General features: G+C 63.0%; 199 protein-coding genes, 1 tRNA gene and 3 riboswitches (2 of these 203 only partly in view). Of the genes, 116 read left to right on the forward strand and 84 right to left on the reverse strand.

Annotation, left to right across the window (positions count from 1 at the left end; all coding sequences use genetic code 11):
- The 6 genes from eutC to B9Z01_RS11145 all read right to left on the reverse strand — a co-directional run.
- Positions 1-763, reverse strand: partial view of an ethanolamine ammonia-lyase subunit EutC gene (gene eutC / locus B9Z01_RS11120; RefSeq protein ID WP_085482842.1) — the 5' portion only. The gene continues 35 nt to the left of window position 1, outside the view; the window shows 763 of its 798 coding nt (coding positions 1-763); the start codon lies at positions 761-763; its stop codon lies beyond the left edge, outside the window.
- Entirely contained in the window at positions 760-2,154 is a 1,395-nt protein-coding gene (locus B9Z01_RS11125) for an ethanolamine ammonia-lyase subunit EutB (RefSeq protein WP_085482844.1), read from the reverse strand. The genes eutC and B9Z01_RS11125 overlap by 4 nt, the downstream gene beginning before the upstream one ends.
- Before the next feature lie 534 nt (positions 2,155-2,688).
- Positions 2,689-3,429, reverse strand: a complete 741-nt coding sequence (locus B9Z01_RS11130; RefSeq protein WP_085482846.1) for an SDR family NAD(P)-dependent oxidoreductase — start codon at positions 3,427-3,429, stop codon at positions 2,689-2,691.
- Between the two features lie 225 nt (positions 3,430-3,654).
- On the reverse strand, positions 3,655-4,068 hold the full coding sequence (locus B9Z01_RS11135) for a DUF427 domain-containing protein (RefSeq protein WP_085482848.1): 414 nt from the start codon (positions 4,066-4,068) through the stop codon (positions 3,655-3,657).
- A 244-nt stretch (positions 4,069-4,312) separates the two neighbouring features.
- Positions 4,313-5,059, reverse strand: coding sequence for an SDR family NAD(P)-dependent oxidoreductase (locus B9Z01_RS11140; protein ID WP_085482850.1), 747 nt, complete (start codon positions 5,057-5,059; stop codon positions 4,313-4,315).
- A gap of 31 nt (positions 5,060-5,090) precedes the next feature.
- Positions 5,091-5,837: an SDR family NAD(P)-dependent oxidoreductase gene (locus B9Z01_RS11145; protein ID WP_085482852.1), complete on the reverse strand. Its 747-nt coding sequence runs from the start codon at positions 5,835-5,837 to the stop codon at positions 5,091-5,093.
- A 184-nt stretch (positions 5,838-6,021) separates the two neighbouring features.
- Between B9Z01_RS11145 and B9Z01_RS11150 the strand changes: the two genes are divergently transcribed.
- On the forward strand, positions 6,022-6,912 hold the full coding sequence (locus B9Z01_RS11150; protein ID WP_085482854.1) for a LysR family transcriptional regulator: 891 nt from the start codon (positions 6,022-6,024) through the stop codon (positions 6,910-6,912).
- A gap of 368 nt (positions 6,913-7,280) precedes the next feature.
- On the opposite strand, the gene B9Z01_RS35850 is transcribed toward B9Z01_RS11150, so the two are convergent.
- The 3 genes from B9Z01_RS35850 to B9Z01_RS11170 all read right to left on the reverse strand — a co-directional run bounded on the left by B9Z01_RS35850 (position 7,281) and on the right by B9Z01_RS11170 (position 10,732).
- Positions 7,281-7,574 carry a hypothetical protein gene (locus tag B9Z01_RS35850; protein ID WP_208625955.1) on the reverse strand — a complete coding sequence of 98 codons (294 nt, stop codon included), beginning with the start codon at positions 7,572-7,574 and terminating at the stop codon, positions 7,281-7,283.
- Between the two features lie 396 nt (positions 7,575-7,970).
- Positions 7,971-9,671, reverse strand: coding sequence for a coiled-coil domain-containing protein (locus B9Z01_RS11165; protein WP_085482860.1), 1,701 nt, complete (start codon positions 9,669-9,671; stop codon positions 7,971-7,973).
- A gap of 56 nt (positions 9,672-9,727) precedes the next feature.
- On the reverse strand, positions 9,728-10,732 hold the full coding sequence (locus tag B9Z01_RS11170; RefSeq protein WP_244195986.1) for a dsDNA nuclease domain-containing protein: 1,005 nt from the start codon (positions 10,730-10,732) through the stop codon (positions 9,728-9,730).
- Between the two features lie 512 nt (positions 10,733-11,244).
- Between B9Z01_RS11170 and B9Z01_RS11175 the strand changes: the two genes are divergently transcribed.
- Entirely contained in the window at positions 11,245-12,870 is a 1,626-nt protein-coding gene (locus B9Z01_RS11175; protein ID WP_085482864.1) for a hypothetical protein, read from the forward strand.
- Positions 12,871-12,909: 39 nt separating this feature from the next.
- On the opposite strand, the gene B9Z01_RS11180 is transcribed toward B9Z01_RS11175, so the two are convergent.
- The 8 genes from B9Z01_RS11180 to B9Z01_RS11220 all read right to left on the reverse strand — a co-directional run bounded on the left by B9Z01_RS11180 (position 12,910) and on the right by B9Z01_RS11220 (position 22,473).
- Positions 12,910-14,025: a hypothetical protein gene (locus tag B9Z01_RS11180; protein WP_085482866.1), complete on the reverse strand. Its 1,116-nt coding sequence runs from the start codon at positions 14,023-14,025 to the stop codon at positions 12,910-12,912.
- A gap of 104 nt (positions 14,026-14,129) precedes the next feature.
- A complete protein-coding gene (locus B9Z01_RS11185) occupies positions 14,130-14,612 on the reverse strand; it encodes a S1 family peptidase (protein WP_085482868.1) in 483 nt (160 codons plus the stop codon).
- 246 nt (positions 14,613-14,858) lie between these two features.
- Positions 14,859-15,830, reverse strand: coding sequence for a toll/interleukin-1 receptor domain-containing protein (locus B9Z01_RS11195; RefSeq protein WP_085482872.1), 972 nt, complete (start codon positions 15,828-15,830; stop codon positions 14,859-14,861).
- Between the two features lie 663 nt (positions 15,831-16,493).
- Positions 16,494-16,832, reverse strand: coding sequence for a hypothetical protein (locus B9Z01_RS11200; protein WP_244195987.1), 339 nt, complete (start codon positions 16,830-16,832; stop codon positions 16,494-16,496).
- A gap of 19 nt (positions 16,833-16,851) precedes the next feature.
- Entirely contained in the window at positions 16,852-18,690 is a 1,839-nt protein-coding gene (locus B9Z01_RS11205; RefSeq protein ID WP_085482876.1) for a TniQ family protein, read from the reverse strand.
- Entirely contained in the window at positions 18,687-19,676 is a 990-nt protein-coding gene (locus B9Z01_RS11210) for an ATP-binding protein (protein ID WP_085482878.1), read from the reverse strand. Before B9Z01_RS11210 ends, B9Z01_RS11205 begins: the two co-directional genes overlap by 4 nt.
- Positions 19,673-21,685 carry an integrase gene (locus B9Z01_RS11215; RefSeq protein ID WP_085482880.1) on the reverse strand — a complete coding sequence of 671 codons (2,013 nt, stop codon included), beginning with the start codon at positions 21,683-21,685 and terminating at the stop codon, positions 19,673-19,675. The genes B9Z01_RS11210 and B9Z01_RS11215 overlap by 4 nt, the downstream gene beginning before the upstream one ends.
- On the reverse strand, positions 21,682-22,473 hold the full coding sequence (locus B9Z01_RS11220) for a hypothetical protein (protein WP_085482882.1): 792 nt from the start codon (positions 22,471-22,473) through the stop codon (positions 21,682-21,684). Before B9Z01_RS11220 ends, B9Z01_RS11215 begins: the two co-directional genes overlap by 4 nt.
- 895 nt (positions 22,474-23,368) lie before the next feature.
- Between B9Z01_RS11220 and B9Z01_RS11225 the strand changes: the two genes are divergently transcribed.
- The 3 genes from B9Z01_RS11225 (at position 23,369) to B9Z01_RS11235 (ending at position 29,674) form a co-directional block, all read left to right on the forward strand.
- A complete protein-coding gene (locus B9Z01_RS11225; RefSeq protein WP_085482884.1) occupies positions 23,369-25,207 on the forward strand; it encodes a type I restriction-modification system subunit M in 1,839 nt (612 codons plus the stop codon).
- Positions 25,204-26,475 carry a restriction endonuclease subunit S gene (locus tag B9Z01_RS11230; RefSeq protein ID WP_085482886.1) on the forward strand — a complete coding sequence of 424 codons (1,272 nt, stop codon included), beginning with the start codon at positions 25,204-25,206 and terminating at the stop codon, positions 26,473-26,475. Before B9Z01_RS11225 ends, B9Z01_RS11230 begins: the two co-directional genes overlap by 4 nt.
- Positions 26,476-26,560: 85 nt before the next feature.
- Complete coding sequence (locus tag B9Z01_RS11235) at positions 26,561-29,674, forward strand: type I restriction endonuclease subunit R (protein ID WP_085482888.1); 3,114 nt, start codon at positions 26,561-26,563, stop codon at positions 29,672-29,674.
- 166 nt (positions 29,675-29,840) lie between these two features.
- Here B9Z01_RS11235 and B9Z01_RS11240 read toward each other — a convergent pair whose 3' ends face one another.
- Positions 29,841-31,241, reverse strand: coding sequence for a choice-of-anchor D domain-containing protein (locus B9Z01_RS11240; RefSeq protein WP_085482890.1), 1,401 nt, complete (start codon positions 31,239-31,241; stop codon positions 29,841-29,843).
- Positions 31,242-31,531: 290 nt separating this feature from the next.
- On the opposite strand from B9Z01_RS11240, the gene B9Z01_RS11245 reads away from it, so the two are divergent.
- On the forward strand, positions 31,532-34,678 hold the full coding sequence (locus B9Z01_RS11245; protein ID WP_085482892.1) for an SIR2 family protein: 3,147 nt from the start codon (positions 31,532-31,534) through the stop codon (positions 34,676-34,678).
- A gap of 193 nt (positions 34,679-34,871) precedes the next feature.
- On the opposite strand, the gene gyrB is transcribed toward B9Z01_RS11245, so the two are convergent.
- The 3 genes from gyrB to dnaA form a co-directional block, all read right to left on the reverse strand.
- A complete protein-coding gene (gene gyrB, locus B9Z01_RS11250) occupies positions 34,872-37,343 on the reverse strand; it encodes a DNA topoisomerase (ATP-hydrolyzing) subunit B (protein WP_085482894.1) in 2,472 nt (823 codons plus the stop codon).
- Positions 37,344-37,458: 115 nt separating this feature from the next.
- Entirely contained in the window at positions 37,459-38,562 is a 1,104-nt protein-coding gene (dnaN, locus tag B9Z01_RS11255) for a DNA polymerase III subunit beta (protein WP_085482896.1), read from the reverse strand.
- Between the two features lie 281 nt (positions 38,563-38,843).
- A complete protein-coding gene (gene dnaA, locus B9Z01_RS11260; protein WP_244195988.1) occupies positions 38,844-40,427 on the reverse strand; it encodes a chromosomal replication initiator protein DnaA in 1,584 nt (527 codons plus the stop codon).
- Between the two features lie 383 nt (positions 40,428-40,810).
- On the opposite strand from dnaA, the gene rpmH reads away from it, so the two are divergent.
- From rpmH to yidC, 4 genes are all read left to right on the forward strand, one after another.
- On the forward strand, positions 40,811-40,945 hold the full coding sequence (gene rpmH / locus B9Z01_RS11265) for a 50S ribosomal protein L34 (protein WP_004198824.1): 135 nt from the start codon (positions 40,811-40,813) through the stop codon (positions 40,943-40,945).
- 19 nt (positions 40,946-40,964) lie between these two features.
- Positions 40,965-41,444, forward strand: coding sequence for a ribonuclease P protein component (locus B9Z01_RS11270; RefSeq protein ID WP_085483511.1), 480 nt, complete (start codon positions 40,965-40,967; stop codon positions 41,442-41,444).
- 112 nt (positions 41,445-41,556) lie between these two features.
- Positions 41,557-41,787, forward strand: coding sequence for a membrane protein insertion efficiency factor YidD (yidD, locus tag B9Z01_RS11275; RefSeq protein WP_187632646.1), 231 nt, complete (start codon positions 41,557-41,559; stop codon positions 41,785-41,787).
- 30 nt (positions 41,788-41,817) lie between these two features.
- Positions 41,818-43,476: a membrane protein insertase YidC gene (yidC, locus tag B9Z01_RS11280; RefSeq protein ID WP_085482900.1), complete on the forward strand. Its 1,659-nt coding sequence runs from the start codon at positions 41,818-41,820 to the stop codon at positions 43,474-43,476.
- A 139-nt stretch (positions 43,477-43,615) separates the two neighbouring features.
- Here yidC and B9Z01_RS11285 read toward each other — a convergent pair whose 3' ends face one another.
- Positions 43,616-44,023, reverse strand: a complete 408-nt coding sequence (locus tag B9Z01_RS11285; protein WP_085483515.1) for a transcriptional regulator — start codon at positions 44,021-44,023, stop codon at positions 43,616-43,618.
- 367 nt (positions 44,024-44,390) lie between these two features.
- Between B9Z01_RS11285 and mnmE the strand changes: the two genes are divergently transcribed.
- The 3 genes from mnmE (at position 44,391) to B9Z01_RS35505 (ending at position 47,570) form a co-directional block, all read left to right on the forward strand.
- The gene (gene mnmE / locus B9Z01_RS11290; protein ID WP_085482902.1) at positions 44,391-45,785 is read left to right on the forward strand and encodes a tRNA uridine-5-carboxymethylaminomethyl(34) synthesis GTPase MnmE; all 1,395 of its coding nucleotides are present in this window, start codon (positions 44,391-44,393) and stop codon (positions 45,783-45,785) included.
- Positions 45,786-45,968: 183 nt separating this feature from the next.
- Positions 45,969-47,159, forward strand: coding sequence for a tyrosine-type recombinase/integrase (locus tag B9Z01_RS11295; protein ID WP_085482904.1), 1,191 nt, complete (start codon positions 45,969-45,971; stop codon positions 47,157-47,159).
- A 246-nt stretch (positions 47,160-47,405) separates the two neighbouring features.
- Entirely contained in the window at positions 47,406-47,570 is a 165-nt protein-coding gene (locus B9Z01_RS35505; RefSeq protein ID WP_167387464.1) for a hypothetical protein, read from the forward strand.
- A gap of 99 nt (positions 47,571-47,669) precedes the next feature.
- On the opposite strand, the gene B9Z01_RS11300 is transcribed toward B9Z01_RS35505, so the two are convergent.
- Together B9Z01_RS11300 and B9Z01_RS11305 are read right to left on the reverse strand one after the other, a co-directional pair.
- Entirely contained in the window at positions 47,670-47,993 is a 324-nt protein-coding gene (locus B9Z01_RS11300; RefSeq protein WP_085482906.1) for an ecotin precursor, read from the reverse strand.
- Positions 47,994-48,232: 239 nt separating this feature from the next.
- Positions 48,233-49,078, reverse strand: coding sequence for an SDR family NAD(P)-dependent oxidoreductase (locus tag B9Z01_RS11305; RefSeq protein WP_085482908.1), 846 nt, complete (start codon positions 49,076-49,078; stop codon positions 48,233-48,235).
- A 190-nt stretch (positions 49,079-49,268) separates the two neighbouring features.
- On the opposite strand from B9Z01_RS11305, the gene B9Z01_RS11310 reads away from it, so the two are divergent.
- Together B9Z01_RS11310 and B9Z01_RS11315 are read left to right on the forward strand one after the other, a co-directional pair.
- Entirely contained in the window at positions 49,269-50,204 is a 936-nt protein-coding gene (locus tag B9Z01_RS11310) for a GlxA family transcriptional regulator (protein ID WP_085482910.1), read from the forward strand.
- A 125-nt stretch (positions 50,205-50,329) separates the two neighbouring features.
- Entirely contained in the window at positions 50,330-50,755 is a 426-nt protein-coding gene (locus B9Z01_RS11315) for an HIT family protein (RefSeq protein WP_085482912.1), read from the forward strand.
- A gap of 285 nt (positions 50,756-51,040) precedes the next feature.
- Here B9Z01_RS11315 and B9Z01_RS11320 read toward each other — a convergent pair whose 3' ends face one another.
- Positions 51,041-51,223, reverse strand: a complete 183-nt coding sequence (locus B9Z01_RS11320) for a hypothetical protein (protein ID WP_085482914.1) — start codon at positions 51,221-51,223, stop codon at positions 51,041-51,043.
- Between the two features lie 314 nt (positions 51,224-51,537).
- Between B9Z01_RS11320 and speG the strand changes: the two genes are divergently transcribed.
- Positions 51,538-52,080, forward strand: a complete 543-nt coding sequence (gene speG / locus B9Z01_RS11325; RefSeq protein WP_085482916.1) for a spermidine N1-acetyltransferase — start codon at positions 51,538-51,540, stop codon at positions 52,078-52,080.
- Positions 52,081-52,513: 433 nt separating this feature from the next.
- A complete protein-coding gene (sap1, locus tag B9Z01_RS11330; RefSeq protein ID WP_085482918.1) occupies positions 52,514-52,852 on the forward strand; it encodes a surface attachment protein Sap1 in 339 nt (112 codons plus the stop codon).
- Between the two features lie 252 nt (positions 52,853-53,104).
- Here sap1 and araH read toward each other — a convergent pair whose 3' ends face one another.
- From araH to B9Z01_RS11350, 4 genes are all read right to left on the reverse strand, one after another.
- Complete coding sequence (gene araH, locus B9Z01_RS11335) at positions 53,105-54,109, reverse strand: L-arabinose ABC transporter permease AraH (protein WP_085482920.1); 1,005 nt, start codon at positions 54,107-54,109, stop codon at positions 53,105-53,107.
- 160 nt (positions 54,110-54,269) lie between these two features.
- Positions 54,270-55,838, reverse strand: a complete 1,569-nt coding sequence (gene araG / locus B9Z01_RS11340; RefSeq protein WP_085482922.1) for an L-arabinose ABC transporter ATP-binding protein AraG — start codon at positions 55,836-55,838, stop codon at positions 54,270-54,272.
- A gap of 147 nt (positions 55,839-55,985) precedes the next feature.
- On the reverse strand, positions 55,986-56,990 hold the full coding sequence (locus B9Z01_RS11345) for an arabinose ABC transporter substrate-binding protein (RefSeq protein ID WP_085482924.1): 1,005 nt from the start codon (positions 56,988-56,990) through the stop codon (positions 55,986-55,988).
- Positions 56,991-57,189: 199 nt separating this feature from the next.
- Complete coding sequence (locus B9Z01_RS11350; protein WP_085483517.1) at positions 57,190-58,638, reverse strand: aldehyde dehydrogenase family protein; 1,449 nt, start codon at positions 58,636-58,638, stop codon at positions 57,190-57,192.
- Positions 58,639-58,871: 233 nt separating this feature from the next.
- Here B9Z01_RS11350 and B9Z01_RS11355 point away from each other — a divergent pair, with 233 nt between their 5' ends.
- The gene (locus tag B9Z01_RS11355; RefSeq protein WP_085483519.1) at positions 58,872-59,849 is read left to right on the forward strand and encodes a LysR family transcriptional regulator; all 978 of its coding nucleotides are present in this window, start codon (positions 58,872-58,874) and stop codon (positions 59,847-59,849) included.
- A 142-nt stretch (positions 59,850-59,991) separates the two neighbouring features.
- Complete coding sequence (locus tag B9Z01_RS11360; RefSeq protein ID WP_085483521.1) at positions 59,992-60,546, forward strand: YaeQ family protein; 555 nt, start codon at positions 59,992-59,994, stop codon at positions 60,544-60,546.
- 73 nt (positions 60,547-60,619) lie between these two features.
- Here the strand turns inward: B9Z01_RS11360 and B9Z01_RS11365 are convergent, their stop codons facing one another.
- Positions 60,620-61,045, reverse strand: a complete 426-nt coding sequence (locus B9Z01_RS11365) for a VOC family protein (protein ID WP_085482926.1) — start codon at positions 61,043-61,045, stop codon at positions 60,620-60,622.
- Positions 61,046-61,451: 406 nt separating this feature from the next.
- On the opposite strand from B9Z01_RS11365, the gene ada reads away from it, so the two are divergent.
- The 4 genes from ada (at position 61,452) to B9Z01_RS11385 (ending at position 66,135) form a co-directional block, all read left to right on the forward strand.
- The gene (gene ada, locus B9Z01_RS11370) at positions 61,452-62,666 is read left to right on the forward strand and encodes a bifunctional DNA-binding transcriptional regulator/O6-methylguanine-DNA methyltransferase Ada (protein ID WP_085482928.1); all 1,215 of its coding nucleotides are present in this window, start codon (positions 61,452-61,454) and stop codon (positions 62,664-62,666) included.
- A complete protein-coding gene (locus B9Z01_RS11375; RefSeq protein WP_085482930.1) occupies positions 62,663-63,580 on the forward strand; it encodes a DNA-3-methyladenine glycosylase family protein in 918 nt (305 codons plus the stop codon). Before ada ends, B9Z01_RS11375 begins: the two co-directional genes overlap by 4 nt.
- A 203-nt stretch (positions 63,581-63,783) precedes the next feature.
- Positions 63,784-65,409 (forward strand): glutamate--cysteine ligase, encoded by a 1,626-nt coding sequence (gene gshA, locus B9Z01_RS11380; RefSeq protein WP_085482932.1) that lies wholly within the window; start codon positions 63,784-63,786, stop codon positions 65,407-65,409.
- 186 nt (positions 65,410-65,595) lie between these two features.
- Positions 65,596-66,135 carry a hypothetical protein gene (locus B9Z01_RS11385; protein WP_244195989.1) on the forward strand — a complete coding sequence of 180 codons (540 nt, stop codon included), beginning with the start codon at positions 65,596-65,598 and terminating at the stop codon, positions 66,133-66,135.
- 151 nt (positions 66,136-66,286) lie between these two features.
- On the opposite strand, the gene B9Z01_RS11390 is transcribed toward B9Z01_RS11385, so the two are convergent.
- On the reverse strand, positions 66,287-67,849 hold the full coding sequence (locus tag B9Z01_RS11390) for a DHA2 family efflux MFS transporter permease subunit (RefSeq protein WP_085482934.1): 1,563 nt from the start codon (positions 67,847-67,849) through the stop codon (positions 66,287-66,289).
- A 135-nt stretch (positions 67,850-67,984) separates the two neighbouring features.
- Entirely contained in the window at positions 67,985-68,527 is a 543-nt protein-coding gene (locus B9Z01_RS11395) for a MarR family winged helix-turn-helix transcriptional regulator (protein ID WP_085482936.1), read from the reverse strand.
- Between the two features lie 252 nt (positions 68,528-68,779).
- On the opposite strand from B9Z01_RS11395, the gene B9Z01_RS11400 reads away from it, so the two are divergent.
- Positions 68,780-69,166, forward strand: a complete 387-nt coding sequence (locus B9Z01_RS11400) for a hypothetical protein (RefSeq protein ID WP_085482938.1) — start codon at positions 68,780-68,782, stop codon at positions 69,164-69,166.
- Between the two features lie 263 nt (positions 69,167-69,429).
- Positions 69,430-71,088: an efflux transporter outer membrane subunit gene (locus B9Z01_RS11405; RefSeq protein ID WP_244195990.1), complete on the forward strand. Its 1,659-nt coding sequence runs from the start codon at positions 69,430-69,432 to the stop codon at positions 71,086-71,088.
- Between the two features lie 160 nt (positions 71,089-71,248).
- On the opposite strand, the gene B9Z01_RS11410 is transcribed toward B9Z01_RS11405, so the two are convergent.
- From B9Z01_RS11410 to gspG, 8 genes are all read right to left on the reverse strand, one after another.
- On the reverse strand, positions 71,249-72,028 hold the full coding sequence (locus B9Z01_RS11410; RefSeq protein ID WP_085482940.1) for a type II secretion system protein N: 780 nt from the start codon (positions 72,026-72,028) through the stop codon (positions 71,249-71,251).
- Between the two features lie 28 nt (positions 72,029-72,056).
- On the reverse strand, positions 72,057-72,560 hold the full coding sequence (locus tag B9Z01_RS11415) for a type II secretion system protein M (RefSeq protein ID WP_085482941.1): 504 nt from the start codon (positions 72,558-72,560) through the stop codon (positions 72,057-72,059).
- The gene (gspL, locus tag B9Z01_RS11420) at positions 72,557-73,990 is read right to left on the reverse strand and encodes a type II secretion system protein GspL (protein ID WP_085482943.1); all 1,434 of its coding nucleotides are present in this window, start codon (positions 73,988-73,990) and stop codon (positions 72,557-72,559) included. Before gspL ends, B9Z01_RS11415 begins: the two co-directional genes overlap by 4 nt.
- 28 nt (positions 73,991-74,018) lie before the next feature.
- Positions 74,019-75,197, reverse strand: a complete 1,179-nt coding sequence (gene gspK, locus B9Z01_RS11425; protein WP_143808891.1) for a type II secretion system minor pseudopilin GspK — start codon at positions 75,195-75,197, stop codon at positions 74,019-74,021.
- A 1-nt stretch (position 75,198) separates the two neighbouring features.
- Positions 75,199-75,876 (reverse strand): PulJ/GspJ family protein, encoded by a 678-nt coding sequence (locus tag B9Z01_RS11430; protein ID WP_085482946.1) that lies wholly within the window; start codon positions 75,874-75,876, stop codon positions 75,199-75,201.
- On the reverse strand, positions 75,854-76,258 hold the full coding sequence (gene gspI / locus B9Z01_RS11435) for a type II secretion system minor pseudopilin GspI (protein ID WP_085482948.1): 405 nt from the start codon (positions 76,256-76,258) through the stop codon (positions 75,854-75,856). The genes B9Z01_RS11430 and gspI overlap by 23 nt, the downstream gene beginning before the upstream one ends.
- A gap of 52 nt (positions 76,259-76,310) precedes the next feature.
- The gene (locus B9Z01_RS11440; RefSeq protein ID WP_085482950.1) at positions 76,311-76,796 is read right to left on the reverse strand and encodes a GspH/FimT family pseudopilin; all 486 of its coding nucleotides are present in this window, start codon (positions 76,794-76,796) and stop codon (positions 76,311-76,313) included.
- A 299-nt stretch (positions 76,797-77,095) separates the two neighbouring features.
- Complete coding sequence (gene gspG, locus B9Z01_RS11445) at positions 77,096-77,560, reverse strand: type II secretion system major pseudopilin GspG (RefSeq protein ID WP_085482952.1); 465 nt, start codon at positions 77,558-77,560, stop codon at positions 77,096-77,098.
- 135 nt (positions 77,561-77,695) lie between these two features.
- Between gspG and B9Z01_RS11450 the strand changes: the two genes are divergently transcribed.
- On the forward strand, positions 77,696-78,109 hold the full coding sequence (locus B9Z01_RS11450) for a type II secretion system protein N (protein ID WP_085482954.1): 414 nt from the start codon (positions 77,696-77,698) through the stop codon (positions 78,107-78,109).
- A gap of 19 nt (positions 78,110-78,128) precedes the next feature.
- Here B9Z01_RS11450 and gspF read toward each other — a convergent pair whose 3' ends face one another.
- Genes gspF through gspD form a run of 3 tightly spaced genes read right to left on the reverse strand, consistent with a single transcriptional unit; the run spans position 78,129 to position 83,282 of the window.
- On the reverse strand, positions 78,129-79,346 hold the full coding sequence (gene gspF / locus B9Z01_RS11455) for a type II secretion system inner membrane protein GspF (protein WP_085482956.1): 1,218 nt from the start codon (positions 79,344-79,346) through the stop codon (positions 78,129-78,131).
- Between the two features lie 4 nt (positions 79,347-79,350).
- Positions 79,351-80,871, reverse strand: coding sequence for a type II secretion system ATPase GspE (gspE, locus tag B9Z01_RS11460; RefSeq protein ID WP_085482958.1), 1,521 nt, complete (start codon positions 80,869-80,871; stop codon positions 79,351-79,353).
- Complete coding sequence (gene gspD, locus B9Z01_RS11465) at positions 80,868-83,282, reverse strand: type II secretion system secretin GspD (RefSeq protein WP_085482960.1); 2,415 nt, start codon at positions 83,280-83,282, stop codon at positions 80,868-80,870. The genes gspE and gspD overlap by 4 nt, the downstream gene beginning before the upstream one ends.
- A 499-nt stretch (positions 83,283-83,781) precedes the next feature.
- On the opposite strand from gspD, the gene B9Z01_RS11470 reads away from it, so the two are divergent.
- Entirely contained in the window at positions 83,782-84,228 is a 447-nt protein-coding gene (locus B9Z01_RS11470) for a lytic transglycosylase domain-containing protein (protein ID WP_085482962.1), read from the forward strand.
- Positions 84,229-84,363: 135 nt separating this feature from the next.
- Positions 84,364-85,695, forward strand: coding sequence for a zinc metallochaperone GTPase ZigA (zigA, locus tag B9Z01_RS11475; protein WP_085482963.1), 1,332 nt, complete (start codon positions 84,364-84,366; stop codon positions 85,693-85,695).
- A 72-nt stretch (positions 85,696-85,767) separates the two neighbouring features.
- On the opposite strand, the gene B9Z01_RS11480 is transcribed toward zigA, so the two are convergent.
- Positions 85,768-86,046 (reverse strand): HU family DNA-binding protein, encoded by a 279-nt coding sequence (locus tag B9Z01_RS11480; protein WP_085482965.1) that lies wholly within the window; start codon positions 86,044-86,046, stop codon positions 85,768-85,770.
- A gap of 445 nt (positions 86,047-86,491) precedes the next feature.
- On the opposite strand from B9Z01_RS11480, the gene mnmC reads away from it, so the two are divergent.
- The 7 genes from mnmC (at position 86,492) to B9Z01_RS11515 (ending at position 95,856) form a co-directional block, all read left to right on the forward strand.
- Positions 86,492-88,468, forward strand: coding sequence for a bifunctional tRNA (5-methylaminomethyl-2-thiouridine)(34)-methyltransferase MnmC2/FAD-dependent 5-carboxymethylaminomethyl-2-thiouridine(34) oxidoreductase MnmC1 (gene mnmC, locus B9Z01_RS11485; RefSeq protein WP_085482967.1), 1,977 nt, complete (start codon positions 86,492-86,494; stop codon positions 88,466-88,468).
- Between the two features lie 937 nt (positions 88,469-89,405).
- The gene (locus tag B9Z01_RS11490) at positions 89,406-90,611 is read left to right on the forward strand and encodes a cation:proton antiporter (RefSeq protein ID WP_085482968.1); all 1,206 of its coding nucleotides are present in this window, start codon (positions 89,406-89,408) and stop codon (positions 90,609-90,611) included.
- Positions 90,612-90,715: 104 nt separating this feature from the next.
- Positions 90,716-91,831, forward strand: a complete 1,116-nt coding sequence (locus B9Z01_RS11495) for a YbdK family carboxylate-amine ligase (RefSeq protein WP_085482970.1) — start codon at positions 90,716-90,718, stop codon at positions 91,829-91,831.
- 575 nt (positions 91,832-92,406) lie between these two features.
- A complete protein-coding gene (locus B9Z01_RS11500; protein ID WP_085482972.1) occupies positions 92,407-93,045 on the forward strand; it encodes a MarR family winged helix-turn-helix transcriptional regulator in 639 nt (212 codons plus the stop codon).
- A gap of 156 nt (positions 93,046-93,201) precedes the next feature.
- Positions 93,202-93,915 carry a glutamine amidotransferase gene (locus B9Z01_RS11505; protein WP_085482974.1) on the forward strand — a complete coding sequence of 238 codons (714 nt, stop codon included), beginning with the start codon at positions 93,202-93,204 and terminating at the stop codon, positions 93,913-93,915.
- Positions 93,916-93,988: 73 nt separating this feature from the next.
- Positions 93,989-95,101 carry an NADH:flavin oxidoreductase/NADH oxidase gene (locus B9Z01_RS11510; RefSeq protein WP_085482976.1) on the forward strand — a complete coding sequence of 371 codons (1,113 nt, stop codon included), beginning with the start codon at positions 93,989-93,991 and terminating at the stop codon, positions 95,099-95,101.
- 206 nt (positions 95,102-95,307) lie between these two features.
- Positions 95,308-95,856 carry an SET domain-containing protein gene (locus tag B9Z01_RS11515; protein ID WP_085482978.1) on the forward strand — a complete coding sequence of 183 codons (549 nt, stop codon included), beginning with the start codon at positions 95,308-95,310 and terminating at the stop codon, positions 95,854-95,856.
- A gap of 56 nt (positions 95,857-95,912) precedes the next feature.
- Here the strand turns inward: B9Z01_RS11515 and B9Z01_RS11520 are convergent, their stop codons facing one another.
- Together B9Z01_RS11520 and B9Z01_RS11525 are read right to left on the reverse strand one after the other, a co-directional pair.
- On the reverse strand, positions 95,913-97,418 hold the full coding sequence (locus B9Z01_RS11520; RefSeq protein WP_085482979.1) for a sensor histidine kinase: 1,506 nt from the start codon (positions 97,416-97,418) through the stop codon (positions 95,913-95,915).
- A 59-nt stretch (positions 97,419-97,477) separates the two neighbouring features.
- Complete coding sequence (locus tag B9Z01_RS11525; protein WP_013090980.1) at positions 97,478-98,164, reverse strand: response regulator; 687 nt, start codon at positions 98,162-98,164, stop codon at positions 97,478-97,480.
- Between the two features lie 149 nt (positions 98,165-98,313).
- On the opposite strand from B9Z01_RS11525, the gene B9Z01_RS11530 reads away from it, so the two are divergent.
- Positions 98,314-98,538 (forward strand): DUF3717 domain-containing protein, encoded by a 225-nt coding sequence (locus B9Z01_RS11530; RefSeq protein ID WP_085482981.1) that lies wholly within the window; start codon positions 98,314-98,316, stop codon positions 98,536-98,538.
- Between the two features lie 104 nt (positions 98,539-98,642).
- Here the strand turns inward: B9Z01_RS11530 and B9Z01_RS11535 are convergent, their stop codons facing one another.
- A complete protein-coding gene (locus B9Z01_RS11535) occupies positions 98,643-98,957 on the reverse strand; it encodes a 4a-hydroxytetrahydrobiopterin dehydratase (RefSeq protein WP_275937497.1) in 315 nt (104 codons plus the stop codon).
- 243 nt (positions 98,958-99,200) lie between these two features.
- On the opposite strand from B9Z01_RS11535, the gene B9Z01_RS11540 reads away from it, so the two are divergent.
- Positions 99,201-99,689 (forward strand): Lrp/AsnC family transcriptional regulator, encoded by a 489-nt coding sequence (locus B9Z01_RS11540; protein WP_085482985.1) that lies wholly within the window; start codon positions 99,201-99,203, stop codon positions 99,687-99,689.
- Between the two features lie 119 nt (positions 99,690-99,808).
- Here the strand turns inward: B9Z01_RS11540 and B9Z01_RS11545 are convergent, their stop codons facing one another.
- The gene (locus B9Z01_RS11545) at positions 99,809-100,345 is read right to left on the reverse strand and encodes a class IV adenylate cyclase (RefSeq protein ID WP_085482987.1); all 537 of its coding nucleotides are present in this window, start codon (positions 100,343-100,345) and stop codon (positions 99,809-99,811) included.
- A 388-nt stretch (positions 100,346-100,733) separates the two neighbouring features.
- Positions 100,734-101,633, reverse strand: a complete 900-nt coding sequence (locus tag B9Z01_RS11550) for a LysR family transcriptional regulator (protein ID WP_085482988.1) — start codon at positions 101,631-101,633, stop codon at positions 100,734-100,736.
- A gap of 162 nt (positions 101,634-101,795) precedes the next feature.
- On the opposite strand from B9Z01_RS11550, the gene B9Z01_RS11555 reads away from it, so the two are divergent.
- From B9Z01_RS11555 to B9Z01_RS11685, 26 genes are all read left to right on the forward strand, one after another.
- Positions 101,796-103,349 carry a CoA-acylating methylmalonate-semialdehyde dehydrogenase gene (locus B9Z01_RS11555; protein WP_085482990.1) on the forward strand — a complete coding sequence of 518 codons (1,554 nt, stop codon included), beginning with the start codon at positions 101,796-101,798 and terminating at the stop codon, positions 103,347-103,349.
- Positions 103,350-103,477: 128 nt separating this feature from the next.
- Positions 103,478-105,193, forward strand: coding sequence for a GMC family oxidoreductase (locus tag B9Z01_RS11560; RefSeq protein ID WP_085482992.1), 1,716 nt, complete (start codon positions 103,478-103,480; stop codon positions 105,191-105,193).
- Positions 105,194-105,602: 409 nt separating this feature from the next.
- A complete protein-coding gene (locus tag B9Z01_RS11565; RefSeq protein ID WP_085482994.1) occupies positions 105,603-106,382 on the forward strand; it encodes an ABC transporter ATP-binding protein in 780 nt (259 codons plus the stop codon).
- The gene (locus tag B9Z01_RS11570; protein ID WP_085482996.1) at positions 106,379-107,137 is read left to right on the forward strand and encodes an ABC transporter ATP-binding protein; all 759 of its coding nucleotides are present in this window, start codon (positions 106,379-106,381) and stop codon (positions 107,135-107,137) included. The genes B9Z01_RS11565 and B9Z01_RS11570 overlap by 4 nt, the downstream gene beginning before the upstream one ends.
- A gap of 68 nt (positions 107,138-107,205) precedes the next feature.
- Positions 107,206-108,420 carry an ABC transporter substrate-binding protein gene (locus B9Z01_RS11575; protein WP_085482998.1) on the forward strand — a complete coding sequence of 405 codons (1,215 nt, stop codon included), beginning with the start codon at positions 107,206-107,208 and terminating at the stop codon, positions 108,418-108,420.
- A 148-nt stretch (positions 108,421-108,568) separates the two neighbouring features.
- Complete coding sequence (locus tag B9Z01_RS11580; RefSeq protein ID WP_085483000.1) at positions 108,569-109,453, forward strand: branched-chain amino acid ABC transporter permease; 885 nt, start codon at positions 108,569-108,571, stop codon at positions 109,451-109,453.
- Complete coding sequence (locus B9Z01_RS11585; protein WP_085483524.1) at positions 109,453-110,424, forward strand: branched-chain amino acid ABC transporter permease; 972 nt, start codon at positions 109,453-109,455, stop codon at positions 110,422-110,424. Before B9Z01_RS11580 ends, B9Z01_RS11585 begins: the two co-directional genes overlap by 1 nt.
- Positions 110,425-110,965: 541 nt before the next feature.
- On the forward strand, positions 110,966-112,132 hold the full coding sequence (locus B9Z01_RS11590; RefSeq protein WP_085483002.1) for an ABC transporter substrate-binding protein: 1,167 nt from the start codon (positions 110,966-110,968) through the stop codon (positions 112,130-112,132).
- Positions 112,133-112,522: 390 nt separating this feature from the next.
- Entirely contained in the window at positions 112,523-113,683 is a 1,161-nt protein-coding gene (locus tag B9Z01_RS11595; RefSeq protein WP_085483004.1) for an ABC transporter substrate-binding protein, read from the forward strand.
- A gap of 221 nt (positions 113,684-113,904) precedes the next feature.
- On the forward strand, positions 113,905-114,960 hold the full coding sequence (locus tag B9Z01_RS11605) for a branched-chain amino acid ABC transporter permease (RefSeq protein ID WP_085483008.1): 1,056 nt from the start codon (positions 113,905-113,907) through the stop codon (positions 114,958-114,960).
- A 4-nt stretch (positions 114,961-114,964) separates the two neighbouring features.
- Positions 114,965-116,749: a branched-chain amino acid ABC transporter ATP-binding protein/permease gene (locus B9Z01_RS11610; RefSeq protein WP_085483010.1), complete on the forward strand. Its 1,785-nt coding sequence runs from the start codon at positions 114,965-114,967 to the stop codon at positions 116,747-116,749.
- Positions 116,749-117,522 carry an ABC transporter ATP-binding protein gene (locus tag B9Z01_RS11615; protein ID WP_085483012.1) on the forward strand — a complete coding sequence of 258 codons (774 nt, stop codon included), beginning with the start codon at positions 116,749-116,751 and terminating at the stop codon, positions 117,520-117,522. The genes B9Z01_RS11610 and B9Z01_RS11615 overlap by 1 nt, the downstream gene beginning before the upstream one ends.
- 173 nt (positions 117,523-117,695) lie before the next feature.
- A complete protein-coding gene (gene mnmG, locus B9Z01_RS11620) occupies positions 117,696-119,654 on the forward strand; it encodes a tRNA uridine-5-carboxymethylaminomethyl(34) synthesis enzyme MnmG (RefSeq protein WP_085483014.1) in 1,959 nt (652 codons plus the stop codon).
- Entirely contained in the window at positions 119,651-120,334 is a 684-nt protein-coding gene (gene rsmG, locus B9Z01_RS11625; RefSeq protein WP_085483016.1) for a 16S rRNA (guanine(527)-N(7))-methyltransferase RsmG, read from the forward strand. Before mnmG ends, rsmG begins: the two co-directional genes overlap by 4 nt.
- A 73-nt stretch (positions 120,335-120,407) precedes the next feature.
- On the forward strand, positions 120,408-121,199 hold the full coding sequence (locus B9Z01_RS11630) for a ParA family protein (protein WP_085483018.1): 792 nt from the start codon (positions 120,408-120,410) through the stop codon (positions 121,197-121,199).
- 18 nt (positions 121,200-121,217) lie between these two features.
- Positions 121,218-122,105, forward strand: coding sequence for a ParB/RepB/Spo0J family partition protein (locus B9Z01_RS11635; RefSeq protein WP_085483020.1), 888 nt, complete (start codon positions 121,218-121,220; stop codon positions 122,103-122,105).
- A 672-nt stretch (positions 122,106-122,777) separates the two neighbouring features.
- Complete coding sequence (locus B9Z01_RS11640) at positions 122,778-123,323, forward strand: ATP synthase subunit I (RefSeq protein WP_085483022.1); 546 nt, start codon at positions 122,778-122,780, stop codon at positions 123,321-123,323.
- Positions 123,324-123,488: 165 nt separating this feature from the next.
- Entirely contained in the window at positions 123,489-124,340 is an 852-nt protein-coding gene (gene atpB / locus B9Z01_RS11645) for a F0F1 ATP synthase subunit A (RefSeq protein ID WP_085483024.1), read from the forward strand.
- Between the two features lie 81 nt (positions 124,341-124,421).
- Positions 124,422-124,691, forward strand: a complete 270-nt coding sequence (gene atpE / locus B9Z01_RS11650) for a F0F1 ATP synthase subunit C (protein ID WP_007180033.1) — start codon at positions 124,422-124,424, stop codon at positions 124,689-124,691.
- A gap of 138 nt (positions 124,692-124,829) precedes the next feature.
- Complete coding sequence (locus B9Z01_RS11655) at positions 124,830-125,300, forward strand: F0F1 ATP synthase subunit B (protein WP_085483026.1); 471 nt, start codon at positions 124,830-124,832, stop codon at positions 125,298-125,300.
- Positions 125,301-125,302: 2 nt separating this feature from the next.
- Positions 125,303-125,842, forward strand: coding sequence for a F0F1 ATP synthase subunit delta (locus B9Z01_RS11660; protein WP_085483028.1), 540 nt, complete (start codon positions 125,303-125,305; stop codon positions 125,840-125,842).
- A gap of 56 nt (positions 125,843-125,898) precedes the next feature.
- The gene (atpA, locus tag B9Z01_RS11665; protein WP_085483030.1) at positions 125,899-127,440 is read left to right on the forward strand and encodes a F0F1 ATP synthase subunit alpha; all 1,542 of its coding nucleotides are present in this window, start codon (positions 125,899-125,901) and stop codon (positions 127,438-127,440) included.
- 140 nt (positions 127,441-127,580) lie between these two features.
- Positions 127,581-128,465: a F0F1 ATP synthase subunit gamma gene (gene atpG, locus B9Z01_RS11670; RefSeq protein WP_085483032.1), complete on the forward strand. Its 885-nt coding sequence runs from the start codon at positions 127,581-127,583 to the stop codon at positions 128,463-128,465.
- Positions 128,466-128,570: 105 nt separating this feature from the next.
- Positions 128,571-129,965, forward strand: a complete 1,395-nt coding sequence (gene atpD / locus B9Z01_RS11675; protein WP_085483034.1) for a F0F1 ATP synthase subunit beta — start codon at positions 128,571-128,573, stop codon at positions 129,963-129,965.
- Positions 129,966-130,124: 159 nt separating this feature from the next.
- Complete coding sequence (locus B9Z01_RS11680) at positions 130,125-130,550, forward strand: F0F1 ATP synthase subunit epsilon (RefSeq protein ID WP_011490288.1); 426 nt, start codon at positions 130,125-130,127, stop codon at positions 130,548-130,550.
- 231 nt (positions 130,551-130,781) lie between these two features.
- Complete coding sequence (locus B9Z01_RS11685; RefSeq protein ID WP_085483036.1) at positions 130,782-132,512, forward strand: AMP-binding protein; 1,731 nt, start codon at positions 130,782-130,784, stop codon at positions 132,510-132,512.
- A gap of 829 nt (positions 132,513-133,341) precedes the next feature.
- Here B9Z01_RS11685 and B9Z01_RS11695 read toward each other — a convergent pair.
- A complete protein-coding gene (locus B9Z01_RS11695; RefSeq protein WP_085483040.1) occupies positions 133,342-134,130 on the reverse strand; it encodes a transporter substrate-binding domain-containing protein in 789 nt (262 codons plus the stop codon).
- 276 nt (positions 134,131-134,406) lie between these two features.
- On the opposite strand from B9Z01_RS11695, the gene hemE reads away from it, so the two are divergent.
- The 4 genes from hemE (at position 134,407) to B9Z01_RS11720 (ending at position 140,087) form a co-directional block, all read left to right on the forward strand.
- Complete coding sequence (gene hemE / locus B9Z01_RS11700; protein ID WP_085483041.1) at positions 134,407-135,507, forward strand: uroporphyrinogen decarboxylase; 1,101 nt, start codon at positions 134,407-134,409, stop codon at positions 135,505-135,507.
- 473 nt (positions 135,508-135,980) lie between these two features.
- On the forward strand, positions 135,981-138,224 hold the full coding sequence (locus B9Z01_RS11710; RefSeq protein ID WP_085483044.1) for a primosomal protein N': 2,244 nt from the start codon (positions 135,981-135,983) through the stop codon (positions 138,222-138,224).
- Positions 138,225-138,393: 169 nt separating this feature from the next.
- Complete coding sequence (locus B9Z01_RS11715) at positions 138,394-139,836, forward strand: YeiH family protein (protein ID WP_085483046.1); 1,443 nt, start codon at positions 138,394-138,396, stop codon at positions 139,834-139,836.
- Positions 139,833-140,087 carry a hypothetical protein gene (locus tag B9Z01_RS11720; protein WP_244195991.1) on the forward strand — a complete coding sequence of 85 codons (255 nt, stop codon included), beginning with the start codon at positions 139,833-139,835 and terminating at the stop codon, positions 140,085-140,087. The genes B9Z01_RS11715 and B9Z01_RS11720 overlap by 4 nt, the downstream gene beginning before the upstream one ends.
- Positions 140,088-140,234: 147 nt before the next feature.
- On the opposite strand, the gene B9Z01_RS35510 is transcribed toward B9Z01_RS11720, so the two are convergent.
- A complete protein-coding gene (locus tag B9Z01_RS35510; RefSeq protein WP_167387465.1) occupies positions 140,235-140,405 on the reverse strand; it encodes a hypothetical protein in 171 nt (56 codons plus the stop codon).
- A gap of 325 nt (positions 140,406-140,730) precedes the next feature.
- On the opposite strand from B9Z01_RS35510, the gene putA reads away from it, so the two are divergent.
- Complete coding sequence (putA, locus tag B9Z01_RS11725; RefSeq protein WP_085483048.1) at positions 140,731-144,669, forward strand: trifunctional transcriptional regulator/proline dehydrogenase/L-glutamate gamma-semialdehyde dehydrogenase; 3,939 nt, start codon at positions 140,731-140,733, stop codon at positions 144,667-144,669.
- A gap of 87 nt (positions 144,670-144,756) precedes the next feature.
- Entirely contained in the window at positions 144,757-145,905 is a 1,149-nt protein-coding gene (locus tag B9Z01_RS11730) for a branched-chain amino acid ABC transporter substrate-binding protein (RefSeq protein WP_085483050.1), read from the forward strand.
- A 90-nt stretch (positions 145,906-145,995) separates the two neighbouring features.
- Here B9Z01_RS11730 and B9Z01_RS11735 read toward each other — a convergent pair whose 3' ends face one another.
- The 8 genes from B9Z01_RS11735 to B9Z01_RS11770 all read right to left on the reverse strand — a co-directional run bounded on the left by B9Z01_RS11735 (position 145,996) and on the right by B9Z01_RS11770 (position 157,539).
- Positions 145,996-147,714, reverse strand: a complete 1,719-nt coding sequence (locus B9Z01_RS11735; RefSeq protein WP_085483052.1) for a thiamine pyrophosphate-binding protein — start codon at positions 147,712-147,714, stop codon at positions 145,996-145,998.
- 280 nt (positions 147,715-147,994) lie between these two features.
- Positions 147,995-149,383 carry an L-serine ammonia-lyase gene (locus B9Z01_RS11740; protein ID WP_085483054.1) on the reverse strand — a complete coding sequence of 463 codons (1,389 nt, stop codon included), beginning with the start codon at positions 149,381-149,383 and terminating at the stop codon, positions 147,995-147,997.
- Positions 149,384-149,411: 28 nt separating this feature from the next.
- A complete protein-coding gene (locus B9Z01_RS11745) occupies positions 149,412-150,542 on the reverse strand; it encodes an alginate lyase family protein (RefSeq protein WP_085483056.1) in 1,131 nt (376 codons plus the stop codon).
- A gap of 211 nt (positions 150,543-150,753) precedes the next feature.
- A complete protein-coding gene (gcvP, locus tag B9Z01_RS11750) occupies positions 150,754-153,699 on the reverse strand; it encodes an aminomethyl-transferring glycine dehydrogenase (protein ID WP_085483058.1) in 2,946 nt (981 codons plus the stop codon).
- 82 nt (positions 153,700-153,781) lie between these two features.
- Entirely contained in the window at positions 153,782-154,162 is a 381-nt protein-coding gene (gcvH, locus tag B9Z01_RS11755) for a glycine cleavage system protein GcvH (protein ID WP_085483060.1), read from the reverse strand.
- A gap of 61 nt (positions 154,163-154,223) precedes the next feature.
- Positions 154,224-155,342: a glycine cleavage system aminomethyltransferase GcvT gene (gcvT, locus tag B9Z01_RS11760; protein ID WP_085483062.1), complete on the reverse strand. Its 1,119-nt coding sequence runs from the start codon at positions 155,340-155,342 to the stop codon at positions 154,224-154,226.
- Between the two features lie 80 nt (positions 155,343-155,422).
- Positions 155,423-155,593: riboswitch (glycine riboswitch) on the reverse strand.
- Between the two features lie 21 nt (positions 155,594-155,614).
- Positions 155,615-155,716: riboswitch (glycine riboswitch) on the reverse strand.
- Positions 155,717-155,933: 217 nt separating this feature from the next.
- On the reverse strand, positions 155,934-156,284 hold the full coding sequence (locus B9Z01_RS11765; protein WP_085483064.1) for a hypothetical protein: 351 nt from the start codon (positions 156,282-156,284) through the stop codon (positions 155,934-155,936).
- Between the two features lie 205 nt (positions 156,285-156,489).
- Positions 156,490-157,539, reverse strand: coding sequence for an oxidoreductase (locus B9Z01_RS11770; protein WP_085483066.1), 1,050 nt, complete (start codon positions 157,537-157,539; stop codon positions 156,490-156,492).
- Positions 157,540-157,888: 349 nt separating this feature from the next.
- On the opposite strand from B9Z01_RS11770, the gene B9Z01_RS11775 reads away from it, so the two are divergent.
- Positions 157,889-159,982 (forward strand): UvrD-helicase domain-containing protein, encoded by a 2,094-nt coding sequence (locus tag B9Z01_RS11775; RefSeq protein WP_085483068.1) that lies wholly within the window; start codon positions 157,889-157,891, stop codon positions 159,980-159,982.
- Between the two features lie 245 nt (positions 159,983-160,227).
- Here B9Z01_RS11775 and B9Z01_RS11780 read toward each other — a convergent pair whose 3' ends face one another.
- The gene (locus B9Z01_RS11780) at positions 160,228-161,133 is read right to left on the reverse strand and encodes a c-type cytochrome (RefSeq protein ID WP_085483070.1); all 906 of its coding nucleotides are present in this window, start codon (positions 161,131-161,133) and stop codon (positions 160,228-160,230) included.
- A gap of 287 nt (positions 161,134-161,420) precedes the next feature.
- Between B9Z01_RS11780 and B9Z01_RS11785 the strand changes: the two genes are divergently transcribed.
- The 7 genes from B9Z01_RS11785 to rpsU all read left to right on the forward strand — a co-directional run bounded on the left by B9Z01_RS11785 (position 161,421) and on the right by rpsU (position 168,722).
- Positions 161,421-161,496 (forward strand) — tRNA-Arg (locus tag B9Z01_RS11785).
- A 275-nt stretch (positions 161,497-161,771) separates the two neighbouring features.
- Positions 161,772-161,939, forward strand: a riboswitch (yybP-ykoY riboswitch).
- Between the two features lie 131 nt (positions 161,940-162,070).
- Positions 162,071-163,081 (forward strand): sodium:calcium antiporter, encoded by a 1,011-nt coding sequence (locus B9Z01_RS11790; RefSeq protein ID WP_085483072.1) that lies wholly within the window; start codon positions 162,071-162,073, stop codon positions 163,079-163,081.
- 392 nt (positions 163,082-163,473) lie between these two features.
- Entirely contained in the window at positions 163,474-164,883 is a 1,410-nt protein-coding gene (locus B9Z01_RS11795) for a flagellin N-terminal helical domain-containing protein (protein WP_085483074.1), read from the forward strand.
- Between the two features lie 150 nt (positions 164,884-165,033).
- Positions 165,034-166,584 carry a flagellar filament capping protein FliD gene (gene fliD / locus B9Z01_RS11800; RefSeq protein WP_085483076.1) on the forward strand — a complete coding sequence of 517 codons (1,551 nt, stop codon included), beginning with the start codon at positions 165,034-165,036 and terminating at the stop codon, positions 166,582-166,584.
- 20 nt (positions 166,585-166,604) lie between these two features.
- Entirely contained in the window at positions 166,605-166,904 is a 300-nt protein-coding gene (fliT, locus tag B9Z01_RS11805; RefSeq protein WP_085483078.1) for a flagellar protein FliT, read from the forward strand.
- Positions 166,905-167,141: 237 nt separating this feature from the next.
- Positions 167,142-168,083: an aldo/keto reductase gene (locus tag B9Z01_RS11810; protein ID WP_085483080.1), complete on the forward strand. Its 942-nt coding sequence runs from the start codon at positions 167,142-167,144 to the stop codon at positions 168,081-168,083.
- A 426-nt stretch (positions 168,084-168,509) separates the two neighbouring features.
- Positions 168,510-168,722 (forward strand): 30S ribosomal protein S21, encoded by a 213-nt coding sequence (rpsU, locus tag B9Z01_RS11815; protein WP_006050883.1) that lies wholly within the window; start codon positions 168,510-168,512, stop codon positions 168,720-168,722.
- Positions 168,723-168,928: 206 nt separating this feature from the next.
- Here rpsU and B9Z01_RS11820 read toward each other — a convergent pair whose 3' ends face one another.
- Positions 168,929-169,354 carry a hypothetical protein gene (locus tag B9Z01_RS11820; RefSeq protein ID WP_085483082.1) on the reverse strand — a complete coding sequence of 142 codons (426 nt, stop codon included), beginning with the start codon at positions 169,352-169,354 and terminating at the stop codon, positions 168,929-168,931.
- A gap of 283 nt (positions 169,355-169,637) precedes the next feature.
- Positions 169,638-170,234, reverse strand: a complete 597-nt coding sequence (locus tag B9Z01_RS11825; RefSeq protein ID WP_085483084.1) for a DNA-3-methyladenine glycosylase I — start codon at positions 170,232-170,234, stop codon at positions 169,638-169,640.
- A 140-nt stretch (positions 170,235-170,374) separates the two neighbouring features.
- Here B9Z01_RS11825 and B9Z01_RS11830 point away from each other — a divergent pair, with 140 nt between their 5' ends.
- Positions 170,375-171,256 carry a glucosamine kinase nucleotide-binding domain-containing protein gene (locus B9Z01_RS11830; protein ID WP_085483086.1) on the forward strand — a complete coding sequence of 294 codons (882 nt, stop codon included), beginning with the start codon at positions 170,375-170,377 and terminating at the stop codon, positions 171,254-171,256.
- A 129-nt stretch (positions 171,257-171,385) separates the two neighbouring features.
- Positions 171,386-172,207: a Cof-type HAD-IIB family hydrolase gene (locus B9Z01_RS11835; protein ID WP_085483088.1), complete on the forward strand. Its 822-nt coding sequence runs from the start codon at positions 171,386-171,388 to the stop codon at positions 172,205-172,207.
- 179 nt (positions 172,208-172,386) lie between these two features.
- Here the strand turns inward: B9Z01_RS11835 and B9Z01_RS11840 are convergent, their stop codons facing one another.
- The 3 genes from B9Z01_RS11840 to aqpZ form a co-directional block, all read right to left on the reverse strand.
- Positions 172,387-172,686 carry a hypothetical protein gene (locus B9Z01_RS11840; protein WP_085483090.1) on the reverse strand — a complete coding sequence of 100 codons (300 nt, stop codon included), beginning with the start codon at positions 172,684-172,686 and terminating at the stop codon, positions 172,387-172,389.
- Between the two features lie 294 nt (positions 172,687-172,980).
- The gene (locus B9Z01_RS11845) at positions 172,981-173,703 is read right to left on the reverse strand and encodes a histidine phosphatase family protein (protein ID WP_085483092.1); all 723 of its coding nucleotides are present in this window, start codon (positions 173,701-173,703) and stop codon (positions 172,981-172,983) included.
- A 182-nt stretch (positions 173,704-173,885) separates the two neighbouring features.
- A complete protein-coding gene (gene aqpZ / locus B9Z01_RS11850; protein ID WP_085483094.1) occupies positions 173,886-174,626 on the reverse strand; it encodes an aquaporin Z in 741 nt (246 codons plus the stop codon).
- A gap of 284 nt (positions 174,627-174,910) precedes the next feature.
- Between aqpZ and B9Z01_RS11855 the strand changes: the two genes are divergently transcribed.
- Complete coding sequence (locus tag B9Z01_RS11855; RefSeq protein WP_085483096.1) at positions 174,911-175,213, forward strand: H-NS histone family protein; 303 nt, start codon at positions 174,911-174,913, stop codon at positions 175,211-175,213.
- Positions 175,214-175,524: 311 nt separating this feature from the next.
- Here B9Z01_RS11855 and B9Z01_RS11860 read toward each other — a convergent pair whose 3' ends face one another.
- Positions 175,525-176,589 (reverse strand): glycosyltransferase family 4 protein, encoded by a 1,065-nt coding sequence (locus tag B9Z01_RS11860; RefSeq protein ID WP_085483098.1) that lies wholly within the window; start codon positions 176,587-176,589, stop codon positions 175,525-175,527.
- 554 nt (positions 176,590-177,143) lie between these two features.
- On the opposite strand from B9Z01_RS11860, the gene flhD reads away from it, so the two are divergent.
- The 19 genes from flhD (at position 177,144) to B9Z01_RS11955 (ending at position 198,837) form a co-directional block, all read left to right on the forward strand.
- Positions 177,144-177,464 carry a flagellar transcriptional regulator FlhD gene (flhD, locus tag B9Z01_RS11865; RefSeq protein WP_085483100.1) on the forward strand — a complete coding sequence of 107 codons (321 nt, stop codon included), beginning with the start codon at positions 177,144-177,146 and terminating at the stop codon, positions 177,462-177,464.
- 177 nt (positions 177,465-177,641) lie between these two features.
- On the forward strand, positions 177,642-178,502 hold the full coding sequence (motA, locus tag B9Z01_RS11870) for a flagellar motor stator protein MotA (RefSeq protein WP_085483103.1): 861 nt from the start codon (positions 177,642-177,644) through the stop codon (positions 178,500-178,502).
- A gap of 21 nt (positions 178,503-178,523) precedes the next feature.
- On the forward strand, positions 178,524-179,531 hold the full coding sequence (gene motB / locus B9Z01_RS11875) for a flagellar motor protein MotB (RefSeq protein ID WP_085483105.1): 1,008 nt from the start codon (positions 178,524-178,526) through the stop codon (positions 179,529-179,531).
- A gap of 83 nt (positions 179,532-179,614) precedes the next feature.
- Complete coding sequence (locus tag B9Z01_RS11880) at positions 179,615-179,992, forward strand: response regulator (protein WP_085483528.1); 378 nt, start codon at positions 179,615-179,617, stop codon at positions 179,990-179,992.
- Positions 179,993-180,094: 102 nt separating this feature from the next.
- Positions 180,095-182,458, forward strand: coding sequence for a chemotaxis protein CheA (cheA, locus tag B9Z01_RS11885; RefSeq protein ID WP_085483107.1), 2,364 nt, complete (start codon positions 180,095-180,097; stop codon positions 182,456-182,458).
- A gap of 96 nt (positions 182,459-182,554) precedes the next feature.
- Positions 182,555-183,091 (forward strand): chemotaxis protein CheW, encoded by a 537-nt coding sequence (locus tag B9Z01_RS11890; RefSeq protein ID WP_085483530.1) that lies wholly within the window; start codon positions 182,555-182,557, stop codon positions 183,089-183,091.
- A gap of 62 nt (positions 183,092-183,153) precedes the next feature.
- Positions 183,154-185,076: a methyl-accepting chemotaxis protein gene (locus B9Z01_RS11895; protein ID WP_085483532.1), complete on the forward strand. Its 1,923-nt coding sequence runs from the start codon at positions 183,154-183,156 to the stop codon at positions 185,074-185,076.
- Between the two features lie 47 nt (positions 185,077-185,123).
- Positions 185,124-186,119, forward strand: a complete 996-nt coding sequence (locus B9Z01_RS11900; RefSeq protein ID WP_085483109.1) for a CheR family methyltransferase — start codon at positions 185,124-185,126, stop codon at positions 186,117-186,119.
- Complete coding sequence (gene cheD, locus B9Z01_RS11905; protein WP_085483111.1) at positions 186,116-186,829, forward strand: chemoreceptor glutamine deamidase CheD; 714 nt, start codon at positions 186,116-186,118, stop codon at positions 186,827-186,829. Before B9Z01_RS11900 ends, cheD begins: the two co-directional genes overlap by 4 nt.
- A 5-nt stretch (positions 186,830-186,834) precedes the next feature.
- A complete protein-coding gene (locus B9Z01_RS11910; RefSeq protein ID WP_085483534.1) occupies positions 186,835-187,950 on the forward strand; it encodes a protein-glutamate methylesterase/protein-glutamine glutaminase in 1,116 nt (371 codons plus the stop codon).
- 73 nt (positions 187,951-188,023) lie between these two features.
- Complete coding sequence (cheY, locus tag B9Z01_RS11915; RefSeq protein ID WP_085483113.1) at positions 188,024-188,419, forward strand: chemotaxis response regulator CheY; 396 nt, start codon at positions 188,024-188,026, stop codon at positions 188,417-188,419.
- 1 nt (position 188,420) lies between these two features.
- Positions 188,421-189,131, forward strand: a complete 711-nt coding sequence (cheZ, locus tag B9Z01_RS11920; RefSeq protein ID WP_085483115.1) for a protein phosphatase CheZ — start codon at positions 188,421-188,423, stop codon at positions 189,129-189,131.
- A 420-nt stretch (positions 189,132-189,551) separates the two neighbouring features.
- Positions 189,552-190,121 carry a DUF2844 domain-containing protein gene (locus B9Z01_RS11925; protein ID WP_085483117.1) on the forward strand — a complete coding sequence of 190 codons (570 nt, stop codon included), beginning with the start codon at positions 189,552-189,554 and terminating at the stop codon, positions 190,119-190,121.
- 11 nt (positions 190,122-190,132) lie between these two features.
- Entirely contained in the window at positions 190,133-191,455 is a 1,323-nt protein-coding gene (locus B9Z01_RS11930; protein ID WP_085483119.1) for a DUF3443 domain-containing protein, read from the forward strand.
- A 186-nt stretch (positions 191,456-191,641) separates the two neighbouring features.
- Positions 191,642-192,877, forward strand: coding sequence for a flagellar biosynthesis protein FlhB (flhB, locus tag B9Z01_RS11935; protein WP_085483121.1), 1,236 nt, complete (start codon positions 191,642-191,644; stop codon positions 192,875-192,877).
- Positions 192,874-194,976 (forward strand): flagellar biosynthesis protein FlhA, encoded by a 2,103-nt coding sequence (gene flhA, locus B9Z01_RS11940; protein ID WP_085483123.1) that lies wholly within the window; start codon positions 192,874-192,876, stop codon positions 194,974-194,976. Before flhB ends, flhA begins: the two co-directional genes overlap by 4 nt.
- A 252-nt stretch (positions 194,977-195,228) precedes the next feature.
- Positions 195,229-197,211, forward strand: coding sequence for a flagellar biosynthesis GTPase FlhF (flhF, locus tag B9Z01_RS11945; RefSeq protein ID WP_085483125.1), 1,983 nt, complete (start codon positions 195,229-195,231; stop codon positions 197,209-197,211).
- Positions 197,204-198,073 carry a MinD/ParA family ATP-binding protein gene (locus tag B9Z01_RS11950; RefSeq protein WP_085483127.1) on the forward strand — a complete coding sequence of 290 codons (870 nt, stop codon included), beginning with the start codon at positions 197,204-197,206 and terminating at the stop codon, positions 198,071-198,073. Before flhF ends, B9Z01_RS11950 begins: the two co-directional genes overlap by 8 nt.
- A 29-nt stretch (positions 198,074-198,102) precedes the next feature.
- Entirely contained in the window at positions 198,103-198,837 is a 735-nt protein-coding gene (locus tag B9Z01_RS11955; protein WP_085483129.1) for an RNA polymerase sigma factor FliA, read from the forward strand.
- Positions 198,838-199,114: 277 nt separating this feature from the next.
- Here the strand turns inward: B9Z01_RS11955 and B9Z01_RS11960 are convergent, their stop codons facing one another.
- From B9Z01_RS11960 to flgA, 3 genes are all read right to left on the reverse strand, one after another.
- The gene (locus tag B9Z01_RS11960) at positions 199,115-199,561 is read right to left on the reverse strand and encodes a flagella synthesis protein FlgN (RefSeq protein WP_085483131.1); all 447 of its coding nucleotides are present in this window, start codon (positions 199,559-199,561) and stop codon (positions 199,115-199,117) included.
- Between the two features lie 94 nt (positions 199,562-199,655).
- The gene (gene flgM, locus B9Z01_RS11965) at positions 199,656-200,012 is read right to left on the reverse strand and encodes a flagellar biosynthesis anti-sigma factor FlgM (RefSeq protein WP_085483133.1); all 357 of its coding nucleotides are present in this window, start codon (positions 200,010-200,012) and stop codon (positions 199,656-199,658) included.
- Between the two features lie 225 nt (positions 200,013-200,237).
- The gene (gene flgA / locus B9Z01_RS11970) at positions 200,238-201,704 is read right to left on the reverse strand and encodes a flagellar basal body P-ring formation chaperone FlgA (protein ID WP_085483135.1); all 1,467 of its coding nucleotides are present in this window, start codon (positions 201,702-201,704) and stop codon (positions 200,238-200,240) included.
- A 220-nt stretch (positions 201,705-201,924) separates the two neighbouring features.
- On the opposite strand from flgA, the gene flgB reads away from it, so the two are divergent.
- The 12 genes from flgB (at position 201,925) to flgL (ending at position 214,374) form a co-directional block, all read left to right on the forward strand.
- The gene (gene flgB / locus B9Z01_RS11975; RefSeq protein ID WP_085483137.1) at positions 201,925-202,422 is read left to right on the forward strand and encodes a flagellar basal body rod protein FlgB; all 498 of its coding nucleotides are present in this window, start codon (positions 201,925-201,927) and stop codon (positions 202,420-202,422) included.
- Positions 202,423-202,500: 78 nt separating this feature from the next.
- On the forward strand, positions 202,501-202,926 hold the full coding sequence (gene flgC, locus B9Z01_RS11980) for a flagellar basal body rod protein FlgC (RefSeq protein WP_085483139.1): 426 nt from the start codon (positions 202,501-202,503) through the stop codon (positions 202,924-202,926).
- A gap of 10 nt (positions 202,927-202,936) precedes the next feature.
- A complete protein-coding gene (locus B9Z01_RS11985; protein ID WP_085483141.1) occupies positions 202,937-203,665 on the forward strand; it encodes a flagellar hook assembly protein FlgD in 729 nt (242 codons plus the stop codon).
- 43 nt (positions 203,666-203,708) lie between these two features.
- Positions 203,709-205,220 (forward strand): flagellar hook protein FlgE, encoded by a 1,512-nt coding sequence (locus B9Z01_RS11990; RefSeq protein ID WP_085483143.1) that lies wholly within the window; start codon positions 203,709-203,711, stop codon positions 205,218-205,220.
- A gap of 17 nt (positions 205,221-205,237) precedes the next feature.
- Positions 205,238-205,996 (forward strand): flagellar basal-body rod protein FlgF, encoded by a 759-nt coding sequence (flgF, locus tag B9Z01_RS11995; RefSeq protein ID WP_085483145.1) that lies wholly within the window; start codon positions 205,238-205,240, stop codon positions 205,994-205,996.
- Positions 205,997-206,035: 39 nt separating this feature from the next.
- Positions 206,036-206,824, forward strand: a complete 789-nt coding sequence (gene flgG / locus B9Z01_RS12000; protein ID WP_085483147.1) for a flagellar basal-body rod protein FlgG — start codon at positions 206,036-206,038, stop codon at positions 206,822-206,824.
- 29 nt (positions 206,825-206,853) lie between these two features.
- Positions 206,854-207,552 carry a flagellar basal body L-ring protein FlgH gene (gene flgH, locus B9Z01_RS12005; protein WP_085483149.1) on the forward strand — a complete coding sequence of 233 codons (699 nt, stop codon included), beginning with the start codon at positions 206,854-206,856 and terminating at the stop codon, positions 207,550-207,552.
- 35 nt (positions 207,553-207,587) lie between these two features.
- Positions 207,588-208,817, forward strand: coding sequence for a flagellar basal body P-ring protein FlgI (locus B9Z01_RS12010; protein ID WP_420814663.1), 1,230 nt, complete (start codon positions 207,588-207,590; stop codon positions 208,815-208,817).
- Between the two features lie 12 nt (positions 208,818-208,829).
- A complete protein-coding gene (flgJ, locus tag B9Z01_RS12015; RefSeq protein WP_085483153.1) occupies positions 208,830-209,837 on the forward strand; it encodes a flagellar assembly peptidoglycan hydrolase FlgJ in 1,008 nt (335 codons plus the stop codon).
- A gap of 328 nt (positions 209,838-210,165) precedes the next feature.
- Positions 210,166-210,939 (forward strand): flagellar brake protein, encoded by a 774-nt coding sequence (locus B9Z01_RS12020; protein ID WP_208625976.1) that lies wholly within the window; start codon positions 210,166-210,168, stop codon positions 210,937-210,939.
- Positions 210,940-211,144: 205 nt separating this feature from the next.
- The gene (gene flgK / locus B9Z01_RS12025) at positions 211,145-213,136 is read left to right on the forward strand and encodes a flagellar hook-associated protein FlgK (RefSeq protein ID WP_085483155.1); all 1,992 of its coding nucleotides are present in this window, start codon (positions 211,145-211,147) and stop codon (positions 213,134-213,136) included.
- Positions 213,137-213,147: 11 nt separating this feature from the next.
- The gene (gene flgL, locus B9Z01_RS12030) at positions 213,148-214,374 is read left to right on the forward strand and encodes a flagellar hook-associated protein FlgL (protein WP_085483157.1); all 1,227 of its coding nucleotides are present in this window, start codon (positions 213,148-213,150) and stop codon (positions 214,372-214,374) included.
- A 166-nt stretch (positions 214,375-214,540) separates the two neighbouring features.
- On the opposite strand, the gene B9Z01_RS12035 is transcribed toward flgL, so the two are convergent.
- The 3 genes from B9Z01_RS12035 to B9Z01_RS12045 form a co-directional block, all read right to left on the reverse strand.
- Complete coding sequence (locus B9Z01_RS12035) at positions 214,541-214,948, reverse strand: GFA family protein (protein ID WP_085483159.1); 408 nt, start codon at positions 214,946-214,948, stop codon at positions 214,541-214,543.
- A gap of 600 nt (positions 214,949-215,548) precedes the next feature.
- Positions 215,549-215,959, reverse strand: coding sequence for a hypothetical protein (locus B9Z01_RS12040; RefSeq protein WP_085483161.1), 411 nt, complete (start codon positions 215,957-215,959; stop codon positions 215,549-215,551).
- Positions 215,952-216,644, reverse strand: coding sequence for a M35 family metalloendopeptidase (locus B9Z01_RS12045; protein ID WP_085483163.1), 693 nt, complete (start codon positions 216,642-216,644; stop codon positions 215,952-215,954). Before B9Z01_RS12045 ends, B9Z01_RS12040 begins: the two co-directional genes overlap by 8 nt.
- A gap of 607 nt (positions 216,645-217,251) precedes the next feature.
- On the opposite strand from B9Z01_RS12045, the gene B9Z01_RS36880 reads away from it, so the two are divergent.
- On the forward strand, positions 217,252-217,518 hold the full coding sequence (locus B9Z01_RS36880) for a hypothetical protein (protein ID WP_143808896.1): 267 nt from the start codon (positions 217,252-217,254) through the stop codon (positions 217,516-217,518).
- Positions 217,519-217,571: 53 nt separating this feature from the next.
- On the opposite strand, the gene fliR is transcribed toward B9Z01_RS36880, so the two are convergent.
- The 12 genes from fliR to fliE all read right to left on the reverse strand — a co-directional run bounded on the left by fliR (position 217,572) and on the right by fliE (position 226,302).
- Positions 217,572-218,354, reverse strand: coding sequence for a flagellar biosynthetic protein FliR (gene fliR / locus B9Z01_RS12060; protein WP_085483167.1), 783 nt, complete (start codon positions 218,352-218,354; stop codon positions 217,572-217,574).
- Positions 218,355-218,399: 45 nt separating this feature from the next.
- Positions 218,400-218,669: a flagellar biosynthesis protein FliQ gene (fliQ, locus tag B9Z01_RS12065; RefSeq protein WP_085483169.1), complete on the reverse strand. Its 270-nt coding sequence runs from the start codon at positions 218,667-218,669 to the stop codon at positions 218,400-218,402.
- Positions 218,670-218,721: 52 nt separating this feature from the next.
- Positions 218,722-219,672, reverse strand: coding sequence for a flagellar type III secretion system pore protein FliP (gene fliP, locus B9Z01_RS12070; RefSeq protein WP_275937498.1), 951 nt, complete (start codon positions 219,670-219,672; stop codon positions 218,722-218,724).
- On the reverse strand, positions 219,669-220,250 hold the full coding sequence (fliO, locus tag B9Z01_RS12075; protein ID WP_085483171.1) for a flagellar biosynthetic protein FliO: 582 nt from the start codon (positions 220,248-220,250) through the stop codon (positions 219,669-219,671). Before fliO ends, fliP begins: the two co-directional genes overlap by 4 nt.
- The gene (fliN, locus tag B9Z01_RS12080; RefSeq protein ID WP_085483172.1) at positions 220,247-220,705 is read right to left on the reverse strand and encodes a flagellar motor switch protein FliN; all 459 of its coding nucleotides are present in this window, start codon (positions 220,703-220,705) and stop codon (positions 220,247-220,249) included. Before fliN ends, fliO begins: the two co-directional genes overlap by 4 nt.
- Positions 220,698-221,696, reverse strand: coding sequence for a flagellar motor switch protein FliM (fliM, locus tag B9Z01_RS12085; RefSeq protein ID WP_085483174.1), 999 nt, complete (start codon positions 221,694-221,696; stop codon positions 220,698-220,700). The genes fliN and fliM overlap by 8 nt, the downstream gene beginning before the upstream one ends.
- A gap of 53 nt (positions 221,697-221,749) precedes the next feature.
- Positions 221,750-222,250: a flagellar basal body-associated protein FliL gene (gene fliL / locus B9Z01_RS12090; protein ID WP_085483176.1), complete on the reverse strand. Its 501-nt coding sequence runs from the start codon at positions 222,248-222,250 to the stop codon at positions 221,750-221,752.
- A gap of 762 nt (positions 222,251-223,012) precedes the next feature.
- Positions 223,013-223,309 carry an EscU/YscU/HrcU family type III secretion system export apparatus switch protein gene (locus B9Z01_RS12095; protein WP_085483178.1) on the reverse strand — a complete coding sequence of 99 codons (297 nt, stop codon included), beginning with the start codon at positions 223,307-223,309 and terminating at the stop codon, positions 223,013-223,015.
- Positions 223,306-224,874, reverse strand: coding sequence for a flagellar hook-length control protein FliK (gene fliK / locus B9Z01_RS12100; protein WP_085483180.1), 1,569 nt, complete (start codon positions 224,872-224,874; stop codon positions 223,306-223,308). The genes B9Z01_RS12095 and fliK overlap by 4 nt, the downstream gene beginning before the upstream one ends.
- A gap of 124 nt (positions 224,875-224,998) precedes the next feature.
- Complete coding sequence (locus B9Z01_RS12105; protein WP_085483182.1) at positions 224,999-225,325, reverse strand: flagellar protein FliT; 327 nt, start codon at positions 225,323-225,325, stop codon at positions 224,999-225,001.
- A complete protein-coding gene (gene fliS, locus B9Z01_RS12110; protein WP_085483184.1) occupies positions 225,322-225,756 on the reverse strand; it encodes a flagellar export chaperone FliS in 435 nt (144 codons plus the stop codon). Before fliS ends, B9Z01_RS12105 begins: the two co-directional genes overlap by 4 nt.
- Positions 225,757-225,966: 210 nt before the next feature.
- A complete protein-coding gene (gene fliE, locus B9Z01_RS12115; protein WP_085483186.1) occupies positions 225,967-226,302 on the reverse strand; it encodes a flagellar hook-basal body complex protein FliE in 336 nt (111 codons plus the stop codon).
- A 238-nt stretch (positions 226,303-226,540) separates the two neighbouring features.
- Between fliE and fliF the strand changes: the two genes are divergently transcribed.
- The 4 genes in view from fliF to fliI are tightly spaced (each overlapping or abutting the next) and all read left to right on the forward strand, a layout consistent with a single transcriptional unit that may run on beyond the window.
- Complete coding sequence (gene fliF / locus B9Z01_RS12120) at positions 226,541-228,334, forward strand: flagellar basal-body MS-ring/collar protein FliF (protein WP_085483188.1); 1,794 nt, start codon at positions 226,541-226,543, stop codon at positions 228,332-228,334.
- Positions 228,324-229,319 carry a flagellar motor switch protein FliG gene (gene fliG, locus B9Z01_RS12125; protein WP_085483189.1) on the forward strand — a complete coding sequence of 332 codons (996 nt, stop codon included), beginning with the start codon at positions 228,324-228,326 and terminating at the stop codon, positions 229,317-229,319. Before fliF ends, fliG begins: the two co-directional genes overlap by 11 nt.
- Entirely contained in the window at positions 229,306-229,989 is a 684-nt protein-coding gene (fliH, locus tag B9Z01_RS12130; RefSeq protein ID WP_208625962.1) for a flagellar assembly protein FliH, read from the forward strand. The genes fliG and fliH overlap by 14 nt, the downstream gene beginning before the upstream one ends.
- Positions 229,983-230,686 carry the beginning of a flagellar protein export ATPase FliI gene (gene fliI, locus B9Z01_RS12135; protein WP_085483193.1) on the forward strand. The gene runs 1,003 nt beyond the window's last position, so only the first 704 of its 1,707 coding nucleotides appear in the window; its start codon is at positions 229,983-229,985; its stop codon lies off the right edge, out of view. The genes fliH and fliI overlap by 7 nt, the downstream gene beginning before the upstream one ends.

A 230,686-nucleotide genomic window follows, 5' to 3' on the forward strand; every position in this document is an offset into this window, starting at 1 on the left:
CGGGATGCGTCGGCGCACTCGCCAGCAACTCATCGCTGTCGTCTTTCAAACCGACGCCCGTCAGCCCGAGCTTCCTCGCCTGCATGAGCAGATAGTGCAGCTTATGCGCGGCCTGCGGATAGTCGAGCCCTTCGGGACGCACGTTCGAAATGCAGTTGCGTTGCGCGTCGCTGCAACCCGTTTTCGGCGCATACGTGATGTAGATGCCGAGACTATCCGGCGAACTCAAGCCGGGCCGCTCGCCGATCAACATCACGACGATCTTCGCGCCGAGCCATTCGCCGATCTCGTCGCCGAGCGCGACGCGCGCCTGACGCGCGACCACCACGGGACCGAGACGCCAATCCGCGAGCTTCGGACGCACCGCTTGCAGCAGCGGCACGGCCTGCTTCGACGCTGCGAATGCAGAGAGACCATCGCCGATCACGAACACCACATCGCTCGATTCTTTTGGCATTTGCGCGAGCGCCGCGCGGCTTTCGTCCGATAAACGCCGCCCAAGATCGGGACGCCGCAAGTAATGCTCGCGATCCGGCGCGGCGCTATGCACATCCAGCGTGCTGAATCCGTGTGCTCGCAACTGGGCGTGCAGCGCATCGGCGTCGAGCGGATGATGCACAGCGTCACGCGCCTGCGCATGGGCGAGATTGAACGCGAGCAACGGCGCGGTCGGCAGGCTGTTGCCCGCGCGGCCCAATGCGATACGTGCCTGCGTAAACCGGCGCAGTGCGTTCCACGGATCTTTGTCGAGTGCGTCGCTCATGCGATGCCCATCCAGTCGCGCGCGCCTTCGAGAAGCGGCGGCTGCGCCGATGCGCCGAGCAGCGCGCCGCGTTCGTCGATGATCTGCATCGACTTCAGCCATTCCTCGAATTCCGGCGCGCGCCGCAAACCCAGCACATCGCGCACATACAGCGCGTCGTGGAAAGACGTACTCTGATAGTTGAGCATCACGTCGTCCGCCCCCGGCACACCCATGATGAAATTGATGCCTGCGACGCCGAGCAGCGTCAGCAGATTGTCCATGTCGTCCTGATCCGCTTCGGCGTGGTTCGTGTAGCAGATGTCGCAACCCATCGGCACGCCGAGCAGCTTGCCGCAGAAGTGATCTTCGAGACCCGCGCGCGTGATCTGCTTGCCGTCGTACAGATACTCCGGGCCGATGAAACCCACCACCGTGTTCACGAGAAACGGCTCGAACTTGCGCGCCACCGCATAGGCGCGCGCCTCGCACGTCTGTTGATCGACGCCGAAATGCGCATCCGCCGACAACGCGCTGCCCTGCCCCGTTTCGAAGTACATCAGATTGTTGCCGACGGTGCCGCGTTCGAGCGACAGCCCCGCCTCGTACGCTTCCTGCAGCAGCGCGAGCGAAATGCCGAAGCTCGCGTTCGCCTTCTCGGTGCCCGCGATCGACTGGAACACGAGATCGACCGGTGCGCCTTTTTCGATCGCGGCGATCGTGCTTGTGACGTGCGTGAGCACGCACGATTGCGTGGGTACCTGATAGCGCTCGCGGAATTCGTCGATCATCCGCAACAGCTTCGTGATCGCGGCGAGATTGTCGCTCGCGGGGTTGATGCCGATCAGCGCATCGCCGCAGCCGTACATGAGGCCGTCGAGCATCGAGGCTGCGATGCCTTTGACGTCGTCGGTCGGGTGATTCGGTTGCAGGCGTACCGACATGCGGCCCGGTAAACCGACGGTGTTGCGAAAGCGCGTGACGACCGGACGTTTACGCGCGGCCGCGATGAGGTCCTGGTTGCGCATCAGCTTCGAAACCGCGGCGACCATTTCCGGGGTGAGGCCCTGCGTGACGCGGGTGAGTGCGCCGGTATCGGTTGTGGTGCTCAGCAGCCAGTTGCGGAAGTCGCCTACCGTCAAATGTGAGACTTCGGCGAAGGCTTGCGGCGAGTGATCGTCGATTATCAGGCGCGTGACTTCGTCGGTTTCGTAGGGGATTAGCGGTTCGTCGATGAAAGTGCGCAGCGGCACCTGTGCCAGCGCCATCCTCGCGGCGACCCGTTCTTCTTCGCTCACGGCCGCGATGCCTGCGAGCTGGTCGCCGGAGCGTTGCGGGCTCGCTTTTGCGAGCAGGGTTTTCAGATCGGCGAAGCGGTACGTGCGACTGCCGATCGATTCGGTATAGCTCATGTCTGCGGCTCCATTGCTTCGCGAATGCGGGCAGGAATGGGAACGGCGGTTACATGCTGCATGCTGCGGGTGGTGCACATCACACGATAGCGCCAAATGGCGGTAGCGTCACGTTGTGGGGTTTGAGGCTGTTTGCCGTTGAGGTGAGGCGATTCTGCCGTGTTGTGGTTTGCCCGTTGCTGCGCTGCTGCCGTCGTTATGCGCGTATACGTTGCGCGGCTTCGTGTGTGCTTCTCTGGTTTTTATAATCTTTGTATACGTATACGTAGTAATAGTTAACAAAGGGCGCGTTGGGTTGTGGATAACCCGGAAGTTCGTTTACGGATCAAGGCGCTGCGGAATCGATAACCGTTGGGATCGCAGGCGGACAGGTTAACGGAGCCAAGGAGAATGTTTGATCGGCTCATACACGCTGCGCCTTTATCAAGGTTTCACCCACAACATGTTCGAGGGCTTTCACAAAGGTTGTCCAAAGGGGGATGTGGATAAGTGGACTCGACGGTAGCGCCCGGCACGCGCCATCTCTGCCCAGGCTCAGGCATTCATCCCACCATCCACCGTAAGATTCGCGCCGGTAATGTAAGAGGCTTCCGGGCCGGCGACGAAAGCTACCATTGCAGCGATCTCCTCGACGCGCCCATAGCGGCCTAATACCGTGGCCGCCTTCTGCGGCACAGCCCAATCGCCTGAGGCGGGATTCAGGTCTGTATCGATCGGACCCGGCTGGACGTTGTTCACTGTGATGCCCCGACCTCCCAACTCTCGAGACAGCGCCTGAGTGAACATTCTGACGGCTGCCTTCGTGGCCGCGTAGGGCACCAGCCCGGGCGCAATCGCACGCTCGCCCACCGCCGAACCGATCATGATGATGCGGCCACCATCACCCAGGTGCTTCAGCGCAGCCTTGGTCGTAGCGAACACGCCGCGGATGTTGATGTCGATCACTCGATCCATCTCCTCCAGTGTCGTGTCTTCGAACGGTTTCGGAATGGCCGTGCCGGCATTGTTCACCAGCACATCCAGCCGGCCGAAGGTCGCAAAAGTTTTTTCGACCGCGGCCTCGACGGCTTTGACGTCTGTCGCGTCCGCCTGGATCGCGATAGCCTTTCCGCCATTGAGTTCAATCTCTTTGACTACGGCCGAAGCCGCGCCGGCGTCCTTCGCATATGTAAAGGCCACCCGCGCTCCATCCGCGGCGAGACGCTTCGTGATTGCCGCACCGATGCCGCGTGAACCGCCGGTAACGAGTGCCACTTTTTGAGCTAACTTGGACATGTGATTTCCCAAGGTTTCCGTGAGCGGGGCTAGCCGCGTCACTACTCCAGTTAATGATTGACTGTTTTGCTATCCTGATTATTTTACGAAGCGCTATTGATAGGTAAGCGCAACGGTTCACGCCCTCAGGCTGAGGGCCCTGTGCTGTTCAGGCTTGGCGACACTCAAGTCAATCTCCGTGAAAAGTCGAGTGTCGTGCGTGCGATGGTGAGCGACTCCGGGCGCTCAGTTGTCGGTCGAAGCGGCCGGCAGCTCGTCGATCGCATCCACGCGGTCCGGATAGAACGCGAGATGGTTGCGAATCCGTGCGACGGCCTCGTACGGATCCTCGTAGGTCCAAACGGCGTTGACCGAGCGTTCGCCGCCAGCCGGAATCGAGAAGTACGCGCAATCGCCCTTATAGGGGCAGTAGGTCGCGTGGTCGGTGCGCTCGAGCAACGTCATGTCGACATCCTTTCGCGGGACGTAGACGACTGCCGGGTAATGGGCCTCGCGCAGCGTCAACGCATCCTGAGTATCGGCGATGACCTTTCCGGCCACCGTGACCACCACCCGCGACGGATTGCGTTCGATGGTGATCGGATGGTCCTTGCCCGGAACCTTCACTGACCGGGCGGCGGGAGTGGTGTTGCTGACCATGGGTTTCTCCTTGAGTTGGTGCTTCAGGGGCGTTCGTTCTCGCCAGCCAGTCAGCACCGGTGCAATGCGTTATGCGGCGGCGCCTGCCCGGGCAGATAGCTCGTCGTACCGTCGCTGAAACGCGGTGTGTCCGACTGGAATCGGCATCTTCAACGCGTTCGCGGCGAAATCGGCCGTCACGAGAGCTTACGTTGATTGATCAGGCTTCTCGAAGATACTGCAAACGGGCGCGGATCGCGTTGGTCTAGAGTTTCGAGCCGCCGTCGACACGCAGCGTCTCACCGGTAATCCAGCGCGCTGCGTCCGAGGCGAGAAACGCAACCGCGCCCCCGATGTCATCAGGTTGCGCGACGCGCTTTAACGCCTGCATGCCGAGCGCGGCCTCGCGTCCCGCGTCGGTCTTGGTGAAGTTCGACATGTCGGTTTCGACGACGCCGGGCGCAACCGCATTCACGCGAATCTCGCGTTCACCAAGTGCCGAAGCGAAATGCTTGACGAGCGTTTCGACCGCCCCCTTGGTAGCCGCATAGGCGGGGAACCTGCCGACCGCGGCATGCGCCGCGAGCGACGAGAGCAGGACAACGCTGCTACCTTTGCACATCACGGGCAGTAACTGCTGCACGAGGAAATAAGGCGCACGCACATTCACGGCGAACAGGTCGTCGAAATCTTCGACGGTCGTTTCCTCGATGCTTACAGCCTTTGAAATGCCGGCGTTCGCCACCAGAATGTCCAGACGATGGCCGACGACGGCGCGTACGCGTTTTGCGAGCGTATGCGGGCCGTCTGCGTCGCGCAGATCCGCGGCGATTTTCTGGGCGTTGCCGCCGGCCGCGCGGATTTCGGCGACGACAGCATCCGCCGCCTCTTCCCCGCTGCTGTAGTGAACGAGCACCTGTGCGCCTGCTTTCGCGAGTGCGAGCGCACTGGCGCGGCCGATGCCGCGTGAGGCGCCCGTGACGAGCGCGGTCTTTCCGTCGAGGTGGTTCATGACAGTACTCCTGATCGCTGTGGGTTCGGTATCAGCCCGCCGTTTTGCCGCCGTCGACGGAGATGATCTGGCCCGTCACGAACGACGCAGCATCCGACGCGAGAAACAGGATCGCTTTGGCGACATCGTCAGGCTGGCCGATGCGGCCCAGCGGCACCGTCGAGACAAGCGCCCTCTTGCGCTCCGCCGTGCCGGTGAAGCGGTCGAGCATGCCGGTTTCGGTCGGCCCCGGCGCGACTGCATTGACGCGCACGCCCGACGCGGCGACTTCGAGCGCGGCGGACTTGGTCATGCCTTCGACCGCATGTTTGCTGCCGGCGTAGACCGACGCGTAAGCGACGCCTTTATGGCCATAACTCGATGACACGTTGACGATGCTGCCGTGCCCCTGTGCCTGCATCACGCGTAGTTCGTGCTTCATGCTGAGCAGCGTGCCGAGCACGTTGGTGTCAAAGGTCGCGGCGTAGTTTTCCGCCGTCTGGTCGACGACGGGGCCGGGTTCTCCCTCCGTGCCGGCATTGTTGACGGCAACATCGATGCGGCCGAAGCGGGCGACGGCCTGATCGACGAGGCCGCGAAGATCATCGTCGTCACGGACGTCGGCACGGACAAACACGGCGTCTGCGGAAAGTTCGCGAAGTTCGGCTTCGAGCGCTTTGCCTTCGGCTTCGCGGCGGCCGGAAACGATGAGATGCGCGCCGCTGTCCGCGAAGGCTAGCGCCGTGGCGCGGCCAATGCCTGTAAGCGCACCGGTAATTACAACGACTGGGCTGTCCATTTGACGCTCTCCTGCAATATAGATGAGAGGTATTGGGGCGAGGGCCGGTGCCAGTTCGTTGTGGTTTGCTGGTAGGCTCCGCGCCGCCCCTTGTTCGCTAATCTAGTGGTCGATTGCGAAAAGCAAAAAGACTTTGTAGGCTGGTAGGCATGCCTATGAGGCATAGGATGCGGGCGAGGAGCAAATGGAACTTCGACATCTGCGATATTTCGTTGCCGTCGCGGAGACGGGCAGCCTCACGGTTGCCGCCGAACAGCGTCTGCACACATCGCAGCCATCTCTTAGCCGACAGATTCGCGATCTGGAAGACGAGGTCCGCGCGGAACTGTTCATCCGCAGTGCCCGCGGCGTCGAACTGACAGCATCGGGCAAGGCTTTCCTCGACCATGCGCGGCTGGCGCTCGCGCAGGTCGACGCCGCGACCGAGGCAGCGCGCCGTGCCGCGCTGCCGGCGAAACAGACCTTCGCGCTCGGCTTTCAGACCGGCGAGGAAATAACCTGGCTGCCGCGCGCCATGCGGGTTCTGTGCGATGAATTGCCGAATATCGACGTCACCATATCGAGCAGCTATTCGCCGGACCTCGCGGATGCGCTAGCGCGTGGCCGGCTCGACCTCGCGTTCCTGCGTGCCGAACCGGGATTCGATCTCGACTATCGCGTCGTCAGCAGGGAAAAGCTCATGGTGCTGATGCCGAGCGACCATCGGCTGACCGCACGAACAGCGATCCGCCCGGAGGATCTCGTGGGCGAGACGTTCATCATGGCGTCGAACAAGGCGAGGGTGCTGCACGACGTGATCGAGCGGTATCTGCAACAGAGCGGGCTCGATATCACGCCCGACCACGGTGTGGACAATCTCGCGATGGCGATGTCGCTCGTAGCGTCCACGCGTGGGCTGGCGTTGATGCCGGAGTACGCGAACAATCTGCTGCCATGGTCGGTCGTCAGCCGGCCTCTTGAAGGCGATGCACCGACGGTCGATCTCGTCATTGGCTACAGCAGGTCGAACACGTCTCCAGTCCTGAAGCTCTTTCTTTCGAGAGCGGAAGAACTCTTGGCACCGTTCACTACGTGATCCTCATGAGGACAAGCCTAACGTAGTGCGCTCGTGCCTGGCGAATGGGTATCCTGCGCTGGCCGGGACGCAGGACGTTGTCCGATTGTTATTCGTTAGTGGACAACATGTAGACGGACGCATATTCCGAGAAACTGGCCCTTGCCAGATAAGGCTCTCCGGACGGTGCGAACGCATAACGTGAGAAAAACGGACGCATATGCCGAGAAATTCCAACGAAAGCCCCTCGAATCAACCGCAGCCGGAGTCTTCTCAACGAAGCTCTCCCGTCATCATCAGCCATCGCCTGTCGCCCGATGCCGTGCGAGAAAACTGCCAGAAAACAAAGGGATTCTAGCGGATTTCATGGCGCTGGCACTCTGTCGACGTTACTGAGGCTCGTCGCCATCAGGAACGTCAATATCAATCGGAATCGCAGCATCTGCAGCAATCGAGGTGGCAATGGGCGTATAAATGTCCGCTTCGACATCGCCAAGAACTTTCAGTGAAATAATCAACGCGTATCGAGCTTCCCGGTCGTGTTGACGGGTTTCACTCCAGTCCTTCCACCATCCCCCGACCGGCCAGACAGCAATTTGAGACTTCGATGCGAGTTGAGCTGCTGTCCCGCTCCAGGTGTCCGCGTGTAATGACCCGTGCATACGAAGAGTAGCCCCGTACATCCATTGATTGACGTCCGGGCCTGATAGCGACTCATCGGGCGACGTTCGCTCGAGCTTATTTACTCGTGCCTGAACTGCTCTAGGTCCTCCGATGCGGCCTTGACTGCAAACCGCAGGGCGTAGGATTGGTAGCGGAATTTGCTCTGCCAGCCCCGAGCAGCCGGATTAGGCTCAACGAAATACGAGAGTGTGACCCTCAGTTCGACCTGAGCAGCACCAAGTCTTTCCAGTTCCGCTTGCGGCCAAGGCAAGTCATGCAACTGCATCTCGCTGAGCGTCGTATTACCTGCGCTCTTCTGACCCTTCGTCTTCTTTTGAAATGGCTTAAACGTCCTGCCGGCCGCTACTCCCGCTCGGCAAGGCGTTCAGTGCTTGCCGAGCGTTTTCGTCAACAGTTCACGCAAACCAGTCGTTGAAACGATGCTCGTAACGGTCGAAAGCTTCCTTTGACAAAAGCTGCGCCTCATCCAGCTCGATTACGTGCGAGTCCTGCTCGAGCTGGGACATCGCCTGATGGCGTGTAGCGCAGATGATGAACTGAGTCTGGTCCGTCGCACGTCGTTTCAATTCCGCCGCCACGCCACTGTAGTTCAACACGCCTTGGTCTTGCTGGTTCGGGGTGTCGAGAACAAGCGGTGCAAGAACCTCTGTCTTGTAGTGCTGGATGACTCGATGCAGCGCAAGGTAGTAGACGAGTCGCATCCGGGTGCTGTCAGCGCCGCCGCCTACCGCCACCAACTTTCGGAAGTCCAGCGGCGTTGCCGTCTCAATGTCGAAGCCGGGTTTGATGCGGAGAACGCGGCACAACTCGCGAAGTTCACTGCGGAAATAGCGGTTGATAGTTTCATCGCGGTCTTCATCGACCAGCTCTGCGAGCTCCTGGCGCTGGGTGTACAACCGCTTGTTGTAGTCGCGTTGGCGCTTTCTTGCTTCATTCGTCTCAGACGTTGCTCTTCGGCGCACGGAATCCGTCCCCATCGACTCCAGAATGCTCTTGAGCGTGACGTCCCTATCTAGCCGTTTAAACCGCCGATTCAATTTGGACAAGTCTTCTCGAACAGTGTCCAACCGGCGGAGTGTCGTGTTCACAACCGCTTCGATTTTGGACTGCCGTTCGGTCAATTTCTGGACCTGATGCTCCGCGTCGGCCCGGTCCTGCAGAAGGGAGGCGCGCTCAAGGAGAGTATTGTCGTGCCTCGTTGCGCAAAGGGGGCAAATAAGCACGTCGGATTCCAACTGGTCATTCGCGTAGTCGTAGTCTTTCTCAAGCGCTTCAACAGCTGCCTTCGCTATGCCAATCTGGACCTTTGTAATCTCGAGCTCCTCTTGCTTCGCTCGGAGGACCGCCAACGCTCTTTGCTCTCGTCGCTTGACCGCAACCATCGTCCCCTGGATGTCTGCAATCGCCGAATCGAGCTCTACGTCGGTTGTCGGAAGCTCTTCCTCGGGAGCAAACAAATCCAAGACGTCCACAGCCTTCGTATAGCGGTCAATTAGGTCCGCGTCATCGAGAACGGCCTGTTTGCCCTTCGCAATCTCGGCATCGAGATTGAAATATTCGGCCGAGCGATACCCGACGTGAAACGATAGAACCGTCCCCTTCCAGTTCTCGTATTTGTAAATCTCGAAACTGTTCAGCGGCTCGACCCACCCGCGCATCTGGTCAACGTAGAAAGCCACGAAGTAGTGCTCCGGCGAGGGCACTTCGTGAATCCACGGTTCCTTCCTCCGCGGCAACTTCGCGCCAAACCCGACCAACGAGGCGAACTTCTTCTCGAACTCGTCGCTGCCCACCTCGTAGGACGTCCACAAACCATCGTCCGCTCGTATACGCCACTCATCGCGGTGCCGAGTTACGTAGTGTTCACGCCCGTCGAGCTCGAACTTCAGCAGCGCACGAACATCGAAATTCTTCCAGTCCGTGTCGAATGCCATATCGCACCCTAGTGCCCATAGCGGTAGGCGTGCGAGCGTAGATTTGCCGATAGAGTTATCCGCGCCTGTTATCAGGTTTAAGCCGGCTTCGAACCCGAATCGTCCGGCGAGCTTTTGGGTAGTCGACTGTACGTAGAGGGTCCTGAATATCAATGCGCTCATGGGCTTTCGTACGCAAATTTCTTACGAGCAGTTTGTAGTTGGGTAATCCCATATCACTATGACCTGAGATACTCGATTATGTAGGCGGCGGCGCGGCTCTCCCGGTCTCTGAGATGCTCGGTGACGACAGGCGCGCAGCTGTTGACCAGGCTCTCCAGCGTCTGTCGGCACAGTACCGCTTCGAGCGTCGACAGGTGCTCGCGTATTGAGTCTCGGACTTGCACCTGAACCAGCGCTCCTCCGGCCAGCGTGTTGAGCAAGTAGGTACGAGCGCGCTCCCGAAGCCTTTTTACGTCACGCGTCAGAAATCCCAGCTCGCGGACCTGTGAATCAAAGTCGTTGATGAGTTCGTCGGTAGACACCGTCGACGAGTATTGCGCGAAGAGTGCTTCAACGCGGTCGGCCGTTAGGCCCTTCCGCATGACAAGCTGGTCCCAGTCGGAATAGTCCCAAGCAATCTCGCCCTTGCGCCGTAACTCGTCGGTGAGCACGACATATATCTGAGTGCTGTTGCTGTGCTGGTTTGGATTGCGCTCAGTGAGCAGGTCGGAGATTAGACCTATGACAGCGTGGCGCGTGGAACGCGTGTCGAGCGAGGGTTCGCGGAAATGCAGCTTCTCGAGAGGAACGCTAGCGTTCAGCTCTGTCTGCAAAGACTCGCGGATAACGGTGGCGGTCTTTTCTTCGAGTTCGCTGAAAGGTATCTCTTCCAGGCGAAATCCGGAGGTCTTCAACTTAAGCGAAAAACCACGAGTCGCCACTAAGCCCAATTTTTGAACGCGCTCGGCAATATCCTTCACCGCGATACTGGACAGCATTTTGCCGAGAATAGAGTTCTTGGCTCCCGACCGCTTAATTAAAGCCTGTGAACTGTATCCGCTCTTTCCACCGGCCTTGACCTGACAGAAGATAAAACTGGTTTCCTCTGCATCTAATGATGTCCCGAAAACCACGTCCTCATGTAGCTCGACGAAGACAATGCTCGCCTCACCTCGATGATGGAGTTCAAGGAACTCATGCAGCGCCCAGTCATACTGATAGCTGAATCGGTCCGCGGTCACCGCCCCCGCCGTCTCACGCTGTGGTGAAAAAAGCGGGTTCGGAGATTTAGCTCCCGAAGGAGCCAGCGGGGGTTGCGACCCGGTCGATTTTAGGTCTCTCACGGCTAAGGGTGGCGCTTTTTAGTTGACCCATTATAACCAGCGTATGCAGCATCATCGATACGCATCTCGGATTAGAAGGGCCGCGCCGTGATATTGAATCGCTCATCGCGAGCTGTGCAGAACGCATTCCGTGCGGCTGGGAGGTAACGAAATATGCGATTTGAATCTAAAGTTTCTGGCTGGAGTTCGAAAATGCGTCCCTCGCCGTCCCGCCCAAACGCGCTTTGAAGAGCTGAACAATCTCGCATTTTCGTGACTGTGACAGCGGCGCCAGCCAAGCACGAAATTTTCAAATGTTGTAAGCAACTGTTTTCAAATGGTTTTCTTGCAGACTAAAGTAAAATTTGCGCGACACAGTCACATGGCCTTACATTTATAAATAGCGCTGTGTGACAGGGGACACTCCGAGCATGACCGACGACTTGCACAACTTCTTGGTGAAAGAAGGCCCCCAGCTCAGTGGGAGCGTTGCCCTTGGCCTCGCGAGCTGGCTTGGCATCACACCGGCGGCAGCACGGAAGAAAATCGAGCGCCGAAGCGCGGAGGTACGCGCGCTGACTATCCCCTTCGCGCGTCGCGCAAGATTTCTGTATGCGGCCAGCCAATACGGCAGCGATAGATTTTGGGCCCAGCTAGCTCACGCGTTTGAAGAGGGCAATGGCGCATATTCCCGAGTCATACGAGCGCTTAAAGCGCGCGGCGGGCTGATGCCGATGGTCCATCTCGCTTCGGCCGCCGGCATCTCGGGTGGTCCGCGTCAAATCCCGTTCGAACGTGTCTGGCAGAACCTCGTCGACATCGGCCTCTTTGAGACTATCGAGGTGCCCGGGTTGGGGCAATGTTTCGCCTTCGCCAAGAACGCCCCGTATCTCGATGAACTGCTGCCCCCCATCAGGGCACGGCTGATAGCGGAGACTGTCCTTCTTCAGTCGGTTCAGGAATGGGCGGCAAAGCTTGGGCTCGGGAGCTTCAATAGCTTCAAACTTCGAGGTGGTCTGGCTGCAGCACGGCCTATCGTTTCCGTGTTCGAGTGGGATATGACCGCGCCTTCCTATATAAGCGCGCTGGCCACCTGGAACAAATCCGGCCGCCCCAAGCCCGGATTCATCGTACTCGATGTGTTGCTTAAAGATGAGGTTGACCTTAACGACCTCTCGCCATTCATCTACAAATGCAGGTCGCTGCGGCAGGTGCGCGGGGTTCGAACGATGCAGTTCTTCGTCGCGCATCGCTACACCCTTGAGGCGCTGGATGCAATCCGGCGTGAAGGCGTCGTACCGGCAACAACCGAATCCCTCTTCGGCACCGACGTCGCGCGGGCCTTGATGGAGCTTAGTGCGACGCTGACGCAGGCAGCTACCCAAGCGGTCGAACCTGAGAAGTTCACCCAGTTGTTCGAGAAGCTCGGCAAAATTGAAGGCGCAGCTGGGACTCTTCGCGGAGCGCTCTTCGAATTTGTAATCGCAGATGTGATGAGAAGGACGGTTGCCGGCGCCAACATCACCATGAACAAGATTTACCGACAGGATGGAAAGGACGTTGCGGAAGTCGACGTCAGAGTAGTCGTGCCTGGCCAACAGATTCGGTTTATCGAGTGCAAGGGCCTGCTGCCGGGGCGTCTGCTTTCGGATTCCGACGTCGAGGCGTGGCTGAACAAGCGCATCCCAACCGTTCGAAGCCAAACGCTTGATAACCCGGAATTCAGGAACCTCGCATTGACTTTCGAGCTATGGCTCACCGGGGAGCTGTCACCAGAGGCGGATGCGAAGATTAAAGCGATGCAGGCTAGCGTAGACCCCAAACGGTACGCAATCAAGGTGCTCCTCGCTCCCGAGATTGAAGACACCGTGAGGGATTTACCGGACCTGCGCAAAGTCATCACACAACACTTTCTCCGACATCCGCTTGCGGCTTCCGACGAGGTCATCAATCCGGTCTCGAAGCGACAGATTTCACAGACCGCAGCAATCTTTGCAGACCTCACTCCGAGCGGGTCATCCCCATCTGACATCGAGGCTAATCAGACCGCGGCGTGAGCGGACATCGAGGCGCTCATCCGAATACCGCGCGGCTCCTCACGGTGGCAGCACGCTGGTGAGTGCGTCGTAGAGACCTTGAGCTGTTCTCCTGACATCGCCACGCGACGCATTCGTCATAATTTGCGTGACGGAACTGTAGGGCAAGAACTGCTCCGAAACCATCGTCCTCAGTTCGCCATCCACTAACGTGTGTTCAAGCGCGGCGCCTAGCCATTGCTCAGGTAGCGGATGCAGCGCATTTGGGTTGTGGACGAGAACAGTTCCCTGCCGCCAAGTTTCAACTGGCCATTCGCTATCACCGACTTCGTACACGAATGGACGCGGAAGCGTTGCGTTCGGGTCATGACGGTAGCAGGAGCCCCAACGAAGCATCCGAACACCTCTAGCCCTGTACTGACCTTGGTGTCCCATGCGGTTGAACTTTGCCAACGTGCCCGCGTTGGAGAACAGCACCGCAGAGATATGCTCCGCATCTTCCTGCTGGAAAAATCCAGACGGAATGCGTTTGGCGCCTTCTCTGTGCTCGCCGAGGCTATGGCCTTGAATGACAAGGTTGCCATCCTCGTCATGCCACCAAGTCTGCCCAAGCCCGTAGAGGTATCGCACCAGCGGAACATCCGATGTCATCAGTGCTCCGGCCGTGTGGAAGTCCTGTATCGCAAGTATCAATGGCTTACCGGCGACATACGGTAGCTCCCAATACTTTTTGTTGAGCTTGGTGAACAGTGGGCTTCCGAGCCTGATTGGGATGGTGTGCTCAAGATGCTCGGCGGCTTCCTGCAATGACCTCGCGTCGGGAGCGGCGTCGTAAGGTTGGATACTGCCGTTCCCCCGCGGGTTCGCGGTGACCGCCTCGACAGCTGCGGTTATCTCGTCTTTTGTGACGAGAAAATCTGGCCGGTCGACGCTCCGGTCCAACTCGTGGCCACCATCTGCCAGCATCACCGAAAGAAAAAACTCGAAGGTCCGGGCATCGAGCGCGAAGGTCTGAAACTGCTCCACGAAGTTTCCGTCCGGGTCGACGAACTCACGTTGCAATTCTCGTATGAGCTGTCGGGCCGGAGCGTAACCGGGGAGGTCTCTCAACGCTTTGTATTGCGGATGCAGTTCGTTTTCTGGCCGACCCAAGTCAGCAAACAAGTCGATGGCCATTAAGTACGCTCCCGCTGGTTGCCTCCGGTGCAGGCGAATCGCCAGTCTAGCCCAAACGAGACGCCAATTAACTAAGGTCACCAGACGATGCGAGCCGGCTGCAATCAGTTAGCGACTTGGGACTGCCTGCCCAGAAACGCAAGCGGGTTGAGCCCGATAGCGATGGTGCAACCAGATGGCACGCGTGCTCGGCCATCGGTTCCGTATTCAACCGCGGTCATGGCGCGCTGAGAAAGTATCCCGATGGCCTCGCCCCGCTCATTGAACACTGGGCCGCCGCTGGCGCCGGGATGCATTGCGTTGTCGATATACATGACATCGCATTCGAGGGTTCCGAGACCAGAGACTGTCGTCACTATCCGCCTGAGGTTGCCGATATGCCCTTGCTTGATGAGCGGGCCCGTCATGTCGGCCATGTAGCCCTTGTCCATGGCTGCCTTGAATTCGGCGGCGCCCTTTGCCTCTGGCAAGAGTAGTCGGTCGATGTCGAACGGGAGGCGCAGCTCTTCAGAATAGCCTGCCAGGAATACGCGCTGGCCAAGTCGCGGCGTATCGGGCTCGCACTGCTCCCCCGGAAAGAATCGCAACCTTACGTATTAGCTCGAGAACTATTTCCCAACCGGTCGGTATGCGCGATGAGCGAGACACCCCCGAACCAAGAAGAAGCGCATACGCGCCCTTGTTCGACTGCATTGAGAAATGCCAGCGAGATGACTGGGTCAAGCAATTGCGCCCCCGAACGTGAAGTCGTATTCTGGTCTAGCGTGTACCGCAATATAGCGAGGCTCGTCGCAGCGTCGACTTACGTGACGAGGCACCGCGCCGGTGTCCCTCTAGCCCTGCAACCGCTCAATGAGCCGAGACCAGTAATACTCAGCTGCCCCTTGCGACGAGAGCTGGTGGTCCCGGCTGCCTCCCATCATGCTCATCATCGGCTTGAAGAACAGTTGCTGACTATCAGCGCCGACTGTCAAAGCCTCGTTATAGCTGTTCGAGTGGCTGGAAACCTGGTCGGAGTACGTGATTTCCCCGGTCGACCGCCCGAATGCACCGAGAGCGACGGTGCATTGCGCTACCGCCTTCCCGCCTTTATAAATGCTGGCCGTAAACTTCCGCGAGTCAATGCGCTCAAACCGCCCTTTGAAATCAGGGTGACGCGCTCCGAGTTCCTGAAGGCTACCGTCGAAGAACCGAGCCATGAAATCAAAGGTGCCCGTGATGAATTCATCGCGGTCGAAATCAGAAAACTCCTTTTTGAGCCTCATATTGCTTGACCGGGGAAGCAGCTCTGCTGCTGCGGCAGCTGGGGCGGCTATGCTGGGTGCTTGAGCCGAACGAATCTGCGATTGCGCAGCCGCGTTCTTCGAAACCAGCGAATTGGCAACCTTGCGTATCGCCTTGGCGACATCCGTCAGTGCTTCGTCCTGGTTCGGCCACGACGTGACAGCACGGGCGTCGGTTGGGACGGCCAGTAGCTTGCCAATCGGCGAACTCGTCCAGTCACACGCGCGGAGAATGACCGGGATGACGTGCGCTTCTTTTCGGGCATGGCGCTCCAACGCTGGCTCCATTTCGCGCGAGTAACAGTAGTCGGAATTGATGAAGTCCGAGCTGACGAGCAACAGAACGATGTCAGCGGCCTCCAGTTGCTCACTAATGCTGTCGTCGAGGTTTGAGCCTGCAAGAATGCGCCGGTCGTGCCAAGCGTCGATGAGGCCATCTCGTTTCAGTTGCGCAAGGTGAACTTCGAGGCGGTCGCGCAGTTGCTCGTCGATGTGCGAATAGGAGAAAAACAGAGAGGCCATCTAGGTATCCATGCAGTGGTTGTACAACCAGCGCCAACCGCATGTCGAATATTTCATGCGGCTGTTCGAATTTTGGCACAGACGTAGGCCGGGAGCTAACCACACTCAACGAGACCGTTGCGGTTGTCGAGAATTCCTGCCACGTTGAAGGGGGGCCTCCGCCCTATGGACCGGGTTTGCAATTTATTCGGACGCCATCGATTGACCACGCGTGCTAGCCGACGCCCCAACGCGCAAGACGCAGGTGCTCGGGCGCCGCCGGGAAAGAACTCTCGTATGTGATGCCCTTGGCGCGCGACGCAGCATGATTTTGACTACCCGCCCAACCTGTCTCGATGGCAGTGCAAGAAGTTCATTTGCGGCATCAGGTGAGAGCGTACAAACTGCGTACGCCAGGCGCGCGACGGTCTGTTGCGCTTTGGCACGATGCCCGGTTGCCTGTCGCCTAATGCCGATGTGGTGATAGCGGATACGACCGCTCCGTTCAACCGAGCGGATAGATGTAGCATCCGTGTCGCCCACCAGCGAACGGGCGTTAGCATCGCGGCGCTTTGACGTACGGTTCATAGTTCAGATTCCCCAGGTTATCGCTTTCGCGCGTAGTGACGCTGAATATCCGGCAGGTGGAGTTCGCCACGTCAATCCAGGACCGCCTTCGTGCGCTCACGTGGCATCGTCATCATCCACACCACCAAGAAAGCAGTCAGTGACGTCGATGTAGGACGTCACCTCGTACATTTCGCGCCACCGCATCCAGACATACTCGGCCTGGACCGACCAGCCTTGCTGACCGACAAGCTCATAGATGCGCCCTGTTTGGGTCGTCCCCCGCATACTCGCCGCATCGAATGTCGCTATCGGTGAACTGACGCGGCCCGAGCGGTCAAACATATCAACGCCGACAAAATGCCGGCTTCCGTCTGGCAGCTCGAAGATGCGCCATTGAGATAGCGGAATCCTCGACAATTCGGAAGCGGGGCGTGGTCTCCAGATGGGCATCATGACCTCCAATGCAAAGAAGTTACGCTGCAGGAACGAACAGGTCGTGACCAGCTCTCGCTCCAATCACAGCGAGCCGACCGAGGTCCGCGATACGAACCAGCCCGCCTCGAGTGGCACCGTCAGATAGCCGTTGCGCGCCGACCAGTTCAATGCCGTGCAGCAACCGCGACAACGCGGATGACTTTGTGCCCATCGCACGGGCTAGGTCCGCCAGCGGCACATAGGTCTGTCTGAACGCGAGCAGTTGATTGGGCAACACGACGCGGCAAGGCTGCCCGCGAAGCTGAATCGACTCCGAATCAAGCAGGCCTTCGCCAATCCAGTGTGAGACGGTTTCCCATTTCCATCCCGTGACTTTCGTCAACTGCTGGATGGACATCCCTGACTCGAGCAGCGGCGTGCCGAAGTATTCGGCGACATCCGAACGCCGGAATACCATGTCACCCAATGTCCGGCCGCGCGCGACAGCTCTCACATGACCGGCGGCAATGGCCTGCATCAGGGAGTGAATGGCCTGCTTGTCGCCTAGTCTCCGGCTCGTCAATGCTGACCACGCGAGCTTTGCGTCATCCGCGATAGCTGCTGGTTCCGCCGTATGGTTCACGTGCGTATACAAGTCCAGTACGGACTGGCGCTCGACCTGGCCAGCCTTGAACAGGTCCTCACGCCAGCGCACATCCGACAGGACGACCTTGGCAGCCATCATATTGGCAAGTACCGACTGAGGTATGCCCGCCAGTTCACACGCGTGCTCATCCGAAATCCACTCTGCGCGCCGCTGCTGAATACGCGCTACTTCCGCACGAGGAATTTCGTAAATCTGCCCTCGGGTTCCGAGGCGACGAGTGCGGAAGCTGCACTCACCCATTTCCATCGACTTACGCAGACGGGACGCGCTGACGCCGATGGCCCTGGCTGCATCTGGCAACCGCACATAGTCCGTCGCCTCTTCGGCCATGGATTTCGCCGCATCCATCCCAAGCACACCGTCGAACTTCTCTGCCGCGACTTCAATGACCACCTGAATGAATGGCTCGAGCGCGGTGCCAACACAAAGCAGGCGCAGGCTGGCGTACCAGGGGCCAAGCAACGAGTTGAGCGTGCGGGCATCCTGCTTTCCAGTAGCGATGCGTTGCTCGACATGACTCCGGAATCCGGTCGGCCAGTCTTGCAGGAGCGTCTCCAGGGGCGAGAGGAATTCGACTGCTTCGGTGATAGATTTCGGGAGCGCCGCACCGCGATGTACTGCAGGAGCTGTGGGGTCTGCATGCAGGCACAACGTTCGAACCAGCTTTGCCAGACTGCTGGTGTCGACGTGATGCAAAGCAGGCGCAACACCACCAGACTGTTTGCCCGAGGTACCAATCAGAGTTGAGAGCCAGTGCTGGGCCGGCGTTGAGGCAACTCCCGGAAGTCGACACAGGTCTGCACCGCAATCGCACTGGTCGATGTGGTACCGATGCGGCGAAAGATACTCCCCACATTCGTGGCACTGGTCGACCAGATGGATTCTGTGCTTTGGACAAGCTGTGACGTAGGTGTGCTCCCAGTAGTGCCGCAGATAACGGTCTTCCGCCAGGCAGGCTGGGCACACTGCATCAGCTTGGGCGCGATGCAAGCGTCCCCAGCCACGGCACGTTGCATCCTGATGGCTTGCGAAGTGCGTCCACGCGCTTTCGAGCCCGAGCCGTGATGCAACGAAATCGGCATGGCCGAGCAGCGCGCTGTGATTGCGCTGTACGCCGGCGAGCCCAGCAAGTTCGCGCCAGTTCGACAGGATGTTGTCCGTGACGAGCCGGCGATAGTAGCCGAGTCCGGATTCGTCGTCTTTCGGTGCGTAGGTAACCGCGAGGCTCATTGCACGGCCTCCGGCTGGTTATTGATGATGGGCGCAGCCAGGTCGTTGTCACGCATCACCTGCAAAAATGCCTGATGCAGTGCGGCGGGAGCGATTGCGTTCTCAACCGTATTTGGGTTTTCGAATGCCGGGAAATTGGGAGAACCGGTTGCGGTGACCCCCTTGAGGGCCGCCTGGCAATCGGCAAACGTCAACGTACGTGGGGCCTCGGCAGCCATCCTGTCCGCGAGCTCCTGCATGAATCGACTCACGATGCCAATCAGTCCCCCGCTTAGCAAATAGCACTGGTACGTGAGTGCGGTGGGAGATAACGCAATGGGAAACCCATGGTCAGCGAAGAGATTGGCGAAAGCGGCGACGCAAGAATGAAACGCGCCCATGTCACCGGCGATACGGGAGTCGTAGGGCAGAAGCAGACGCGTTGCGGATGCGCGTAGGCGCAACTGTTCGTTGTTGTCGAACAGGATTTTCAGACGCGGCACGCCAAAGAAGAACAAGGTCAGATTGTGCGAATCGGCCAATGCCTTGAACCAGTCGGCGGCAGCTCGCACCGGGACACGCGAACCTTCTTCTACGAGGTGGCTGGCCTCTTCGAAAATAATCACCCGCGTACCGACCAGCCTCAGCTGCTCGAGCATGCGGGTGCGCATGGCTCCGGGAGTAATACTGCGCTGAACAGGCATGCCAAGTGCAGCAACCACGCTCTTCGGCAATTCCAGCGTTGTGGCCGGAGTCGGAACAGGAACGACGAGTACCGGAACTCGGCGCCGCCCATCAATCTTCGGTTCGTCGAATTCGCGCACCAGCGCATTGACGAGCATGCTCTTGCCCACGCGTGAGGGGCCCATGATTCGTTCGATGCGACTTGCACGGCCAGCGAGCGCATTTTCGACACGCTGCTTGAGCGGCTGAAAATGCTCCATGAAGTGCGGGTGCGGAAGCTCGCAGGTTTCGATGGCGACGAGCAATTTTTGGGCGGGTGTCAAATCAACTCCTCTCCGCTATTGCGGTTCAGGATGGTAAGCGGAGGCATGTCGGCAAATGACGCGGTGGCCGACGGGGCTGCGGATGGCCCGGATTGCGGCGGAGGCGCAAACGGATGCGGTGGCGGCGTTGGCCGCCGGGTCGCGCGCCTGGTGGCCTGAGTTTCTTTGGTGCGAGCCTTGGTTTCCTGGTTTTGCTGACGCCGACTCGGTCGCTTGCGCTTCGGAGCCAGTGCGTCAGACATGACCTCCCGGTGCAGGTCATGGTCGAACTTTTCAGCCTGAGGAGCGAGTTTCAAAACTGCCCTGTGCTTTTTGAATTTTTCCTTGGCTTCTGCAAACGAGTACGCAGGCGTCTCATTTGTCATGAGTTCGTTCTTCAGCTCGACAAGGGGAACGTCATCGCCTTCGTAGATATAGACCTCGCGAAAATCGTCAAGGTTGTACAGCACATGCAGATACTGCTGCTCGCCATACTTTGCAATCAGGCCAGGCAGGTTATCGCCCTTGAAATGGAACCCGTCAATCGTGATGCCTGTCTTGCCATTCGGTTTGCGCTCGGCATGCGAGTAAAGCGCTGCGAGCCATTCGGCTCGCGATGGAGGCAGCGAAATCGCGTAGCATGCGGATTCGAAATACTTCCAGCGCTCGTAGGGAGTATCTCCCTCAAGCGATTCAGAGAGCACCACGTCCCATTGAAGGCGTTCGAGCGGCTTGTGAATCCACTTCTCGTAGTACCAGCGGACAATCCAACGTTCGAGCTCTTCCTTCGTCTTGAAGTGGTCGCCCAGCTTGACCGGGTCGCGTGTTCCGTCCTCATCGTCAAATCTCGTACTGCCGGTGAGCTTGCCGATGACTTCCTTTAGCGAGCGATTCAGGCGCTCAACGAAGGGCTTTTCCTGCCCAGCCCGGCCCCGGCAATACCGGGTCTCCGTTCCGAGTTTCTCAAGGCTATCGATGCGAGCCGATTTGTTTTCCGGACCGTTGTCGAAAACCAGGAGACCGGGCGTCCCGCAGATGTTCATCTCATGGTCGACACCCAGCTCTTTGAGCCGCTTCAGCTTGAGCGGGGCCATGTACATTTCGATGCATGCGAGCGCATCGCGTTCGGTCGGCGACCCTACAACCAGGCGCCAGCCAAGTGGATAGCTCGTCGCACAATCAATGGCATGTATCAGCCAGAGGTCGCTGGTGACCCCATCTTCCGTTTCGACATAGAACGGCAGATGCACGGCATCCTGTTCGACACGCTGGAACGGCAGGTCAGCGATGATGCGCTTCGCTGCGATAGATTTGCCCGCAATCGCGTCTTCGGGAAGCATCCGGTCGTGCTCCGGGTCCGCGGAGAGATAGCGCTGAATGGTTTTCTGGACAAACCTGAGACTGATTGGGCGCGCGACTCTAGGGTGGAGCTCGCCATGCACCCGCATGTTGACTTCGTTCAGAACATCCACAAGCGTCAAACGCGAGTGTGGAACCAGGTAGAGCTGCTCGGCAACGACACAAATCGCGTTGACGACTTCGATGGGGTGCCGCAACGAACGGTTTCCCTGATTTGCCTTACCGCGCAGCATCGGTTCGCCGGTCAGGTCGCGTTCACGATACCGGTACATCGTTGCCTGCCTGGGGAGCGTGCGTGAATTCTTTGAGGCGTTCTTCTGATATTCATCGGCCATCAACTGATAGGCATGCCGAAAGCTGACGCCACGCTGTTTCTGAATCTCCTTGATTCTCCCCATGATTTTGCGGGCGAACTGATTGCTCTCGTGCAGCACGGCATCATCAGGTTGTGCTGCAAGGCTGTAGCGCGGCTTGCCAGCGCGCAGCACAGTTATCTTCCCGTGATAAATTTCGTCGTGAATTTCCGCGATTGGAATGTACCGGTCCTGCCTTTCCGTGGAATCGAATACCTTGATGCATCCGCCGTGCGGATGCGGGTCCAGCACCTCCATGTAAGCATCGTGGTTTCGCGATGGGGCGAGCCGGTCGCGCAGCTGTAACGTGGTAATCATCCGTTCATCCCCCGAGCGGTTTCCATTTCTTCGATGAGGTACAGGTGCGAGAGGTCGCCGTATGCCAGGCTGACTTCGAGCGTTGAACAGATGGTGTGATGCGCGATGTCGGCCGAGATGACGCCGCCGACGAGCAGCACAGGAATCACGCCTGGAAGGAGCTGGACCTCCGCGCACAATGCGCCGACCGATATGGGACCGCTCTCGCAGCGACGCGTGACTCGCGCAACGAGTTCATCGGTCAGCCAGGCATCGAGCCGATGGATGGCCTGCTTCAGGACTCCAGGGTTCATCCGCAGCGGGTTCCTGCCGTTTTTGGGAACGACAACACTGCGCAACGGATAGCCATTGGCCGCCAGAATGGGGCGCGCACGTGCGATTTTGTCCCAGTAGACGTCGTCGCCTTCGTTGCCTTCGCCCTTGACCTCAATGGCTTGATGCAAGCCATCCGTCCAGTCGACGCTGAAGTCCGGCGTGTAGAACTTCGGGCCAGGAATTTCACGATGCTTGTGCCACGCCGTCCGAACCGCGTCCCGCGTGAAAAGCATGCGCTGGTCAATCAGGTCAACGGTAAACGGCTGTGGCTGGAACGCTTTGACTCGCGGGTCGATGATGAGCAGATGCGCAACCAGCCGCTCGTTGTTGAGCTCGACTTTGATGTGCCCGCCAGCTTTTTCGCTGAACAAGCTGTTGCGCGGCTTGCCGTATGTCGGTGCGGTTTCGCGAACGCCGCTGTTGGCGGAATTCAGACGGCCGCGGCGGCCGTAGGTGTAGGCGACGCGACTCATCGTGCGCCTCCTGCCGTCAGATGCCGCCTGGTCCAAGAAATGCGAGGGGTGGTGATGGGCGCAGCCATGCCAACCAGTCGGGCCCGGTTTGGTGATGTGGCGAGGTGATGTCGGTCGTACACGATGCAGTTCAACGAGTGAGTACCTGCAGTGCTAACGACACGATTTTTGGGAAATTTATTGGCCAAATGGCCGGCGCGACAGACGTTACACGAGCAAAGTCTTGCCCTGTCTACGATGTCTAGCGTGAAAATATTTTTCGCGTTACAGGCTTGTGCGACGAACGTTACAGGCCCGTAACGCCGACGTGACAAGCCTGTAGTAGAAACGTTACAGACCCAATATTTACTTGTGTAAAAACAATGTGTTGGGTGGTGTGAGGCTGGGTGACATATGCACGCTGAGCGTGCCTTTCGGCTCGTTTGAAAGGGGAAAGCCGCCGTCAGACGCGACGACACATGAGCGGTGTTCTGGTTCAGGATGCCCGCCCCATGCACACCCAATATGGTGAAGAATACGCAAGCATTTTTCTTCACCGCCCGCAGGACCGGGCCCCGCTGCACAGCATCGAAAGTGACCTGCCTCATCGCCCGCTCCGACGTTTCGTACCCTCTCATAAATAGGGGCATGACCGCATGGGCGGGTCGGCATTACGTTCGCAGGCGCATTCTCAAAACTGCTCGTCGGCATTGCACCGACGCGTGTTTACCGTAGCAAATCGTAGATTTTTTTCAAGTTTGACGGTTAACGTGGAGGTACTTCTCTTTTGTGCTCGCCTGTCGTTTTGCGGTTCGAGTCGTTCTTCGCTGCGCCATAGGTAAAATCAGTCTGACCCGACTCATTGCACTTTATGCAATGGGCGATATACGAATACTTGCCGCACCTACGGACACCAATGAACCATCAGGCGCTGTCATCTTTTATCTGGTCGGTTGCCGACCTGCTTCGTGGCGACTACAAACAGTCTGAGTACGGCAAGGTCATCCTGCCGTTCACCATCTTGCGCCGTCTCGACTGCGTGCTTGAGGCGACGAAGCCGACGGTGCTGTCCGAGGTGGCGTCCATAGGCAAGACCGGCCTGAATCCCGACCCGTTCCTGCGCCGTATCACGGGTCAGTCGGTGTACAACACGTCGCCACTCGACCTGGTGAAGCTGCTCGGCGACCAGGACAACATCCGCAAGAATCTGTACGACTATGTCGCGGCGTTTTCGCCGGAGGTCCGGGACATTTTCGAGCGCTTCGATTTCCACACGCAGATTGAGCGGCTGGCCAAGTCGGACCTGCTGTATCTCGTGACCGAGAAATTCGCGAACATCGACCTGCATCCTGAAGTGGTCGACAACGCGCAGATGGGGCTGGTCTTCGAAGAACTTATTCGCAAATTCGCGGAAATCTCGAACGAAACCGCCGGGGAACACTTCACGCCGCGTGAAGTCATCCGCCTTATGGTCAATCTGCTCTTCATTGAAGATGACGATGTGCTACAGAGCGGGAATGCGGTGGTACGGACTATCTATGACCCGACCGCCGGCACCGGCGGCATGCTGTCCGTCGCGGGCGAATTCCTGCTGGAGCACAACCCGGCGTCGCGCCTGAACATGTTCGGCCAGGAGCTGAATGACGAGTCCTACGCCATCTGCAAGGCGGACATGCTCATCAAGGGGCAGGACATTGGCAACATCGTGGCGGGCAATACGCTGTCCGACGATGGTCATGGCGGCCGCAAGTTCGATTACATGCTGTCGAACCCGCCGTTCGGTGTCGAGTGGAAGAAAGTCGAGAAGGCCGTACGCAAGGAGCATGAGGACAAGGGTTTCGACGGGCGCTTTGGTCCCGGCCTGCCACGTGTGTCGGATGGCTCGATGTTGTTCTTGTTGCACCTTATCTCGAAAATGCGGCTGGCTGCGGATGGCGGCGCCCGCTTCGGCATTGTGTTGAACGGTTCGCCGCTGTTCACCGGTGGTGCGGGTTCCGGCGAGAGTGAAATCCGGCGCTATGTGCTGGAGAACGACCTGGTTGAAGCCATCGTTGGTCTACCGACCGACATGTTCTACAACACGGGCATCGCCACCTACGTCTGGATTCTCTCGAACCGGAAACCGGCGCATCGCAAGGGTCAGGTGCAGCTCATCGATGCCAGCAGCTTCTGGCAGAAGATGCGCAAGTCGCTCGGCAGCAAGCGCAAGGAGATGTCCGACGACCAGATTGCCGACGTGACAAAACTGTTCGGTGAATTCGTCGAGGCTCAACTGGCGACCGTGTTCAATGCCCAGGGCAAGGAGATTGGTCTGCATATCGTGCGCGCCGGTGAGCGTGCTCCTGAGGCACAAGCCGGCCAGACTGTGAAGCTTGCGCCGATTTCTCGCATCTTTAAAAACGAGGATTTTGGATACACGACCATCACGGTCGAACGGCCATTGCGCGATGAACATGGCGAAATCGTGCTGGGTGTGAAGGGTAAGCAGAAGGGCAAGCCGCAGGCTGACAGTGCGCTGCGCGACACCGAGAACGTACCGCTCTCCGACGACATCAAGGCTTACTTCGAGCGCGAGGTACTACCGCATGCATCCGATGCATGGATTGACGAAGAAAAGAGCAAGGTCGGCTACGAGATTCCGTTCAACCGGAATTTCTATGTGTTCGAGCCGCCACGTGACTTGCATACCATCGATGAAGAGCTAAAGACGGTTTCCGCCAACATCATGAAGATGCTTGAGGAGTTGGCGGAATGAGCTTGCCTCAATACACGCGTTACAAAGACAGTGGTGTCCAGTGGCTCGGCAACCTACCAACGCACTGGAAGGTGTGGCCGTTTAAACAGCTTGTGGACATTCAAAATGGGGCGGACCACAAATCTATTGAACAGTCGGAGGGTTTCCCTGTCATTGGGTCCGGAGGACCATTTTCATTTGCATCAGACTATCTGTACGACGGCGAAGCTGTACTGCTGGGTCGTAAGGGTACGATTGACAAGCCGCTCTACGTGACCGGGAAATTTTGGACGGTCGATACGATGTACTGGTCGAAAATCCGGCCAGGTATCTGCGGAAAATTTGCGTACTACACGGCGCTCACCATTCCCTTCGACTACTACTCGACGAATACCGCTCTTCCGAGCATGACAAAAAGTGCATTGAATGCACATTTGATTGCATACCCGCCATCAGAAGAACAAGCAGCTATCGCCGCTTTCCTTGACCACGAAACCGACCAAATCGACGTGCTGATTGCCGAGCAGGAAAAGCTCCTCAGTCTGCTGGCAGAAAAACGTCAGGCGACCATCTCGCATGCTGTCACACGTGGACTCAATCCGGATGTGCCGATGAAGAGTTCGGAGGTGGAGTGGTTGGGAGACGTGCCGGCGCATTGGGAAATTCGACGTCTCAAATCGCTAAGTCACTTGGTAACCAGCGGGCCTCGTGGATGGTCGGAGCGAATTTCCGAAACCGGAAGTATCTTCGTTCAGAGTGGCGATTTGAACGATTCACTAGGTATCGAATTTACGTCGGCCAAGAGGGTCCTTGCGGAAGATGATGCTGAGTCAGCTCGAGCAAAATTGCTCGATGGAGACATCGTCGTATGCATTACTGGGGCAAAGACTGGCAACGTTGCCGTATGTTCTTCTGTTCCAGAGGATTCGTACATCAATCAACATTTGTGTCTTGTCCGTCCGCTGCGCAACATTCTTCCATTGTTTCTCGGGGCGGCACTGAAGAGCACGGTTGGGCAAACTCAGCTTCTTCTTTTTCAATACGGGCTCAAGCAGGGTCTAAGTCTCGACAACGTCAAAGAAGTCCTGGTTGCGCTGCCTCCACTATTGGAGCAAGAGGCCATTTTGAGCTTTCTTTCTGTAGAGACAAAAAAGTTACGCCTGCTCAGCGAAGCCGCCGAGCAGGCCATAATTTTATTGAAAGAGCGCCGCAGCGCCCTGATTTCCGCCGCCGTTACCGGCAAAATCGATGTCCGCGAGCACCATGCAGTACAAGCAGTTGCAGCCTGACTGAAGAGACCTGTCACCGCGACAGCGGCAGGTCTTTCTTCATCCAGCTACAGGTAGGTAAGAACGAGGCAGACCGGGATACAGCATGAGCAACCTGCACCAGGAACACCATTTCGAAACTGCAATCTGTGAGCACCTGGGTGCAAACGGCTGGCTTTATGCGGACGGCGATGCAGCGCAATACGACCGCGCCAGCGCCCTCTATCTGCCCGACCTGCTGGCATGGATTGAAGCAACTCAGCCCAGCGCATGGCAAGCTCTAACCAAGACGCACGGCAATGCACTCGCCACGGTGCTGGCCGAACGTATCCGCAAGAACATGAACGAGCGCGGCACGCTCAACGTCCTGCGTCGCGGTGTCGAAATGCTCGGCCTGAAACAGCCGCTCTCCCTCATCCAGTTCAAACCCGCGCTTGGCCTCAATTCCGAGCTGGAAAAACTCTATGCCGCGAACCGCCTGCGCGTTGTCCGGCAGGTACGCCACTCGTTGAACAATGGTCACGACGCCGTTGACCTGGTCCTGTTCGCCAATGGCATCCCGGTTGCGACGGCCGAGCTGAAATCGGATTTCACGCAGAGCGTCCACGATGCGGTAGCCCAATACCGCTTCGACCGAAATCCTCATCCCAAGGGTGGTCACGCGGAGCCATTGCTTGGCTTCCTCGGTGGCGCACTGGTTCATTTCGCGGTCAGCCAAAGCGAAGTGCAGATGACGACCCGGCTGGCCGGTACCGATACCTACTTCCTGCCGTTCAACCGCGGCAATGACGGCGCCGCAGGTAACGCACCGAATCCGGACGGTTTCGCCACCTCGTATCTGTGGGAAGAAGTCTGGGCCCGCGACAGCTGGCTCGAAATCCTTGGCCGCTATCTCATCGTCAAGCGCGACGACAAGAAACAGCCGAAAAGCGTTATCTTCCCGCGCTACCACCAGCTTGATGCCACCCGGAAGCTGGTCGCTGACGTGTTGCAGAACGGTGCCGGCCAGCGCTACCTGATTCAGCATTCGGCCGGCTCGGGCAAGACGAACTCCATCGCATGGACAGCGCACTTCCTGGCCGACCTCCACGACGCTGAGCACACGAAGTTGTTTGACAGCATCCTGGTCGTGTCCGACCGGAACGTGCTTGATGCCCAGCTGCAGGAAGCGATTTTCGACTTCGAGCGCACCACGGGCGTCGTCGAGACCATCACGAACGAGAGCGGCAGCAAGAGCGCCCAGCTCTCTCAGGCGCTGCAGAACGGCAAGAAAATCATCGTCTGTACCATCCAGACCTTCCCGTTCGCCCTGCAGGCGGTTCAGTCCCTGGCTGCCACGGAGGGCAAGCGGTTCGCGGTTATCGCGGACGAAGCACACAGCTCCCAGACCGGCGAGGCTGCGGCCAAGCTCAAGCAGCTCCTGTCGGCGGAAGAGTGGGCCGAGCTGCAGGACGGCGGCGAGGTGGATACCGAAGCCCTGCTCGCCTCCCAGATGGGTGGTCGCACTGGCAATGCGGGTCTGACCTATGTCGCCTTTACCGCTACCCCGAAGCAGAAGACCCTGGAACTGTTCGGTCGCACGGGACCCGATGGCCTGCCTGAGCCGTTCCACGTGTACAGCATGCGCCAGGCCATCGAGGAAGGCTTCATCCTCGATGTGCTGAAGAATTACACGACCTACAAGCTCGCATTCAAGCTGGCCAACAATGGCCAGGAATACGACGAGAAAGCCGTCGAACGCAGTGAGGCCATGAAAGGCATCATGCAGTGGGTTCGACTCCATCCGTACAACATCACCCAGAAAGTCCGGATTGTTGTCGAACACTACCGCGAGAACGTCCAGCCCCTGCTGAACGGCAAGGCGAAAGCGATGGTTGTGGTCGCCAGCCGCAAGGAAGCCGTGCGGTGGCAGAGGGCTATCCGTGCCTATATCCAGCAGCAGAACTATCCGCTCGGCGTGCTGGTCGCCTTCTCTGGCGAAATCGACGACCCGGAAAGCTATCCGTCGCCGGTCACCGAAACTAGCAAGGACCTGAACCCGGGGCTGAACGGCCGTGACATCCGCGAGGTATTCGCGAAACCGGAATATCACCTGCTGCTCGTTGCGAACAAATTCCAGACCGGCTTTGACCAGCCGTTGTTATGCGGCATGTACGTCGACAAGATGCTCGGCGGAATCCAGGCGGTCCAGACGCTGTCGCGCCTGAACCGTGCCCATCCTGGAAAGGACACGACGTATATCCTCGATTTTATGAACGATGCCGAGGAGGTCCTGAAGGCATTCAAGACCTACTACGAGACGGCGACCCTCGAAGCGAAGACCGACCCGAACCAGGTCTATGACCTGCGTGCCAAGCTGGATGCAAGCGGTCACTACGACGAATTTGAGGTCGACCGGGTCGCGAAGGTCGAGATGGACCCGAAGGGCACGCAACAGCAGCTCAGCGCGGCAATTTCTCCTGTCGCGCAGCGGCTGCTCACTCAATACAAGGTAGCCCAGCAGGCTCGCACGTCAGCGATTGCCCAGAAAAACGCCGATGCCGAGCAGGCGGCGAAAGACACGCTCGATGCCCTGGTGCTATTCAAGGGCGACATGGGTGCGTTCGTTCGCCTGTACGCGTTCCTGTCGCAAATCTTCGACTACGGCAACACCGACATCGAGAAGCGCTTCCTGTTCTACAAGCGGCTAATTCCGCTGCTGGAGTTCGGGCGCGAGCGGGATACGGTTGACCTGTCGAAGGTGGTGCTCACGCACCATAACCTGCGCAATACGGGGCAGCGCGCGCTCGACCTGAAGCAGGGCGATGTGCCGAAGCTGCCGGCAATGGATGAGGTCGGCACCGGTGCCGTGCAGGACAAGGAAAAGGCCCTGCTCGATGAAATCATCCAGAAGGTCAATGGCCTGTTTGACGGCGAGCTGACGGATGACGACCAGCTCGTCTATGTGAACGGTGTCATCAAGGGCAAGCTACTGGAGAACGAGATGCTCGCCCAGCAGGCGGCCAGCAATAGCAAGGAACAGTTCTCAAATTCGCCGGACCTGGTAAAGGCCATCACGGACGCCATCATCGATGCGTTTGATGCGCATACCAAGATGAGCACGCAGGCGCTCGGGTCACAGCGGGTTCAGGATGGCATCAAGGATGTGCTGCTCGGGCCAGCGCAGTTGTATGAGGCGCTGCGTGAACGACATGTCGGTCAACGTGGTGCCGGATTATAACGATAGGTGTCGCGTCGTCATACTTCCACGAAGTCGGCGCGCCAGCTGTCGAACAGACAGAAGCACTGACTTCGCTGGCAACATCCCAGGCAGCTTGCATGCAATTGCTCCCGCCATAGCCACGCGTCAAATGTATAGAGTCGTCAAGCCATGTCGGGCATTGAATTCAGCTGGACCAAAGCAACGCGCCTGGCGCGCTCGGCGTGCCCAGATACATGTGCAAAATGCCGCTGTTATCCAATTCAATAAACGTTGGCTGCGCGGAATGCCCACCCGTGCTGGCTTGCCACTCAATCACGCCACCTGAGCCATATACAATTAAATTGCCGTCAGACTGAACGCCAAGATAGCAGCTTGAGCCTTTTCCATTCGTATCCGTAGCCCAAACGGCGTTACTCAGTACATCTGCCCCTTTGTAGATAACCAGGTTGCAGTCCGACTGCATAATTAGCGAATATTGTTGATTTGCCGAATAAACCGGCGTCGAATTGGCGGCATAGTTACCAGACAGCGCCGTGCTTGATGCTCCCGTGCCTTTTATCGAAACTGCCTGCGTGCCGGCGGAGGAGCCGGATACCGTCACGGTGCCACTATAGGTCTGCGACGCTGTCTGTGACGTACTCGGTGTAAACGTAATGGTCGAAGGGCAAGACCCGCCGGCTGGAATGCTGCCGCATTGTGTCGCGCTAAAGTTTGCCGTAGCGGAAATAGAAGGCGTGCCCGGAGCATTGCCGGTATTGGAGATAGTAAAAATCGATGTAGTACTCGCGCCCACATCCGCCATTGGCATAGCAACACTATTGGTCGACAAAGCGAATGTCGGCGCAAGGCCGGTGCCTGATAAGGTAACCACCTGGGTACCGTTGGACGTCACAACGTTCACTGTCCCGGACTGAGCACCCATCGCCGTCGGAGTAAACGTCACGCTTGAGGTACAGCTCTGATTGGGCGCGAGCGATGCAGGACACGTACTTGAGACGGAGAACGGGCCCGTGCTCGTCATACTCGTCACGCCCAGCGTGTCGCCACCGATATTGGTCAGTGAGAGGGGCTGCGCCGGCGTTTGCGTGCCGACGAGCTCACTACCGAAGGTCAGCGAGGTTACGGACAGAGTGCCGTTACCCGGCAGCTTGGCGATGAACATCTGGTATGCCTGTTCACCCGCCTTTGTCTTATAGGTGGCCATCACCTGGAAACTCGATGTTCCGGCTGCCGTAGGATTACCGGACAGCTTGCCGCTCGAGCTCAACGACAGGCCGGCGGGCAGAGAACCACCCGCGACGGACCATTGCACGCCGCTCGAGCTGAAGTTCGGGTCGCCAAGCACCTGGAGTACTGAGTTGAAATCGAAGCCGGGATACGCGCGACCAATCACGCCCGTCGGCAGCGAATAACCGCTCAGCGTAACCATCACGTTGCCCGCGCTAGCCTTGTGATTAGGCACTGGCACAACGACGTAGTACTGCGAGGCGAACGACGGCACGGCTGCCGCCAGCAGCGCTGCAGCCAAGCAGTATTTCAGACGGGCGAGTTTGAAACGAAACGGGGATTGACGTGGGGATTCCATAACTAGGCGCTCCAAGGGACCCTGAGTATAGGAATCACGGAGCGCATGATTTGATGGGCGAGCGTGAAGCTCAAGAAAAGGCGCTATGACAGAGGGAGATTTCGATGGAAATTTTCCAGGGACTCGGCGAGAAAACCTAAGTAGCAAAGTCTTGAGAGAGGAGTACGCACGGCGGGCGTGTCGGCCAAGGAAATAATCGACAGAAGCAAATCCATCGACGAAATCTGTTTACAATCAGATACATAAATCGCGGCCTCGAGCGCTTTAAGCGTCACTGGAGAGCAAGACGAATGTCGGACGTCGTTGAAGAAGTTCAATCAGCAACATTTCCGCAGATGAGCATCGATGCATTCGTGCGCTCGATAGCCGTAAATCGAAATCGACCTATCTGTCTGTTGCTGGGAGCCGGGGCATCCATCACTTCTGGCATGCCTTCAGCCCAGAGATGCATCTGGGAGTGGAAGCGCGACATATTCGTTACGAAGAATCCGACACTTCGGGATTCCGTGGAAGAACTGTCGCTTCCAGGAACTCGCCGCCTCATCCAAAGCTGGATTGACCAGCAGACGAACTATCCAGTCGAAGGGAGTCCCGAGGAGTACTCGTTTTATGCTGAAGAGTGCTACCCGACGTCCCTTGACCGGCGCGCATTTTTCCAACGGTTTATCGCTGAAGCCAAGCCCCATATCGGTTACAGGCTCACGGCCTTGCTAGCTGAAACCGGGTGCTTTCGTACTATCTGGACCACGAATTTCGATAGTCTTGTATCGCGTGCTTGCACGGCAGCCAACGTTGTTTGTATCGAAGTCGGGCTAGACACAACGCATCGCGCCTCTCGCCCTCAGAACGATAACGAACTACGGCTCGTTTCAATGCATGGCGATTACCGATACGATTCTCTGAAGAATACCGTCGACGAGCTTCAGAAACAGGACGCAGCTCTCCGCGAGGAATTCCTGCACGAGCTCAAGGACTACGACCTTGTAGTCATCGGCTACAGTGGTCGAGACGAATCGCTGATGCAGGTCTTGGCATCGGCATATGCTGACCAATCAAGCGGTCGGCTTTATTGGTGCGGTTACGGCGCTGAGCCAGGAGCCGAGGTTCGCCAACTTATCAAATCTGTCGATTCTTCACGCGAGTCGGCGTTCTATGTCGATACGGCTGGATTCGATGACGTGATTTCTCGATTGGCTTTACGTCGCCTGTCCGGTGAACAATTGGACCGGGCACAGAAGCTTATCGAGGCGACAACGTCGACCGTTGGACAAAAGATGGCGTTCGCCGTGCCGCCACTGCCACCCAGCGCTTTGGTCAAGGGCAACGCTTATCGTCTCAGTTGCCCCAGCAGCGCTCTCAAACTTGACCTTGCGTTGCCTGAACAGGGTAGTTGGCGAGACTGGCTGGCTGAGCGGATGCCACCTGAACTGGGGCCGGCCGTAGTGTTCAAAAAGGGAGCACTCTGCCTAGCAGACGTGGCTACGACGTCTCGTGTTTTTGCGGAGGCACTTCGTGTCCCTCCAACTCGTGTTGAGATTTCTGACGAAAACATCATCTCTGACACCAGAATAGCGTCGCTGTTCTGCCGAGCGCTGGTGACTTCTGCCGCGAAGGCACTAGAAATCCCAACGGACCATCGGCGACGCATCTGGGAGCCCGTTCACTACCAGACGCGAGACCTGGATGGCATCACGTATCGGATACACCGAGCATTGTCTTTGAACATCCTCGGCGTGGATGGGACTCCCCATGTTGTGCTGATGCCTGAAATCGTCGCCACAACGACAGCTGGTGAAATAGCGTCGTTTGAGCCCCAGAAGGCCCTCCGGGTCGCGATTTATGGATTTCAGCACAACGACAAGTTCGATGGTGACCTTTCGTACTGGACTCGCCGGCTAGCCGAGAAGGAACTGGACGTTGATGGAGGCGGCTCGTTCACCATCTCGAAAATTCCTCTATATGCAGGGCTTTCTCAGAAGGGCAAAGCTCAGCTCCCGCCAAAGCTTGCGAGGCACGCTAAGCAGAGCGGCATCATCGTCCCAGATGCTCCGCTCGTCTTTAGCGCAAAAGTCGGGAAGTCCGAGGTTCGCAATGCAAATCCACTTCACGGGCTGGTCGTAAATCGGCCGTGGGACTATTCGCTCACAGCGTCTGGTCTCTGTCCGTCAACTGAAACAGCAGTTGTCTGCCCAGCTGATTTGTCCGTGAAGTTTGAGCGTTTCCTTAAAGGTTTGCAGGAAGTTGCCAAGCCTGAACAAAGCGAACGAGACTATCTGCACGACTTTCCGGGATTTGCTGCAGCCTTCGGGCTGCCACTCCGAGTGCCGGTGAGAGGTGACGCAACTTGGATAACCGTCGACGACGTTGTTTCAACCAACGCGTTGGCTGGAGCTAAGCAACTTGCACACAAGATATGCGAGGCGCTTGACCATTTGCGCCGGGCCCGGCCGAGCGACACAGTCCTTGTATTTGTTCCTCGGAGATGGGAATCCTTCAAGGTGGTTGACACTCCGCACGAGCGATTCAACTTCCACGACTACATCAAAGCATATGCTGCCCGGCACGGTCAAAGTACTCAGTTCGTTCGAGAGGAAACGGTCTTGAACCCATACGCGTGCCGGGTGCGCTGGTGGCTCTCGCTCGCTTTGTATGTAAAGGCGATGCGCACCCCGTGGCGCCTTGACGCGCTAGACGAGAACACCGCGTTCGTCGGAATTGGCTACAGTCTTGACAGCTATGCTGAACGAGGAAACCACGTTCTTCTAGGGTGCAGTCATCTCTATAGCGCACGCGGAGAAGGACTCCAGTTTCGGCTCGGGCGTATCGATAATCCGGTAATGCGCGGCCGCAATCCGTTCATGTCGGAAGATGATGCTCGACGAACAGGAGACACCATCAGGCAACTGTTCTATGACTCGAAGATGCACCTTCCGACCCGTGTTGTTATCCACAAACGTACGCATTTCACCGAGGAAGAACAGCGCGGACTGGTGCAGGGACTCGACGGGGTCAAGAACATCGAACTAATCGAAATCAATGTAGAGGATTCGCTCCGGTATTTGTCGTCCAAGATGAAGGATGGCAAATTTGAAATCGATACCTTTCCGGTGTACCGCGGAACCACCATCGTTGAGAGCGATGACACTGCGCTGCTATGGGTACATGGCGCTACCCCAAACGCACAAAACAAGTTCTGGCGGTATTACCAAGGCAAGCGTCGAATTCCTGCTCCGCTTCGAATCCGTCGATTCCTTGGGCAGTCCGACGTTATGCAATGTGCCACGGAGATTCTCGGCCTGTCCAAGATGAACTGGAACACGCTCGACTACTATTCGCGGATGCCCGCAACATTAGATTCCGCCGGAAGTATTGCGAAGTTCGGAGCTTATCTGGATGGATTCACATCCGCGCCGTATGACTATCGCTTGCTCATTTGAATGCAGGCGACCTGCCAATGATTGTTGCACAGGCTGAAAGAACAACGGCCACCTCGATGAGGCAGCCGTTTGTCCGATTCAGGCAGCTGGTACGATAAACGCATTGGTCCAAGCTATCGAGAAACGCATAACCATAAATTTCTCACGTTATGCGTCCGTTTTTCTCAGGATATGCGTCCGTCTACACAACACCTCAAACATCAATATTCCCCGCCCTAAGCGCATTACTCTCAATAAACGCCCTGCGCGGCTCCACATCATCGCCCATGAGCGTAGTAAAGATGCCATCCGCCGCAATAGCATCCTCGATCTGCACGCGCAGCAGCCGCCGCACAGCCGGATCCATCGTCGTCTCCCAAAGCTGCGCAGGATTCATCTCACCGAGGCCTTTATAGCGCTGCTTGGAAACATTGCGCTCGGCATCGGCAAGCAGCCACTTCATCGCACTCTTGAAGTCGCTGACCGCCATACTCCGTTCACCACGCTTGATCACCGCACCCACGCCAATCAAACCCTTGAACGTATTCGCGGTATTCACAAGCTGCTGGTAATCCGCAGTCAACTGAAACTCTTCATCGAGAACGGAAATCTTCTGATTCCCATGATGCGTCCGCGCGACGCGCAGCGAGCGCAGCTCCCGCACCGGGTCATACATCGTCGTCACGGTCACTTCAGGCTTCAGCGCATCGTCTCGCAGTTTCGCCTCGAGCGCGCGAGCCGAAACCTCGGCCGCCTGCTCGTTGGAGAGATCGATCGCGACACCATCCATCACCGCTTCGAGCGCGCCAGCGTCATACAGCCGGCTGAGTCGATCAACCACCGCCTGCGCCAGCAAATAAGCGCGAGCCAACTCACCCAGCGCATCCCCGGTAATCGGCGTCGCATTTTCCGAAGGCAGCAGTTCAGAGCCCTGCAACGCGAGCCTGAGAATATGCGCATTCACTTCCGACTCGTCCTTCAGATACCGCTCGTCCTTGCCCGCCTTGATCTTGTACAACGGCGGCTGCGCGATATAGATGTACCCGCGCTCGATCATCTCCGGCATCTGCCGGTAGAAGAACGTCAGCAAGAGCGTCCGGATGTGCGCGCCGTCCACGTCAGCATCGGTCATGATGATGATGCGGTGATAACGCAGCTTGTCGAGGTTGTAGTCTTCCTTGCCGATGCCGCAACCCAGTGCGGTAATCAGCGTGACGATCTGTTCCGAAGAAAGCAGCTTGTCATAGCGCGCTTTCTCCACATTGAGCACCTTGCCGCGCAGCGGCAGGATCGCCTGAAACTTGCGGTCGCGCCCCTGCTTCGCCGAGCCGCCCGCCGAGTCACCCTCGACGATATAAATCTCCGACTTCGCCGGATCTTTCTCCTGGCAATCCGCCAGCTTGCCGGGCAAGCCGACGCCGTCGAGCACGCCCTTGCGACGCGTCATCTCGCGCGCCTTGCGCGCCGCATCGCGGGCCCGTGCCGCATCGACGATCTTGCCGCAAATGATCTTCGCGTCGTTCGGCGTTTCCAGCAGGAATTCCTCGAGCGCCTTCGCAACCACGTCCTCCACCGGCGCGCGCACTTCCGACGACACCAGCTTGTCCTTGGTCTGCGCGCTGAACTTCGGCTCGGGCACCTTCACCGACAGCACGCACGAAAGCCCTTCGCGCATGTCGTCACCGGACGTTTCGACCTTCGCTTTCTTCGCGACCTCGTGATCGGCGATGTACTTGTTCAACACGCGCGTCATCGCCGCGCGCAACCCGGTCAGGTGCGTGCCGCCGTCACGCTGCGGAATGTTGTTGGTGAAGCACAGCACGTTTTCGTTGTAGCTGTCGTTCCACTGCATCGCCACTTCCACGCCCACGCCGTCCTTCTCGCCGCTCACGTGGAAAATGGTCGGGTGCAGCACGCTCTTGGTCTTGTTGATGTACTCGACAAAACCCTTCACGCCGCCGACGAACGCGAAATCGTCTTCCTTGCCCGAACGCTGGTCGGTCAGGCGAATCCGCACGCCGTTATTCAGGAACGACAATTCGCGAATGCGCTTGGCCAGAATGTCGTAGTGATACTCGACATTGCCGAAGATCGTCTCGTCGGCCATGAAGTGCACTTCGGTGCCGCGGTTCTCGGTATCGCCAATCACCGGAATCGGCGACACGGCCACCCCGTCGATCTCTTCGATCACGCGGTTCTGCGGCACGCCGCGGTGGAACTCCATGAAGTGCTTCTTGCCGTCGCGGCGCACGGTGAGGCGCAGCCACGCCGAGAGAGCGTTCACGCACGACACGCCCACGCCGTGCAGGCCGCCCGACACCTTGTAGCTGTTCTGGTCGAACTTGCCGCCGGCGTGCAGCTCGGTCATCACGATTTCGGCGGCGCTGCGCTTCGGATCATGCTTGTCGTCCATCTTCAGGCCGGTCGGCACGCCGCGGCCGTTGTCGGTGATCGAAATGGAGTTGTCCGCGTGAATGATCACCTGGATGTCGTTGCAATGCCCGGCGAGTGCTTCGTCGATCGAGTTGTCGAGCACTTCGAACACGAGGTGGTGCAAACCGGTGCCATCCGATGTATCCCCGATGTACATTCCCGGCCGCTTGCGCACGGCCTCCAGACCTTCGAGGATCTGGATGGACGAGGCGCCGTAGCTGTTGTCGGGCTGCGTATTGTTCGTTTCAGTCATGGATTTTTTCCGGTTCTGCGTTACTGCAAAGGTTGCTGCTCTGGACTTTTCAAAACGCCATAAAAACGCCAAAGGGGCGCTGCGCCCCTTGGTGTTCTTCTTGATGTTGGCCGCGTCAGATGCGCATCGGCATCACCACGTATTTGAATTCCTCGTTTTCGGGAATCGTGATCAACGCGCTGGAGCTGGCGTCGCCCAGGCTCACCTGCAGCATGTCGACCTTCAGATTCGCAAGCACGTCGAGCAGGTACGTGACGTTGAACCCGATATCGACGCTATCGCCGTCGTATGCGATTTCCAGTTCTTCCTGTGCCTCTTCCTGATCGGCGTTGGTCGACATGATCTTCAACTGGCCCGGCTCGACGATGCAGCGCACGCCCTTGAATTTGTCCGACGTCAGAATCGCCGCGCGTTGCAGCGAGCGCTGCAGTTCCTCGCGGCCAATCTGGAACTTGTTCTTGTGCGACTTCGGAATCACGCGCTGGAAGTCGGGGAACTTGCCTTCCACGAGCTTCGACACGAGTTCGACCTGGCCGAACGTGAACTTGACCTGCGTTTGCGCGATGTCGATCTTCAGCGTGTCGTCGATATCTTCGAGCAGGCGCTGCAGTTCGAGAATCGTCTTGCGCGGAATGATCACTTCCTGGCGCGCGAACGAGCCTTCGATCTTCATCGACGAAAACGCGAGACGGTGGCCGTCCGTTGCGACTGCCATCAGCTGGTCGCCGTCCACCACGAGCAGCATGCCGTTCAGGTAGTAGCGGATGTCCTGCTGGGCCATCGAGAAATGGACCATGCCGAGCAGCTGGCGGAACGTCTTCTGCGGAACCACGAGGCTCGCGCCGTAGTCTTTAGCCTGAGCGACGGTCGGGAATTCGTCTGCGGCGAGCGTTTGCAGCGCAAAGCGGCTCTTGCCGGATTGCACGGTCAGACGCTTGTCGTTCAGCGTGAGCGTGACCTGGCCGTCGGGCATTGCACGCAGAATGTCGAGGAGCTTGCGCGCTGCCACCGTGGTCGCGACCGAATCGCCGCCTACGCCGAAATCGGCGCGCGTGGTGATCTGCAATTCGAGGTCGGTCGACAGGAACGACACATCCGGGCCGTTCTTGGTGATCAGCAAATTGGCGAGGATCGGCAACGTATGGCGGCGTTCGACGATGCCGCTCACGGTTTGCAGCGGCCTGAGGAGGTTATCGCGTTCGGTCTTGACCAGTTGCATAAGGTTCCTTCGTTGATATGACGACCTGTACGCCTTGCGGGACAAGCGTCTCCAGCGTACAGCCGCAGCTCCCCGCCGGCGCCACGAAAAGCGCCCGTCACGGCGTGAAATCCGCCCGCGGCCGCCGGGCGGTTAAACCTGTATTGTGCCTGAAAACGGAACCGCCTCACTAAAATGGGGGCGAGTTCGGGAATAAACAGGTCGATTTTGCGGAGCGGATTCCGGATGGCTGGCGATTCGTTGCGCAGCGGCTCTACGCGGCCGCTGCGCCGCCGGCGCGTCTAGCCCTTCAGCGTCTGCTCCAGCACGTGCAGCTCGTGGTTCAACTGCGCGTCCTTGCTGCGTTCGTCGGCGATCTTGCGCACCGCGTGCAGCACCGTGGTGTGGTCGCGCCCGCCGAACAGCTCGCCGATTTCCGGCAGGCTCTTCTGTGTCAGCTCCTTGGCCAGATACATCGCGATCTGCCGCGGCCGCGCGATGTTCGCCGGACGCTTCTTCGAATACATGTCCGCGACCTTGATGCTGTAGAAGTCGGCGACCGTTTTCTGGATGTTTTCCACCGAGATCTGCCGGTTCTGCACCGTCAGCAGGTCTTTCAGCGCTTCCTTGGTCAGCTCGATCGTGATTTCGCGGCCGTGGAATTTCGAATACGCGAGGATCTTGCGCAGCGCGCCTTCGAGTTCGCGCACGTTCGAGCGCAGATGCTTCGCGACGAAGAACGCGACGTCCTCGTTAAGGCTCACGAACTCCGATTGCGCCTTGCGCATCAGAATCGCGACGCGCATTTCCAGCTCGGGCGGCTCGATCGCGACGGTGAGACCGGAGTCGAAGCGCGAGATCAGGCGGTCGTCGATGCCCGAAATCTCTTTCGGATACGTGTCGCTCGTGATGATCACCTGCGCCTTGTTCGCGACGAGCGCCTCGAACGCGTAGAAGAACTCCTCCTGCGTACGCGACTTGCCCGAAAAGAACTGGATATCGTCGATCAGCAGCAGGTCGAGCGAATGGTAGTAGCGCTTGAAGTCGTCGAACGCCTTGCGCTGGTACGCCTTCACGACGTCGGACACGTACTGTTCCGCGTGGATGTAGCGGATCCGCGCGCCGGGCTTGTCCATCAGCAACTGGTTGCCGATCGCGTGAATCAGGTGGGTTTTGCCGAGACCCACGCCGCCATACAGGAACAGCGGGTTATACGAAATGCCCGGATTGTCGGCGACCTGAATCGCCGCGGCGCGCGCGAGCTGGTTGGCCTTACCGGTCACGAAGTTGTCGAAGGTCAGGACCGGATTCAGCTTCGAGCGCTCGTACATCGAGTCGTTCTCGCCGTTGCCGCCCGCTCCCGCGCCCTGGCCCGGACGCCACGTACGGCGTGCGGCCGCGGCTTCATGTGCATCGAGGCTCGGCAGATCGAGGTCGGCGGCGTCTTCGGCCGCGTTGCGCGAGTTCGCGTTTTGCGCTGCGGCAACGGCCGCCGCGGCGGAATTGCCGCGCGCCATCTGCGCGGCCTGCACGGCGCCGACGGCCGCGTCCACCGCGGCGACGCCGCCTGCATTGCCGCCCTGCGGCGCGGCCGCGCGCACCGGCGCCGGCGACGCAGCCGCCGGGCCGCGCATGCCAGCTTTCGGGTCCAGCACGAATTGCACATCGACCGGCGCGTGCCAGAAATCGCGGGCCATATCCGCGATGCGGCCGGAGAACTGGCTCTTGACCCAGTCGAGCTTGAAGCGGTTCGGCGCGGCGATGGAAAGCGTGTTCGCAGCGGCGTCGAAGGCGACCGGGGCCAACGGTTTGATCCACGTCACGTACTGCTGGGGCGTAAGCTCTCGCTCCAGCAATGCGGAACAGTGTTGCCAGAATTCGTTCATCGAGTTGCTGTCGTTATGGTGTGCACGGCGGTCGCCGCTGCCCCTGTCGCGCGCGCGCAACAAGGCCCTGAGCAGCCAGGCGTAACAGCCCCAGGCGCTTGTGCCACAAGGGTTTGCGGGGCAAGCGAGCCGGGGCGGCGTGCAGCATTTTTGGGAAGTAAGGCGAGATTCTAACGCCAAAACGGAGCCGCAAGGGAGTTATCCACAGGGACGGATCATTTGGCCGACTGGGCGGTTACTGCGCCTGAATGAGGCTAAACTATTGACGGTCAACGGAAAAGCGGTTTAAATAGCGGGTTCCGCGAAAACCAATTCCAGTAAACCACCGGCCATTGCGCTTTCAGCGATGATCGCGCGGTTTTTTTCGATCAAGTGAGAGCAACATGAAACGTACTTACCAACCTTCCGTTACCCGTCGCAAGCGCACCCACGGCTTTCGCGTTCGCATGAAGACTGCTGGCGGCCGCAAGGTCATCAACGCACGTCGCGCGAAGGGCCGCAAGCGCCTCGCCATCTAAGGCGAGCGGATTGCGCGCTGTGACCGAAACCCGCAGCGAAGCGGGAGCGGCCGGGGCGCAGCAACAGGGCTCGGTTCCGTTGCGAGCGCACGCCGCCTTCCCCAAAGCCGCAAGGCTGCTAAAAACGGATGAATTTTCATCCGTTTTTCGTTTGCGGCCGTGGCGCCGTACCGCACACTTCGTCGTGTACGGCCGGCCCACCGGCAACGAAGCGCGTCTCGGCCTCGTGATCGGCAAGAAGTATGCGCCGCGCGCGGCTACGCGTAATCTGGTACGCCGGATCGCGCGTGAAGCCTTCCGGCTGCGTCGCGCGGAATTCGGCGGTTGGGATGTGCTGCTGCGTCTGCATACGCGTTTCGACAAGAAGGCTTTGCCGAGCGCATCGTCGCCACCGTTGAAGGCGTTGTGCCGCAGCGAAATCGACGCGTTGCTCGACAAGGCAGCGCGCGAAATTACCCGTCGCCAGGCGCCGCCCGCGGAGGCGCCAGGGACGGAATGACGCAGTGAACACCCGCCCCACGGCCGCTGCAACCGGCGTTGCACCGGCAGCTTCGCGGCGCGGGCGTCGCCGGATACTCCACGTTGCGCGGCGCCGTTCGGCCGCACCTGCCATGCAAACGGTACTCATCGCTTTATTGCGTTTTTACAAGCTTGCCGTGAGCCCCATGCTCGGCAACCGGTGCCGTTTTTACCCTTCCTGCTCTGATTACGCGCGCGAGGCAATCCAGTATCATGGCGCCGCGCGCGGGACTTATCTCGCCGTGAGGCGTGTTTGCCGCTGTCACCCGTTTTCCGCGGGCGGCATCGATCTCGTCCCGCCACCCACTTCTGAAAAGCGCTGACGCGCCGTTCCATCGACACTGAGACAACGCATGGATATCAAACGCACCGTCCTATGGGTCATCTTTTTCATGTCAGCTGTCATGCTGTTCGACAACTGGCAACGCGACCACGGACGCCCGTCGATGTTCTTCCCGAGCCCGACGGCGACAAAAACCGCCGAAGGCGCCGCTCCGGGAACCACGACGCCGGGAACCAATCCGGCCGATTTGCCGGCCACCAACGCAGCCACACCGGGCAACGCGCCGGCGGCAGCCCAGTCGCAACTCGTGAAGTTCAGCACCGACGTCTATAGCGGCGAGATCGACACGCGCGGCGGCACGCTGTCGCGCCTCTCGCTCGTCAAGCAGGGCGACAGCAAGGAGCCGGACCTCGTCATCACGCTGTTCGACCGCACGAACAATCACACGTACCTCGCGCGTACGGGGCTGCTCGGCGGCGACTTCCCGAATCACAACGACGTCTTCACGCTGATGCCGAACCAGCCGACCCACCTGGCTGACGGTCAGAACTCGTTCCAGATGAGCTTCGAGTCGCCGGAAAAGGGCGGATTGAGGGTCATCAAGACGTATACGTTCACGCGTGACAGCTATGTGATCGGCGTCGAGACGAAGATCCAGAACGTCGGCACGACGGCCGTGACGCCGCAGATCTACATGGAACTCGTGCGTGACGACCAGCCGGTGGAAACGCCGCGCTTCTCGCACACGTTCATCGGACCGGCGGTCTACACCGACGAGCATCACTTCCAGAAGATGACGTTCAGCGATCTCGACAAGAACAAGCAGGATTACGCGCATTCGGCCGACAACGGCTGGGTTGCGATGGTCCAGCACTACTTCGCGTCGGCCTGGATTCCGCAGCAGGGCACGAAGCGCGAGTTCTACGCCGAGAAGATCGATCCGTCGCTGTATCGCGTCGGCATGAAGGAAGCGCTGCCGACCATCGCGCCGGGCCAGACGGTCAGCGTGTCCGCACGCCTCTTCGCCGGTCCGGAAGAAGAGAAGATGCTCGCAGGCATCGCGCCGGGCCTCGATCTGGTGAAGGACTACGGCTGGGTCACGATCATCGCGAAGCCGCTTTTCTGGCTGCTCTCGAAGATTCATAGCTATGTCGGCAACTGGGGCTGGTCGATCGTGCTGCTCACGGTGCTGATCAAGGCGGTGTTCTTCCCGCTGTCGGCCGCGAGCTACAAGTCGATGGCGCGCATGAAGGCGATCACGCCGCGCATGCAGGCGCTGCGCGAGCGCTTCAAGGGCGATCCGCAGAAGATGAACGCCGCGCTCATGGAGTTGTACAAGACCGAGAAGGTCAATCCGTTCGGCGGCTGTCTGCCGGTCGTGATCCAGATTCCGGTGTTCATCTCGCTGTACTGGGTGCTGCTGTCGTCGGTGGAAATGCGCGGCGCACCGTGGATTTTGTGGATTCACGACCTCTCGCAGCAGGACCCGTACTTCATCCTGCCGGTCCTGATGGCCGTGTCGATGTTCCTGCAAACCAGGCTGAACCCGACGCCGCCGGACCCGGTTCAGGCCAAGATGATGATGTTCATGCCGATCGCGTTCTCGGTCATGTTCTTCTTCTTCCCGGCGGGTCTCGTGCTGTACTACGTCGTGAACAACGTGCTGTCGATCGCGCAGCAGTACTACATCACGCGCATGATGGGCAAGTCGAAGGTGAAGCCCGCCTGATGCCTTGTCTGTGGCGGGCAGCGATGCCCGTCACCGTTACGCGGAAACGGAAAAGCCGCCCGGTGCAAACCGGGCGGCTTTTTCATTGGTTCATCGACATGCACGGGCATTTGAAAAAACGTTGCCGACGGCCGTGCGCCTATTCTTCCTCCGTATCCTCGCCGTAAAAGCGGACGATCATTTCCTCGACCAGGTTCCGGTCTTTCGGCGTCAGCGACGCGATCTTCGAGGCGAGTTCGATCGTCTCCGGCGTAGGCGGATACTTTTCGCCGCGCGCCATCGGTCTTGCATTCGTGCCGGGCGGCGGACCGTAGTGGAGCCAATGCTCCTTGACGTTCAGCCATTCGGCGAGCGTGCGTAACTTGTCCGGCTTCGGAATCGTCGTGCCTGCGAGCCATTTGTGCGCGGTCTGCGGCGTAACGGGCCGCTCGCCGTGATAGCGCAGATTGAATTGCTCGGCGAGTTTGGTCCCACCGCGGATTTTCAGCGGCTCGAGTAGATCCCTCAGCCTCCTGGCGAAGGCGGCTTTTTCTTTATCGGTTGGCATGAGCCGGATTGTGCAATTCAGCATCAAACCAGTTGACAACCGAATAAGCTTTCATATCTCCTATTTGAGATAATTTTAGCTTGTCGGGTGCGCCGGACAAAGCATTCCACGAAATTGGATTTTTTCTATCTTTTTATTGCCCAGCTTGCCTTTGCGAGTGACATCAATCTTAGCCTTTTGAGATTATTCTCAAGTGACGCAGTAGAAGTCGTAGCCTATCTAAGATAAATCCTAATTTTGGGGATCAAGCCGGAGCGGCGCCGCCCACAGCGCAACGCGGCTATCCAATGTACGCGCGTTACAATGCTTCGCGCCGTGCCACCCCACGCCGATTCGCCCTCCTCTTCTGTTTTTCGCCGCCTCTTCCATGCTCACGACCGACTCCGATCCCATCGTCGCCATTGCTACCGCGCCCGGCCGGGGAGGCATCGGCGTCGTTCGGATTTCGTTTGGCCGCGCGGGCGAGACGGCCGCCCAGCCGCTCATGCAGGCGCTCACCGGGCAGACACTCGCGCCGCGCCACGCGAGCTACGTGCCGTTTCTCGACGCGAGCGGCAATCCGCTCGACCGCGGCATCGCGCTGTACTTTCCGGCGCCGCACTCGTACACCGGCGAACACGTGCTCGAACTGCAGGGCCACGGCGGCCCGGTCGTACTGCAACTCGTGCTGCAGCGTTGCATCGACGCTGGTCGCGCGTTCGGCCTGCGGCTCGCCGAGCCGGGCGAGTTCACGCGCCGCGCTTTTCTGAACGACAAGCTCGATCTCGCACAAGCCGAGGCGGTCGCGGATCTGATCGAGGCCAGCACCGAGGCTGCCGCGCGTTCGGCGGGCCGCTCGCTCGACGGCGCGTTTTCGCGCGACATCCACGCACTCGTCGAAGACGTGATTACGCTGCGGATGCTCGTCGAAGCGACGCTGGACTTTCCGGAAGAGGAAATCGATTTTCTCGAAGCCGCCGACGCGCGCGGCAAACTCGAGCGCATTCGCGAGCGTCTCGCGCACGTGCTGAGCGAAGCGCGCCAGGGCGCGTTGCTGCGCGAAGGCTTGTCGGTCGTGCTCGCGGGGCAGCCGAACGTCGGCAAGTCGTCGCTGCTGAACGCGCTGGCCGGTGCGGAGCTGGCGATCGTCACGCCGATCGCCGGCACGACGCGCGACAAGGTCGCCCAGACCATTCAGATCGAAGGCATCCCACTGCACGTGATCGACACGGCCGGCCTGCGCGAAACCGAGGATGAAGTGGAAAAGATCGGCATCGAGCGCACGTGGGGCGAGATCGAGCGCGCCGACGTGGTGCTGCATCTGCTCGATGCGCGCACCGGCATGACGGCCGAGGACGAGACGATCGCCGGGCGCTTCCCGGGCGGTGTGCCGATCGTGCGCGTGCTGAACAAGACCGATCTGACGGGCCTCGCGCCCGCGACGCAAGCGCTCGACGCCGATCTCGAACTCAGCGAGGTGCGCCTGTCGGCGAAACAGGGTGACGGCGTCGCGCTGTTGCGCGACGAATTGCTGCGGATCGCCGGTTGGCAGGCGGGTGCGGAAAGCGTGTACCTCGCGCGCGAGCGGCATCTGATCGCATTGCGCGCAGCCGACGAGCATCTGGCGACGGCCAGCGCGCACGCCGAGCAGAACGCGCAGGCGCTGGACCTGTTCGCCGAGGAGCTGCGGCTCGCGCAGGATCAGTTGAACTCGATTACCGGCGAATTCAGCTCGGACGACCTGCTCGGAGTGATTTTCAGCAGATTCTGTATTGGCAAGTAGAGCCAGCAGTCGAAATTCGCTGAATGCTTCTGACTGAAAAGGTTATACAGCCCTATCCATGTCTCTTCGGTGAGCGGAAAAACAGCTCTGCCTACCCAAAACCGCCCGAACCTTTGGTACACAGCCAGTAAAAGGTTTAAAATCGCCGTTGTCCGTGCATCAACGCACATCCGCGCTCCGAGCATGCCCCGCCTCGCCACGCCCCTCACTGAATCCCAGATTCGCGCGCTCGAACCGCGCGCGACCCGCTACTGCGTCGCCGACGGCAACGGCCTCGTCATCGAGGTCATGACAACCGGCACCAAGGTCTGGCGCTTCCGCTACACGCTCGATGGCAAGCGCCAGCCGCTTGCGACGATAGGCGATTACCGGATGATTTCGCTGCGCGTCGCACGCGCCAAGGCGCAGAAGTACGCGGCACTGGTCGCCCAAGGCGTCTCACCGGTCGCAACCGCACGGCGCGATCGCGGCGCCGAAAGCAAAGCCGACGTGCTGCGCGAAGCCGCCGAGCTTTATCTCGCGACGGCGATGGCGGGCAAATCCGACGAATATCGCCGCACCACGCGGCGCGCGCTCGAAAAGGACGTGTTGCCCACGATCGGCAACAAGCCGATCGGCGCCGTGACCGCCGACGACATCGTGACGATCTGCGAGCAGATCAAAAGTCGCGGCTCGCCGAAAATGGCGCTGCATACGCGCAACGTAATCAAGCGTCTCTATGCGTACCTGATCGCGCGGCAACTCGCGAGCAGCAACCCAGCTGCGGTCGTGCCGGCGCGCTCGATCGCCACGTTCGACACCCGCACGCGCGTGCTGTCCGGCGCCGAGATCGGCGTGATGCTCCATACCATCGACACCTCGAACATCCGCCGGCCGCTGAAGCTCGCACTGCACCTGCTCGTGCTGACGATGGTGCGCAAGTCGGATCTCGTGGAATCGACCTGGGCCGAATTCGATCTCGACAGCGCGCTATGGACGATACCGGCTGCGCGCCTGAACACACGGGCGGACCTCCTCGTGTATCTGCCGCGTCAGGCGGTCGCGATGCTGCGCGAACTGCATCGCGCGCGGGCCAGCCAGAATTTCGTGTTCCCGAGCGTCAGGGGCGACGATCGGCCGATCGCGAAAAGCACGTTGAATCAGGCGGTCAAGGCGTTGGGGCTCGAGGTGGAGCATTTCGTGCTGCATGATTTCCGTCGTACAGCGTCGACGCATCTGCACGGCCTCTCGCCGCAATCAGAAATAGGTAACGATACGGCGCACGACGAAGTGCAGGACGAAGCAAAGCGGCACCGGCAGCAGCTTCAGGGATGGGCAGACTTTGTCGATATCCAGATTGAAGCCGCGCGGCAAACGTGGAGCGAGGAGGTTTGACGGCATTGTCATGAATTTTGGCGGTGCCCGCCGTTTCCCTCGATGCCGGGGAAACGGATGGTACACAGGCAACCACACACCCGACATAACAAGCTGAAAATAAACAAATATTTTCGTCAATATCAGGTTTCTTTGTCTACATTCGGCGCGGCGTAACCGCCTCAAACCACTACTTCATATCGTCGTTCTTTCCCCGCTTCCATCGCCTAAACTGGGAGTTGGATGCAAGCCGATACGGAGGTTCCGATGTCTGAATCGCTGCTCGCCTATCTGATGGGGCCCGCCGTCATGCTGGTGGTCGGCTTCGCCATCTGGATGACGTCCCGCCATCACCGCGACCCATCAAGGCCGCCCAAGCTCGAGCGCTGGCTCGATACGCATTATGCGGAGTGGCTGCATCACAAGCACTGAGCGGTGTGTCAATTGAAGGAAAGGCCGTCGCATCAGGCGACGGCCTTCTTGTCTGCGTGATCGGGATTGCGCGCAATGTTTGCGCGCGTCTTCACGCGATCACCACACCGGTTGCGGCTGCGCATACTCGTATTGTCCGGGTGGCGGCGCACCGCATGCGACATACGCGCGCTGGTACTGGTCGTAGCAATAGCCGGGCGGCGGTCCCGCATAGGCCGGCGCGGGTTGATACGCCGGTTGCGCGTAGACCGGTTGCTGGTAGGCGACCACCGGTGCCGGATTCAGCGCCGAAGTCACCACCGCGCCCAGCACCGCGCCGCCGATCAGCGCGCCCACCACGTCGCCGCCATTCCCATGCGCGGACGCTTGTCCCGCCGCGCACAAACTGCCTGCCATCACCAACGCCACTGCGATCTTTTTCATATGAGCCTCCAGCCGTTCAGGCATGGAGCCCATTGTGATCGGCGCGCGTGGAAATAGATGCTGCAAGTGGTAACGAGACATTAACTATGTAACCGCTGCGACATACGGCGAGCGTGCGGTGCCATCGTGCAGTCCTGCGCTTTGCGCGGGTTTTTGTCTTCTAATCCACGCAAAGCACTCTCCTGATTTCGATGCCGGCCCTCTGCTACGCCGCCGCGGTGCGCGCGCCCTCGCCTTCCTCAGGCCGCCACGGCACGCGTGTAGCGCTCGGCCGGCGCCTTGTGCGACAGATTCGGCTGCAAGTGCTGACGAGCGCTGTTCAAACGTTCCCAATCGGCGGCATCGGGTAATGACGGGATCGTGACCAGTTCACCCTGGTCGAACCCGGCGAGCGCGGCGTCCACCATGTCCTCGGCGCTCATCACGATCTGCGCGGGCAAATGATCGATCGCGACACCCGCGCGGTCCCAGAACGCCGTGCTCGTCGCGCCCGGCAGCACGGCCTGCAACCGCACGCCCTTGCCGCCCACCTCGTGATGCAGCGACTGCGTGAGGTTCAGCACGTAGGCCTTCGTGCCGCTGTAGGTGCCGTTCAGCAATTCCGGCGACAGCGCGACGATCGACGAAATATTGATCAGCGTGCCGTCACCGCGCTCGACGAAGCCCGGCAACACCGCCGCCGTCAGGCGCGTGAGCGCGGTCACGTTCAGGTCGATCATTTTTTCGAGCTGCTCGATGTCCGAGTCGATCAGCGCAGCCGCCGCGCCGACACCCGCGTTGTTGACGAGCATCGTGATGCCGCGATCGGTGCGCAGCCGCTCTTCGAGGCGGCGCACATCGGCCTTGACGGTCAGATCGGCGCTCATCGTTTCCACGCGGCGGCCGGTGCCCTGCGTCAGACGCCCGGCGAGGCTGCGCAGCCGCTCGCCGTCGCGCGCCACCAGCAGCAGGTCGTAGCCGCGCCGCGCAAGGCGGTCCGCATACACCGAGCCGATTCCCGACGACGCGCCCGTCACCACGGCCGTTCCTTTGCTTGCGCCCTCGCCCGCGCCTTCGCGGGTTCCCTTCTCTGCTTGCGTTGTCATCTGAAGCTCTCCTTGCGGGCTCCGCGCATCGCGCGCTCGCCCTTTCCGGTCAATGAGGAAAATCGTCAAATTCGCTGTGAAACTCGCCATCGCACCCCTTTCACGCGGATACGGCGGCGTTGACGAAGCCAGTGTAGGCGCGTAGCCTTTTGTCTCAAATATCATATTTACCTCTTTTCAGGACATCGCCATGAAGCGCGTCGGCGTGGTGGTCTTTCCGGGTTTCCAGATCCTCGACATGGTCGCGGTGTCGGTGTTCGAGGTGGCGAACCAGGACGCCGGCGAGCCCGTCTACGACGTGGAAGTCATCTCCGAGCATGGCGGCATGGTGCGTAGTTCGTCCGGCGTCGAAGTTGCGACGCGAGGGTTCGGCGATCCGGCGTACGACACGGTAGTCGTCACCGGCGCGATGGAGATTGCCCCGTCGTCACCCGGCCTGCTCGCCTTCCTCAACGAGGCGCTCATCGCCTCGCGCCGCACCGCGAGCATCTGCACGGGCGCGTTCGTGCTCGCCGAGGCCGGCATTCTCGACGGCCGTCACGCCACGACTCACTGGGTGCATGCGCGCGATCTGCAGCGGCGCTTTCCGCTCGCGCGGGTCGACGAAGACCGCATTTTTACCGTCGACGGTTCGGTGTGGACGTCGGCCGGCATGAGCGCGTGCATCGACCTGTGCCTCGCGCTCGTGGAGAATGATCTCGGCGTGGCCGCCTCGCGCGCGATCGCGAAGAAACTCGTCGTGTACCACCGGCGCACCGGCGGGCAGTCGCAATATTCGGCCATGCTCGATCTCGAGCCGAAATCCGACCGCATCCAGAATGCGCTGTCGTACGCGAAGAGCCATTTGCGTGAGCCGTTGACGGTCGAGCAGCTCGCCGAGGTCGCGCATCTGAGTCCACGCCAGTTCAGCCGCGCGTTTCGCGACGAGACGCGCCAGTCGCCGGCGAAAGCGATCGAGGCGCTGCGCGTCGAAGCGGCGCGAACGATGCTCGAAACCGGCCGTCATTCGATCGAAACGGTCGCGACCGACACTGGCTTCATCGACACCGAACGGATGCGACGCGCGTTTTTGCGCGCGTTCGGCCAGCCACCGCAAGCGATCCGGCGCGCCGCGCGCGTGGCGTGACGAATCGGGTAGACAATACGGAACAGAATGCGGAAAACGGCGCGCAAGACGGCGCAAAAAGCCGCGCCCATCCGGCGACCATCGACCTTTGAACCGAACCCAGTCCGACGAGGAAAGGAAACGCGATGAGCTACAACGACAGCAACCCGTTCGCAAAAATTCTGCGCGGCGAATTACCTTGCATCAAAGTGGCCGAAAGCGACCGTGCGCTAGCCTTTATGGACCTGATGCCGCAAGCAGACGGCCATCTGCTCGTTGTGCCTAAGGAAGCGGTTGCGGAAATTTTCGATCTGTCGGATGCGTCGCTGATCGCGTCGATGCGCATGACGCAGAAGCTCGCGATTGCCGTGCGCGCGGCCCTGCGGCCCGACGGCGTGTTCATCGGCCAGTTCAACGGCGCGGCGGCCGGACAAACCGTGCCCCACATCCATTTCCATGTGATTCCGCGCTGGGAAGGTCAACCGTTGAAAATGCATGCACGCGAGCCCGCCGATGTGGACACGCTCGAAGCGCTTGCCCAGCGGATTCGCGCGCACTGGCGCGCCGATTGATACCCGATTGATACCGATTGACGCCGGCCGACCTGGCTACCGATGCCGCTGCTATTGCGACTTAGGTCACGCGGCGAGCGTGGTCATGCGCCGTAACATCTGTAAAAGCCGTTGAAACCACCAATTGGCCCGGCGCCGCTAGACTAGTCACTGCCTTGTACCTCGAGGCATTGAGTGTGGATCTCTTTTTTGGCCTGCCCGCAGTGGCAGGCTTTTTTCTGGGCGCCCGGCAACAGCTTCCCGCCGGACTTCAAGCCCGTCTGAGAGTCGATTCACGGCACGGCCTCACACCCGATGATCGCGCGACCGGCGCAACGGATGGCGCCAGTCGATCCGCCTGGGTCGCGCATGCAACGGCCGCCCTTCGTGCAGGTGACGGTGTTCCTGCCACAATTCGTCGGAGAAAAGAAACGCGACGATAAGCAGCGGAACGACCAGAAAGATTCCCAATATCACGTGCTCGTTCACGATAGCCTCCAGCCGAGGAGCATGGTTTCATTGTAGAGCACCACTCGTGCTCATACCGTGCCGCGCCGCTCATAAACGCGCGATGCTGGCGGTCAATAGCGATGCGCCGCCCTGCACTCGCCTGCCCGCGCGGCTTTGCGCCTTTCGCATTCTTTCCTGCACTTTTTGCAATGGCGCGTTGCATGCGCCCGGCGCACCGCGAGAACTCCGTCGTGCCGAGTCCTGACTAACCTGGATCAATACGAAAAAAGACCGCGCAGCACGTACCATGCGTGACGCGGATACTCGAACCGTTGGCTATCAAGGGGAATTCAATGACCATCGAACGCAGCCGTGAACTGAGCTTGCGCCCACTCGAGCGCACCGACCTGCGCTTCGTCCATGAAGTGAACAACGACGCGAAAATCATGCGGTACTGGTTCGAGGAGCCTTACGAAACCTTCTCCGAACTCACCCAGCTCTATGACCAGCACGTGCACGATCTGCGCGAACGGCGCTTCGTCGCGATCGACAACAAGGGCGCGACCGTTGGGCTCGTCGAGCTGATCGAGCTGGACTATATCCATCGGCGCGGCGAGTTTCAGATCATCATCGCGCCGCATGCACAGGGCCGCGGCTATGCGAGCGTCGCGACCCGGCTCGCTATCGACTATGCGTTTTCAGTGCTGAATATGCGCAAGATCTATCTGATCGTCGATACATCGAATACGGCCGCGATTCACGTGTACGAAAAATGCGGTTTCAGGCACGAAGCCGAGTTGATCGAGGAATTTTTCAGCAACGGCCGGTATCACAATGCGCTGCGCATGTGCCTGTTTCAAGCGGATTTCTTCGCCTCCGGCGAGCGGGCGGACTGATTACACCGCTTCGGCGAGGCGCGTCCATCGCTCGCCTGGCATTGTTTATTTTCTGCACATACACCGTTATTTCACGTTTCCGGTTTTGCCTGCTGAATGACTTTGTGTGCGACGCACAAAGGCCGCTCGTTAATTGTATTAAATCACTTAATTGACGCTGCTCGTTTACGTGAATATGGCGCGCAGAGCTTTACCAGTTAAAGCTCTGCGCGCCATGCATCTTTTAGGTATCCGTTTCATGCGGGCTCATTCAAGCGCCTGTTCAAGGTTTAATCGCATGCGACATGAGGTGCGACAATTCGCCACTGTTGCGACCGCACACAAAATGTGCTTGTCCTTCTATTCCGTTCTTCTAAAGTGCAAGTTGCAGGTTCATCGTTAAAGTTAAATACATAGCTAACCTGGGTATTTTGACCTGCACCGGAGGAAAAAAATGAAAACTCGAATTGCCGTTGTTTTCGCCATTGCGGGTTTGGCTGCTGCCAGCGTTCAGGCGCAAGACGTCGTGATCAAGCCGCAGCAAACAATCCAGTTCAAGGCCAATGCCTATGGCTGCGTGTCGAAGGATAAGCTCGACGCGGCGGACCATCATGCGCAAGCCGGCGAACAGCAAAAGATGCAGGAGTTCTTCTCCGGATTTCAGTGCGTATCGACGCCACAAGATTCCAGTTTCCGGGTCGTGCGCGTAGTCGGCCACGACGTCGAATTCGTGAATGCCAGCAATAGCGACACTGAGGGGCTTTGGGCAAACGACCGTTTTATCAAGCAATAAAAGCCGGCACTCCGGCAAGGCGCCGGAATGCGGCTGCGCGTGCGCATTCTCCGGCTTTAAAAGCTGGAAGGGTGGGCTCGTGACCTGAAAGACGGCCCGGCATGGAAATGCCCGGCCGTTTTATTGCGTCTGGATACTCCCGATGCAATAAGAAAATAAAAAAGCCGATGCGGATTATCAAACCGCATCGGCAAGACGCCTTCTCGCAAAGCGCAGGAAACTCCCCTGGAGCTACAGCATCGGCGGCACGCGTCAATGCACGCGTTTGCTGCGACGGAACTGGTCGAACAACACCGCGAGCAGCAGAATCCCGCCGCGAATCAGGTACTGGTAGAAAGTCGGCACGTTCAGGAGGCTCATCGCGTCCTGCACCGAGCCCATGATCAGCACGCCGACCAGCACACCGGAAATGGTCGCGACACCGCCCGTCAGCGATACGCCGCCAAGCACGCACGCCGAAATCACGCCGAGTTCGAGCCCGACCGACGTCTTCGGATCGCCGAGACTCATGCGCGACGCGAGCATCACACCCGCGAAGCCGGTGACGAGCCCTTGCAGCACGAACACCGTGATCTTGATACGCGTTACCGGCAGGCCCGCGAGCACGGCCGCTTCGCTGTTGCCGCCGACGGCCAGCACGTTCTTGCCAAACACGGTTTTCTTCAGCAGGAAACCGAACAGCACGAAGCCGACGATGTTGCTCCAGATCGGATACGAAATACCGAGGAACGAGCCGCCGCCGAGATCGAAGAAACGCTCCTCGGAAATCATCACCGCGTCGCCGTTCGACGTGATGTACGCGAGGCCGCGCACGACCTCCATCATCGCGAGCGTGACGATCAGCGAGTTGATCTTGTAGCGCGCGACGAGCGTGCCGTTGACGAGACCGACCGCGCCGCCCGCGAGCACGCCGGCCGCGATGCCGACGAACACGCTGTGCGTCGCGGTAATCAGCACGGAGGCCACCACGCCCGAAAACGCGACGATCGAGGCGACTGAAAGATCCACCTCGCCGAGCGCAAGCACGAACATCATCGTGACGGAGATCGAGCCGATCAGCGTGACCGAGAGCAGCAGGCCCTGGATGTTGCGCGCGCTCAGAAAGTCGGGAACCGTGAACGACAGCGCCGCGAACAGGATAACGAACACCATCACGATGCCGGATCTGTTGATGAGGTCCCAGGTGCGCGCGGCGCGCCCGGTGAGACCCGCGGCGGCGACGGCTGGAGTCGAGGAGTCGGTTGAAGGTGTATTCATGGTGTCTGTTCCATTTCAATGCCGGTTTTCATGCGGTTTTTCGTGCCGATTTCCGTGCGGTTGCAACGGCGCGCTCCGGTTGCTTCCATCGAGCGGGCGAGCAGGCGAGCGGGACGCGGAGCAGGGCGGCCGGCGATTCTCGCCACGATCGCCCCGGCGTTCAGCGTGGCAACGCGAGCTTGATCAACGCATCGGGCGTGGCCTGCGCCTTCGGCAGATCGCCGACGATGCGTCCTTCCTTCATCACGATCACGCGATCCGTCACGCCGATCACCTCGGCGAGATCGCTCGACACGACGATGACCGTGCGGCCCGCTTCGGCAAGCCCATACAGCAGCCCGTAAATCTCGCTGCGCGCGCCGACGTCGATGCCGCGCGTCGGTTCGTCCATCAGGAACACGTCGATCTCTTCCGCGAGCCAGCGCGACAAGATCACTTTCTGCTGGTTGCCGCCGGAGAGCGTGCCGATCGGCGTGTCGCCGTTGCGCGTCTTGATCGCGAGCTTGCCGATGAACTCGCGCGTGGTCTGCGCCTCCTTGCGGCTGTCGAGCACGTGAAAGCGGCTGAAGTGACGGCGGCAACTGATGTTCAGGTTGTCCGACACCGACGCGATCGACACGATGCCTTCCTGCTTGCGATCCTCGGGACACAGCGCGACGCCGGCGCGCACCGCATCGCGCGGCGTCGCGAACTGCACGCGTTTGCCCTTCAGCGCGATCTCGCCGGCGGCCGGCTTGACCGCGCCGTAAATCAGCTTCATCAACTCGGAGCGGCCCGCGCCCACGAGCCCGAAGAAGCCGACGATCTCGCCCTTGCGCGCCGCGAACGAAGCCGGTTCGCGCAGGCCCGGTCCCAGCAGTTCCTTCACATCGAGCTGCACGTCGCCGAGTTCGCGGCTGCGATAGCCGTACACGTCGGTAATCGAGCGGCCCACCATGCAACTGATCAGACGATCGCGATCGAGTCCCGCGCCAGCTTCGAACGTATCGATGCGGCGGCCGTCGCGAAACACCGTGACGCGGTCGCATAGCTCGTACACCTCGTCCATGCGATGCGTGACGTAGATGATCGCGCGGCCTTCCGCCTTCAACGCGCGGATGATCCGGAACAGTTGCGTCGTTTCGCGCGACGACAGCGAACTGGTCGGTTCGTCGAACGCGATCACGCGCGCGTCGCGCATCAGCGCCTTGCCGATTTCGATCATCTGCCGTTGACCGATCGAGAGATGCTTGACTTGCTGCGACGGATCGATCTTTTCGCCGAGCCGCTCCAGTTCGCGCATCGCGCGCGCGACCAGCGCCTTTTCGTCAAGCACGCCGAAACGATTCGGCAGCGCGCCGAGCATCAGGTTTTCCGCGACGGTCAACTCCGGCACCAGATGCAGTTCCTGATAGATGATCGCGATGCCCGCCGCGATGGCCGCTTTCGTCGTCACGAACTGCTGTTCGACGCCGTCGAGCGACAGCGTGCCCGCGACGGGATGATTCACGCCGGAGAGCACCTTGAGCAGCGTCGATTTGCCCGCACCGTTTTCGCCCATCAGGCCGTGCACTTCGCCGCGCCGTACTTCGAGCGAGACCTGGTCGAGCGCGAGCACGCCCGGAAAGCGCACGGTGATGCCGTCGAGTTGCAGATAAGGGCCGTCGGATGCGGACGCAGACGCGGACAAAGCAGGCGAGGGCGCGCGCGCCGCCGCACTATCGTGGGACCCGGTGGATAAGGACGTCATCGAAAAACCTCGAACGGGTGGAACCTGGGGCGGGCCGCGCTCGCGAGAAACGCGATGCGGCCCGCCACGTGTTGCGAGAAAACCCGCTTATTTACCGGCTCATTTATCGCCGCATTTCCCAGCGCATTTCCGAACTCATTTGCCAAGTCAAATGCCGAGTTCCTTGCGCACGTCCTGCCAGTTGCTTCGCACCATCAGCTTGCCGATGGTCTGCGTGTCGGCGGGCGGCTGCTTGCCGTCCTTGATCCACTCGACGAGGTTTTCCGTGCTCTGCTTGCCGTGGTTCGTCGAGCTCACGGCGATCGTGCCGTAGAAGCCCGTCGGCTCCTTCTTCTGGAACTCGGCGAACGCCTCGCCCGCACCGTTGATGCCGACGCCGATCACGTCCGCCGCCGGAATATGCAGTTGCTCGGTCGCACGCACGCCGCCGAGCACGCTTTCCTCGTTGAGCGCGAAGATCACCCACTTCTTGATGTTCGGATGCTGCGCGAGCACCGGCGACACTGCGTTGAAGCCACCCTCGTCGTCAGTCGTTTTCTGCGGGGCGTCGAACACGTTTTCCTTCCTGAAGCCGCCGGCCAGAAGCGATTGCGTCGCGCCGTCGGTGCGCAGCTTCGCGGTCGGCAGCTCGTAGTCGGTGATGCGCAGCGCGCCGACTTCTTCGGGCTTCCAGCCACGGCGTTTCATTTCGTCGGTGATCGCCTGGCCGACCTGGTTGCCGATCTTGAACGCGGACATGCCGAGGTGCGGCACATTCGCGAGCGGCTTGCCGGTCGAGTCGACCAGTTGATCGTCGACGGTGACGAACTTCATGTTGTAGCGCTTCGCGCGCGCCTGAATCGCGGGCCCGAGGCGCACGTCCGGTGCGCAGATCACGAAACCCTTCGCGCCTTGCGCGCCGAGGTTGTCGATCGCGGCCAGCACTTTTTCGCCGTCCGGCGTGCCGATGTTGACGACCGAGAAGCCGTCCTTCTGACCCAGCGCGGTCGCGGCCTTCTGTTCGTTGATGAACCACGCCTGTTCCGGCATCTTCACGAGGAAGCCGACCTTAAGCGGCTCATCGGCGCGTGCGGACAGCTGCGCGGCAAACGGCGCGGCGAGGGCCGCAGCGGCCATCGCGGTGAGGGTCAAACGGCGAAGCTTGCTGGTCATCTTTTGTCTCCTGAGGTTGAAAAGCTGCATTGATGTCGTGTAGTTGCAGCGGGGCAGCGCGCGGGCGGCCTCAGCCGTCGTGCGAATCCGGGTGAAGCTGCGTTCGGCGCGTGAAACGATGTGCAACAACGATGCGCAGGGCTTTGCGCCGGACGATGCGCGAAACCCGCGGCGAATTCCTTGACGCAACCCATCGCGTTCAGCCCGCCACATAGGCGGTTTTCACCGCCGTCCAGAACGCCGCGTCGGTCGCACCATAGGCGGAGGCCTTGCGGCCGCCGCCGGGGCCGTGATGCTCGACGGCGGTGGTCGGCAGATTGATCGTCACGAGCCCGCTCTGCACGTGGCGGCGAAAGTGCCGCGCGCGGTCGAGCGAGCGCGTGCAGATGCCGGCGCACAGGCCGTAGGCGGTGTCGTTCGCGAGATGCAGCGCATGCTCGTAGTCGTGCGCGCGCAGCACGATGGCGAGCGGACCGAAAATCTCCTCGCGCGCGATGCGGTGTTCCGGTTCGCCGACGAACAGCGCCGGCTCGAAGAAATAGCCTCGCGTCGCGCGCTCCAACGGCTGGCCGCCGCGCAGCAACTGCGCGCCTTCCTGCTCGCCGATGCGCACGTAGTCGAGATTGCGTTCGAGCTGCGCGGCGTTCGCGACCGGACCGATGTCGGTGCCATGCTTGAGCGCGTGATCGACCGTGAGTTTCGCGAGCTTCGCCTGCAGCGCGTCGACGAACGGCCCGAACACCGCGCGCTCGACGATCAGCCGCGCCGCCGCCGTGCCGCGCTGGCCCGCCGCGCTATAGGCACCGGTGAGCGCGGCGTCGACCGCGCCGTCGAGATCGGCATCGGCGAGCACGACGAACGGATTCTTGCCGCCCATCTCGAGTTGCACGCGAGCCTGGCGCGCGGCGGCAGCCTGCAACACGCGCGTGCCGGTTTCGGTCGAGCCAGTGAAGCTGATCGCCGCCACGAGCGGATGCGCGACGATGCGCGCGCCGACCTTGCGGCCGCTGCCCATGACGAGATTGAACACGCCGGCGGGCAACCCCGCGCGGCTGATGATCGAGGCGAGCGCCGCCGCGCAGGCCGGCGCCGATTCGGCTGGCTTGTAGACGACGCAATTGCCGTGCGCAAGCGCGGCGCCGATCTTCGCCGCGGCAATCGCGAGGGGTGCGCTCCACGGCGCGATGATGCCGACCACGCCGAGCGGCTCGCGCGTCACGTCGATTTCGACACCGGCGCGCGCCGACGCAAGCGGTTCGGCGAACGCGCGCAGCGCCTCGGCGGCGAACAGCTTGAAAAGCTGGCCCGCGCGCGTCGCTTCGGCGAGTGCTTCGGGCAGTATCTTGCCGACTTCGCGCGCAAGCAGCCGGGCCAGCTCTTCACGGCGCGCGAGCATTTCGGTGCCGATCGCGTCGAGCGCATCCGCGCGGCGCTGTGCCGACGCGAGCGACCAGTCGCGAAACGCCGCGTGCGCGGCTTCGATCGCGCTGTCGGTCTGGCGCACATCGGCCCGCACGTATTCGCCGACCGGCTCGTCGAGGTCCGACGGATTGAACGACACGCCCGCGGTCGCGCCGGTCTCCCATCCGCCGTTGATGTAGTGGCGAAACGGGCTGGCAACGAGAGGGACGAGCGGATCGCGGTTCATCGACAGAAAGGGCGTCACATGGAAAAAGCGGAAACAGGCGGCGAAAGGAGAGCAAGCTCACAAAGCCCACGAATGGTATGAGCCGTCGCAATAACTTTCCAATCCCTTTTTAGGTCTCTCCGATATCAGTTTCGGTATGGCATGATGAGGCCCTGAGCGCGACGGACGGCCGCCGGAACGATGGCGAGCCGTTCAGAAAAAGCTGCTCGATGAAGACGACGGGAGACAACGCGATGACGCGTAATTATTCGAACTGGTTCGTGCGGGCGCGGCTCAAGACGCGTCAGCTGCTGCTGCTCGCGGCAATGGAAGAGGAGGGCAACGTGCGCCGCGCCGCCGACGTGCTCGGCATGACGCAGCCGGCTGCGTCGCGTCTGCTCAAGGAACTGGAGGACATGCTCGAAGTGAGCCTGTTCGATCGCACGCCGCACGGCATGCACGCGACGCTCTATGGCGAGGTGATGATCCGCCACGCGCGCATGGTGCTGTCGAATCTGAGCCAGGCGCACGACGAAATCTCGGCGCTGCGCTCGGGGCTCGCGGGGCAGGTGCGCATCGGCGTGATCGCCGCGGCCGCCGCGACGATGGTGCCGCGCGCGATTGCCAGCGTGAAGGAACGCTATCCGCAGTTGCAGATCTGGGCCGAGGTCGAGACCTCGGACGTGATGCTGCCGCGGCTCGCCGAAGGCGATCTCGACATCATGATCGGCCGCGTGCTGGAGCGGCAGAACCAGTTCAAGACCGACGTGCGCTACGAACCGCTCGCCGACGAACCGCTATGTGTGGTCGCGCGCCCGGGCCATCCGCTCGAAAATGAAGCCGGTTTGACGCTGCGCGGCATCGTCAACGCGAGTTGGGTATTGCATCCGCCGGGCAGCGTGCTGCGCCATCGCTTCGATCTGATGTTTTCGCAGATCGGGCTCAATCCGCCGCAAAACGTCGTCAATACGAATAATTTTCTGGCGATTTCGAGCCTGCTTCTGCAAAGCGACATGTTGGCGGTTTTGCCTGACGAAGTGGCGCGCCAATACCAACAGTACGGCGTATTGAAGCGTCTGCCGATCGATTTACCGTGCAGGATGGACACATTCGGTATCATCACGCGCCAATCGCACCTGTTGTCTCCGGCCGCCGTGATCGTGCTCGACGCCTTGCGGGATGCGGCTCGCGAAGTTTACGGCCCGGCAGTGGAGCCCGCGGTGGCGCGATAAATGCTCTTCCCGTCGTCATAAGCGCCGGCCGACGGCGCGGGAGGAACACGCAATGTATAGCAAACACGGAAAACGGCAACGCGCCGTCGACGATTCTTTTTCCGTTCGCTCCGGTGGAGCGAACACCTGGTTCAGCAACGGTATGGCTCTCAAATCGACGATTTACAAGGCGGAACTCCAGATCGCGGACATGGACCGGCACTATTACGCCGATCATTCGCTGACGATCGCCCGCCACCCCTCGGAAACCGACGAACGGATGATGGTCCGCGTCGCCGCGTTTGCGTTGTTTGCGCAGGAACGCCTCGAGTTCTGCAAAGGTTTGTCGGATGTGGACGAACCGGACCTGTGGCAGAAGGACCTCACGGGCGCGATCGAAACGTGGATCGAAGCCGGTCAGCCCGACGAGCGGCGCATCGCGAAGGCGAGCGGCCGCGCGAACCACGTGGTCGTGATCGCGTATGGCGGGCGCACGTCGGATATCTGGTGGCAGGGCGTGCGCAACAAGGTCGAGCGTCTGCGTAACGTGACGGTGTGGTCGCTCGGTGAGGGCGTCGCGGCCGCGCTCGGCTCGCTCGCCGAACGGACAATGCGCCTGCAATGCACGGTGCAGGACGGGGAAGCGTGGCTCGGCAGCGCCGAAGCCGATGCGGTGAAGATCAACTGGACGGTGCTGAAGGCGCCCGCCGGCGCCTGAGCCCGGCACCTCGTTTCGAACTGAAGCCTGCCTGGCGAACGGACGTTGCGCCGCGGGCCGGAAACTCCAACGCTCAGATCGACGTGACCCGCGCCGCTTCCGGCGGCCCCTTCAGCTCGACCATATTGCCCTCCGGGTCGAACAGATACAGCGACGGCCCAAAGCCGTCCGCGCCATAACGCACCCCCTGTTCGCCGAGCCGCGCGCCGTGTGCGGCCAGATGCGCTTCGAGCGCCTCAGCATCGAACGATTCGATGCGCAGGCACAGGTGATCCATGTTGCGGCCCGCGCCCGGCGTACCGTTTTCCGCGTGATCGAGCTTCGCGCCGACCTGCTGCAGATCAATCAGCGAACGTCCCGCGCGCAATTGCGTGAGACCCAACTCGCGCTGCTCTTTTTCGAGGCTGCAGCCGAGCACGTCGCAGTAAAAACGCGCGAGGCTTTCGACGTTCGCCGCCCGGATCACGACGTGGTCGATCTCGCGAATGTGGATTTTCATCTCGAACGCCCTCTTGCTGGTTCGGGGAATCGATTAGCGAAGTGTAGGAGAAAGGGCGAGGGGAAAAGAAGAAAGCGAAAGGCAAAAAAAAGCCCGCTCGAGTGGAGCGGGCTGAATCCATATCAGGAGGAGACATGGAGGAGACAGGTACTAATATACACATGGGGTTGGTGCGACGCAATAACTTTTTAAGGGAAAACCCGATATCGTGCCAAATTGTCGCAGTTTGAGGCAAAACACCCAGCCAATGGCGGTTCTACAGAGCAAAACGCGTGTTTCGACCCCGCAAAAGAGAAGAAAAAATACGCCGGAATGACAGAGCAAGAACCGGAGCGTAGTGTGTGGGCATCAGGCCTACATTGATGAGCATCGACATTGCCTGCCCATCCGGGGCCTCAGGACGATCATGAACACCACCCGCCATTACGCCGCTCCCCGCACCGCTGCCGACGACGACGCCAACACCGCCCACTGGCTCACCGACGACGACCGCTGGAGCGCCGTCACCCGCCGCGACCGCGAAGCCGACGGCGCCTTCTTCTACGCGGTCAGGACGACCGGCGTGTTTTGCCGGCCATCGTGCGCATCGCGCCAGCCGCGCCGGGAAAACGTCGCGTTCTTCACCGACGTCGCCGCCGCGCGCGCCGCGGGCTTTCGCGATTGCAAGCGCTGTCAGCCAGGCGGCCTGCCGCGCGAGCTGGACATCGTGAATCGCGCGTGCGCCGCTCTCGACGCCGATCCGCAGGAGCGCCTCACACTCGCGCAACTGAGCGACGCCGTGCACGTGAGTCCGTTTCACCTGCAGCGCCTCTTCAAGCGCGTGGTCGGCGTGTCGCCGCGTCAGTATCAGGCCGCGCAGCGCGGCGCAGCGTTGCGCGACGCGCTCAAGGGCGGGGCGGACGTCACGCGCGCAACGCTCGATGCGGGCTTCGGTTCGCCCTCGCGGATGTACGACAGCGCGCCGGCCGAACTCGGCATGGCGCCGTCCGCTTATCGTCGCAAGGGCGCGGGCCTCACCGTGCGCTACGCGAGCGCACCGACTTCGCTCGGCTTCGTGCTTGTCGCCGCGACCGACAAGGGCATCTGCAAGATCGGTTTCGGCGACGTCCCCACGTTGCTGATCGACGAACTGCGCGGCGAGTTCGCGAACGCCGAACTGCGCGAAGACGCCGAACGGCTCGCGCCGTTCATCGCGCAGATCGACGCTTATCTGCTCGGCAACCGCCAGGACTTCGACCTGCCGCTCGACATCGCCTCGACCGCGTTCAAGCAACGCGTATGGGACGCGCTGCGGCGCATTCCGTACGGCGAGACGCGCAGCTATTCGCAGATCGCCGAGGCTGTCGGCTCACCGCGCGCCGTTCGCGCGGTGGCGAGCGCGTGCGCGACGAATCCGGTCGCCCTCGCGATTCCATGCCATCGCGTCGTGCAAAAGGGCGGGGCGCTCGCCGGATATCGCTGGGGGCTGCCACGCAAGGCGGCCTTGCTCGACAATGAAGCGCAGCACGCCGGCGGCGTAGCGCCCAGCCCGAGCGAAACGGGCCGCGGTAAAGCAGCCCGCGCCGACGCCGGCCCGAAAACTACCAACACGACAACCGCCCGACTGGATCACGCCGCGTGAGTACGCTTAACGACGTCGCAACACTCGAACTTCCCTTCAAACCACCCTTCGACTGGCCGCGCCTGCTGCGCTTTTTCGGCGGTCGCGCAACGCCGGGCGTCGAGGCCGTGGAAGACGGCGCCTATCGTCGCGCGATCGACTGGAACGGCGACGGCGGCACGCTGAACGTGCGTCTGCATCCGCGCAAGCGCTGCATCGTCGCGAGCATCGAAGGACCGGCGAGCCGTCACGCCGAGGCGCTCGCCGCGCCGATCGCGAAGATGTTCGACCTGCACGCCGATCCGAAGAAGATCGGCGCCGGGCTCGCCACCGACCCGTGGCTGGCGCCGCTCGTCGAAGCGGTGCCAGGCCTGCGCGTACCGGGCGCGTGGTCGGGCTTCGAGCTGGTGGTACGCGCGATCGTCGGTCAGCAGGTCAGCGTGAAGGCGGCGACGACGATCATCGGGCGACTCGTGCAACGCGCGGGCGAGCGTATCGACGGACATCCGCACGAGAACACCGCGTGGCGATTTCCGACGCCCGCCGCGCTGGCCGAGGTCGATCTCGCGCAGATCGGCATGCCGGGAAAACGCGTAGCCGCTCTGCAAGGCTTCGCGCGCGCGGTCGCGACCGGCGACGTGCCGCTCGACAGCGACGCCGTCGACGCAATGAGCCTGCGCGCCGCGCTGCTCGCACTCACGGGCATCGGCCCGTGGACCGTCGAGTACGTGGCGATGCGCGCATGGCGCGATCCCGACGCATGGCCCGCGTCGGATCTCGTGCTGATGCAGGCGATCAGCGCACGCGATCCATCGCTCGTGCGGCCCACGCAGCAACGCAACCGCACCGACGCGTGGCGGCCATATCGCGCGTATGCGGCGATGCATCTGTGGAACGAGATCGCGGATCGCGCGGGCGCGGCGCGCGGCGGTTGATGGTCGTCGTGACGTCGTCCTGATGAGAGCGCAGCGCGGAAGCTCAGCAGCGCCAACACCACGCCGAAGCGGCCGCAAGCAGCCGTTCTGGCGAGATGTTAAAGTGCCCGCTACTGAAAATTCCGCCGAACGTTGTCACCACGCCGTATCGCCTGCGAATCATCAGGCGGTGCAACGCGAGCGGCAACGCGCGACTCGCATCAATGCCAAACACGACAACTTCCCGCACAACCGACACGACCGACACGTTTGCGCACCGCCTGTCCCTGCTGATCTCGGGCCCGCAGCGCGATGCGCTCACGCGCGGCCTGCGCGGCATCGAAAGGGAAAGCCTGCGCGTCACGCATGACGGCCAGCTCGCCATGACGCCGCATCCGCGCGCGCTCGGCTCGGCGCTGACGCATCCGTCGCTCACGACGGACTACTCCGAAGCGTTGCTCGAGCTGATCACGCCGGCCGAGCAGGACGTCGCGGATACCCTCGCGCAACTCGACACGCTGCATCGCTTCGTCTATGCCGAACTCGGCGACGAGATCCTGTGGAACAACTCGATGCCGGGCCTGCTGCCCGCCACCGATGAAGGCATTCCCATCGCGAACTACGGCACGTCGAACATCGGCAAGCTCAAATACGTGTATCGCGTCGGCCTCGCACTGCGCTACGGCCGCACGATGCAATGCATCGCGGGCATCCACTACAACTATTCGCTGAACGAAGAAGTATGGCGGCTCCTGCACGCCGATCAGCAATCCGCCGCGAACGCCGTCGATTTCCAGTCCGACCGCTATCTCGCGCTGATCCGCAACTTCCGCCGCACGAACTGGCTGCTGATGTATCTGTTCGGCGCGTCACCGGCGCTCGATCGGCGGTTTCTCCGCGATCGCAAACACACGCTCGACACATTCGACGCCGACACGCTGTATCGCCCCTACGCGACGAGCCTGCGCATGAGCGACCTCGGCTACTCGAACACCGCCGCGCAAGCCGCGCTGCACGCGGACTACGACACGCTGCCGGGCTATCTCGATGCGCTCGCGAAGGCGGTGAGCCAGCCCTATCCGGCCTACGAGCAGATCGGCACGCAACGCGACGGCGAGTGGGTGCAGATCAACACCAACGTGCTGCAGATCGAAAACGAGTTCTATTCGACGATTCGTCCGAAGCGCGTCACATATCCGGGCGAGCGGCCGCTACATGCGCTCGCCGTGCGCGGCGTGCAGTACGTCGAAGTGCGTTGCATGGACATCGATCCGTTCGAGCCGACCGGCATCTCGCTCGAGACGTCGCGCTTTCTCGACGCCTATCTGCTCGTCTGCGCACTCGACGACAGCGCGCCATTGCCGCCGCCTGCATATGCCGAAGCGAACCAGAACTTCGGCCGCGTGACGATGGAAGGCCGCAAGCCCGGCCTCGAACTGGTGCGCGACGGCAACCCGATCTCAATGACCGATTGGGCCAACGAACTGCTCGTCAAGATCGACGCCGCTGCCGCGGCGCTCGACAGCCTGCGCGGCGGCGATGAGCATGCGCGCGCGGTGGCGGTGCAACGTGCGAAGCTCGCGGACGTATCGCTGACGCCGTCGGCGCGCGTGCTGAAAACGATGCGCGACAAGCAGCAGAGTTTTATCGCATTCGGTCTCGAACAGAGCGAAGCGCACGCCGCGTATTTCCGCTCTCGTCCTCTCGATGCCTCGCAGTCCAGGGCGTTCGCCGACCTCGCGGTGCAGTCGCTCGACGAACAGGCGAAGCTCGAACGTGAAGAAGTCGGTTCGTTCGACGCGTTCGTCGCCGCTTATCGCGCCTACACGTTGAATCGCTTCAGCGTCTGAGCGTCGCGCGTATCGCGATGTGTTGAAAGCGGCCGCCAGGCCGTTTTTTTTCGGCGCAAATAACGTGCAGGTAAGCTCTACGCGTCGCGTTGGCGAAGCCTGCATCGCATCGGCAAATTCTCCGCATGCACGGGCGATTCTCCAGCGCCGATGAAACACTGCCCCGGCGTTGCGGTCCAAACTGACATGAGACGCTTCACAGTGGGAGGTATCGACGTGACGAACAAAGGTCTGTTGGCCGCGTTGTGTCTGGCGGCGACGGCGGGGTGTTCGACGCAGGGCCAGGTCGACCCCGACGTCATGCAGATCGCGACCACTCCGTTGACGTGTTCGAGCCAGGCCGAATGCGACCTCTGGTGGCAACGGGCCCAAACGTGGGTGGCGAGTCATTCAACGTACAAAATCGAATCCGCAACCGACTCGCTGATCCAGACTGCCGGCCCCGATGGCGGCAAGCGCGCGCTCGCCTATCAGATCACGCGCACCGCGAATCCTGATGGCACCGCGACGATCGGCTTTTCCGCGCATTGCGACGGGTCGCTCGGCTGCAAACCGAATCCGTGGGAAGCGGGTGCCGATTTCAAGCAATACGTGAGAGGCGCTGGTGCTCGAGCGCCGCAGAGTGGGACGGGGCCCGCACAATCCGGACAGCCTACGGCGACGCAACCGGAAGCGATGCCGGGAAAATTGGCGGCGGCGCCAAATGGCGAGGCAATGTCGCAATAGTGCGTGAATAGCGCGCATAGCAATCGCCGTAGTCGCGGCACGCGATGAGGCGATAGCGACGCTTTACGTCTGACAGGGCGAACGCCGATGCGAACGACGCGTCACGCTTAAAACTCAAACGCGTGCACCGCATCGGCGTTCGCCATTCACTTCAATGTCCTAACGAAGGTCCCGCACCCTTGCGCGGCTTCGTAATCCACACCAGCACGGCCAGCACGAGAAACGCCGCGCAGGAAATGCGGAAGAAGTCGTTGGTCGCCATCATGTACGCCTGCGAGGTCACCACCTGATTCAACTGCGCGGTCACGCTATCGCCGGAAAGCCCGACGCCCGCGAGCGCATTGGTATAGGCGTTGGTATTCGCCGAATACACGTTGACCGTATCGGTGAGCATCGCGTGGTGATAGATCGTGTCGTTTTCCCAGAACGTCGTGCTGATGGCCGTGCCGATCGCGCCCGATAACGTGCGGAAGAAATTGGACAGGCCGGAGGCGCTCGCAAGCCGTTCGTCGGACACGCTGGAAAGCGTGATGGTCGTCATGGGCACGAAGAAGCACGCCACACCGATGCCCTGCACGAGCCGCGGCAGAATCACGTGACCGAACGGCACGTCGAGCGTAAACGTCGAATTCCAGAGCGACACGATCGCGAACACGATGAACGCGAAACTCGCGACCATGCGCAGATTGAGCCGATGCATGTTCTTGCCGATCATCGGCGAGAGGAACAGCGCGAGCAGGCCGACCGGCGCGGTGGCGAGACCCGCGAGCCCGGCCGTGTAGCCCATCACCGTTTGCAGCCACAGCGGGAAGATCACCACCGAGCCGAAAAAGGCCATGAAGCCGAACGAGATGATCACGACGCCAAGCGCGAAGTTGCGGTCCTTGAAGAGCGACAGGTCGACGATCGGCTCCTTCTCCGTCAACTCCCACACGAGCAGGAACGCGATCGACACGAGCGCGATCACCGCGAGCGCCACGATGAACGTCGAGTTGAACCAGTCGCGGTCCTTGCCGAGGTCGAGCATCATCTGCAGACACGACACGCCGCTCACGAGCAGCACAAGGCCGACCACGTCAATGCGCTGCCGCGTGATCTTCGTCTCGCGGCCGCGCAGCAGCAGGTACGCGCAGACTGCCGAGAACAGGCCGATCGGCACGTTGATGTAGAAGATCCACGGCCACGTGAAGTTGTCGGTGATGTAGCCGCCCATCACGGGACCGAAGATCGGCGCGCAGATCACGGTCATCGCCCAGAGGCCCAGCGCGAGCCCGCGCTTCGCGGGCGGATAGGAGCGCATCAGGATGGTCTGCGAGAGCGGCACCATCGGCCCGGACACGAGCCCCTGGACGAGCCGGAACGCGATCAGCGATTCAAAGTTGTGCGCGAAGCCACAGGCTGCCGACGCGAGCGTGAAGAGCAGCACCGACAACGTGAAGAGCCGCACTTCGCCGACGCGCCGCGCAAGCCAGCCGGTCAGCGGCACGGCGATCGCCGAGGCGACCGAATACGACGAGATCACCCAGGTGCCCTGGCTCGTGGCGACGCCGAGACTGCCGGAAATGGTCGGTACCGCGACGTTCGCGATCGAGGTATCCAGCACCTCCATGAAGGTGCCGAGCGCAAGGCCGACCGTCAGCAGGGCGAGTACGCCGCCCTGCAGCGGGGCGGGTTCGGCGGCGGGCGGCGCGGCGCTGGAAGCCGTGGCATCCATAGATTTTTCTCCTCAGTCGGGAAAGCTTGTCGCGGCAGGTTTATCGTGCACCTTGAACGTAGCGCTTCCATGCCGGATCACCCTCTGCCCAGACAGATATCTTAAGACAATGGCGCCTTGAAAAACGCCTCGTTGTTATTCGTCACCGCTCTTCGACGATGACTCTCCAAATGATGCTTCCGGTGCGTCCGGCTGCGCGGTCAGCCCGCACCCCCCGCCGGCGCCACCGTCCAGCCCGTTTGCAATGAAGCGGCTGAGCAGGTGAATCAGCGTTGCATGCTCTTCGACGCTGAAGCCGCGCAGTTGTTCGTTGAGCACCGCGGCGCCCAGACCCGGCAACAGCCGTGCGGCGTCGTGGCCCTGCGGCGTGAGTTCCAGCTTCACCATCCGCCGATCGTCGCTGCTGCGCGTGCGCACGATAAAACCTTTGCTTTCAAGGCGATCCAGCAAGCGCGTCATCGAGCCGCTGTCGTACGACATGGCGCGCGACAGCTCGAACGGCGTGCTCGCGCGCCGCGACGACAGTATCAGGATCACGCCGATCTGCTGCGCGGTCAGCCCGAGCGGCTTGACCGCGCGGTCCGTGCGCTCGACCAGCACGTTGCGCGCTTTCGTCAGGTAGTAGCCAAGACTGGTCGTGAGATCAGTCTCGTCCACGTGGTAAGGGCCATCAGCCATGGTGTATCCGGAACATCGGCAGGCAGAACGGAGTTTAGCTGCCTGAGCAGACAGGTCAATTGCATTACAGGTCGCGCGACCGGCAGAAAAACAACACTCCGGCCGTTCGTGCGGCACAGTATGTTGAAATTTAATTGCATAGTCAATATTATGATAAGCAATGAGTTTCGCGCGATAGCGCCTTCCGAGACCATGTTCTGACCGATCGTCTGCACGTCGCAACCACGCGACGCGCGAAAAAGGATTTTCCCGATGCTGTACCTCAAAAACACGCTTGGCGGCCTGAGCCGCTCACTGACTGATTCCGCGCACAAGAGCTTCCAGGGCCCACACCGCTGGTGGAAACTCGCCTTGTTGGCAGGGTTGATCGTGCTGCCGGGCGGGTCGGTGGGGGTCGCGCTCCTCGCGTGGGTCGAGCATCGGCGGGGAACGAAGCGCGCAAAGAGCAAGACGGCGGGCGCGCAAACAGGAACGATCGCGCTGCCTACGGAAACCTCCACGCCTATGGCGAACACCATCGCCGCTCCTGCGGCAAATGCCACCACGGCTTGCCAGACCCGCGGCGATGCCCCTTGCCGGGCGGCGGCGGGCAAGCTGGCGCGGCAAAGGCAGACCAAGCCGGCGGAACCGCGGAGCTGACGCGCACGGTCGATGCGTGACTTCGGCCGTTTAAAGCACGCGAGCCGCGCGACGCCCGCCACTCCCCGGCCCGCGCCGTAACAACGCGTAACCATCGCGATACGGCCAGTAACACATCTGCGCGCCTGCACACATTAACCTTTCAGCTTTCAGTTTCGCGCGCTTGCGCGGGCTCATACGCTAACATTCCGGCAGACCACGATCTCGCCCGGCCGGTGGCGCCGCTCCCGGCCGCACCGCGGCGTCCAGAAGGAATTCATTGCATGCAGTCTGATCGAATCGCGCGCGCGCGGCCGCTTGCGCCCCGCGCCCTGACCCTTGCCGTAAGCGCGGCCTGCGCGGTGCTCGTCGCCGCCTGCGCGGTGGGTCCCAACTATCAGCGGCCGGCCACCGAAATCCCGGCCTCGTACAAGGAAGCCGCGCCCGGCTGGAAAGTCGCCGAACCCGCCGACCAGCACGATCGCGGCGACTGGTGGGCGATCTACGAAGACCCGCAGCTCAACGAACTCGAAGACAAGCTGAACGCCGCGAACCAGACCATCGCGCAATTCGCCGCGAATTACCGTCAGGCCCGCGCGCTCGTCGGCGAGGCGCGCGCCGCGTATTTCCCGACCATCGGTGCGTCGGCGGGCGCAACGCGCTCGGGCAACGGCGTGTCGTCCGGCGGCAATTCGACTACCGCGACGAGTCGCTCCGGCGTCAACAACAGCTTCAACGTGCAACTCGACGCGAGCTGGGAGCCGGACCTGTGGGGCTCGGTCACGCGCACGGTCAACGCGCAGAAAGCCGGCCAGCAGGGCGCCGCCGCCGATCTCGCGAACGCTCGGCTCTCGGCCCAGGCCACGCTCGCGCAAACGTACTTCTCGCTGCGTGCGCTCGACTCCACGCAACGGCTGCTCGACGACACCGTCGCAGCCTACCAGCGCACCCTGCAGCTCACGCAAAACCAGTACGCGACGGGTGTCGCCGCGCGCTCGGACGTGATCCAGGCACAAACGCAGTTGCAATCGGCGCAGGCCGCGGCAATCGACAACGGCATCCAGCGCGCGCAGGACGAGCACGCGATCGCCGTGCTGATCGGCGTGCCAGCCTCCATGTTCTCGCTGCCGCCGATGCCGCTCACCGCGACGCCGCCCGCCGTGCCCGCGCAGATGCCGTCGGCGCTGCTCGAGCGGCGCCCGGACATCGCCTCGGCGGAGCGCAAGGCCGCCGCGGCGAACGAGCAGATTGGCGTGGCGATCGCCGCGTTTTTCCCGTCGCTCACGCTGTCGGCGAACGGCGGTTTCGAGAACTCGGTGTTCTCGCAACTGCTCACCGCGCCGTCGCGCTTCTGGACGCTCGGCCCGCAACTCGCCGCGACGATCTTCGACGGTGGTCTGCGCAAGGCCCAAACCGACGCCGCGCGCGCCACTTACGATGCGAACGTCGCGACCTATCGCCAGACGGTGCTCGCCGCATTCCAGGACGTCGAGGACAATCTCGCGTCGCTGCGCATCCTCGAACAGGAAATCGTCGTGCAACGGCAGGCGGTCGAATCGGCCCGCCAGGCGCTTGCCATCGTCACGAACGAGTACAAGGCGGGTACGGTCGGCTTCATCAACGTGCTGGCTGCGCAGACCACAGCGTTCACGGCCGAGCAGAAGCTCGAAAGCATCGCGGGGGAGCGAATGGTGTCGTCGGTGGGTCTCGTGAAGGCGCTCGGCGGCGGTTGGGACGCGTCGCAGATGAACCGCGAAACGGGTGATGTGGCCGCGCCGGCCGCGCTGCCGGCATCGGCTCCCGCCGTGACGTCGGCACCTACGGCGGCGACCGCGGCAAACTCTCCGGCCGTGGCCATGGCCACCGCGCCGGTCGCGCATGACGGCATGCAAAACACGGTGCAAAACGGTGCCGCGCGCGAGCCGCAGGTGCAAAGCAAGTAGAGACGCTGCGTCACCCGCGAGTCGACGAGAAGTCGCGGAGCAGAGCCGCAAAACAGCAGAGGCATGGCCGCGAAAAATCCGAAACGCGCCCATGCCTCTTTTTTCATCGAGCTATGCGTGCAGAGCGCACACCGTGGTGCGCCTCGCGCAGCACGCGCCGTCAACGCACGAACGTCAGCGCCACCGTATCCGGTCCGCTCGGCCGCCCCAGCAGATTCAGCAGACCGGCGAGGTTGTCGCGCGCCTCGGGCGCGGCGCTCGCCGTGCCGTGAAACGACGTCGAAGCCGCCGATACCGTGCCGTTGCCGTTCAGCATCAACGGTCCCTTGAGCGTCGTCAGATCGAGCGTCGACGACGCGCCTTGCGCCTGAAAATTGACCCGGTACGAACCGAGCGGCTTCACGAGCGACACCCGCGAACTGACGTCGGCGAGCGTCATGGTCAGTTGACCGAACGATTCACCCTTGAAGCTGCGCCAGTCGGACCACGAAAGCTGCACGTTGCCTTGCAGATCGAGCGTGTTGAACGGCGCGCCGAGCCCGGCAAGCAACGACGCGGGCACCGCGAGCGAGCCCGACGTGACGCTCGCCGTGCGCGGCGTCGCATCGACCGTGATCGGGTCGGGCATGGCCTCGCTGTGCCGCATGATCATGCGCACGCGCCCCGTGAAAAGCGGCCAGAACGCCGTGTGCCATTCGATCCGCCCAGGCAGCAGCGTCGCCGTGCTCATATCGGAGCCGGCAGCCAGCATCAGCGTGGCCGAGCCGTGCCACAGCGAGCCTTCGGCGTCGACGAGATTGACGTGGCCGTGCGTCTGCCGCGAAAACTGCGGCGTGACCCAGGCGGCCGGCAACAATGCAAGCGTCACGGCCGCGACCGACAACACCGCGACCACCAGCCAGGGCAGCGCAACACGCACGCGCCACATCCAGTAATTCATGCGAGATCCTGTAGCGAGCGGCGCTTTTTTATTTTGTGGTCGACGGCTGCAACGACACCGTCAGGTCCACCTGGCCATCGTCCTTGAGCGCGGTGATGTGCGCCTCGGCGACCTGCACCTTGAACTGCTTGCGCACGTCGTCGACCCAGGTCGTCCACGCCGGAAACGACGCGTTCTTCATCTGCACCTGCACCGCGTTGCCGACGAATTGCACCTGCGTCGCGGCAAGGCCATGATCGCCGAGCGACGCGCTTAGCGCGTCCTTCAACGCCGCGCCGGTCGGCGCCACGCCCTGAGCCCCCGCCGAGAGCGAACGCGCCTCGTTCGCCTGCGCGGTCATCTGCGCGAGTTGCCGCTGCAGGCTCGGCAGCGATTCGCGCAGATGCGCGCGGCCTTCCTGTGCCGGCGCCCACAGCACCGACCACGCGACCACCACGGCGAGCGCACCGCCGCCCCACGTCAGCAGCGCTTTTTCGCGATCGGTGCGCTGGCCCCAGAAGCCAGCCCATGCTTGAGCGAGTTCAGCTTTCATTGTCCGTTCCTGATGGTCCACTTGCCGGTACTGCTGTCGATCGCGCCATTCAGGCCGTTGCGCGCGAGGCGCTTCGCAAAGTCGGGGTCGACCTTGATCGCCGGCTTGAAGGTCACGTCGAGCCGCCGCTCGTGATAGTCGAGTGCGGCGATGCCGTTGACCGGCAACGGAGATAGCGAGCGCGCGAGGCCATCGGCGAGCGAGAGGAAATCTTCCTGCGACAACTCACCCGCCGCGACCCGCAACTGCTGCAACTGGCGCGCCATCTGATCGGGTGCGTCGAGCACGGCCGTCGTCTTCGGGAACGTGTTGAGCAGCAACTCCGTCATCTGTGTGTTGATCGCGTCGCGTTGACGCGAGAGCATGAGCCATTGCACATTCGCGCCGATGATCGCAACGACGAGCGCGCCGGCCGCGAGCACGAGCGGCAGGCGCAGCCGCCTGAGCGACGCGCGATCGAGCTGCCACGGCTGCGACGCGAATTCGAACTGGCAGAGGTCGAAGCGGCATTCGAGCGCGCGCCGCGCGAGCTGTTCGAACGGCAGCGGACTCGCGCCGTGGATGTGCGCGGCCAGCCGCGCGGGGCTCGTCGCGGCGAGGCTCGGCTCGTTGCCGGGCACCTCGGTCACCATGTACAGCGACACCGGCACCGCACCGGCGAGCGCGGCAAGCGTCGCGTTCACCGCGTTGGCCGGCGCCGCGAGGCCTTCGCCCTGCGCTCCGCGCGCAATCGCGAGTTCGACGCGCGGCACGCCGCTTTCGACCACGCCTTCGAGCAGCATCGCGGGCGCGGTCTGCGCCACCGCGCCAAGCACGGCGGCCACCATCGGCACGACGGACGGCACATCAGGCGCAACCACGGGCGCGACGCCCGGCAACGAAGTCGCGACGCTCGCCGCGCCCGCCATGACCGGCTCGCGCGCTTCAGCCAGCTTTTCGGCAGTTTCCGCTGACGTCTCCACGACACTCGCCGCCGCTTCGGCAACGGGCGTCTGCGGCAGACAACGCGTGACCGGCACCGCGCGCAGACTGCGATGACCGGCCGCCGTGAACGCCTCGCAGATGAAGCGGAACCAGCCGCGATCGACGATCGCGAGCAGTTGCCGGCCGTCGCCGAGCGCCTGCGGATCGACGGCGATATGGCAGGTTTGCGGATCCTGGATCAGTTGATCCTCGACGATATTGGGCAGCGCCTGACGCAGCTTCGGGCCGCGCAGCGGCGGCAGCGTCGCGGGCATCAGCAGCAGGTCGCGCGCGGCGATCATCAGCACTGCCGAGCGTGCGCGCGGCAGCAGCGCGAGCGCCGAGCGGCCCGCGCGCTGGGTGCGGCCCGTCTTGTCGAGCAGCACGAACGGCAGCTCGGGCAGTTGCCATTCCTGCGATGGCACCGCCGGATCACGCGGCGGCAATAGGACGATCAGCGTGCTCAAAGGCCACTCTCTCCCGGGATTGCGTTGTTCATAGTTGGTCTTGTACCCGCACGATACGCGTAGTGTGGGTCAATGGATCGCGATAGACGAGCGTCGTCCGGTCCACTTCGGCGCGCTCATGCTGCACGCTGCCGTGGACCAGGAAGTAGCTCGAATTGACGTCGAATTCGTTCTGATCGATCGACACCGTTTGCACGCCGGCGGCTGTCAGCGCGAGCTGCACGTCGCCGACGTTGCGGAAAAACACGGTCTGCCGGCGCGCGACGAGCGCCTGCGCCTGCGACACCGTCATGCCCGTCACGACGGCCGCGATCACCTCGGCCGACGCGGTGTTCATGTTGACCGCGGTGACGGTCGGCAGCACGGTAACGAACGGGCGCAGGCGCGCGACGATTTCGGGCGTGTAGCCGGGAATGTCGAGCAGCGAATCGACACTCGTCATCTGCAACGGCGCAACCGCGGGGTTCTCGTCGCCGTCCTCGATGCCGGGCTTGTTCGTGAAGTTGCCGCCGCCCATGCCACCGCTCATGCCGCCCCCGGCGACCGGCGTCGAGCCGCTCATCGACGTGCCGGTCTGGAAGCGCGTCACCGATTGCGAGAGCGCCGCGCGCATCTGCAACGCGGTGGCTTTGGCAAGTTGACCGCTCAGGCCGAGCGAGAGGAGCAGACGCTGATACGCGGCAGTCTGCTCCGCGCTCAATTGCATCACGCCGGGCGCGGGGCTCGCCACCAGGTTGCGCAGATTGAATTTGGCCTGCGCGTCCTCGATCGAACCGGAAAGATAGGTGGCCGCGCCTTGCTGGGCGCGCACCTCGCCGATCTGGCCGAGGAAATCGGACAGGCGCGTTCGCGCGATCGGCACGCCCCACAAGCCGCCCAGATACGTGATGCCCGCTGACGTATCGCCTTCGGAGCGCAGGATCAGGCGCGTCCAGTCGAGCGCGCCGCGCGCGACCCATTGCGCCTGCGAGAGCAGCCGCTGATTTTCGATCCGCCGCACCTGCACCTGCTGGCGCCACAGCATGCCGGAGACGAGGATCGCCGATAGCGCGACGACGAGCAGCGCGCTGATGATCGCCACGCCATGCTGTTTCACGCGCTGCTTCACGCGCCGCGTCCGCCGCTCGCGGCGAACATGCGCGAGGGCGGGAACAGAAGTGCGCGCGCCCGATGAAGACCGCCGACACAATAACGAGGAGAACGTCATCTCATTCTCCGATCAGAAAAACGCGCGTGATGGGCCGCGTGAGCGAAGTCGCGCCGATGCGCACCTCGAGCCCCGTCACCGAACGCGGCATCGGCGCGTTGCCGAGCTGCGGCACCTTCAGATTGTTGACGGCCTCGCTCAGCGCGGTCTGCACGTCGTTCATCTGCGTGGTCCAGCCGAGCTTCGGCACGTACATGCGCGCCGAGATCGAGCCGACGCCGCCCATCAGCGGCACCGCGCTCCAGCCTTCGCCGTCGCCGCCGTTCAGCGCCCGCCGCAATTCGCCGACATTGCCGAGCGGCGGCGACGCATAGCGAACCACGCGTCCATTGGATATCCGATAGCGCACCACCTGCAAACGCGGCGCCGAGCCCGGCAAAACCATGTGCCGCACGATCCGCAGCGTGTTGCCGGACACCGACACGGCCGGCTGGCCGGATTCGTCGTCGCTGGCCGCCTGACGCGCGTCGATGCGCATCTGGTCGAAGAGCTGCGCGAACACGCGCTCGTCTTCCATCGCGTTCGTAATCGTCGTGCGGCCGCGCATGATCTGGTCGAGCCCGCGCCACGACAGCACCGCGATCACCGCGAGGATCGCAATCGCGACCAGCAGTTCGATCAGCGTGAAGCCACGCGCGCCGACGCGGCGGCGGCGCTCAGAGCGAGCGGTTGTTTTCATTCGCGACCACCGTGACCATCTGGGCGAGATTGCCGGAGCGCCCAGGCATCGTCACCATCACTTCGACACGGCGAAACACCGGATTGGGCGTCGTCGTTACATGTTCGGTACAGACCAGTTGCAGATTGCCTTGCGAGCAATCGAAGCTCGTTTCGCCGACGTTCGGCCACGCATGCGTCAGATGCAATTGCGCAAGCGCATTGTCCGCGCTCCAGCCGGCGAGCAGCCGCCGATGCAGATCGGCCTCGCCGCTCGCGAGACTGCCGACCGCGCGCAGCGACGCGGCAAGCGCGATCGCGATGATCGCGAGCGCGACCAGCACTTCGATCATCGTGAAGCCGCGCTGCGTGCGCGGCGAATCCACCCGCGCAATGGAGCGCATCACACGGCGGGGAAGGGCGCAGGCGGTGCTGCTGCAACGGTGCGTTCGCATCTCAGCGCACCTCGTAGCGGCCGTTGCCGGTGCCGACGATCGTTGCCTGTCCGGCCGCCGAAAATAGCGTGACCTGCACCGGCACGTCGATCGCCTCGGTGCCGAACACGATGCGATCGGCCCGCGAATCCGAACCCGGGTAGCTGATCGCGACACCGGTCACGCCGCCTTCCCAATGACGCGGCCCGAGCAGATCGTCGCGCAACGGACGCCAGCCGTCCTGAGTGCGCTGATCGAAACGGAAGCCGCCGTCGAACGGTTGCCATGCAATCGGCCGCGCGCGCACCTGTGCTTCGTCGCCGGCGGATTCGAACAGCAGCGCGAGACGCTGCGCTTCCTCGTTCAGATCGGTGCGCGGATTGCGTGTCATCGTCAATGAGGTTAGCGACACGAGCAAACCAGCGATCACGAGCACGACCATCATTTCGAGCAGCGTGAAGCCGGCCGCACGGCGCCGGCCTGGGCGCATGCGCGTCGCGCGCCTCATGGGCGATTCAGGCGCAACACACGGCAAAACACCCGACGCGACATGCCGCACGGCACGCGCCGACGCTTGCGTGTCAGCACACGCCGCTTGCGGCGGCGAAACCGTACACGGAGTGTCCACATGGGACTTGCAAGCGGACATGCGCATAGTGCCGGCCATCGACGATCAACGGAAAATCAAACAGCAATACATCGGTAAAACACGCGCGCTTCGCCGAGCCGCGAGACGAACGGCAGAGCAGCAGGCAGCGAAGCGGACGCGTGCATGAACATCTGCGGCTTTGCGAGTAACGATGCGCACTATTGCCACGAACCGATGTCGGCATCATTGCCTTCGCCGCCCGGCTTGCCGTCCGCGCCGTAGCTGAACACGTCGATCTCGCCGTGCACGCCCGGATTCAGATACTGATAGGCATTGCCCCACGGATCGTTCGGCAGACGCTCGAGGTAGCCGCCGTCCTTCCAGTTGTTCGGCACCGGATCGGTGCTCGGCTTCTCGATCAGCGCGCGCAGGCCCTGCTCCTGGGTCGGATAACGGCCGTTGTCGAGGCGGTAGAGCTTCAACGCCTGCATCACCGTGCCGATGTCCTGCTTCGCGGCGACGCGCCGCGCTTCGTCCGGACGGCTCATGATCTTCGGCACGATCAGCGCGGCCAGAATGCCGAGAATCGCGATCACGACCATGATTTCGATCAGCGTGAAACCGCGCTGGCGACGGCTGCGCGAACCCGCGTTGTCAGCGCGGCGAATGGTCGACAGTTGCATAGATTGCTACCTCTTTTCAGGTGAAATTATTCGACTCTGGCAGTGATTGAACACGCCGGGTCAGTCATTTTAATGTCATGGAGTTGAAGGGTTTCAACCCACCGCAATTTTCACAATAGTCCGTACAATGTGCGCATGAACGCCATCCAAATCCGCCTCCTGTCGCTCGCGCTGTTTGCCGTGTTCTGCGCGACGCTGACCTACTGGGTCATCACGCTCTCCGCGATGTCCGGCGCGCCGTTGCCCGCCGCCGCAGCGCATGCGCAGGTCTCGACCGACCAGGCCGCCACGCTGTTCGGCGGCCAGCTCACGCGCAACGTCAATCAGGACATCCATCTGTTCGGCATCCTGGCGCTGCGCGAAGGCGCCGCTGCGATCGTCAGCGTCGGCGGCGAACCGCCTCGCGCGGTGTCGCTCGGCAGCACGCTCATGCAAGGCACCAAACTCTCCGAAGTCCGCCCCCGCTCGATCATCATCGACCGCAACGGCTCGCACTCCGAAATCTTCCTGCCCCCCAACGCGGGCGGTCCTACCATTTACGTGCGCTGAATAAGTGCACTGAAGCACGTCACTGCACGAGGTTGTTCAGCTCGATGATCGGCAGCATCACTGCGAGCACGATCACGAGCACCACACCGCCCATCGCCAGAATCAGCAGCGGCTCGAGCAGGCTCGTGAGGAACATCGTGCGCCGTTCGAGTTCGCGCGATTCACCATCGGCCGCGCGATCGAGCATCGTCGTCACGTCGCCGGTCGCTTCGCCCGAACGGATCAGGTGCACGAGCACCGGCGGAAACGTCTTCGTATTGCCGAGCGCGCGCGAGAGCGACGTGCCTTCGCGCACACGCACGATCGCATCGTCGATGTTCTCGCGCATCGCGCTGTTGCTGAGCGTTTCGGCGGCGGCCTGCAGTGCGCGCAGAATCGGCACACCCGCTGCCGTCAGAATGCCGAGCGTGCTCGCAAAGCGCACCGTGTTATAGCCGCGCACGAGCTTGCCGGCGAGCGGCGCGGTCAGGAGCCACCGGTCGAACGCGAGGCGCGGGCCGGGCTGCTTCAGCGTCGAGCGCACCAGATAGACGACCACGAACAGACCGATCAATACCGCCCACCACCAGTGCCGCACGAAGCCGGACAGCGCCATCATCAAGATGGTGAGAAAGGGCAGTTGCTGCTTCGTGCTCGCGAACACGTTCACGACCTGCGGCACCACGTAGCTCAGCAGGAACGTGACGATGCCGAACGCGATGATCGTGACGATGGCCGGATACGTGAACGCAAGGACGATCTTCTGCTTCAACGCGTTGCGCTGCTCGATGTAATCGGCGAGCCGCGACAGCACGAGACCGAGCTTGCCCGTATGTTCGCCGGCCGCGACGAGCGCCCGGTAAATTTCGGGGAAGTCCTTCGGATGCTGCGTGAGCGCATTGGCGAGCGAATGACCGCCGAGCACTTCGGCGCGGATCGACGCCATCAGCTCGCGGATGTAATCGCGCTCCGATTGTTCGGTGAGCACCGCAAGCGCTTCGTCGAGCGGCAAGCCCGCGATCAGCAAACTCGCGAGTTGCCGCGTGAGGATGGCCTGCTCGCGCTGCGACAGACGACGCCCGAGCGCGAGCCGCTGATTGCGCTCGCCGCGCGTGCGCGACGCCGCCGGTTCGACGACGAGCGGCGTAAGCCCTTGCGAGCGCAGGCTCGTGCGCGCGCTGCGCGCGCTGTCCGCGTCGAGCACGCCTTTTTGCGCCTTGCCCGCCGCGTCGATCGCTTCGAAACGAAATGCCGGCATGCGTTTATGCTCCGCCCGTGACGCGAATCACTTCCTCGAGCGACGTGAGCCCGGAAGCGAGCCAGCGCTCCGAATCCTCGCGCAGCGTACGCATGCCTTGCCCGCGGCCGGCTTCGAGAATTTCCGCATCGGCTGCGTTGCGATGAATCAGCGCACGGATCGATTCGTCGATCAACAGCAGTTCGTAGACGCCGCGTCGCCCCGCATAACCGGAATGGCCGCAGCGGTCGCAGCCGACCGGATGCCAGCGCTTGCTGCCGTCCTCCTCGGTGCGCTCTTCACGGCACACCGGGCACAGGCGCCGCACGAGCCGCTGCGCGAGCACGCCGAGCAGCGACGACGCGAGCAGATACGGCTCGACGCCCATGTCGGTGAGACGCGTCACGGCGGAGGCGGCGTCGTTCGTGTGCAGCGTCGCAAGCACGAGGTGGCCGGTCAGCGAAGCCTGCACCGCGATCTGCGCGGTTTCGAGGTCGCGGATTTCGCCGATCATGATGATGTCCGGGTCCTGCCGCAGAATCGAGCGCAACGCGCGCGCGAAACTCATGCCGATCCGCTCGTTGACCTGGGTCTGGCCGATGCCGGAGAGGTCGTATTCGATCGGGTCTTCGACCGTCATGATGTTGGTGGTCGCCGTCTCCAGCCGCGACATCGACGCATACAGCGTCGTGGTCTTGCCGGAGCCGGTCGGGCCGGTCACGAGCACGATGCCGTGCGGCTTGCCGATCAGCTTGTCGAACTGGACGAGCGTATCGGACGCCATGCCGAGCGCTTCGAGATTCAGACGCGATGCGTCTTTTTCGAGCAGACGCAGCACCGCGCGCTCACCGTGACCGGTCGGCAGCGTCGAGACGCGCACGTCGACCGGACGGCCACCGACGCGCAGCGTAATGCGGCCATCCTGCGGCAAACGTTTTTCCGCGATGTCGAGTTGCGCCATGATCTTGATACGCGAAATCAGCGCGCCGTGCAGCGCCTTTTTCGGCCGCACGACGTCGCGCAGCGTGCCGTCGACGCGAAAGCGCACGACCGACGCATTCTCGAACGGCTCGATGTGAATGTCCGATGCCTGTTCGCGCGCCGCTTGCGTGAGGAGCGCGTTGATCATGCGGATGATCGGCGCGTCGTCTTCCGATTCGAGCAGGTCCTCGACCTCGGGAATGTCCTGCATCAGACGCGACAGATCGACTTCGCCTTCCACTTCGCCAACCACCTGCGCGGCGCTGCCGTCCTGTCGCGCGTACGCCTGGTTGATCGCCTGCGCGAGTTCGTCGGCGGGCATGCGCACGATCGACACCGCGCCGAAATTGCGCGCCACTTCAGCGAGCGCGGCCTCGCTCGTGCGCTCACTGATCCAGACTTCGAGGCTGTCGGGGTGCTGATGCGCAACCAGAACCTGGCCGCTGCGTGCAAAACCGTATGGCACGAGCCGGGCGGCGAGCGGCGAGGGCGCCGCACGCTCGCCGGCAGCGTCGCCGTTGTGCGTGCGTTGCGATTGCGCGGCTTGCGTGGGCGTCGGTGTCACGGACGCGCTCCCGGCGACATCGTGCTCGGCACCGCGTCGCTCGCCGGCGGGACGACGGCGGGTTGCGGCATGGTCTGCGGCATCGTTTGCGGCACGGGTTGTGTCGTGGGCTGCGCGGCTTGCGGCACGGGTTGTGCCATGGGCTGCGCGGCTTGCGGCACGGGTTGTTGCGGTGCCTGCTCAGGCACCTGCTGCGGTGCTTGCTGCGGCGTCGCCTGCTGACGGCGCATCTGGTCCAGATTGAACAGGTTCATCGCGGGCACCCCACCCTGGCTCGGGCCGAGCGGCATCGGCGGCACGACCGGATCGTTGCGATCCTTGATCAGATTGTTATCCGACCGGTACGCGCCCGTCACACCCTGGATGTAGTCGTAGCGGTTCGACGTGACGGCCTGCGCGGTGGCGTTGTCGTTGATGATGACAGGGCGCAGGAACACCATCAGGTTGGTCTTGTCGCGCGTTTTCTGCTCGGAACGGAACAGCTGGCCGATCCACGGAATATCGCCGAGCAGCGGCACCTTGCTGTTGCTGACCTGGTAGTTGTCCTGCATCAGGCCGCCGAGCACGATGATCTCGCCGTTATCGCACAGCACGGTCGACTGGATCGAACGTTTCGTGAACTCCGGACCCGACGGGTTCGTCGTCACGTTGTTCGTGCCGTTCACGATCGCCGAGTCTTCGGTGTAGAGCTGCAGCTTGAGGATGCCGCCATCGGTGATCTGCGGTTTCACGTGCAGCGTCAAACCGATGTCGACGCGGTCGTACGTATTGAACGCCGAACTCGTCGTGCTGCTCGTCAGGTTCGAGTACGAACCGGTCTGGATCGGCACGTTCGTACCGACGATGATCTTCGCCTCTTCGTTGTCGAGCGTGATGAGGTTAGGCGTGGACAGCACGTTCGCGTCGGCGGTCTGCGAGAGCGCCTGGAGCAACGCGCCGAGTCCTTGCACGCCGAAAATGTTGCGAATCCAGCCGACGTTCAGACCCTGCTGCAAGGTACCGTTGCCGAGCGCCGACGCGAGGCCGCCGGTCGTGGCCGTCGCGGCCGCGGCCGTCAGGTTGACGATGCTGTTGCTGGAGCCCGTCTGCAGGTTGGTGCCGGCGTACAGCGAACTGTTCGCGACCTGCCACTGAATGCCGAGGTTCGCGTTCGTGTTCGAGTTCAGCTCGACGATCAGCGCCTCGATATAGACCTGCGCGCGGCGCGCGTCGAGCTGGTCGATCACCGCGCGCAGATTGCGGTAGACCGGCTCGGGTGCGGTGATGATCAGCGAGTTGGTCGCGGCATCGGCCGTAATCATGCCGCCACCACTGTTGTCGTCGCCCTTGTCCTTGTCGCTGCTGAGAAAACCGCCGTTGTTGTTGTTCGAACCCGAGGCGCCGCCGCCCATCGGCGAGGAGGACATCGAGCTGCTGCCGAGGCCGCCCGAGGGCAGCGGCGGCGTGCCGGACGTGCCCGTCGAACTGCCGCCCGACATACCGCCGCTGCTGTTCTGGTTGAACGAATTCGCGTCGTTCGAGCTGGCCGACGAGCCGCTGTCGCCCCCGCCGCCCTTGCCGAGCATGCTGCGCAGCGTGCGCGCGAGCTTGGTCGCGTCCGCGTTGCGCAGCGCCACGACGTGCATGTTGCCGGGCATCGTGGTCGGCGTGTCGAGCTGCTTCGCGAGTTCCTTCGCGGCCGCGAGGCGCGCGGTGTTCGACGCGCGGATCAGCAATGAGTTGGTGCGCGGATCCGACGTGATCGACACCTTCAGCGTCGCGTCCGTGCTGCCGATCGAGCCCGGATCGAGCATCTTGTTCATTTGCTGGGCGATGTCGATCGCGTTCGCGTTTTTCAGCTGCACGACCGCGACCGACTGGCCTGCCGCGCTATCGATACCCGCGATGATCTGCGCGATGCGCCGCACGTTGTCGGCGTAATCGGTGACGACGATCGTATTGTTGGCCGGGTAAGCCGCGACGGTATTGTTCGGCGAAATCAGCGGACGCAGCACCGGCAGCAGGTTGTTGGCCGATTCGTTTCTCAGCGTGAAGACCTGCGTGACCACCTGGTCGCCGCGCGCCGTCGGCGCGTTGCCGACGTAAGTCGGCACGCCTTGCAGCTTGGCGTCGGCTTCGGGCACGACCTTCAGCACGCCATGATCCTGCACCAGCGCGAAACCCTGCATGCGCAGGGCCGACTGCAGGGTCTTGAGCGCCTGGTCCTCAGGGACAGCGTTTTCGGAAACGAGGTTCAGCTGCCCCTTCACCCGCGGATCGACGATGATCGTTTTGCCGGTTGCAGCGCCGATCGCCTTCGCGACCTGATCGATGTCAGCGTTCACGAAATTCAGCGTCACCTCTGCCTGTGCTGTCTGCGCGGTGATCAATCCAGCCACCAGCAGCGCCGTTGCCACGCGACGCAAAGCCATACAATTTCTTCTCATGGAATGTGATGTCGATGCCGGCAGCCTTTGCCGCCGACGGTCAAGCGATGTGGACTCAGCGGCAAGCCACCGCCTGATCGGTCTATGAGCCCGCCGCGAAAACGATTTCCGCTTCTGGCACTAATTCACCGATGTCCGAAAAAAACGAACAGTAACAGTTTTTCATGTCGGATTTGAAACAAAACGGACGACCTCATGCGATTCCGTGAAGAGATCGCCGTGTTGTCATCTAATTGAAAGCAAACCGGCATGAGACGCGAGCCGCAGCACGCGGATTTGTGCTGCCTTATGTCGGTTAGCCAACTTGACGCAGGTCGGACTGCCGGTATGATACGAGCCGTTCGACTCGCTGTTATGCGTTTGCTGACGCGGGTTTTCCCCGATGGGCGACAAACGCCCGGCCAGCAGGCCCTCACGGCTGAAGCCGCGGCTGGCAAAACGCCTTACCGATCCTTACTTTTGTTTTATTTGGTCGTCTTGATCGATGAACCGTCCCTTCGTCACCGTCGTCGCCACCTTGACCCTGCTCGCGGCAGCAGGGTCGGCGCGCGCCGACTGTTTCGACGAGGCGGCTAAATACCAAAAGGTCAATCCGTTGATTCTGCGGGCCATTGCCTGGCAGGAATCGCACAACCGGCCGGATGCGCAGCACAAGAACGCGAACGGCTCGACCGACTACGGCGTGATGCAGATCAACTCGATCCATCTGCCCGTGCTCGCTCAATACGGCATCTCGCAGGGCACGCTGATGGAGCCGTGCAAGAACGTCTATATCGCCGCATGGCATCTGCGCCGGCAGATGAACAAGTACGGCAATACCTGGCAGGCGGTCGGCGCGTACCACTCCGAAACGCCGGCGCTGCGCGATAAGTATGCGCAGCAAATCGTCGCGATTCTGCGCAGCTGGAAGCTGATGCCGGCAGCGCGTTAGGCGCCCGTTTGATGCACAATGCGGCTTCATACTGCCGCTACGATCCGCTCACGCCCGCGCAGCGAAACGGCCGCGCCGTTCATGCGAAGCCGCACCCGGCATGCCTTCCCATCTTCCTGTTTTTTCCGTACTGCGATGAACCAGCCGCTATTGCCCGTCACCGTGCTCTCCGGTTTTCTGGGCGCCGGCAAGACCACGCTCCTGAATCACATCCTCGCGAATCGCGCCGGTCTGCGCGTCGCGGTGATCGTCAACGATCTCGCCACCGTCAATATAGATTCCACGCTCGTGCGCCATGCCGCCGAGTTGTCGCATGTCGAGGAGCAACTCGTCGAACTGTCGAACGGCTGCATCTGCTGCACGCTGCGCGACGATCTGCTGAGCGAGATCCGCCGCCTCGCGGGCGAGAAGCGCTTCGACGCGCTGCTGATCGAATCGACCGGCGTCGCCGAGCCGATGCCGATCGCAGAAACCTTTGCTTTCATCGACGATGATGGCGCCTCGCTGTCCGACCTCGCGCGGCTCGACACGATGGTCACGGTCGTCGACGCGTTCAACTTCCTGCGCGACTACGCGTCGGCCGATGCGCTCACCGAACGCGGCATTGCCGTCAGCGAAGAAGACGACCGCACGCTCGTCGAATTGCTGATCGAGCAGATCGAATTCTGCGACGTGCTCGTCGTGAACAAGGCTGACCTCGTCAGCGCGGACGAACTCGCGCGCCTGCAGCGCATCCTCGCGCGGATCAACCCGCGCGCGGCGCAGGTGGTGAGCCGCTTCGGCGACGTGCCGCTCGACCAGGTGTTCAACACCGGCCGTTTCGATTTCGATGAAGCATCGAGCGCGCCGGGCTGGCTTGCGTCGCTCGATCACGAGCATCAGCACGGCGAAGCGGACGAATACGGGATCGGCAATTTCGTCTACCGCGCGCGGCGGCCGTTTCATCCGCAACGGCTCTGGGAGCTGCTGCATCAGGAGTGGAAGGGCGTGCTGCGCAGCAAGGGGTTTTTCTGGCTCGCGACGCGCAACGACATCGCCGGATCGCTGTCGCAGGCGGGCGGCGCTTGCCGGCATGGTCCGGCGGGCATGTGGTGGGCCGCGCAGGATCGCAGCGAATGGCCCGACGGTGACGACGAACTGAGCGCCGAAATCGCCGCCGACTGGTATGGCGATCCCGACGATACGAGCATCGGTGATCGTCGCCAGGAGCTGGTGCTGATCGGCGTCGATATCGATCCGGAGCTCTGGCGCGCGAAGTTCGACGCCTGCCTGCTCACCGACGACGAATATGCGCGCGGGCCCCTGGCGTGGCAACAGTTCGACGATCCGTTTCCGGCATGGGACTTCGACGAACACGATCATGACGACGATCACGGTCACGATCATCACCACGATCACCACGATCACGGTGACGACTGCGAACACTGCGGGCATGGCCACGGCGAGATCGTGCATCGTCACGAGTAAGCCGAGCGGACGAAAAAAAACCCGCCATGGGCGGGTTCCAGCGGGTGTCAACTGCCTGGCAGAGTGATCTGCTTAGCGCTTGTTGACTGCGTCCTTGAACGCTTTGCCTGCGGTGAACTTGACGGTCTTGGCTGCCGGGATCTTGATAGTTTCGCCGGTCTTGGGGTTGCGACCCGTGCGCGCTGCGCGCTTGCCCGAACCAAAACTACCGAAGCCGATCAACTGGACCGCTTCACCCTTCGACACAGCCTTCTTGATCACTTCAAGCAACGTGTCCAGCGTTTCGCCGGTTTGAGCCTTGCTGGCGCCCGTCTGTCCTGCGACAGCGTCGATCAGTTCCTGTTTGTTCATTAAGGTTCCTTTCTGAGTTTAGGTTGATACGAACAGCGCGAACGCGCCGATTATACGTGCGCGCACCGCGCCGTCGAGCAGCTGCGGCCCTGATCCCCGAGAATCTCTCGCACCGGACAAGTGACTGTCCGCTGGCCGTGCTGCCGCGTCCTTCGCGGCGCTTGTTATGATAGCGCAGCGCAAACCCAATCAGGATAAGGGTTTCGAAGAATTGCGCGGTTCTCGGGCCGATCTGGCAAGGAAATCGGATTTTCGCCGTCCATAACCCTCAAACAGGGGCTGAAACCCAGTCCTGACGGGGCCTGGCGTTGGTTTTTGCCAACGCAGCATGCGTGCGTATCCTGGTTTTTTCTGGCTTTTCCGGTGCTTCGCGAGCCGCGTGCGCCGGCTCCAACGACCGGATCGCTCTCTCGAGCGTCCTTTTGAGCGTGTTTTTCCACCGCGCATGACCGATCCGCTGATCCCCGCCGTTCTCGCCTTTCGCGACAACGGCAACCCGTTTTCACCGCTCTACGACGACATCTATCACAGCGCCGTCGGCGCGCTCGAACAGGCTCATCACGTTTTTCTGCGCGGCAATGCGCTGCCCGGGCGATGGCAAGGCCGCCGCACCTTCACCGTGCTCGAGACCGGCTTCGGCATGGGCATCAACTTCCTCGTCACCTGGGCCGCGTGGCGCGCCGATCCGTCACGCTGTGAGCGCCTGCATTTCGTGTCGGTGGAAAAGCACCCGTTCAGCACAGCCGATCTGCGCCGCGTCCATGCGACGACGCTATCCGATCCGCAGATCGCCGGACTCGGCGACACGCTCGCAAACGCATGGCCGATGCTCGTGCCCGGCGCGCACCGGCTCGAATTCGACGAAGGCCGCGTGGTACTCACGCTGATCTTCGCCGACGCGGCCGACAGCCTGCCCACATTGCGTCTGCGTGCCGACGCGTTTTATCTCGATGGCTTCGCCCCGGCGAAGAACCCCGAGCTGTGGAGCCCGGCCATCTTCAAGGCGCTCGCGCGTGTCGCGGGTGAGGGCGCGACGTTCGCTACTTATAGCAGCGCGGGCGACATCAAACGCGCATTGACGCAATGCGGCTTCGAGTATCGCAAGGTCGACGGCTTCGGCTGGAAACGCGCAATGCTGGTCGGCCATTTCGCGCCGCGCTGGCGCGTGCGCCGCCATGAGCCGCCCGCACCGTTCGCGCATGCGCAACGGCATGCGGTCGTGATCGGCGCGGGGCTCGCCGGCTGCGCGGTGATTGAACGGCTTGCGGCGCGCGGCTGGTGCGTCACGTCGCTGGAGCGCCACGCGTCGGTTGCGCAGGATGCATCGGGCAATCCCGCCGGCGTGTTCCACCCGATGATCTCGCGCGACGACAGCGTCGCCTCTCGCGTCACGCGCGCCGGTTTCCTCTATGCGCTCAATCGCTGGGCCGCGCTCGAACACGCCGGTCATCGGCTCGTGCGCGGCGCGCCGGGTCTGCTGCAGATCGCCGGTGACGATGACGAAACCCGCGCAATCGGTGACGCGATCGCGACGTTCCGTTATCCGTCCGACTACGTGACGCCTGTTTCCACTCGCGACGCCGCCGCGCTCGCCGGCATGCCGCTCGCGCGCGGCGGCTGGTTCTTTCCGCAAGGCGGCTGGATCGATCCGGCCTCGCTGTGCGCCGCGCAATTCGCCGCGGCGGGCGAGCGGCTCGAACGGCGCTTCGGCGTCGAAGTCGCACGGCTCGAACGATCCGGCGAGCAGTGGACTGTCTTCGATATCGCGGGCAACGCGGTAGCGCGCGCGCCGGTCGTGATCGTCGCCGGTGCCCACGAAGCCGCGCGAATCGCCGGCTTGCGTCACGCGCCGACCCGCAGCATTCGTGGTCAGTTGACGTTGCTGCCGCCCGGCGCGGTCGCGCCGCTCGCGTTGCCGGTGATCGGCGAAGGCTATGCGGTGCCGCTCACGAACGGTGTCACGCTGACGGGCGCTACCTACGAACTCGACGATCCCGACACGTCGCTGCGCGTGGACGGTCATCGCGAGAACATCGAGCGCGTCGCGCAGATGTTGCCCGCATTCGCCCATGCGATCGATGCCGCCCAGCCGACAGCGGCTGGCGAACTCGCGGGACGTGTCGCGTTCCGCTGCGTCACGAGCGACCGCATGCCGATGATCGGCCAGCTTGCCGACGAAACCACGGCGGCACGCGACGCCGCACGCCTGCGCGGCGCATGGCCGCTCGATCTACCCCGCATGGATGGCCTGTATGGCGCGTTCGCCTATGGATCTCGCGGCCTCGTGTGGGCTGCGCTTGGCGCGGAGCTGATCGCCTCGCAAATCGAAGGCGAGCCGTGGCCGCTCGAACGCGATCTCGCGGAAGACATCGACCCGGCGCGTTTTCTGCTGCGTGCATTGCGGCAGGGAACGGTCGGTTAGTCGATCACGTTAGTTATTGACCACCCGTCCACGCGCTGCGCTGTTTACGTCACCGCAGCGCATCCATACATCCCACGCACGCTGTAAACCGAGTTAACCCGCCATGCGGCTTATCCACCGAAACTTGTGGATAACCGCGCTGTTAACCAGCGCAAGTCGTGTGGAACCGTTGTGGACGTAAACGGGGTAACTCGAGCGCCGCGGAAAAGCGCAAAAAGTTGCCCGCGTATACCTACTGTCACCGCACACGCTGTGCATCCGGTTATGCGGCCGGCAAATTGCTGATTCGTTTCGGTAAACCGGAGTTATCCACAGAAACGGAGGCACCTTGTTAACTGTTACTACGTATACATACGGTAAACCAGTAAACAGCAAAGCCGGGGCTAACGCACCGCTCATCGGCTGGCTCGATTCCGTCAAAACATCGCCGGACTCCACTCGTTCGCTGTCAAAGAGGCACATGAAAAACACCGACACGACGTTCAGGCTCGCAACCCAAACCGCGTGAGTTCAAGGCGGAAACGGTCGCTTTTTCCTGCTATCAGGAAGAAGGCGAACGTTTTTACCGTATTGGCTGCAAGTTGGCGTCTTTTCGGTCGAGACAGAAAAGCTATGGCACAATCGCCGTTCTTTTCCTCGTCGTGCCCCCGCGTCTGGCGGCACGCGTTGCAACGGAACGGTGCCGGTCAAACAGAATCTGATTCAAAGTCGACGGCGTTCTTTCATCGTGCCGGTTGCTGCAACCGCATCCGTGAACGTGCCGGATTCTTTGCGGTTCTTTTGCGGCCGTGGCGCATTCCGATCATCCGATCATTGAAAACTCGCAACGCTGACTTCGCGAAGCGATTGCGATAGCGAGCGTTTACCGCTTGCCCGTTCGCCGGCCTGTGCGCCGGTTCGTGTCGTCTGCCGTTGCTGCCAAGGAGAACCCATCACGATGAATTCGGCGTTTTCGTTTCTTCCAGCGTGGCCGCTTTCACCCGACGCCATCTTCTGGGCGGGTCTTGCATTGCTTGCTGCTGGTTTGTGCGGCGAATTGTGTTATCGCGCGTGGCGTTTACCGCGTATTTCCGGCTATGCCGTGATTGGCCTCGTCGCCGGCGCGGCCGGTTTCGGCGTGATCGATACGGATTCCGCGCGTGCCGCGCGGCCGCTGCTCGATGTCGCGCTCGGCCTGCTGCTGTTCGAACTCGGCAGCCGGCTCGATCTGCGCTGGATTCGCCGCAATCCGTGGCTGATTCTGTCGAGCGTCGCCGAAGCCACGCTGACTTTCGTGCTGGTCCTGCCGGTCCTGCTGTTCCTCAATGTGCCGCTCATGGTGGCGACCGTGCTTGCGGCAATCGCCATGGCGACGTCGCCCGCGATGGTGATCCAGCTAAAAACGGAATTGCGCGCGGAAGGCCAGGTCACGCAGCGTCTTCTGACGTTGACCGCGCTGAACAGCATGTATGCGGTGGTGATCGAGAAGCTCGTGTCGAGCTGGCTGCACCAGGAAGCTTACGGCAACGTTTTCGCGACCATCCTGCAGCCGCTGTATCTGCTCGTCGGCTCGCTCGTGCTCGCCTATCTGCTTGCGCGTACCTGCACGTTTTTCTATCGGCGGATGAACATGCACGACGAGCATTCGTTCGTCGCGCTGTTCGGCCTCGTGCTGCTTGCGATCGCGATCGCGCATCTGTTCAAGCTGTCGACGATTCTCGCGCTGCTCGCCGCGGGCATCATCGTGAAAAATCATGAGGCGCGCCCGCAACTGTGGCCGCAGCATTTCGGCACCGCTGGGTGGCTCTTGACCGTGATCCTCTTCGTGCTGACGTTGACCTCGTTCGAATGGAAGGATATTGCACTTGGCGGCGTCGCGGCGTTGGGTCTGATCGTCGCGCGGCTCGTCGCGAAACTGGTCGGCGTGCTCGCGTTCGCGAAGCCGAGCGGCCTGAACTGGAAGCAGGGGGTGGCGCTCGGCCTCTCGTTGTCGCCAATGTCGGCGCTCGCCTATCTGCTCGTCGACGACACGTACAACCTTTATCCGAATTTCGATCCGCAATTGCGGGCCATCGTGATGTGCTCGATTTTCGTGCTGCAGATTCTCGGGCCGTGGCTCGTGTATCGCAGTCTCGCGCTCGTGGCCGAACGGCGCGAGGAGTAAGCACAAGCGGTAAGCGCAAGCGCGGCATTGCCATACGGCGGCGCCGCGCTCGCGAATCCGTTTTCAACTGATCCGTTTCAAAACGGCCTGACTCAGGGAACGCCATGTCACTCGAACCCTTCATCGATTCGAAACCGTTCACGTTCGGTATCGAACTCGAAATGCAGATCGTCAATACGCATGACTATGATCTGACCAAAGCCGGCACGGATCTGCTGCGCCTCATCAAGGACGAAAAAATCCCCGGCAATATCACGCCGGAAATCACCGAGAGCATGATCGAGCTGTCGACCGGCATCTGCACGTCGCACGAACAGGCCGTCACCGATCTGCGCAAGATTCGCGACACGCTCGTGTCCGCGGCCGATCATCTGAACGTCGGCCTGTGCGGCGGCGGCACGCATGCTTTCCAGCAATGGAGCGAGCGGCAGATCGTCGATACGCCGCGTTTTCAGTATCTTTCCGAACTGTACGGCTATCTCGCCAAGCAGTTCACAGTGTTCGGCCAGCACGTGCATATCGGTTGTCCGGATGCGAACAGCGCGCTTTATCTGCTTCATTCGATGTCGCGCTTCATCCCGCATTTCATTGCGCTGTCGGCTTCGTCTCCATTCGTGCAGGGCGTCGACACCGGTTTTCATTCGGCACGACTGAATTCCGTGTTCGCGTTTCCGTTGTCGGGCCGCGCGCCGTTCGTACTCACGTGGGACAGTTTCGAGGAATATTTCTCGAAAATGGTCCACACCGGCGTGGTCAACAGCATGAAGGACTTTTACTGGGACATCCGCCCGAAGCCGGGCTTCGGCACGATCGAAGTACGCGTGATGGATACGCCGTTTTCGGTGGACCGCGCCGCGGCGATTGCCTGCTACATCCAGACGCTCGCGCGGCATCTGCTGCTCGACAAGCCGATCACGCCGAAGGAAGACGATTACCTCGTCTACACGTTCAACCGCTTCGAAGCGTGCCGTTTTGGGCTTGGCGGCACCTGCATCAACCCGCAAACGGGTGAACGCAAGACGATTTCCGAGGATATCCTCGAAACGCTCGAACAGATCGGGCCGCATGCGCAAGAGTTGGGCTCGACCAATGCGCTCACCGAAATCGGCGCGATCGCGCGCGGGCAGGTCAATGATGCGACCTGGCTGCGCAGCGTATTTACACAGGAAAAGTCCTTGCACGAAGCGGTGCGGCAGCAGTGTCTGCAATGGCGTGCCTAGCCGCGAAGTGTCCGCAAAGTCCGCCTACGCACGCCATGTGCGTGAGGTTTTAGAGAAACCTGCTTCGCGCGGGTTTTTTTTCGTAATGAATTTTTTGAAAATTTTCTGGCGTGCAACCCTTCAGGTTTTTCCAAAGTTTACGTATACATGCGTAGTATTCGTTAACAAGCATTGCCAGAGTCTGTGGACAACTGAATAATTCCTTGTAAAGTCAACATGCTGCGAAAATGATAATCAGGCTCGCAAAACGCGTGTTGGCCGTGCTGGACATAGGACGGGCGGGAAACGGCGAGGCACAGCCAGGAGGGGGATCGAGGTATGCTGCACAGGCTATCCAAACGTTTTCCCCGGGTTATCCACAGAGCGCGTTGGATAAGTTAGCTGTACGATTTGCCGCTCTCGCATAGAATGTCGTTTTTTGCCGCCTGCGGCTTCAACGGCGGTAAATTTTTGAGATAGTAGAACCACCGGTTTCGTCCGCGGTTGGACGAAGCTACCCCACACACGCGACGGGCGCGGTCGGCAAGCAGTTCGCCGGCATCGCACAGAAGCGGTAAATAGACGAATCGAAGATTATGAGCGAAGGCGTATACGGAGAACAGGCAACCGGGCGAGTGACCCACGGCCTCTTGCGATTGAGCACGGCGATGCGAAGCCAGGCTTGGGAATGGGCGGAAGGCGCAGGCCTTACGCCGACCCAGGGTGAAATCCTGGTTTTGTTGATGCAGCGTAAGGGGCCAATGCGTCTCGGCGAAATCGCCCGCGAAACGGCGCTGACCGCCGCGACCACCAGCGATGCGGTCAGCACGCTCGAGACCAAGGGCCTCGTCGAAAAGCGCCGCGCCCTCGACGACGGCCGCGCCCTCGCCGTCCGCCTGACTTCGCGTGGCCGTACGGCCGCGAAGCGGGCCGCGCAGTGGCCCGACTTCCTGAGCAAGGCGGTTGGCACGTTGCGTGAAGACGAGCAGGCCGCGTTCTATCGCACGCTGCTCAAGACCATCTATCAGCTCGAGGCGCACGACACGATTCCGTCGCACCGTATGTGCCTGAGCTGCTCTCATTTCCAGCCGAGCAAGAATCCGAAGAAGACGCCGCATCACTGCGCGCTGCTCGATCTGAACATGAAGGACACCGATCTGCGTCTCGATTGCTCCGTGCACGAAAAAGCGGACCTCGCCACCCAGAAGAAGAACTGGAAGATCTTCGCCCTGTAACGTGGCGTCTTCTGGGGCTTCGGGGTTGATTGGGGCAATCGGCGGCAACCCGCTGCCACGGTCTCGCCGGATCCGGCGGTCGGCATGAGCCGGCTGTCGGCCGGCTGGCACCGCGCAATGGCAAGTCGTTAGTTAACCTGAAGGTGGGGCAGGCCGATGAATCGCGAAGTACTGGCTATTCGTCATGTGCACTTCGAAGATTTGGGCAGTCTCGAGCTGGTGCTCGGCGAGCGCGGGTGCCCGGTCCGTTATCTCGATGTGGGGGTGGCCCGCATCGAGGCGCCGAATCCGGTTGCCGCCTCGTTGATGGTAGTGCTGGGCGGCCCGATCAGCGCCACCGACGACGCGCTTTACCCGACGCTCACGCCACTGCTCGCACTGATCGAAAAGCGCATCGAAGCCGGTCTGCCGACGCTCGGCATCTGCCTGGGCGCGCAGCTGATCGCGCGTGCGCTCGGTGCGCGTGTCTATCCCGCGGGCCATGCCGAACTCGGCTGGACACCGCTCACGCTGACCGATGCCGGCCGCGCTTCGCCGCTGCGTCATCTGGACGGCGCGCATACGTCGATGCTGCATTGGCACGGCGATACCTTCGATCTTCCCGCCAACGCCACGCGTCTCGCGTCGACGCCCGCCTGCGAAAACCAGGCGTTCGCGTGGGGCGATCATGTGCTGGGTTTGCAGTGTCACCCCGAAATTCGCACCGATCGTTTCGAACCGTGGCTGATCGGCAATGCAAGCGAGCTGGCCGGGCATGGCATCGACGCGCGTCAGTTGCGCGCCGACACCGCGAAGTTCGGCCCCGCGCTCGAGGCCGCTGCGTGCCGCATGTTCGGCGAATGGCTCGATCAGGTCGAAACGAAGACCTGAGCGGCACATTCATGCATTAAACCGCTCACGGTGCTATGCTCGATCGCTCTCGGGTTTTCACTAGGCGTAATCCATGAGCGCGCTTTTCTCCCCGCTCACGCTGCGTAGCGTGACGCTTCCCAATCGCATCGTCGTCTCCCCAATGTGCCAGTATTCCGCCGAACGCGGCGAAGCCACGGCATGGCACATGATCCACCTCGGCAGTCTCGCGTTGTCGGGTGCGGCCATGCTGTTCATCGAGGCGACCGCGGTCGAGCCGGATGGCCGCATCACGCCCGCCGATCTCGGCTTGTGGGACGACGCGACCGAAGAGGCGCTCGTGCCGGTGCTGGCCGCGATCCGCAAGCATTCGCACATCAGCGTGACGATGCAGTTGTCGCACGCTGGCCGCAAGGCGTCGAGCCATGTGCCGTGGGAGGGCGGTCAGCTGATCCCGGTGTCGCAAGGCGGCTGGCTGCCGCATGCGCCGTCGGCGTTGCCGCACAAGGCCGGTGAAGAGCCGCCGCTCGCGCTCGACGTCGCCGGGCTGAACCGGATTCGCGAAGCGTTCGCGGCGTCGGCGCGCCGCGCCGCGCGCCTTGGCATCGACGCACTCGAAGTGCATGCGGCGCATGGCTATCTGCTGCATCAATTCCTCTCGCCGGTCGCGAACCAGCGTAACGACGATTACGGTGGCTCGCTCGAAAACCGCATGCGCTTTCCGCTCGAAATCTTCGATATCGTGCGCGCTGCATTTCCGGCAGACAAACCAGTCGGCGTGCGTGTGTCGGCGACCGATTGGGTCGAAGGCGGCTGGACGCTCGAAGACACGATCGCGTTTGCGCACGAGCTGAAAAAGCGCGGCTGCGACTGGATCGACGTGTCGTCGGGCGGGGTGTCGCCGCTGCAGCGAATTCCGCTCGAACCGGGCTATCAGATTCCGTTCGCGAAGGCGGTCAAGCATGCAACCGGTCTCACCACGATCGGCGTCGGTCTCATTACCGATCCGCTGCATGCCGAGCAACTGATCGAGTCGGGCGACGCCGATCTGATCGCGCTGGCTCGCGGCCTGCTGTACAACCCGCGCTGGCCGTGGCACGCGGCGGCGCAGCTCGGCGCCACGGTCGAAGCGCCGCCGCAGTACTGGCGTTCGCAACCGCGCGATCAGAAAGCCTTGTTCGGCGACATATCGTTCGGTCAACGATGAAGCTCGCTGCTCATTAAAACGAACGCGTCCGCCGACGGTTGAACGAAGCCGTCGTCAGCGTGTAGGATGCCGGTTGTGGCGCATGTGCGTCGCAAGTCGACGCGGCGCTCGCAAGGCGCCGCGTTTGCTATCCGCGTCAGAAAAGAAAAACGTATCTCCGACGATTGCCGGACTTCATTCCCCAGTTCTTCACAAGGATTCATTCAATGAATTCACGCAGGATCGCCGTGCGCCGTTCGGGTGTGCACGGCAAAGGCGTGTTTGCACTCGAACCGATTGCGGCCGGCGAGCGGCTGATCGAATACAAGGGCGAGCGGATCTCGTGGAAAGAAGCGCTGCGCCGTCATCCGCACAACCCGGCTGAACCGAATCACACGTTCTATTTCGCGCTGGATAGCGGCAAGGTGATCGACGGCAAGGTGAGCGGCAATAGTGCGCGCTGGATCAATCACTCGTGTGCGCCGAACTGCGAAGCCGAGGAAATCGACGGCCACGTGTACGTGCATGCGCTGCGCGATATCGCGGAAGGCGAGGAAGTGTTTTACGACTACGGTCTCGTGATCGACGCGCGTCAGACGAAGAAGCTCAAGAAGGAATACGAATGCCGCTGCGGCGCGCGCAAGTGCCGCGGCACGATGCTGGCGCCGCCGGAGAAGGAGAAAGGCAAAGGAGGCAGCAAAGCCGCCAGGTCGGATAAGTCCACGGGCAAGTCCGACAAATCCAGCAAGCCGGCGAAGAAATCGAAGAAGAAATAAGCGTGGCGAGATGCGTCCGCCCAAGGTTGTACCGGGCGTTCGCATCCTTCCCACCGCTATATGTCCATCGGCGCCGAGTGCGCCGATTTTTTTGCCGTGCGTGGTGCGTCGGCATTCGTCGCGGCGCCAGGCGCTTCGGTGCGCATCAGCGGAACTCGCGCGATAAAACGTGCACCGCCTTCCGGCGCGTCCTCGTAATGCACGCTGCCGTGATGCAGCACCATGATGTCATGGACGATCGCAAGGCCAAGACCCGCGCCGCTATCCACCCCCGCTTCGCTCTGGCCGTCGCCGCGGAAGAACCGCTTGAACAGATCAGCCTGCTGGGAGCGCGGCACGCCCGGCCCATTGTCTTCGACGATGATCTCCGCCATGCGCACGCCGTCGATCAGCGTCTGCGAAACGGTGACCGTGATGCGTCCGCCGTCGATGCGCGACGGCGGGACATACTTGAGCGCGTTATCGAGCAGATTCGCGATCACTTCGTGCAGCAGCACCGGATTGCCGCGCGCGGTCAATGGATGATCGTTCGAGGGGTCGTCGAGGCGCTGGAAACCGAGGTCGACCTGCACCGCGAGCGCACGCGGCACCCATTCCGCGCCGGTGTCGAACGCGAGCGCGGCCATATCGACATTGACGAAGCGTGCCGCCTGTTCGCCCGGCTCGGCCCGTGCAAGCGACAGCAATTGATTCGACAGCCGTACCGCGCGGTCAGCCGCGGCACGCAATTCGCGCACGGCGGTGAGCGTCTGCTGCGGATCGCGCGCGACGGCTGCCTGTTCCGCGTGCAGCTTCACCGCCGTGAGCGGCGTGCGCAACTGATGCGCGGCGTCGGCGATAAATTTGCGCTGGGCATCGAGCGCGCTTTTCAGACGGTCGAGCAGCGCGTTCAGTGCGCCGGTGAGTGGGCGGATTTCGACCGGCACATAAGTTTCGTCGACCGGCTCGAGCGACGTGTGTGTCTGCCGGTTCAGCGAATCGGCGAGCGCGGTCAGCGGATTGAGCTGCTGGTTGACGACGCGCCACACGATCACCCAGCCGGCCAGTAGCAGCAACAGCAGCGGCATCATGATCGCAACGAGAAACTCGGCGGCGATGCGAAACCGGTGATGCACGGCCTGACCCACTTCGACGACGATCGGATTGCCTTTCGGCTGTTCGACCCGCACCTGCGCGACGCGCACCGTCACGCCTTCGTACTGCGTTTCGAACACGTACGCGTAATGCATGCGGCGCACGCTGGTGCCTTGCAACGGCAGGTTGTGGTCGCCGGCGATTTCGGTGTCGCCGGTGCTGATCCGGTAGACGAGATGCTCGACCGGATCGGAGAACATCGCTTGCGCGAGCGGGGGCACCGTGATCGGCGCTTCCGGTCCGGCAATCTGGATCTGTCTGGAGATCGCGGTGGCGAGGTCGGCGAGCGAACGGTCGACGACGTGCTGCGTGTACTGCCAGGCGAGCCAGTAAGCGATCAGGCCGCTCATTAGCGCGAGCAGCGAAAGGGGAGCAGCGAGGCGCCGCAGCAGCGTGCGGCGCAAACTATTGGCGGCCGGCTGAGGCATGGTCGTACGAGCGGGGGTAGAGCGTCAGGCCGCGACGCAATGCGCGGCCCTTGTGACGATTATGCGGCCTGGCGGATTTCCTGCAACAGGTAACCGAAGCCACGCACGGTGACAATTTCGACACGGCAGTTCTCGAGCTTTTTGCGCACGCGGTGCACGTAGACTTCGATCGCGGTGTCGCCGAGATCGCCGCCGAAGTGCGTGAGGTGATCCTGCAGTTGCGCCTTGCTGACCACACGGCCATGACGCAGCAGCAGCATTTCGAGCACCGCGAATTCACGCGGCGACAGTTCGAGCGGCTTGTCGTCGTTGAAGATGCGGCGATCGACGCCCGACAGGCGCACCCCGCCCAGCGACACTTCCGGGCGCGGCATGTCGCCGTGCGGACCGCTGCGGCGCATCACCGCGCGAATGCGCGCTTCGAGTTCGGCGGGTTCGAACGGCTTCAGCATGTAGTCGTCGGCGCCGGAGTTGAGACCTTGCACGCGGTCGTTCAACTCGTCGCGCGCGGTGAGGATGATGACCGGCGTGTGGCGATTGCTCTGGCGGAAACGCGAGAGCAGCGTCATGCCGTCGATGCCCGGCAGACCGAGGTCGAGAATCACCAGTTCGTGGCGGTTTTGCGTGAGGGCCTGCTCGGCAAAGATGCCGTCGTGGACCATGTCGACGGTGAAGCCGGCTTGTTCGAGACTGCTTTGGATGCCGCGTGCGATGGGGCGGTCATCTTCGATCAGAAGGAGTCGCATGGATTTCGCTCAAGTACAATGGGTTTAGGCGTTTGGGCAAGCGGTTCGCCGGGGCGCCTGCTGCACAGGCAGCGTGCGAAGTGGCGGAAAACTCGCCACGAAGCCGCTGCCGAGCCGACTCGAAGCGCCTTGCTAGCCATCACGAAGTCATGTCCGATATAAGCATTCACGAACTGGAAGCCGCGATCAACTTCTGGCGCGCCCGCTCACCTTCAAGCGGCGACGAACTCGTTCTGTGCAAGGAGGCAAGCGCGCTCTCCAAGCCGTATGCGCTGCTGATTGTACAGCGTCAGCAGTCGCTAACACTGGATCGTTTGGACCCGATTGCAAAGCAGGCATGGGAATCTTACGTTCGACTTAATAATAGCCTGTAGAACTGAAGGTTTGTCTAGGGAATTGCCTGCATTCCCCTTTCATTCTGGCCTAATTGTCCGGTGCGCGACGTATAAACGCGCCCAAAACGCAGCAGTTCTTTGTATTACACGGTAACACTGTCGATAAACCTTGCAAGCCTGATGTCGCGCTCGGTCACGCCATTGACTTCATGCGTGGACAGCGTGATCTCCACCTTGCTGTACACATTGAACCATTCCGGGTGGTGATCCATCTCCTGTGCCTTGATCGCTACGCGCGTCATGAAGCCGAAGGCCTCGTTGAAATCGGCGAATTCGAATGCGCGGCGGATCGCGTCGCGGTCCTCGACAGCTTGCCAGCCTTTGAGCGTAGCCAACTGCTGGGCGCGTTCCGCGGAAGTCAGTTTCTGAATCATGGCGCTACCTCGCTGATCGAGCACGCGCGCCGGTGGGCGTGCGCATTCGTTATTTTTTCATGGATGCGGCGGGGGTGTTGCCAGGTAGTCCGGCGTGCGGGCTTGATCGCGCTCGTGCTTCGACACGATGCTCGCGGCGTGAATCGCGTGAAATGAGGGGTGCGAGTGTAGAGCGGTGAGCGCACAGAAAAAGCGTCTTATGAGTATGAAACAGCATTGATATGCAATAATTCTGCATTGAGTAACGATTTAATGCGGGCTATCGATATGCTGGAACTCGATCACTTCGATCTGGCGCTGCTGGACGTGCTGCAGCGCTTTGGCCGGGCCACGCATCAGCAACTGGCCGACCAGGTGCCGTTGTCGCCCTCGCAGATCGGGCGGCGTTTGCAGCGGCTGGAACAGGTGGGCGTGGTGGATGGCTACCGCGTCGTGTTGCGCCCGGAAAAGCTCGGCCTTGGCGTCACCGCTTTCACGAGCTTGAAATTGAAGCATCACGGCGATTCGATCATCGAACAGTTCCAGCAGCAGATCGACATGCTGCCGGAAGTGCTTGAGTGTCATGCGGTGGTCGGCGATGCCGACTATCTGTTACGCATCGTCGCGCCCGATCTGAACTACCTTTCCACCTTCGTGATGAAGAAGCTGATGCGCGTGCCGGGCGTCGATAGTGTGCGCTCGAATATCGTGCTGACCACGTTCAAGCGCAATGGGCCGTTGCCGCTTGGACATCTCGCGCCGGGGGCGGCGGTCTGATGCTGCTCGGCTCGTTGTGCGCACGGCGGCTTCGCGGCCGTTTCGCCGCGCTCGCCGCTCAAGCGATACGTGAAGACGGCCGCGCGCGGCACGCCGCAGCCCGTGACGCCGCTTGAACTTTATGCGGCCTGCTTCGGCTCGCTCTCCGCGTTCAGCAGATCGACATAAGCGACCGGCACCAGATCCGCTTCCGGCACGCCGAGGCTTTTGAACATCGCCAGCGCTTCCGCGTGGCCGCTTTCTTCGTCGTCGTCCTGCGCGAGCACCACTTCGAGTTCGACAAAATCGCCGAGACCGTCGACGCGGTCCAGATGAATCCGGGTGCGCCCGCTCAGATACACATGCCGCTCTTTCGTGACGATGCCGCGCGTGGTCAGCGCGGTCGCGAGCAGCGAATGCATCGCTTCGGGGTTCGTCACGGGACTGCGCGTGTAGTACGAGGCCTTCGGGCCGTCGCGGTCGTCACGCTGGTAGAAGATCAGCTCGGCGGGCGTGCCGTCGTCGAACTGGCGCAGCTTGAGACGGCCGCGCGGCACGTCGTAGAAAAAGTCCTGCTGGCGGAAGATCAGCGGCGCGTCGGTCGCGAGTTGCGCCGCGCGCTCGCGCAGCTGCTCGAAATGCTGGGCGCGGGCTTTGATTTCGATGTTGCGTGCCATGTCAGGCTCCTGTCGATGGATGGGGTGACCGGCGGCTTCGGGCGTTGCCGCTGTTGCCGGGCGAAGCTGCCGGGAAAGACAAAGTCAGGCGGAACAGAAGAGGGGGCGGGGTCGGTGAGCAGGCAGAAACCTCCAATCTAACAAAAACTGTGTGACGGCGCGGTTTCAGTCGGAGACGGAAGTGGGGCAGCAGCGTTGCGGCCCGGATGCTTCCTCACAGGGAACGCAACGGAACCGCGCTGCGGCGAATTTCGCGTTAACGCGTTTTCGCCGGATTACGCGGCTTGCCGCGCATGCGTGGCATTAGCGCTGCTCATATCGCGATGTGCGGCGCAGTGCCACATTGGCCGACAGGGCTGACAGCTTCAGGCCGCGTTCGCGCCCGAGCTCAATTCGCCCACTGCTGCTCGATCAGCTTCAGCGCGGCCGCAATCGCCGGTTCGTTTCTGCGTTTCTCGAGCGTGACGAAGCTGAGCTGGGTCGGCACGGTGATTCCCTCGACGATCGTCAGCGCGTGCGCATGCGCTTCGGCGATCGCGATGGCGTCGCGAGCGAGCGTGAGGCCGACGCCCGATTTGACCAGATCGAGCATCGACGGCTCCTGGTCCACCTCCGCCACCTTGACCGGCTTCACGCCCGCCTCGGCGAAGCAGCGCGATAACAGCCGATTGTGCGCGGAGGCGGGCGGCGTCCAGATCCACGGCAGCGCGGCCAGCGAGCGCCAGTCGCGCGCACCCTTGACGCGGTCTTTCCAGCCGGCCGGCGCAAGCACGCGATACTGGAAGTGTGTGAGCGTCACCGCGTGAAACGCCGGGCCGTCGCGCGTTTCCTCGTCGGACGGCACGCCGATGTAGTAGCCAACGTCCAGCTCGCCCACGCGAATCTGCTCGAGCACCCATCCCGACATGCCGTGGCGCAACGCCGTTTCGATCTGCGGCCAGGTCTCGACGAGCTGCTTCAGAAAGCCGCCGAGGCGCAGGAATGCGGGATCGAGAATCGTACCGATGCGCAGGCGTCCGCGCACCTCCTGGCGCAGCGACTGCGCGGCGCGCTGCACGTCGGCTGCCGCGCCGAGCGCGCGTTCGGCATGCGGCAAGAGTGCCTGCCCGTCGCGCGTGAGCGTGAGCCCGTGCGAAGTCCGCGTGAATAGCGTCACGCCAAGCGCCTCCTGCAAATGCTTGATTTGCAGGCTGACGGCGGGTTGGGTCAGATGGAGTTGCACCGCGGCACGCGTGAGGTTGCCCTCGCGTGCGACGGTGATGAAAGCCCGGAGCAGAGTCAGATCCATACACTGATATTAGCGCGGCTTATAGCTCAGTTGAGCAATACTCATTGGATTTGTCCCGCGAAAGGGCCGTACGCTTGGCGTTCAAGACGCCCGCACAGGCGCTTCATGCGTGAGGCGCGTGCTCCACGCCGGGCTAAAGGACACCACAGGAAGAGGACAAAGATGAGCGAGACATATCGGAACGAAACCGCGCGGAACGAAACCGTGCGCAGCGCAGCCGGCGCCCGCGCGCTGGCGCATTTCATCAACGGCAAGGTTGTCGACGGCACGAGCGGCCGTTTCGGCGATGTCTTCAATCCGGCGCTCGGCAGCGTGAGCGCACGCGTGCCGCTCGCGAGCGTCGCCGAAGTGGACGCCGCGGTCGCTGCCGCGAAGGCCGCCTTCCCCGCATGGAGCGAAACCGCGCCGATCAAACGGGCGCGCGTGCTCTTCAAGTTCAAGGAATTGCTCGACCGTCACCACGACGAACTCGCGGAACTGATTACGCGCGAGCACGGCAAGGTGTTTTCCGATGCGAAGGGCGAGGTGATGCGCGGCATCGAGATCGTCGAGTTCGCATGCGGCATTCCGAATCTGCTCAAGACCGATTTCACCGATCAGATCGGGGGCGGCATCGACAACTGGAATCTGCGCCAGCCGCTCGGCGTGGTCGCCGGTATCACGCCGTTCAACTTCCCGATGATGGTGCCGTGCTGGATGTTCCCGGTCGCGATCGCGTGCGGCAATACGTTCGTGCTGAAGCCGTCCGAGCGCGATCCGTCGGCGTCGAACCGGCTTGCCGAACTGCTCAAGGAAGCGGGGCTGCCGGACGGCGTATTCAACGTCGTGCATGGAGACAAGGTCGCGGTCGACGCGCTGCTCGTGCATCCCGATGTGAGCGCGCTCTCGTTCGTCGGCTCGACGCCGATCGCCGAGTACATCTATACGGAAGGCACGAAGCACGGCAAGCGCGTGCAGGCGTTGGGCGGCGCAAAGAATCACCTCGTCGTGATGCCCGATGCCGATCTCGACCAGGCCGTCGACGCATTGATCGGCGCCGCGTACGGTTCGGCCGGCGAGCGCTGCATGGCGATTTCGGTGGCGGTCGCGGTGGGACACATCGCCGACGAACTGATCGAGCGTCTGACGCCGCGCGTGAAGAGTCTGAAGATTCTCAACGGCATGGAAGCGGTGGCCGAAATGGGTCCGCTCGTGACGGGCACGCATCGCGACAAGGTGGCAGGCTATATCGACGCCGGCGTTGCGGCGGGCGCGAAGCTCGTCGTCGATGGGCGCGGTCATAAAGTGGCTGGGCACGAGAACGGTTTCTTCCTCGGCGGCAGCCTGTTCGATGATGTGACGACCGACATGAAGATCTACCGCGAGGAGATTTTCGGGCCGGTGCTGTGCGTCGTGCGCGTGCCGGACTTCGCTTCCGCTGTCGAACTGATCAACTCCAATCAGTTTGCGAACGGCGTGTCGCTGTTCACGTCCGATGGCGGCGTTGCGCGCGCGTTCTCGCGCCAGATCGAGATCGGCATGGTGGGTATCAACGTGCCGATTCCGGTGCCGATGGCATGGCATTCGTTCGGCGGCTGGAAGAAGTCGCTGTTCGGCGATCATCACGCGTACGGTGAAGAAGGCGTGCGCTTCTATACACGCTACAAGAGCATCATGCAGCGCTGGCCCGACAGCATCGCGAAGGGCGCTGAATTCACGATGCCGGTCGCGAAGTAGTTCGCCGTTTGACAGGGCATCTGGCGCGCGCCAAAACAAGAATAACGCGTTGCCGCGCACGCGTGGAAAGCGTGGGGAAACTCCTTGCCAGCCACGTGTGCGCAGAAAAATGCTTAGGAGACTGAACGATGAGTCACACCGAAAGTGCGTCCACGGCCGCGCGACGGCTCGAAGGCGAATTCGACTACATCATTGTCGGCGCGGGCACCGCGGGTTGCGTGCTGGCGAACCGGCTCACCGAAGATGCCGATATCAGTGTGTTGCTGCTCGAAGCCGGCGGCAAGGACGATTACCACTGGATCCACGTGCCGGTTGGCTACCTGTACTGCATCGGCAACCCTCGCACGGACTGGCTCTATAAGACACAAGCGGAACCGGGCCTGAATGGCCGCGCGCTGTCGTATCCGCGCGGGCGCGTGTTGGGCGGCAGTTCGTCGATCAACGGCATGATCTACATGCGTGGGCAGCGCGAGGACTACGACGAATGGGCACGCGCCACGAATGATAGTTCGTGGTCGTGGGACTCGGTGCTGCCGGTCTTCAAACGCAGCGAAGATCACTACGGGGGGGCCAACGAATCGCATGGCGCGGGCGGCCCGTGGCGCGTCGAAAAGCAGCGCCTGAAGTGGAAGATTCTCGAAGAGTTCGCGCAAGCCGCGCAGCAAAACGGCATTCCCGCGACCGACGACTTCAATCGTGGCGACAACACCGGCGTCGGTTATTTCGACGTCAATCAGAAGCGCGGCATTCGCTGGAATGCGTCGAAAGCGTTTTTGCGGCCCGCGTTCAAGCGGCCGAATCTCACGGTCATTACCGGCGCGCATACGCAGCGTGTCGTGTTCGAAGGGCGCCGCTGCACGGGTGTCGAATATCGTGGCGGCGATGTCGACTATCTCGCCAAAGCTCGTTGCGAAGTCATCCTTTCCTCGGGCGCGGTCAACTCGCCGCAACTGCTCGAGCTGTCCGGCGTCGGCAACGGCGCGCGGCTGCAGAATCTGGGCATCGAGGTCGTCAAGGATCTGCGCGGCGTCGGCGAAAATCTGCAGGACCATTTGCAGTTGCGCATGGCCTATAAGGTCGAAGGCGTGCGCACGCTCAACACGATGAGCGCGCACTGGTGGGGCAAGCTCATGATCGGCGTGCAGTACGCGCTCTTCCAGAGCGGGCCGATGTCGATGTCGCCGTCGCAACTCGGCGCTTTCGCGAAGTCCGATCCCGACGACCGCTCGCTCACGCGCCCCGATCTCGAGTACCATGTGCAGCCGCTTTCGCTCGATCGCTTCGGCGAACCGCTGCATCGTTTCAATGCATTCACCGCATCGGTGTGTCAGTTGCGTCCCACGTCGCGCGGCAGCATCCATATCGGATCGGCCGATGCATCGGCACCGCCGTTGATCGCGCCGAACTATCTCTCGACCGACTACGACCGCCACGTCGCCGCGAACGCATTGCGTCTCACGCGCCGCATCGCCGCGGCGCCCGCGCTCGCGCGCTACCGGCCGCAGGAGATTCTGCCGGGCATTCAGTACCAAACCGAAGCGCAATTGCAGCAGGCCGCCGGCGCGGTCGGTACGACGATCTTCCATCCAGTCGGCACCTGCCGCATGGGTACGACCGACGATCCCGCCACGGTGGTCGATAACCGGCTACGAGTTATCGGAGTCGAGGGCTTGCGTGTCGTCGATGCGTCGGTGATGCCGAACATCACGTCGGGCAACACGAATTCGCCGACGCTAATGATTGCCGAGCGCGCGAGCGACATGATTCGCGAGGATCGCCGCGCGCGCGTGAGTGGCAGCGTGTCCGCGCAAACGAGTGCGGCCGCGCCGGTGTCCGCTGTGTGACACACGCTGTGTGACAGATCGCGAATCAATAGAAAGACACCAGCAGACATAAGCGGGCGCAAGCACAGGCACAAGCGGCACCGGCGAGGCTCAAACCGGCAGACACGCCCGCGCGCGATACGTCGCATCGGTCATGTTTTCCGCAGTGACGCGCAGTGCGCGTGACGCGAGTGTGCCGCGCGCCTCGCTCACGCACGGCGCGCCGCGTCCACTAAGTGCAAATCCCAATGAATGCGCTGCATCATTGGCGCGACAATGGCAGCCATGCTGCGTGTCGCGCCATGGATTACCGTCCGGATTGGTGCAGCACGCCAACGAGCGGCAAGGGGTGCCGCCGTTCATAAAAAGTCGCGCAGAGCTTCGCGCGGAAAGATCGTAGTGCTTCGCCTAACTCCGTATGGAAGGGAACATGATTCTCGGCGATACGATTCTCGAAACGCGCGGCCTCACCCGCGAGTTCAAAGGCTTTGTCGCCGTGAACGGTGTGAATCTGCGCGTGCGCCGTGGCTCGATCCATGCGCTGATCGGGCCCAATGGGGCAGGCAAGACCACCTGCTTCAATCTGCTCACGAAATTTCTCGAACCCACTGCGGGTCAGATCGTTTTCAACGGGGTCGATATCACGAGCGAGCGTCCCGCGCAGATCGCGCGGCGCGGCATCATCCGTTCGTTCCAGATTTCCGCGGTGTTTCCGCATCTGACAGCGTTGCAGAACGTGCGCATCGGTTTGCAGCGCTCGCTCGGCACCGCGTTTCACTTCTGGAAGAGCGAGCGCACGCTGCGGAGTCTGAACGATCGCGCGATGGATCTGCTCACCCAGGTCGGCCTGACCGATTTCGCCGATGTGTTGACGGTCGAGCTTGCGTACGGCCGCAAGCGCGCGCTCGAAATCGCCACCACGCTTGCGATGGAACCCGAGCTGATGCTGCTCGACGAGCCCACTCAAGGCATGGGTCACGAAGACGTCGACCGCGTGACCGCGCTCATCAAGAAAGTCTCGGCCGGGCGCACGATCCTGATGGTCGAGCACAACATGAACGTGATTGCCGGCATCTCCGACACGATCACCGTGCTGCAACGGGGCGAGGTGCTGGCCGAAGGCAGCTACGCGGAAGTGTCGAAGAATCCGCTCGTGATGCAAGCCTATATGGGCAGTGCCGACGCGGCGCTCGCCGGAGCCCACGCATGAATACGACTGTCGAGCGCGAAGGCCTCGAACTGAGCGACATGAAGAACGGCGCACCCGCGCTGGAGATCGCGGGACTGCAAGCCTGGTACGGGGAATCCCACATCCTGCACGGCGTCGATCTGACGGTCGGCCGCGGCGAAGTCGTCACGCTGCTTGGGCGCAACGGCGCGGGCCGCACCACGACGCTGCGCGCGATCATGGGCCTCACGGGGCGCCGCACGGGTTCGATCCGCATCGACGGACGCGAAACGATCAACCTGCCCACGCATCGCATCGCGCATTGCGGCATCGGTTATTGCCCCGAAGAGCGCGGCATTTTTTCGAGCCTTTCGTGCGAGGAAAATCTGCTGCTGCCGCCCGCCATCGGCGACAAGGCGCACATGATGTCGCTCGAGGAAATCTACGCGATGTTCCCGAATCTGCAAGAGCGCCGCATGAGCCAGGGCACGCGGCTGTCGGGCGGCGAACAGCAGATGCTCGCGGTCGCGCGCATTCTGCGCACCGGCGCGAATCTGCTGCTGCTCGACGAAATCTCGGAAGGGCTCGCGCCCGTGATCGTGCAGGCGCTCGCGCGCATGATCGTCACGCTCAAGGCGCGCGGCTACACGATCGTGATGGTCGAGCAGAACTTCCGTTTTGCCGCGCCGCTTGCCGATCGTTTCTATGTGATGGAGCACGGCACGATCGTCGAGCATTTCGAGGCCAGCGAGCTCGAAGGCAAGATGCCGGTGCTGCACGATTTACTGGGCGTGTAGATAGGCATGCAAACATGCATGCTCCCGATTGCCTCTGATAACCACAAGCGAAGAACCAGGAGACACACATGAAAAAGAACTCACTTGCGCGGCTTGCCTCATTCTGTTTCGCGGTTGCCGCCGGCACCGCGCTAACGTTCGGGGGCGCGCAAGCGGCCGACGACGCCGTGAAGATCGGCTTCATCACCGACATGTCGGGGTTGTACGCGGATATCGACGGGCAGGGCGGTCTCGAGGCGATCCGCATGGCGGTCGCCGACTTCGGCGGCAAGGTCAACGGCAAGCCGATCACGGTGCTGTACGCGGATCACCAGAACAAGGCGGACATCGCCGCGTCGCGCGCGCGTGAATGGTTCGACCGCGATGGCGTCGACATGCTGATCGGGGGCACGAATTCGGCGACCGGGCTGTCGATGAACACCGTCGCGGGCGAGAAGCACAAGGTCTACATCAACGTCGGCGCGGGTGCCGATACGCTGACCAACGAGCAATGCACGCCCTACACGATTCACTATGCGTACGACACGACTGCGCTCGCGAACGGCACGGGCTCTGCGGTGACGAAGCAGGACGGCAAGACGTGGTACTTCCTGACCGCCGACTACGCATTCGGCAAGGCGCTCGAAAAAGCGACCTCGGACGTCGTGAAGGCGAACGGCGGCCAGGTGCTCGGCTCGGTGCGTCATCCGTTGTCGGCGTCGGACTTCTCGTCGTTCCTGTTGCAGGCGCAGGCATCGAAGGCGCAGATTCTCGGCCTCGCGAATGCCGGCGGCGATACGGTCAACGCGATCAAGGCCGCGAAGGAATTCGGCATCCCGAAGACGATGAAGATCGCCGCGCTGCTGATGTTCATCGACGACGTGCACAGCCTCGGTCTGGAGACCACCCAAGGCCTCGTGCTGACCGACAGCTGGTACTGGAACAAGGACGCCGAGACGCGCAAGTGGTCGCAACGCTACTTCGACAAGATGAAGAAGATGCCGTCGAGCCTGCAGGCTGCTGATTACTCGGCGACGATGAACTATCTGAAGGCGGTGCAGGCGGTGGGCACGACCGATCCGGACAAGGTGATGGCGCAGCTTCGCAAGACGAAGATCGACGACTTCTATGCGAAGGGCTACATCCGCCAGGACGGCAGCATGATTCACGACATGTACCTGATGCAGGTGAAGACGCCCGCCGAATCGAAGGAGCCGTGGGACTACTACAAGATCATGGCGACGATTCCGGGCGAGCAGGCCTTCACGACCAAGGCGCAGACCCGTTGCGCGTTGTGGAAGTAAGCGCGCGCGTACGGCGTTTTCGCGAGTCATGGCGGCCAGCCGTTTCACGTGCCGCGCACGGTAGACGCTATTGCCGTCTACCGTGCGCGGCACGGATCGTGCGTGACCGATCTCACCTTGACGATGGCTTGAAGGGCTAAGGGCTTCAATGGACATCTTTGGCGTTCCGCTACCGGCGATGCTGAGCCAGCTTCTGCTCGGGCTCGTGAACGGCTCGTTCTACGCGATACTGAGCCTCGGGCTGGCGGTGATTTTCGGCCTGCTCAACGTGATCAATTTCGCGCATGGCGCGCTGTTCATGCTCGGCGCGATGCTCGCGTGGATGGGGCTGTCGTATTTCAATCTGCCGTACTGGGTGATGCTCGTGCTCGCGCCGCTGATCGTGGGGCTCGTCGGCATCGCGATCGAGCGCTCGATGCTGCGCTGGCTCTACAAGCTCGATCATCTATACGGACTCCTGCTGACTTTCGGGCTCACGCTCGTGATCGAAGGCGTGTTCCATTCGATCTACGGGTCGTCCGGCCAGCCGTACGACGTGCCCTCGGCGCTCTCGGGCGCGACCAATCTCGGTTTCATGTTCCTGCCGAACTATCGCGCGTGGGTCGTCGTCGCGTCGCTCGTCGTGTGTTTCGCTACGTGGTTCGTGATCGAGAAGACGCGGCTTGGCGCGTACCTGCGCGCGGGCACCGAAAACCCGAAGCTCGTCGAGGCGTTCGGTGTCAACGTGCCGCTGATGATTACGCTCACGTACGGCTTCGGCGTCGCGCTCGCGGCGTTTGCCGGCGTGCTCGCCGCGCCGGTCATTCAGGTCTCGCCGCTGATGGGCCAGCCGATGATCATCACCGTGTTCGCGGTGGTCGTGATCGGCGGGATGGGTTCGATCATGGGCTCGATTCTGACCGGCCTCATGCTCGGCGTGATCGAAGGACTCACGCGCGTGTTCTACCCCGAAGCGTCGGCGACCGTCGTCTTCGTGATCATGGCGCTCGTGTTGCTCGTGCGTCCGGCGGGTCTCTTCGGCAGGGAAAAATGATGCAGAGAAAAATTCTCTACGGTCTGCTGCTGATCGTGCTGCTCGCGGTGCCGGTGCTCGGCATCTATCCGCTCTTCGTGATGAAGGTGCTGTGCTTCGCGCTGTTCGCGGCGGCGTTCAATCTGCTGATCGGCTACACGGGGCTCCTCTCGTTCGGGCACGCGATGTTTCTCGCGTCGGCCGGCTACGCGACCGGCTATGCGATGCAGACGCTCGGATTCTCGCCCGAGCTGGGCGTGCTGGCCGGCACCGCGACGGCGACGCTGCTTGGGCTTGTGGTCGGCTTCTTCGCGATTCGCCGGCAAGGCATCTACTTTGCGATGGTGACGCTCGCGCTCGCGCAGATGGTCTACTTCGTGTTTCTGCAGGTGCCGTTCACGCATGGTGAAGATGGTCTGCAAGGCGTGCCGCGCGGCAATCTGTTCGGCGTGCTCAGTCTCTCGTCTGATGTCGCGCTGTATTTCGTCGTGCTGGCGGTGATGGTCGCGGCGTTTCTGCTGATCGTGCGCATCGTGCATTCGCCGTTCGGGCAGGTGCTCGTCGCGATCAAGGAAAATGAGCCGCGTGCGGTGTCGCTTGGCTACGATACCGATCGCTTCAAGCTGCTTGCGTTCATTCTGTCGGCGGGTCTTGCCGGTCTCGCGGGTTCGCTCAAAGTGCTGGTGCAAGGCTTCGAAACGCTGAGCGACGCGTACTGGACCATGTCCGGCCTCGTGATCCTGATGACGCTCGTGGGAGGCATGGGCACGCTGTTCGGACCGTTGCTCGGCGCCGCGCTGATCGTTTCGCTCGAAGACCGTCTCGGCGATATCGGTTCCGCGCTCGCATCGGTGACGGGCATCGACTGGTTCCGTTCGCTCGGCGAGTCGGTGACGATCGTCACGGGTCTGATTTTCATTGCCTGCGTGCTCGCGTTCCGGCGCGGTATCGTCGGCGAGATCGTCGCGCGCGTGCGGCCGCTGCGCGCGTGATGGGGCGTTGCTTGATGCAGTGCGATATGAAAATTGCTTCGGGATCCGATTTAATTCGCGCATGCTGAAGATCCGATGAAATGGACACCTTTACGTGCGAGTTGCATAATGCATAGCCGAAATACACGAACGTGCCCCAATTCGGTGCCGCAGTGCACCACTAGGGTAATTGCTAGTTGTTACCGGAAGGGGGGGCGTTTATTCTTCATGCAGTTCTGATGCACCACGAATTTGCAGGTGGAGAACGAGGAGACAATTGAGGCACTCAGTGCCCAGACGAAAGCGCTGTTGGATTGATATCCAACAGCGCTTTTTATTTGTGCTTTTCAAAAAGCAGTGGCGAATTAATCCGCTAATCCGGCAGCTATTTTTTATTCGCCGTCTGAATTCCTGCACCGCTGTATTTACACATCACAACCCTGCAAAACGCTTGCAGCACGGCGCGGGCGTCCGCTAAACTCGCTATTCACCGACCATGCGGTCGGTATTTAAGTCTGCGGATTTAAATTCAATTGAATAACGGGGTTACTAGAGGAGCAGGATGAAGTCGGCATTGCGTTGGATCAGCGCGGCATTGGTCGCTACCGGGGTATCGGCTGCATGGAGCAACCATGCATTCGCGGACGTGAAAATCGGTGTCACGGTGTCGGCAACGGGGCCGGCCGCATCGCTCGGTATTCCGGAAAAGAACACGATTGCGCTGCTGCCCAAAGAGGTCGCGGGCCAGAAAATCGATTACATCGTGCTCGATGACGCAACCGATTCCACCCAGGCGGTCAAGAACGCCCGCAAGCTTACCAGCGAAGATCACGTCGACGCGCTGATCGGCTCGACCGTCGTGCCGAATTCGCTTGCCATGATCGACGTCGCCGCTGAAACCTCCACGCCGATGATCTCGATGGCCGCGGCCGCAGGTATCGTCGAACCGATGGACGCGAAGCGTGCATGGGTCTTCAAGACGCCACAGAACGACATCCTGATGGCTACCGCGATCGCACAGCATATGGCGAATCACGGCGTGAAGACGGTTGCGTTCATCGGCTTTTCAGACGCATATGGCGAAAGCTGGTTCAAGGAATTCAGCAAGGCCGCCGATCTCGCGAAGATCAAGATCGTCGCGAACGAGCGTTTCGCGCGCAACGACGCATCGGTCACGGGCCAGGTGCTGAAGATGATGTCGCAGAACCCGGATGCGGTGCTGATCGCCGGGGCGGGCACACCGGCTGCGCTGCCGCAGAAAACGCTCAGGGAGCGCGGCTACAAGGGCAAGTACTATCAGACGCACGGCGTCGCGAACAACGACTTCCTGCGCGTGTGCGGCAAGGATTGCGAAGGCACGTGGCTGCCTGCCGGCCCGCTGCTCGTCGCCGATCAGCTGCCCGATTCGAACCCTGTGAAGAAAACCTCGCTTGCATACAAGCACGCGTATGAAGCCGCTTATGGCGCAGGCTCGGTGTCGACGTTCGGCGGTCACGCCTGGGACGCGGGCTTGCTGTTGCAGCATGCGATCCCGCTCGCGCTGAAGAAGGGCCAGCCGGGCACGCCGGCGTTCCGCGAGGCGCTGCGCGCAGCGCTCGAAGGTACGAAGGACATGCCCGCGTCGCACGGCATCTTCAACATGAGCGCGAACGACCACGCTGGTCTCGACCAGCGGGCGCGCGTGATGGTGCAGATCGTCGACGGCAAGTGGAAGCTGGCCGGCGACTGAGCGGAGGCGAGGCGCGACAGGATTCCATCGAAAAAGACGCGTGCGATTGACGCGTCTTTTTTATTGCCTGTGAAGCGGGAAAAGTGTGGTTCCGTTGCTTCAGGACAAACCCGCATTGGGCCCGCGCTCTATTGACCGTCGATGATGCAGAACGCAAACTACTAACATATTAGTGGTTTATGGAAACAGAAGCACGCCGGAGAAAGCGTGACCGTCGTAACAGTAGTCGCCGTGATGGATGAGAGGAGCGGTATCCAACAGAACGAGCAAGGTATTCGCGCCGGGCAGGGAAAACCATGCTTGGCACACCTGAACTCGCTTACTAGATTCAGACACCCGGCCCTCTAAGCCGGTTTACAGATAGCGCTTCAAAGCGTTTGGAGACTCGCAATGAAAAAGACAAGGCAATGGGTTCGCACCGGTATCGCAATGGCGCTGATGTGCGGCGCAGGTGCGGCGTTCGCGCAGGTGAAGATCGGCGTGACGTTGTCCACTACGGGGCCGGCTGCATCGCTCGGGATTCCTGAGAAGAACACGATTGCGTTGCTGCCGAAGGAGATCGGCGGCAAGACCGTGCAGTACATCGTGCTCGACGACGGGTCCGACACCAGCAAGGCCGTGCAGAACACGCACAAGCTGATCGACGAAGACCACGTCGATGCGATCATCGGCTCGACCGTCACGCCGAATGCGCTCGCGATGCTCGATCCCGCCGCCGAAGGCAAGACGCCGGTGATCTCACTCGCGGCGTCGGCGGCAATCATCTCGCCGATGGACGCGAAGCGCGCATGGGCCTTCAAACCGCCGCAGAACGACAGCCTGATGGCCGACGCGATCGCCGATTACATGGCGCGCCACGGCGTGAAAACGGTCGGCTTCATCGGCTTTTCGGATGCCTACGGCGATAGCTGGAACACGACGTTCGACGCCGCGGCCAAAGCGCACAATCTGAAGATCGTCTCCAACGAGCGCTTTAACCGCACCGACGCCTCGGTGACGGGCCAGGTGCTGAAGACGATGGGCACGAATCCCGACGCGGTGCTGATCGCCGGCTCGGGCACGCCCGCGGCGCTGCCGGCCAGGACGCTCAAGGAGCGCGGCTACAAGGGCAAGATCTATCAGACGCACGGCGTCGCGAATAACGACTTCCTGCGCGTGTGCGGCAAGGATTGCGAGGGCGAGCTGCTGCCGGCCGGCCCGATTCTCGTCGTCGATCAGTTGCCGGATTCGAACCCGGTGAAGAAGTCGTCGGAAGCCTACAAGAACGCGTACGAGAAAGCCTATGGCGCGGGCTCGGTGGCGACCTTCGGCGGTCACGCATGGGATGCCGGCCAGATGCTGCAGGCCGCGATTCCGGTCGCACTGAAGACCGCGCAGCCGGGCACGCCCGAGTTCCGCGTAGCGTTGCGCAGCGCGCTTGAAAACATCAAGGAGCTGCCGGTGTCGCACGGCATCATGAACACCACGCCGACCGACCACAACGGCCTCGACAAGCGCGCACGCGTGATCGTGGAGGTTGTCGACGGCAAGTGGAAGCTGCAGAACGACTAAAGACCATAAACAAAGACAACAAGCGGTACGCGCCTCTCGCGCAATCTGCGGTGCATGACGCCGCATTGCCATTGTGTTCGATGACAATGGCAACGACCGCCGCGCCCGGACACGGCGCGGCGGTTGTCTTTTCAGACATTGCAGGTTGATGGACGGCCACCGGCCGCGCCGTCACGACTGTCTCCCGGTTTTTCGATTTCGACGCTTCAGGACGAGGAAGTATGGATCTATCAATTGCGGCGATCCTCGCGCAGGACGGCATCACCACCGGCGCGATCTACGCGCTGCTGGCGCTTGCGCTGGTGCTGGTGTTCTCCGTGACGCGGGTGATCTTCATCCCGCAGGGGGAGTTCGTTTCGTACGGCGCGTTGACGCTCGCCGCACTGCAGACGCAGAAATTTCCGGCCACCTGCTGGCTGCTGATGGCGATGGGCGCCGCGTGCTTCGTCGTCGAGACGGCGGCGGTGTTGCGGCATGCCGAGCGGCGGCGCCATGCGGTGCGCACGCTGCCGGTGCTGGCGGGGAAGTATCTGCTGTTTCCGATTGCGGTGTATGCGCTCACGCGAGGCATTTTCCTGCAACCGCTGCCGATGATCGTGCAGATCGCATTGACGCTGCTGATCGTGATTCCGATGGGACCGTTCGTCTACCGGCTCGCGTATGAGCCGATCGCGGAGGCCACCACGCTGCTGCTGCTGATCGTCGCGGTGGCCGTGCACTTCGCGATGGTCGGCCTCGGGCTCGTGATGTTCGGCGCGGAAGGCTCGCGCACCAATGCATTTTCGGACGCGACGTTCAATGTGGGCAGCCTGTCGATCTCCGGGCAGAGCCTGTGGGTGATCGGCACCGCGGTCGTGCTGATCGGGGCGCTGTATCTGTACTTCGATCGCTCGATCTCGGGCAAGGCCTTGCGCGCAACCTCGGTGAACCGGCTCGGTGCGCGGCTCGTCGGCATCGGCACGACGCAGGCGGGGCGCCTCGCGTTCACGCTCGCGGCGGGGCTCGGCGCGCTGTGCGGCATCCTCGTTGCGCCGCTCACCACGATCTACTACGACTCGGGCTTCCTGATCGGTCTGAAGGGCTTCGTGGGGGCGATTATCGGCGGCCTGGTCAGTTATCCGCTGGCGGCGGCCGGCTCGATCCTGGTCGGTCTGCTGGAGTCGTATTCATCATTCTGGGCGAGTGCCTATAAGGAAGTGATCGTGTTCACGCTGATCATCCCGGTGCTGCTCTGGCGCAGTCTTGCCAGCCCGCATGCCGAAGAGGAAGAGGAGTGACGCGATGAAACGGATCATGCAAAAGAAGTTCTTCTGGCTGTTCCTCGTGGTGCTGTTCGCGTTGCCCGTGCTGCCGCATCCGATCCACGTGCCTGAGTACTGGGTCACGCTGCTGAACTACATCGGCCTGTATTCGATCGTCGCGATCGGCCTCGTGCTGCTGACCGGCATCGGCGGGATGACGAGCTTCGGGCAGGCGGCGTTCGTCGGCATCGGCGCTTACGCGACCGCGTATCTGACGACGAGTTACGGTGTCTCGCCTTGGCTCGCGCTGATCGCGGGTGTGATCGTGACGGCGTTGATCGCGCTGATGCTCGGCCTCGTGACGATGCGGCTGTCCGGCCACTTCCTGCCGCTCGGCACGATCGCGTGGGGGCTTGCGCTGTTCTACCTGTTCGGCAATCTCGACATGCTCGGCAAGTACGACGGCATCAACGGCATTCCGGTGCTCAATGTTTTTGGGATCAACCTCGAGTCCGGCCGCCATATCTACTACCTGATCTGGGTGGTCGTGCTCGGCGCGGTCATCTCTGTTCAGAATCTGCTTAATAGCCGGCCCGGCCGCGCGATTCGCGCGCTGCGGGGCGGCGGCCTGATGGCCGAGGCGATGGGCGTCAATACGGGCTGGATGCGCGTCGTGATCTTCGTCTATGCGGCGGTGCTCGCGTCGGTGTCAGGCTTTCTGTATGCGCATTTGCAGCGCGCGGTGAATCCGACGCCGTTCGGTCTGAATCACGGCATCGAATTCCTGTTCATGGCGGTGGTGGGGGGCGTTTCGCACGTGTGGGGCGCGGTGCTCGGCGCGGCGATCCTGACCGTGCTGCAGGATTATCTGCAAACGCTGCTGCCGAAGCTGCTCGGCGAAAACGGCAACTTCGAAGTGATCGTGTTCGGCATTCTGATGGTGCTGCTTCTGCAATACGCGCGGCAGGGCGTGTGGCCGTTCGTCGCGCGCTTTTTTCCTCGTGGCCCGCGCGCGCATCTCGCGGATCATGCCGAGCCGTTGCCGCAACGCAGCAGGCCGCAGACAGGTGAAAACCTGCTCACGGTGAACAAGGCGCGCAAGCAGTTCGGCGGCCTCGTCGCGGTGAACGACGTGAGCTTCGAGGTGAAGGCGGGACAGATCATCGGATTGATCGGCCCGAACGGCGCCGGCAAGTCGACCACCTTCAACCTCGTGACCGGCGTGCTGCAGGCGACGAGCGGCGAGATCACGTTTCGCGGCGAGCGCATCGATGCGCTCAGTTCACGTGAAATCGTCAAGCGCGGGATCGGCCGCACGTTCCAGCACGTCAAGCTGCTGTCCGGCATGACGGTGCTCGAGAATGTCGCGATCGGCGCGCATCTGCGAGGTCATGCGGGCGTCTGGCGCAGCGTTGTGCGGCTGAATAGTGCGGAAGAAGCACGCCTGATGGCTGAGGCGGCCCGGCAGATTCGCCGGGTCGGGCTCGAACAGCATATGTATGACGAGGCTGGCAGTCTCGCGCTCGGCCAGCAGCGGATTCTCGAGATTGCTCGCGCGCTCTGTTGCGACCCGACACTGCTGTTGCTCGACGAACCGGCTGCCGGTCTGCGTTATCAGGAGAAGCTGCACCTCGCCGATCTGCTGCGCCGTTTGAAGGCTGAAGGGATGAGCGTGCTGCTGGTCGAGCACGACATGGATTTCGTGATGAATCTCACCGATCGCCTCGTGGTGATGGAGTTCGGCACGCGAATCGCGGAAGGTTTGCCGCAGGAGGTGCAGCAGGATCCGGCGGTGCTCGAAGCGTATCTGGGCGGGGTGGAGTGATGGAGAGCGCAATGAATGCAGGAGCGGCCGGCGTGCCGATTCTCGGCGTGGACGGTTTGTCGGTCCGCTACGGCAAGGTCGAGGCGCTGCACAGCGCGGCGATCCAGGTGCGGGCGGGGCAGATCGTTTCGGTGATCGGTCCGAATGGTGCAGGCAAGTCCACGCTGTTGAACGCGATCATGGGCGCATTACCGAGCACCGGTCATGCGAAGGGCGCGATCAACTATCAAGGCGAGGACGTCAGCGCGATACCCGTCGAGAAGCGGGTCGCGCGCGGCATGTGTCTGGTGCCCGAAAAGCGTGAGCTGTTCGCGTCGATGACGGTCGAGGACAACCTTGTGCTCGGTGCCTACCGGCGCAAGCGGGCAGGGGAGCGCAATTTTCTCGATCAGCTCGAACCGGTGTTCGAACTGTTTCCACGGCTGAAGGAGCGTCGCAAGCAGGCGGCTGGCACGTTGTCTGGCGGCGAGCGGCAGATGCTGGCGGTCGGCCGGGCGCTGATGGGCAAGCCCGACCTTCTGATGCTCGACGAGCCGAGCCTCGGTCTCGCGCCGCTGATCGTGAAGGAGATTTTCCACATCATTAGCGCACTGCGACAGACGGGGGTGGCGACGCTGCTGATCGAGCAGAACGCGCGCGCCGCGCTGCAGATCTCCGACTACGGCTATGTGCTCGAAACCGGCGAACTGGCTTTGGAAGGACCCGCAGCGGATCTTGCGCAAAATCCGCGCGTGATCGAAACCTATCTCGGTCTGGCGAAAAAAGTGGCGTAGCTCCGTATTTTTTATCGGCTGCCGTCATTTTTAGCGGTGTGTTTCACGTGAAACACACCGCTTTTTTATTGATTAGCCATTCGGACGAAATTCGGGCCTAAACCGAACCCGTTATAATTCGCCCATACATTTCCTTTGAAGGCTCACGCGACGATCTGGCGTGAGATCTCGCGATGCTTTTTCCCACAGAATTTGACGTAATCGTCGTCGGCGGTGGTCATGCCGGTACTGAGGCCGCTTTGGCGTCGGCGCGCATGGGCAACAAGACGCTGTTGTTGACCCATAACATCGAAACGCTCGGTCAGATGAGCTGCAATCCGTCGATCGGCGGCATTGGCAAGGGCCATCTGGTCAAAGAAGTCGACGCGCTCGGCGGTGCAATGGCGGCCGCAACCGACGAAAGCGGCATCCAGTTTCGGATCCTGAATTCGTCGAAAGGGCCGGCGGTCCGGGCGACGCGTGCTCAGGCAGACCGTGTGCTGTACAAGGCTGCTATCAGGCATCGGTTGGAAAATCAGCCGAACCTGTGGCTGTTCCAGCAGGCTGTCGACGATCTGATGGTGGAAGGCGATCGGGTGGTCGGCGCTGTCACGCAGGTCGGGATTCGTTTCAGGGCGCGCGCAGTCGTGCTGACGGCTGGGACGTTCCTCGACGGCAAGATTCACGTGGGCCTGAACAACTACACCGGTGGCCGTGCGGGCGATCCGGCGGCGGTCTCACTGTCCGCACGGCTCAAGGAACTGAAGCTGCCGCAAGGGCGGCTCAAGACCGGTACGCCGCCCCGCATCGACGGCCGGACGATCGATTTCTCGCAACTCGAAGAGCAGCCGGGCGATCTGGACCCAGTGCCGGTGTTCTCGTTCCTTGGGCGCGTCGATCAGCATCCGCGGCAAGTGCCGTGTTGGGTCACGCATACGAACGCCCGCACGCATGACATCATCCGCAATGGTCTCGACCGGTCGCCGATGTACACCGGCGTGATCGAAGGGGTGGGGCCGCGCTACTGTCCGTCTATCGAAGACAAGATTCACCGCTTTGCGTCGAAAGAATCGCATCAGATTTTCCTGGAACCGGAAGGGCTGACGACCAACGAGTTTTATCCGAACGGGATTTCCACGAGCTTGCCGTTCGACGTACAGCTGGAACTGGTGCGCTCGATGCGCGGGCTGGAGCACGCGCACATTCTGCGGCCCGGCTATGCGATCGAGTACGATTATTTCGATCCGCGTGGGCTGAAGGCGTCGCTGGAAACCAAGGTCATCAACGGGCTGTTCTTTGCCGGGCAGATCAACGGCACGACCGGCTATGAAGAGGCAGCGGCGCAAGGTCTGCTGGCAGGTATCAACGCCGGTTTGCAGGTGCAAGGCAAGGAGGCATGGTGCCCGCGCCGCGATCAGGCTTACCTGGGCGTACTGGTCGATGATCTGGTCACGCGTGGCGTGTCCGAGCCGTACCGGATGTTCACAAGCCGCGCCGAATATCGTCTGAGCCTGCGCGAAGACAACGCCGACATGCGCTTGACCGAAGTCGGCCGCGAGCTTGGCGTGATCGACGACGTTCGTTGGGATGCTTTCAGCCGCAAGCGCGACGCTGTTTCACGTGAAACAGAGCGTCTTCGTACAACGTGGGTCAATCCTAAGACGTTATCCGCCGACGAAGCGACGGCCTTGCTCGGCAAGCCGATCGATCACGAGTACAGCCTCGCGGACCTGCTGCGCCGCCCGGGCGTTAGCTACGACGGTGTCTGCGGCTTGCGTGCCGGCACGTGCGGCGCGCCTGAAGTGCTTGCTGAAGATGAAGTGCTGCTCGCTCAGATCAAGGAACAGATCGAGATCGGCATCAAATACCAAGGCTATATCGACCGCCAGGCCGGTGAGATCGAGCGGAACGAGGCGCACGAAAACACGCGTCTGCCCGAAGGGCTGGACTACGCGGAGGTTCGTGGGCTGTCGTTCGAGGCACGCCAGAAGCTGATGCAGTTCCGGCCGGAGACGATCGGCCAGGCTTCCCGCATCTCGGGCATCACGCCGGCGGCCATCTCGCTGCTCATGGTTCATTTGAAGCGAGGCCTCGGTCGTCGTCCGACGAAACCCGCCGAGTCCGGTACCGACAGCAAGCCGGTGGCGCAATGACGGCAGGGCAGAAGCGTGTCGACCAGCCGGCATTGGCGTCGCTGCTGGCGGACGGCGTTCGTGAGCTGGGCCTCGATCTCGGCGATGCCCAGCAGCGCAAGTTGCTCGATTACGTCGCGCTGCTGGCGAAATGGAACGCGGTCTACAACCTGACGGCGATTCGCGATCCGCGGCAGATGCTGATCCAGCACATCCTCGATTCGCTTTCGATCGTGCCGCACCTCGCGTCGCGCGGCCCGTCTTCGGTGCTCGACGTTGGTTCTGGCGGCGGCCTGCCTGGCATCGTGTTGGCGATCGTGCTGCCCGAATGGACCGTCACCACGAACGATATCGTTCATAAAAAGACGGCTTTCCAGGCGCAGGCCAAGGTAGAGCTCGGCCTCACGAATCTGTCGGTCGTGACGGGCCGGGTCGAGACGTTGCGGCCCGGTGCCGAAGTGCCGGCAAAGTTCGACGTAATTGTCTCGCGTGCATTCGCAGAACTCTCGGATTTCGTTACACTGGCCCGTCATCTGGTTGCGGAGCAGGGCGCGATCTGGGCGATGAAAGGTGTGCGGCCGGATGGCGAAGTTGAACGTTTGCCGGCGGGCGCGCACGTGGAACAGGTCATCCGGCTGAACGTGCCGTTTCTCGACGCCGAACGGCATTTGCTCAAGGTTCGGGTGGGCGCCGAAAGCTGACGGTCCACTTCCACGACAGCCGGCATCCCCAACGATTTTCACTTCATCAAGCAGCAAAAGGGACACACCAACGATGGCAAAAATCTTCTGCGTTGCGAACCAGAAGGGAGGCGTCGGCAAGACGACCACCACAGTCAATCTGGCCGCGAGCCTGGCAGCGCAGGGACAGCGTGTCCTTCTCATCGATCTGGACCCGCAGGGCAACGCCACGATGGGCAGCGGCATCGACAAGGCCGAGTGCGCGAACACCGTGTACGAGGTGCTCGTGGACAATGTGTCCGTGGTCAATGCGCGAGTCCGGCCAGAGGCCGTCGGTTATGACGTACTGCCTGCGAACCGCGAACTCGCGGGCGCCGAGGTGGAACTCGTCAGCATGCAGAACCGTGAGCGTCAACTGAAGGTAGCGCTCGCGGCGATCGAGGGCGAATACGACTTCGTGCTGATTGACTGCCCGCCGGCGCTGTCGCTGCTGACGCTCAACGGCCTGTGCGCCGCGCATGGCGTCGTGATTCCGATGCAATGCGAATACTTCGCGCTCGAAGGTCTGTCCGATCTCGTCAACACGATCAAGCAGGTGCACGCCAATCTGAACCGTGACCTGAAGGTGATCGGCCTGCTGCGTGTGATGTTCGATCCGCGCATCACCTTGCAACAGCAAGTCTCGGATCAGTTGAAAGAGCATTTCGGCGACAAGGTGTTCGACGCGGTGATCCCGCGCAATGTGCGGCTTGCCGAGGCGCCCAGCTACGGGTTGCCCGGCGTGGTGTTCGACAGGGCGTCGCGTGGCGCGCAGGCGTACGTGCAGTTCGGCGCTGAAATGATTGAACGGGTGCGCGCATTGAACGACGCGCCCCAAGCATCCTAAGTGGATCGAGGGAGCACGATGAACGCAGTAGCAAGAAAGAAAGGATTGGGCCGCGGTCTGGAGGCATTGCTCGGCGGCACCGCGGATATCACCGAAGCGGTCGTGATCGACAGCGCGCCGAATGTGCTGCCGCTTGGCAAGATGCAGGCGGGCAAATACCAGCCGCGCACACGGATGGACGAAGGCGCGCTGCAGGAGCTTGCCGCCAGTATTCGTGCCCAAGGGCTGATGCAACCGATTCTCGTGCGCCCGATCTCAGCGGACAGATACGAGATCATTGCCGGCGAGCGGCGTTTTCGCGCCGCGCGCCTCGCGGGGCTCGAAGAGGTGCCGGTACTCGTAAAGGACGTGCCGGACCAGGCGGCCGCCGCGATGGCGCTGATCGAGAACATTCAGCGTGAAGATCTGAATCCGCTCGAAGAGGCTCAGGGCATCCAGCGTCTGCTGGACGAATTCCACTTTACACACGAGCAGGCAGCGGAATCGGTTGGCCGCTCGCGCAGTGCGGTGTCGAACCTGCTGCGTCTGCTCAATCTCGCAGCGCCAGTGCAAACCATGCTGCTTGCCGGCGATCTGGACATGGGGCATGCTCGCGCGCTGCTCGCCGTCGACGCGGCGACGCAAATCACCCTGGCCAATCAGGTCGTCAACAAGCGCCTGTCCGTGCGCGAGACCGAAAAACTGGTCGCCTCGACGACGAAGACGACGCCTGCCGTCAAAGCGCGCGCGAACCCGGATGGCGGTCGCGATACGCGGCGACTTGAAGAGGAGCTGTCGGACTTGTTGTCAGCTACCGTGAAAATCAAGCTCGGCCGACGCGGCCGCGGCCAGGTGCTGGTGGACTTCGGCGATCTGGACGCGTTGGAAGGCATTCTTGTCCGCTTGCGAGGCAATGCCAACGTCTGACCGGCGATGGGTGGAGTAGGGCGCTGAACGGCCTGTGGATAGTGCATTGGTAGTTTAGGTGCATAAGCCGATCGGCGCGCTTCCGACATATTCGGTGGAGCGGGGCGCTGTGGTTTTGAGAGCCCTCGCTCGAGCTTCATCCGGCGGTCGTGTTTTCCTCCGCAGTTCGTGGCCCGTGATTGCCGTGGATTCCTAAGTAATTGGGCGTCGAATAATCAGTAATGCCAGGTTCAGGCAGCCGATTACACTTACGCAACGACGGGGACGACCTTACGGCCCGCTATCATCAGCGAAATTGTTCACCCTCTCAAGGCACGTTTGCGCATAGCTTCTACCGGTGCCGTGCCCGTTCAATCCGTCTCGCCAAAACCGGTATTTGTTGCATTTTCGAGACGTCTGCCACAGCGCCGAAACAGCCTATCGGCTAGCTTCAATCTGCGCGACTCCTGGTAACGGTTTTGTCGTCCCACGCCCGCCTTACATTTGACGTGCTTCGCGTTGCCCGGACGCGTTTTACCGCATCGTGAAGGCGCGTTTCACGCCGTTGCAGGCCGGCCTAAAGTCTTGAATTGCCTGCAACTATCGCTTACAATCGCCCGGATTTAATTGCACGGCAACCCCGTAAGCACGATGTAAGCTTGCGGACTGGAACGAGATTTTCGGAACATTGCGATGGCGGTCAAAACGTCGAATCTGTCGCCGAAGAATGGGCACGACGAACACCGCACTGAACGCTCCGTTTCCGATGCGTCCTCCAGTCGGCAGTTCGACCCGGGCGAAGCGTGGGATGACGCGCAGGAAGATAACAACATCGTTCCGCTCACGCGGGCCGAGGCAGAGAAGCTGTTTGGTCCTGGCGTGGGTCGTCCGTCGCGCGTGACGCCCTTCAGGGTCGTCGCAGCGCAAGTGGTTTTGTCCCTGGTTGCTACGTTGGTGTGGTGGCTGTTTTATAAGCCGCCGGGCGCTGCTGCGCTGTCCGCGTTCCTGGGGGGAGCGATCTGCTGGGTGCCGGGCGCGTTGTTCGCGGCACGTTTGATAAAGCAGCGCGGCGCCGAGACCGTGATGAGCTGGATGATCGGCGAAGCGCTCAAGATGGGGACAACGATTGCGATGTTTGTCGCGATCGCCTTCTGGTATCACGACGTACGCTGGATTCCGCTGCTCGTGACCTACCTCATCGCGCTGAAGACTTACTGGATCGCCTTGGCGTGGCGCTAAGGTAGCAGCACAAAAATAGCGGCAGAAAGAATTTCAGGCCGGTGCGTGGCGCCGGCAACAGGTGTGCGGATATGACAGGCTGCGCACCCGGTGCGTTCTCGCAATAGAGCATTTCGGCGGGAGCGGCCTCAGACGATTTTCGACAATTTGGGTGGCTTTAACGATATGGCAGCTAGCGAAGGCACGCGAGCAATGGACCCGTCCGAGTACATTGCGCATCACTTGCAGAACTTTTCCACCGCACACCAGACGTCGATTTTCGACATCCACGTGTGGAATCTGGACACCCTCTTCTGGTCGATCGTTTGCGGCCTGGTTACCATCCTCGTGCTGCATCTCGCTGCCCGCAAGGCGACGTCCGGCGTGCCGGGCCGTTTCCAGTGCGCGATCGAAATGCTCGTCGAAATGGTCGAGGATCAATCGAAGGCGATGATCCACGGCTCGCGCACCTTCATCGCGCCGCTGGCACTGACCGTGTTCGTCTGGGTCGCGCTGATGAACTCCCTCGACTTCATTCCCGTCGACCTGCCGGGCCGCGTGATCGGCTGGCTGGGTCTGTCCGAAGTCATTCCGCACCACCGCCTCGTGCCGACCGCCGACCTGAACGGCACCCTCGGTATCGCACTCGGCGTGTTCGTGCTGATGATTTACTACAACTTCAAGATCAAGGGCGCCGGCGGCTTCGTGCATGAACTGCTGTCCGCTCCGTTCGGCGCGCATCCGCTCCTGTGGATCCCGAACCTTGCACTGAACATCATCGAGTTCGTCGCGAAGACGGTTTCGCTCGGCATGCGGCTGTTCGGCAACATGTATGCGGGTGAACTGTTGTTCCTGCTGATTGCCCTGCTCGGCAGCATCTGGAGCTTCGGCGCGGACACGACGGTGCTTGGCTTCATCGGCCACGTGATCGCCGGTACCGTATGGTCGATCTTCCACATCCTGATCGTTCTGCTGCAGGCGTTCATTTTCATGATGCTGACGCTGGTGTACATCGGCCAGGCACACGACTCGCACTAACCTGCGTGGTCGGCAAAGAATCGTAGTTTTTTAAATCCCAGTTCCAACCAGTTCTAAAAGACTTTTCACAAAGGAGTGATCATGCAAGCTTTCATCGCCAACATCCAGGGTCTGACCGCCATCGGTATCGGCATCATCATCGGCCTGGGTGCAATCGGCGCCTGTATCGGTATCGGTCTGATGGGCGGCAAGTACATCGAAGCATGTGCTCGTCAGCCGGAACTGATGAACCCGCTGCAAACCAAGATGTTCCTGCTTGCTGGTCTGATCGACGCGGCGTTCCTGATTGGCGTTGGTGTGGCAATGCTGTTTGCGTTCGCGAACCCGCTGCTGTCGAAGCTGGCAGGCTGAGGTTCCTCGGAGGTTTGCGTCTGAGCTATAACTGGTAAAGACGCAGGGCGGAACGGGTACTGGGGCGCTGATCGAAGACAGAATCGATGAGCGCCTTGCCGTTTCACTTTCCGAACAAGCAACATTTAAGGAAACACCGTGAATCTCAACGCAACCCTGTTTGCGCAAATGGTCGTGTTCCTGATCCTCGCGTGGTTCACGATGAAGTTCGTGTGGCCGCCGCTGATCAATGCCCTCGACGAGCGCTCGAAGAAGATCGCTGACGGTCTGTCCGCCGCGGAAAAGGGCAAGCAGGAACTCGACGCCGCTCACAAGCGCGTCGACCAGGAACTCGCCCAGGCTCGCAACGACGGCCAGCAACGCATTGCCGACGCTGAAAAGCGCGCGGTCACAGTCGCTGACGAAATCAAGGCTCAGGCACAGGCTGAAGCCGCTCGCATCATCGCGCAAGCGAAGGCCGACGCGGAGCAGCAAGTCGTGAAGGCGCGCGAAACGCTGCGCGGCGAAGTCGCTGCACTCGCCGTGAAGGGCGCTGAACAGATCCTGAAGCGCGAAGTCGACCAGGCAGCTCATGCTGACCTGCTGAATCAACTGAAAGCCGAGCTCTGATCATGGCCGAACTTGCAACCATCGCCCGTCCGTACGCGGAAGCGCTCTTTGGCGTGGCCGAAGCTGGTGACATCGCCGCCTGGTCCACGCTCGTGCAGGAGCTGGCACAGGTTGCGCGTCTGCCCGAAGTGCTGTCGATCGCCTCGAGCCCGAAAGTGAGCCGCGCCCAGGTTGGCGATCTGCTGCTGGCCGCGGTCAAGTCGCCGCTCAAGGACAACGCGCAAGCGAAGAATCTGGTGCAGATGCTGGTGGACAACCATCGCCTGCAATTGCTGCCGGAAATCGCCTCGCAGTTCGAAGAGTTGAAGAACGCCCGCGAAGGGGCGGCAGATGTGCTGATCGTCAGCGCATTCCCGCTCGAAGGTGCGCAGTTGAACGAACTCGTCGCGAGTCTCGAACGCAAGTTCCAACGCAAGCTGAAGCCGACGGTCGAGGTCGACCCGTCGTTGATCGGCGGCGTGCGCGTGACGGTCGGCGACGAAGTGCTCGATACATCGGTCCGCGCGCGGCTTGCCAGCATGCAGACGGCCCTGACGGCCTGAAGCGCCTCGCGCTTTAGCGGCTGGCACGCAACAGAATTGACTATCAGGAGCGAATAATGCAACTCAATCCCTCTGAGATCAGCGAGCTGATCAAGAGCCGGATCCAGGGCCTTGAAGCGAGCGCAGACGTTCGCAACCAGGGCACCGTGATCTCCGTGACCGACGGTATCGTGCGCATCCACGGCCTGTCGGAAGTGATGCAGGGCGAAATGCTCGAATTCCCGGGCAACACCTTCGGTCTCGCACTGAACCTCGAGCGCGACTCGGTCGGCGCCGTGATTCTGGGTGAGTACGAACACATTTCGGAAGGCGACATCGTCAAGACGACGGGCCGCATTCTCGAAGTGCCGGTGGGTCCGGAACTGCTCGGCCGCGTGGTCGACGCACTCGGCAACCCGATCGACGGCAAGGGCCCGATCAACGCGAAGAAGACCGACGCAATCGAAAAGATTGCCCCGGGCGTGATCTGGCGTAAGTCGGTTTCGGAACCGGTGCAAACCGGTCTGAAGTCGATCGACGCGATGGTGCCGGTTGGCCGCGGTCAGCGTGAGCTGATCATCGGCGACCGCCAGTGCGGCAAGACCGCCGTCGCAGTCGACGCAATCATCAACCAGAAGGGCAAGAACCTCTTCTGTATCTACGTCGCGATCGGCCAGAAGGCTTCGTCGATCATGAACGTGGTGCGCAAGCTGGAAGAAACCGGCGCGCTGGAATACACGATCGTCGTGGCCGCCTCGGCTTCGGAATCGGCTGCGATGCAGTACCTCGCGCCGTACGCCGGCTGCACGATGGGCGAATACTTCCGCGATCGTGGCCAGGACGCGCTGATCGTGTACGACGACTTGACCAAGCAGGCTTGGGCATACCGTCAGATCTCGCTGCTGCTGCGCCGCCCGCCGGGCCGTGAAGCTTACCCGGGTGACGTGTTCTATCTGCACTCGCGTCTGCTCGAGCGTGCTGCTCGTGTCTCGGAAGAGTACGTCGAGAAGTTCACGAACGGCGAAGTGAAGGGCAAGAGCGGTTCGCTGACGGCGCTGCCGGTCATTGAAACGCAGGCAGGCGACGTGACCGCATTCGTTCCGACGAACGTGATCTCGATTACCGACGGCCAGATCTTCCTTGAAACCGACCTCTTCAACGCAGGTATCCGCCCGGCAATTAACGCTGGCGTGTCGGTGTCGCGTGTGGGTGGCGCGGCTCAGACGAAGGTCGTGAAGAAGCTGTCGGGCGGTATCCGTACCGACCTCGCGCAGTACCGTGAACTCGCTGCGTTCGCGCAGTTCGCATCGGACCTCGACGAAGCGACCCGCAAGCAGCTCGAGCGCGGCCGCCGCGTGACGGAACTGCTCAAGCAGCCGCAGTATCAGCCGCTGCAGGTGTGGGAACTGGCTGTGTCGCTGTTCGCGGCGAACAACGGCTACCTCGACGACCTCGAAGTTGCTCAAGTCCTGCCGTTCGAGAAGGGCCTGCGCGACTACCTGAAGTCGAGCCATGCTGACCTGGTCAAGCGCATCGAAGACACCAAGGAACTCTCGAAGGACGACGAAGGCCTGCTGCACACGGCCGTCAAAGACTTCAAGAAGTCCGGCGCTTATTGATCCGCGAGTGATCTGCAAGGCATAAACGGATCTTGAAGCGGCGCGGGCCGCATGCGAATGCCCCCGCGCTGCTTCGACCGCTTTGCATGGGGCTCGGGTAAGCGCTGAAGCGCTAACCCGGGTCGACAAAGGAGCAAGCAATGGCTGGAATGAAGGAAATTCGCGGCAAGATCAAGAGCGTGCAAAACACGCGCAAGATCACGAAAGCGATGGAGATGGTGGCCGCATCGAAGATGCGCCGCGCTCAGGAGCGCATGCGCGCTGCTCGCCCGTATGCCGACAAGGTCCGCGACATCGCTGCGCACATGAGCCGTGCGAACCCCGAGTATCGTCACCCGTTCATGGTGTCGAACGAAGGCGCGAAGGCGACCGGCATCATCCTCGTCACGACCGACAAAGGTCTGTGCGGCGGGATGAACACCAACGTGCTGCGCGCATCGCTGCAGAAGTTCAAGGAACTGGAAGGCCAGGGCAAGACGGTCGAGGCAACCGCGATCGGCACCAAGGGCCTGGGTTTCCTGAACCGTCTGCACGCGAAGGTCGTGTCGAACGTCGTGCATCTGGGCGACACGCCGCATCTGGAAAAGCTGATCGGCGCGGTGAAGGTGCAACTCGACCTGTTCTCGGAAGGCAAGATTTCGGCGGTGTACCTCGCGTACACGCGCTTCGTCAACACGATGAAGCAGGAGCCGGTGATCGAGCAGCTGTTGCCGCTGTCGGCGGAACAGTTCGAGCGCACGGAAGAAGACGGCACCACGCCGAGCACCCAGTGGGACTACATCTACGAGCCGGATGCGCAGGCAGTGGTGGACGAACTGCTGGTGCGTTATGTCGAAGCGCTGGTCTATCAGGCCGTCGCGGAAAACATGGCATCGGAGCAGTCGGCCCGGATGGTCGCCATGAAGGCCGCTTCGGACAATGCGAAGACGGTCATCAACGACCTGCAGCTCGTATACAACAAGAGCCGTCAGGCCGCGATCACGAAAGAACTGTCGGAAATCGTCGGTGGTGCGGCGGCTGTCTGACCTTGATGGTCGGCAAGCCGCACATGTGATGTGCGCCCGCCGCGGCGCACCCACCGAAACTGCGCCTTTGCGCGAGTGAAGAATTGAGTATCTAAAGGAAAAGCGATGAGTACTACTGCTTTGGTAGAAGGCAAGATCGTACAGTGCATCGGCGCGGTGATCGACGTGGAATTTCCGCGTGAATCCATGCCGAAGATTTACGACGCGCTCATTCTCGAAGGTTCGGAACTGACGCTCGAAGTCCAGCAGCAGCTGGGCGACGGCGTGGTCCGCACCATCTGTCTGGGTGCATCGGACGGTCTGCGCCGTGGCACGATCGTGAAGAACACCGGTAAGCCGATCAGCGTGCCGGTCGGCAAGCCGACGCTCGGCCGGATCATGGACGTGCTGGGCCGTCCGATCGACGAAGCCGGTCCGATCTCGAGCGAAACCACGCGCGCGATCCACCAGAAAGCTCCGGCGTTCGACGAACTGTCGCCGTCGACCGAACTGCTCGAAACCGGCATCAAGGTTATCGACCTGATCTGCCCGTTCGCGAAGGGCGGCAAGGTGGGTCTGTTCGGTGGCGCGGGTGTGGGCAAGACCGTGAACATGATGGAGCTCATCAACAACATCGCGAAGGAACACGGTGGTTACTCCGTGTTCGCCGGCGTTGGCGAGCGTACCCGCGAAGGGAACGACTTCTATCATGAAATGAAGGACTCGAACGTTCTCGACAAGGTGGCGCTGGTGTACGGCCAGATGAACGAGCCGCCGGGCAACCGTCTGCGCGTCGCGCTGACCGGCCTGACGATGGCCGAGCACTTCCGTGACGAAGGCCTCGACGTGCTGTTCTTCGTCGACAACATCTACCGTTTCACGCTGGCCGGTACCGAAGTGTCGGCACTGCTCGGCCGTATGCCGTCGGCAGTGGGCTATCAGCCGACGCTGGCTGAAGAAATGGGTAAGCTGCAAGAGCGTATTACGTCGACCAAGACCGGCTCGATCACGTCGGTGCAGGCCGTGTACGTCCCTGCGGACGACTTGACCGACCCGTCGCCGGCTACGACCTTCGGCCACCTTGACGCAACCGTCGTGTTGTCGCGTGACATCGCTTCGCTCGGTATCTACCCGGCAGTCGACCCGCTCGATTCGACCTCGCGTCAGATCGACCCGAACGTGATCGGCGAAGAGCACTACTCGATCACGCGCGGCGTGCAGCAAACGCTGCAGCGCTACAAGGAACTGCGCGACATTATCGCGATTCTGGGCATGGATGAACTGGCGCCGGAAGACAAGCTCGCCGTGGCGCGCGCTCGTAAGATCCAGCGTTTCCTGTCGCAGCCGTTCCACGTCGCTGAAGTGTTCACGGGCTCGCCGGGCAAGTACGTGCCGCTGAAGGAAACGATCCGTGGCTTCAAGATGATCGTTGAAGGCGAATGCGATCACCTGCCGGAGCAGGCGTTTTACATGGTCGGCACGATCGACGAAGCCTTCGAAAAGGCCAAGAAGATCCAGTAAAGGTCGGGTGTAACGAAGCGGGCGCCGCAGTCCGCGCTGACCGGATGCTTTTGCAGCATCCGGTCGCAAACCCGGCGCTTCTTATTACGCTCAACCCGCCTTGCATGGGACGAGGGTAAGCGCTAAAGCGCTCACTCTCGTCGACAGGAGTCGACACTTATGGCAACCATCAAAGTAGACGTCGTCAGCGCGGAAGAGCAGATCTTCTCGGGCCAGGCGAAGTTCGTCGCGCTGCCGGGCGAAGCCGGTGAACTCGGCATTCTGCCGGGCCACACGCCGCTCATCACGCGGATCCGTCCGGGTGCGGTGCGCATCGAAGCTGAAAACGGCGAAGAAGAGTTTGTGTTCGTCGCCGGCGGCATCCTCGAAGTCCAGCCGGGCGCGGTGACGGTTCTCGCCGACACCGCGATTCGCGGCAAGGATCTCGACGAAGCCAAGGCCGAAGATGCGCGCAAGCGCGCGGAAGAAGCGCTGCAGAACACGGGCTCGAACCTCGAATACGCGACCGCGCAAGCGGAACTCGCGTACGCGACGGCTCAGCTTGCTGCGATCCAGCGCCTGCGTAAGCTGCGCGGTCAGCACTAAGGCAATACGTAGTAGAAAAGAGCAGCCCTCGTGGCTGCTTTTTTTTGACATCTAGTTGACGTTTACGGAAAGGTCAGTACGCTCCACGGGATTAGGAAAAGGACGGCCATTCGTCGCAATCCGTGCGATGCGCTGCGGGTAAGACTTGATGCCGGCCGGACATAGGCCGGTGGCACAATCGATTTCAAATGTATTTCAATCGAGCGAGCTTTCGCTCACGGAGACATCACCATGGCAACGCATATGTCGAGCGAAAGTGCGCTCATCGCGCCCAAAGACGGACTGTCGTACGTGCGCGGGTCGAGCGAAATTCCGTTGAGCGAAGCGACTGTCGGCGAATTTATGCGCGAGACCGCAGCGCGCTTTCCCGATCGTCCGGCCGTGGTGTTTCGCGAGCAGCGCATCCGCTGGACGTGGAAGGAGTTCGCGGAAGAAGTGGACGTGCTTGCGTCCGGACTACTCGCCCTCGGCATAGAGAAGGGCGATCGCGTCGGCATCTGGTCGCCGAACCGCGTCGAGTGGCTGCTGACCCAGTTCGCGACCGCGCGCATTGGCGCGATCCTCGTCAACATCAATCCGGCCTATCGGCTCGCGGAACTCGAATACGCGTTGAACAAGGTCGGCTGCAAGGCAATCATCGCGGCCGAGCGTTTCAAGACGTCGATGTATCTCGAGATGCTGCAGGAGCTCGCGCCCGAACTGGCGACGCAGACACCGGGCGAGCTTCACGCCGCGCGGCTGCCCGAGCTGCGCTACGTGATCCGCATGTGCGATACGGAAACGCCGGGCATGCTGAGCTTTTCCGACGTGATCGAGCGTGGGCGGGCCTCGCTCGATGCCGCGCGGTTCGATGCGATCGGCGCCACGCTGTCGTGTCACGAGCCGATCAACATCCAGTTCACGAGCGGCACGACGGGCAATCCGAAGGGCGCGACGCTGACGCACAGCAACGTGGTGAACAACGCGCGCTATATCGCGATGGCGATGCGTCTCACCGAGCAGGACGGCCTGTGCATTCCCGTGCCGCTCTATCACTGCTTCGGGATGGTGCTGGCGGTTCTCGCATGCGTGTCGGTCGGCGCGAACATGGTATTTCCCGGCGAGGGTTTCGACCCGGCCGCGACGCTCGCTGCGACCGCTGAAGAAAAGTGCACCGCGCTGCACGGCGTGCCGACGATGTTCATCGCCGAACTCGATCACCCGGATTTCGCGTCCTACGACTTCTCGCGTCTGCGCACAGGCATCATGGCGGGTTCGCCGTGCCCGATCGAAACGATGAAGAAGGTCGTCTCGAAGATGCATCTGGGCGAGATCACCATCGCATACGGGATGACGGAAACGAGCCCGGTGTCGTTCCAGAGTTCGACGACCGATCCGCTCGACAAGCGCACCACGACGGTGGGCCGTATCCAGCCGCATCTCGAAGTGAAGATCGTCGATCCGCTCGGCAACATCGTGCCGGTCGGCGAAACGGGCGAGCTATGCACGCGCGGCTACTCGGTGATGCTCGGCTATTGGGACGACGACGCGAAGACGCGCGAGAGCATCGTTGACGGCTGGATGCACACCGGCGATCTTGCGACGCTCGATAGCGAGGGCTACTGCAACATCGTCGGCCGCCTGAAGGACATGCTGATCCGCGGTGGAGAAAACATCTATCCGCGCGAGATCGAAGAGTTTCTGTTCCGCCATCCGAAGATCCAGAGCGTGCAGGTGTTCGGCGTGCCCGATGCGAAGTACGGCGAGGAGGTTTGTGCGTGGGTCGTGCTGCGCTCGGGCGAACAGGCGACCGCCGAAGAGATCCAGCAATTCTGCCAGGGGCAGATTGCGCACTACAAGGTGCCGAAATACATCCGTTTCGTCGACGAACTACCGATGACCGTGACCGGCAAGGTGCAGAAATTCATCATGCGCGAACGGATGATCAGCGAATTGAAGCTGAAGGAGGACAAGACGGCATGACGCTGCCGACGCGCTCGCAGCACCGGGATCGGACAAGAACGGGACTGGACGCTGCGGGGAGCATTTGCGCTTTGCGCAAACGTTTGAATGGACGAAAAAAAAGCGGGCCTGGAGCCCGCTAAAAACCACACGCTACGGGGTTAGCGCGAGGAGACCAAAGAAGGGACCGGATATCACGGCGACCCTGCGCCGACTACGGCCCCAACAAGGATGCCCCTTCACAGGGCTTCGGCAAACGCCGACCGGCAAGTGCATCGTATCCGCTCACACCACGCACCCAGCCACATCCGTGTTGAAACCGTTGAGGGCATTGTGGGCGAATTAGCCTATGAACGCCGTAACAAAGTGTTTCAGGTTGTAACGCCCGCCAGATAAGGCGTTGCAGGATTTATTGCCAAAATAAAACGTCTGAAAGGCAATTTTTACCGATGACTGTAACGCAATTTCATACGCATGATTGATGCCATTCGTGACGCATATCTCGACGTAAATCGTTCAGTCGATTCCGCATGAAATCGTTGCATACGCATCCTTTGCACGGCGAGTTCCCCGTGTTACAAGAACTTCGCGATCACCCGAAAATTCCTCTGGCGAAACTAAAGGCGTGTGTTGCGTCGCGATACTTTTATTCCCATTGCCTGGCGTATAAAAAGGGGGCGGATTGAATACTTTCAGATTCCCCCTGTCTGCTGATTCTGGCCGGCGGCGTCGTGGTTGGTTACATGATCGTTCCCCTTCCAAACGACACCTTTCCGTTTCGAGTGGCCGCCTGCATCTCCATCACAAATAGGGGCAGACGGCCAGGAAAACAGCGTCAGAAACAGCGCTCTTACTTCAGCCACTTATCCGAAATGGCCTGATATTCGCCGGTCGCCCGCGCGAGGTGCAGCCACTGGTCGACATACTGCTGGAACGCCACGTCGCCGCGCGGCAGCAGCCATGCCTTTTCGCCGTACTGGAACGGCTTGTCCGGATGCACCGAGCACAGACCCGGATTCAGCTTCTGCTGCAACAGGGTTTCCGACGCATCCGTCACCATCACGTCCGCTTTCCCGGCGAGGATCTGCTTGAAGATCGTCACGTTGTCCGGATAAACGGTCACATTCGCGTGTGGGAAGTACTGCTTCGCGAACTTCTCGTTCGTGCCGCCCGGATTGACGATCACGCGCGTGGCGGGCTGGTCGATCTGCGCGACCGTCTGATACTTGTTCACGTCGTCGCAGCGGACGATCGGCGTCTTGCCGTCGATCATGTACGCCTGCGTGAAGAACGCACGCTTCTGCCGCTCGAGCGTAGGCGACACCCCGCCTATACCGATATCGCACTTCGCGACAAAGTCGTTCATCAGGTTCGACCACGATGTCTTGACGAGCTCGAGCTTCACCCCGAGCGATTTGGCGAGCGACTCCGCCATGTCGATGTCGATGCCCTCGAACTGGCCATCCCCTTTGTAGAACGAGTAAGGCTTGTAGTCGCCGGTCGTGCACGCGCGCAGTGTGCCGCGGCTGATGACTTCGTCGAGGCGGGACGGCGCGGCGGCGGTTTGCGCGCTGGCTGCGCCTACGTGCATCAAAACGCCGGCAAGCGCGCCGAGCATTGCGAGTGCTGCCTTGTTCATCGAGTCTCCTTGTAGTGTGTAATTAGCTGGTAAGGCTGACGGATAGTAGCCCGCCGATGCGAGCTTGAACATCGGCCGTTCAGCCAGGGCCGGCCGAGCCATGAGAGACGGGCGGCCGCGAATCGCACGCCGGTTGCGCCTGAGCCGAGCTTCGGCTGCCAATAAATCGGCTTCACACGCCACGAGCGCAATAGTTATTGGCCCGATCACGCGCAATGCGGCGAGCCTGGTCCGGTAAAATGGGTCTTTGCCCTTAGTCCTTCTGTCGTACGCAACGTGGCCCATCAACTTCTGAACGATACTTTCCTGCGCGCGCTGCTGCGCCAGCCTACCGACTACACGCCGATCTGGCTGATGCGGCAGGCTGGCCGCTATCTGCCGGAATACAACGCCACGCGCAGCCGCGCGGGCAGTTTCCTCGGACTGGCGAAGAACCCGGCCTTCGCGACGGAAGTCACGCTGCAGCCGCTCGAACGCTATCCGCTCGACGCCGCGATCCTGTTCTCCGACATCCTGACCGTGCCCGATGCGATGGGCCTCGGTCTCGAGTTCGTCAACGGCGAGGGGCCGAAATTTGCCCGCCCGGTGCGTACCGAAGACGACGTGGCGCGCCTCGCGGTCCCGGACATCGACGCGGAGCTGCGCTACGTGACCGACGCCGTGCGCGAAATCCGCGTGGCGCTCAACGACGCGCAAGGCCGCCAGCGCGTGCCGCTGATCGGCTTTTCGGGCAGCCCGTGGACGCTCGCGTGCTACATGGTCGAAGGCGGCGGCTCGGCGGATTTCCGCACCGTCAAATCGATGCTCTATGCACGTCCTGACCTGCTGCACCGGATTCTCGACGTCAACGCGCGCTCGGTCGCGGCTTACCTGAACGCGCAGATCGAAGCAGGCGCGCAAGCCGTGATGATTTTCGACACGTGGGGCGGGGCGCTTGCGGATGGCATTTATCAACGTTTTTCGCTGCACTACATCGAGCAGGTGGTAAGCCAGTTGAAGCGCGAACACGACGGCGAGAAGGTCCCGGTGATCGCGTTCACGAAGGGCGGCGGCCTGTGGCTCGACGACATCGCGGCGAGCGGTGTCGACGCGGTCGGGCTCGACTGGACCGTGAATCTGGGTAAGGCGCGTGAGCGCGTGGGCGGCAAGGTTGCGCTTCAGGGCAATATCGACCCGTCCGTGCTGTTTGCGCCACCCGCCGCGATTCGCATGGAGGCGCGCGCGGTGCTCGACAGTTTTGGGAATCATCCGGGGCACGTTTTCAACCTCGGTCACGGCATCTCGCAGTTCACGCCACCCGAGCATGTCGCCGAACTGGTCGACGAAGTGCATCGTCACAGCCGCGCGATTCGAAGCGGCGCGCATGCACCAGCGTGAGGCCGTAATCGTTACCATTTTTGTTGCGGTGCGGCGAAGTGGGCTCTCGGCCTAAGGACAAACGTGCCGTGTAGAGGCCGTCAGATGGCGGTCTTGTGATTGTCAAGACCTGACTTATGCACATCCGTCACGTTGCGGCGCGGTAGAGGCTTTGATCGTGCCCTGCCTCTTGCACTTTGTCGGCACATTTGATCTAAGCCTTGTCTGGCAAGGGTTTGCGGGAATCCAGGCGAAATGTGCGCAGCCCCACAGAAGGCCGTCGCGACGCCGTTTCCGGCCCTTCGGAGCAAAGTTCTTAACAAAGTTATCCACAGGGCAGCGAATCGAGTGCAATTGTTCAGCCGAATCCAAAACTTAGCGGCGAAATTGAAGTTTTACTTTAACTTCGGCGGCGTCTCCTTGTACTCAGTCTGCTTCGCGATTCGGCCTGATGTCGCGCAGGCCTGTGAATTCCTCAGCGCCGCGTGAGTGAAATGTTCGTCCGCGTCGCGCTCGACCATCCACTGCCGACCCTATTCGACTATCGCTGTGACACGCCCGAGGCGGCCGTGCCGGGCACGCTCGTCAGCGTGCCGTTCGGCAAGCGGCACGTGGTGGGGCTCGTCTGCGAGGTCGCTACCCAGAGCGAGGTGCCGGCCGAGCGCTTGCGCGCGGTGAGCGGCGTCTGCACGGCCTGTCCGCCGGTCTCGACGCAATGGTTGGGGCTTGCTGCGTTCGCGGCCGATTACTATCAGCGTGGTCTCGGCGAAGTGGCGTTGCCCGCGCTGCCGCAGGCGCTGCGCGACGCGTCGCGCTGGTCGCGGCTGTTCGCGCCGCAAGAGCGCTATCGCTTGACGCCCGAGGGCCGCGCGGCGCTGCCCGATGCGCTGCCTGTGCGCGCGACGGCGCTGCGAAAGCTCGCGCAGGCGCTCGCTGAAAGCGACTTCCTGCTTGCCGCCGATGCTCGCGCGCTGCATCCGAAGGCTTTGGCCGCGCTGGATACGTGGCAGGCGGCCGGCTGGGTGGCGCTCGACGTGATCGAGGCCGCCGCGATGCCGGCCGCCACCACATTGCCGGGTGCGGATGCACCCGCGCCCACACTTCCCACGCTCACAGACGAACAGGCCAACGCCGTCGAAGCCATTCGCGACGCGGATGGCTTCGCGCCTTTCCTGCTGCACGGCGTGACCGGCAGCGGCAAGACGGAGGTGTATCTGCGCGCGCTCGCCGAAATTCTGGCCGCGAAGCCCGACGCGCAGGCGCTCGTGCTCGTGCCGGAAATCAACCTGACGCCGCAGTTCGAGGCGGCCTTCCGCGCGCGCTTCGCCGCGCTCGACGACACGGCTATCGTCACGCTGCACAGCGGCCTCGCGGAAGGCGAGCGCGCCCGCAACTGGTTCGCCGCGCACACGGGCCGCGCGCGCATCGTGCTCGGCACGCGGCTCGCGGTGCTCGCGTCGCTGCCGCAGCTCGCGATCATCGTCGTCGACGAGGAGCACGATCCGGCCTACAAGCAGCAGGAAGGTTTGCGCTACTCGGCGCGCGATCTGGCGATCTATCGTGCGAAGCAGCTTGGCGTGCCGGTCGTGCTGGGATCGGCGACGCCGTCGCTCGAAAGCTGGTGGCAGGCCGATCAGGGCCGCTACAAGCGGCTCACGCTGTCGCGCCGGGCAGTCGCCGACGCCGTACTGCCGACCGTGCGGCTCATCGATCTCGAAGACGAGCGCCGGCGCGGGCGAGCCTCGGTCGAAGGCCTGTCGGGGCCGCTGATCGCGGCGCTGAAGATGCGGCTCGAGCGCGGCGAGCAAAGCCTCGTGTTCCTGAACCGCCGCGGCTACGCGCCGCAACTCGCGTGCGACGCGTGCGGCTGGGTTGCCGGTTGTCCGCGCTGCAGCGCCTACGTCGTGCTGCACAAGCCCGAGCGCGCGCTGCGCTGCCATCACTGCGGCTGGGAGTCGCGCATTCCGCGCTCGTGCCCGGAGTGCGGCAACGTCGATATCGCGCCGATGGGGCGCGGCACACAGCGGGTCGAGGAAACACTCGCGAGCGCGGTGCCAGGCGCCCGCGTGCTGCGCATCGATGCCGACAGCACGCGCCGCAAAGGCAGTGCGCAAGCGCTTTTCTCCGACGTTCACGCCGGCGAGGTCGATATTCTGGTCGGCACGCAGATGATCGCGAAGGGGCACGATTTCCAGCGCGTCTCGCTGGTCGGGGTGCTGAACGCCGACACCGCGCTTTTTTCGCACGACTTTCGCGCGAGCGAGCGCCTGTTCGCGCAACTGATGCAGGTGAGCGGCCGCGCGGGCCGCGCGGGTCTGCCGGGCGAAGTGCTCGTGCAGACGCGTTATCCGCGTCACGCGCTCTATCACGCGCTGGGCCGCCACGATTACGTGGGCTTTGCCAATGCGACGCTCGCCGAGCGGCGCGACGCCCACCTGCCGCCGTTCGTCTATCAGGCGATGCTGCGCGCCGAGGGCCGCACGCTGGAGGCCGCGCTCGCGTTCCTGCAGCAGGCCGCCGCCGAACTGGTCCACATTCCTGCCGCTGAGCGCGTGACTGTCTACGACGCGGTGCCGCTGACCATCGTCAAGGTGATGCACGTGCACCGCGCGCAACTGCTGATCGAGAGCGCATCGCGCGCCGCGCTGCAGGCTACGCTGCGCGCGTGGCAGCCGCTGCTGCGCGGGCTCAAGGGCGTGCTGCGCTGGAATCTCGAAGTCGATCCGCTCGACATCTGACGCCAGCGGCCAGATCACGCCCGCCATACTTCTTTGCGTCATATCCATAGAGCGAATGATCGTTTCGCTTTGGGACGCCGCTCGCCTATAGTCGCGAAATCGGCGCATCTTCGGGCAAAACAACGATAATTTCGCGCCGATGCCACTCCATTTTCCCGGGGCATCTGCAATGAGCGACACCCATCACACCGCGCCCGCGGGCGCCGCGCCGGCCAACCAGCAAGGTACACAAAGCGCGCAAACCACGACGAAAGGCAGCGGATTTTCCTTGACTGAAGACTGGCTCGCCGCAGGCGTCGGCCTGCTCGTAATCGTGATTGCGTGGGCGCTGTTCGCGTCCGGTGGCAGCATCAAGTGGCTTGCTGTTGCGCCGGCCAAATGGTCGGGCGTCGGCCAGGCCGCACAGGACTTCGTTCGCCATCTGCCGAACTACGTCGCGCTATTCGCAGGCTTTGCGCTGCTATTCGGCGCGAGCATCGCTCTGCTGAAGCAGCGCGTTGGTGCGTTTCTGGCGGCGTTCCTCGTCGTGTTCGTCGCCTCGGCGCTGATTTTGACGCTCGGCGCGTGGGTTGACGCGTCGAAGTACAACCTCGAGCCGCCGCTCGTCGCGCTCGTGCTCGGTCTGCTGGTGTCGAATGTGTTTACTCCGCCCGAATGGCTGAACGCGGGCCTGCGTGTCGAGTTTTATATCAAGGTCGGCATCGTGCTGCTCGGCGCGACGCTGCCGTTCACGCTGCTCGTGTGGGCGGGCCCGGTCGCGGTCGCGCAGGCGAGCATCGTGTCGCTCGTGACGTTTTTCGTGATTTTCCTTGCCGCCCGGGCGTTCGGCCTCGATCGACGCTTCGCCGCCGTGCTCGGCGTGGGTGGCGCCGTGTGCGGCGTGTCGGCCGCGATCGCGATTGCCGGCGCGGTGCGGGCGAAGCGCGAGCAGGCGTCGGTTGCGATCACGCTGGTCGTGCTGTGGGCGATCGTGATGATCTTCGTGCTGCCGTTCGCGTCGCGCTCGCTCGGATTGCCGACGGCCATCGCCGGCGCATGGATCGGCACGTCCGAATTCGCCGATGCCGCTGGCATCGCTGCCGCGCAGGCCTACGGCGACTTCGCGCGGCACGCGGGCGGCGCGATCGCCGGCGCGCCGGACGCGTCGTTGCAGGCATTCACGCTGATGAAAGTCGTCGGCCGCGATATCTGGATCGGCATCTGGGCGTTCGTGCTCGCGATCGTCGCGACGACGCGTTGGGACGCGCAGGAGAGCGGCGTGACGGCTCGCGCCCAGGCTGGCGAAATCTGGGCGCGCTTTCCGAAGTTCGTGATTGGTTTCGTGATCGCGTCGGCGCTCGTCACGTGGATCGCGAGTCACTACTCGCTTGCCGATTACCGCAAGGTCGTCACGCCCGAATTCGTCGCGCCGATCACCGTGCTGCGCACGTGGGCGTTCACGTTCTGCTTCCTCAGCATCGGGCTGACGACGCGTTTCCGCTCGCTCACCGCGACCGGCTTAAAACCGTTCCTCGCGTTCACGGCGGGGGTCGTGGTCAACATCGCGATCGGCTATGCGCTGTCGGCGCACGTGTTCGCCTCGTACTGGAACAGCCTGGGGCAGGGCTCGTGAGCGTTCTCGCGAGCCGCTTCGCCGGCTGGTTTGCCGGCACGGCACACACACGTGACGGCGCGAGCACGCCGTGCTGCGCAGGTTGCCGCCATCGCGACGAGAATCGGGATGCGCTCGAGCGGCGCATTCCGGGGCTCGTCGCCTTCAGTTCAGGGTTTGGCGCGAGCGTCGGGGATAGCCGGCTGTGCCGCCGGCACGATCAGCTCGTGTCGCCGCGTGACGTCTGCGCATGCTTTGAGCCGAAGGCGTAGCCGCCCTCATCGCGCTGGTGCCGCGCTGATCGAGGCGCCTGCCACTAGCGCCCACGTCGCGCGACCGTAGAGGCGCAAATCCACGCACCTACGCACCCACGCACCAGCCTGCGCGCAAGCGGCTCTACGAGAGCCTCGTCCATCATCTCAATCGTTCAGCGCGGTCCGCGTATTGCCCGCCGATGCGCGCGACGCCGCGCGCGTGCGTTCCTCGACCTCTTCGCGTCTGCTCGAGCCGCCGGTCGCGCCTCGAATGAAGAGCACCGCACAGGCCGCACACATCGCCCAGATGCCCAGTACCACCAGCCACTTTTCCATCGCACTACCCTCGAAAACCCCGTTTATCTTTTTTTGCGTGCCCTCGAACCAGAGGTTTGAGACCGCCCGTCGCCGTGCTTCTGTATATCGGCGCGCGAAGTGGTTTGATAAGGCTTATTGAGAAAAGAATCACGCCAGGGAAAATACCGATCGCAACTGCGACCGCCACGCGTTGCGCCATCGGCTGGAAACCCACGCTGCGTAAGGCTTCTCAAGAGGTGCAACCGCCGCATGGATTTGGTTGCACCTTTTTATTGGGAGGCGTACGATTCGCCGAACTTTTAGTCTTTCTCCGGGCAAGCGCCTGGCATCCAAAGAAGGAAACATGGCTAGCACCACCCTTGGCGTCAAGGTCGACGACCTTCTGCGTTCCCGGCTCAAAGATGCCGCGACCCGTCTCGAACGCACTCCACACTGGCTGATCAAACAGGCGATCTTCGCCTACCTCGAAAAGATCGAGCAAGGTCAACTGCCGGCCGAACTCTCGGGTGTGACGGGCTCGGCCGATCTCGCCGACGGCGCCGCGGTCGAGAGCGAGGAAGACGGCGCATCGCACCCGTTCCTCGAATTCGCACAAAACGTGCAACCGCAATCGGTGCTGCGCGCGGCGATCACCGCCGCGTATCGCCGCCCGGAGCCCGAGTGCGTACCGTTCCTGCTCGGCCAGGCGCGGCTGCCCGCCAATCTCGCGGGCGACGTGCAGACGCTGGCCGGCAAGCTGGTCGAAACGCTGCGCTCGAAGAGCCACGGCGGCGGCGTCGAAGGGCTGATCCACGAATTCTCGCTGTCGAGCCAGGAAGGCGTGGCGCTCATGTGCCTCGCCGAAGCGCTGCTGCGCATTCCCGATCGCGCCACGCGCGATGCGCTGATCCGCGACAAGATCAGCAAGGGCGACTGGAAATCGCACATGGGCCAGGCGCCGTCGCTGTTCGTCAATGCCGCGACCTGGGGCCTGATGATTACCGGCAAGCTCGTGACGACGAACAGCGAGGCCGGGCTGTCGTCCGCGCTCACACGCCTGATCGGCCGCGGCGGCGAGCCGCTGATCCGCAAGGGCGTCGACATGGCGATGCGCCTGATGGGCGAGCAGTTCGTGACCGGCGAGAACATTTCCGAAGCGCTCGCGAACAGCCGCAAATACGAAGCGCGCGGCTTCCGCTACTCGTACGACATGCTCGGCGAAGCGGCCACCACCGAGGCCGACGCGCAGCGCTACTACGCGTCGTACGAACAGGCGATCCACGCGATCGGCAAGGCGGCGGGCGGGCGCGGCATCTACGAAGGCCCGGGCATCTCCATCAAGCTCTCGGCGCTGCATCCGCGCTACTCGCGCGCGCAGCAGGAGCGCACGATGAGCGAACTGCTGCCGCGCGTGCGCTCGCTCGCGATCCTCGCGCGCCGCTACGACATCGGCCTGAACATCGACGCCGAGGAAGCCGACCGCCTCGAACTCTCGCTCGATCTGCTCGAAGCGCTGTGCTTCGATCCGGAGCTGGCCGGCTGGAACGGCATCGGCTTCGTCGTGCAGGCGTACCAGAAGCGCTGCCCGTTCGTGATCGACTACCTGATCGATCTGGCGCGCCGCAGCCGTCACCGCATCATGGTGCGTCTCGTGAAGGGCGCGTACTGGGATACGGAAATCAAGCGCGCGCAGCTCGACGGCCTCGAAGGCTACCCGGTCTACACGCGCAAGATCTACACGGACGTGTCGTACCTCGCCTGCGCGAAGAAGCTGCTCGGCGCGCCCGACGCGGTCTATCCGCAGTTCGCCACGCACAATGCGCACACGCTCTCGGCGATCTATCATCTCGCCGGCAACAACTATTACCCCGGCCAGTACGAGTTCCAGTGCCTGCACGGCATGGGCGAGCCGCTGTACGAAGAGGTCACGGGCCCGCTGTCCGCTGGCAAGCTGAACCGCCCATGCCGCGTCTACGCGCCGGTCGGCACGCATGAAACGCTGCTCGCGTATCTCGTGCGCCGTCTGCTCGAAAACGGCGCGAACACGTCGTTCGTGAACCGCATCGCCGATGAATCGGTCGCGATCAAGGACCTGATCGCCGATCCGGTCGAGGAAGCCGCGAAGATCGTGCCGCTCGGCGCGCCGCACGCGAAGATTCCGCTGCCGCGCAATCTGTACGGCGCGGAGCGCCTCAATTCGATGGGCCTCGATCTGTCGAACGAGCACCGGCTTGCGTCGCTGTCGTCGGCGCTGCTCGCGAGCGCGCATCATTCGTGGCGCGCTGCGCCGATGCTCGAAGACAACGGAGTCGCGCTGGGCGCCGCACGCGACGTGCGCAATCCGGCCGACCAGCGCGATCTCGTCGGCACGGTCGTCGAAGCGACTGCCGAGCACGTGAGCGCCGCGCTCGCGCATGCCGTTGCCGCCGCGCCGATCTGGCAGGCGACGCCGGTCGAGGCGCGCGCCGACTGCCTCGCGCGCGCCGCCGATCTGCTCGAAGCGCAGATGCACACGCTCATGGGGCTCGTCGTGCGCGAAGCGGGCAAGTCGCTCGCGAACGCGGTCGCGGAAATCCGCGAGGCGATCGACTTCCTGCGCTACTACTCGACGCAGATCCGCAACGAGTTCTCGAACGACACGCACCGCCCGCTCGGTCCGGTGGTCTGCATCAGCCCGTGGAACTTCCCGCTCGCGATCTTCATGGGCCAGGTGGCCGCCGCGCTCGCGGCCGGCAACACGGTGCTCGCGAAGCCGGCCGAGCAGACGCCGCTGATCGCCGCGCAGGCGGTGCGCATCCTGCGCGAAGCGGGTGTGCCGGCGGGCGCGGTGCAACTGCTGCCGGGCGACGGCGAGACCGTGGGCGCGGCGCTGGTGGCCGATCCGCGCACACGCGCGGTGATGTTCACGGGCTCGACCGAAGTCGCGCGTCTCATCAACAAGACGCTCTCGGGCCGCCTCGATCCGGACGGCAGGCCGATTCCGCTGATCGCCGAAACCGGCGGCCAGAACGCGATGATCGTCGACTCGTCGGCGCTCGCCGAGCAGGTGGTCGCGGACGTGCTGCAATCGTCGTTCGACTCGGCCGGTCAACGGTGTTCGGCGTTGCGCGTTCTTTGTCTGCAGGAAGACGTGGCGGAGCGCACGCTCGAGATGCTGACGGGCGCGATGCGCGAGCTGGCGGTGGGCAATCCGGATCGCCTGTCGATCGACGTCGGCCCGGTGATCGATCTCGACGCGAAACGCGGCATCGACGCGCACATCGCGGCGATGCGCGAGAAAGGCCGCAAGGTCGAGCAATTGCCGCAGCCGGAAGGTGCGGCACAGGGCACCTTCGTGCCGCCGACGCTGATCGAACTCGACAGCATCGACGAACTGAAGCGCGAGGTGTTCGGCCCGGTGCTGCACGTGGTGCGTTATCGCCGCAGCCAGCTCGACAGGCTGCTCGAACAGATCCGCGCGACCGGCTACGGCCTGACGCTCGGCATCCATACGCGGATCGACGAAACGATCGCGCATGTGATCGGCCGCGCGCACGTGGGCAACATCTACGTGAACCGCAACGTGATCGGCGCGGTGGTGGGCGTGCAGCCGTTCGGCGGCGAAGGGCTGTCGGGCACGGGGCCGAAGGCGGGGGGCGCGCTGTATCTGCAGCGTCTGCTCGCGACGCGTCCGGCCGGGCTGCCGAAGTCGCTCGCGCAGGCGCTCGTCGTGGAGGTACCGCAAGCGGGCGAAAACGGCGACAATCCGGCGGCCGCGCTGACCGCGTTGCGCGACTGGCTGATCGAGCAGCGCGAGCCGCAGCTCGCCGCGCGCTGCGACGGTTATCTGTCGCATGTGCCGGCGGGCGCGACCGCGGTGCTGCCGGGGCCGACCGGCGAGCGCAACACGTACACGCTCGGCCCGCGCGGCACGGTGCTGTGCATTGCGTCGACCGCGAGCGGCGCGCGCGTGCAGTTCGCGGCGGCGCTGGCTACGGGAAATCGAGCCTTGTTCGAAGGCGCGGCAGGTGAACAATTGGTGGCGCAGCTGCCTGCGTCGCTGAAGTCGCACGCGAGCGTGAAGAAGAGCGCCGAGGCGGGGTTCGACGCCGTGCTGTTCGAAGGCGACAGCGACGAGCTGCTCGCGCTCGTGAAGGAAGTCGCGAAACGCGCGGGGCCGATCGTCTCGGTGCAGGGCGTCGCGGCCGGCGCGCTCGCGAGCGGCGAAGAGGACTACGCGCTCGAGCGTCTGCTCACGGAGCGCTCGGTCAGCGTGAACACCGCGGCGGCAGGCGGCAATGCAAATTTGATGACGATCGGTTGAGCCAACCTCGGCGATCCCCTCAATAGAACGGAAGCGGCACGGCGACCCCGACACCGCTTCATCCACACCTGGTATCAAGGAGAAGCTATGCAACACAAAATGAAACAGCTGGCAGGCGCAGCTCTGGTTGCCGCAATGTCGCTGGCGGGGACAGCCAACGCTCAATCGGTGGACGATGTGAAGGTCGGCTTCGCCGGTCCGATGACGGGTGCGCAGGCGCACTACGGCAAGGACTTCCAGAACGGCATCGTGCTCGCGGTCGAAGAGTTCAACGCGACCAAGCCGGTGATCGGCGGCAAGCCGGTTCGCATCGTGCTCGATTCGGCCGACGACCAGGCCGATCCGCGCACCGGCACGACCGTCGCGCAGAAGCTCGTGGATGACGGCATCAAGGGCATGCTCGGCCATTTCAACTCGGGCACGACGATTCCGGCTTCGCGTATCTACGCGAACGCGGGCATTCCGCAGATCGCGATGGCAACCGCGCCGGAATACACGCAGCAGGGCTTCAAGACCACCTTCCGCATGATGACGTCCGACACGCAGCAAGGCTCGGTTGCCGGCACGTTCGCGGTGAAGAACCTCGGCATGAAGAAGATCGCGATCGTCGACGACCGCACCGCTTACGGCCAGGGCCTCGCCGATCAGTTCGAGAAGGCCGCGAAGGCTGCGGGTGCGACGATCGTCGATCGTGAATACACGAACGACAAGGCTGTCGACTTCAAGTCGATCCTGACCAAGCTAAAGTCGACGAACCCGGATCTGATCTACTACGGCGGCGCGGATTCGCAAGCGGCACCGATGGTCAAGCAGATGAAGCAACTCGGTGTGAAGGCGCCGCTGATGGGCGGCGAAATGGTTCACACGCCGACCTTCATCAAACTCGCTGGCGACGCGGCGAACGGCACGGTGGCCTCGCTCGCCGGCCTGCCGCTCGAAGAAATGCCGGGCGGCAAGGCGTATGTCGAGCGGTACAAGAAGCGCTTCAACGAAGACGTGCAGACGTACTCGCCGTACGCATACGACGGCGCGATGGCGATGTTCACCGCGATGAAGAACGCGAACTCGACCGATCCGGCCAAGTACCTGCCGGTGCTCGCGAAGACCTCGATGCCGGCTGTCACGGCGAGCAACCTCGCGTATGACGCGCGCGGTGACCTGAAGAACGGCGGCATCACGCTGTACAAGGTCGTCGACGGCAAGTGGACGACGCTGCAAAGCGTGGGCGGTAAGTAAGCGGTTTTTTTGCTGACTGCTGCGCTTCCGCTGCAATGAAAAACCCCGCTTCGGCGGGGTTTTTTATTGGGCCGTCGCCACGTAGCTCCATTACTCCCCGCGCATCTTCTTCCCCTGCTCCCGAATCTGCTCGAGTGTCGCCGAGGGCGTGCTCGCTTCCTGCGGCATGCGGATCTCGATCACCGCTGGCAGTTGCGATGCGATCGCGCGTTGCAACGCGGGCTGAAAATCCTCGGTGCGCTCGACCGTTTCGCCATGCGCGCCGAACGAGCGCGCAAACGCCGCGAAGTCCGGATTCGTCAGGCCCGTGCCATGCACTCGATTCGGATAATGCCGCTCCTGATGCATGCGAATCGTGCCGAAGTGACTGTTGTTCACGACGATGAACAGCACGCGCAGGTCGTACTGCATCGCTGTCGCGAGTTCCTGCGCGGCCATCATGAAGCAGCCGTCGCCGGCGAGCGCGACTACTGCCCGTTGCGGATACAGCGACTTCGCCGCGAGCGCGGCCGGCACACCGTAGCCCATCGCGCCACTCGTTGGGGCGAGCTGCGAGCGGAAGTGTCGATACGAGAAATGCCGATGCAGCCACGTCGCGTAATTGCCGGCGCCGTTCGTCAGGATCGCGTCGTCAGGGAGTTGCGCGCGCAACTGCTGGATCACTTCGCCCATCTGCACGTCGCCGGGGATCGCGCGCGGCTTGCGCCATTCCAGATACGCGCGATGTGCTTCTTCGGCGGCTCCTGCCCATGCGAGCGTGCCCGACGACGGTTTCAGGTCCGCGAGCATCGCCGCCAGCTCGGGCATGCCGGAGACGATCGGCAGATCGGCTGCGTACACGCGACCGAGTTCCTCCGAGCCCTGATGCACGTGCACCAGCGTCTGCTTCGTCTTCGGAATGTCGAGCAGCGTGTAGCCGTTGGTCGTCGCTTCGCCGAGACGGGGTCCGAGCGTCAGCAGCAGGTCGGCGTCGCGGATGCGCTGCGCGAGCGCGGGATTGATGCCGAGGCCGACATCGCCGGCGTAGTTCGGATGGTCGTTATTGAAGGTGTCCTGGAAGCGGAACGCCAGGCCGACCGGTAATTGCCAGGTTTCGATGAAGCGCCGCAGGTCCGCGCATGCAGCAGGCGTCCAGCCACTGCCGCCGGCGATTACCATCGGCCGTTGCGCGCGTTCGAGCAACTCGTGCAGCTTCGCGATCTGCGCGGCCGACGGCGACGCCGCCACGCGTTGATACGCGGGCGCGCCGGGCACTGTATCGCATGAATCGCTCAGCACGTCTTCCGGCAGCGATAGCACGACCGGTCCGGGCCGGCCCGAGGTCGCCGTGTGAAATGCATGGCTCAGATATTCGGGGATGCGCTTCGGGTCGTCGATCTGCGCAACCCACTTCGCCATCTGACCGAACATGCGCCGATAGTCGATCTCCTGGAACGCCTCGCGATCGAGATGCTCGCGCGCGCATTGACCGATCAGCAGGATCATCGGCGTCGAGTCCTGAAACGCGGTGTGCACGCCGATCGATGCATGCGTCGCGCCCGGCCCGCGCGTGACGAGCGCGACGCCCGGGCGGCCGGTCAGCTTGCCCACCGCTTCGGCCATGTTCGCGGCCGCGGCCTCGTGACGGCAGACGATCGTCTTGATGCGCTCGGTCTCGTCGTGCAGCGAATCGAGCACGGCGAGAAAGCTCTCGCCGGGAACGCAGAACACGCGTTCGACACCATGTGTGAGCAACGCATCGACGACGAGACGCGCGCCGGTTGTGCGAGCGATGTGGGAATCGGAAACGGGAGCATTCGGCAGCGACATTGCGAAGAAGCCTCCTGGCAGTGCATGAGTGCGGTGGGATGGAGCCGCATCGACGCGACACGCGATAGCAGCCTGGCGGTCGATAGGCACGCCGACAGCTTACGCCGGGCACACGTGCGCTGTCATGGCGCAGCGCAACTGTCTCGTGCGCGCATACGGATGAACGACCACGCGCGCAGCGTTGCAGCGTCGATGCAGAAACGAAAACGCGGACCACAGGGTCCGCGTTTTTCATGCGAATGGGCAACCGCAACCGCAACCGCGCACTGCGCGTTCGCCCTCAACACTCGACGATATTCACCGCGAGCCCGCCGCGCGAGGTCTCCTTGTACTTGGTCTTCATGTCCGCGCCGGTTTCGCGCATCGTCTTGATGACCGAGTCGAGCGACACGTAGTGGCTGCCGTCGCCGCGCAGCGCCATGCGCGCGGCATTGACGGCCTTCACCGACGCCATCGCATTGCGCTCGATGCACGGAATCTGCACCATGCCGCCGACCGGATCGCAGGTGAGCCCGAGGTTGTGCTCCATACCGATTTCGGCGGCATTCTCGACCTGCTTCGGTGTGCCGCCCATCACCGCCGCGAGCGCGCCGGCCGCCATCGAACAGGCCACACCGACTTCGCCCTGGCAGCCCACTTCCGCGCCGGAAATCGACGCGTTCAGCTTGTAGAGGATGCCGATTGCCGCGGCCGTCATCAGGAAGTCCATCACGCCCTGCTGGTTCGCGTTCGGCATGAAGCGCGTGTAGTAATGCAGCACCGCCGGAATGATGCCGGCCGCGCCGTTGGTCGGCGCGGTGACGACGCGCCCGCCCGCGGCGTTTTCTTCGTTGACGGCGATCGCATAGAGGTTGATCCAGTCGACCATCGACAGCGGATCCTGCAGTGCGCGTTCGGGATTGCCGGTCAGCGCGCGATACAACTGCGGCGCGCGGCGCTTCACCTGGAACGGACCGGGCAAGTGACCATCGGCATCGGGATTGTTGATGCCGCATCCACGTGCGACGCACGCCTGCATCACGTCCCAGATTTTCAGCAAGCCGGCGCGCGTCTCTTCTTCGGTGTGCCAGACGCGTTCGTTTTCCCACATCAGTTGCGCAACGCTCTTGCCGCTCGACGCACAGAGCGCAAGCAATTCGTTAGCGGTGCGGAACGAATGCGGCAATTGATCGACAGCGCTCAAGACCTTCGTGTTCGGCGCACCGGCCGTCACGACGAAACCGCCGCCCACCGACAGATAGGTCGATTCGCGCAGCGTCGCGCCTTGTGCATCGAATGCGTGCAGCTTCAGGCCGTTCGGATGCTCGGCCAGCGCCTGGCGGTAAAACGCAATGTGCTCTTTCTGCACGAATGGCACGTCGTGCTTGCCGAGCAGCGCGAGCTTGCGCGACACGCGCACCGCTTCGAGCCGCTGCGTGATCGTTTCCGGATCGACGGTGTCGGGCGCATCGCCCATCAGACCGAGCATCACGCCGCGATCGGTGCCGTGCCCTTTGCCGGTTGCGCCGAGCGAGCCGTACAGCTCCACTTTCACCGACCTGACGGCGTCGAGCAGCCCATCGCGCTCGAGCCCCTGGACGAACATCAGCGCTGCGCGCATCGGCCCGACGGTATGCGAACTGGACGGACCAATGCCGATTTTGAAGAGATCGAAAACGCTGACTGCCATGTACTGCTCCTGCCGGTAGATTAATAGTTTAGCGCGCCGGCAGCGGCAAGCACACGGCGAGCCACGCGGGCGGCGCCGGTGCGAGCTGCAGCGCGACTGGCGTAAAGCGTCCGTCGAGACGCGCCGCCAGGTGAAACAGTTCCGTCGCGTTCTTCGGATCCCACGGACCCGCGTAGCCGGGCAAGCCGGCCTCGCGACGCTTGGCATCGAACGGGACGCTCGAATACACGAATTCCTCATGCGTCTGCTTGCCGGTTGCGAACGGCACGAGCCAGTTGAGCGCGGCGAGCAGCGTCGCGCCGTTCGCGCCCTTTTCCTGCAGCCAGTTGCGGTTGTGGCGGCGCGCGGCGAGCGCCGCCATCACGAGCGGCTGCAGATCGTAGGTGACGTAGTGCAGCGCGTCGCGCTCGCTGAAGTCGATCGTCGTGCCGTCCGGCGCGATGTTGTCGCCGATGTGCTCGGTGAAGAGCCGCTGCGCGGCGTTGATCATCTTGCGATTGTCGAGCGTGAACGCGGCCATCGCGATCAGCTTGATGCGGTGGCTCTGCCAATTGTTGCGAAACGTGCCCTTGAGCGGCCGCGGCTGCGCGTCGATCTGCGCGATGTAGCCGCTCGCAAGCTTTGTCAGGAACGCCATCGCCGCATTGCGCGTTTTCACGGGCAAGGCGCTCGCGGTCATGTCATACGCGAGGATCAACCCTTCGAAATGCGTCTCGTCGATCGGATTGAAGCTCGGCTGATAGGTCGTGACCCATGCATAGAGCAGACGGTCGACGAGCTTGAGGAAGCGGTCGTCGCTGGTGGCGCGCCACGCGAGCGCGGCGTCGCGCAGCAGGTCGAGATCTTTCTCCGCTTCGACGCTCTGATCGTAGATGCCCTCGTGCGGCAGCGTGCCCTCGGTATGCAGCTTGGGGAGCGCATGCGGCTGCTCGTCGAGATGCGTTTGCACGTTGCTGACGAGTGCCTTGACGCCGGGGTCGGCATTGGTGCGCTCGCTGGTTTGCAGCGCGGGCGCCGCGCAGAAATTCATCGCGGCTTCAGCCTGCCGCATCGGCAACAGCGCGGCGGCGCCCGCCAGCAGCAGTGCGTAAGCGGGCTGCCGCGTGCGGGCGTGCGCTCTTTCGGCCCGGCTTTGCATCGATCGCACCTTTCGCGCCATGCGGAACTCCTCGTTAGGCTGATTCGGTGTGTGATGTTAGCCGTTTGCGGCCATGAGCGACAGAACCCGCATGGACCATCGGTGGACCGCTGGTGGAGCATCGGTGGGCCCCGCACATCGCCCGCGCCGCCCGCTTCGGCGTGCCGCTGCCGTAGCGGGCGGCCGGTAGCGGGCGAAGCGCGTCATGCCCGCCCCCGCGCCCCCGCGCTTCTTACTCGTAGTCCGCGATCGGCACGCACGAGCAGAACAGGTTGCGGTCGCCGTACACGTTGTCCGCGCGGCCGACCGGCGGCCAGTACTTCTTCGCGATCAGCGTCTTCAGCGGATACGCGGCGGTTTCGCGCGCATACGCATGCTTCCAGTCGTCGGCGATCACGACCGCTGCCGTGTGTGGCGCGTGCTTGAGCGGATTGTCCTCGCGGTCCGAACGGCCTTCCTCGACCGCGCGGATTTCCTCGCGGATCGCGATCATCGCTTCGATGAAACGATCGAGTTCTTCCTTCGACTCCGACTCGGTCGGCTCGACCATCAGCGTGCCCGGTACCGGGAAGCTCATCGTCGGCGCGTGGAAGCCGTAGTCGGCGAGGCGCTTGGCAACGTCGTCGACGGTGATGCCGCTCGTGTCCTTGATCGGACGCAGATCGAGAATGCACTCGTGCGCGACGAGGCCGCCGGGGCCCGAGTACAGCACCGGATAGTACGGCGCGAGCTTGTTGGCGACATAGTTCGCGTTGAGGATCGCGGTTTCGGTTGCGGCGGTGAGGTTCTTCGCGCCCATCATCGCGATGTACATCCACGAGATCGGCAGGATCGACGCCGAGCCGTACGGTGCGCCCGACACTGCGCCGATGCCTTGCGGCGCGCGCTCGTAGCCCGACGAGGTCTGGTTCGGCAGGAACTGCGCGAGGTGCGCGCCGACCGCGACCGGGCCGACGCCCGGTCCGCCGCCGCCGTGCGGAATGCAGAACGTCTTGTGCAGGTTCAGGTGCGAGACGTCGCCGCCGAACTGACCCGGCGCGCACAGGCCGACCATCGCGTTCATGTTCGCGCCGTCCACGTAGACCTGGCCGCCGTGCGCATGCACGATCTCGCAGATTTCGCGTACGTTCGCCTCGAACACGCCGTGCGTCGACGGATACGTAATCATGATCGCCGCGAGTTTGTCGGCGTGCTGCGCGGCCTTCTTCCTGAGGTCCTCGATGTCGACGTTGCCTTGCGCATCGCACGCGACCACGACGACCTGCATGCCGGCCATCTGCGCCGACGCCGGGTTCGTGCCGTGCGCCGAAGCGGGAATCAGGCAGACGTTGCGATGCGCTTCGCCGCGCGAAGCGTGATACGCATGGATGATCAACAGACCCGCGTACTCGCCCTGCGAGCCCGCGTTCGGTTGCAGCGACACCGCTGCATAGCCGGTGGCCGCGACCAGCATCTGTTCGAGCTGATCGATCATTTCGCGGTAGCCGACGGTTTGCCCGGCCGGTGCGAACGGATGGATCTGGCCGAACTCGGGCCACGTGACCGGCAGCATTTCCGAGGTCGCGTTCAGCTTCATCGTGCAGGAGCCGAGCGGGATCATCGAGCGGTCGAGCGCGAGGTCTTTGTCCGCGAGGCTGCGCAGATAGCGCAGCATTTCCGTTTCCGAATGATGACGGTTGAACACGTGGTGCGTGAGGTACGCGCTCGTGCGTTCGAGCGCGGCCGGCACCGAGGCGGCCTTCGATGCGCTCAGCGCGGCGTCGAGCGCATCGACTTGCGGCACGTCCTTCGCGTCTGCTACGCCCGCTGCCTGCGCGAACACGGCGAGCAGATCGGCGAGGTCGCCGCGCGTGGTGGTTTCGTCGACCGACACGCCGACTTGCGTGTCGCTCACGCGGCGCAAGTTGATGCGCTTCGCTTGTGCGGCATCGTGCAGCGCTTGCGTGCGTACGCCGCTGTTGAAGGTGAGCGTGTCGAAGAAGGTGTCGTTCGCGAGCGTGTAGCCGAGTTGCTTCGCGCCTTCAGCGAGCAGCGCGGCGACGCGGTTCACGCGCAGCGCGATCGTCTTCAGGCCGCGCGGGCCGTGATACACCGCGTACATGCTCGCCATGATCGCGAGCAGCGCCTGCGCGGTGCACACGTTCGAGGTCGCCTTCTCGCGGCGGATGTGCTGTTCGCGCGTTTGCAGCGCGAGACGCAGCGCGGGGTTGCCTTGCGCGTCGACGGTCACGCCGACGAGACGTCCCGGCATCTGCCGCTTGAATTCGTCGCGCACCGCGAGGTACGCGGCATGCGGGCCGCCGAAGCCGACCGGCACGCCGAAACGCTGCGTGTTGCCGACGGCCACGTCCGCGCCCCATTCGCCCGGCGGCGTGAGCAGCGTGAGCGCAAGCAGATCGGCGGCGGCGACCACATGGCCGCCCGCCGCGTGGATCGCTTCGGTGAGCGCGCGGTAGTCGCGCACGTCGCCGTTCACCCCCGGATATTGCAGCAGTACGCCGAACGCATTCGCGTTCGCTGCTTCAGCGGCCGGACCGACCTTCACTTCGATGCCGACCGGTGTCGCGCGCGTCTTCACGACTTCGATGGTTTGCGGCAGCACGTCGTCGGCGACGAAGAACACGTTCGACTTCGGCTTGCCGACGCGTTGCAGCAGCGTCATCGCTTCGGCGGCGGCGGTTGCTTCGTCGAGCAGCGATGCATTCGAAATCGCGAGGCCGGTCAGGTCGGTGACCATCTGCTGGAAGTTCAGCAGCGCTTCGAGACGGCCTTGCGAAATTTCCGGCTGATACGGCGTGTACGCCGTGTACCACGCCGGATTTTCCAGCACGTTGCGCAGGATTACTGTCGGCGTATGTGCGTTGTAATAGCCCTGCCCGATGTACGAGCGGAACACCTGGTTCTTGTCCGCGAGCTCGCGCAGTGCGGCGAGCGCTTCAGCCTCGCTCTTCGGTTGCGCGAAGGGGCCGAGCGGCAGCGATTCGGTGCGGCGGATCGTCTGCGGGATGACGGCGTCGATCAGCGCGGCGCGCGACGCGAAGCCGAGTGCTTCGAGCATCGCTTGCTGGTCGGCCGCATCCGGGCCGATATGCCGTTCGGCGAAGGCGTCGTGCACTTCGAGCGCGGCGAGCGAGAGAGGAGTGCGATTCATCAGACGATCCGGGTGTTCGAGCTTCATGGGTGTTCCTGGTGGTGCGGCGCGCGTTGTTCGCCACGCGCCGCGCCTGACGGTTAAAACGGAAGGTGAATCAGGCTATGACTCAGGCGCCGATCGACTTCGTGTATGCGTCGGCGTCGATCAGGCGGTCGAGCGCCGCGCCGGCGGCCGGCTTGATCTTGAAGAGCCAGCTGTCGTACGGCGTGCTGTTGACCGAATCGGGCGAGTCGGTGACCGCCGTGTTCGCTTCGATGATCTCGCCCGAGACCGGCGCGTAGATGTCGGAGGCGGCCTTCACCGATTCGATCACAGCGACGGTGTCGCCAGCGTTCACGCTCTTGCCCAGTTCCTGGACTTCGAAGAAGACGATGTCGCCGAGCGCTTCCTGCGCGTGGTCGGTGATGCCGACCGTCAGCGTGCCGTCCGCTTCGGTGCGGACCCATTCGTGCGATTCGGTGTATTTCAGATCGGCCGGGATGCTCATCGGATGCTCCTATGCGGTGTGTTCGGGAATGACTTGGATGTGAGGTGCGTGCGCTGGCTGCCTAAACCGCCAGCACCTTGCCGTTGCGCACGAATGGCAGTTTTACCACGCTTGCGGGGCAGGCTTTGTCGCGAATCTGGACGTGCACGGTGTCGCCCGGCTGCACGCCTTTGGGCACGCGCGCGAAGGCGATCGATTCCTGCATCGTCGGGGAAAAAGTACCGCTGGTGATTTCGCCTTCGCCGTGCGGCGTGACGACTTTCTGATGCGCGCGCAGCACGCCCGCGGCCTTGCCGTTTTCCTTCAGCAGGATCAGGCCGACGAAGGCGGAGCGCGAGCCGTCGGCTTCGAGCTTGCTCTTGCCGACGAAGTCGCGCGGTGCGGCGAGGTCGACCGTCCACGCGAGGCCGGCGTCGAGCGGCGAGACGTTGTCGTCCATATCCTGGCCGTACAGGTTCATGCCGGCTTCGAGGCGCAGCGTGTCGCGCGCGCCGAGACCGGCGGGGCGCACGCCTTGCGCCTGCAGCGCGTTCCACAGGGCTTCGACCTGCGCGGCCGGCACGATGATCTCGAAGCCGTCTTCGCCGGTGTAGCCGGTGCGCGCGATGGTCAGCTCGCCGAACGGCGTGCCTTCGACGCGCGCGGCGTTGAACGGCTTGAGCGCTTCGGTGGCGGCGCGCGCGGCCGGCACGGTCTGCCAGACTTTTTCGCGCGCGTTCGGGCCTTGCACGGCGACGATCGCGCAATCGCGGCGCGGCGTGATGTTGAGGCCGAAGCCGCCTTCGGCGTTGAGTTGGCCGAACCAGGCGACGTCTTTCTCGGCGGTGCTGGCGTTGACGACCACGCGGAAGTGATCCTCGCTGAAGTAATAGACGATCAGGTCGTCGATCACGCCGCCTTGCGGGTTCAGCAGACAGGAATAGAGCGCGCGGCCCGGCGTTTGCAGCTTCGCGACGTTGTTCGCGAGCGCGTATTCGAAGAATGCGCGGACGCGCTCGCCGGTGAAGTCGACCACGCACATGTGCGAGACGTCGAACATGCCGGCGTCGGTGCGCACAGCGCGATGCTCTTCGATCTGCGAGCCGTAGTTGACGGGCATGTCCCAGCCGCCGAAATCGACCATGCGGGCGTTGAGCGCACGGTGAGCGGCGTTGAGCGGGGTGTGTTTGAGTTCGGTCATGGGGCCTCGGGCGTCTCGCGAAACAAAAAGGGCCATGCGGCGCTACGCCTCGCGGCGATGTGCCTGCGAGCGTGGTCCTGCATGCCCCCTCTGTCCTCGATACCTGAGAGATTGCGCGTGTGCGACGTGTTCGATGCTCGCTCGAGCCTGATCCGTCACAGTGAAACGCGCGCCCCTTCGGTGGGCAGCCTGCCTGCTTTGCACGATGCGTGCGATGCGGATGGCTACTGCCGCTCTCCAGAGTGCGAAAAAGCCGCCGGAAGGCGGGTTTTTTCGACGCGGCCGGTCCTTTTGCCTGAGAGTTTGCGGGTGTGCCCCTTCGGCGGCGCGGCCTGCGTTTTTCCGTGGCCAGCGCGCTCTCCCGACGCGTGCGGCGAATTTACGCGACGGGCCGGGGCTTGTCAAATAAAGGCCCGCGACAAGCATGGCGGCGGGCGCGGCGTTTTCGCGGCGTCAAAAAAAGCGCGGGACGTGACGCCCGCGTTTTTGATCGCGTCCACCACTACCGGCCGTGATGGCCGGTAGTGAGCGCTTACTTGACGACTTGCGTGCTGGTCGGCTCGTTGGCTGACTCGCCGCCTATTCGCCGCCTTATTCGCCGATCGCGCGAGCCGCGTTGTCCAGCTCCTGGTTCAGCACGCGCTGCTCGTCGGCGGACAAGCCGCCGCCATGTTGTGCGGCCATATCGTGCGCTTCCTGGCGAACCGTCTCCAGCCGATGATGCAGCGCCGCACCTTGCGGCGGCGGGTAGTAGCCCTGATTCACTCGATTGTCGATGCGGTGCGCGAGATTATCGATTCGGCCGTCGACCTGATGCAGGCGCTGGTCCGCGATCTGCTGCGGGTTGGGACCCGGATGCGGCGCGGGCTGGGGCGCCACCACGCAGGCGGCGAGGGAACTAAGCAGAGCGCACGCGGCAAGGGCACGGATGATACGAGGCATGGATTCTCCGGAAATCGTTGTCGTGATGGGTGCTACCCCGGTAGCAACGGATGATGGCGAATACCCGCTGACTAACCCGCGGGCAAATTTGTAACGTTATGTTCCTTTCTGGGCTGTCAGCGAAGCCCCAGATTGACGGGCCGCGCGGTACGTCGGCCCGTGACGTTTTTGGTACACAGACCGGTGCGCCGCGCGAGCGCGGGCGTCAGCGGACGCGCTCGAAAGGCAGGCGGACACCCTGTTCGGAACTGCGCTCGGCGAGATCGATGATCGTCATCACGTCGACCGCATCCCGGGCGCGAACCGGGAACGCCACGCCGTCCTGGATCGCGTCGGCGAGCGCGATATAGAAGCCCGTGTACTCGCCGTTGCGAGTCGGCAATTCTCGCTCGACTTCCTGATCGCCTTCCAGCACGCGCAGCACGCCGGCGGTGTTGCCGCCGCCGAAGCCTTCGTCGCCGGGGCGCAGACCGGCCTTCAACTGATCTTCCTGGGTATCGAGGCCGTATTTCACATAGCTGCCGCGCGTACCGTGAATCGCGAAGCGCGGCCCGGGCGTGGCCGTCAACGCGCTCGCGTGCAACACGACTTCGAACTCGCCGTAGCCGAGCTGGATATGCACGTAGTCCGGTGCGCTCGCGTCGTCGCGATGCGTGCGCACGGTCGCCGAAACGGTTTGCGGCGCGCCGAACAGGGCGAGCGCCTGGTCGACCAGATGCGGGCCGAGGTCCAGCAGCAGGCCGCCGCCGCGCGTCACGTCTTCACGCCAGCGCTGGCGCACGCCCGGCCGGAAGCGGTCGAAGTGCGATTCGTATTGCGTGATGCGCCCCAGCTCCACGCGCGCGAGCAGGTCGCGCACGGTCAGAAAATCGCCGTCCCAGCGGCGGTTATGGAAGGGCGCGAACAGCTTGCCGCGCGCGAGCGCGATGTTGGCGAGCGTGTGGGCGTCGGCGGCGTTCAGCGTGACCGGCTTGTCGACGACCACATGCTTGCCCGCTTCGAGCGTGCGGCGCGCGAGGTCGAAGTGCGTGTCGTTGGGCGTGGCGATCACGACGCAGTCGATGTCGTCGAGCGCAAGCAGCGCGTCGAGATCGGCGACGATCTTCGCGTGCGGATAGTCGGCCCGGGCGCGTTCGGGATGTCCCGTCGCGATCGCGGCGACGCTGGCGCGCCCGCAATGTTCGATCACCGGCGCGTGAAACGTCGCGCCGGCAAAGCCGTAGCCCATCAATCCAATCTTCAGCGGGGTGGACATGCGTGTCTTCCTGCAAAAACGGCGCGCCGCTTTGCCACCGCGGCGACGGCGCGCACCGTCGTTATTGTGGCATTTGTGGAATGCGCCCAGGGGCGGAGCGGCGGCATGGCCGCGGCGGCTGGTTCGCGGACAGTTCGCCAGGTATTCAACGAGGCAACGAGGGCCGCCATCGGGAGCATCCGGCGAGTGCAACCATGTTAACATCGCTCCTCTCGCGCGAATCGCGCCGCACAGGGCGCCGGTTCCAGGCGCCGGCGCGGCGCCATGCAGCATGCCCCCGGGCCTTCGGCCGGCGTCTCGCGCCGGTGCGATTCCAACCGCCCTCAACCGTATTACCCATCCACAAACGATGTCCGCAGGCCTGAACCCCGCCCAAAGTGAAGCGGTCCGTTATCTCGACGGTCCCTGTCTCGTGCTCGCCGGCGCGGGCAGCGGCAAGACGCGTGTGATTACGCAGAAAATCGCGCACCTGATCGAGGTGAAGGGCTTCGAGCCGCGCCACATCGCCGCCGTCACGTTCACGAACAAGGCCGCGGCGGAAATGCGCGAGCGCGTCGGCAAGCTGCTCGAAGGCAAGACGCTCACCGCGCCAGGCAAGGAAGGCCGCAAGGTGCCCGTCAATCAGTTGACGGTGTGCACTTTCCACTCGCTCGGCGTGCAGATTTTGCGGCAGGAGGCGGAGCACGTCGGCCTCAAGCCGCAGTTCTCGATCATGGATTCCGACGACTGTTTCGGCATGATCCAGGAGCAGGTCGGCTCGACGGACAAGGGCTTCATCCGCAAGATCCAGTCGATCATCTCGCTGTGGAAAAACGGTCTCATCATGCCCGAGCAGGCAATCGCGACCGCCTCGACCGAGGACGAGCAGCAGGCCGCGATCGTCTATCGCAACTACGTGGCGACGCTGCACGCGTACCAGGCGGTCGACTTCGACGATCTGATCCGACTGCCCGCCGAACTCTTCGCGAGCAACGAGCAGGTGCGCGACCGCTGGCAGAACAAGCTGCGCTATCTGCTGATCGACGAGTACCAGGACACCAACGCGTGCCAGTACGAACTGGTCAAACTGTTGGCCGGCAAGCGCGCGGCATTCACGGCGGTCGGCGACGACGACCAGGCGATCTACGGCTGGCGCGGCGCGACGCTCGAAAATCTCGGCCAGCTCGGCAAGGATTTCCCGAACCTGCATCTCATCAAGCTCGAGCAGAATTACCGCTCGACGGTGCGCATCCTGACCGCCGCGAACAACGTGATCGCGAACAACCCGAAGCTGTTCGAGAAAAAGCTGTGGTCGGAGCACGGCATGGGCGACACGATCAGCGTCACGGGGTGCAACGACGAGGAGCACGAGGCCGAGTCGGTGGTGTTTCGCCTCTCCGCGCACAAGTTCGAGCGGCGCACGAATTTCCGCGACTACGCGATCCTCTATCGCGGCAACTTCCAGGCGCGCATCTTCGAGCAGGTGCTGCGCCGCGAACGGATTCCGTACGTGCTCTCGGGCGGCCAGTCGTTTTTCGACAAGGCCGAGATCAAGGACATCTGCGCATACCTGCGCCTGATCGCCAACGCGAACGACGACCCTGCGTTCATCCGCGCGATCACGACGCCGCGCCGCGGCGTCGGCAATACGACTTTGGAGGCGCTCGGCGCGTTCGCGGGCCAGGCGAAGGTCTCGCTGTTCGAGGCGGTCTACATGGGCGGCATCGAGGCGCGCCTGTCACCGCGCCAGATCGAGCCGATGCGCGCGTTCTGCGACTTCATGCAGCGCCTCACCGACCGCGCGGAAAAGGATGCGGCGGGCACGCTGCTCGACGAACTGATGGACGCGATCCACTACGAAGCGTATCTGTACGACGCATTCGACGAACGCCAGGCGCAAGCCAGGTGGCAGAACGTGCTCGAGTTCATGGAATGGCTCAAGCGCAAGGGGACGAAGGCGGAGCCCGAGCACGGCGGCGGCGCAAGCGAAGCGACCGGCTACGACACCGCCGACGGCTTCGGCGACACCGGCAAGAACCTGCTCGGCCTGATCCAGACCGTGGCGCTGATGTCGATGCTCGAAGGCCGCGAGGAAGACCCCGACGCGGTGCGGCTGTCTACCGTGCACGCGTCGAAGGGGCTCGAATATCCGCACGTATTTCTCGTGGGCGTCGAGGAAGGCATCATGCCGCATCGCGGCGGCCCCGACGACGAACCGATCGACGACGCGCGCATCGAGGAAGAACGCCGCCTGATGTACGTCGCCATCACGCGTGCGCAGCGCAGCCTGCATCTGAACTGGTGCAAGAAGCGCAAGCGCGCGCGGGAGACGATTGTCTGCGAGCCGTCGCGCTTCATCGCCGAAATGCTGCTCGACGATGCGCCGCCGCCGACGCCCGAAGAAGCGCCGATGTCGCCGAAGGACCGGCTCGCGAGTCTGAAGGCGTTGTTGCAGAAGGCTTGAGGGACGCTCGCAAAGCTGAGCTGCGCGTCGGCACGCAGCCTCGGCGATTGGACGGTACTTCCGGCGATTGCGCCGGATGCGTGTGAAGCGCCGCGTGTGCGTGTGCCCCTGCCGTTGGCGGCTTTTCCGGGCGGCTCGTGCCGGAACACGTCGCACAAAAAATCCCTGCATCGCGTCGCCGCAGTGCAGGGATTTTTCGTTTCGCCGCCTATGCCGCCGGCGGTTCGTTCGCTTTGCCCGGCGTCTTACTTCACCGCGCTGACCATGTAGTCGACGGCGGCCTTCACGTCCGCATCCGAGGCATTCGAGCCACCCTTCGGCGGCATCGCGCCCTTGCCGTGCAGAGCGTAGTTGTAGACCGTGTCCATCGAATCCTTCAGGCGCGGAGCCCACGCTTCCTTGTCGCCGAATTTCGGTGCATTCAGCACGCCGGCTGCGTGGCAGGCCTGACAAACCGACTGATACAGCGCCTTGCCGGCCTGCGAGGCGTCCGCGCTTTGCGCGCCGCCCGCGGCCGGGGTGGGCGTTTGCGGCACGTTCGCCATTGCCGCCATGGCGGCTGCGGCCTGGGCCGCTCCCGCGTCGGAAGCGCCTGCGGCCGCTGCGCCCGATGCTGCGGCCGCACCGGAAGCCGCTGCCGCACCCGCCGCCGGTTGCGCCGGTTCGGGGAAGCTCGCGCCCGAGTTGTTCGCCATATAGACCACTGCGCGGGCGATTTCGAAGTCGCTGTAATCGTCGGGACTGGTGCCGCCGCGCGGCGGCATCGCGCCTTTGCCGCTCAAGGCGGTGTGCCACAGCGTGTCGAAACCTTGGGCGATGCGCGGTGCCCAGTCGGCGGTATTGGTGAATTTCGGCGCACCTGCCGCACCCGACGCGTGACACGCGGAGCAGACGGCCTTATAGACTTCCTCGCCGGTCTTGTAGACGCGCGGCGCATTGGCGTCGCGGATTTCGACCTGGGCGAGCGGGTGGATGCGGGCGGCGACTTCGGCCTCGGAAAGAGAATCGGTGCCGGCGCCGGTGCGCGTCGAGTTATCGACGTAAACCGCAAGCAAAACGATGATGACGATCGGCACAGCAAACCCTGCGATGACCGCGGCGATGAGCTGTCCAGGGGTTTTGATCGGGGCTCCGTGTGGTGCTTCGCTCATGCTTGTCTCGTCTCCGTGGGTATGTGAGCGGTACAGCGCGACGGCAACTTCTTGTTCTTTATCAGCCACGGACGATTATAGACGCAACATTTCAGCGGCGGCGAGAGGGGCCGAACGGTGTTCAGCAGGCGTTTACCCGCATCGGAGCGACAGCCGGGGCGGCCGGCGGGCGCGCCTCGCGGGGAGTCCGGTGGACGGTTCGGCCGAAACCGGGTATCCTTGCGGACTCTCGCTTTGGCGTCGCATCCGTTCTGGTTGTCACGCTTTCGTGCAGGTCTCGTGGTGAAGCGCCCGTAGCTCAATGGATAGAGTACTGCCCTCCGAAGGCAGGGGTTGCTGGTTCGATCCCAGCCGGGCGCGCCAAGTCAGATCGAAGTTTCAGCGCCAATTCTTCGTCACTCCTCCTTTGTTTCTCCCACAAGCGGCAGCCGCTGCATCGGTTTTCGCGCGCAAGAACAGTTTCCGCACGCAAGAACACGGCATCAAATCAAATTCTCCTACCAGTTTCCCTCGATTCGTCCGTCGAGCAGGCTGCATGAGCGCGCTTTGACGATGTCCCGCGCGAATCTCGCGACGCGCTCGCCGAGCCCGCGGCGCAGTCATAGAAGCTTGTTGAAAGCTTCCCGTGCCATTAGAATCCTCCGGTCACTGGGGAGTAGCCTTCCTTCATCCTTTGAAGGAGAGCGCGTCAACATACTTGGCCTGCGGGTCATGGCGCGTTCGACCGGGTCGGTTTGGCGAGACCATTGACGTACTGCCTCCTTCTGGTCGGACGGGCGGCGGTGCGTCATGGGTTCGTCACATACGTCCGACCGCGGAGTTGCCCTATGAATCACCGTAGTCCACTGTCAGTTCCCCCGCATGCTTTCGCATTGGCCCGCCGTTCCCGTCGTCCGGCGAGCGGCCGTACCGTCTGCGCATGCGCCGGGAGTCGCGCATGACGGGTCTGTTCTTCGAACTCGCGTGCATGCTGGTCGTCATTCTGGTGGCGGCCGAACTCTTCACCAATGCGCTGGAACATCTCGGCGAACGCCTGAAAATCTCCGAAGGCGTGACCGGCTCGCTATTCGCGGCGGTCGGCACCGCGTTGCCCGAAACGCTCGTGCCGCTGCTGGCGATTGCGGGAAGCACGGGCGGCAGCGTAGTCAATCAGGAGATCGGTGTCGGCGCGATTCTCGGTGCGCCGCTGATGCTCTCCACGCTGTCCACCTTTCTGATGACGCTCGCCATTCTTCGCGCGCGCGGCGTCAAAGGCTGGATCGCGCCCGAGCGCACCGGCTTCACGCGCGACCTGAACTATTTCCTGTGCGCGTTCGTGCTCGCGGCCGCGGCGATGTATGTGCCACACGAGCAACTGGTCGTGCGCGCGCTCTTCAGCGTGGCGCTGGTGGGCGTGTACGTCACTTACGTGGTGATGACGTTTCGCGCATCGAGTGGGCTCGTCGACGCGGGGCATGGCACCGAAGCGCCCGCCAGGATGCTGCTCTCGCGCATCGGTGTGCCGGTCAATCTCGCGACCATCGTGCTGCAGCTCGCGCTCGCCGTGGCGCTGCTGGTGTGGGGCGCGGAAGGCTTCATCCATGGCGTGCGGGGCGTGTCGGCAGCGCTCGGCGTGTCGCCGCTGCTGCTGTCGCTGCTGATCATTCCGATCGCCACGGAGTTGCCTGAGAAGGTCAACAGCATTCTGTGGGTGCGGCGCGGCAAGGACACGCTCGCGTTCGGCAACATCACCGGCGCGATGGTGTTTCAGGGGACGCTGTTGCCCGCTATCGGCATTCTGTTGACACCGTGGACGCCGCGCATCGAGGTGGTGACGGGCATCGTGATTACGCTGGCCGCTGCCGCGTGGCTGCGCGTCAACGTGCGCGAGCGGGGTGTGCCGGTGTGGGCGTTGCTCATGTGCGGCGTGTTGTATGCCGTGTATCTGGCGGTGACGTTGACGCGCTAGGAGAGCGGGAAGGTGGGCTGTCCGGCAATGCGTGGCCGCGAACTTCCACGCAACACGGCTGCGCCCGCATCTCTGCCCGAGCGCCTGCAGGCGCCGTTGCCAGCGGGTTCCGGCGCTCGGCCGGGGCGACGTTCTGCGGGGCCTCGATCACGTGTTATCGGCACAATCCTGGCGGACTTGAGGCCTGCACCGGCGCCGCCGCTTGTCGTCCCGGTTTACCGCCGATTCCGCCGGGCGAATCGAGGAATATGCGCGTTGTCTCCATAAAGTTTTTCCTGCAAGGGCCGATACCCCAAACAAGGCGGGCGGCAAACGAACAGCAGTTGCCTCGTCGCTGATGCCTTGGTCTACACGGCATGTAACGGGCTGATGGCCCCAACAGGAGAATTTCCATGCTCGGAATTAACAGCAACATCAACTCGCTGGTCGCGCAACAGAACCTGACCGGCTCGGGTAGCGCTCTGTCGCAAGCGATCACGCGTCTGTCGTCGGGCAAGCGCATCAACAGCGCAGCGGACGACGCAGCAGGTCTCGCAATCTCGAACATCATGCAGACCCAGATCAACGGTCTGAACCAGGGTGTGTCGAACTCGAACGACGGTGTTTCCATCGTCCAAACGGCAAGCTCTGGCTTGTCCTCGCTTACGTCGAGCCTGCAACGTATCCGACAACTGGCGACGCAAGCGGCCAACGGCTCGATGACGGACACGGATCGTGCTGCGCTCCAGCAGGAAGTGAATCAGCAAATTCAAGAAGTGAACCGTATTGCGTCGCAAACGACGTACAACGGCATGAACGTGCTGGACGGCTCGCTTGGCAACGTGTCGTTCCAGGTCGGCGCGAACGTTGGTCAGACGATCAGCCTGAACCTGTCGCAAAACATGAGCGCGGCCAAGATTGGCTCCGGCGTTCCCACGGCAGGCAACACGCTGGCAACGTTCAGCGTTTCGCTAGATAACACTGGCGCCCCCGCCAACTTGCCAGGCGTCACTTCGTTGACGGCCTCGTGGGATGCTTCGGCTAACGCTGGTAAGGGCGGTGTGGCTTACACGGATCAAAACGGTAACGCTGTTACGGATGCCAGCACGATTGCTGCTTTCAACACCGCGGTTGGCAAAGATACAAGTGCGCCCAAAATTCCGGCCTCTGGTACCGATGCACCGGTTACCGAAGCGCTGAGCAATCCGGCTACCATCACGTCGATCAATGTGATTTCCGATGGCAAGGGAGGCTTCACGCTCACCGACCAGAACAACATTGCTCTGAACGCGACCGCCGCTGAAGCCGTTTTCGGCCAAAGTTCGACAACGGCCACGACCAAAGGCACGGTGGCTACCGATCCGATCACGGGCGACACGACGTTGGTCGGTCTTACGGGCAAGCAAATCGCCGGCGACGTCAACGCGGCAGAGTCGGTGGCGACGGGCAGCGCACAAGAAACGGCGGATAACAACATTGGTTCGACAATCGACAAGCTGAACAGCACGACCTCGGTTTCGAGCATTGATATCTCGACGCTCGCCGGTGCATCGCAGGCGATGCTTTCAATCGACAACGCGCTGAACTCTGTCAACAACCTGCAAGCGACGCTCGGCGCGGCACAGAACCGCTTCACCGCGATCAGCACGACGCAGCAAGCTCAGTCGACGGACCTGTCGACGGCCCAGTCGAACATTCAGGACGCCAACTTCGCGCAGGAAACGGCGAACCTGAGCAAGGCGCAGGTGCTGCAGCAAGCCGGTATCTCGGTGCTCGCGCAAGCGAACTCGCAGCCGCAGCAGATCCTGAAGCTCCTGCAGTAACGCGCTCGAGCAACATGTAGCACGCGTTGCGCGCCCCGCCCACCATACTCGGTGTGCGCAACGCAAGCCAACCGGGAGCCTCGCCTCCCGTTTGGCGTTTTTCAGACCTGAACCGATTCACATAGCATCGCCGATGCACGGAGCCTCTTCATGTCCACCGTATCCGGTACCTCGATCGCCAGTTCCGTCGCGGCCAACACCGCCGCAAGCAACGCTGCGCTGCAGCAAGCCGCACAGTCGATCATCAGCGGATCGACCGGCAATTCGTCGATGGACGTGAACTCGCTCGTCACCGCACTCGTCAACAGCAAGATCGCCGGCCAGGCCGCAACGCTTTCCGCGGCGCAAACGAACGACAACACGCAGATCTCCGCATACGGCACGCTCTCCGCCGCGCTCTCGGCGTTGCAGGCTGGACTCTCGTCGCTTTCGAACGGCACGACGGTCAACGCCTTCACGGCGTCCACCAGCGGCTCCGGCATCACGGCCACAGCGGCCAGCGGCGCCGTCGCCGGCACGTATTCGATCGACGTCGCCCAGGTCGCGACCGCGCAGGTGCTGTCGTCGCAAGGCTTCCAGCCTCCGGCGCAGACGCTGGGCACCGGCTCGATGACTCTCAATATCGGCGGCAAATCGAGTACGATCACCGTCGACAACACGAACAATACGGTCGCCGGCATCGCGGCGGCCATCAACGCGGCGAGCGACAACCCTGGCATCTCGGCGACTGTCGTGACGGGTGTCGACGGCGCGCATCTCGTGCTCCACTCGACTACGACCGGTGCCGCAAACGTAATCAGCACGAGCGTCACCGGCTCCGTATCGTCTAGCCTGGGCGTCAGCTCGACGCCCGGCAGCACGCCGGGAACGGACAGCAGCGGCAACTTTAGCAGCGGCGCCAGCACGACCCCAGCGCCTGCCAGCAACAACGGCTGGACCCAGACGACCGCCGCGCAGGATGCCTATTTGACGGTCGACGGAACGGCGATCACCAGTTCGACGAACTCGGTCACCTCCGCCCTTTCGGGTGTCACGCTGAGCCTGAGCGCCGCATCGGTCGACACTACGGGCAAGTCGCCCCAGACGCTTACCATTGCTCAGGACACGTCCTCGCAGTCGAACGCGATCAACCAGTTCGTCACGCTGTACAACACGCTCGTCACGACGATGGGCACGCTGACAGCGTACAGCTCGACCGCGACGTCGCAGGGTGTGCTGCTCGGCGACTCGACGCTGAACATGGTCCAGAACCAGTTGGCCTCGATCGTGGCGACGGGTGTCAAAGGCAACAACACGACGACGAGCCTCGCCTCGATCGGCATCTCGCTGAATGCGGACGGCTCGCTCTCGGTCGACAGCGACACGCTGAACAATGCGCTGCAGAACAATCAGTCGACGGTGGCGACGCTGTTCAATTCCACCAACGGCGTCGCGGAGCAACTGAACAGCAACATCACCAGCTACCTGTCGACCAGCGGCGTCATCGCGATGCGCACCAACGCGCTCAACTCGGACCTGACGAGCCTCTCGACGCAACAGACGTCGCTATCGAACTATCAGATGCAGCTCACCAGCATGTACACCGCGCAGTTCACGGCACTCAATACGCTGATGGCGACGATGAACAACAATTCGCAATATCTGACGCAACTCTTCGGCGGCACGAACAGCGCGGGCGCGCTCGCCACCAACAAGAACTGAGCGGAACAGGACGACACGACATGGAACTCGCGACGCCGATCGAGCGCATCTGGGAACTCACCAAGTCCATCGAGCAGGCTGCGGCCGTCGCCGAATGGGAGCGGGCGGCGCAGCTCGCGAGCGAGCGCTCGCCGCTTCTCATGTCGCTCTCCGCGCAGCAGGCGGGTGCCGCGCTCGATGTGCTCAAGGCGGTTCACGCCATCGACGCGCGGATCGCCGCGGAGGCTCGCCTCGCGCAGACCGAATTGGGCGCCGAATATCGGGCGGCTATGCAGGCGGCCTGCAATGTGAATCAGTATCAGCGCGTCGCGCAATTCTGATGGCGGCCTGAGACTGGCGAGTCGCGCCGGGCTCTGACCCATCTCCATTCATCACGTCCTCGCGGACGCACGCCTCGACCGCTTTGCCCGCCTCGTGCGAGACCGGCTTGTCCGCCGGCGCGGCGTGCGCGGGCGGGCGATGTCTTTGCAAACCTCCCTCAGCTTCCCTCGGCCGATTCACTGCAGGCATCGAAAAGGCGGCGTATTCTGCTTTTTCCGGAAAACCTTGGGGAAATCATGCAAAAGCGCAGAATTGGCCGTTCCGAATTGCAGGTCGTGCCGTTAATGTTCGGCGGCAACGTATTCGGCTGGACCGCTGACGAAGCGACGTCGTTTTCGATTCTCGACGCGTTCGTCGACGCCGGACTCAATTTCATCGACACCGCCGACGTGTATTCCGCGTGGGTGCCCGGCAACCAGGGCGGTGAATCGGAGACGGTCATCGGCAAGTGGTTCCGGCAAAGCGGCAAGCGCGAGCGGATCGTGCTCGCGACCAAGGTGTCCAAGCATCCGCAGCGCAAGGGGCTGTCGGCCGCGAACATTCAGGCAGCGGTGGAAGACTCGCTGCGCCGTCTGCAAACCGATTACATCGACGTCTATTTCTCTCACGACGACGACACCGCGACGCCGCTCGCTGAAACCCTCGGCGCGTACCAGAAGCTGATCGAGGCGGGCAAGGTCCGCGTGATCGGCGCGTCCAACTACAGCGGTGCGCGCGTCGAGGAAGCGCTCGCGGTGTCGCGCCAGCATGGACTGCCCGAATATCAGCTGCTGCAGCCGGAGTACAACCTGTACGACCGCGCCGAATATGAGCGTGACAGCGAGCCGGTGGCGCTTGCCAACCATCTCGGGGTGGTCGTGTATTACAGCCTCGCGAGCGGTTTTCTGTCGGGCAAGTACCGTAGCCAGGCCGATCTGGCCGGCAAGGCGCGTGGCAGCCGGGTCGAGAAATATCTGAACGAACGAGGCTTGCGGATTCTGGGCGCGCTCGACCGCGTCGCCGAACGGCACGGCAGCACGCCCGCCGCGATTGCGCTCGCCTGGCTGATCGCGCGCCCGAGCGTTACAGCCCCAATTGCGAGCGCGACGTCGGTCGAGCAGCTCAAGAGCCTCGCAGCCGCTGTCCAGCTCACGCTGACGGGCGACGACATCCGCGAACTGGACGCAGCGAGCGCCTGATCGTTCGGGCGCAGCGGACCGCGGCGGCGGCGCGCGATTGTTGCGCCGAGGCTCGGGAAAGCCTGGCGCAATCGCTAAACCCCTGGTAGGATGGAGAGTTTCCTGATATGATCGGGAGTGAATTGAGATCTTTGCCTGTTTCGTCAGTGTTTTTTCATTGATGAAAGGTTGGCGAAACGGCAACAGGCGCGGCTTTTGTAATACGTCTGTCCGCGTTCCGCGGTGAACTCCCCACCTCTCTTTTCCGGCCTCCGTGGCCGCTTTGCCTCTCGCTTCATTCGTGGTTTGGCCGAGGTTGCATGTTTGCCTCGCGTTTTCCTGTTACTGGCCATGAATCGAAGCGACCGGAGGGCCGGCGCGTGAGTGGTTACCTGAACGGTTACTACCACGCAATTAAACCCGTATAGTGATTGAGTTAGGAATTACATGACGACGATTCTTCTGAAGGAAAACGAGCCGTTCGAAGTGGCAATTCGCCGCTTTCGTCGCGCAATCGAAAAGAATGGCCTGATCGCTGAACTGCGTGAGCGCCAGTCTTACGAAAAGCCGACCACGGCACGTAAGCGCAAGAAGGCTGCTGCTGTCAAGCGCCTGCACAAGCGTCTGCGCAGCCAGATGCTGCCGAAAAAGCTGCACTAAGCACGCTTTTCCACACGCCGAACGGCGGTGTGAGCTTCGAAAGAAGCCACATCGCCGTTTTGCTTTTGGGGCTCCGGTTTTTGGGGGCTTGCGATAGATGTCCGTTGCCGGCTCCGGTGGATTCGGTCGCCTGGGCTTGTGTTCAGTGCGCTGCCGCTGCGGGCCGTCCGGATTTTCCCGGCCGCAGCCGCCTGCACATCCGCCGCTTATGCAGCGTTCCTCAGCCGCTCGGCGGATAGGCCGAACTGACGGGCAATCGAGCCCAGCCGCTCGCGCCACTCCCACGTACCGAATACATCGTGCACGTTTTGCAGGCAACTGAGCAGATCGATCGTCGCCGGGTCGTAGATGTTGATGCGCGCGCGCAGCAGCGCCTTTTTCAGCGCGGATAGACCGACGTCCATATAAGCGGGCACTTCTACCGGCGGTTTGCCGACGTAGCGCACCGGAATGCCTTCCATCGCGGTCGTATAGTCGCGCGGCTTGATGAAACTGCCGACCGGGCAGCCGCCGCAATAGCCGTGATAAGCACCGCCGCCCCTCGGCAGCAAGGCGGCGCGTTTCTGGCCGAGCAGATGGTTCACCGCCTGATCGAAGATGTCCTGATGCGTCAGGAAGTTAAGCGTTTTCATCGTTGGTCTCCCTGTCTGGGGCGGCGGCTGAAACCGCCGCGGCGCTGATAATCCGCTCATAACCCTATAACGACCGACCTGCGCCGCAATCGCAGCAGGGCTTTACCGGATAAGCGCGCGAACACCACCGCGCCGGCATGGCGGCGCACCTCCAAGGGCCGCCGCACGGCGGTGCGCAGCCAACGCCACGCGGCCGCTCAGACCGGTCGGGAGTTTCCCTGGACGACGCGCGTTTGTTAGACGCGCGGCACTAAGTCCTGAGCGGCCGACGCCAGACCCCGACTCAACCCGCCTTGCGGCTACGCCCCTTCTTGCCAAGCGCCGCGCAGCGCGCGCGGCACATGCAGGTCGTTTCGTGGTCGTTCACCATGCCGACCGCCTGCATGAACGCATAGCAGATCGTCGATCCGACGAACTTGCAGCCGTAGCGTTTCAACGCCTTGCTCAAGGCGTCCGACACTTCCGTCGACGCGGGCGCGTGCTTGTACGACGCCCAATCGTTCTGGATAGGCGTGCCGTCGACGAAGGACCACACGAAGTTCGCGAGCGAGCCGTGCTCGGCCTGGATCTGTTGCACGGCGCGCGCGTTGTGAATCGCCGCCTCGATCTTGCCGCGATGGCGCACGATGCTTTCGTCGGTCACGAGCGCGTCCACGTGTTTCGGCGTGAAGCGCGCGACCTTGTCGATGTCGAAGTCGGCAAAAGCGCGGCGATAGCCGGCCCGTTTGTTGAGGATGGTGGACCATGACAAACCGGCCTGCGCGCCTTCGAGCACGAGCATTTCGAACAGATGCCGGTCGTCGCGCGAGGGCACGCCCCATTCGGTGTCGTGGTAGTGTGCGAGCGCTTCGCTCGATACCCAGTTGCATCGCTGTGTCACTCTTGCGCTCCCGCGTGGTCATGTCGTTTGTCAGCATAGCTGAAGCCGCATACACCGCAAGCTGGCCGTTCAGCCGATTGCGGGATTGAAACTGACCTGCCACGCTACGCGTTATTCACCCACGGAACTCATTCGATTCGATGAACCACGACTTCTTTCTGATTGGCGTCGACGGCGGGGGCACTGGCACGCGCGTCGTGCTCGGCGACGCGCAAGGCCGCGAACTGGCGCAAGCGGCAGGCGGCCCATCGGGCCTCGGGCTTGGCGTCGCGCGCGCGTGGCAGGCCATTCAGGGCGCCTGCGGCGAAGCCTTCGCACGCGCCGGCGTGGCATTGGACTGGTCGCGCTGCGTGCTAGGCTGCGGGCTCGCGGGCGTCAACAATCGCGACTGGCTCGCCGAGTTCCATGCGCAGGCGCCGAAGCTCGCCGGCCTTGCCGTGGAAAGCGACGCCTATACGACCCTGCTTGGCGCGCACGGCGGCGCGCCCGGCGTGATCGTCGCGCTGGGCACGGGCAGCGTGGCAGCCTCGCTCGCGAGCGACGGCGAGTTCCGCATGGCGAGCGGCTACGGCTTCCCGTCGGGCGATGAAGCGAGCGGCGCATGGCTCGGCGTGCGGCTGATCGTGCGTGCGCAGCAGGCGCTCGACGGCCGCGTGCCTCATGACGATCTCGTGCGGGCGCTGCTCGCGCACACGGGCGCGCACGATCGCGACAGCCTCGTCGTCTGGCTCTGTGCGGCCAATCAGACGGCTTATGCGCGGCTCGCGCCTATCGCGATCGAACACCGCGCGCACCCGTTCGCGGCGCGGCTGCTCAACGAGGCTGGTGTCGAGGTGGGCAAGATGATTGCCGCGCTCGACGCTTCGGCAACGCTGCCGGTCGCCTTGTGCGGCGGGCTTGGCGCGCCGTTGCGTGAATACGTGCCGTCGGCGTACCAGGCGCGTTTGTGCGAGCCGTTGGCCGACTCGGCACATGGGGGATTGCAATTGGCCCAGCGAGAAGCGGCGCGGCTTGCCGGCTGAGGGCAGAAGGCAGAAGGCAGAAGGCAGAAGGCAGAAGGCAGAAGCGCCCCAAACCTGCGCCCACGGCCACCAACGGTAAAATACGCTCTTTGACGCTGCCTCGACGGTCCATAACCGTCGGCTCTCACCATGTACAAAGTCATCGCCACGGATCTCGACGGCACATTGCTCAACGCCGATCACCAGGTGGACCCGTTCACGGTTGCCACCGTGCGCAAGCTGGAAAGCGACGGGCTGCAGTTCGTGATCGCCACGGGGCGGCATTACTGCGACGTCTCCGGGATTCGCGACCTGCTCGGCATCAATCCGTATCTGATTACGTCGAACGGTGCGCGCATTCACGCGCCGGACAACACGGTCATCCATGCCGACGACCTGCCGCCGGCCATCGTCCAGCGGCTCGTGCAACCGGAAATCGTCGGTGCGCATGGCCGTGTGATCGTGAATCTGTTTGCCGACGAAGCGTGGTTGATCGACCGGGACGCCCCCGATCTGCTGAAGTTTCACCAGGACTCGGGCTTCACTTATGAAGTGACCGATCTGCCGAAGCACAATGGCGTCGACATCGCGAAGGCGCTGTATATCGGCGAGCCTGCCGACCTCGCGCAACTCGCCGCCAATCTCGAGCGTGAATTCGGCGAAAGCCTGTACGTGACCTATTCGCTGCCGGACTGCCTGGAAGTGATGACGTCGAGCGTGTCGAAGGGGCGCGCTTTGCAGATCGTGCTCGAGCGCCTCGGCATCGACACAGCGCAATGTGTGGCGTTCGGCGACAACATGAACGACATCGACCTGCTCGAAACCGCCGGCCACCCGTTCATGATGAACAATGCCAATCCCGATCTGATCACGCGTTTGCCGCATGTGCCGCGCATCGGCAACAATTTCGAAGCAGGCGTCGCGCGCCATCTGCGCAAGCTTTTCTCGCTCGACGATGAACTGACTTCCTGAGCCAGAATGAGACCGGCCCGCATCCAGTTTCGTGGATGCGGGCCGGAGAGGCCTTGCTCGCGCAATCGCGAGCGCTTCGGTTCCTCGCTGCTGGCCAATCGCCGTCAGCTCCCGTCAATGGCTGTCAAACCGAACGGCCATCACCATCCGTACTCCTTCAACCGCGGCTCGGCCACGGCTCAATCACGCCATCCGCCGCGGCGTCCACCGCGATCGTCGTGGCCCCAGCGGCGGCCGTCATGGCCCCAGCCGCGGTCATCACGGCGATAGTCGCGATAGTAGCCACGATAGTAGCGATGATCCCAGCCCCCGTAATACACCGGCTCCGGCTCCGGCGCCGCATAGACGCGCGCGGGTGCGGCATAAACCGGGGCGCCGAGCGACAGGCCGATGTTCAGATCCGTATGTGCTTGCGCGACACCGCATGCGCCCGCCGCGAGTCCGGCAGCAACCAGCAAGTGAGTGACGATGCGTTTCATGTTGTTCTCCTGTGAAGCGACGTAGATTTGTCGCACAGGACCAATGTACGCATCACGGGCGGCGCGGACTGCGACGAGATGTTACGGACTGCAAGCATCGTCGAGATAATTGAAGGGTGCGGGAAAGATGGCTTGCGTGGCGCATTTGCAGTGGCAATTCGCCACACTTCGCTAAAAGCCCCGCCGTATAAGGCTTTGCGGTTGAGTGGAAAATGTGGGTACGCCACTTATTGCATGCTTTATCCGATTTACGCGGCAATACGCGTAATTGCGGCTTACATTTGTATTACCCGATTAATCCGCCGCATTCGCTGAAATGCCGCTTGCCGCCGCGCCCGGCAGCGCCGCACAGGGGCAATCGGTCGCGCGTCCGTCGAGACCTTCGCGATCATGCTTGAAGCTCGCGCGAGGCGTGCCGCTCTGCCAGTCGAGTCGAACGATGTAGATACTGTCGAAGTCTTCGCTGCGCCACTTCGGGACATCGGCTGCGTTGCCGCCATGCGCGCTTAGCATCTGTCGCGACAGCTTCTCGATCAGCTTGTGCTCCCACGCAATGACGATCAGCTTGCCGCGATTGGCCGGATCGACGAGCGTGCTGCCGAGTTGGTCGATCTGCGCAAAACCGTACGGCGTTTGCACGGGCATCTGGAATTGAATGGCGGTCGGCTCGATCGTCGCGAGCGGACGGACGTAATAGTAGGAATGGCCGCTGTCTTTTTTTTGCTGGCCGGGGTCCGGCGCGTAGATCGCATCCGGTTTGCCGAACTTGGCGGCAATCACGGCCGGCAATGCCAGCGCGCGGTTGAGCCCCTGACAGTCGAGTTGGCCGTAGCCTTGGGTGGGTTTTTCGCCGTGCCGCACGAAGACGAGCGTTTCGATATTTTCGTCAGCTCTGGCAGTGGTCGCGGTTGCAGGCGTAGCCGTGGCCGCATGCGCGGCGGGCGACGCGAGCGCGCCTGCGCACAAAGCGCCGATCGAGAATGCGACGCCATGCAGAAATCCGCGGAGACCGTTCATCGGTGACACCTGTGCGAGGCCGGGACGTCGCCCGATTCTAGCAGCGGTCCGCGCGAATACATGGGCGGGCGCGCTCATGCCGTCTCGTTCGGCGGGATAGAAAACGGGCGCCGCGGCGCCCGCTTTTCCTGATCGCGTTGCTCACGCCATTTCACATGACTTCGCTTCGCGCCACGGCCTCGTCAGTCGAGAGCCAGTTGTTGTGCAGTGCCACTGCGGTGTTCGGCAATCAGCGGATAGACGACACCCGCGATCACCGCGCCAATGATCGGCGCAACCCAGAATAGCCACAACTGATCGATCGCCGCGCCGCCGACGAACAGCGCCGGACCGGTAGAGCGCGCCGGATTGACCGACGTGTTGGTGACCGGAATCGAAATCAGATGGATCAGCGTCAGGCACAGGCCGATGGCGATCGGTGCAAAGCCGGCCGGCGCGCGTTTGTCGGTGGCGCCGAGAATCACGAACAGGAAGAAGCAGGTCATCACCACTTCGCAGATGAATGCCGCCGCGAGCGCGTAATGCCCCGGCGAATGTTCGCCGTAGCCGTTCGTGGCGAACCCGCTTGCGACGAGATCGAAGTCCGGTTTGCCCGACGCGATCAGGGACAGCACGAACGCGCCGAGCACCGCGCCGACTACCTGCGCGACGATGTACGGCAGCAGGTCGCGCGCCGGAAAGCGGCCCGCGACGGTGAGGCCGACGCTCACCGCCGGATTCAGATGGCAGCCGGAAATATGACCGATCGCAAAAGCCATGGTCAGCACGGTCAGCCCGAATGCGAGCGACACGCCGACGAAGCCGATGCCCAGGCCGTGAACCGGTCCGGCAAAGTTCGCCGCGAGAACCGCGCTGCCGCAGCCCCCGAGTACGAGCCAGAAAGTGCCGAACACTTCGGCGGCAAGGCGCTTTGACAACTGCATGATTGGTAATCCTAAAAAAGTGCTCAGGGAGCATGGATCGCTAACTGCGAACGCATGCCTTGAGCGCGGAATTCTAGTCAGGGGAACCCGAATCAGGTGTCAAGAATTGTCAAGGCGAAGCGGCTTTACGCGATTATTACGCGATAAGGCGGCGGTTTTACAATTCACGGATGTTTAATAATTATCAGAGGAAATCTTCCTAAACCGGTATTATTGGCCATTGCGAATTTCTATAATTGCAGTTAGTCTGCGATCGAATGAGTTCTAGAAAAGGGGAGAACCGGATGTCTCAATATGCAGACCTCAAGGCGCAGATCGCCAAATTGCAGGCACAGGCAGAAGAAGCGCGGCGCACGGAGGTCGACAATGTAGTCGCCGACATCCGCCAGAAGATCGCCGAATACGGTCTGACTGCGCAGGATCTCGGTTTCGCGGTTGCCGCGAAGCGCGGCCGCCCGCCGAAGAAAGCGCCGCTGCCGGCGAAATACCAGGATCCGAAGTCGGGTAATACGTGGAGCGGGCGTGGCAAGCCGCCCAAGTGGATCATCGGCAAGAATCGCGAGCGCTTTCTGATTGGCTCGGTCTGAATTCACACAATCTGCCGTGAAAGCCGGCTGAAGGTTTTTCGGCTGCCGCTTTATTGGTTGTGAGAAAAATCCGGTGTGGAAGCGCATCCATACCGGCATTAAAAAAGCCGCCCGTGTGGGGCGGCTTTTTTGTGACTGTCACGGGATAACTCCGATTCCCGCTTGCATCTCGCTTGCGCAAACGATTTCGATGCCGGATTCGTCCGCTATTGCTTTGTCGAAGGCTTTGTCGAAGCGCAGGTGCGGGCAAATATTCGAAGCCCGCTGAAAGCGGCCGCCAGCAAAAGCAGGTGGCCGCATTTCAGGCGCTTTTAGCCGACCGCCACCTGGCGCAATACCGGGCGCCGCGTCGTTTCAATCAGCGCCGAATAGCCGTCGACATAGTTTTGCGCCATCGTTTTCGAACTGAAACGGCGTTCGAACTGCGCGCGGATTTCCGTGCGCGACAGTTCATCGAGACGCTGCAGCGCGGCCACCGCGCCTTGCACGTCCTCGACGATATAACCGGTCACGCCGTGGTCGATCACTTCCGGGACCGAACCGCGGTTGAACGCGATCACCGGCGTGCCGCACGCCATCGACTCGATCATCACGAGGCCGAACGGCTCCGACCAGTCGATCGGGAACAACAGCGCCTTCGCACCCGACAGGAACTCGGGCTTCTGCGCCTCGTTGATCTCGCCGACGAATTCCACATGCGCCATCGACAGCAACGGCTCGATCTCGCGCTTGAAGTATTCCATGTCGACCTTGTCCACCTTGGCGGCGATCTTCAGCGGCAGACCGCTTTGTGCAGCGATCCTGATAGCTGTATCGACGCGCTTTTCCGGGCAGATGCGGCCGAGGAACGCCAGATACTCGGGCTTCTTGTGCGTCTGCGGCGTAAGCAGCTGCTCCGGCAGACCGTGATAGATCGTGTTGAGCCAGTTGGCCTGCGGCAGCGGAATACGCTGCGAATCCGAAATCGACACGACCGGCACATGCGAGAACGCGTCGAACACCGGCTGCAACTCCGGCAGATCGAGACGGCCGTGCAGCGTGGTCACGAACGGCGTGTCCAGCGTCGTGAAAAGCGGGAACGGCATGTAGTCGAGGTGAAAATGCAGCACGTCGAACTCGTGCGCGACCTTGCGCACGTTTTCCATCATCAGCACATGCGGAGCCAATGCGTCGCGAATCGTCGGGTCGAGGCGCAGCGCGCGCGGCCAGCACGCCTCCAGATTCGCGGACGTCACGGAGTCGCCGCTCGCGAAGAGCGTGACGTCGTGGCCGAGGTCGACGAGCGCCTCGGTCAGATACGACACGACACGTTCGGTGCCGCCGTAGAGTTTCGGCGGGACAGCTTCATACAGCGGCGCAATTTGTGCGATTCGCATGCGGTTTCTCCTGTTTCGCTCGGCGTTGGCGTTTTGGCGCTTACTCCGATCCCATGAAAAATGATTGCTGCTGACTAGGGCTTCGCACTGCGGCGCTCGAATAGCGCGAGGAGCGAATGCCGGACGGACGGTTGGGCGCGATTGGCTCCCGCCCAGGGAGCTCCGAATCTGCGTCGGGTAATCCCTTAGCGTCATTATCGCGATCGAACGTGCTAATTCGAGTTATTTTTCAAACGCTTAATGTTGTTACAGCGAGAAACATGAGCCGTTACAGCTCGATAACAGGCTGTTCCGATAGTTGGGTAACGATATTTCGCCTGTTTCATCCCTTTTACCGCATCGCCGCAGCCCGGCTTGTAAGAAAAATTCCTACACAAATGACGGATTAATCCGTCAAACCGGCTGGGCGTCTCTCCGATTTCCGGCAGTCCCCCCTTTCGGGACAATGCATGCAAGACCAGAAACGAGCCGATTCGTGTGGTTTGATTCCGCGCGTTCGAGCAAACGTTTTCGCAAAAACGGCCTGACCAGCCAGATAAACGCCCGGGGGAATCATGAGCGCGACTAGCGATATGCTCGATGAGATCAGAGAGGTTAACCTGTCTTATCTCCTGTTCGCGCAGCACCTGCTGCGCGAAGACAAGCCCATGGGCATGTTTCGCATGGGAATTTCGGATCAGCTGGCCGATGTGATCGCCAGTCTGTCGTTGGCGCAGACCGTCAAGCTGGCGGCGTCCAACCAGATGCTGTGCCGTTTCCGTTTCGACGACCACACCGTGCTGTCCGCCCTCGCGGACAAGGGCAAGGCGAGCGCCGTCGCGCAGGCGCATTCCGCGCTCCTGATGGCGAGCCAGCCGGTCGGGCAGATCGGCTGACAGCTGATGGCCGGTAAAAATGTCGTAGCCGGAACCCGGGAAATCCCCCCCGCGATCGGGTAGATCGAACCGGGTGCGCACCGCAGCGGCGCGCCGCTTTTCCCCGAAAGTTTTCCGCAGCACTGCCGTAAACAAGATTAACGACGGTTTCCGTCGCTTTTTTGTGAGGGCTCGGCAGTGCTGATTTTCGTGGGAACACTCGTGACGCTGTTGTCCGTTTTCGGCGGTTATGCGCTCGAAGGCGGTCATCTCGGCGCGCTGCTGCAACCCGTCGAAGTGCTGATGATCGCCGGCGCGGGCCTCGGCGCGTTCATTCTCGGCAACGGGATGAAGACGATCAAGGCGACGCTGCGCGTCATTCCGACCCTGTTCAAAGGCGCGAAATACAACAAGGACGTCTACATGGAGCTGATGGCGCTCCTCTACGTCCTGCTCGCGAAGGCGCGCAAGGAAGGCACGCTGACGCTGGAGGCGGACATCGACGATCCGTCGAAAAGCCCGATCTTCACCCAATACCCGAAGATCCTCGCCGACCGGCACATCATCGAATTCCTGACCGACTATCTGCGCCTGATGGTCGGCGGCAACATGAACGCGTTCGAGATCGAGAGCCTCATGGACGAGGAGATCGAGACGCACCACCAGGAAGGCGAGGCGCCCGCGCATGCGCTCACCAAGGTCGGCGACGCGATGCCGGCGTTCGGTATCGTCGCGGCGGTGATGGGCGTGGTGCACACCATGGCTTCGGCCGACAAGCCGCCCGCCGTGCTCGGCGAAATGATCGCGCAGGCGCTCGTCGGCACCTTCCTCGGCATTCTGCTTTCGTACGGGCTGATCGGGCCGCTCGCGAGCGTCGCCGAGCAGCGCGTGACCGAGTCGACCAAGATGTTCCAGTGCATCAAGGTGACGATTCTCGCGAGCCTGAATGGTTACGCGCCGGCGATCGCCGTCGAGTTCGGCCGCAAGGTGCTCTTCTCGACCGAGCGCCCGTCGTTCGCCGAGCTCGAAGAGCACGTGCGCCGCGTCAAGGCCAAGTAAGGCGCGCCGGGAGCCGAACCGATGAGCAAGGACAAAGACCGCGCCATAGTCGTGAAGCGCTCCGCGCCGAAGAAGTCCGGCCACCACGGCGGCGCGTGGAAGCTCGCGTACGCGGACTTCATGACCGCGATGATGGCGTTCTTCCTGCTGATGTGGCTGCTGAGTTCGGCGTCCACCGTGCAGCTGCGCGGTATCGCCGACTACTTCAACCAGCCGTTGAAGATCACGCTGTGGGGCGGCGATCGCAGCGCCGAGGATTCGAGCATCCTCAAGGGCGGCGGGCGCGATATCTCGACCGACGCGCAGGGCGTGACACGCTTCACCGACGGCTCGAACAACCGCGCGGAGCGCTCGACCTCGCACGGCAGCGACGATTCGACGAAGCCGTTGCAGGGCCAACTCGAGCGCCAGGAGCAGGTGCGTCTGCACGACCTGCAGGTCAAGCTGATGGCCGCGATCGAGGCGAACCCGGTGCTGCGCCAGTTCAAGCAGCAAATCCGCATCGACTCGACGCTGACCGGTTTGCGCATCGAGATCGTCGACTCGCAGAAGCGGCCGATGTTCGCGACCGCGAACGACGAAGTGGAGCCGTACATGCGCGACATCCTGCGCGAGATCGGCCATACGCTGAACGACGTGCCGAACCGCATCATCGTGCAGGGCCACACCGACGCCGTGCCGTACGCGGGCGGCGACAAGGGCTATAGCAACTGGGAGCTCTCGGCCGATCGCGCGAACGCGTCGCGCCGCGAGCTGATCGCCGGCGGCATGGACGAAGCGAAGGTGATGCGCGTGCTCGGCCTCGCGTCGACGCAGAACCTGAACAAGGCGGACCCGTTCGATCCGGAGAACCGCCGCATCAGCATCATCGTGCTGAACAGGAAATCGGAGGAGGCGCTCAATCACGACGACTCCACCACGACCACCCTGTCGGACGACGCAGCCGGCTCGAAGCCGCTGCTGCAAAAACTTGCGCAGCCGGCGACGGCTGCACCGAAGCCGACGGCGCCAGCGCCGGCGGCCCAGTAACGCAACGCGGCCGCCGGGCCGGACCCCGCGCCCTGCTGGCGCGGATGCTCCGGCGGCCCTGGCTCGAGAGCAGCGAGGTTTTCATGATCAGGCACATCCTGGCAATCGACGATTCGGCATCGATGCGGCAGATTCTCGCGGCGACGCTGACGACGGCCGGCTACGAGGTCACGCTCGCGGCGGACGGCGACGAAGGGCTCGAAAACGCGCTCGCGATGCCGTTCGACCTCGTGCTGACCGACCAGCACATGCCGGGCAAGACCGGCCTCGATCTGATCGCCGCGCTGCGCGGCAACCCGGCGTATGAGAGCACACCGATTCTCGTGCTCACGACGGAATCGGGTGAGCCGTTCAAGGCAGCGGCACGGGCGGCGGGCGCGACCGGCTGGATCGAAAAGCCGCTCGACCCGGACCTGCTGACCGAACTGGTCGCGGCACTGGCCGAGCCGGACCCGGTGTAACCGGCATGACAAGCGCCCCCTTCAGACCCACGGTACAGATAGCTCTCGACGCGGCTGCACGGCAGTTCACGCCCAGACAGGAACTCTCGCGGTGACCCAGGCATGACACTCGACATCACACAGTTCTATCAGACGTTCTTCGACGAAGCGGACGAACTGCTCGCGCAGATGGAGCAGTTGCTGCTCGATCTCGACGTGGCCCATCCGGACCCCGAAGACCTCGCGGCGATCTTCCGCGCCGCGCATTCGATCAAGGGCGGCGCGGCGACCTTCGGCTTCACCGCGCTCACGGAGACGACGCACATTCTCGAGTCGCTGCTCGATCGCGCGCGCAACAACGAACTCGTACTGCGCAAGGACATGATCGACTCGTTCCTCGAAACCAAGGACGTGCTGTCCGGCCAGCTCGCCGACTACCGCGCGAGCGCCGAGCCCGATGCGGACGTGGCGCGCGCGATCTGCGCGAAGCTCGAACAACTGCATGCGGAAAGTCGCATGGGGGGCGGGTTGGCTGAATCAGCACAAGACACCGTCACGGGCGGCACCCCGCCCGAGCATGTCGTCGAACAGGCGGTGCAGGTGGCTGAAGAATGGACAGGCGGCGAACCGGCACAGACCGGGCAAGCCGCCGGGACGGGCGACGGCACGGCGGACAGCAAAGCCGACAGCGCCGGTCCTCATCTGAAAATTACGCTACGGGGCGTGGGAGAAAAAGACCAGGAACTGCTCGCCGAAGAGCTGGGTAACCTGGGCGATATCGTCGGGCGGGTCAAGAGCGGCGGCGATCTGATGCTGTGGCTTGCGACCGACGTACCCCCCGACGACATCATCGCCGTGTGCTGTTTCGTGATCGACGAAAGTCAGATCGCGATCGGCCGCGGCACCGCGCCGGCGGACGACGCGCAGCAAGGCGAACCTGGAACGCCCGACGCTGCCGCCGCCACGCCGGCGCAAACGGCGCACGTTGCACCCGCCGCTACCGCGGCGCAAGCGTATGCGCATACGGCAAATCAGGTGGAGTACGCAGCGTCGTCGGCCTCGGGGGCCGACACCACTGCGCCCGCCAGCACGTCCGGTGCGGCCGGTGTGGCCAGTGTGGCCGATAGCGCCGCGCCCGGTCTCGCCGAAGCGGCTTCGGCCGTGGCAACCGTCGCGGCTCAACCGGCAGCAGCGACGCCGGCCGCCGGCACGTCCGCCGAACACGACCGCAAGACCGCCCGCCCGGCCGCCGCGGCCGCGAGCGGCGAAGGCAGTTCGATTCGCGTCGGCGTCGAGAAGGTCGATCAGTTGATCAACCTCGTCGGCGAACTGGTCATCACGCAGGCGATGCTCGCGGAAACCACCAGCACGTTCGACCCGGCGCTGCACGACCGGCTCTTCAACGGCATGGCGCAACTCGAGCGCAATGCGCGCGATCTGCAGGAAGCGGTGATGTCGATCCGCATGATGCCGATGGACTACGTGTTCAGCCGCTTCCCGCGCCTCGTGCGCGATCTCGCGGCGAAACTCGGCAAGGAGGTCGAACTCGTCACGTTCGGTCAGGCGACCGAGCTCGACAAGAGCCTCATCGAACGGATCATCGATCCGCTCACGCACCTCGTGCGCAACAGCCTCGACCACGGCATCGAAACCGTCGAGGCGCGGCGCGCGGCGGGCAAGGATTCGACCGGCCAGCTCGTGCTGTCGGCGGCACACCACGGCGGCAACATCGTGATCGAGGTGAGCGACGACGGTGCGGGTCTGCGCCGCGACAAGATTCTCGCGAAGGCGGCGAGGCAGGGCATGCAGGTCAGCGAGACGATGACCGACGAGGAAGTCTGGAACCTGATCTTCCTGCCGGGCTTCTCGACGGCGGAACAGGTGACGGACGTATCGGGCCGCGGCGTCGGCATGGACGTCGTGAAGCGCAACATCCAGTCGATGGGCGGCCACGTCGAGATCACCTCGCACGCGGGCAAGGGCAGCACCACGCGCATCGTGTTGCCGCTCACGCTCGCGATCCTCGACGGCATGTCGGTGAAGGTCGGCAACGAGATCTTCATCCTGCCGCTGAACTTCGTGATGGAGTCGCTGCAGCCGCAAGCCGACCACATTTATACGGTCGCCAACGGCGAGCGCGTGGTGCGCGTGCGTGGCGAATATCTGCCGCTCATCGCGCTGCACGAAGTGTTCAACGTCGACGAAGCGAAGCAGGACCCGACGCAAGGCATCGTCACGATCATGCAGACCGAGGGACGACGCTTCGCGATGCTGATCGACGAACTGGTCGGCCAGCAGCAGGTCGTCGTGAAGAATCTGGAAACGAATTACCGCAAGGTGCACGGCATTTCCGCCGCGACCATTCTCGGCGACGGCAGCGTCGCGCTGATCGTGGACGTGGCGGCGCTGAACCGCGAAACGCGCCATGCGCATGGGCACGCGCATGGACAACATGCGCAGGCGCACAGCGCGATGAGCTTCGCGTGACGCGCGGCCACGGCGTGACGCGTGCCCGAAATCCGGCATCGCCAGTCGTCGCAACACACATTCAACTCATTTCATCCCAACCGTCTGGGGGCTAACGTGGCAGAAGTCCAATCCATCAATTCGAGCGTCGCGAGCACGAGCGGTACGAATGGCCGCCGCGAAGCGCATCAGGCCGACGCCGGCGGTCAGGAATTCCTCGTCTTCACGCTCGGCGCCGAAGAGTACGGCATCGACATTCTGAAGGTGCAGGAAATCCGCGGCTACGACAACGTCACGCGCATCGCCAATGCGCCCGAATTCATCAAGGGCGTCATCAACCTGCGCGGCATCATCGTGCCGATCGTCGACATGCGCATCAAGTTTCATCTGGGCCGCGTCGAGTACGACCACCAGACCGTCGTCATCATCCTCAACGTCGCGCATCGCGTGGTCGGGATGGTCGTGGACGGTGTGTCGGACGTGCTCACGCTCGCCGCCGACCAGATCATGCCGGCGCCCGAATTCGGCGCAACGATGACGACCGAGTACCTCACGGGCCTCGGCACCGTCGACGGCCGCATGCTGATCCTGATGGACATCGAAAAGCTCATGACGAGCCGCGAAATGGCGCTGACCGAAGCGCTCGGCGTTTAACGGTGCACCACGCGGCACGCCACGGCGAATCAGAAACGGGATATGGCAAAGGGAGCATCAAGATGTTGAGCAGGTGGTCGATCCGCACCTCGTTGACGTTGGTCGGGGTTCTTCTGGTTACGCTGACCGTGGTGGTCGGCGCGCTCGGGTTCACCGCGTTGAAGCGTGCGAGCGGCTCGCTCGATCGCATCGCGCGCGGCGATCTCGTGGCGATTCACGCGCTCGACGACGCGTCTTCGTACCTGCTGCGCTCGCGTCTCGCGGTGGACCGCTTCAACACGCTATCGGCCGCGGGCAACGCGGATGAAGCGAAGAAAGCGATTGACCGTGCACAGGAGCTGCTCGTCAAGGGCAACCAGAGCTGGCAGGTGTATCTCGACGCGCCGAAGTATGGCGTCGATCAGGCTCTGCTCGACGACGTGCTCGCCAAACGCACGACCGTGATGCGCGACGGCGTCGACGTGGAATTCGCCGCGCTCAACGCGAACAATCTCGACGCATACCACGCTGTTGCCGACACGAAGATCAGCCCGATGTTCATCGCCTACGACGCGGCGGCGGCCGCCGTCATCAAGGCGCTGCAGCAGAGCGTGCTCGATCAGCAGGCGAGCGCGCAGTCCAACGCGTCGCTGATGATGACGTCGATCGTCGCCGTCACGGTGCTCGCGCTGCTGCTCGTGGCGGGCATCCGCGTCGCGCTGCGCGGGCTCATCGTGGAGCCGTTGAAGGACGCGACCGTGTGCTTCGAGCGCATTGCCGCGGGCGATCTGTCCGGCACGGTCGAGGTGTTCAGCCACAACGAGATCGGGCGGCTGTTCGCCGGTATCAAGCAGATGCAGGAAAGCCTCGCGACGATGGTGCGCGCGGTGCGCGGCAGCACCGAATCGATCGACACCGGCGCGCGCGAAATCGCGATGGGCAACACCGATCTGTCGCAGCGCACCGAGCAGCAGGCGGCGTCGCTGCAGGAAACCGCGTCGAGCATGGATCAACTGACCGGCACCGTGCGGCAGAACGCCGAGAACGCGCGCCAGGCGAGCCAGCTTGCCGTGAACGCGTCCGACATCGCGACGCGCGGCGGCGACGTGGTGAGCCAGGTCGTCACGACGATGCAGGAGATCGCGACGAGTTCGAGCAAGGTCGTCGACATCATCGGCGTGATCGAGGGTATCGCGTTCCAGACGAACATTCTCGCGCTGAACGCGGCGGTCGAGGCCGCGCGCGCCGGCGAGCAGGGCCGTGGCTTCGCGGTCGTCGCGGGCGAAGTGCGCAGCCTCGCGCAACGCAGCGCGAGCGCGGCGAAGGAGATCAAGGAGCTGATCGGCGATTCGGCCGGCAAGGTGAAGAGCGGGTCCGAGCTGGTCGGCCGCGCGGGCACGACGATGGACGAGATCGTGCAGGCAGTGCGCCGCGTGACCGACATCATGGGCGAGATCAGCGCCGCGTCGGAAGAGCAGTCGGGCGGTATCGAGCAGGTCAATCGCGCGGTCGTGCAGATGGATTCGGTCACGCAGCAGAACGCCGCGCTCGTCGAGCAGGCGGCGGCCGCGGCGGCGTCGCTCGAAGACCAGACGCGTCAGTTGCAGGCGGTGCTGAGCGGCTGGAAGGTCGCCGACGGTTCGGCACGCAACGGCGCGGCGGCAGTGCGTCCGCAGACGGCAGTGCACGTGAGCGGCGCGACGGGCGCGCAGTTCGCCAAAGCCGTGGCGCCGCAAGCGACGAATTCGGCAACAAGCGCAGCGACGCATGCAACAACGAGCGCAGCGATGAACGTAGCGACGAGCGCAACAACCCGTGCAGGCAGCACAGGCAACGCCGCTCGCGCATCGGGCACGGCTGCGGTCACGCACGAGGCCAGCACCCGCGTCGAACCCGCGCTGAAACCGAAGCAGGCCACGGCACCCGCGCGTACGGCCTCAGCGATTCCTGCTGTCACGGCGAGCGCGGCAGCGGCAGGCTCTGACGCGGACTGGGAAACGTTCTAGACGACGCGTCAGGCACGGGCAGAAGAAGGCATAGGGAGCATACGGACATGCGGTCATTCGGCATCGCGCTCGCAGAGGGGCGAAGCATCGCAGCACGCGCGGCCCCGGAGCGGGCCGCTCCGGAGAGACCCGCCGAAACGGCACGCGACTTCGAATTCACACCGGCCGACTTTGCCCGCATCCGCGATCTGATTCATCGCGCGGCGGGTATCTCGCTGTCGGATCACAAACGCGACATGGCATACAGCCGGCTCGCGCGCCGTCTGCGAGCGCGCGGCCTCGAGACGTTCCGGCAGTATCTCGATCTGCTCGAAACGCAAAACGATCCGGCCGAGTGGGAAGCGTTCACGAACGCGCTGACCACGAACCTCACCGCGTTCTTTCGCGAGGCCCATCACTTTCCGATCCTCGCCGACTTCGCGCCGCGCCGCGCGCAGCCGGTCGCCGTGTGGTGCTCGGCGGCATCGACGGGCGAGGAGCCGTACTCGATCGCGATGACGCTGATCGAAGCGCTCGGCGAGAGCGGCGCGCGCCAGGCGTCGGTGCTCGCCACCGACATCGACACTCAGGTGCTCGCCAAGGCCGAAGCCGGCGTCTATCAGTTCGACCAGGTCAAGCACCTGTCGCACGAGCGCCTGAAGCGCTTCTTCCTGAAGGGCACCGGTGCCCATGCGGGAATGGTCAAGGTGCGCCCCGAAGTGCGCGCGCTCGTGCGCTTCGAACAGTTGAACCTGACCGATCGCGATTACCCGTTGCGCACGCAGTTCGATGCGATTTTCTGCCGCAACGTGATGATCTATTTCGACAAGCCAACGCAGGCGCAGGTGCTCGCGCGCTTCGAGCCGCTGATGAAACCGGGCGGCCTGCTGTTCGCCGGGCATTCGGAGAACTTCACGTACGTGACGCAGGCATTCAGGCTGCGCGGCCAGACCGTCTACGAGCTGACCCGCGACGCGGGCGGCGCGCGTTCGCACTCGCGCGCGGCAGCAGGCGGGAGCGCAGTGGCTGCCACGCATCACACGACGAGCGGGGTGGCCGCATGAGCAGCGCGTTGCCGATCGCATCCAATCTCTACTACGACAACCACTTCAAGCGCCCCGGCGTGAAGCTGTTGCCCAACGAGTTCTACACCACGAGCGAAGACATGGTGCTCGTGACCGTGCTCGGCTCGTGCGTCGCGGCCTGCATCCAGGACCGCACCGCGGGTATCGGCGGGATGAATCACTTCATGCTGCCCGACGACGGCGCCGACGTCGCCCAGGCCGCCTCCGACTCGATGCGCTACGGCGCGTACGCGATGGAAGTGCTCATCAACGAACTGATCAAGGCGGGCGGGCGGCGCGAGCGTTTCGAGGCGAAGGTGTTCGGCGGCGGCGCGGTGCTCGCCGGCATGACGACGATGAACATCGGCGATCGCAATTCGGAATTCGTGCGCCGCTATCTCGCCACCGAAAAAATCCGCATCGTCGCCGAGGACCTGCAGGGCTCGTATCCGCGCAAGGTCGCGTTCATGCCGCGCACAGGCCAGGTGATGGTGAAGAAATTGCGCCTTCAGCAGGAAGCGGGCGTGGCCGAGCGCGAGCAGGCGCTCGTGCGCCAAAGCCCCGAAGCGCGCGCCGAGCGGCTCGCGGCGGCGCGCAAGCGGGTCGAGCTGTTCGCGTTGCCGGCTGCCGCGCGGCCGAAAATCGAACTGTTCGGCGCGAGCCTGCGACCAGCTTATTCCAACAACGCCAGAACCATAGAGGAGGCGTGAGCGCTGTGCAAAAGATCAAGGTATTGTGCGTCGACGATTCGGCGCTGATCCGCAGCCTGATGACCGAGATCATCAACGGCCAGCCGGACATGACGGTCGTCGCAACCGCGCCCGACCCGCTCGTCGCGCGCGAACTCATCAAGCAGCACAACCCGGAAGTATTGACGCTCGACGTCGAAATGCCGCGCATGGACGGCCTCGATTTTCTCGAGAAGCTCATGCGCTTGCGGCCGATGCCGGTCGTGATGGTGTCGTCGCTGACCGAGCGCGGCAACGAAATCACGCTGCGCGCGCTCGAACTCGGCGCGGTCGATTTCGTGACCAAGCCGAAGGTCGGCATTCGCGACGGCATGCTCGATTACGCGGAAAGGCTCGCCGACAAGATTCGCGCGGCGGCCCGCGCCCGCGTGCGCCACACCGCGCCCGCGCAGCATGCGGCGGCACACGGCACGCATGGCACGCATGCCACGCACGCCGCGCACGCGCCAGCCGAGAGCGCGCCGCTTTTCAACAATCCGCTGCTGAGCACCGAGAAGCTCATCATCGTCGGCGCGTCGACGGGCGGCACCGAGGCGATCCGCGAAGTGCTCGTGCCGCTGCCGCCCGATGCGCCCGCGGTGCTGATCGCACAGCACATGCCGCCGGGTTTCACGAAATCTTTTGCGCAACGTCTCAATGGTTTGTGCCGGATTACCGTTAAAGAAGCAGAGCACGGCGAGCGCGTGCTGCCGGGCCATGCGTACATCGCGCCGGGCCATGCGCATCTGCTGCTGGCCCGTAGCGGCGCGAACTATATCGCGCACTTGTCCGACGATCCGCCGGTGAACCGGCATCGTCCGTCGGTCGACGTGCTGTTCCGCTCGGCCGCGCAGCATGCGGGCAAGAACGCGGTGGGCGTGATTCTGACCGGCATGGGGCGCGACGGCGCGGCCGGTCTGCTGGAGATGAAAAAGGCGGGCGCCTACACGCTGGCACAGGACGAAGCGAGCTGCATCGTGTTCGGCATGCCGCGCGAGGCGATCGCCCTGGGTGCCGCCGACGAGATCGCCGCGCTGCCGGAAATGAGCCGGCGCGTGATGGCGCGTTTGTCGTCGATGGGCGAGCGCGTGCAGCGGGTGTGATGCGCGCCGGGTGGATCGCGGCGCTCAGGCGCCGCAACACGGATCAAGCAAAGAGAAAGACAAAGGGAAAGAAATGGATAAGGGAATGAAGATTCTGATAGTTGACGATTTTCCGACGATGCGCCGGATCGTCCGCAATCTGCTCAAGGAACTCGGTTACTCGAACGTCGACGAAGCGGAAGACGGCCAGACCGGTCTCGCGCGTCTGCGCGGCGGCAGCTACGACTTCGTGATCTCCGACTGGAACATGCCGAACCTCGACGGTCTCGCGATGCTCAAGGAAATCCGCGCCGACGCGCATCTCTCGCATCTGCCAGTGCTGATGGTGACGGCCGAGTCGAAGAAGGAGAACATCATCGCCGCGGCCCAGGCGGGTGCGAGCGGCTACGTGGTCAAGCCGTTCACGGCCGCGACGCTCGACGAGAAGCTCAACAAGATCATCGAGAAGATGGCGAAAGCCGGGAGCTGACGTGACGCCGCCCACCCAAACGCCTGGCGCCGAAGCGGCCAACGAGAGCGGCGAACTCGCGTCGGACCGCATCCTCGCCCGCATCGGACAACTCACGCGCACGCTGCGCGATTCGATGCGCGAACTCGGGCTCGACAAGCACGTCGAGCGCGCGGCCGAAGCCGTGCCCGATGCGCGCGATCGTCTCAAGTACATCGCCGACATGACCGAGCAGGCCGCCGAGCGCGTGCTGTCGGCGATCGACGTCGCGAAGCCGGTGCAGGAACAGTTGCAGAAAGACGCGGGCGCGCTCGACGCGCGCTGGGAGCAGTGGTACGCGGCGCCGATCGAGCGCGAGGAAGTGCGCGCGCTCATGAACGACACGCGCACATTCCTGCGCGGCGTGCCCGAGGCGACCAGCGCGACCAACGCGCAACTCATGGAGATCATGCTCGCGCAGGACTTCCAGGATCTGACCGGCCAGGTCATCAAGAAGATCACGGACGTCGTGTATCTGATCGAGCAGCAACTGCTCGGCGTGCTCGTCGAGAACATCGCGCTCGAGCGGCGCGAACAGTTCGCGGCGAACGCGGCGGCGCTCGCGGCCGAGGTCTCGCCGACCGGCAGCCCGGAGCATCTGCTCAACGGTCCGCAGATCAATCCGGAAGGCAAGACGGATGTGCTGCAGGATCAGGCGCAGGTCGACGATCTGCTCGCGAGCCTCGGCTTCTGACGGCGGTCCGGCCTGGGCGCCAGGCCGGTTCTCCGCTGGCTGTTCCTTACCGGTGAATCCTTACCGGCGGGGCGTCACCGCCGGTTCTTCCGCGCCCATCCGCCCGTCCTCGCGGCGCACTCCAAACGCGCGTTTGATGCACGTGTTCGATGCGTGTGTTCAATGCACATTTCACACATAGTTTCCCGCTTGTAATAGACGGTAAGCCATCCGCGCGCCCGCGCCTTCTGTCAGCCGACGTGATCCACAGGCATACTACGGGGTCAAAGCGGTACGGCGCCTCGCCATTGCAGCGCCGGCCGGTCGCGTGGTGAGGGACACTCCCCAGGGTCGCGGCCGCGGCGGTGCCGTATCATTTGCCTACTAGCAGCCGGTCCGCGTAATGCGTGAGCCGCGCCGCAGCTCGGGAGGAGCTTCGTCATGTGGAGTAGCGTATGCCGCGCCGGGAAAGCCACGGCGCTTGTGGTGCCATGTGTGTTGTCGTGCTCGCTGTTGATTCTCACGGCCCCGCAGTCCGCTCATGCGGCACTGGGCGCCGCGCCGATGACGCCGCCCGCGGACGCCACCGTTTCTTCCCGCGTGGTTCAGCCCGTCAGCAGCGCGGCGCAGAGCGTGATGCGTTCTGCGTCGAGCGCGGCTTCGTCGGCGTCTTCCACGTCTTCGGCTTCCCCTTCGTATACCGTGCGCGAGACCACGCTCGGCAACGGCACCGTGGTGCGCGAATATCTCGCCGCCAACGGCTCCGTGTTCGGCATTGCGTGGCATGGCCCGCAGATGCCCGATCTCAACGATCTGCTCGGCAGCTACTTCTCGCAGTACGTCGCTGGGGTGAAGGCCGTGCGCGCGACGCGCGGCAACGCGCGCGGCCCGGTCAGTGTCGATCAGAGCGGGCTCGTCGTGCGCTCGGGCGGCCACATGGGCGCGTTCAGCGGCGTTGCGTGGTTGCCGTCGGCGCTGCCTGCCGGCGTCAGCGGTTCGGACATCCAGTAATGAGGACGACGATGCGATTCATGCACACGAGCGCCAAAATCAAAGGCTGGAAGCAGGCCGCGATGGCCGTATTTGCCGTCATGCTCGCGGCGACGCTCGCCGCGTGCGGCGGAGGCGGCAGCGACAACTCCAGTTCCAGTTCCAGCAACAGTTCGTCCAATGCGCTGAACGGCGGCTCGCTGCCCGCCAGCCCGACCCAGCAGCCGATCGCCGCGGGCGCGGCTAACACGGTGCCGATCACGGTCGGCGCCGGCGTAAGCGGCGTCATCAACATTCCGACGGTCAGCGTGACGATCTGCGCGCCCGGCTCGACCACGAACTGCCAGACCATCAACAACATCCAGCTCGACACCGGCTCGTTCGGGCTGCGCGTGGTCGGCTCGATGCTGAATTCGTCGCTGCTCCAGGCATTGCCCAACAGCACACTGAGCGGCACCAGCTCGCAGCTTGCCGAGTGCGCAACGTTCGCCGACGGCTACACGTGGGGCGCCGTGCGTACCGCGACCATCAAGATCGGCGGCGAGACGACGACGAGCGGCATTCCGATCCAGGTCATAGGTGACACGAGCGCGGGCACGCAGCCCGCTAGCGGCTGTGGCAGCGGAGCGGCGCAAAACACGGTGAGCGACCTCGGCGCGAACGGCATTCTCGGCGTCGGCACCGCGCCCAACGATTGCGGCGCCACCTGCGCGAATCTCACCACCGCCGCGATCTACAGCAACTACTACGTGTGCCCGGGCGGCACGTCCTGCGGGCGCACCGCGGTGCCGACCACGCAGCAGGTGAGCAACCCGGTCGCGAGCTTCCCGGTCGACAACAACGGCGTGATCGTGCAGATGCCGCCGGTCTCGAACACCGGGCAGGCGTCGGCGAACGGCACGCTCGTGTTCGGCATCGGCACGCAGTCGAACAACACGCTCGCCGCCTCGCACGTCTTCACGAGCGATACCTACGGCGACCTGAACAACAGCACGTTCAACGGCGCGACAGTGCAGGCGTTCCTCGATTCCGGCTCGAACGCCTACTTCTTCAGCGACAGCACGATCGCGCAGTGCGGCAGCAACTTCCCGGGCTTCTACTGTCCGTCGTCGGCGCAGACCCGCTCGATTACGCTGGTCGGGCTCAACAACGTCTCGGCGAACGCGAGCATCGGCATCCTGAGCGCGCAGACGCTGTTCGGCAACGGCAGCAACTACGCGTTCAACGACCTCGCCGGGCAGATCGGCGGCAGCAGCAGCTTCGACCTCGGTCTGCCGTTCTTCTACGGCCGCTACGTGTACTACGGCTTCGACCAGACCTTGACCACCGGTGCCACGCCCTACGTGGGCTTCTGATTCGCGGCGATCCGCCGTGCCTGAACCCGAAGCCGGGCGCCCCGCGCAAGATCGCGCGGGGCGCCCGGCCATCCGCCGAAATACCCCCGTTTCCCTGTCCTTATCCGTCGATCGGCGCTTGCGCCGAGCGTGAATAATCGCTCTCACTGGAAAGAGGCGCCGTGCCTCGGCCGACTGGAGAGCTTTGTGGCAGAGGACAGCGACCTCGAAAAAACCGAATCCGCCACTCCCCGGCGCCTGCAGAAGGCGCGCGAGGAGGGGCAGATCGTACGTTCGCGGGAGCTGTCGACGTTCGCGCTGCTGGCGGCGGGTTTTTACGGCGTGTGGGGGATGTCCGGCAGCATCGGCGAGCATTTGCAGAACATGCTGCGCGCGTCGCTCACGTTCAACCATGCGAGCACGGTCGACACGAGCCGCATGCTGATCGGCGCGGGCGCGGCGGGCCGCGAAGGGCTCTACGCGCTGCTGCCGATCCTCGGCTTCACCGGCCTCGCCGCGCTGCTCGCGCCGATGGCGCTCGGCGGCTGGCAACTGTCCGCGAAAGGGCTCGAACCCAAGTTCAACCGGCTCAACCCGATCACGGGCCTCGGCCGGATCTTTTCGATCAACGGGCCGATCCAGCTCGGCATGTCGCTCGCGAAAACGCTCGTGGTCGGGCTGATCGGCGGCACCGCGATCTGGAATCGCCGCGACGAATTCCTCGCGCTCGCGACGCAGCCGCTCAATCTCGCGCTCGCCAACTCCGTGCATCTGATCGCGGTGTGCTGCGGCATGACGGTAGCCGGCATGTTCGCAGTGGCCGCGCTCGACGTGCCGTACCAGCTCTGGCAGTTCCACAAGAAGCTGCGCATGACCAAGGAAGAAGTGAAGCGCGAGCATCGCGAAAGCGAAGGCGATCCGCACATCAAGGGCAAGATTCGCCAGCAGCAGCGCGCGATTGCGCGGCGCCGGATGATGTCGCAGGTGCCGAAGGCCGACGTGGTGGTGACGAACCCGACGCACTTCGCGGTCGCGCTGCAATACACGGATGGCGAGATGCGCGCGCCGAAGGTGGTCGCCAAGGGCGTGAACCTCGTGGCCGTGCGGATTCGCGAACTCGCCGCCGAACATAACGTGCCGCTGCTCGAAGCGCCGCCGCTCGCACGTGCGCTTTATCACAACGTCGAGCTGGACCGCGAGATTCCGGGGCCGCTCTATGGCGCGGTCGCCGAAGTGCTCGCGTGGGTGTACCAGCTGCGGCGCTTCAGGACCGAAGGCGGCGCCGTGCCGGTCGCACCGACCGAATTCGACGTGCCCGCCGAACTCGACAAGGGCGGCGTGTCCGACGAAGAAGCGGCCGGGGAAGCCGCCGACACGCTCAACCCCGCCAACGACGGCACTAACGACGACGCCAATAACGACAGAACGGGAGCCTCCGCATGAACGCTCGCGCCGGTTTCCTCTCCCGACGCCCGGACGCCTTGAGCAGCACCAATCTGCGCGCCCTCGCCGGGCCGGTGCTGATCTGCATGATCCTCGGCATGATGATTCTGCCGTTGCCGCCGTTCCTGCTGGACCTGCTGTTCACGTTCAACATCGCGCTCTCGGTGATGGTGCTGCTCGTCAGCATGTACACGATGAAGCCGCTCGACTTCGCCGCGTTCCCGAGCGTGCTGCTGTTCTCGACGCTCCTGCGGCTCTCGCTGAACGTCGCGTCGACGCGGATCGTGCTGCTCGAAGGCCACACCGGTCCCGATGCGGCGGGCCAGGTGATCGAGTCGTTCGGTCACTTCCTCGTGGGCGGCAATTTCGCGGTCGGTATCGTCGTGTTCGTGATCCTGATGGTGATCAACTTCATGGTCATCACGAAGGGCGCGGGGCGGATCGCCGAAGTGTCAGCGCGCTTCACGCTCGATGCGATGCCCGGCAAGCAGATGGCGATCGACGCCGATCTGAACGCCGGCCTCATCAACGAGGAACAGGCAAGGAAGCGCCGCGCGGAAGTCGCGCAGGAAGCCGAGTTCTACGGCTCGATGGACGGCGCGAGCAAGTTCGTGCGCGGCGACGCGATCGCCGGTCTGCTCATCATGGTCATCAACATCATCGGCGGGCTGATCGTCGGCATGGTCCAGCACGACATGAGTTTTGCGGCGGCCGGCAAGAACTACACGCTGCTCACGATCGGCGACGGCCTCGTCGCGCAGATTCCGTCGCTCGTCATTTCGACCGCGGCCGGCGTGATCGTCTCGCGCGTCGCGACCAACGAGGACATCGGCACGCAGCTGACGGGGCAACTGTTCACGAATCCGCGCGTGCTGATGATTACGGGCTGCATCCTCGTGCTGATGGGTCTGATTCCGGGCATGCCGCACTTCGCGTTCCTGATTCTCGGCGGCGGCCTGATCCAGCTCGGCCGCACCATGAAAAAGCGCGCCGAGCAGCGCAAGAGCAGCACCGCGCTCGTCGACGTCGCACCGGCCGCGCTCGCGCCGGCCGAGAACGCCGAGGCAAGCTGGGACGACGTGACGATGATCGACACGCTCGGCCTCGAAGTCGGCTACCGGCTGATTCCGCTCGTCGACAAGAACTCGGACGGCGAACTGCTCAAGCGGATCAAGAGCATCCGCAAGAAGTTCGCGCAGGAAATCGGCTTCCTGCCGCCGGTCATTCATATCCGCGACAACCTCGAATTGCGGCCGAACGGCTATCGCATTGCACTCAAGGGCGTCGAGGTCGGCGCGGGCGAAGCGTATCCGGGCCAGTGGCTCGCGATCAACCCGGGTCAGGTGTCGGCCGCGCTGCCCGGCACGCCGACCCAGGACCCGGCGTTCGGGCTGCCCGCGATCTGGATCGATACGAACCTGCGCGAACAGGCGCAGGTGTATGGCTACACGGTCGTCGATTCGAGCACGGTGGTCGCGACGCACCTCAATCACCTCGTCGTCACGCATGCGTCGGAACTGCTCGGCCGCCGCGAAGTGCAGGCGCTCATCGAGCGGATGCAGAAGGACACGCCGTCGCTCGTCGACGATCTCGTGCCAAAGGCGCTGCCGCTCAATACGCTGCAGAAAGTGCTGCAGAACCTGCTCGAAGAGGGCGTGCCGATCCGCGACATGCGCACGATTCTCGAAGCGCTCGCCGAGCACGCGGTGAAGATCACCGACGCGCACGAACTGACCGCGGCGGTGCGCCTCGCGCTTGGCCGCGCGATCACGCAGCAGTGGTTTCCGGGCACCAGCGACATGCAGGTGATGGGGCTCGACGCGAACCTCGAGCGCGTGCTGTCGCAGGCGCTGTCGACGGGTCCGAACCCTGGCCTCGAGCCGGGTCTCGCGAATACGCTGCTCACCGAGACGCAGAAGGCAATGACGCGTCAGCAGAATCTGGGGCTCGCTCCGGTGCTGCTCGTGCAGCACGCGCTGCGGCCGATGCTCGCGCGCTTCCTGCGCCGCAGCTTGCCGCAGTTGAAGGTGCTGTCGTATGCGGAAGTGCCCGATACGAGAAACGTCAAGGTGGTGAATCTGATCGGCGCGCAAGGCTGACATGCTTTGCGTGCGAGCGGATCGATGGGGAAAACCGGCGCTTCGAGGCGCCGGTTTTTGTTTGGGCGGCGGGTTTCATCACCCACTTGCGCGCTATGCCGGGCTTGTCTCCATCGTGCGAATAGCCTGCTTTTAACGGTCTTTATCCATCGATCGTCACTCGACAGCTTTCGCAATAATTGATCTCAATGGGAAGCGGTCTATCGCTGGCCCGTGAGTTCGTTAGTCCGTTTACCGCGTCGGGGGTCCAGCTTGAACATTCGTAAATTTGTCGGTGCTACCAGTCGCGATGTGCTGCGTCTCGTTCGCGAAGCACTTGGCCCCGATGCGGTCGTGCTGTCGAATCGGACGATGGACGACGGCAGCGTCGAAATCGTCGCGCTCGCCGACAGCGATCTCGCCGCGATCACGCCGAAAGCGCGCGAAGGGGCGAGCGCCGCCATGCAGGCTGCTGCTGCGGCGCTCGGCTCGGGCGCGGGTGTGGGGACCGCGGCGTCCGTTGCGTCGCGCGGTTTGTCCACGGCGCCGGCGAATCCGTACGCGAGCGGGATGCCGGACGTGTTTTCGTCGGTGTTCGGTGCAAGCCCGGAAGCGGGGGCCGAAGCGATGCCGGTGAATGCGTCGATGAGTGCCGTCGCGGATTCCGCTATCGCCACAATGTCTACGCCGGTGACCGCGTTGCCGGGCAATCCGGCAACGGCGAGCGCGCCCACGGCCGTCGCAACGGGCATGGTGCCTGCCGCAAGCGAGCCGCCAATCAACAACGCATTCAACACACAGGCAGCGCCCGCCGCGCCTTCGGCTTCGAGCGCCCGCGCCGCGGCAGCGCGTCTGTCGGAAGACATCCGCGCGGATCTGCTGAAGGCCGCCGGCGTGCCGGTCACGCCAGCCGCCCCTGTTGCCCAAACCGCCGTGCCGCGCACGATGGCCGAATCGAATCCGTGGCTCATCGATCACGCGCATCGCATCGCGGCCGAGCAGCAGCAACCAGGCGGCGAATACAGCGCGCGTCCCGCCGCGATGACGCCCGCCGCCGCGACGGCCAGGGGCCTCGGCAGCGCGGTCGACATGAACAGCGCCGCGCGCCGGCCCGCCGAGCCGCCCGTCATCGACACGCCCGAGTGGGCCCGCGAAGCCGCGCAGGTCGCCGCGCGCCGTACCGCGCAGAAGCCCGCGCCCGCGCAGCCCGCCGCCGACGAAACCCGCACGCCAGCCTCCGTCGCCGAAGCGATCAAGGCGCGCATGGAGCAGGTCGTCAAGGACACCGTAATGAACGAGTTGTCCTCGATGCGCGGCATGATGGAAGAGCACTTCGCGGGGCTCCTGTGGGGCGAGCGCCAGCGCCGCAATCCGGCGCGCGCCGCGCTCACCAAGCATCTGTTCGCAGCGGGCTTTTCCGCGCAACTCGTGCAGATGATGGTCGACAATCTGCCCGACGACATCGACACGATGGACGGCGGCATGGACTGGGTACGCTCGGTGCTCGAGTCGAACCTGCCGGTCATGGAAGACGAAGACGCGCTGATGGAGCGCGGCGGCGTGTTCGCGCTGATGGGCCCGACCGGCGTCGGCAAGACGACGACCACGGCCAAGCTCGCCGCGCGCTGCGTGATGCGCTTCGGCGCGAGCAAGGTGGCGCTCCTCACGACCGACAGCTACCGGATCGGCGGTCATGAGCAGTTGCGCATCTTCGGCAAGATTCTCGGCGTGTCGGTGCATGCGGTGAAGGACAGCGCCGATCTGCAACTCGCGCTTTCCGAGCTGCGCAACAAACACATCGTGCTGATCGACACGATCGGCATGAGCCAGCGCGACCGCCTCGTATCCGATCAGATCGCAATGCTGTGCCGCGCCGGCCAGCCGGTGCAACGCCTCCTGCTGCTCAACGCGACGAACCACGGCGACACGTTGAACGAAGTCGTGCAGGCCTATCAACGCGCGCCGGACCAGCAGCCGCTCGCCGGCTGCATCCTCACCAAGCTCGACGAAGCGACGAACCTGGGCGGCGTGCTCGATACGGTGATCCGCTACAAGCTGCCCGTGCACTACGTGTCGACCGGCCAGAAGGTGCCGGAGAACCTGTACGTCGCGACGAAGAAATTCCTGATTAAAAGCACGTTCTGCATTCCGCGCGACCACTCGCCGTTCGTGCCGCAGGACGACGACATCCCCGCCTTGTTGTCCGCGCTGTCCGCACGTTCGACGGCCGAGCTGCACGAGGTTCGCTTTGGATAAGCTCGTTTCGGATCAGGCGGAAGGATTGCGGCGGCTGCTCGCGCGCGGCGGCGCGCGCGTGATCGCGGTGACGGGGGCGTCGGCGGGCGTGGGCAGCACGACGGTGGTCGTCAATCTCGCCGCGGCGCTCGCGCAGCAGGGCAAGGACGTGCTCGTGATCGACGAATGCGTGGGCGAGAAATCGGTGAGCGCGATGCTCGGCGGTCTGCGCGGCGCGGGCAATTTTTCGGCGGTGATGCGCGGCGAGATGCCGGTCGATTTCGCCGCCGCGCGCCATGCGCTCGGCTTTTCGGTGCTGGCTGCGTCGCGCAACAACCGCGAGGGTCATACGGAGGCCGAATTCAGCGTGCTGCTCGGCGGGTCCGCCGACATCGTGCTGATCGATGCGCAACTCGACGCGCAAGGGCACCTGTCGCCGTTCGCGACGCAGGCGCACGACGTGATGATCGTCACGCGCGTGTCGGCCCAGGCGATCACCGACGCGTATGTGCGCATGAAGCGTCTGCATTACGCGCACGCGATCGCGCAGTTCCGCGTGCTCGCGAATCACGTGCAAAGCGCGCGCGACGCGCATGTCGCATTCGCGAATTTCGCCGGCGTGGCCGGGCGCTATCTGGCGGTGACGCTCGAAGCCGCCGGCTGCATTGCCGCCGACACGCGCATGGCGCGGGCGCTGGAGTTGTCGCGCTGTGTGGTCGATGCGTTTCCGTCGACACCTGCGGCGCGCGATTTCCGCCAGCTCGCCGCCGAATTGCAATACTGGCCGATGCGGCCAGCGATGTCGTCGCAAACGCCCTCGCGGGCGCCTGCGGCAGTTACAGCGGCGCACCACGCCGACCAACCGTCCGCGCAGCACGCTTAAGAGACTTGCACGAGGACAAGGGGAGCACGATGTACAACGCTCAGGGAAAGATCTCCCAGGCCGAAGTTCTGACGAAGTACGCACCGCTCGTGCGTCGACTCGGCTTGCAGCTTGTTGCGAAGATGCCGGCGAGCGTCGATCTCGACGATCTGATCCAGGCCGGCATGATCGGTTTGCTGGATGCCGCCGGTCGCTACAAGGAAGACCAGGGCGCGCAGTTCGAGACCTATGCCAGCCAGCGGATTCGTGGCGCGATGCTCGACGAGTTGCGCAGCAACGACTGGCTGCCGCGCAGCTTGCGGCGCACGTCGCGCGAAGTGGAAACGGCGGTGCACAAGGTGGAGCAGAACCTCGGCCGCTCGGCGAGCGAAACCGAGATTGCCGAGCATATGCAGATGCCGCTCGACGAATACCAGTCGATGCTGCAGGACCTGCACGGCAGTCAGCTCATCTATTACGAAGACTTCGACCGTTCCGCCGACGACGAACCGTTTCTGGATCGCCATTGCGTCGATCATTCGGACCCGCTGTCGGCGCTGCTCGACGACAGCCTGCGCTCGGCGCTCGTCGAAGCGATCGACCGTCTGCCGGAGCGCGAGAAGCTGCTGATGTCGCTCTACTACGAGCGCGGCTTGAACCTGCGCGAAATCGGCGCGGTGCTGGAAGTGAGCGAATCACGCGTGTGCCAGTTGCACGGCCAGGCCGTGGCGCGCTTGCGCGCGCGGCTGCGGGAAATGGCCTGGGCAAACGCCGAGGCGAGCTGAAGTCGGATCGGCAAGCGTCCGGCCACTTCTGAACCGGTGCGGCGCCCGGCATCGGGTGGCGCTGCGTGAGGTGCGCACCTGCCGCACACTGTTCTTCACGCGTCAGTCATTTATTTCATGTTCTCGGCGGCGAGCACCGGAAATGCCGCGCGCTTGCGCTTAGGCATCGATCTCCTGCACCAGCACTTCAGGCAGCGAGATGTTGATGCGGGCCGCTTTACTCAAAGCCCGCGAATCAACGCCTTCGAATTAACGTCTTCGAATCAAAGCCCGCAAATCACAGCCCCGAATGCGCCGGAATCCGTCCGTCCGGTCCATACAGATTGACCTTGCGCGGCACGTTGACCTGCAGCGCCGTCAGCGCGCGCTGGTTGTAATCCATCCGCACGCGGATCAGCTCGCCGTTGTTGGTGTTGACGCGCCGCGCGCGCTCGGCCGCTTTCTGCAGCAGCTTCCATTGCGTGGCGAGCTGCGCGTCGGTGCTGGCCGCGAGTTCCATGCCGGACCAGCCAGCCGGGAAACCGAGTTCGGCCAATTGCGTGTCGCGCGCGGCTTCGAGCTTTGCGAGCACGCCGATCAGTTCGGTTTTCTTCTCGACGATCGCAGGCAGCTGTTCCAGCGGGGACACCGCGGCCAGCGCCTTCGTTTCGAGCGTGAGGATCGAGGCGAACGCCTCGACGGTTGAATATTCTTCGATCAGGGTGGCAACCAGGGCGTCTTTCATGTCAACAACTCGCTACGCAAGCCGGCTCGCACAGGGCGCGCGAGCCGGATTTGTCGGACGTCGCCCGGCACGTCACCACACGGCGAGGTGCCGATCAGTTGCCGGTCGACGAGGTCTTGTTCTGCAACAGGTCGCGCGCCGTCTGCAGCACGCCGTCGGCGATCTTGCCGGAGTCGATCTGCAAGGTGCCGTCCTTGATGGCCTGTTTGATCGACTCGACGTGGGTCGTGTCGATGTCGGCCGAACCCGATGCCGCGAGGCTGCGCAGATGCTGCGACAGACCCGACAGGCTGACGCTCGCGTCGCCCGCTGCGCTGCCCGCGGCCGTGCTCGCACCCTGGGTGGCGCTCTGTGTCGCGCCGGCTGCCGATGCGGCGTCGCTCTGCTGCGAGCGGGACACGGCGTCTTTCAACGTCGGCAGATTCGATGAGATGGTGGAATCGACTTTCACGATTGGCTTCCTGAACGATTTGATCCTGATAACGGCAACCGCTGATCAAAACTTTAGCGCAATCGCCCGACTCCCGGCCCGGCTTTGCGAGGCCATCCGGGCCTTTCCACACCGCTTTCGCTCCGTCAACTGCCCCAGCCCCATACGCCGCACCGTCTCCGCGCGGCGTTGCCGCCACTTTTCCGGTAACCGGTCCGCACGCGAAGCGCATCGTGGCGAGCCCGCTCACATCTGGATCTCGACCGTTCCACCGTCCTTGACGATGCCGGAGATGATCTGCCCGTTCGCGGTCTTCACCCGCACCTGCTGGCCCGGCGCCGCGTTGTTCATCACGCTGCCTTCGGCCGAAATCGAGAAACCGTCGCCGGCGGCCACGACCCGCACGGTCTGGCCGATCGCGACCGCCGACGCGCTCTTCAGCATGTCGCGGCGCAACGGCATGCCGCTCGCGATCCGCACGAGCGACACCGAGCCGACCGCCTGAGACGGGTCGGTGACGATCGCCTGCGGCAGGCCGGTCAGGTCGCCGTCGCGCGCGACGAGGTCGGCGGCGGTGAGCACTTCGCCCGGCGCCATCACGCGTGCGGCGAGGTAGTAGGTCGCGTGCAGCGCGATGCGCGCTTGCAGATAGATGGTCCACGGCTTCTCGCCCGCGCAGCGCACGCCGACTGTCATGCGGCCCCACAGGCGCGCGCCCGAAGGCATGAACGGCTCGAGCGACGCGCAGGCGGCGAGGCCGCGCGGAAAGGCCGGTGCGACCGTGATGTCGATCTTGCCGGGCAGACCGACCGACTGTTGCTGCAGGAACGCGAGCGCGGCGGCGTGGATCGCTTCCGGATCCTGCTGGCCGGGCAGCGGCGCGGGTTGTGCGGGTTGCGCGAGTGTCGCCGTGGCCGCGGCCGCGGCTATCCGCGAATTTCTTTGTGCGAGCGCCGTAGCCGGTTGGCGTACTGGCGCGGCCCGCATTGGCGTCGGCGTTGACGTCGGCATCTGCGTCTGCGTTTTCGCGAGCGCCGCACCGCCCACCTGCACGGCGGCCGTCGCAATCGGTTTGCCGTTCGCGCCGAATTCGGGCGGCTCGCCGCGCGACGCGAGACTGACGAAACCGCCGCCTTGCGGCGTGTTGGCGGCGACGGGCTGCGCACTGCCATTGCCCGCAGCGCTCGATGTCGGCGCCACCCTCACCGGGATCGCCGCGCGCGCGGCCGGCTCGACGTTCACGCGCGCCACACCCGACGCTCCCGCATCGGCCGGCGCAGGAATCGTCACGACGCCGTTGGCGTCCGGTTTGAAGCTGGTGCGGATCATCGCCGGCGCGGCGGCGGCTTCGTGGGCGCCTGGAATGACGATCGCGCCACTCGCGCCCGCGGCGCGCGCGAACGGATCGCTCTCCTGAGTAGCGGGTGCACGCCCGAGTGACTGCGCGGTGGCGGCAGCGAGCGACGCCGCCGACGACGCGCGCTGCGCGGGTGTCTGCATCTGCTGCACGAGATCGTTGAGCGCCGCTGGATTCTTTTCGCCGGGCCCCGCGATCACGATCGGGCCGCCTGCATCCTGCGCGTGGGTCGTGCCCGGCAACAGCACGATGCCGCCCGCGACCCACAGCGCGACGTTCATGACGAGCCGCGCGCCAAGACGCGCGAGCGGACGCGAGCCAGCACGCAGCGGCAAGGCGGAAGTGGGCTGGTCCATCGCGAGTCTCCATCGAATGCATCGGTACGCCTTGCATTCTAGTGAGCGCCCCTCTCGCGCAAACGTTGAATAGAAGCCCCCTTACCCGGTTATTCGTCCGATTGCTGCTTGCGTTCGGCTCATAAGATGCACCTCATGCAAAAAGGCCTTTCCGGCCGCCGCGCTGTCCGCAAGTTCATTGCACGCGGGAAGGCGCTGGAAACGTTCTCGGGAGATTTCCATGCTGGACAAACTCGATGCCGAATTCGCGTTCGGCCGGCAGGCGATGGATGTGCGCGCGTACCGGCAGGAACTGCTGTCGTCGAATATCGCGAATGCCGACACGCCCGGCTACAAGGCGCGCGATGTCGACTTCGCGTCGTCGCTTGCCGGCGCGCTGAAGAAGACGGGCGGCAGCACCACGGGCCAGGGCGCATCGAACGGCTCGACGCTCGCGATGACGCAGCCGGCCGGCGTAACGAGCGGCATGTCGATGACGGCGACCCAGCCCGGCCACATGAGCGGCAAGACCACGCTCACGGCGGCGGGCGGCAGCCCCGACGACTACGGCAACCTGCAATACCGGATTCCGGCGCAGCCCGCGCTCGACGGCAACACCGTCGACATCGACACCGAGCGCGTGCAGTTCGCCGACAACACGCTGCATTTCGAATCGGGCATGACGGTGGTGTCGAACCAGATCAAGACGATGCTCTCGGCGATCACGTCGGGAAGCTGATGCAGGCGGCAGCAACGAACAGAACGCTACGGGACTTAACGTGAAGCCGGTGCGAACCGGCAGGAGAGGTCAGGAAACATGCCATCCCTGATGAATATTTTTGGTGTTGCGGGCTCCGCGATGTCGGCGCAGTCGCAGCGGCTCAACGTGACGGCGTCGAACCTCGCCAACGCGGACAGCACGACGGGCCCCGACGGCCAGCCGTACAAGGCCAAGCAGGTCGTGTTCGCGGTGAACCCGTTGGGCGGCGCCCGCTCGGGCTCCGGGCAGCAGGTCGGCGGCGTGCAGGTGACGGGTGTGATCGACGATCCGTCGCCGATGAAGACCGCCTACGAACCCGGCAATCCGGCCGCCGACGCCGACGGCTACGTGACGCTGCCCAATGTCGACCCGGTGCAGGAAATGGTCAACATGATCTCGGCTTCGCGTTCGTATCAGGCCAACGTCGAAACGCTGAACACCGCCAAAACCCTGATGCTGAAAACGCTCACGATCGGAACCTGAGGAGAGAGCCTTGACCACCAACACCACGATCGGCAGCAGCGGCACGACCGTTTCGCCAACGCTGCTCGACACGATGAACGGAGCAAGCAGCACGAGCTCGACCGGTTCGACGAGCAGCACCTCGGGCACCTCAGGCACTTCCGCCACCGACCTGCAGAACACGTTCCTGCAACTGCTCGTCGCGCAGTTGCAGAACCAGGACCCGACCAATCCGATGGACAGCTCGCAGATGACCTCGCAGCTCGCGCAGATCAGCACGGTGCAGGGCATCAGCCAGCTCAACACGTCGCTTTCCTCGCTGTCGACGCAGCTCTCGGCGGGCCAGCAATCGCAGGCCGCGCTGCTGATCGGCTCGACCGTGCTCGCGCCGGGCAACTCGATCTCGGTGGCGAGCGGCAAGGCCAGCGCGTTCGGTGTCACGCTCGCCAACGACGTGAGCGATCTGCAGGTGGTCGTGAAGAACTCGGCCGGCACGATCGTCAACACGATCGATCTCGGCAAGCAGTCGGCTGGCACGATCCCGGTCGGCTGGACGCCGACCGACTCGGCGGGCAACACGCTTGCCGACGGCACCTACACGATCACCGCGGCTGGCACGATCAACGGACAGCAGGCCACGGCCACCACGCTGACCGGCGCGACCGTGCAAAGCGTCGTGATGCAGAGCAGCGGCACGGCGGGCCTCGTGCTGTCGAACGGTTCGACGGTCGGGCTGACCAGCGTCGCCGCGATCCTCTGATTCAGACCAATTCAGTTACGACTTTCCAGATACGGAGCACGTCATGGGTTATCAACAAGGTTTGAGCGGTCTGTCGGCGTCGTCGAGCGATCTCGACGTGATCGGCAACAACATCGCCAACGCCAACACGGTCGGCTTCAAGAGCGGTACCGCCGAATTCGCCGACATGTATGCCAATTCGATCGCGACCGCCGTGAACCAGCAGATCGGCATCGGCACGCAGCTCTCCGAAGTGCAGCAGCAGTTCTCGCAAGGCACGATCACCACGACCAACCAGGCGCTGAACGTGGCGATCAACGGCAACGGCTTCTTCCAGATGTCGAACAGCGGCACGCTGACCTATTCGCGCAACGGCGTGTTCCAGCTCGACAAGAACGGCTACATCACCAACGCGCAGGGGCTGCAGTTGATGGGCTACGGCGCGAATGCGGCGGGCGTCATCAACACCGCGCAGACCGTGCCGTTGCAGGTGCCGACCGCGAACATCGCGCCGTCGCCGACTACCTCGATCACGGCCGGCCTGAACCTGAACGCGCAGGACAACCTGATGCTCGGCACACCGATCGTGGCGGCCGGCACGGGCAATACCGGCTCGCTCAGCACGACCGGCGCGACGATCACCAACGCCGCCTCGGGCACCAACACCGACGACTACACGATCAACTTCACGGGCCCGGGCACCTACACGGTCACGGACAACACGCTCGGCACGACCTCGGATTCGCAAACCTTTACCGCGGGCACCGCGATCACGCTCGGCAACGGCCAGAGCATCACGTTCAGCGGCACGCCGGCGGACGGCGACAGCTACACCGTCAAGCCGAATCCGACCGCGTTCAACCAGGCGAGCTCGACGACCTACAACTACTCGACGAGCACGACGGCCTACGATTCGCTCGGCGGCTCGCAGACGGTCAACATGTATTTCGCCAAGACGGCAGCCGGCACGTGGAACGTGTACGCGGGCACCTCGACCGGCACGGCGACGCTGGTCGGCCAGGCGAACTTCAACTCGTCGGGCACGCTGATCGGCACGACCAACCCGGACGGCTCGGCGACCAAGACGCTCGGCGCATTCAACGTCTCGATTCCGACTTCCGACGGTTCCTCGACGCCGCAGAACATCGCGCTGAACCTCGGCGCCACGACGCAGTACGGCGGCAAGGACGGCGTGAACAGCCTCTCGACCGACGGCTACGCCGCGGGCCAACTGACCAGCTTCACGGTGGGCACCGACGGCACGCTGACCGGCAACTACTCGAACGGCCAGACGGCTGCGCTCGGCCAGGTCGTGCTCGCGAACTTCTCGAACCAGAACGGCCTCGTCGATCTCGGCAACAACCAGTATGGGCAGACGGCCGCCTCGGGCGTCGCGCAGATCTCGTCGCCGGGCTCGACCAACCACGGCGTGCTGCAAGGCGGCTCGGTCGAGAACTCGAACGTCGATCTGACGAGCGAGCTGGTGAACCTGATTACCGCGCAGCGCAACTATCAGGCGAACGCGCAGACGATCAAGACCCAGCAGACCGTCGACCAGACGCTGATCAACCTGTAAGGCGACCGGAACCCATCATGGATCGGCTGATCTACACCGCGATGTCGGGCAGCGCACAGGCGCTCGAACAGCAGGCGATCGTCGCGAACAACCTCGCGAACGCGTCGACCACGGGCTTTCGCGCGCAGCTCGAAACCTACCGTGCCGTGCCGATGTCGTTCGGCGACGGCAGTTCGATCAACGGCAACACCACGCGCACCTTCGTGCTGTCGTCGACGCCGGGCGCGGACTACACGCCGGGGCCGATCCAGCAGACGGGCAATCCGCTCGACGTGGCGATTCAGGGAGCGGGCTGGCTGTCGGTGCAGACCGCCGACGGCAACGAAGCCTACACGCGCGCCGGCAACCTGCACGTCGACGAAAACGGCCAGCTCGTGAACGCGACCAATCAGGTGGTGCTCGGCAACGGCGGGCCGGTGTCGGTGCCGCCGGGCGCGCAGATCACGATCGGCACGGACGGCACGGTGTCCGCGCTTACGCCGGGCGATCCGCCGACGGCCGTGGTGACGGTCGATCAACTGAAGCTCGTGAACCCGGACCCGCAGACGCTCACGCGCGGCGACGACGGCCTCTTTCGCACCGCCGACGGCAATCCCGCCGACGCCGATCCGGCCGTCACGCTCGCGCCCGCGTCGCTCGAGGGCAGCAACGTGAATCCGGTCTCCGCGATGGTCTCGATGATTACCAACGCGCGCCAGTTCCAGATGCAGACGCAGATGCTGGAAAACGCCGACAAGAACGATCAGTCCGCCAACCAGCTACTCAGCTTCAGTTAAGCGGTTGCCCGGACACGGCAACAACAAGGGAGAAGAATTGTGAATCGCTCGCTCTACATCGCCGCTACCGGCATGAATGCGCAACAGGCGCAGATGGACGTGATCTCGAACAACCTCGCGAACGTCAGCACCAACGGCTTCAAGGGCTCGCGCGCGGTGTTCGAGGACCTGCTGTACCAGACCATCCGCCAGCCCGGCGCGAACTCGACGCAGCAAACCGAACTGCCCTCCGGCATCCAGCTCGGCACAGGGGTGCAGCAGGTCGCGACCGAGCGTCTGTACACCCAGGGCAACCTGCAGCAGACCGGCAACTCGAAGGACGTCGCGATCAACGGCGCGGGCTTCTTCCAGGTGCAGATGCCCGACGGCACGACCGCCTATACGCGCGACGGCTCGTTCCAGACCAACGCGCAGGGCCAGCTCGTCACGTCGAGCGGCTACCAGGTGATTCCGGCGATCACGATTCCGACCAACGCGACCTCGATCACCATCGGCAGCGACGGCGTGGTGTCGATCACCGTGGCCGGCTCGACCAACAGCCAGCAGCTCGGCTCGATGCAGATCGCGACCTTCATCAACCCGGCCGGCCTCGACGCGAAGGGCGAGAACCTGTTCGCGGAGACCTCGTCGTCGGGTGCGCCGAACGTCTCGCAGCCGGGGCTGAACGGTGCGGGCTCGCTCAATCAGGGCTACGTCGAAGCGTCGAACGTGAACGTCGTGCAGGAACTGGTGAACATGATCCAGACCCAGCGCGCGTACGAAATCAACAGCAAGGCCGTGACAACTTCCGACCAGATGCTGCAGACCCTCAGCCAGATGCAGGTTTGAGGAGCAGGGATTCAACGAAGGTGATCACGATGTCGGACTTCACTCGCACCCCGGTTCATTCGCGCACGGCTGCGGCGCTCGTGCAGCTCACGCTGCTCGCGACGCTCGCCGGCTGCGGGCTCGTGCCCAAACAGCCGATCACGCAGCAGCCGATGAGCGCGCTGCCGCCGGTTCCGCCCCAGGCACAGGCGCCGGGCTCGATCTACAACCCGGGTTTCGCGGGCCGGCCGCTGTTCGAAGACCAGCGGCCGCGCAACGTGGGCGACATCATCACGATCGTGATCGCCGAAAACATCAACGCGACCAAGTCCTCGGGCGCGAATGCGAACCGCAACGGCAGCACGAACTTCGCCGTGCCGACCGCGGGTTTTCTCGGCGGCCTGTTCGGCAAGACCAATCTGAGCGCGAACGGCGCGAACGTGTTCTCCGGCACGGGCGGCGCGAACGCGTCGAATACGTTCAACGGCACCATCACCGTCACGGTGACGGGCGTGCAGGCGAACGGCAACCTGATCGTGAGCGGCCAGAAGCAGATGCTCATCAACCAGGGCAACGAGTTCGTGCGTTTTTCCGGCGTCGTGAATCCGAACACGATTTCGAGCCTCAACGCTGTCTATTCCACCCAGGTGGCCGACGCGAAAATCGAGTACTCCGCGAAGGGGTATATCGACGAAGCGCAGAACATGGGCTGGCTGCAGCGGTTCTTCCTCAACGTGGCGCCGTGGTGATCATGCGTACCATCTTCACTGTCCGCGCCAGGTTCATGCGCCGCCCTTCGTGCCCTGCGCTTCTCTTGCGCCCGTTGCGCTTCTTGAGCCCCTTGCGCTTCTTCAGCCCCTTGAGCCTCGCGCGCGCCGGCCGCGCGCTCGCTTTCTTCGCGCTTGCCTGCGCGGCGCTGCCCGCCGTCACGCCCGCACATGCCGAACGGCTCAAGGATCTCGCGCAGATCCAGGGCGTGCGTGACAACCCGCTGATCGGCTACGGCCTCGTGGTCGGACTCGACGGCACCGGCGACCAGACCACGCAGACGCCCTTCACGACGCAGACGCTCGCCAACATGCTGGCGAACCTCGGCATCTCGATCAACAACCAGGCGGCGGGTTCGACCAACTCGCAGTCGTCGCTGTCGAACATTCAGTTGAAGAACGTCGCCGCGGTGATGGTGACCGCGGTGCTGCCGCCATTCGCGCGCCCCGGCGAAGCGATCGACGTGACCGTGTCGTCGCTCGGCAACGCGAAGAGCCTGCGCGGCGGCACGCTGCTGCTCACGCCGCTCAAGGGCGCCGACGGCCAGGTGTACGCGCTCGGCCAGGGCAACCTGGCGGTCGGCGGCGCGGGCGCGAGCGCCAACGGCAGCAAGGTGCAGGTCAACCAGCTCGCCGCGGGCCGCATCGCGGCTGGCGCGATCGTCGAGCGTGCGGTGCCGACCGCGGTGTCGCAGTCGGGCATGATGCAGCTCGACCTCAACGACATGGACTACGACACCACGCAGCGCGTCGTCGCGGCCATCGACAACGCATTCGGCAGCGGCACCGCGATCGCGCTCGACGGCCGCACGATCCAGTTGCGCGCGCCGAACGATCCGCAGCAGCAGGTCTCGTTCATGGCGCAACTGCAGAACCTCGAGGTGCGGCCGGCCCCGGCGGCCGCGAAGGTGATTCTCAACGCGCGCACGGGCTCGATCGTGATGAACCAGATGGTCACGCTGCAGAACTGCGCGGTCGCGCACGGCAATCTGTCGGTGGTGATCAATACGCAGCCGGTCGTGAGTCAGCCCGGCGCATTCTCGAACGGCCGCACCGTGGTCGCCCAGCAATCGCAGATCCAGATGAAGCAGGACAACGGCTCGCTGAAAATGGTGAACGCCGGCGCGAACCTTGCCGAGGTCGTGAAGGCGCTCAACGCGCTCGGCGCGACGCCCGCGGATCTGATGTCGATCCTCCAGGCCATGAAGGCGGCGGGTGCGTTGCGCGCCGACCTGGAAATCATCTAAGGAAGACGCCTGATGAATTCGGATACGTCCAATACCTTCAATTCCGCGAACGACCTGACGAGCCGGTTCGCGCTCGACGTGCAGGGTTTCAGCGCACTGAGCGCGCAGGCGAAGGCCTCGCCGCAAGCCGGCATGAAGATGGCCGCGCAGCAGTTCGACGCCGTCTTCACGCAGATGATGTTGAAGAGCATGCGCGATGCGACGCCGCAGGACGGTCCGTTCGATTCGCACGACAGCGCGACCTTCACCTCGATGATGGATCAGCAGCTCTCGCAGCAACTGTCGAAGAAGGGCATCGGCGTCGCCGACGCGATGCTCAAGCAGTTGATGCGCAACCAGGGCATGCAGGTGGGCGGCGGCGCAAATGGTGCAAAGGGCGCGGACAGCCTTGCCGGCATGGCGAACGCATTCGGCGGCGGCAGCGGTGGCGACGAAGGCCAGAGCGCCGCGCTCAACGCGCTCGCGCGCGCCTACGGCAATGCCCAGTCGAACGGCCGGCTCGCGCTCGGCCGGGGCTACTCGGCCAATAGCGCGCTGACGCCGCCGTTGCACGGCGACGGCAGCTCGCCGAAGGTCGACGCGTTCGTCGACAAGCTCGCCGTCCCGGCGCAGGCCGCGAGCGCCGCGACCGGCATTCCGGCGCGCTTCATCATCGGCCAGGCCGCGCTCGAATCGGGCTGGGGCAAGAGCGAGATCAGAAAGGCCGACGGCTCGACGAGCCACAACGTGTTCGGCATCAAGGCGACGCCGGACTGGAACGGCAAGACCGTGTCGACCGTCACGACGGAATACGTGAACGGCAAGCCGCAACGCTGCGTCGAAAAATTCCGTGCGTACGACTCGTACGAGGAAGCGATGGCCGACTACGCAAGCCTGCTGAAGAACAACCCGCGTTACGCGCAGGTGATCAATTCGTCGCGCGACGTGAACGGTTTTGCGCACGGCATGCAGCGCGCCGGTTATGCGACCGACCCGCACTACGCGAAAAAGCTGCTGTCGATCATGCAGAAAATGGGCTGATCGAACATGCACGCGACGGGGCCGGGTGCGTGACAGGAGTAAAAGCGCGGACGTCACAACGCGGACCTCAAGGCGGCAACAAGAAACCGGATCGAGACAATGCAGGGAAAGAGGCGGATTGCGTTTTAACGTTTGCGGCAAATTTACGGCAAATATTTAATAAAAGTCCCTAAATTTTGGCTGGATACTGCCGCTAATGAGTTAGACCCGATACCGGAAAATTGCTGTCATTCCGGTCGAACGCGTGTGCCGCGGCTTCGCCGAAGACCGTCAGGCCGAGGCAGATTCGTTGGCACGCGCCCGCAAGAACATGCATACCGGCAAGCTCATGGATATGAACCAGTCGAACGGCCAGACCGACACACCCGGCCAGTCGCACGTCCCGCAAAACGAAAGCGTTCCCGATTTCGGCCGCCGCAATCCGCTCGAGATCGGCGTGCAGTTGCGCAATCTCGTCAATCGCGGCGATTTCCTCACCGTCGAATTTGCTGGCGGCCAGCTCGTCACGCGCCTGCTCGACGTCGACGTGCGCGAGCGCACCTTCACTTTCGATTGGGGCGCGCTCCCCGAGCAGAACCAGGGGCTGCTCGGCGCGCCGCGTTGCCAGTTCCACGCCGCGCCGGACGGCGTGCGCGTCGAGTTCGCCACCGCGACGCCGCGCGAGACGCGCTTCGAGGGACTGCCGGCGTTCGAGGCCGGTTTCCCCGAGGTGCTGTTTTACGTGCAGCGCCGCGAATACTTTCGCGTCAACGCGCCGATTCTCGATCCGTACGTCTGCTCCGGGCGCTTTCCCGGCGGTGACACGTTCCGCTTCGAGGTGCACGACCTGTCGCTGGGCGGCCTCGGCATGCGCACGACCGACGAACGCGTCGCCGAACTGCCGATGGGCACGCGCCTGATCGACTGCGAGTTGTCGCTCGGCGGGCTCGGGCGTCTGTCGCTCGATCTGCAGCTCGTGTCGCATCGCTCGTTCGCGCTGCCGAACGGCACGCAGCGCTATCAGCTCGGCTTCCGTTTCCTGACGCTGCCGGGCAGCACCGAAAACACGCTGCAGCGGCTCATCACGCAGCTCGAAATGAAGCGCCGCTCGCTGGTGCGCTAGGCAAACGCAAACACCGCGGCCGTGCGCACCGCACGGACCGCGTTTGCTTGACCCGGTGCGCAAAGGTTGCAACAACGCCGGCCAAAGGGCAGATGAAGCGCCGGATGAAGCGGAACGGCCCTCAATTTTTCGCGCGGCGGGCCGTTAAAGAGGATGTTCCAGCAACGCGGCGGTATGTCTGCGGTGCCGCTCTTCAGGAAGACGCATGTCCAGCAATCTCTTATCCATCGGCCTCAGCGGGCTCAATGCCGCCCAGTGGGGTTTGACGACGACCGGCCAGAACATCAGCAACGCGTCGACGCCCGGCTATTCGATCGAAACGCCGGTCTATTCGGAGACCGGCGGCACCTACACCGGTTCCGGCTATCTGCCGATGGGCGTGTCCACGGACACCGTGCAGCGCCAGTACAGCCAGTATCTGGCGACCCAGCTGAACAACGCGCAGTCGACGAGCAGCGCGCTCACGGCGTACAACTCGATGATCACGCAGCTCAACAACCTGGTCGGCAGCCCGACCTCGGGTATCGCGAGCGCTATCACCGGCTATTTCACGGGTCTGCAGAACGTGGCCAACAACGCGTCGAGCACCTCGACGCGGCAAACCGCGATCAGCGACGCGCAGACGCTCGCGAACCAGATCAATGCGGCGGGCGCGCAATACGACCAGTTGCGCTCGAGCGTCAACACGCAACTGAGCAACGCGGTCACGCAGATCAACACCTACACCGCGCAGATCGCCACGCTGAACACGCAGATCACTCAGGCGAGCAGCCAGGGGCAGCCGCCGAACCAGTTGCTCGACCAGCGCGACCAGGCGGTGGCGAACCTGGCACAACTGATCGGTGTGTCGGTCGTGCAGAACAACGGCAGCTATAGCGTGTTCATGTCGAACGGCCAGCCGCTCGTGTCGGCCGGCAACAGCTTCAACCTCGGCACCGCGACTTCCGCGAGCGATCCGAGCGAGCTGTCGGTCCAGTATCTCGGGCAGGCCGGCGCGAAACCGGCGCCGACGCCGCAGACGCTCGCCGACACGAACGTGTCGGGCGGCACGCTCGGCGGCCTGCTGCAATTCCGCTCGCAGACGCTCGACCCGGCCGAAGCGCAGCTCGGCGCGATCGCCACGAGTTTCGCCGCGCAGGTGAACGCGCAGAACGAACTCGGCATCACACTGAACGGCACGGCGGGCGGCGCGCTCTTCACCGTCGGCTCGCCGACCGTGTACGCGAATGCGCAGAACACTGGCAACGCGACGCTCGGTGTGTCGTTCACCGATCCGACCCAGCCCACCACGAGCGACTACACGCTCTCGTACGACGGCAGCAACTACACGCTGACCGACAACCAGACCGGCAACGTGGTCGGCACGGCGGCGGACCTCACGAACCCGATCGGCGGCCTGCAGTTCTCGGCCACCGGCACGATGAAGGCGGGCGACGCGTTCTCGATCGAGCCCACGCGCGGCGCGCTGAACGGCTTCGCGCTGACCACTACGTCGCCGTCGGCGATCGCGGCCGCGGCGCCGGTGTTGGCCTCGGCTTCGTCGTCGAACACCGGCAGCGCGACGATCACGCCGGGCACGGTCACGGCCGGCTATAGCGCGCCGACCAGCGCGTCGACGATCACCTACACGGCGGGCACCGGCCTCACCGGCTTCCCGCTGGGCTCGGTGGTGACGGTCGCCGGCACGCCGCCCGCGCAGTACACGATCAGCTCGGCGACGACCGCCGTGCCGTATTCGCCGGGCTCGGGCGCGACGCTCACGATCACGAACCCGGGCAACTCGACCGCCGCGGGCAGCATGAACAACGTGACGGTGACGATCAGCGGCACGCCCTCGGACGGCGATTCCTTCACGATCGGACCGAACACCGGCGCGGCCAACGACGGCCGCAACGCGCAGCTACTGTCGAATCTGACGACCGCGCAGACGCTGGCGGGCGGCACGTCGACGCTGACGAGCGCATACGCGACCTACGTCAACAACATCGGCAACCAGGCCACGCAGGTCCAGACCTCCGCCACCGCGCAAAGCGCGCTCGTCACGCAGATCACGTCCGCGCAGCAGTCGGTGTCCGGCGTCAACATCAATGAGGAAGCGGCGAACCTGCTTCAGTATCAGCAGCTCTACCAGGCGAACAGCAAGGTCATCCAGACCGCGCAGACGCTGTTCCAGACATTGCTTGGCATCTTCTCGTAAGGCGTCGAATCATGCGTATTTCCAGCGCGCAGTACTTCAGCATGAACGTGGAAACAATGAGCAACCAGCAGGCTCAGTTGTCCCAGATCTATCAGCAAGTCTCGAGCGGCCAGAGCCTGACCACGCCCGCGGACAATCCGCTCGGCGCGGCCCAGGCCGTGCAGCTCAGCTCGACGGCGGCGGCGCTGTCGCAGTACACGACGAACCAGAGCGCCGCGCTCGCTTCGCTGCAGGCCGAGGACTCGACGCTCAGCGGGGTGCTCAGCACGCTGCAAAGCGTCAACACGCTCGGTATCAGGGCGAGCAACGGCTCGCTGAACGACGCCGACCGCACCGCCATCGCGGCGCAATTGACGAGCCTGCGCGACCAGTTGCTGACCTACGCCAATGCGACCGACAGCGCGGGCAATTCGCTGTTCTCGGGGTTTCAGAACACCGCCCAGGCATTCACGACCGATGCAAGCGGCGCGGTCGTTTATTCGGGCGACAACGGCACGCGCACCGTGCAGGTCACCGGCAGCAACCAGGTGGCAACGGGCGACAACGGCCGTGCGGTATTCATGAGCGTCGGCTCGACCAATGCGGAGCCGATAGCGGCCGGCAATTCGGCCAACACCGGCACGGGCGTGATCGGCGCGGTGACGGTGAACGATCCGACCCAGGTGGCGAATGCGGACTCGTACCAGATTTCGTTCAGCGGCAGCGGCTCGACGCTCGCCTACACGATCACCGACACCACCACTGGCGTGGCTGGTTCGCCGCAGGCCTACACCGAGGGCTCGAACATCACGCTGGGCGGCCAGACCGTTGCGATCACGGGCACGCCGGCCGATGGCGACAACTTCACGGTCAAGCCGGCCAATCAGGCGGGCACCGATGTGTTCGCCAACCTGAACGCGATGATTTCCGCGCTTCAGCAGCCGGTGACGGGCAACACGGCGGCCATCGCGAATCTGCAGAACTCACTGAACACAGGGCTCTCCCAACTCGCCAACACGCTCGGCAACGTGACGGCGGTGCAGGCGTCGGTGGGCGGCCGCGAGCAGGAGGTGCAGGCGCTGCAAACCGTTACGCAGACCAACTCGCTGCAAACGCAAAGCAACCTGTCGGATCTGACCTCGACCGATATGGTGTCGGCGATCAGCAAATACACGTTGCAGCAGGCGGCGTTGCAGGCTTCGCAGCAGGCGTTTGTGCAGATTCAGAATATGTCGTTGTTTCAGTACATCAATAACTGATATCGGCTCGGGGCGGGTATGAAAGAAGGGGGATTCGGATTCTGCGGTTGACTTCGACTTGTGCGAGGCGGAAATCGCAGCAAGGGGCGATCGTTGATCCGAGGACGCAGAGCGGCCAGCTCCGGTCGTTCGATATTGTGACCGAACTCGTTGACAATCGACAGAATCAAAGATGCCGGGTTTCCGATGGCGGATTGCCCCAATCGTTTTGCAGGCCGTTCGCGTAGACAATCGGTGCACTCAACGCTTCGTCAACGTCAAGGTCATCGACGCACATGATGTTGATATTAATGTATGGGAATCCAGTCGCGTTTGGCATATCAATGCGATCAAATACGTGGACACCGCACCGCTTGCAGAACGGATGAAGTGCAACCGGATTTTTGCCCCGATACACCGTCAGTGCATTCTCATCGGAAAGAAGGCGGAACGCCTCTGGGCGAACCTTGACGAGCCAGAGCCGCGCTTTGCTACAGAAGGTGCAGTTGCATCTCGCTGTGCCCTGACTGAAATCGATCTGAGCTTCGAACCTCACTGATTGGCAATGGCAACCTCCTTGATATGTCCGCAGCATCGAGGGCTCCTATGGATTGAGATAGCCGCCAATTCTTTTCAGGAAATGCGGCCCTAACTTCATCACAGGCCGCATATGTGTTTAGTGCGCCCGCTATATGCGGGCGTTTTTTTAGGGAAGCGTTATGGAACCTCGTCGTGCCAACGGGGGACATGGTTTATGGAAAAGCATTAGATGCGTTCAGGCTTTCACGCACTGGTCGCTGTCCGGCATCGCGGATCAGGTGCAATACTACACGGGGACGGTGGACCGTAAAAGATTGCACCATGCGCCAGGTCTCGTCATCGAGCGTCGTCAACTACGCTGGAAGTATGTCCACGCGCTCGCCTAGGGCATCCATGAGATGGAGTTGCTACATGGCGATTTCACTACATGCGCAACACTCGTGGAACTTGAAAGGAAATACGGTTTTGATCTCGATGACATCATCGCGAGTCGAGAAATACACGCGATCAGGAGTCGGACATTCGCGGTTCCCTGAAGCTGATTGAATGGCTCAAGCTGTTCAGGAAACCGGACGACGATGACGAATGAAGCCTGCGCGTCGTCGTTCGGATTCGAGAGTGAAGAGCCCCGCCGATGCGGAGTCTTGGGTAAGTGCTACTGCCCCGTACAACATTTGTTAGGACAATCAGGCTCAAACGATATTTCAACACGCCGACCGTTTTCGACATCGTCTTTCGAGTAGACGCGTGAGCTTGTCTTTACCGTTCCGCGCAAGAAGCCAAATTGATCCAGTATCGCTTTACCCGCTATCAGACGAGCTTGAGCCAGTTGCGTTGGATTCTGTTCGCGTTCTTCAGCATGCCCACTTACCAGCGTTGTCTCCTCGGTCTTGTGATTCGCGTAAGTAATCTTTTGATCGGCCACCCATTTGGCAAGTCGCAAAACCTCATCAACCGGGATAACTGCACTATTTGGCGGAAAGTGGATATCGAAATTCTCGCCGGGCATACACGCGAAAACATGTCCCGATATCAGAACCGAAAGGATGACGTAGAGTTTACGCATTGTAGATGACGTATCCGGCGATGCTATCAGCGTTATCGATGGCCCGGTCTGGGTTTGTCGGCCCCCACGAAAGACACTTATCCATAAAGTATTTCCAATCCTTGGTTCCCATAGTGTCTTGAAAGTGACTTGCCTCATGAATCAGCGTGGAAATCATTGAATCCTTGTCCCAGGAGAAATCCCGCATTGAGCAAAAATCCACATGAATAGCGATCGTGTGTGTTTTGGTATCGGGCGCGCATACTTCCGCGACCACGCCGGATTTTACGGGGTTTGGTACGCATCCCAAGTACCGCGCTGTATCAGGCTCCCATCGCACGAAATTGTCGCCAGTTAGTCCTCGCAATACGCGAACAATAGATGTTAAACCACTCGTAAGCCGGCTTCTTGCTGACTCGTCGCAATAGCCAAACCATGTTCGAACCCGCTCCTGATCTGCTGCAGACCAGCGCGCCAAATCTTTTAAGCGAGTTTCAACGTAACCAATGGCACGATCCCGGCACTTCAGAACCATGTCGCGGAAATCTCTGTTTGACATATTCGGGCATATTTTGTCCGTGTTTATTGTGACGTGAACCATTGAGCCCGGATTCGTGTTTGTCACTGCACTGGCATGTACCTCAAACCATTCTTCATTTTCATTCGCTTTGAAGCCGTACTTATTGTTTCCATCGAAATCATTCATGCTCGCACTTTCCTCCTGCTCAATGTGCCATTTCAAGTATTAGCCGCTGGCTCCTATTCGATCTGATACGTACCGTTCGCCCGTCCGAGTCCGTGATGCCACTTGCTACTACGTCCACTCCAGTGCGGATGCGGTAGCGCACGCCCGATAGTGGCCTACCGGATGCGTCCCTCACCGTGAACTGTTCGTCGTGCCTCTTAGGGGTACGCTCGCGACAATTGCACGCCCACGCGTAGCCCAGAGCGTCGGCCATGTCGTGACCGTTCGAATATGAACGAAGCCTATCCATCGGAAAGAATCCGCCGGTTTCGACGTTCATGGCCATTGCGGACGGCATTGATGGGAAGGTGGAAAATATTGAATATGTGATCCGGCAAAGGTGACACTCCTCCTTGTCTCCGGTACCTTTCTGTTTCCACTGCTCCATTTGACCTCCTCTTATCTACCCGACGACACCCGACGAATTAATCATCCAGACGGGGCACCGTCAACAGCTTTAAATTGGGATAGAGCCGTTTTGACAAACATTAACGAAAAGCGTTGTCCAACGGCAGATGAGCCTGAACGAAGGTTTTGAGGCAAATCCCGGACGCGTTTCCAGCAGCAGATGAGCCTGAAGCCCACAGGGTTCGTGTTGACGATCCGCACTCTGGAGCAGGTGCGCGCCGTTCTTGACGGCACAGAGAAGCTCGAATTCGCCCCGGCAACGGACACGCAGGCCCGTTACGCATGGGTGGAATCTATCCTCAAGCGCCTGCGTGAGCGACTCAAGCAACTTCCCAACGAAAAACGGCCCGGGCGCACCAGCGCTCGAGCCGTCAAATCAAGACCATTTCGTTACACCGTTCGAGCCCTCAAAAGAGACCTTAACTGAACGGCATTACGCTAGTGGCGGTTTTTTTCATGTCTACGAAGCGCATCCGCACTTCACCTCAACCCCGCCGCAACACGCCCCATTTCATCAATCCCGCCATCAAACAACCGCACAAAAAACGGAATCATATTCGGCAGCATCAGTTGCACGAGCAGCAGGCCGACCAGCATCGTGAGCGGAAAGCCGATCTGGAACACGCCGATCTGCGGCGCCGCGCGATTGAGGATGCCGAGCGCAAGGTTCGAGATCAGCAGCGCGACTACGACCGGCAGCGACAGCAGCAGCCCTGCCGAGAAGATCGAACCGCCCCAGTTCGCGAGCGTCTGCCAGCCATGCGGCGCGATCAGGTTCGCCGACACCGGCACCGACTGGAACGTCGTCACGAGCGCGGCGAGCATTTGCAGATGACCGTCGACGGCGAGAAACACGAGCGTCGCGATCGTCGTCATGTAGCGCGAGATCACGACGCCCGAGCCGGTGGCCTGCGAATCGAAGAAGGTCGCGAAGCCCAAGCCCATACCGAGGCCGATGAAGTAGCCGGTCGCGTCGATCGCCTGAAAGACGATCTGCATCGTCACGCCGAGCGCGACGCCGATCAGGAACTGGTTGACGAGAATCCATACGCCGGCCGCGGAGAACACCGTCACCTGCGGCAGCGCGCCGATGGTCGGCGCGACGATGATCGTCGTGAATGCGGCAAGACCGATCTTCACGCGCACGGGCATCGACGCGTTGCTGAACACCGGCGCGGTGGCGACGAGCGCGGCGATGCGCGCGAACGGCCACAGGAACGCGGTGAGCCAGACGTTCAGTTGTGCGTAAGTAACCGTGAACATGGTGGCTGGTGGAGAAGGGGGAGCGTCGCGTTTGCGGCAAGGTGCTCAGTTGACGAGCGACGGAATGCTGCTGAGCGTGTGACGCAGATAGTCGAGCATCGTCGTCAGCATCCACGGCCCGGCGATCACCATCGTGACCACGATCGCGAGCAGCTTCGGAATGAACGAGAGCGTGGTTTCGTTGATCTGCGTGGCCGCCTGAAACAGACTCACGAGCAGACCGACGACGAGCGCGACGAGCAAAAGCGGCGCCGAGAGCAAGAGGCCAACGTACATGGCCTCGTGGGCCAGCGTCATGACTGCTTCGGGTGTCATCGTGAGAAGGCCGGAAACGTTGAGGGTTGAACGGGAGACGCCGGACGCGGCATCAGACGAAACTCTGCGCGAGCGAGCCGAGCAGCAACTGCCAGCCGTCGACGAGCACGAACAGCATCAGCTTGAACGGCAGCGAAATCGTCGCCGGCGACACCATCATCATCCCCATCGACATCAGCACGCTCGCGACCACCATGTCGATGATGAGAAACGGAATGAAGATCGTGAAGCCGATCGTGAAGCCCGTCTTCAGCTCGCTCGTCACGAACGCGGGCACGAGCAGCGACAGCGGCACGTCTTCGGGGCCCTGCATCGGCGCCGCGTGCGAGATGCGCGCGAAGAGCGCGAGATCGCTCTCGCGGGTCTGGCGCAGCATGAACGTCTTGAACGGCGCGACGCCGCGCGAGACCGCCTGATCCATCGGAATCGAGCCTTCGGAGAACGGCTTGTAGCCTTCGTTATAGGCCTTGTCGAGCACCGGCGACATCACGAACAGCGTGAGAAACAGCGCGAGCCCGACGAGCACCTGATTCGGCGGCGTGGTCGTCGTGCCGAGCGCCTGGCGCAGCAGCGACAGCACGATGACGATGCGCGTGAAGCTCGTCATCATCAGCAGCATCGCGGGCAGGAACGAGAGCATCGTGAGCAGCAGCATCGTCTGCACGCTCAGCGAATAGGTCGTGCCGCCGTTCGGGCCGGGGCTCGTCGTGAAGGCCGGCAGACCGGCGGTCTGCGCGAACGAGAGTGTCGGCAGCGCGAGCAGCAGGACCGGCAGCGCGAGCGGAAGCAATGCTGCGAGACGGTGCGGCAGCGTCGCGCGCGTCGAACCGGCTGCGTTGCCGCGCGTCACTTCCGCGCCGTGCGTCGTGTACGCCGTGTGCGCCTCGCATGCATCGCGTGTAGCGTGAGCCGCGCGCGATTTGCGTGCGTCGTCTGCCTCGCCTGTGCGATGCCCGGCACGTACGGCCTGAAAACCTGACTGCCTGAAACTGACCTGCATCACCGATCCCCGCCGCCGTGCGCGTTGAAACGTTTGCCCACTTCGCCTTTCAAAGCGTCGCGAAAGCGTTGACCAAAAGTGCCGGAAAGATTGCCCGCGCGCGGCGCGTTCGAACCGGCGAGTGCGTCGGCCGCGACGGAGCCGGCCGGCATCGTATGCAGCAGACGCACGTTGCCGGGCGCCGCGCCGAGCACGAGCCACGTATCGCCGATCTCGACGACCGCGACGCGTTCCTTGCCACCGAGCGAGGCGCCGCCGACCGTTTTCACGAGGCCGCCGCGCTGGCCCGGCTGCAGGCCGAAGCGCCGCGCGAGCCATGCGCAGCCGAACACGAGGCCGATCACGACCGCGAGCCCGACGAAGGTTTGCAGCACCGCGCCGACGCCGAGCGCGGGCACCGCGCTGCCCGCGCCGACGCCCGAGGCGATCTTCGCGGCGTTGTTGATCGCGTTGATGTCGGCGGCGCGCGCGGCGGCCGGCACGAAGAGTGCCGTGGCGCTCAGCGTGACGACCTTGAACACCGCCTGCAACAGAACATCGCGCGACGCTACCCGTATGCCGCGACTGGCCACGCGTTTCATCGATTGAGCTTCCGGATGCGTTCGGACGGCGTGATGATGTCGGTCAGCCGGATGCCGAACTTGTCGTTGACGACGACCACTTCACCCTGCGCGATCAGGCAGCCGTTGACGAGCACGTCCATCGGCTCGCCGGCGAGACCGTCGAGCTCCACGACCGAACCCTGCGCGAGTTGCAGCAGGTTGCGGATCGCGATTTTCGTGCGGCCAAGCTCGACCGTCATCTGGACCGGGATGTCCAGAATCATGTCGATGTCGTTGCGCGTCGAGGCCGGCTCGACCTTCGAGAGCGGCTGGAACACGCCGGCCGCGCTCGGGTTCACCTCGGCGTTGCCGTTCTGCTCGGCGAGCGCGCTCGCCCAGTCGGCCATCGCGTCGTCCTCGGCGGCGAGCGCGCCGGCGGCCACTTGCTCGCCTGCCGCCAGTTCGGCCTCAGGTTTTGCGTTCAGGTCACTCATATCCACCTTCCTTCATCGTGTCGGCTGCGCTGATCATCTTCTGGACCCGCAACGCGTATTGACCATTGAAAATTCCGTAGCCGCATTCCATCACCGGCACGCCATCGACTTTCGCCGTGATGTGCTCGGGAATGTTGATCGGCAGAACATCGCCCTTGCGCATGTTCAGAATCTGCTCGAACGTGACCGGCACCTGCGCGAGATCGGCGCTCAATTGCACTTCGGCCGCCTGCACCTGCTGCGACAGCACGCGCACCCAGCGGCGGTCGACGTCCATCGCCTCGCCCTGGATCGGCGACGAGAGCACGTCGCGAATCGGCTCGATCATCGAATACGGCATGCAGATGTGCAGCGTGCCGCCTGTCGAGCCGAACTCGATCGAGAACTGCGTGACGATCACGATTTCGTTCGGCGTCGCGACGTTGGCGAACTGCGTGTGCATTTCCGAGCGCATGTATTCGAATTGCAGCGGGCGCACGCTTTTCCACGATGCCGCGTAATGCTCGAACGTCAGATTGAGCAGCTTCATGATGATGCGCTGCTCGGTCTGCGTGAAATCGCGCCCTTCGACGCGCGTATGGAAGCGGCCGTCGCCGCCGAACAGGTTGTCGACCACGAAGAACACGAGGTTCGGGTCGAACACGAACAGCGACGTGCCGCGCAGCGGCTTCACGTGAACCAGGTTCAGGTTGGTCGGAATCGGCAGGTTGCGCGTGAATTCGCTGTACTTCTGCACCTTCACCGGGCCGACCGAGATTTCCGCCGAGCGCCGCATGAAGTTGAAAATGCCGACGCGCAACAGACGCGCGAAACGGTCGTTGATGATTTCGAGGCCCGGCATCCGGCCCCGAACGATGCGCTCCTGCGTCGCGATGTTGTACGGGCGAACGCCCGTGCGGTCGGTCTGCTCGGCTTCCGTGTCGACTTCGCCGGTGACGCCCTTCAGGAGTGCATCGACCTCCTCCTGGGACATGAACTCTTCGTGGCCCATTGCTTATTCCTCGTGCGTCCCTTGGCGGTTGATGGTGGCAGTGCTAGACAACGTCACTGCACGACGAATTCGGTGAACAGCACGTCCTGCACGCGGATCGGTGCGACGCCCTTGTCGGTCGGCTCGGTGATGAGCGTCTTCAGTTCCGTGGCGAGCGCGCGCTTGCCTTCGAGCGGCGCGAGGTCTTCCGGATGCTTGTTCGACAGCGCGAGCAGGATGCGGCTGCGCACTTCCGGCATGTGCTCGGTGAGCGCCTGCTGGGTGGCGGTGTCGCCGAGCTTGAGCGTCAAGCCGATGCGCAGGAAATGCTGCTGGCCGTCGTCCGATTGCAGGTTGACCGTCATCGATTCGAGCGGAAAGAAGAGCGGCACCGCGGGCGGCGTCGGTGCCGCAGCGGCCGACGCGGCGGCGGGCGCGCGCTTTGCCATGAAGAACCACACGCCCGCGCCGGCAGCGCCTGCGGCGATGAGCGCAATGACGACGATCAGGATGATGCGCTTCATGGGGCCTGGCGAGGCGGGCGCGGCTTGTTGCGGGGCGGTGGTGGTTGCCATGGGGTTTGCTTTTGCTTTGCTAGCCTTGAGGAAGGGGTAGGGTGATTGTTGTTGATTTGGCTGCGGCGCGATGGGTCGAAAAGAAGGGGGATTGCGGGCTATCTCTGGTTTTTAAGGTTTTTTTGCCCCTGCGGGGCGGGCGCTTGCTTTCTTTGTTCGTGCGGTGTTGGCCTTTCCTTGCTTTCTTATTGGTCTATTGGCGTTGCCCCTGTGCGGGGCGGCACCTACTTTCTTTGCGGCTGCAAAGAAAGTAGGCAAAGAAAGCAGCTTCACACCGCTAATTCTTAAGCGGGTCCCCTGGCTTGGAGGGGGTAGTGGTGCATCTGGAATCTGTCTCCTCGCACATTTGCCGTAAGTGACAAGGCAGTCATTCTTCCGGCGGCGCTGCGCGCCCCGAACCCCTGTTCAGAAACCGTCGGTTTTTTTCGGCACCTCGCCGAGGCGAAGCCGATGGCCCCCACAGAGCAAGGCTCGCCTCACTGCTTTCCCCCGCAGACCCGTCCGCGACGCACGTAGTGCGGAGTGGGAGCGGATGATGGCTTTGTCACCAGCGCGCAATGTGCGGGGGCACAGATTCCAGATGCACCACTACCCCCTCCAAGCCAGGGGACCCGCTTAAGAATTAGCGGTGTGAAGCTGCTTTCTTTGCCTACTTTCTTTGCAGCCGCAAAGAAAGTAGGTGCCGCCCCGCACAGGGGCAACGCTAATAGACCAATAAGAAAGCAAGGAAAGGCCAACACCAAAAAAACAAGGACAAAAACCTCACCCCACCCCGTGGGCGGGCTCATCCTCACCCCCACTCTCCATCCGATGCAACCACGCGAGCAATTCCGCTATCGCCTGATAAAGCTGCGGCGGAATCCGCGCATCGAGATCCACCTGCATCAGCAGCGAAACCATCTCGGGCGCTTCGTGGACGTAGAGACCCGCTTCCCTCGCCCGCAGCACGATCATCTCGGCGAGCAGTCCATAGCCTTTCGCGACCACACGCGGTGCGGGCTCGCCGCTCTGTGCGTCGTAGACCAGCGCAGCCGCACTGCGGCGATGAGTGCGGCTCATGAAAGATCCCAGTCGAAGTCGTCGCGCGCGGCAGCCGGCGTGTTGCGCGCCGTGGCCGGGCCATGAACCACAGGATGGGCCACGGGATGAGCCGCGGAGTCCGCCACAGAACGAGCGGCAACGTTGACCGGGTCAGCCACCATCACTGCACCCGACGATGCCGCCGAAGCCTTTGCCGCCGTGGCCGAACGCGCATACACCGATGCCACCTGCGCACCCGTCGCTCCCGCGGCGCTCGCCACCGTACCCGGCGCGCCGCCGCCAATCTCGCGGATCGTCAAGCTCTGCAACTCGATGCCGGCCGCCGCGAGCCGCTCCCGGAAGCTGTCGCCCTGCATCGCGAGCCGCGCCGCGCCGTGCGGGCTCGCCTGCACGCGCGCGGTGAGCCGCATGCCGGTCAGCGTCAATTCGGCGTCGACGGTGCCGAGCGTCGGCAGCGACAGCGTCAGACGCGTGCGCCACGGTTGGTCATCTTCACTCGCCAGCCCGCCGCCGCTGCGGTCCCATTCGTCGCCGTCCTGTTCGATGGTCCAGTCGAGCCGCGCGCCGGGCCAGGCCTCGCCGGTCCAGCGAAACTGGCCGGTCGCGAGCAGATCGAGTTGCTGGCGCACGAGCGGCACCGTCGCGGGATGGACCGCCGCCGCCATCGATTGCGCGTTCTGCGCCGCGCCGGCATCCGCTTGCGACGCTGCGCCGCGCAGCCCCGCATGCGCGGACTGGCCGTTCAGGTCGGACAGCGAACTGGCCAGCACCTCGCCCGCGGCAAGACGCGCGGCCTGCGCGGTCAGGATCGACGGCGCGACGTGCGCGGCGGAGCTGTCGGAGGTGGCATTGGGCGCGCCGTTTGACGCACCGCTAGACGCACCCGTTTGCGCGCCGCCTTGCATGCCACGCTGCACACCACCCGGCATGCCATCAGGCGTCGCACCGGGCGAGCCCGGTCTGGCGGAAGCACCCTGTGCAGCCGCCTCGCCATCGGCGCCAGTCCAGTCGCGCGGCAACTGCGCGGCCGCCACCAGCCGGTTCTGCGCTTCGCCTGCGAGTCCGGCCGGCGAACGCTGACCGAGGAGCCAGGCCGCGAGATGCGCTTCGTAAAAGAGGCCGCTCTCCCCGACCGTCCGTTCGAGCGCGGCCGCGAGCGCCGCGACCGGTATCTGGGCCGCCGCTACGCTGAGGCTCGCTGCAGGCCCGCTTGCGCTGGCGGCGGCATTGGGGTTGGCATTGGCAGCAGCACCGGCAGCGTCGGTCGCATCGGAGAGCGGCAAGCTCTGCGCGGCAACGTCGAGCGCCGGCGCGGCCGGCCAGAGCGGTGCCTGACCGAGCACCGCGAGCGTTGCAGCGCCGCCCGAACTCGCGATCGCATTGAGCGTCAGCGCGACCGCTGAAAGCGCGGTTTGCGCCGACGGCTGCGGCGCTGGCGCCGCACCGGGTGGGGCTGCGCCCGGCGCGGTATCGACGCTCGCCGCGCCGGTCTGCGAGGTGGCCGCGCTCCCCGGTGCGATGCCGAGCAAACTGTCGACCCGGCTCGAAAGCACCGAAGCGATGGCCGTGTCGATTCCGTTCATGCCGGTTCCTTGGTCGCATTGGCGGCAGCGCGCTCAATGCCCTGATCGTTCAATCGCGCGATGCGGGACGATGCATGCAGCCGCACCCGGAGCGCACAGGCTCGCAGCGCGCACCCGCCCGTACTCAGCGCGCTCCGTACAGCTCCTTGAGCAAGCGCGTCGGCCGGCCGGCGAACAGCGCCGACAGATTCGCCATGCGCGGATTCGCGAGGTCGCGGATCGCGGCGTCGTCGGCGAGAATCTGGCGGATCAGCGCGTACTTGCGCAGGCGTCCTGCCTCGTCGAGCTTGATGCCGAGGTCGGCTTCCCTGAGCGCTTCGACTCGGTGCCGGTACTCCTCCTGCAAGTGGGCCAGATCGCTCCACAGGGCCCGCCGCGCCGCCATCAGCATGCGGCAGGACAGCGCCGCGATCGCCTCGTATTGAGCAAAATATTCTGCGTTCGATGTCATCTCATGCTTTCCACGGCTGGCTGCGCGGTCATCCGCGCGACCTCCGGGGCAATCCCGATCCATGCTTCTTCGAGCGTCGCGAGCAAACCGTCGACTTCCACGAGCATCGTCTCGCTCTGTTTGATATTGGCTTCGAACAGCCGGCGCGTCATGTAGCTGTACAACGCGTTCAGCCGCCCTGCGATCTCGCCGCCCACCTCGAGGTTGAGCGACTGCTGCAGCCCGCTTTCGATGATCCTGATCGCCTTGCTGACCGCCTTCCCGCGCTCAGGCACATTGCCCTGCTGCAAATGCATGCGCGCTTGTGCGATGGCCTGTCTTGCGCCCTGGTACAACAACACGATGAGGCGATGCGGACTTGCGCCCATCACGGCTGTCTCGACACCGACGCGCGCATACGCGCTGGCTCCAGCGTGTCCCTGGGAAAACATCGGCGCTTCTCCTTGATACTGACTGCGATTGGGTCGTGGCATGGTCGGTGCGGCGCGTCGCCGCGCCCGCACTGGCCTGTACCCTTGTTATCGGATACACGGCGGCAAAGCTTTAGACCCATATAAGGAGTATCGAAGGCGCAACATCGCTCAGCCGGCGCTCGCGCCGGCACGGCATCGGTGTCTTCGCGCGGGGCCGCGCTGCCCCGCTCAGATCGACATCTGCGCGATGTCGTTGTAGGCGGCGACGAGCTTGTTGCGCACCTGCAGGCCGAACTGGAAGCCGACGTTGGCTTTCTGCATGTCGACCATCACGTCGTTGAGCGAGACGTTCGGCGAACCGAGCTCGAACGCTTGCGATTCGCTGATCGCGGTCTGCTGGTCGGTGCTGATCTTGTCGAGCGAGGCCTTCAGCGCCGTCGCGAAACTCGTGGGCGTCGCCGCGCCGGACTGTTCCGCCGCCGGGCTCGCGCCGCCGGCCGCCTGCGCCGCCATCGCCTGCATCTGTTGCAGCGCTGACGAAAGCGCATTCACGGGCATGGTCATGTTTTCTCCGTTAAAGGTTCGACCGGCTTGCCGGAAGGCGCACCGTTCTGAGTGAAAGCATAGCAACGCGGCTTTCGGGAAAGTCCCGAAACTAGGGGGGAAACCCGGCTCTATTCAAGCAATCGGGTTGAGCGGCGCTGCGGATAATTTCAAGGGTGAAAGTGTCTGTCCGTCCGCCCGTCGAGCCCCGGCGCAGCAGCGCGACAGAACGCAAAGGCATCCCGGAGATACCCGACGCATGGATTCGTCAGCCAACTCTTTGATTAACCCCGACGCCCGCATGGGGCTGGCCGGCGCGCAGCCCGCCGCCGGCCAGCCCGCCAACGGCCAGGCCGGTGGCGCAGACCTGGGCGGGCTCGGCGGCCTGGGTGGCATGGGCGGCAACTTCTCGCAGCGTCTGTCGGGGCTCGCACAGATGCGCGGCAACCCGCGCGCGCCGCTCGTGTTCGCGGTCGCGCTGCTGGTGGCGATCGTCGCGGGCCTGTTCCTGTGGTCGCGCGCGCCGGACTACAAGGTGCTCTACAGCAATCTGTCCGACCGCGACGGCGGCTCGATCATCGCCGCGCTCCAGCAGGCCAACATTCCGTACAAGCTCTCCGAGAGCGGCAGCGCGATCCTCGTGCCGGCCGAGCAGGTGCACGAGATGCGCCTGCGCCTCGCCTCGCAGGGTCTGCCGAAAAGCGGCTCGGTCGGCTTCGAGCTGATGGACAACCAGAAATTCGGCATCAGCCAGTTCGACGAGCAGATCAACTATCAGCGCGCGCTCGAAGGCGAACTGCAACGCACGATCGAGTCGATTTCGACCGTGAAGTCGGCGCGCGTGCATCTGGCGATTCCGAAGCCGACCGTGTTCGTGCGCGACAAGGAAGCGCCGTCGGCGTCGGTGCTCGTTCAGCTGTATCCGGGCCGCGTGCTCGATGAAGGCCAGGTCGTCGCGATCACGCACATGGTGGCCTCGGCCGTGCCGGAAATGCCGGTGCGCGGCGTGACGATCCTCGACCAGGACGGCAACCTGCTCACCCAGCCGGCCAACGGCAGCGGCCTCGACGCGACGCAACTGAAGTTTCGCCAGCAGATCGAGCGCAACACGCAGCAGCGCATCGACGCGATCCTCGCGCCGCTCTTCGGCGCCGGCAACGCGCACTCGCAGGTGAGCGCCGACATCGACTTCTCGCACAGCGAGCAGACTTCGGAAAACTACGGCCCGAACAGCAATCCGGCGCAGGCGTCGATCCGCAGCCAGCAATCGAGCAGCGCCACCGAAACGTCGCAAGGCGGCGCCTCGGGCGTGCCGGGCGCGCTGTCGAACCAGCCGCCGCAACCGGCGTCCGCGCCGATCGTGGCCGGCAATGGCGCAAGCGGCGTCAGCGCGACGCCGGTCAGCGACCACAAGGATTCGACCACCAACTACGAACTCGACAAGACCGTGCGCCACATCGACCGGCCGATGGGCGGCATCCGCCGGCTCTCGGTCGCGGTGGTCGTCAATTACATGAAGGTGGCCGACGCGGCGGGCCACGTGACGATGCAGCCGGTCAGCGCCGACAAGCTCGCGCAGATCACCCAGCTCGTGAAGGACGCAATGGGCTTCGACGCCTCGCGCGGCGACTCGGTCAACGTGGTCAACAGCGCGTTCACGACCGAGGTCGATCCGAACGCCAACCTGCCGTGGTGGCGCACGCCGGACATGCTCGCGCTCTACAAGCAGATCGCGACCTACCTCGGGATCGGCGCGGTCGCACTGTTCCTTTACTTCGTGATGGTCAAGCCCGCGCTGCGCCGCGCGTTTCCGCCGCCGCGCGAGCCGGTCGCGGCGCTCGCGTCGCCCGACGAGCCGGTGCTGCTCGACGGCATCCCGGCCGCCGAGCGCGAAGGCGCCGTCGTTTCGATCGAAACCGACGCCGAGACGCTCGCGCTCGAAAACGCGAAGCACAAATATGAGCGGAACCTGGAGTTCGCACGCAACATCGCGCGCCAGGATCCGAGGATCGTCGCAACCGTCGTGAAAAACTGGGTGTCCGATGAGCGCTGAAGGCGTAATGAAGAGCGCGCTGCTGCTGATGTCGATCGGCGAGGAAGAAGCCGCGCAGGTGTTCAAGTTCCTGGGCCCGCGCGAAGTCCAGAAGATCGGCGTCGCGATGGCCGCGCTCAAGAACGTGACCCGCGAACAGGTCGACGAAGTGCTGCAGGAGTTCGTGCGCGAAGCGGAGCAGCACACCGGCATGTCGCTCGATTCGAACGAGTACATCCGCACGGTGCTGACCAAGGCGCTCGGCGACGACAAGGCCGGCGCCATCATCGACCGCATTCTGCAGGGCAGCGACACGAGCGGCATCGAAGGTCTCAAGTGGATGGATTCGGCGGCGGTTGCCGAACTCATCAAGAACGAGCATCCGCAGATCATCGCAACGATCCTCGTGCACCTCGATCGCGATCAGGCCTCGGAGATCGCCGCCGGCTTCTCCGACCGGCTGCGCAACGACGTGCTGCTGCGCATCGCGACGCTCGACGGCATCCAGCCGGCCGCGCTGCGCGAACTCGACGACGTGCTCACCGGCCTGCTGTCGGGCAGCGACAACCTCAAGCGCAGCCCGATGGGGGGCATTCGCACGGCGGCCGAAATTCTCAACTTCATGTCGAGCAACCACGAGGAAGGCGTGCTCGAAAGCGTGCGCCAGTACGACGCCGAACTCGCGCAGAAGATCGTCGACCAGATGTTCGTGTTCGAGAACCTGCTCGACCTCGAAGACCGCGCGATCCAGTTGCTGCTGAAGGAAGTCGAGTCCGAGGCGCTGATTATTTCGCTCAAGGGCGCGCCGCCCGCGCTGCGCCAGAAGTTCCTCTCGAACATGTCGCAGCGCGCGGCCGAACTGCTCGCCGAAGACCTCGACGCGCGCGGCCCGGTGCGCGTCTCCGAAGTCGAGACGCAGCAGCGCCGCATCCTGCAGATCGTGCGCAACCTGGCCGAGAGCGGCCAGATCGTGATCGGCGGCAAGGCCGAAGATGCGTATGTCTGACCAGAACGCCACGGCGAAGGAAAGCCTCTCGGCCTACCAGCGCTGGGAGATGGCCTCGTTCGACCCGGCACCGCCCGCGTCGCCCGAACCCGAATTCGACGAACACGCATTCGAAGCCGAACTCGAACGCCTGCGCGAAGCCGCGCATACGCAGGGCGTCGCGTCGGGCCATGTGGCCGGCCAGGCGCTCGGCTATCAGGCCGGCTATGACCAGGGCCATGCGCAGGGTTTCGCGCAGGGGCAGAGCGAAGCGCGCGAGGAAGCGATGCGGCTCGCCGCGCTCGCCGAAACCTTCAAGGCCGCGCTCGACGGCGCTCAGCATGCGATCTCCGAAACGCTCGTCGCGCTCGCGCTCGATATCGCGCAGCAGGTCGTGCGCCAGCACGTGCAGCACGACCCGACCGCGCTGATCGCCGCCGCGCGCGAAGTGCTCGCGGCCGAACCCGCTTTGACCGGCGCGCCGGCGCTGATCGTGAGTCCTGCCGATCTGCCGGTCGTCGAGGCGTATCTGCTCGAAGAACTGCAAACGCGCGGCTGGACCGTGCGCACCGATGCGTCGGTGGAGCGCGGCGGCTGCCGCGCGCAGGCCAGCACCGGCGAAGTGGACGCGGGCATCGACACGCGCTGGCAACGCGTTGCCGCCGCACTCGGCAAGGCGAGCACATGGTGAAGCCGACGCTTGAAGAGATCCGCGCGAGCGACCTGACGCCGCTCGAACGCGAACTCGCGCTCGCGTCGTTCGGCGCCGAGGCGCTGGCGGATGTTGAGTCCGTCGGCACGGCGGAGTCTGGGGAGTCCGCGGGGGCCGCAGAGACCGGGTCGCACAGCGTAGCGGGCGCATATTCCGCGGCTGCCCGTCCAGCGACCGGCGCGACGAGCGGTGCCGCGGCCAGCCCCAGCCACGAGCCGGCCGCGACGGACTCAGCTTCATACTCCACTTCACGCCCCGCTTCAGCCGCTCACGCTCCCCGCCCCCCGTCCTACGATTGCGCGCTCGACATCAATCCGCACATGCAGGCCTGGCGCGGCCAACTCGACGCGCTGCGCGCGCGCAATGCGATCGCGCGGCCGCTGCGCGCGTGCGGACGTTTGACGCGCGCGGCCGGTCTCGTGCTCGAAGCCGTGGGCCTGCGCCTGTCGGTCGGCGCCGAAGTGATGATCGAGCTGCCGCCCGGCAGTTCGCTGCCGATGGCCGAAGCGGAAGTGGTCGGCTTCTCCGGCGACAAGCTGTTCCTGATGCCGACCACGGAAGTAAGCGGCCTCCTGCCCGGCGCGCGCGTCTATCCGCTGGAAAGCGCGCCGATCGCCGATCCGATGGCGGGCGCGAAACGTCTGCCGGTCGGCTGGGAACTGCTCGGCCGCGTGCT

It is taken from the genome of Paraburkholderia susongensis, from assembly GCF_900177725.1.
GTDB classification, from domain to species: Bacteria; Pseudomonadota; Gammaproteobacteria; order Burkholderiales; family Burkholderiaceae; genus Paraburkholderia; species Paraburkholderia susongensis.

Bases quoted from the DNA above. Each gene is read 5' to 3' on its own strand.
- B9Z01_RS11125 (WP_085482844.1), bottom strand. From the start codon at position 2,154: ATGAGCTATACCGAATCGATCGGCAGTCGCACGTACCGCTTCGCCGAT.
- B9Z01_RS11130 (WP_085482846.1), bottom strand. From the start codon at position 3,429: ATGTCCAAGTTAGCTCAAAAAGTGGCACTCGTTACCGGCGGTTCACGC.
- B9Z01_RS11135 (WP_085482848.1), bottom strand. From the start codon at position 4,068: ATGGTCAGCAACACCACTCCCGCCGCCCGGTCAGTGAAGGTTCCGGGC.
- B9Z01_RS11140 (WP_085482850.1), bottom strand. From the start codon at position 5,059: ATGAACCACCTCGACGGAAAGACCGCGCTCGTCACGGGCGCCTCACGC.
- B9Z01_RS11145 (WP_085482852.1), bottom strand. From the start codon at position 5,837: ATGGACAGCCCAGTCGTTGTAATTACCGGTGCGCTTACAGGCATTGGC.
- B9Z01_RS11150 (WP_085482854.1), top strand. From the start codon at position 6,022: ATGGAACTTCGACATCTGCGATATTTCGTTGCCGTCGCGGAGACGGGC.
- B9Z01_RS35850 (WP_208625955.1), bottom strand. From the start codon at position 7,574: ATGTACGGGGCTACTCTTCGTATGCACGGGTCATTACACGCGGACACC.
- B9Z01_RS11165 (WP_085482860.1), bottom strand. From the start codon at position 9,671: ATGAGCGCATTGATATTCAGGACCCTCTACGTACAGTCGACTACCCAA.
- B9Z01_RS11175 (WP_085482864.1), top strand. From the start codon at position 11,245: ATGACCGACGACTTGCACAACTTCTTGGTGAAAGAAGGCCCCCAGCTC.
- B9Z01_RS11180 (WP_085482866.1), bottom strand. From the start codon at position 14,025: ATGGCCATCGACTTGTTTGCTGACTTGGGTCGGCCAGAAAACGAACTG.
- B9Z01_RS11195 (WP_085482872.1), bottom strand. From the start codon at position 15,830: ATGGCCTCTCTGTTTTTCTCCTATTCGCACATCGACGAGCAACTGCGC.
- B9Z01_RS11200 (WP_244195987.1), bottom strand. From the start codon at position 16,832: ATGATGCCCATCTGGAGACCACGCCCCGCTTCCGAATTGTCGAGGATT.
- B9Z01_RS11205 (WP_085482876.1), bottom strand. From the start codon at position 18,690: ATGAGCCTCGCGGTTACCTACGCACCGAAAGACGACGAATCCGGACTC.
- B9Z01_RS11215 (WP_085482880.1), bottom strand. From the start codon at position 21,685: ATGATTACCACGTTACAGCTGCGCGACCGGCTCGCCCCATCGCGAAAC.
- B9Z01_RS11220 (WP_085482882.1), bottom strand. From the start codon at position 22,473: ATGAGTCGCGTCGCCTACACCTACGGCCGCCGCGGCCGTCTGAATTCC.
- B9Z01_RS11225 (WP_085482884.1), top strand. From the start codon at position 23,369: ATGAACCATCAGGCGCTGTCATCTTTTATCTGGTCGGTTGCCGACCTG.
- B9Z01_RS11230 (WP_085482886.1), top strand. From the start codon at position 25,204: ATGAGCTTGCCTCAATACACGCGTTACAAAGACAGTGGTGTCCAGTGG.
- B9Z01_RS11235 (WP_085482888.1), top strand. From the start codon at position 26,561: ATGAGCAACCTGCACCAGGAACACCATTTCGAAACTGCAATCTGTGAG.
- B9Z01_RS11240 (WP_085482890.1), bottom strand. From the start codon at position 31,241: ATGGAATCCCCACGTCAATCCCCGTTTCGTTTCAAACTCGCCCGTCTG.
- B9Z01_RS11245 (WP_085482892.1), top strand. From the start codon at position 31,532: ATGTCGGACGTCGTTGAAGAAGTTCAATCAGCAACATTTCCGCAGATG.
- gyrB (WP_085482894.1), bottom strand. From the start codon at position 37,343: ATGACTGAAACGAACAATACGCAGCCCGACAACAGCTACGGCGCCTCG.
- dnaN (WP_085482896.1), bottom strand. From the start codon at position 38,562: ATGCAACTGGTCAAGACCGAACGCGATAACCTCCTCAGGCCGCTGCAA.
- dnaA (WP_244195988.1), bottom strand. From the start codon at position 40,427: ATGAACGAATTCTGGCAACACTGTTCCGCATTGCTGGAGCGAGAGCTT.
- rpmH (WP_004198824.1), top strand. From the start codon at position 40,811: ATGAAACGTACTTACCAACCTTCCGTTACCCGTCGCAAGCGCACCCAC.
- yidD (WP_187632646.1), top strand. From the start codon at position 41,557: ATGCAAACGGTACTCATCGCTTTATTGCGTTTTTACAAGCTTGCCGTG.
- yidC (WP_085482900.1), top strand. From the start codon at position 41,818: ATGGATATCAAACGCACCGTCCTATGGGTCATCTTTTTCATGTCAGCT.
- B9Z01_RS11285 (WP_085483515.1), bottom strand. From the start codon at position 44,023: ATGCCAACCGATAAAGAAAAAGCCGCCTTCGCCAGGAGGCTGAGGGAT.
- mnmE (WP_085482902.1), top strand. From the start codon at position 44,391: ATGCTCACGACCGACTCCGATCCCATCGTCGCCATTGCTACCGCGCCC.
- B9Z01_RS11295 (WP_085482904.1), top strand. From the start codon at position 45,969: ATGCCCCGCCTCGCCACGCCCCTCACTGAATCCCAGATTCGCGCGCTC.
- B9Z01_RS35505 (WP_167387464.1), top strand. From the start codon at position 47,406: ATGTCTGAATCGCTGCTCGCCTATCTGATGGGGCCCGCCGTCATGCTG.
- B9Z01_RS11300 (WP_085482906.1), bottom strand. From the start codon at position 47,993: ATGAAAAAGATCGCAGTGGCGTTGGTGATGGCAGGCAGTTTGTGCGCG.
- B9Z01_RS11305 (WP_085482908.1), bottom strand. From the start codon at position 49,078: ATGACAACGCAAGCAGAGAAGGGAACCCGCGAAGGCGCGGGCGAGGGC.
- B9Z01_RS11310 (WP_085482910.1), top strand. From the start codon at position 49,269: ATGAAGCGCGTCGGCGTGGTGGTCTTTCCGGGTTTCCAGATCCTCGAC.
- B9Z01_RS11315 (WP_085482912.1), top strand. From the start codon at position 50,330: ATGAGCTACAACGACAGCAACCCGTTCGCAAAAATTCTGCGCGGCGAA.
- speG (WP_085482916.1), top strand. From the start codon at position 51,538: ATGACCATCGAACGCAGCCGTGAACTGAGCTTGCGCCCACTCGAGCGC.
- sap1 (WP_085482918.1), top strand. From the start codon at position 52,514: ATGAAAACTCGAATTGCCGTTGTTTTCGCCATTGCGGGTTTGGCTGCT.
- araH (WP_085482920.1), bottom strand. From the start codon at position 54,109: ATGAATACACCTTCAACCGACTCCTCGACTCCAGCCGTCGCCGCCGCG.
- araG (WP_085482922.1), bottom strand. From the start codon at position 55,838: ATGACGTCCTTATCCACCGGGTCCCACGATAGTGCGGCGGCGCGCGCG.
- B9Z01_RS11345 (WP_085482924.1), bottom strand. From the start codon at position 56,990: ATGACCAGCAAGCTTCGCCGTTTGACCCTCACCGCGATGGCCGCTGCG.
- B9Z01_RS11350 (WP_085483517.1), bottom strand. From the start codon at position 58,638: ATGAACCGCGATCCGCTCGTCCCTCTCGTTGCCAGCCCGTTTCGCCAC.
- B9Z01_RS11355 (WP_085483519.1), top strand. From the start codon at position 58,872: ATGACGCGTAATTATTCGAACTGGTTCGTGCGGGCGCGGCTCAAGACG.
- B9Z01_RS11360 (WP_085483521.1), top strand. From the start codon at position 59,992: ATGGCTCTCAAATCGACGATTTACAAGGCGGAACTCCAGATCGCGGAC.
- B9Z01_RS11365 (WP_085482926.1), bottom strand. From the start codon at position 61,045: ATGAAAATCCACATTCGCGAGATCGACCACGTCGTGATCCGGGCGGCG.
- ada (WP_085482928.1), top strand. From the start codon at position 61,452: ATGAACACCACCCGCCATTACGCCGCTCCCCGCACCGCTGCCGACGAC.
- gshA (WP_085482932.1), top strand. From the start codon at position 63,784: ATGCCAAACACGACAACTTCCCGCACAACCGACACGACCGACACGTTT.
- B9Z01_RS11385 (WP_244195989.1), top strand. From the start codon at position 65,596: ATGAGACGCTTCACAGTGGGAGGTATCGACGTGACGAACAAAGGTCTG.
- B9Z01_RS11390 (WP_085482934.1), bottom strand. From the start codon at position 67,849: ATGGATGCCACGGCTTCCAGCGCCGCGCCGCCCGCCGCCGAACCCGCC.
- B9Z01_RS11395 (WP_085482936.1), bottom strand. From the start codon at position 68,527: ATGGCTGATGGCCCTTACCACGTGGACGAGACTGATCTCACGACCAGT.
- B9Z01_RS11400 (WP_085482938.1), top strand. From the start codon at position 68,780: ATGCTGTACCTCAAAAACACGCTTGGCGGCCTGAGCCGCTCACTGACT.
- B9Z01_RS11405 (WP_244195990.1), top strand. From the start codon at position 69,430: ATGCAGTCTGATCGAATCGCGCGCGCGCGGCCGCTTGCGCCCCGCGCC.
- B9Z01_RS11410 (WP_085482940.1), bottom strand. From the start codon at position 72,028: ATGAATTACTGGATGTGGCGCGTGCGTGTTGCGCTGCCCTGGCTGGTG.
- B9Z01_RS11415 (WP_085482941.1), bottom strand. From the start codon at position 72,560: ATGAAAGCTGAACTCGCTCAAGCATGGGCTGGCTTCTGGGGCCAGCGC.
- gspK (WP_143808891.1), bottom strand. From the start codon at position 75,197: ATGACGTTCTCCTCGTTATTGTGTCGGCGGTCTTCATCGGGCGCGCGC.
- B9Z01_RS11430 (WP_085482946.1), bottom strand. From the start codon at position 75,876: ATGAAAACAACCGCTCGCTCTGAGCGCCGCCGCCGCGTCGGCGCGCGT.
- gspI (WP_085482948.1), bottom strand. From the start codon at position 76,258: ATGCGCTCCATTGCGCGGGTGGATTCGCCGCGCACGCAGCGCGGCTTC.
- B9Z01_RS11440 (WP_085482950.1), bottom strand. From the start codon at position 76,796: ATGAGGCGCGCGACGCGCATGCGCCCAGGCCGGCGCCGTGCGGCCGGC.
- gspG (WP_085482952.1), bottom strand. From the start codon at position 77,560: ATGCAACTGTCGACCATTCGCCGCGCTGACAACGCGGGTTCGCGCAGC.
- B9Z01_RS11450 (WP_085482954.1), top strand. From the start codon at position 77,696: ATGAACGCCATCCAAATCCGCCTCCTGTCGCTCGCGCTGTTTGCCGTG.
- gspF (WP_085482956.1), bottom strand. From the start codon at position 79,346: ATGCCGGCATTTCGTTTCGAAGCGATCGACGCGGCGGGCAAGGCGCAA.
- gspD (WP_085482960.1), bottom strand. From the start codon at position 83,282: ATGGCTTTGCGTCGCGTGGCAACGGCGCTGCTGGTGGCTGGATTGATC.
- B9Z01_RS11470 (WP_085482962.1), top strand. From the start codon at position 83,782: ATGAACCGTCCCTTCGTCACCGTCGTCGCCACCTTGACCCTGCTCGCG.
- zigA (WP_085482963.1), top strand. From the start codon at position 84,364: ATGAACCAGCCGCTATTGCCCGTCACCGTGCTCTCCGGTTTTCTGGGC.
- B9Z01_RS11480 (WP_085482965.1), bottom strand. From the start codon at position 86,046: ATGAACAAACAGGAACTGATCGACGCTGTCGCAGGACAGACGGGCGCC.
- mnmC (WP_085482967.1), top strand. From the start codon at position 86,492: ATGACCGATCCGCTGATCCCCGCCGTTCTCGCCTTTCGCGACAACGGC.
- B9Z01_RS11490 (WP_085482968.1), top strand. From the start codon at position 89,406: ATGAATTCGGCGTTTTCGTTTCTTCCAGCGTGGCCGCTTTCACCCGAC.
- B9Z01_RS11495 (WP_085482970.1), top strand. From the start codon at position 90,716: ATGTCACTCGAACCCTTCATCGATTCGAAACCGTTCACGTTCGGTATC.
- B9Z01_RS11500 (WP_085482972.1), top strand. From the start codon at position 92,407: ATGAGCGAAGGCGTATACGGAGAACAGGCAACCGGGCGAGTGACCCAC.
- B9Z01_RS11505 (WP_085482974.1), top strand. From the start codon at position 93,202: ATGAATCGCGAAGTACTGGCTATTCGTCATGTGCACTTCGAAGATTTG.
- B9Z01_RS11510 (WP_085482976.1), top strand. From the start codon at position 93,989: ATGAGCGCGCTTTTCTCCCCGCTCACGCTGCGTAGCGTGACGCTTCCC.
- B9Z01_RS11515 (WP_085482978.1), top strand. From the start codon at position 95,308: ATGAATTCACGCAGGATCGCCGTGCGCCGTTCGGGTGTGCACGGCAAA.
- B9Z01_RS11520 (WP_085482979.1), bottom strand. From the start codon at position 97,418: ATGCCTCAGCCGGCCGCCAATAGTTTGCGCCGCACGCTGCTGCGGCGC.
- B9Z01_RS11525 (WP_013090980.1), bottom strand. From the start codon at position 98,164: ATGCGACTCCTTCTGATCGAAGATGACCGCCCCATCGCACGCGGCATC.
- B9Z01_RS11530 (WP_085482981.1), top strand. From the start codon at position 98,314: ATGTCCGATATAAGCATTCACGAACTGGAAGCCGCGATCAACTTCTGG.
- B9Z01_RS11540 (WP_085482985.1), top strand. From the start codon at position 99,201: ATGCTGGAACTCGATCACTTCGATCTGGCGCTGCTGGACGTGCTGCAG.
- B9Z01_RS11545 (WP_085482987.1), bottom strand. From the start codon at position 100,345: ATGGCACGCAACATCGAAATCAAAGCCCGCGCCCAGCATTTCGAGCAG.
- B9Z01_RS11550 (WP_085482988.1), bottom strand. From the start codon at position 101,633: ATGGATCTGACTCTGCTCCGGGCTTTCATCACCGTCGCACGCGAGGGC.
- B9Z01_RS11555 (WP_085482990.1), top strand. From the start codon at position 101,796: ATGAGCGAGACATATCGGAACGAAACCGCGCGGAACGAAACCGTGCGC.
- B9Z01_RS11560 (WP_085482992.1), top strand. From the start codon at position 103,478: ATGAGTCACACCGAAAGTGCGTCCACGGCCGCGCGACGGCTCGAAGGC.
- B9Z01_RS11565 (WP_085482994.1), top strand. From the start codon at position 105,603: ATGATTCTCGGCGATACGATTCTCGAAACGCGCGGCCTCACCCGCGAG.
- B9Z01_RS11570 (WP_085482996.1), top strand. From the start codon at position 106,379: ATGAATACGACTGTCGAGCGCGAAGGCCTCGAACTGAGCGACATGAAG.
- B9Z01_RS11575 (WP_085482998.1), top strand. From the start codon at position 107,206: ATGAAAAAGAACTCACTTGCGCGGCTTGCCTCATTCTGTTTCGCGGTT.
- B9Z01_RS11580 (WP_085483000.1), top strand. From the start codon at position 108,569: ATGGACATCTTTGGCGTTCCGCTACCGGCGATGCTGAGCCAGCTTCTG.
- B9Z01_RS11585 (WP_085483524.1), top strand. From the start codon at position 109,453: ATGCAGAGAAAAATTCTCTACGGTCTGCTGCTGATCGTGCTGCTCGCG.
- B9Z01_RS11590 (WP_085483002.1), top strand. From the start codon at position 110,966: ATGAAGTCGGCATTGCGTTGGATCAGCGCGGCATTGGTCGCTACCGGG.
- B9Z01_RS11595 (WP_085483004.1), top strand. From the start codon at position 112,523: ATGAAAAAGACAAGGCAATGGGTTCGCACCGGTATCGCAATGGCGCTG.
- B9Z01_RS11605 (WP_085483008.1), top strand. From the start codon at position 113,905: ATGGATCTATCAATTGCGGCGATCCTCGCGCAGGACGGCATCACCACC.
- B9Z01_RS11610 (WP_085483010.1), top strand. From the start codon at position 114,965: ATGAAACGGATCATGCAAAAGAAGTTCTTCTGGCTGTTCCTCGTGGTG.
- B9Z01_RS11615 (WP_085483012.1), top strand. From the start codon at position 116,749: ATGGAGAGCGCAATGAATGCAGGAGCGGCCGGCGTGCCGATTCTCGGC.
- mnmG (WP_085483014.1), top strand. From the start codon at position 117,696: ATGCTTTTTCCCACAGAATTTGACGTAATCGTCGTCGGCGGTGGTCAT.
- rsmG (WP_085483016.1), top strand. From the start codon at position 119,651: ATGACGGCAGGGCAGAAGCGTGTCGACCAGCCGGCATTGGCGTCGCTG.
- B9Z01_RS11630 (WP_085483018.1), top strand. From the start codon at position 120,408: ATGGCAAAAATCTTCTGCGTTGCGAACCAGAAGGGAGGCGTCGGCAAG.
- B9Z01_RS11635 (WP_085483020.1), top strand. From the start codon at position 121,218: ATGAACGCAGTAGCAAGAAAGAAAGGATTGGGCCGCGGTCTGGAGGCA.
- B9Z01_RS11640 (WP_085483022.1), top strand. From the start codon at position 122,778: ATGGCGGTCAAAACGTCGAATCTGTCGCCGAAGAATGGGCACGACGAA.
- atpB (WP_085483024.1), top strand. From the start codon at position 123,489: ATGGCAGCTAGCGAAGGCACGCGAGCAATGGACCCGTCCGAGTACATT.
- atpE (WP_007180033.1), top strand. From the start codon at position 124,422: ATGCAAGCTTTCATCGCCAACATCCAGGGTCTGACCGCCATCGGTATC.
- B9Z01_RS11660 (WP_085483028.1), top strand. From the start codon at position 125,303: ATGGCCGAACTTGCAACCATCGCCCGTCCGTACGCGGAAGCGCTCTTT.
- atpA (WP_085483030.1), top strand. From the start codon at position 125,899: ATGCAACTCAATCCCTCTGAGATCAGCGAGCTGATCAAGAGCCGGATC.
- atpG (WP_085483032.1), top strand. From the start codon at position 127,581: ATGGCTGGAATGAAGGAAATTCGCGGCAAGATCAAGAGCGTGCAAAAC.
- atpD (WP_085483034.1), top strand. From the start codon at position 128,571: ATGAGTACTACTGCTTTGGTAGAAGGCAAGATCGTACAGTGCATCGGC.
- B9Z01_RS11680 (WP_011490288.1), top strand. From the start codon at position 130,125: ATGGCAACCATCAAAGTAGACGTCGTCAGCGCGGAAGAGCAGATCTTC.
- B9Z01_RS11685 (WP_085483036.1), top strand. From the start codon at position 130,782: ATGGCAACGCATATGTCGAGCGAAAGTGCGCTCATCGCGCCCAAAGAC.
- B9Z01_RS11695 (WP_085483040.1), bottom strand. From the start codon at position 134,130: ATGAACAAGGCAGCACTCGCAATGCTCGGCGCGCTTGCCGGCGTTTTG.
- B9Z01_RS11710 (WP_085483044.1), top strand. From the start codon at position 135,981: ATGTTCGTCCGCGTCGCGCTCGACCATCCACTGCCGACCCTATTCGAC.
- B9Z01_RS11715 (WP_085483046.1), top strand. From the start codon at position 138,394: ATGAGCGACACCCATCACACCGCGCCCGCGGGCGCCGCGCCGGCCAAC.
- B9Z01_RS35510 (WP_167387465.1), bottom strand. From the start codon at position 140,405: ATGGAAAAGTGGCTGGTGGTACTGGGCATCTGGGCGATGTGTGCGGCC.
- putA (WP_085483048.1), top strand. From the start codon at position 140,731: ATGGCTAGCACCACCCTTGGCGTCAAGGTCGACGACCTTCTGCGTTCC.
- B9Z01_RS11730 (WP_085483050.1), top strand. From the start codon at position 144,757: ATGCAACACAAAATGAAACAGCTGGCAGGCGCAGCTCTGGTTGCCGCA.
- B9Z01_RS11735 (WP_085483052.1), bottom strand. From the start codon at position 147,714: ATGTCGCTGCCGAATGCTCCCGTTTCCGATTCCCACATCGCTCGCACA.
- B9Z01_RS11740 (WP_085483054.1), bottom strand. From the start codon at position 149,383: ATGGCAGTCAGCGTTTTCGATCTCTTCAAAATCGGCATTGGTCCGTCC.
- B9Z01_RS11745 (WP_085483056.1), bottom strand. From the start codon at position 150,542: ATGGCGCGAAAGGTGCGATCGATGCAAAGCCGGGCCGAAAGAGCGCAC.
- gcvP (WP_085483058.1), bottom strand. From the start codon at position 153,699: ATGAAGCTCGAACACCCGGATCGTCTGATGAATCGCACTCCTCTCTCG.
- gcvH (WP_085483060.1), bottom strand. From the start codon at position 154,162: ATGAGCATCCCGGCCGATCTGAAATACACCGAATCGCACGAATGGGTC.
- gcvT (WP_085483062.1), bottom strand. From the start codon at position 155,342: ATGACCGAACTCAAACACACCCCGCTCAACGCCGCTCACCGTGCGCTC.
- B9Z01_RS11765 (WP_085483064.1), bottom strand. From the start codon at position 156,284: ATGCCTCGTATCATCCGTGCCCTTGCCGCGTGCGCTCTGCTTAGTTCC.
- B9Z01_RS11770 (WP_085483066.1), bottom strand. From the start codon at position 157,539: ATGTCCACCCCGCTGAAGATTGGATTGATGGGCTACGGCTTTGCCGGC.
- B9Z01_RS11775 (WP_085483068.1), top strand. From the start codon at position 157,889: ATGTCCGCAGGCCTGAACCCCGCCCAAAGTGAAGCGGTCCGTTATCTC.
- B9Z01_RS11780 (WP_085483070.1), bottom strand. From the start codon at position 161,133: ATGAGCGAAGCACCACACGGAGCCCCGATCAAAACCCCTGGACAGCTC.
- B9Z01_RS11790 (WP_085483072.1), top strand. From the start codon at position 162,071: ATGACGGGTCTGTTCTTCGAACTCGCGTGCATGCTGGTCGTCATTCTG.
- B9Z01_RS11795 (WP_085483074.1), top strand. From the start codon at position 163,474: ATGCTCGGAATTAACAGCAACATCAACTCGCTGGTCGCGCAACAGAAC.
- fliD (WP_085483076.1), top strand. From the start codon at position 165,034: ATGTCCACCGTATCCGGTACCTCGATCGCCAGTTCCGTCGCGGCCAAC.
- fliT (WP_085483078.1), top strand. From the start codon at position 166,605: ATGGAACTCGCGACGCCGATCGAGCGCATCTGGGAACTCACCAAGTCC.
- B9Z01_RS11810 (WP_085483080.1), top strand. From the start codon at position 167,142: ATGCAAAAGCGCAGAATTGGCCGTTCCGAATTGCAGGTCGTGCCGTTA.
- rpsU (WP_006050883.1), top strand. From the start codon at position 168,510: ATGACGACGATTCTTCTGAAGGAAAACGAGCCGTTCGAAGTGGCAATT.
- B9Z01_RS11820 (WP_085483082.1), bottom strand. From the start codon at position 169,354: ATGAAAACGCTTAACTTCCTGACGCATCAGGACATCTTCGATCAGGCG.
- B9Z01_RS11830 (WP_085483086.1), top strand. From the start codon at position 170,375: ATGAACCACGACTTCTTTCTGATTGGCGTCGACGGCGGGGGCACTGGC.
- B9Z01_RS11835 (WP_085483088.1), top strand. From the start codon at position 171,386: ATGTACAAAGTCATCGCCACGGATCTCGACGGCACATTGCTCAACGCC.
- B9Z01_RS11840 (WP_085483090.1), bottom strand. From the start codon at position 172,686: ATGAAACGCATCGTCACTCACTTGCTGGTTGCTGCCGGACTCGCGGCG.
- B9Z01_RS11845 (WP_085483092.1), bottom strand. From the start codon at position 173,703: ATGAACGGTCTCCGCGGATTTCTGCATGGCGTCGCATTCTCGATCGGC.
- aqpZ (WP_085483094.1), bottom strand. From the start codon at position 174,626: ATGCAGTTGTCAAAGCGCCTTGCCGCCGAAGTGTTCGGCACTTTCTGG.
- B9Z01_RS11855 (WP_085483096.1), top strand. From the start codon at position 174,911: ATGTCTCAATATGCAGACCTCAAGGCGCAGATCGCCAAATTGCAGGCA.
- B9Z01_RS11860 (WP_085483098.1), bottom strand. From the start codon at position 176,589: ATGCGAATCGCACAAATTGCGCCGCTGTATGAAGCTGTCCCGCCGAAA.
- flhD (WP_085483100.1), top strand. From the start codon at position 177,144: ATGAGCGCGACTAGCGATATGCTCGATGAGATCAGAGAGGTTAACCTG.
- motB (WP_085483105.1), top strand. From the start codon at position 178,524: ATGAGCAAGGACAAAGACCGCGCCATAGTCGTGAAGCGCTCCGCGCCG.
- B9Z01_RS11880 (WP_085483528.1), top strand. From the start codon at position 179,615: ATGATCAGGCACATCCTGGCAATCGACGATTCGGCATCGATGCGGCAG.
- cheA (WP_085483107.1), top strand. From the start codon at position 180,095: ATGACACTCGACATCACACAGTTCTATCAGACGTTCTTCGACGAAGCG.
- B9Z01_RS11895 (WP_085483532.1), top strand. From the start codon at position 183,154: ATGTTGAGCAGGTGGTCGATCCGCACCTCGTTGACGTTGGTCGGGGTT.
- B9Z01_RS11900 (WP_085483109.1), top strand. From the start codon at position 185,124: ATGCGGTCATTCGGCATCGCGCTCGCAGAGGGGCGAAGCATCGCAGCA.
- cheD (WP_085483111.1), top strand. From the start codon at position 186,116: ATGAGCAGCGCGTTGCCGATCGCATCCAATCTCTACTACGACAACCAC.
- cheY (WP_085483113.1), top strand. From the start codon at position 188,024: ATGGATAAGGGAATGAAGATTCTGATAGTTGACGATTTTCCGACGATG.
- B9Z01_RS11925 (WP_085483117.1), top strand. From the start codon at position 189,552: ATGTGGAGTAGCGTATGCCGCGCCGGGAAAGCCACGGCGCTTGTGGTG.
- B9Z01_RS11930 (WP_085483119.1), top strand. From the start codon at position 190,133: ATGCGATTCATGCACACGAGCGCCAAAATCAAAGGCTGGAAGCAGGCC.
- flhA (WP_085483123.1), top strand. From the start codon at position 192,874: ATGAACGCTCGCGCCGGTTTCCTCTCCCGACGCCCGGACGCCTTGAGC.
- B9Z01_RS11955 (WP_085483129.1), top strand. From the start codon at position 198,103: ATGTACAACGCTCAGGGAAAGATCTCCCAGGCCGAAGTTCTGACGAAG.
- B9Z01_RS11960 (WP_085483131.1), bottom strand. From the start codon at position 199,561: ATGAAAGACGCCCTGGTTGCCACCCTGATCGAAGAATATTCAACCGTC.
- flgA (WP_085483135.1), bottom strand. From the start codon at position 201,704: ATGGACCAGCCCACTTCCGCCTTGCCGCTGCGTGCTGGCTCGCGTCCG.
- flgB (WP_085483137.1), top strand. From the start codon at position 201,925: ATGCTGGACAAACTCGATGCCGAATTCGCGTTCGGCCGGCAGGCGATG.
- flgC (WP_085483139.1), top strand. From the start codon at position 202,501: ATGCCATCCCTGATGAATATTTTTGGTGTTGCGGGCTCCGCGATGTCG.
- B9Z01_RS11990 (WP_085483143.1), top strand. From the start codon at position 203,709: ATGGGTTATCAACAAGGTTTGAGCGGTCTGTCGGCGTCGTCGAGCGAT.
- flgF (WP_085483145.1), top strand. From the start codon at position 205,238: ATGGATCGGCTGATCTACACCGCGATGTCGGGCAGCGCACAGGCGCTC.
- flgH (WP_085483149.1), top strand. From the start codon at position 206,854: ATGTCGGACTTCACTCGCACCCCGGTTCATTCGCGCACGGCTGCGGCG.
- B9Z01_RS12010 (WP_420814663.1), top strand. From the start codon at position 207,588: ATGCGCCGCCCTTCGTGCCCTGCGCTTCTCTTGCGCCCGTTGCGCTTC.
- flgJ (WP_085483153.1), top strand. From the start codon at position 208,830: ATGAATTCGGATACGTCCAATACCTTCAATTCCGCGAACGACCTGACG.
- B9Z01_RS12020 (WP_208625976.1), top strand. From the start codon at position 210,166: ATGGATATGAACCAGTCGAACGGCCAGACCGACACACCCGGCCAGTCG.
- flgK (WP_085483155.1), top strand. From the start codon at position 211,145: ATGTCCAGCAATCTCTTATCCATCGGCCTCAGCGGGCTCAATGCCGCC.
- flgL (WP_085483157.1), top strand. From the start codon at position 213,148: ATGCGTATTTCCAGCGCGCAGTACTTCAGCATGAACGTGGAAACAATG.
- B9Z01_RS12035 (WP_085483159.1), bottom strand. From the start codon at position 214,948: ATGCTGCGGACATATCAAGGAGGTTGCCATTGCCAATCAGTGAGGTTC.
- B9Z01_RS12040 (WP_085483161.1), bottom strand. From the start codon at position 215,959: ATGCGTAAACTCTACGTCATCCTTTCGGTTCTGATATCGGGACATGTT.
- B9Z01_RS12045 (WP_085483163.1), bottom strand. From the start codon at position 216,644: ATGAATGATTTCGATGGAAACAATAAGTACGGCTTCAAAGCGAATGAA.
- B9Z01_RS36880 (WP_143808896.1), top strand. From the start codon at position 217,252: ATGAGCCTGAAGCCCACAGGGTTCGTGTTGACGATCCGCACTCTGGAG.
- fliR (WP_085483167.1), bottom strand. From the start codon at position 218,354: ATGTTCACGGTTACTTACGCACAACTGAACGTCTGGCTCACCGCGTTC.
- fliQ (WP_085483169.1), bottom strand. From the start codon at position 218,669: ATGACACCCGAAGCAGTCATGACGCTGGCCCACGAGGCCATGTACGTT.
- fliO (WP_085483171.1), bottom strand. From the start codon at position 220,250: ATGAAACGCGTGGCCAGTCGCGGCATACGGGTAGCGTCGCGCGATGTT.
- fliN (WP_085483172.1), bottom strand. From the start codon at position 220,705: ATGAGTGACCTGAACGCAAAACCTGAGGCCGAACTGGCGGCAGGCGAG.
- fliM (WP_085483174.1), bottom strand. From the start codon at position 221,696: ATGGGCCACGAAGAGTTCATGTCCCAGGAGGAGGTCGATGCACTCCTG.
- fliL (WP_085483176.1), bottom strand. From the start codon at position 222,250: ATGGCAACCACCACCGCCCCGCAACAAGCCGCGCCCGCCTCGCCAGGC.
- B9Z01_RS12095 (WP_085483178.1), bottom strand. From the start codon at position 223,309: ATGAGCCGCACTCATCGCCGCAGTGCGGCTGCGCTGGTCTACGACGCA.
- fliK (WP_085483180.1), bottom strand. From the start codon at position 224,874: ATGAACGGAATCGACACGGCCATCGCTTCGGTGCTTTCGAGCCGGGTC.
- B9Z01_RS12105 (WP_085483182.1), bottom strand. From the start codon at position 225,325: ATGACATCGAACGCAGAATATTTTGCTCAATACGAGGCGATCGCGGCG.
- fliS (WP_085483184.1), bottom strand. From the start codon at position 225,756: ATGTTTTCCCAGGGACACGCTGGAGCCAGCGCGTATGCGCGCGTCGGT.
- fliE (WP_085483186.1), bottom strand. From the start codon at position 226,302: ATGACCATGCCCGTGAATGCGCTTTCGTCAGCGCTGCAACAGATGCAG.
- fliF (WP_085483188.1), top strand. From the start codon at position 226,541: ATGGATTCGTCAGCCAACTCTTTGATTAACCCCGACGCCCGCATGGGG.
- fliG (WP_085483189.1), top strand. From the start codon at position 228,324: ATGAGCGCTGAAGGCGTAATGAAGAGCGCGCTGCTGCTGATGTCGATC.
- fliH (WP_208625962.1), top strand. From the start codon at position 229,306: ATGCGTATGTCTGACCAGAACGCCACGGCGAAGGAAAGCCTCTCGGCC.